Annotated in this window: 209 protein-coding genes, 1 tRNA gene and 4 pseudogenes (1 of these 214 cut by a window edge); 146 read left to right on the top strand and 68 right to left on the bottom strand. The window is 66.1% G+C overall.

All coding sequences use genetic code 11. The features are described 5' to 3' along the window. The coding region (locus AWC12_RS03630; RefSeq protein WP_234813820.1) for an MmpS family transport accessory protein at positions 1-346 on the top strand (346 nt) is incomplete at its 5' end. A gap of 15 nt (positions 347-361) precedes the next feature. Further along, positions 362-1,042 carry a DUF2561 family protein gene (locus AWC12_RS03635; protein WP_024445424.1) on the top strand — a complete coding sequence of 227 codons (681 nt, stop codon included), beginning with the start codon at positions 362-364 and terminating at the stop codon, positions 1,040-1,042. Between the two features lie 217 nt (positions 1,043-1,259). On the opposite strand, the gene qcrB is transcribed toward AWC12_RS03635, so the two are convergent. Genes qcrB through ctaE form a run of 4 tightly spaced genes read right to left on the bottom strand, consistent with a single transcriptional unit; the run spans position 1,260 to position 5,582 of the window. Beyond that, entirely contained in the window at positions 1,260-2,909 is a 1,650-nt protein-coding gene (gene qcrB / locus AWC12_RS03640) for a cytochrome bc1 complex cytochrome b subunit (protein WP_024445425.1), read from the bottom strand. Then, the gene (qcrA, locus tag AWC12_RS03645) at positions 2,906-4,114 is read right to left on the bottom strand and encodes a cytochrome bc1 complex Rieske iron-sulfur subunit (protein ID WP_024445426.1); all 1,209 of its coding nucleotides are present in this window, start codon (positions 4,112-4,114) and stop codon (positions 2,906-2,908) included. Before qcrA ends, qcrB begins: the two co-directional genes overlap by 4 nt. After that, positions 4,111-4,917: a cytochrome bc1 complex diheme cytochrome c subunit gene (gene qcrC, locus AWC12_RS03650; protein WP_024445427.1), complete on the bottom strand. Its 807-nt coding sequence runs from the start codon at positions 4,915-4,917 to the stop codon at positions 4,111-4,113. Before qcrC ends, qcrA begins: the two co-directional genes overlap by 4 nt. Positions 4,918-4,970: 53 nt before the next feature. After that, complete coding sequence (gene ctaE / locus AWC12_RS03655) at positions 4,971-5,582, bottom strand: aa3-type cytochrome oxidase subunit III (protein ID WP_024445428.1); 612 nt, start codon at positions 5,580-5,582, stop codon at positions 4,971-4,973. Positions 5,583-5,650: 68 nt separating this feature from the next. On the opposite strand from ctaE, the gene trpD reads away from it, so the two are divergent. Beyond that, positions 5,651-6,721, top strand: a complete 1,071-nt coding sequence (gene trpD / locus AWC12_RS03660; RefSeq protein ID WP_234813821.1) for an anthranilate phosphoribosyltransferase — start codon at positions 5,651-5,653, stop codon at positions 6,719-6,721. Here trpD and AWC12_RS03665 read toward each other — a convergent pair. Beyond that, a pseudogene (locus AWC12_RS03665) lies at positions 6,659-8,452 on the bottom strand (DEDD exonuclease domain-containing protein); the annotation flags it as partial. The gene trpD and the pseudogene AWC12_RS03665 overlap by 63 nt on opposite strands. 138 nt (positions 8,453-8,590) lie before the next feature. Here AWC12_RS03665 and AWC12_RS03670 point away from each other — a divergent pair. From AWC12_RS03670 to AWC12_RS03685, 4 genes are all read left to right on the top strand, one after another. Then, the gene (locus AWC12_RS03670) at positions 8,591-8,833 is read left to right on the top strand and encodes a hypothetical protein (RefSeq protein ID WP_085172697.1); all 243 of its coding nucleotides are present in this window, start codon (positions 8,591-8,593) and stop codon (positions 8,831-8,833) included. A gap of 149 nt (positions 8,834-8,982) precedes the next feature. Beyond that, positions 8,983-10,152 carry a peptidoglycan hydrolase RipC gene (gene ripC / locus AWC12_RS03675; RefSeq protein WP_085172699.1) on the top strand — a complete coding sequence of 390 codons (1,170 nt, stop codon included), beginning with the start codon at positions 8,983-8,985 and terminating at the stop codon, positions 10,150-10,152. Further along, positions 10,121-10,957, top strand: coding sequence for a peptidase (locus tag AWC12_RS03680; RefSeq protein ID WP_085172470.1), 837 nt, complete (start codon positions 10,121-10,123; stop codon positions 10,955-10,957). Before ripC ends, AWC12_RS03680 begins: the two co-directional genes overlap by 32 nt. Next, a complete protein-coding gene (locus AWC12_RS03685) occupies positions 10,954-12,090 on the top strand; it encodes a glycosyltransferase family 4 protein (RefSeq protein ID WP_085172472.1) in 1,137 nt (378 codons plus the stop codon). Before AWC12_RS03680 ends, AWC12_RS03685 begins: the two co-directional genes overlap by 4 nt. Here AWC12_RS03685 and AWC12_RS03690 read toward each other — a convergent pair. Then, positions 12,087-13,895 carry an AMP-dependent synthetase/ligase gene (locus AWC12_RS03690; protein ID WP_024445435.1) on the bottom strand — a complete coding sequence of 603 codons (1,809 nt, stop codon included), beginning with the start codon at positions 13,893-13,895 and terminating at the stop codon, positions 12,087-12,089. The genes AWC12_RS03685 and AWC12_RS03690 overlap by 4 nt on opposite strands. Before the next feature lie 99 nt (positions 13,896-13,994). Between AWC12_RS03690 and AWC12_RS03695 the strand changes: the two genes are divergently transcribed. The 5 genes from AWC12_RS03695 to AWC12_RS03715 all read left to right on the top strand — a co-directional run bounded on the left by AWC12_RS03695 (position 13,995) and on the right by AWC12_RS03715 (position 17,380). Continuing rightward, the gene (locus tag AWC12_RS03695; RefSeq protein ID WP_085172474.1) at positions 13,995-14,384 is read left to right on the top strand and encodes a polyketide cyclase / dehydrase and lipid transport; all 390 of its coding nucleotides are present in this window, start codon (positions 13,995-13,997) and stop codon (positions 14,382-14,384) included. Between the two features lie 72 nt (positions 14,385-14,456). Beyond that, a complete protein-coding gene (locus AWC12_RS03700; RefSeq protein WP_024445437.1) occupies positions 14,457-14,894 on the top strand; it encodes an SRPBCC family protein in 438 nt (145 codons plus the stop codon). After that, positions 14,887-16,146 carry an ArsA family ATPase gene (locus AWC12_RS03705; protein ID WP_085172476.1) on the top strand — a complete coding sequence of 420 codons (1,260 nt, stop codon included), beginning with the start codon at positions 14,887-14,889 and terminating at the stop codon, positions 16,144-16,146. Before AWC12_RS03700 ends, AWC12_RS03705 begins: the two co-directional genes overlap by 8 nt. Then, positions 16,143-16,541 carry a hypothetical protein gene (locus AWC12_RS03710; protein WP_085172701.1) on the top strand — a complete coding sequence of 133 codons (399 nt, stop codon included), beginning with the start codon at positions 16,143-16,145 and terminating at the stop codon, positions 16,539-16,541. Before AWC12_RS03705 ends, AWC12_RS03710 begins: the two co-directional genes overlap by 4 nt. A 116-nt stretch (positions 16,542-16,657) precedes the next feature. Further along, positions 16,658-17,380: a lysophospholipid acyltransferase family protein gene (locus tag AWC12_RS03715; RefSeq protein ID WP_085172478.1), complete on the top strand. Its 723-nt coding sequence runs from the start codon at positions 16,658-16,660 to the stop codon at positions 17,378-17,380. On the opposite strand, the gene AWC12_RS03720 is transcribed toward AWC12_RS03715, so the two are convergent. Continuing rightward, positions 17,377-18,636, bottom strand: a complete 1,260-nt coding sequence (locus AWC12_RS03720) for a glycosyltransferase family 87 protein (RefSeq protein ID WP_085172480.1) — start codon at positions 18,634-18,636, stop codon at positions 17,377-17,379. The two genes, AWC12_RS03715 and AWC12_RS03720, sit on opposite strands and share 4 nt — an antisense overlap. A gap of 150 nt (positions 18,637-18,786) precedes the next feature. Here AWC12_RS03720 and AWC12_RS03725 point away from each other — a divergent pair, with 150 nt between their 5' ends. Genes AWC12_RS03725 through AWC12_RS03735 form a run of 3 tightly spaced genes read left to right on the top strand, consistent with a single transcriptional unit; the run spans position 18,787 to position 21,554 of the window. After that, positions 18,787-19,611, top strand: coding sequence for a hypothetical protein (locus AWC12_RS03725; protein ID WP_234813827.1), 825 nt, complete (start codon positions 18,787-18,789; stop codon positions 19,609-19,611). Further along, the gene (locus AWC12_RS03730) at positions 19,612-20,091 is read left to right on the top strand and encodes a polyadenylate-specific 3'-exoribonuclease AS (protein WP_024445443.1); all 480 of its coding nucleotides are present in this window, start codon (positions 19,612-19,614) and stop codon (positions 20,089-20,091) included. Positions 20,092-20,141: 50 nt separating this feature from the next. Next, the gene (locus AWC12_RS03735) at positions 20,142-21,554 is read left to right on the top strand and encodes a class II 3-deoxy-7-phosphoheptulonate synthase (RefSeq protein ID WP_085172482.1); all 1,413 of its coding nucleotides are present in this window, start codon (positions 20,142-20,144) and stop codon (positions 21,552-21,554) included. Between the two features lie 50 nt (positions 21,555-21,604). Here the strand turns inward: AWC12_RS03735 and AWC12_RS03740 are convergent, their stop codons facing one another. Continuing rightward, complete coding sequence (locus tag AWC12_RS03740; protein ID WP_085172484.1) at positions 21,605-22,843, bottom strand: protein kinase domain-containing protein; 1,239 nt, start codon at positions 22,841-22,843, stop codon at positions 21,605-21,607. A gap of 66 nt (positions 22,844-22,909) precedes the next feature. Here AWC12_RS03740 and AWC12_RS03745 point away from each other — a divergent pair, with 66 nt between their 5' ends. Continuing rightward, a complete protein-coding gene (locus tag AWC12_RS03745; protein ID WP_085172486.1) occupies positions 22,910-23,314 on the top strand; it encodes an Rv2175c family DNA-binding protein in 405 nt (134 codons plus the stop codon). Here the strand turns inward: AWC12_RS03745 and AWC12_RS03750 are convergent. From AWC12_RS03750 to AWC12_RS03765, 4 genes are all read right to left on the bottom strand, one after another. Continuing rightward, positions 23,235-24,839: an alpha-(1->6)-mannopyranosyltransferase A gene (locus AWC12_RS03750; protein ID WP_085172488.1), complete on the bottom strand. Its 1,605-nt coding sequence runs from the start codon at positions 24,837-24,839 to the stop codon at positions 23,235-23,237. The two genes, AWC12_RS03745 and AWC12_RS03750, sit on opposite strands and share 80 nt — an antisense overlap. Positions 24,840-24,843: 4 nt before the next feature. Beyond that, positions 24,844-25,923, bottom strand: a complete 1,080-nt coding sequence (gene idsA2, locus AWC12_RS03755; RefSeq protein WP_024445448.1) for a bifunctional (2E,6E)-farnesyl/geranyl diphosphate synthase — start codon at positions 25,921-25,923, stop codon at positions 24,844-24,846. An 88-nt stretch (positions 25,924-26,011) separates the two neighbouring features. After that, a complete protein-coding gene (locus AWC12_RS03760; RefSeq protein ID WP_024445449.1) occupies positions 26,012-26,701 on the bottom strand; it encodes an LppM family (lipo)protein in 690 nt (229 codons plus the stop codon). Positions 26,702-26,736: 35 nt separating this feature from the next. Beyond that, on the bottom strand, positions 26,737-27,327 hold the full coding sequence (locus AWC12_RS03765; RefSeq protein ID WP_085172490.1) for a GNAT family N-acetyltransferase: 591 nt from the start codon (positions 27,325-27,327) through the stop codon (positions 26,737-26,739). Positions 27,328-27,540: 213 nt separating this feature from the next. Between AWC12_RS03765 and AWC12_RS03770 the strand changes: the two genes are divergently transcribed. The 20 genes from AWC12_RS03770 to AWC12_RS03865 all read left to right on the top strand — a co-directional run bounded on the left by AWC12_RS03770 (position 27,541) and on the right by AWC12_RS03865 (position 48,785). Then, positions 27,541-27,942 (top strand): SCO2097 family morphological protein, encoded by a 402-nt coding sequence (locus AWC12_RS03770; protein WP_085172492.1) that lies wholly within the window; start codon positions 27,541-27,543, stop codon positions 27,940-27,942. A gap of 295 nt (positions 27,943-28,237) precedes the next feature. Further along, complete coding sequence (locus tag AWC12_RS03775; protein WP_024445452.1) at positions 28,238-28,672, top strand: division/cell wall cluster transcriptional repressor MraZ; 435 nt, start codon at positions 28,238-28,240, stop codon at positions 28,670-28,672. Then, positions 28,647-29,771 (top strand): 16S rRNA (cytosine(1402)-N(4))-methyltransferase RsmH, encoded by a 1,125-nt coding sequence (gene rsmH, locus AWC12_RS03780; RefSeq protein WP_207576375.1) that lies wholly within the window; start codon positions 28,647-28,649, stop codon positions 29,769-29,771. Before AWC12_RS03775 ends, rsmH begins: the two co-directional genes overlap by 26 nt. 2 nt (positions 29,772-29,773) lie before the next feature. Then, positions 29,774-30,820: a cell division protein FtsL gene (gene ftsL, locus AWC12_RS03785; RefSeq protein ID WP_085172494.1), complete on the top strand. Its 1,047-nt coding sequence runs from the start codon at positions 29,774-29,776 to the stop codon at positions 30,818-30,820. After that, a complete protein-coding gene (locus tag AWC12_RS03790) occupies positions 30,817-32,760 on the top strand; it encodes a peptidoglycan D,D-transpeptidase FtsI family protein (RefSeq protein WP_085172496.1) in 1,944 nt (647 codons plus the stop codon). Before ftsL ends, AWC12_RS03790 begins: the two co-directional genes overlap by 4 nt. A gap of 63 nt (positions 32,761-32,823) precedes the next feature. Next, complete coding sequence (locus AWC12_RS03795) at positions 32,824-34,344, top strand: UDP-N-acetylmuramoyl-L-alanyl-D-glutamate--2,6-diaminopimelate ligase (protein ID WP_024445456.1); 1,521 nt, start codon at positions 32,824-32,826, stop codon at positions 34,342-34,344. Then, positions 34,341-35,834, top strand: coding sequence for a UDP-N-acetylmuramoyl-tripeptide--D-alanyl-D-alanine ligase (locus AWC12_RS03800; RefSeq protein WP_085172498.1), 1,494 nt, complete (start codon positions 34,341-34,343; stop codon positions 35,832-35,834). The genes AWC12_RS03795 and AWC12_RS03800 overlap by 4 nt, the downstream gene beginning before the upstream one ends. Beyond that, positions 35,831-36,910, top strand: a complete 1,080-nt coding sequence (gene mraY / locus AWC12_RS03805; protein ID WP_024445458.1) for a phospho-N-acetylmuramoyl-pentapeptide-transferase — start codon at positions 35,831-35,833, stop codon at positions 36,908-36,910. Before AWC12_RS03800 ends, mraY begins: the two co-directional genes overlap by 4 nt. Continuing rightward, on the top strand, positions 36,897-38,357 hold the full coding sequence (gene murD / locus AWC12_RS03810) for a UDP-N-acetylmuramoyl-L-alanine--D-glutamate ligase (protein WP_085172500.1): 1,461 nt from the start codon (positions 36,897-36,899) through the stop codon (positions 38,355-38,357). Before mraY ends, murD begins: the two co-directional genes overlap by 14 nt. 4 nt (positions 38,358-38,361) lie before the next feature. Then, positions 38,362-39,897 carry a putative lipid II flippase FtsW gene (ftsW, locus tag AWC12_RS03815; protein ID WP_024445460.1) on the top strand — a complete coding sequence of 512 codons (1,536 nt, stop codon included), beginning with the start codon at positions 38,362-38,364 and terminating at the stop codon, positions 39,895-39,897. Positions 39,898-39,941: 44 nt separating this feature from the next. Continuing rightward, a complete protein-coding gene (gene murG / locus AWC12_RS03820; RefSeq protein WP_272937872.1) occupies positions 39,942-41,069 on the top strand; it encodes an undecaprenyldiphospho-muramoylpentapeptide beta-N-acetylglucosaminyltransferase in 1,128 nt (375 codons plus the stop codon). Next, complete coding sequence (gene murC, locus AWC12_RS03825; RefSeq protein WP_085172504.1) at positions 41,066-42,475, top strand: UDP-N-acetylmuramate--L-alanine ligase; 1,410 nt, start codon at positions 41,066-41,068, stop codon at positions 42,473-42,475. Before murG ends, murC begins: the two co-directional genes overlap by 4 nt. Further along, entirely contained in the window at positions 42,472-43,410 is a 939-nt protein-coding gene (locus AWC12_RS03830; protein ID WP_085172506.1) for a cell division protein FtsQ/DivIB, read from the top strand. Before murC ends, AWC12_RS03830 begins: the two co-directional genes overlap by 4 nt. A gap of 186 nt (positions 43,411-43,596) precedes the next feature. Further along, positions 43,597-44,772 carry a cell division protein FtsZ gene (gene ftsZ, locus AWC12_RS03835; protein WP_024445464.1) on the top strand — a complete coding sequence of 392 codons (1,176 nt, stop codon included), beginning with the start codon at positions 43,597-43,599 and terminating at the stop codon, positions 44,770-44,772. A 16-nt stretch (positions 44,773-44,788) separates the two neighbouring features. Next, entirely contained in the window at positions 44,789-45,502 is a 714-nt protein-coding gene (gene pgeF / locus AWC12_RS03840) for a peptidoglycan editing factor PgeF (protein WP_085172508.1), read from the top strand. Continuing rightward, on the top strand, positions 45,499-46,326 hold the full coding sequence (locus tag AWC12_RS03845; RefSeq protein ID WP_085172510.1) for a YggS family pyridoxal phosphate-dependent enzyme: 828 nt from the start codon (positions 45,499-45,501) through the stop codon (positions 46,324-46,326). Before pgeF ends, AWC12_RS03845 begins: the two co-directional genes overlap by 4 nt. Then, entirely contained in the window at positions 46,323-46,967 is a 645-nt protein-coding gene (locus AWC12_RS03850; protein WP_085172512.1) for a cell division protein SepF, read from the top strand. Before AWC12_RS03845 ends, AWC12_RS03850 begins: the two co-directional genes overlap by 4 nt. Before the next feature lie 109 nt (positions 46,968-47,076). Then, positions 47,077-47,367, top strand: a complete 291-nt coding sequence (locus tag AWC12_RS03855) for a YggT family protein (protein ID WP_024445468.1) — start codon at positions 47,077-47,079, stop codon at positions 47,365-47,367. Positions 47,368-47,582: 215 nt separating this feature from the next. Further along, a complete protein-coding gene (wag31, locus tag AWC12_RS03860) occupies positions 47,583-48,407 on the top strand; it encodes a DivIVA-like cell division protein Wag31 (protein ID WP_085172514.1) in 825 nt (274 codons plus the stop codon). A 30-nt stretch (positions 48,408-48,437) separates the two neighbouring features. Further along, positions 48,438-48,785, top strand: a complete 348-nt coding sequence (locus AWC12_RS03865) for a phage holin family protein (protein ID WP_085172516.1) — start codon at positions 48,438-48,440, stop codon at positions 48,783-48,785. Between the two features lie 9 nt (positions 48,786-48,794). On the opposite strand, the gene AWC12_RS03870 is transcribed toward AWC12_RS03865, so the two are convergent. Beyond that, entirely contained in the window at positions 48,795-49,457 is a 663-nt protein-coding gene (locus AWC12_RS03870) for a phosphoribosyltransferase (RefSeq protein ID WP_085172518.1), read from the bottom strand. A 67-nt stretch (positions 49,458-49,524) separates the two neighbouring features. Here AWC12_RS03870 and AWC12_RS03875 point away from each other — a divergent pair, with 67 nt between their 5' ends. Further along, positions 49,525-50,874 (top strand): TIGR01777 family oxidoreductase, encoded by a 1,350-nt coding sequence (locus AWC12_RS03875; RefSeq protein ID WP_085172705.1) that lies wholly within the window; start codon positions 49,525-49,527, stop codon positions 50,872-50,874. Here AWC12_RS03875 and AWC12_RS03880 read toward each other — a convergent pair. Beyond that, on the bottom strand, positions 50,856-51,587 hold the full coding sequence (locus tag AWC12_RS03880) for a type 1 glutamine amidotransferase (protein ID WP_085172520.1): 732 nt from the start codon (positions 51,585-51,587) through the stop codon (positions 50,856-50,858). The genes AWC12_RS03875 and AWC12_RS03880 overlap by 19 nt on opposite strands. A 68-nt stretch (positions 51,588-51,655) precedes the next feature. On the opposite strand from AWC12_RS03880, the gene AWC12_RS03885 reads away from it, so the two are divergent. Next, positions 51,656-52,051, top strand: a complete 396-nt coding sequence (locus tag AWC12_RS03885; protein WP_085172707.1) for a DUF2784 domain-containing protein — start codon at positions 51,656-51,658, stop codon at positions 52,049-52,051. Between the two features lie 85 nt (positions 52,052-52,136). Here AWC12_RS03885 and AWC12_RS03890 read toward each other — a convergent pair whose 3' ends face one another. After that, entirely contained in the window at positions 52,137-52,436 is a 300-nt protein-coding gene (locus AWC12_RS03890; RefSeq protein WP_085172522.1) for a hypothetical protein, read from the bottom strand. Between the two features lie 254 nt (positions 52,437-52,690). On the opposite strand from AWC12_RS03890, the gene AWC12_RS03895 reads away from it, so the two are divergent. Together AWC12_RS03895 and AWC12_RS03900 are read left to right on the top strand one after the other, a co-directional pair. After that, on the top strand, positions 52,691-54,442 hold the full coding sequence (locus tag AWC12_RS03895) for an HNH endonuclease signature motif containing protein (protein WP_085172524.1): 1,752 nt from the start codon (positions 52,691-52,693) through the stop codon (positions 54,440-54,442). A gap of 491 nt (positions 54,443-54,933) precedes the next feature. Continuing rightward, a complete protein-coding gene (locus tag AWC12_RS03900; RefSeq protein WP_085172526.1) occupies positions 54,934-62,202 on the top strand; it encodes a Calx-beta domain-containing protein in 7,269 nt (2,422 codons plus the stop codon). A gap of 10 nt (positions 62,203-62,212) precedes the next feature. Here the strand turns inward: AWC12_RS03900 and AWC12_RS03905 are convergent, their stop codons facing one another. Next, positions 62,213-62,884, bottom strand: coding sequence for a response regulator (locus tag AWC12_RS03905; protein ID WP_085172528.1), 672 nt, complete (start codon positions 62,882-62,884; stop codon positions 62,213-62,215). Next, positions 62,877-64,472 (bottom strand): sensor histidine kinase, encoded by a 1,596-nt coding sequence (locus AWC12_RS03910; RefSeq protein ID WP_085172709.1) that lies wholly within the window; start codon positions 64,470-64,472, stop codon positions 62,877-62,879. The genes AWC12_RS03905 and AWC12_RS03910 overlap by 8 nt, the downstream gene beginning before the upstream one ends. Positions 64,473-64,569: 97 nt before the next feature. Between AWC12_RS03910 and AWC12_RS03915 the strand changes: the two genes are divergently transcribed. The 5 genes from AWC12_RS03915 to AWC12_RS03935 are packed head-to-tail and all read left to right on the top strand — an operon-like array spanning position 64,570 to position 69,029. Beyond that, positions 64,570-65,559, top strand: a complete 990-nt coding sequence (locus tag AWC12_RS03915) for a Bug family tripartite tricarboxylate transporter substrate binding protein (RefSeq protein ID WP_085172530.1) — start codon at positions 64,570-64,572, stop codon at positions 65,557-65,559. After that, complete coding sequence (locus AWC12_RS03920) at positions 65,556-66,074, top strand: tripartite tricarboxylate transporter TctB family protein (RefSeq protein ID WP_085172532.1); 519 nt, start codon at positions 65,556-65,558, stop codon at positions 66,072-66,074. The genes AWC12_RS03915 and AWC12_RS03920 overlap by 4 nt, the downstream gene beginning before the upstream one ends. After that, positions 66,075-67,616, top strand: coding sequence for a tripartite tricarboxylate transporter permease (locus tag AWC12_RS03925; protein WP_085172534.1), 1,542 nt, complete (start codon positions 66,075-66,077; stop codon positions 67,614-67,616). It abuts the gene before it with no gap. A gap of 31 nt (positions 67,617-67,647) precedes the next feature. Further along, entirely contained in the window at positions 67,648-68,040 is a 393-nt protein-coding gene (locus AWC12_RS03930; protein WP_085172536.1) for a universal stress protein, read from the top strand. A gap of 23 nt (positions 68,041-68,063) precedes the next feature. After that, positions 68,064-69,029: an alpha/beta hydrolase gene (locus tag AWC12_RS03935; RefSeq protein ID WP_085172538.1), complete on the top strand. Its 966-nt coding sequence runs from the start codon at positions 68,064-68,066 to the stop codon at positions 69,027-69,029. Here AWC12_RS03935 and AWC12_RS03940 read toward each other — a convergent pair. Further along, positions 68,963-70,114, bottom strand: a complete 1,152-nt coding sequence (locus tag AWC12_RS03940) for a hypothetical protein (RefSeq protein WP_085172539.1) — start codon at positions 70,112-70,114, stop codon at positions 68,963-68,965. The two genes, AWC12_RS03935 and AWC12_RS03940, sit on opposite strands and share 67 nt — an antisense overlap. Then, entirely contained in the window at positions 70,107-71,042 is a 936-nt protein-coding gene (locus AWC12_RS03945; protein WP_085172541.1) for a metal-dependent hydrolase, read from the bottom strand. Before AWC12_RS03945 ends, AWC12_RS03940 begins: the two co-directional genes overlap by 8 nt. A 104-nt stretch (positions 71,043-71,146) precedes the next feature. Between AWC12_RS03945 and AWC12_RS03950 the strand changes: the two genes are divergently transcribed. Next, positions 71,147-71,806, top strand: a complete 660-nt coding sequence (locus AWC12_RS03950) for a TetR/AcrR family transcriptional regulator (protein ID WP_085172542.1) — start codon at positions 71,147-71,149, stop codon at positions 71,804-71,806. An 84-nt stretch (positions 71,807-71,890) separates the two neighbouring features. Here the strand turns inward: AWC12_RS03950 and AWC12_RS03955 are convergent, their stop codons facing one another. The 3 genes from AWC12_RS03955 to AWC12_RS03965 are packed head-to-tail and all read right to left on the bottom strand — an operon-like array spanning position 71,891 to position 75,002. Continuing rightward, on the bottom strand, positions 71,891-72,181 hold the full coding sequence (locus AWC12_RS03955) for a Rieske (2Fe-2S) protein (RefSeq protein ID WP_085172544.1): 291 nt from the start codon (positions 72,179-72,181) through the stop codon (positions 71,891-71,893). Next, complete coding sequence (nirB, locus tag AWC12_RS03960) at positions 72,178-74,646, bottom strand: nitrite reductase large subunit NirB (RefSeq protein ID WP_085172546.1); 2,469 nt, start codon at positions 74,644-74,646, stop codon at positions 72,178-72,180. Before nirB ends, AWC12_RS03955 begins: the two co-directional genes overlap by 4 nt. A gap of 2 nt (positions 74,647-74,648) precedes the next feature. Continuing rightward, positions 74,649-75,002 (bottom strand): hypothetical protein, encoded by a 354-nt coding sequence (locus tag AWC12_RS03965; RefSeq protein WP_024445485.1) that lies wholly within the window; start codon positions 75,000-75,002, stop codon positions 74,649-74,651. Positions 75,003-75,178: 176 nt separating this feature from the next. Here AWC12_RS03965 and AWC12_RS03970 point away from each other — a divergent pair, with 176 nt between their 5' ends. Then, positions 75,179-76,588 carry a nitrate/nitrite transporter gene (locus AWC12_RS03970; RefSeq protein WP_085172548.1) on the top strand — a complete coding sequence of 470 codons (1,410 nt, stop codon included), beginning with the start codon at positions 75,179-75,181 and terminating at the stop codon, positions 76,586-76,588. A gap of 3 nt (positions 76,589-76,591) precedes the next feature. Next, entirely contained in the window at positions 76,592-80,539 is a 3,948-nt protein-coding gene (locus tag AWC12_RS03975) for a bifunctional nitrate reductase/sulfite reductase flavoprotein subunit alpha (RefSeq protein WP_085172550.1), read from the top strand. Here the strand turns inward: AWC12_RS03975 and AWC12_RS03980 are convergent. The 4 genes from AWC12_RS03980 to AWC12_RS03995 all read right to left on the bottom strand — a co-directional run bounded on the left by AWC12_RS03980 (position 80,518) and on the right by AWC12_RS03995 (position 85,177). Continuing rightward, positions 80,518-81,834, bottom strand: a complete 1,317-nt coding sequence (locus AWC12_RS03980; protein WP_085172552.1) for an acyltransferase family protein — start codon at positions 81,832-81,834, stop codon at positions 80,518-80,520. The two genes, AWC12_RS03975 and AWC12_RS03980, sit on opposite strands and share 22 nt — an antisense overlap. Positions 81,835-81,972: 138 nt before the next feature. After that, complete coding sequence (locus AWC12_RS03985; protein ID WP_014382408.1) at positions 81,973-82,551, bottom strand: carboxymuconolactone decarboxylase family protein; 579 nt, start codon at positions 82,549-82,551, stop codon at positions 81,973-81,975. 35 nt (positions 82,552-82,586) lie between these two features. Beyond that, positions 82,587-83,687: a zinc-dependent alcohol dehydrogenase gene (locus tag AWC12_RS03990; RefSeq protein ID WP_017205332.1), complete on the bottom strand. Its 1,101-nt coding sequence runs from the start codon at positions 83,685-83,687 to the stop codon at positions 82,587-82,589. Next, the gene (locus AWC12_RS03995) at positions 83,684-85,177 is read right to left on the bottom strand and encodes an acetyl-CoA acetyltransferase (protein WP_024445489.1); all 1,494 of its coding nucleotides are present in this window, start codon (positions 85,175-85,177) and stop codon (positions 83,684-83,686) included. Before AWC12_RS03995 ends, AWC12_RS03990 begins: the two co-directional genes overlap by 4 nt. Positions 85,178-85,261: 84 nt before the next feature. On the opposite strand from AWC12_RS03995, the gene AWC12_RS04000 reads away from it, so the two are divergent. The 4 genes from AWC12_RS04000 (at position 85,262) to AWC12_RS04015 (ending at position 87,981) form a co-directional block, all read left to right on the top strand. Further along, positions 85,262-85,915: a TetR/AcrR family transcriptional regulator gene (locus AWC12_RS04000; protein ID WP_370474583.1), complete on the top strand. Its 654-nt coding sequence runs from the start codon at positions 85,262-85,264 to the stop codon at positions 85,913-85,915. A gap of 45 nt (positions 85,916-85,960) precedes the next feature. Beyond that, positions 85,961-86,398: a PaaI family thioesterase gene (locus AWC12_RS04005; protein WP_011560605.1), complete on the top strand. Its 438-nt coding sequence runs from the start codon at positions 85,961-85,963 to the stop codon at positions 86,396-86,398. Next, on the top strand, positions 86,398-87,309 hold the full coding sequence (locus AWC12_RS04010; RefSeq protein ID WP_011560604.1) for an alpha/beta fold hydrolase: 912 nt from the start codon (positions 86,398-86,400) through the stop codon (positions 87,307-87,309). The genes AWC12_RS04005 and AWC12_RS04010 overlap by 1 nt, the downstream gene beginning before the upstream one ends. 90 nt (positions 87,310-87,399) lie before the next feature. Next, positions 87,400-87,981, top strand: coding sequence for a TetR/AcrR family transcriptional regulator (locus tag AWC12_RS04015; RefSeq protein WP_005110548.1), 582 nt, complete (start codon positions 87,400-87,402; stop codon positions 87,979-87,981). Between the two features lie 16 nt (positions 87,982-87,997). Here the strand turns inward: AWC12_RS04015 and AWC12_RS04020 are convergent, their stop codons facing one another. Genes AWC12_RS04020 through AWC12_RS04030 form a run of 3 tightly spaced genes read right to left on the bottom strand, consistent with a single transcriptional unit; the run spans position 87,998 to position 90,933 of the window. Next, positions 87,998-89,197 (bottom strand): NAD(P)/FAD-dependent oxidoreductase, encoded by a 1,200-nt coding sequence (locus AWC12_RS04020; protein WP_011560602.1) that lies wholly within the window; start codon positions 89,195-89,197, stop codon positions 87,998-88,000. Further along, positions 89,194-90,582 (bottom strand): cytochrome P450, encoded by a 1,389-nt coding sequence (locus tag AWC12_RS04025; RefSeq protein WP_011560601.1) that lies wholly within the window; start codon positions 90,580-90,582, stop codon positions 89,194-89,196. Before AWC12_RS04025 ends, AWC12_RS04020 begins: the two co-directional genes overlap by 4 nt. Positions 90,583-90,612: 30 nt before the next feature. Continuing rightward, on the bottom strand, positions 90,613-90,933 hold the full coding sequence (locus AWC12_RS04030) for a 2Fe-2S iron-sulfur cluster-binding protein (RefSeq protein ID WP_011560600.1): 321 nt from the start codon (positions 90,931-90,933) through the stop codon (positions 90,613-90,615). A gap of 114 nt (positions 90,934-91,047) precedes the next feature. Here AWC12_RS04030 and AWC12_RS04035 point away from each other — a divergent pair, with 114 nt between their 5' ends. The 11 genes and pseudogenes from AWC12_RS04035 to AWC12_RS04090 all read left to right on the top strand — a co-directional run bounded on the left by AWC12_RS04035 (position 91,048) and on the right by AWC12_RS04090 (position 100,184). After that, positions 91,048-92,052, top strand: a complete 1,005-nt coding sequence (locus AWC12_RS04035; protein WP_011560599.1) for a helix-turn-helix domain-containing protein — start codon at positions 91,048-91,050, stop codon at positions 92,050-92,052. A gap of 280 nt (positions 92,053-92,332) precedes the next feature. After that, positions 92,333-93,499, top strand: coding sequence for a thiolase family protein (locus tag AWC12_RS04045; protein ID WP_011560598.1), 1,167 nt, complete (start codon positions 92,333-92,335; stop codon positions 93,497-93,499). Beyond that, complete coding sequence (locus AWC12_RS04050; protein WP_011560597.1) at positions 93,496-93,933, top strand: Zn-ribbon domain-containing OB-fold protein; 438 nt, start codon at positions 93,496-93,498, stop codon at positions 93,931-93,933. The genes AWC12_RS04045 and AWC12_RS04050 overlap by 4 nt, the downstream gene beginning before the upstream one ends. After that, positions 93,930-94,973 carry an LLM class flavin-dependent oxidoreductase gene (locus AWC12_RS04055; RefSeq protein ID WP_014382413.1) on the top strand — a complete coding sequence of 348 codons (1,044 nt, stop codon included), beginning with the start codon at positions 93,930-93,932 and terminating at the stop codon, positions 94,971-94,973. Before AWC12_RS04050 ends, AWC12_RS04055 begins: the two co-directional genes overlap by 4 nt. Then, positions 94,966-95,424: an FAS1-like dehydratase domain-containing protein gene (locus AWC12_RS04060; protein ID WP_011560595.1), complete on the top strand. Its 459-nt coding sequence runs from the start codon at positions 94,966-94,968 to the stop codon at positions 95,422-95,424. Before AWC12_RS04055 ends, AWC12_RS04060 begins: the two co-directional genes overlap by 8 nt. Continuing rightward, on the top strand, positions 95,421-95,846 hold the full coding sequence (locus AWC12_RS04065; RefSeq protein ID WP_011560594.1) for a dihydroxy-acid dehydratase: 426 nt from the start codon (positions 95,421-95,423) through the stop codon (positions 95,844-95,846). Before AWC12_RS04060 ends, AWC12_RS04065 begins: the two co-directional genes overlap by 4 nt. A gap of 32 nt (positions 95,847-95,878) precedes the next feature. Further along, positions 95,879-96,370: an FAS1-like dehydratase domain-containing protein gene (locus tag AWC12_RS04070; RefSeq protein WP_017205330.1), complete on the top strand. Its 492-nt coding sequence runs from the start codon at positions 95,879-95,881 to the stop codon at positions 96,368-96,370. Continuing rightward, the gene (locus AWC12_RS04075) at positions 96,367-96,837 is read left to right on the top strand and encodes a hotdog family protein (protein WP_011560592.1); all 471 of its coding nucleotides are present in this window, start codon (positions 96,367-96,369) and stop codon (positions 96,835-96,837) included. The genes AWC12_RS04070 and AWC12_RS04075 overlap by 4 nt, the downstream gene beginning before the upstream one ends. Positions 96,838-96,880: 43 nt before the next feature. After that, on the top strand, positions 96,881-97,648 hold the full coding sequence (locus tag AWC12_RS04080) for an enoyl-CoA hydratase/isomerase family protein (RefSeq protein WP_011560591.1): 768 nt from the start codon (positions 96,881-96,883) through the stop codon (positions 97,646-97,648). A 1-nt stretch (position 97,649) separates the two neighbouring features. Then, entirely contained in the window at positions 97,650-98,462 is an 813-nt protein-coding gene (locus tag AWC12_RS04085; protein ID WP_011560590.1) for a TIGR03084 family metal-binding protein, read from the top strand. Next, a pseudogene (locus tag AWC12_RS04090) lies at positions 98,459-100,184 on the top strand (acyclic terpene utilization AtuA family protein). The gene AWC12_RS04085 and the pseudogene AWC12_RS04090 overlap by 4 nt, the downstream one beginning before the upstream one ends. Here the strand turns inward: AWC12_RS04090 and AWC12_RS04095 are convergent. The 6 genes from AWC12_RS04095 to AWC12_RS04120 all read right to left on the bottom strand — a co-directional run bounded on the left by AWC12_RS04095 (position 100,181) and on the right by AWC12_RS04120 (position 108,441). Further along, the gene (locus AWC12_RS04095; protein WP_011560588.1) at positions 100,181-100,774 is read right to left on the bottom strand and encodes a TetR/AcrR family transcriptional regulator; all 594 of its coding nucleotides are present in this window, start codon (positions 100,772-100,774) and stop codon (positions 100,181-100,183) included. The pseudogene AWC12_RS04090 and the gene AWC12_RS04095 overlap by 4 nt on opposite strands. Positions 100,775-100,993: 219 nt before the next feature. Further along, entirely contained in the window at positions 100,994-102,547 is a 1,554-nt protein-coding gene (locus AWC12_RS04100; RefSeq protein WP_011560587.1) for an acyl-CoA synthetase, read from the bottom strand. Positions 102,548-102,573: 26 nt separating this feature from the next. Beyond that, positions 102,574-103,728: an acyl-CoA dehydrogenase family protein gene (locus tag AWC12_RS04105; RefSeq protein WP_011560586.1), complete on the bottom strand. Its 1,155-nt coding sequence runs from the start codon at positions 103,726-103,728 to the stop codon at positions 102,574-102,576. 54 nt (positions 103,729-103,782) lie between these two features. Then, complete coding sequence (locus tag AWC12_RS04110) at positions 103,783-105,816, bottom strand: ATP-binding protein (RefSeq protein ID WP_005116476.1); 2,034 nt, start codon at positions 105,814-105,816, stop codon at positions 103,783-103,785. 5 nt (positions 105,817-105,821) lie between these two features. Beyond that, positions 105,822-107,423 (bottom strand): acyl-CoA carboxylase subunit beta, encoded by a 1,602-nt coding sequence (locus tag AWC12_RS04115; protein ID WP_011560585.1) that lies wholly within the window; start codon positions 107,421-107,423, stop codon positions 105,822-105,824. Between the two features lie 343 nt (positions 107,424-107,766). Beyond that, positions 107,767-108,441 (bottom strand): TetR/AcrR family transcriptional regulator, encoded by a 675-nt coding sequence (locus AWC12_RS04120; protein ID WP_011560584.1) that lies wholly within the window; start codon positions 108,439-108,441, stop codon positions 107,767-107,769. Between the two features lie 69 nt (positions 108,442-108,510). On the opposite strand from AWC12_RS04120, the gene AWC12_RS04125 reads away from it, so the two are divergent. Continuing rightward, positions 108,511-109,380: a metal-dependent hydrolase gene (locus tag AWC12_RS04125; protein WP_011560583.1), complete on the top strand. Its 870-nt coding sequence runs from the start codon at positions 108,511-108,513 to the stop codon at positions 109,378-109,380. A 181-nt stretch (positions 109,381-109,561) separates the two neighbouring features. Here AWC12_RS04125 and AWC12_RS04130 read toward each other — a convergent pair whose 3' ends face one another. Further along, complete coding sequence (locus tag AWC12_RS04130; RefSeq protein WP_005086596.1) at positions 109,562-110,194, bottom strand: TetR/AcrR family transcriptional regulator; 633 nt, start codon at positions 110,192-110,194, stop codon at positions 109,562-109,564. A 128-nt stretch (positions 110,195-110,322) separates the two neighbouring features. On the opposite strand from AWC12_RS04130, the pseudogene AWC12_RS04135 reads away from it, so the two are divergent. From AWC12_RS04135 to AWC12_RS04200, 14 genes and pseudogenes are all read left to right on the top strand, one after another. After that, positions 110,323-111,176, top strand: a pseudogene (locus tag AWC12_RS04135) (SDR family NAD(P)-dependent oxidoreductase). Between the two features lie 13 nt (positions 111,177-111,189). After that, a complete protein-coding gene (locus AWC12_RS04140; RefSeq protein WP_005086594.1) occupies positions 111,190-112,113 on the top strand; it encodes a hypothetical protein in 924 nt (307 codons plus the stop codon). Then, positions 112,110-113,603, top strand: a complete 1,494-nt coding sequence (locus AWC12_RS04145) for a flavin-containing monooxygenase (protein WP_011560580.1) — start codon at positions 112,110-112,112, stop codon at positions 113,601-113,603. The genes AWC12_RS04140 and AWC12_RS04145 overlap by 4 nt, the downstream gene beginning before the upstream one ends. 44 nt (positions 113,604-113,647) lie before the next feature. Further along, a complete protein-coding gene (locus AWC12_RS04150; protein ID WP_011560579.1) occupies positions 113,648-115,165 on the top strand; it encodes a flavin-containing monooxygenase in 1,518 nt (505 codons plus the stop codon). Beyond that, a complete protein-coding gene (locus tag AWC12_RS04155) occupies positions 115,162-116,127 on the top strand; it encodes an alpha/beta hydrolase (RefSeq protein WP_012296509.1) in 966 nt (321 codons plus the stop codon). Before AWC12_RS04150 ends, AWC12_RS04155 begins: the two co-directional genes overlap by 4 nt. A 76-nt stretch (positions 116,128-116,203) precedes the next feature. Beyond that, positions 116,204-117,703, top strand: a complete 1,500-nt coding sequence (locus tag AWC12_RS04160) for a flavin-containing monooxygenase (RefSeq protein WP_017205328.1) — start codon at positions 116,204-116,206, stop codon at positions 117,701-117,703. Between the two features lie 145 nt (positions 117,704-117,848). Next, complete coding sequence (locus AWC12_RS04165) at positions 117,849-119,306, top strand: cytochrome P450 (protein WP_011560575.1); 1,458 nt, start codon at positions 117,849-117,851, stop codon at positions 119,304-119,306. After that, positions 119,303-119,956 carry a transglutaminase-like domain-containing protein gene (locus AWC12_RS04170; RefSeq protein WP_011560574.1) on the top strand — a complete coding sequence of 218 codons (654 nt, stop codon included), beginning with the start codon at positions 119,303-119,305 and terminating at the stop codon, positions 119,954-119,956. Before AWC12_RS04165 ends, AWC12_RS04170 begins: the two co-directional genes overlap by 4 nt. 26 nt (positions 119,957-119,982) lie before the next feature. Then, positions 119,983-121,602: a fatty acid--CoA ligase gene (locus tag AWC12_RS04175; protein ID WP_017205326.1), complete on the top strand. Its 1,620-nt coding sequence runs from the start codon at positions 119,983-119,985 to the stop codon at positions 121,600-121,602. Positions 121,603-121,640: 38 nt separating this feature from the next. Then, positions 121,641-122,786, top strand: a complete 1,146-nt coding sequence (locus AWC12_RS04180) for an acyl-CoA dehydrogenase family protein (RefSeq protein ID WP_005086582.1) — start codon at positions 121,641-121,643, stop codon at positions 122,784-122,786. A gap of 49 nt (positions 122,787-122,835) precedes the next feature. After that, positions 122,836-123,894, top strand: a complete 1,059-nt coding sequence (locus AWC12_RS04185) for a BtrH N-terminal domain-containing protein (RefSeq protein WP_005086581.1) — start codon at positions 122,836-122,838, stop codon at positions 123,892-123,894. A gap of 91 nt (positions 123,895-123,985) precedes the next feature. Then, on the top strand, positions 123,986-124,396 hold the full coding sequence (locus AWC12_RS04190; RefSeq protein WP_005110592.1) for an SCP2 sterol-binding domain-containing protein: 411 nt from the start codon (positions 123,986-123,988) through the stop codon (positions 124,394-124,396). A gap of 148 nt (positions 124,397-124,544) precedes the next feature. Continuing rightward, the gene (locus tag AWC12_RS04195; protein ID WP_011560572.1) at positions 124,545-125,651 is read left to right on the top strand and encodes an NDMA-dependent alcohol dehydrogenase; all 1,107 of its coding nucleotides are present in this window, start codon (positions 124,545-124,547) and stop codon (positions 125,649-125,651) included. A gap of 160 nt (positions 125,652-125,811) precedes the next feature. Beyond that, positions 125,812-127,011, top strand: coding sequence for an acyl-CoA dehydrogenase family protein (locus tag AWC12_RS04200; protein WP_011856018.1), 1,200 nt, complete (start codon positions 125,812-125,814; stop codon positions 127,009-127,011). Positions 127,012-127,051: 40 nt separating this feature from the next. Here AWC12_RS04200 and AWC12_RS04205 read toward each other — a convergent pair. Continuing rightward, positions 127,052-127,495 (bottom strand): annotated as a pseudogene (locus AWC12_RS04205) (DDE-type integrase/transposase/recombinase); the annotation flags it as partial. A gap of 68 nt (positions 127,496-127,563) precedes the next feature. On the opposite strand from AWC12_RS04205, the gene AWC12_RS04210 reads away from it, so the two are divergent. The 8 genes from AWC12_RS04210 (at position 127,564) to AWC12_RS04250 (ending at position 136,182) form a co-directional block, all read left to right on the top strand. Continuing rightward, a protein-coding gene (locus AWC12_RS04210) for an IS3 family transposase (RefSeq protein ID WP_225323256.1) occupies positions 127,564-128,726 on the top strand; the annotation gives its coding sequence in 2 pieces (ribosomal slippage) (positions 127,564-127,848 and positions 127,851-128,726; 1,161 coding nt in all). Between the two features lie 614 nt (positions 128,727-129,340). After that, complete coding sequence (locus tag AWC12_RS31970; RefSeq protein WP_017205323.1) at positions 129,341-130,252, top strand: hypothetical protein; 912 nt, start codon at positions 129,341-129,343, stop codon at positions 130,250-130,252. Then, entirely contained in the window at positions 130,249-130,992 is a 744-nt protein-coding gene (locus AWC12_RS04225) for a nucleotidyl transferase AbiEii/AbiGii toxin family protein (RefSeq protein WP_011560566.1), read from the top strand. The genes AWC12_RS31970 and AWC12_RS04225 overlap by 4 nt, the downstream gene beginning before the upstream one ends. Positions 130,993-131,169: 177 nt before the next feature. Then, entirely contained in the window at positions 131,170-132,285 is a 1,116-nt protein-coding gene (locus AWC12_RS04230) for a CBASS cGAMP-activated phospholipase (protein WP_011560565.1), read from the top strand. Further along, positions 132,272-133,285 carry an SMODS domain-containing nucleotidyltransferase gene (locus AWC12_RS04235; protein ID WP_005110610.1) on the top strand — a complete coding sequence of 338 codons (1,014 nt, stop codon included), beginning with the start codon at positions 132,272-132,274 and terminating at the stop codon, positions 133,283-133,285. The genes AWC12_RS04230 and AWC12_RS04235 overlap by 14 nt, the downstream gene beginning before the upstream one ends. Continuing rightward, the gene (locus tag AWC12_RS04240; RefSeq protein ID WP_011768281.1) at positions 133,282-135,057 is read left to right on the top strand and encodes a ThiF family adenylyltransferase; all 1,776 of its coding nucleotides are present in this window, start codon (positions 133,282-133,284) and stop codon (positions 135,055-135,057) included. The genes AWC12_RS04235 and AWC12_RS04240 overlap by 4 nt, the downstream gene beginning before the upstream one ends. Further along, on the top strand, positions 135,054-135,296 hold the full coding sequence (locus AWC12_RS04245) for a hypothetical protein (RefSeq protein ID WP_005110614.1): 243 nt from the start codon (positions 135,054-135,056) through the stop codon (positions 135,294-135,296). Before AWC12_RS04240 ends, AWC12_RS04245 begins: the two co-directional genes overlap by 4 nt. Positions 135,297-135,645: 349 nt before the next feature. Next, positions 135,646-136,182 (top strand): HD domain-containing protein, encoded by a 537-nt coding sequence (locus AWC12_RS04250; protein WP_005110615.1) that lies wholly within the window; start codon positions 135,646-135,648, stop codon positions 136,180-136,182. An 8-nt stretch (positions 136,183-136,190) separates the two neighbouring features. On the opposite strand, the gene AWC12_RS04255 is transcribed toward AWC12_RS04250, so the two are convergent. Together AWC12_RS04255 and AWC12_RS04260 are read right to left on the bottom strand one after the other, a co-directional pair. Then, positions 136,191-136,658: an NUDIX hydrolase gene (locus AWC12_RS04255; RefSeq protein WP_005110618.1), complete on the bottom strand. Its 468-nt coding sequence runs from the start codon at positions 136,656-136,658 to the stop codon at positions 136,191-136,193. A gap of 6 nt (positions 136,659-136,664) precedes the next feature. Then, the gene (locus AWC12_RS04260; protein ID WP_011560562.1) at positions 136,665-137,465 is read right to left on the bottom strand and encodes a hypothetical protein; all 801 of its coding nucleotides are present in this window, start codon (positions 137,463-137,465) and stop codon (positions 136,665-136,667) included. 253 nt (positions 137,466-137,718) lie between these two features. Here AWC12_RS04260 and AWC12_RS04265 point away from each other — a divergent pair, with 253 nt between their 5' ends. The 4 genes from AWC12_RS04265 to AWC12_RS04280 all read left to right on the top strand — a co-directional run bounded on the left by AWC12_RS04265 (position 137,719) and on the right by AWC12_RS04280 (position 142,941). Beyond that, a complete protein-coding gene (locus AWC12_RS04265) occupies positions 137,719-138,063 on the top strand; it encodes an SCO3933 family regulatory protein (RefSeq protein WP_011560561.1) in 345 nt (114 codons plus the stop codon). 92 nt (positions 138,064-138,155) lie between these two features. Beyond that, complete coding sequence (locus AWC12_RS04270) at positions 138,156-139,601, top strand: FtsK/SpoIIIE domain-containing protein (protein ID WP_017205322.1); 1,446 nt, start codon at positions 138,156-138,158, stop codon at positions 139,599-139,601. 4 nt (positions 139,602-139,605) lie between these two features. Then, the gene (locus AWC12_RS04275; protein ID WP_011560559.1) at positions 139,606-141,105 is read left to right on the top strand and encodes a replication initiator; all 1,500 of its coding nucleotides are present in this window, start codon (positions 139,606-139,608) and stop codon (positions 141,103-141,105) included. Between the two features lie 189 nt (positions 141,106-141,294). Then, positions 141,295-142,941, top strand: coding sequence for a recombinase family protein (locus AWC12_RS04280; protein WP_011560558.1), 1,647 nt, complete (start codon positions 141,295-141,297; stop codon positions 142,939-142,941). On the opposite strand, the gene AWC12_RS04285 is transcribed toward AWC12_RS04280, so the two are convergent. Beyond that, a tRNA-Leu gene (locus tag AWC12_RS04285) sits at positions 142,923-143,008 on the bottom strand. The genes AWC12_RS04280 and AWC12_RS04285 overlap by 19 nt on opposite strands. A gap of 27 nt (positions 143,009-143,035) precedes the next feature. On the opposite strand from AWC12_RS04285, the gene AWC12_RS04290 reads away from it, so the two are divergent. Next, a complete protein-coding gene (locus AWC12_RS04290; protein WP_085172554.1) occupies positions 143,036-144,421 on the top strand; it encodes a M20/M25/M40 family metallo-hydrolase in 1,386 nt (461 codons plus the stop codon). Positions 144,422-144,444: 23 nt separating this feature from the next. Then, the gene (locus AWC12_RS04295; protein ID WP_024445762.1) at positions 144,445-144,981 is read left to right on the top strand and encodes a YbhB/YbcL family Raf kinase inhibitor-like protein; all 537 of its coding nucleotides are present in this window, start codon (positions 144,445-144,447) and stop codon (positions 144,979-144,981) included. Here the strand turns inward: AWC12_RS04295 and AWC12_RS04300 are convergent. Together AWC12_RS04300 and AWC12_RS04305 are read right to left on the bottom strand one after the other, a co-directional pair. Continuing rightward, the gene (locus tag AWC12_RS04300; protein ID WP_234813822.1) at positions 144,956-146,299 is read right to left on the bottom strand and encodes an MFS transporter; all 1,344 of its coding nucleotides are present in this window, start codon (positions 146,297-146,299) and stop codon (positions 144,956-144,958) included. The two genes, AWC12_RS04295 and AWC12_RS04300, sit on opposite strands and share 26 nt — an antisense overlap. Beyond that, positions 146,296-147,378, bottom strand: a complete 1,083-nt coding sequence (locus AWC12_RS04305) for an FAD-dependent monooxygenase (RefSeq protein WP_085172556.1) — start codon at positions 147,376-147,378, stop codon at positions 146,296-146,298. The genes AWC12_RS04300 and AWC12_RS04305 overlap by 4 nt, the downstream gene beginning before the upstream one ends. A gap of 71 nt (positions 147,379-147,449) precedes the next feature. On the opposite strand from AWC12_RS04305, the gene AWC12_RS04310 reads away from it, so the two are divergent. Continuing rightward, positions 147,450-148,046, top strand: a complete 597-nt coding sequence (locus tag AWC12_RS04310) for a TetR/AcrR family transcriptional regulator (protein WP_085172558.1) — start codon at positions 147,450-147,452, stop codon at positions 148,044-148,046. Here AWC12_RS04310 and AWC12_RS04315 read toward each other — a convergent pair. Genes AWC12_RS04315 through AWC12_RS04325 form a run of 3 tightly spaced genes read right to left on the bottom strand, consistent with a single transcriptional unit; the run spans position 148,043 to position 150,332 of the window. After that, on the bottom strand, positions 148,043-149,104 hold the full coding sequence (locus AWC12_RS04315) for a quinone-dependent dihydroorotate dehydrogenase (RefSeq protein ID WP_085172560.1): 1,062 nt from the start codon (positions 149,102-149,104) through the stop codon (positions 148,043-148,045). The two genes, AWC12_RS04310 and AWC12_RS04315, sit on opposite strands and share 4 nt — an antisense overlap. Continuing rightward, the gene (locus tag AWC12_RS04320; protein WP_064285228.1) at positions 149,104-149,343 is read right to left on the bottom strand and encodes a DUF5703 family protein; all 240 of its coding nucleotides are present in this window, start codon (positions 149,341-149,343) and stop codon (positions 149,104-149,106) included. Before AWC12_RS04320 ends, AWC12_RS04315 begins: the two co-directional genes overlap by 1 nt. A gap of 14 nt (positions 149,344-149,357) precedes the next feature. Further along, a complete protein-coding gene (locus AWC12_RS04325; RefSeq protein WP_024445768.1) occupies positions 149,358-150,332 on the bottom strand; it encodes an NHL repeat-containing protein in 975 nt (324 codons plus the stop codon). A 185-nt stretch (positions 150,333-150,517) separates the two neighbouring features. On the opposite strand from AWC12_RS04325, the gene AWC12_RS04330 reads away from it, so the two are divergent. From AWC12_RS04330 to AWC12_RS04365, 8 genes are read left to right on the top strand one after another with little or no spacing between them, the layout of a single operon-like run. Continuing rightward, a complete protein-coding gene (locus AWC12_RS04330) occupies positions 150,518-150,829 on the top strand; it encodes a hypothetical protein (protein ID WP_024445769.1) in 312 nt (103 codons plus the stop codon). A 48-nt stretch (positions 150,830-150,877) separates the two neighbouring features. Beyond that, entirely contained in the window at positions 150,878-151,708 is an 831-nt protein-coding gene (locus tag AWC12_RS04335) for an undecaprenyl-diphosphate phosphatase (RefSeq protein WP_024445770.1), read from the top strand. Further along, positions 151,705-152,409, top strand: coding sequence for a histidine phosphatase family protein (locus AWC12_RS04340; RefSeq protein WP_024445771.1), 705 nt, complete (start codon positions 151,705-151,707; stop codon positions 152,407-152,409). Before AWC12_RS04335 ends, AWC12_RS04340 begins: the two co-directional genes overlap by 4 nt. A 37-nt stretch (positions 152,410-152,446) precedes the next feature. Beyond that, complete coding sequence (locus AWC12_RS04345; RefSeq protein ID WP_024445772.1) at positions 152,447-153,031, top strand: Rv2134c family protein; 585 nt, start codon at positions 152,447-152,449, stop codon at positions 153,029-153,031. Next, positions 153,018-153,824, top strand: a complete 807-nt coding sequence (locus AWC12_RS04350) for an Rv2133c family protein (protein WP_085172562.1) — start codon at positions 153,018-153,020, stop codon at positions 153,822-153,824. Before AWC12_RS04345 ends, AWC12_RS04350 begins: the two co-directional genes overlap by 14 nt. Next, on the top strand, positions 153,809-154,570 hold the full coding sequence (locus AWC12_RS04355; RefSeq protein WP_024445774.1) for a 3'(2'),5'-bisphosphate nucleotidase CysQ: 762 nt from the start codon (positions 153,809-153,811) through the stop codon (positions 154,568-154,570). Before AWC12_RS04350 ends, AWC12_RS04355 begins: the two co-directional genes overlap by 16 nt. Positions 154,571-154,612: 42 nt before the next feature. Then, positions 154,613-155,851, top strand: coding sequence for a cysteine--1-D-myo-inosityl 2-amino-2-deoxy-alpha-D-glucopyranoside ligase (mshC, locus tag AWC12_RS04360; RefSeq protein ID WP_085172564.1), 1,239 nt, complete (start codon positions 154,613-154,615; stop codon positions 155,849-155,851). A gap of 27 nt (positions 155,852-155,878) precedes the next feature. Then, positions 155,879-157,360 carry a DUF1254 domain-containing protein gene (locus AWC12_RS04365; RefSeq protein ID WP_085172566.1) on the top strand — a complete coding sequence of 494 codons (1,482 nt, stop codon included), beginning with the start codon at positions 155,879-155,881 and terminating at the stop codon, positions 157,358-157,360. On the opposite strand, the gene AWC12_RS04370 is transcribed toward AWC12_RS04365, so the two are convergent. Further along, positions 157,357-158,235 carry a PAC2 family protein gene (locus AWC12_RS04370; RefSeq protein ID WP_024445777.1) on the bottom strand — a complete coding sequence of 293 codons (879 nt, stop codon included), beginning with the start codon at positions 158,233-158,235 and terminating at the stop codon, positions 157,357-157,359. The two genes, AWC12_RS04365 and AWC12_RS04370, sit on opposite strands and share 4 nt — an antisense overlap. 312 nt (positions 158,236-158,547) lie before the next feature. Between AWC12_RS04370 and metH the strand changes: the two genes are divergently transcribed. The 9 genes from metH to AWC12_RS04415 all read left to right on the top strand — a co-directional run bounded on the left by metH (position 158,548) and on the right by AWC12_RS04415 (position 169,482). Further along, positions 158,548-162,342: a methionine synthase gene (metH, locus tag AWC12_RS04375; RefSeq protein ID WP_085172568.1), complete on the top strand. Its 3,795-nt coding sequence runs from the start codon at positions 158,548-158,550 to the stop codon at positions 162,340-162,342. Between the two features lie 100 nt (positions 162,343-162,442). Further along, positions 162,443-163,126 carry an HAD family hydrolase gene (locus AWC12_RS04380; protein ID WP_085172570.1) on the top strand — a complete coding sequence of 228 codons (684 nt, stop codon included), beginning with the start codon at positions 162,443-162,445 and terminating at the stop codon, positions 163,124-163,126. A 103-nt stretch (positions 163,127-163,229) separates the two neighbouring features. Further along, positions 163,230-164,702: a sugar porter family MFS transporter gene (locus tag AWC12_RS04385; protein ID WP_024445780.1), complete on the top strand. Its 1,473-nt coding sequence runs from the start codon at positions 163,230-163,232 to the stop codon at positions 164,700-164,702. Positions 164,703-164,738: 36 nt separating this feature from the next. Further along, positions 164,739-165,020, top strand: coding sequence for a phosphoribosyl-ATP diphosphatase (locus tag AWC12_RS04390; RefSeq protein WP_085172572.1), 282 nt, complete (start codon positions 164,739-164,741; stop codon positions 165,018-165,020). Between the two features lies 1 nt (position 165,021). Then, positions 165,022-165,867, top strand: a complete 846-nt coding sequence (gene hisG, locus AWC12_RS04395) for an ATP phosphoribosyltransferase (protein ID WP_024445782.1) — start codon at positions 165,022-165,024, stop codon at positions 165,865-165,867. Positions 165,868-165,935: 68 nt separating this feature from the next. Further along, positions 165,936-166,418, top strand: coding sequence for a DUF4126 family protein (locus AWC12_RS04400; protein ID WP_024445783.1), 483 nt, complete (start codon positions 165,936-165,938; stop codon positions 166,416-166,418). A gap of 7 nt (positions 166,419-166,425) precedes the next feature. Then, positions 166,426-167,796, top strand: a complete 1,371-nt coding sequence (locus AWC12_RS04405) for an FAD-containing oxidoreductase (protein WP_085172574.1) — start codon at positions 166,426-166,428, stop codon at positions 167,794-167,796. A 70-nt stretch (positions 167,797-167,866) separates the two neighbouring features. Further along, on the top strand, positions 167,867-168,553 hold the full coding sequence (locus AWC12_RS04410; protein ID WP_024445785.1) for a TetR/AcrR family transcriptional regulator: 687 nt from the start codon (positions 167,867-167,869) through the stop codon (positions 168,551-168,553). Then, positions 168,550-169,482, top strand: a complete 933-nt coding sequence (locus tag AWC12_RS04415) for a R2-like ligand-binding oxidase (protein ID WP_024445786.1) — start codon at positions 168,550-168,552, stop codon at positions 169,480-169,482. The genes AWC12_RS04410 and AWC12_RS04415 overlap by 4 nt, the downstream gene beginning before the upstream one ends. A 3-nt stretch (positions 169,483-169,485) precedes the next feature. Here the strand turns inward: AWC12_RS04415 and AWC12_RS04420 are convergent, their stop codons facing one another. Genes AWC12_RS04420 through AWC12_RS04430 form a run of 3 tightly spaced genes read right to left on the bottom strand, consistent with a single transcriptional unit; the run spans position 169,486 to position 171,640 of the window. Then, entirely contained in the window at positions 169,486-169,989 is a 504-nt protein-coding gene (locus AWC12_RS04420) for a DinB family protein (RefSeq protein ID WP_024445787.1), read from the bottom strand. Beyond that, positions 169,989-170,780, bottom strand: a complete 792-nt coding sequence (locus tag AWC12_RS04425) for a thioesterase family protein (RefSeq protein ID WP_024445788.1) — start codon at positions 170,778-170,780, stop codon at positions 169,989-169,991. The genes AWC12_RS04420 and AWC12_RS04425 overlap by 1 nt, the downstream gene beginning before the upstream one ends. Continuing rightward, positions 170,777-171,640, bottom strand: coding sequence for a RecB family exonuclease (locus tag AWC12_RS04430; protein ID WP_085172576.1), 864 nt, complete (start codon positions 171,638-171,640; stop codon positions 170,777-170,779). The genes AWC12_RS04425 and AWC12_RS04430 overlap by 4 nt, the downstream gene beginning before the upstream one ends. A 75-nt stretch (positions 171,641-171,715) precedes the next feature. Between AWC12_RS04430 and AWC12_RS04435 the strand changes: the two genes are divergently transcribed. Then, positions 171,716-172,546, top strand: a complete 831-nt coding sequence (locus AWC12_RS04435) for a tRNA (adenine-N1)-methyltransferase (protein WP_085172578.1) — start codon at positions 171,716-171,718, stop codon at positions 172,544-172,546. Here AWC12_RS04435 and AWC12_RS04440 read toward each other — a convergent pair. The 3 genes from AWC12_RS04440 to AWC12_RS04450 are packed head-to-tail and all read right to left on the bottom strand — an operon-like array spanning position 172,543 to position 173,925. After that, positions 172,543-172,839, bottom strand: coding sequence for a DUF503 domain-containing protein (locus AWC12_RS04440; protein ID WP_024445791.1), 297 nt, complete (start codon positions 172,837-172,839; stop codon positions 172,543-172,545). The two genes, AWC12_RS04435 and AWC12_RS04440, sit on opposite strands and share 4 nt — an antisense overlap. Before the next feature lie 4 nt (positions 172,840-172,843). After that, a complete protein-coding gene (lppK, locus tag AWC12_RS04445) occupies positions 172,844-173,404 on the bottom strand; it encodes a lipoprotein LppK (RefSeq protein ID WP_207576376.1) in 561 nt (186 codons plus the stop codon). A gap of 17 nt (positions 173,405-173,421) precedes the next feature. Further along, positions 173,422-173,925, bottom strand: a complete 504-nt coding sequence (locus tag AWC12_RS04450; protein WP_024445793.1) for an MTB12 family secreted protein — start codon at positions 173,923-173,925, stop codon at positions 173,422-173,424. Between the two features lie 147 nt (positions 173,926-174,072). Between AWC12_RS04450 and arc the strand changes: the two genes are divergently transcribed. After that, complete coding sequence (gene arc / locus AWC12_RS04455) at positions 174,073-175,920, top strand: proteasome ATPase (RefSeq protein ID WP_024445794.1); 1,848 nt, start codon at positions 174,073-174,075, stop codon at positions 175,918-175,920. A 157-nt stretch (positions 175,921-176,077) separates the two neighbouring features. Further along, the gene (locus AWC12_RS04460) at positions 176,078-176,365 is read left to right on the top strand and encodes a hypothetical protein (protein WP_234813824.1); all 288 of its coding nucleotides are present in this window, start codon (positions 176,078-176,080) and stop codon (positions 176,363-176,365) included. Here the strand turns inward: AWC12_RS04460 and AWC12_RS04465 are convergent, their stop codons facing one another. Genes AWC12_RS04465 through AWC12_RS04475 form a run of 3 tightly spaced genes read right to left on the bottom strand, consistent with a single transcriptional unit; the run spans position 176,366 to position 179,285 of the window. Beyond that, complete coding sequence (locus tag AWC12_RS04465) at positions 176,366-176,968, bottom strand: hypothetical protein (RefSeq protein WP_085172582.1); 603 nt, start codon at positions 176,966-176,968, stop codon at positions 176,366-176,368. It lies immediately after the preceding gene. Then, on the bottom strand, positions 176,965-178,137 hold the full coding sequence (locus AWC12_RS04470; protein WP_085172584.1) for a hypothetical protein: 1,173 nt from the start codon (positions 178,135-178,137) through the stop codon (positions 176,965-176,967). Before AWC12_RS04470 ends, AWC12_RS04465 begins: the two co-directional genes overlap by 4 nt. Next, positions 178,134-179,285: a hypothetical protein gene (locus AWC12_RS04475; protein WP_024445798.1), complete on the bottom strand. Its 1,152-nt coding sequence runs from the start codon at positions 179,283-179,285 to the stop codon at positions 178,134-178,136. The genes AWC12_RS04470 and AWC12_RS04475 overlap by 4 nt, the downstream gene beginning before the upstream one ends. Before the next feature lie 58 nt (positions 179,286-179,343). On the opposite strand from AWC12_RS04475, the gene dop reads away from it, so the two are divergent. The 12 genes from dop (at position 179,344) to AWC12_RS04535 (ending at position 195,023) form a co-directional block, all read left to right on the top strand. Beyond that, the gene (gene dop / locus AWC12_RS04480) at positions 179,344-180,852 is read left to right on the top strand and encodes a pup deamidase/depupylase (protein WP_024445799.1); all 1,509 of its coding nucleotides are present in this window, start codon (positions 179,344-179,346) and stop codon (positions 180,850-180,852) included. Positions 180,853-180,957: 105 nt separating this feature from the next. Further along, on the top strand, positions 180,958-181,152 hold the full coding sequence (locus AWC12_RS04485; RefSeq protein ID WP_024445800.1) for a ubiquitin-like protein Pup: 195 nt from the start codon (positions 180,958-180,960) through the stop codon (positions 181,150-181,152). Next, positions 181,149-182,057, top strand: a complete 909-nt coding sequence (prcB, locus tag AWC12_RS04490) for a proteasome subunit beta (RefSeq protein WP_085172586.1) — start codon at positions 181,149-181,151, stop codon at positions 182,055-182,057. The genes AWC12_RS04485 and prcB overlap by 4 nt, the downstream gene beginning before the upstream one ends. Then, positions 182,054-182,812: a proteasome subunit alpha gene (prcA, locus tag AWC12_RS04495; RefSeq protein ID WP_085172588.1), complete on the top strand. Its 759-nt coding sequence runs from the start codon at positions 182,054-182,056 to the stop codon at positions 182,810-182,812. The genes prcB and prcA overlap by 4 nt, the downstream gene beginning before the upstream one ends. A 244-nt stretch (positions 182,813-183,056) precedes the next feature. Then, positions 183,057-185,501, top strand: coding sequence for a GcvT family protein (locus AWC12_RS04500; RefSeq protein WP_085172590.1), 2,445 nt, complete (start codon positions 183,057-183,059; stop codon positions 185,499-185,501). A gap of 49 nt (positions 185,502-185,550) precedes the next feature. After that, complete coding sequence (gene solA / locus AWC12_RS04505) at positions 185,551-186,651, top strand: N-methyl-L-tryptophan oxidase (RefSeq protein WP_420087681.1); 1,101 nt, start codon at positions 185,551-185,553, stop codon at positions 186,649-186,651. After that, positions 186,648-187,787, top strand: coding sequence for an aromatic ring-hydroxylating oxygenase subunit alpha (locus AWC12_RS04510; RefSeq protein ID WP_085172593.1), 1,140 nt, complete (start codon positions 186,648-186,650; stop codon positions 187,785-187,787). The genes solA and AWC12_RS04510 overlap by 4 nt, the downstream gene beginning before the upstream one ends. 23 nt (positions 187,788-187,810) lie before the next feature. Further along, entirely contained in the window at positions 187,811-189,313 is a 1,503-nt protein-coding gene (locus tag AWC12_RS04515; RefSeq protein WP_085172595.1) for an aldehyde dehydrogenase family protein, read from the top strand. 8 nt (positions 189,314-189,321) lie between these two features. Further along, the gene (locus AWC12_RS04520; RefSeq protein WP_024445807.1) at positions 189,322-190,881 is read left to right on the top strand and encodes an APC family permease; all 1,560 of its coding nucleotides are present in this window, start codon (positions 189,322-189,324) and stop codon (positions 190,879-190,881) included. Continuing rightward, positions 190,874-192,394: a GMC family oxidoreductase gene (locus tag AWC12_RS04525; protein ID WP_024445808.1), complete on the top strand. Its 1,521-nt coding sequence runs from the start codon at positions 190,874-190,876 to the stop codon at positions 192,392-192,394. The genes AWC12_RS04520 and AWC12_RS04525 overlap by 8 nt, the downstream gene beginning before the upstream one ends. After that, positions 192,369-194,216, top strand: a complete 1,848-nt coding sequence (locus AWC12_RS04530; RefSeq protein WP_024445809.1) for a putative nucleotidyltransferase substrate binding domain-containing protein — start codon at positions 192,369-192,371, stop codon at positions 194,214-194,216. Before AWC12_RS04525 ends, AWC12_RS04530 begins: the two co-directional genes overlap by 26 nt. Before the next feature lie 12 nt (positions 194,217-194,228). Then, positions 194,229-195,023 carry an IclR family transcriptional regulator gene (locus tag AWC12_RS04535; RefSeq protein ID WP_024445810.1) on the top strand — a complete coding sequence of 265 codons (795 nt, stop codon included), beginning with the start codon at positions 194,229-194,231 and terminating at the stop codon, positions 195,021-195,023. A 56-nt stretch (positions 195,024-195,079) separates the two neighbouring features. On the opposite strand, the gene AWC12_RS04540 is transcribed toward AWC12_RS04535, so the two are convergent. After that, positions 195,080-196,702 carry an alpha/beta hydrolase gene (locus AWC12_RS04540; RefSeq protein WP_085172597.1) on the bottom strand — a complete coding sequence of 541 codons (1,623 nt, stop codon included), beginning with the start codon at positions 196,700-196,702 and terminating at the stop codon, positions 195,080-195,082. Then, positions 196,699-196,977 (bottom strand): DUF7162 family protein, encoded by a 279-nt coding sequence (locus tag AWC12_RS04545; protein ID WP_024445812.1) that lies wholly within the window; start codon positions 196,975-196,977, stop codon positions 196,699-196,701. Before AWC12_RS04545 ends, AWC12_RS04540 begins: the two co-directional genes overlap by 4 nt. 104 nt (positions 196,978-197,081) lie before the next feature. Between AWC12_RS04545 and pafA the strand changes: the two genes are divergently transcribed. Next, complete coding sequence (gene pafA / locus AWC12_RS04550) at positions 197,082-198,440, top strand: Pup--protein ligase (protein WP_024445813.1); 1,359 nt, start codon at positions 197,082-197,084, stop codon at positions 198,438-198,440. Between the two features lie 26 nt (positions 198,441-198,466). Here pafA and AWC12_RS04555 read toward each other — a convergent pair whose 3' ends face one another. Next, the gene (locus AWC12_RS04555; RefSeq protein WP_085172717.1) at positions 198,467-199,054 is read right to left on the bottom strand and encodes a class I SAM-dependent DNA methyltransferase; all 588 of its coding nucleotides are present in this window, start codon (positions 199,052-199,054) and stop codon (positions 198,467-198,469) included. Positions 199,055-199,137: 83 nt separating this feature from the next. On the opposite strand from AWC12_RS04555, the gene AWC12_RS04560 reads away from it, so the two are divergent. The 6 genes from AWC12_RS04560 (at position 199,138) to AWC12_RS04585 (ending at position 206,045) form a co-directional block, all read left to right on the top strand. Continuing rightward, positions 199,138-200,148: a helix-turn-helix transcriptional regulator gene (locus tag AWC12_RS04560; RefSeq protein ID WP_024445815.1), complete on the top strand. Its 1,011-nt coding sequence runs from the start codon at positions 199,138-199,140 to the stop codon at positions 200,146-200,148. Continuing rightward, positions 200,145-201,131, top strand: a complete 987-nt coding sequence (locus AWC12_RS04565; protein WP_024445816.1) for a helix-turn-helix transcriptional regulator — start codon at positions 200,145-200,147, stop codon at positions 201,129-201,131. Before AWC12_RS04560 ends, AWC12_RS04565 begins: the two co-directional genes overlap by 4 nt. A gap of 30 nt (positions 201,132-201,161) precedes the next feature. Next, positions 201,162-201,446 carry a Sec-independent protein translocase subunit TatA gene (gene tatA / locus AWC12_RS04570; protein ID WP_085172599.1) on the top strand — a complete coding sequence of 95 codons (285 nt, stop codon included), beginning with the start codon at positions 201,162-201,164 and terminating at the stop codon, positions 201,444-201,446. A 72-nt stretch (positions 201,447-201,518) separates the two neighbouring features. Further along, the gene (gene tatC, locus AWC12_RS04575; protein ID WP_024445818.1) at positions 201,519-202,469 is read left to right on the top strand and encodes a twin-arginine translocase subunit TatC; all 951 of its coding nucleotides are present in this window, start codon (positions 201,519-201,521) and stop codon (positions 202,467-202,469) included. Beyond that, positions 202,453-205,233, top strand: a complete 2,781-nt coding sequence (locus AWC12_RS04580) for a DEAD/DEAH box helicase (RefSeq protein WP_085172601.1) — start codon at positions 202,453-202,455, stop codon at positions 205,231-205,233. Before tatC ends, AWC12_RS04580 begins: the two co-directional genes overlap by 17 nt. A gap of 47 nt (positions 205,234-205,280) precedes the next feature. Continuing rightward, positions 205,281-206,045: a DUF4333 domain-containing protein gene (locus tag AWC12_RS04585; protein ID WP_024445820.1), complete on the top strand. Its 765-nt coding sequence runs from the start codon at positions 205,281-205,283 to the stop codon at positions 206,043-206,045. Positions 206,046-206,058: 13 nt separating this feature from the next. On the opposite strand, the gene AWC12_RS04590 is transcribed toward AWC12_RS04585, so the two are convergent. Beyond that, positions 206,059-207,024, bottom strand: coding sequence for a 5'-3' exonuclease (locus AWC12_RS04590; protein WP_024445821.1), 966 nt, complete (start codon positions 207,022-207,024; stop codon positions 206,059-206,061). A gap of 121 nt (positions 207,025-207,145) precedes the next feature. On the opposite strand from AWC12_RS04590, the gene AWC12_RS04595 reads away from it, so the two are divergent. Next, positions 207,146-208,276, top strand: a complete 1,131-nt coding sequence (locus tag AWC12_RS04595; RefSeq protein WP_024445822.1) for a M24 family metallopeptidase — start codon at positions 207,146-207,148, stop codon at positions 208,274-208,276. A gap of 10 nt (positions 208,277-208,286) precedes the next feature. On the opposite strand, the gene AWC12_RS04600 is transcribed toward AWC12_RS04595, so the two are convergent. Further along, entirely contained in the window at positions 208,287-208,700 is a 414-nt protein-coding gene (locus tag AWC12_RS04600; protein WP_024445823.1) for a F420-dependent biliverdin reductase, read from the bottom strand. A gap of 35 nt (positions 208,701-208,735) precedes the next feature. On the opposite strand from AWC12_RS04600, the gene AWC12_RS04605 reads away from it, so the two are divergent. Together AWC12_RS04605 and cbiE are read left to right on the top strand one after the other, a co-directional pair. Continuing rightward, complete coding sequence (locus tag AWC12_RS04605; protein WP_085172603.1) at positions 208,736-209,491, top strand: decaprenylphospho-beta-D-erythro-pentofuranosid-2-ulose 2-reductase; 756 nt, start codon at positions 208,736-208,738, stop codon at positions 209,489-209,491. Between the two features lie 32 nt (positions 209,492-209,523). Further along, a complete protein-coding gene (cbiE, locus tag AWC12_RS04610; protein WP_234813830.1) occupies positions 209,524-210,678 on the top strand; it encodes a precorrin-6y C5,15-methyltransferase (decarboxylating) subunit CbiE in 1,155 nt (384 codons plus the stop codon). Here the strand turns inward: cbiE and AWC12_RS04615 are convergent. The 5 genes from AWC12_RS04615 to cobG form a co-directional block, all read right to left on the bottom strand. Beyond that, positions 210,641-211,729 (bottom strand): phosphotransferase family protein, encoded by a 1,089-nt coding sequence (locus AWC12_RS04615; protein WP_085172605.1) that lies wholly within the window; start codon positions 211,727-211,729, stop codon positions 210,641-210,643. The two genes, cbiE and AWC12_RS04615, sit on opposite strands and share 38 nt — an antisense overlap. Positions 211,730-211,739: 10 nt before the next feature. Continuing rightward, a complete protein-coding gene (locus AWC12_RS04620) occupies positions 211,740-212,357 on the bottom strand; it encodes a TetR/AcrR family transcriptional regulator (protein ID WP_085172721.1) in 618 nt (205 codons plus the stop codon). A gap of 78 nt (positions 212,358-212,435) precedes the next feature. Continuing rightward, positions 212,436-213,923 carry a precorrin-2 C(20)-methyltransferase gene (locus AWC12_RS04625; protein ID WP_024445828.1) on the bottom strand — a complete coding sequence of 496 codons (1,488 nt, stop codon included), beginning with the start codon at positions 213,921-213,923 and terminating at the stop codon, positions 212,436-212,438. Next, the gene (locus tag AWC12_RS04630; RefSeq protein ID WP_024445829.1) at positions 213,920-214,546 is read right to left on the bottom strand and encodes a precorrin-8X methylmutase; all 627 of its coding nucleotides are present in this window, start codon (positions 214,544-214,546) and stop codon (positions 213,920-213,922) included. The genes AWC12_RS04625 and AWC12_RS04630 overlap by 4 nt, the downstream gene beginning before the upstream one ends. A 9-nt stretch (positions 214,547-214,555) precedes the next feature. Beyond that, positions 214,556-215,674 carry a precorrin-3B synthase gene (gene cobG / locus AWC12_RS04635; RefSeq protein ID WP_024445830.1) on the bottom strand — a complete coding sequence of 373 codons (1,119 nt, stop codon included), beginning with the start codon at positions 215,672-215,674 and terminating at the stop codon, positions 214,556-214,558. Positions 215,675-215,987: 313 nt separating this feature from the next. On the opposite strand from cobG, the gene AWC12_RS04640 reads away from it, so the two are divergent. Further along, the gene (locus AWC12_RS04640; RefSeq protein ID WP_024445831.1) at positions 215,988-216,290 is read left to right on the top strand and encodes a hypothetical protein; all 303 of its coding nucleotides are present in this window, start codon (positions 215,988-215,990) and stop codon (positions 216,288-216,290) included. 5 nt (positions 216,291-216,295) lie between these two features. Here the strand turns inward: AWC12_RS04640 and AWC12_RS04645 are convergent, their stop codons facing one another. Beyond that, the gene (locus AWC12_RS04645) at positions 216,296-217,216 is read right to left on the bottom strand and encodes a TauD/TfdA dioxygenase family protein (protein WP_085172723.1); all 921 of its coding nucleotides are present in this window, start codon (positions 217,214-217,216) and stop codon (positions 216,296-216,298) included. Between the two features lie 182 nt (positions 217,217-217,398). Here AWC12_RS04645 and AWC12_RS04650 point away from each other — a divergent pair, with 182 nt between their 5' ends. From AWC12_RS04650 to AWC12_RS04665, 4 genes are read left to right on the top strand one after another with little or no spacing between them, the layout of a single operon-like run. Then, positions 217,399-218,046 (top strand): ABC transporter permease, encoded by a 648-nt coding sequence (locus AWC12_RS04650; RefSeq protein ID WP_024445833.1) that lies wholly within the window; start codon positions 217,399-217,401, stop codon positions 218,044-218,046. Continuing rightward, on the top strand, positions 218,043-219,242 hold the full coding sequence (locus AWC12_RS04655) for an ABC transporter ATP-binding protein (protein ID WP_024445834.1): 1,200 nt from the start codon (positions 218,043-218,045) through the stop codon (positions 219,240-219,242). The genes AWC12_RS04650 and AWC12_RS04655 overlap by 4 nt, the downstream gene beginning before the upstream one ends. After that, positions 219,239-220,024 carry an ABC transporter permease gene (locus tag AWC12_RS04660; RefSeq protein WP_024445835.1) on the top strand — a complete coding sequence of 262 codons (786 nt, stop codon included), beginning with the start codon at positions 219,239-219,241 and terminating at the stop codon, positions 220,022-220,024. The genes AWC12_RS04655 and AWC12_RS04660 overlap by 4 nt, the downstream gene beginning before the upstream one ends. A gap of 26 nt (positions 220,025-220,050) precedes the next feature. Then, entirely contained in the window at positions 220,051-220,989 is a 939-nt protein-coding gene (locus tag AWC12_RS04665) for a glycine betaine ABC transporter substrate-binding protein (RefSeq protein ID WP_051226601.1), read from the top strand. Between the two features lie 237 nt (positions 220,990-221,226). Here AWC12_RS04665 and AWC12_RS04670 read toward each other — a convergent pair whose 3' ends face one another. Both AWC12_RS04670 and AWC12_RS04675 read right to left on the bottom strand, forming a co-directional pair. After that, complete coding sequence (locus AWC12_RS04670) at positions 221,227-221,634, bottom strand: VOC family protein (protein WP_024445836.1); 408 nt, start codon at positions 221,632-221,634, stop codon at positions 221,227-221,229. Positions 221,635-221,653: 19 nt separating this feature from the next. Then, positions 221,654-222,475, bottom strand: coding sequence for a helix-turn-helix domain-containing protein (locus AWC12_RS04675; protein ID WP_162562217.1), 822 nt, complete (start codon positions 222,473-222,475; stop codon positions 221,654-221,656). Positions 222,476-222,506: 31 nt separating this feature from the next. Here AWC12_RS04675 and cobN point away from each other — a divergent pair, with 31 nt between their 5' ends. The 6 genes in view from cobN to lnt are tightly spaced (at most 44 nt apart) and all read left to right on the top strand, a layout consistent with a single transcriptional unit that may run on beyond the window. Next, on the top strand, positions 222,507-226,109 hold the full coding sequence (gene cobN / locus AWC12_RS04680) for a cobaltochelatase subunit CobN (RefSeq protein WP_085172725.1): 3,603 nt from the start codon (positions 222,507-222,509) through the stop codon (positions 226,107-226,109). A 19-nt stretch (positions 226,110-226,128) separates the two neighbouring features. Continuing rightward, positions 226,129-226,512, top strand: coding sequence for a PPOX class F420-dependent oxidoreductase (locus AWC12_RS04685; protein WP_024445839.1), 384 nt, complete (start codon positions 226,129-226,131; stop codon positions 226,510-226,512). Between the two features lie 7 nt (positions 226,513-226,519). Further along, on the top strand, positions 226,520-226,927 hold the full coding sequence (locus AWC12_RS04690) for a PPOX class F420-dependent oxidoreductase (RefSeq protein ID WP_085172607.1): 408 nt from the start codon (positions 226,520-226,522) through the stop codon (positions 226,925-226,927). A gap of 33 nt (positions 226,928-226,960) precedes the next feature. Continuing rightward, positions 226,961-227,470, top strand: a complete 510-nt coding sequence (locus AWC12_RS04695) for an FxsA family protein (RefSeq protein ID WP_024445841.1) — start codon at positions 226,961-226,963, stop codon at positions 227,468-227,470. A 44-nt stretch (positions 227,471-227,514) separates the two neighbouring features. Beyond that, entirely contained in the window at positions 227,515-229,050 is a 1,536-nt protein-coding gene (locus AWC12_RS04700) for an amidohydrolase (RefSeq protein WP_051226603.1), read from the top strand. After that, positions 229,043-230,686: the 5' portion of an apolipoprotein N-acyltransferase gene (lnt, locus tag AWC12_RS04705; RefSeq protein ID WP_024445843.1), read on the top strand. The gene runs 30 nt beyond the window's last position; 1,644 of the gene's 1,674 nt are visible here — the first part of the coding sequence; the start codon lies at positions 229,043-229,045; the stop codon falls past the right edge of the window. Before AWC12_RS04700 ends, lnt begins: the two co-directional genes overlap by 8 nt.

A 230,686-nucleotide genomic window follows, 5' to 3' on the forward strand; every position in this document is an offset into this window, starting at 1 on the left:
CCCGCCACCTCCGCCGCCGCAGACGAGCGAGGCGCCGCCGCCCCCGCCCCCGCCGACGACCACGACGCGCGCTGGACCACGCCAGGTCACCTACTCGGTGACCGGAACCAAGGCACCGGGCGACATCATTACCGTCACCTACATCGATGCGTCCGGACGCAGTCGCACGCAGCGCAACGTCTACATCCCGTGGTCGTTGACCGTCACCCCGATCTCCCAGTCCGAGGTCGGATCGGTGCAGGCGTCGAGCCTGTTCCTGGTCAGCCGGCTGAACTGCTCGATCACCACCAGCGACGGGACCGTACTGTCCTCCAACACCGGCAATGCCGCTCAGACAAGCTGTTAGGCCACCTCACCGCCGATGACATATCTCACCGACACGAGACCCGGCTCCGGATTCGACGTCGCCGCACTCGACCGCACCGACCGCCTGCTGCTCGGCGGCACCGTCGCCGTGTGGTTGGCAGCCCTCGGCGCCGGCGTCGCTGCCACGGTGGCGCTCATCGACCTCGGTAGCGGGCACACGGAGTCCGCCGGTGACTCCGGCACGCCATGGATCCTGTACACCATCATCGGTGTCTCGGCTGCTGTGATCGTCGCGGCCGTGCCGCTGCTCCTACGGGCGCGGCGGGCGTCCGACGAGGAGCTGACACCGGTGGAGAAGAGGCTGGCCCAGCAGGCAGCCGACAGGGTGCAGACCCCGCCGCGTGCCGGCGACGCCCCGACCGAGAAGCTGCGCGTCCCCCCACCTCCGGTGGACACCAACAGCGGGCGCCTGCCGCGGATTCTGCAGTCACCGGTGATGGCGTCGTCCGCCGCGAATTCGCCGGCCATCGACCGGCTCTGGCTGCGCAACACCGCCGCCGTGGTGTGCGCCATGGGGGCTGCGACGCTGCTCATCTCTGTGGCGACCTATCTGATGGCGGTCGACAACGCCACCGTCTCCTGGGTGCTCTACGGCGCCGCAGGCGTCGTCACGCTCGGAATGGCCGCCATCCCGTGGTACTTCCTTCGCGAGCTGCGCGCCGAGCTCGGCACGTGAGCTGTCCGCGCCGAGCTCCGCGCACGTGAACTGTTCCCGCCCTGCCCGTCATACACTCTGACGTTTTGCAGGCGGCTTCTCGCAGTTTCGCTGCGAAACGTCGAAGCGTGGTGCAGCAGAACTTGGGGCCCTCAACCTCTACGGCTCCGTGGATGCGTAAAGCAGTCCGCCCCAGCCATTTCGGCTGGGGCGGACTGGTTTGTCGGAACGGAGTGGGTCAGTGGTGACCGTTGCTCGAACCGTTGGAGGCGCTGGTGCGCTCCTGGTGCTCGCGCAACGCCGTGAGCGCTCGCTGCTCGGCCGCATGCGCGGCCTCGGTGATCGCCTCGTGCTCGGACATCGGATCGCCCTTGAGGAAGCCGCCCGTGCCCGGTGCACCCGCCGAACCCAGCTTGTTCATCCGCTTGGGCAATGCTGCGCCCTGGTACTCCAGCGGAATCGGGTGGCCGTGCTCGTCGACCGGGCCGAGAGGCTGGTGAAGCTCGACGTACGCGCCGTGCGGCAGCCGCTTGATAATGCCCGTCTCGATACCGTGCTCCAGCACCGCGCGGTCGCTGCGCTGCAGCCCGACCGCCCAGCGGTAGGCAACGAAGTAGACGATCGCGGGAAGTACGACCATGCCGATGCGGCCGATCCACGTCGTCGCGTTCAGCGAGATGTGGAACTTCAGCGCGATGATGTCGTTCATGCACGCGAACGTCAGCACGATGTAGAACGCGATCGCGGCCGAGCCCACGGCCGTGCGTGTCGGTGCGTCACGGGGACGCTGCAACAGGTTGTGGTGGGCGTTGTCGCCGGTCAGCTTCTTCTCGATGAACGGATACATCGCGAGCAGGCCGAAGATCAGGCCCATGCCGACGGCAACCCATACGCCCTGCGGGATGGTGTGCCCGAACGGGTAGAACTCCCACGCCGGCCACAACCGGATGAGGCCGTCGGTCCACATCATGTAGAAGTCGGGCTGGCTGCCCGCGGACACCTGCGACGGCTTGTAGGGACCCAACACCCAGATCGGGTTGATCTGCAGCAGGCCGCCCATGAGGCCGAGGATGCCGACCGTCATCGCGAAGAACGCGCCGGACTTCACCGCGAACACCGGCATGACGCGCACGCCGACGACGTTGGTCTCGGTACGGCCGGGGCCGGGGAACTGGGTGTGCTTCTGGAACCACACCAGTGCGAGGTGAACTCCGATGAGCGCCAGGATGATTCCCGGGATCAGCAGGATGTGTAGCGCGTACAGGCGGGGGATCAGGATCTCGCCGGGGAAGTCGCCGCCGAACAGTGCCCAGTGCATCCAGGTGCCGACGACCGGGATGCCCATCGTGATGCCCGACAGGGCGGCGCGGATGCCAGTGCCTGAGAGCAGGTCGTCGGGCAGCGAGTAACCGAAGAAGCCTTCGAACATCGCAAGGATCAGCAGCAGCGAGCCGATCACCCAGTTCGCCTCACGCGGCCGGCGGAACGCACCGGTGAAGAAGATGCGGGCCAGGTGCACCATGATCGACGCCGCGAACAGCAGCGCCGCCCAGTGGTGGACCTGACGGACGAACAGGCCGCCACGGACCTCGAAGCTGATGTCGAGGGCCGTCTCGTAGGCGCGGGACATGCCCACACCGCGCAGCGGCTGGTAGACGCCGTCGTAGGTCACGTGCGCCATCGACGGATCGAAGAACAGGGTCAGGTACACGCCCGTGATGAGCAGCACGATGAAGCTGTACAGGGCGATCTCGCCGAGCAGGAACGACCAGTGTGTCGGGAACACCTTGTTGAGCTGACGGCGCACCGCAGCGGAGGGGTGATACCGGGAGTCGATCGCCTCGCCCTGCTTGGCGGCGATCTCGGCTGCGGTTGGACGTGGGCTCATGACTTCCGCTCCCAGAATGCCGGTCCTACGGGTTCGATGAAGTCGCCGTTGGCGACCAAGTAGCCGTCCTGGTCAATCGTGATCGGCAGTTGCGCCAGCGCACGCGCCGCGGGACCGAAGATCGGCTTCGCGAAATGCAGGGCGTCGAACTGCGACTGGTGGCACGGGCACAGGATGCGATAAGTCTGCTGCTCGTAAAGCGAGGACGGGCAGCCCAGGTGCGAGCACACCTTCGTGTACGCGAACAGTTCGCCGAAGTTGAAGCTCTCCTGGCCGCGGCGCTTGACCACGCGCGCCATGTCGAGCGGCTTGATGCGGATCAGCATCACCGGGTTCCGCACGCCCATCGCGATCTCGAAGAGGTGGTGTTCGGACTCCACGGTCGTTCCGTCGCCGTCGGATTCGCGCCACGGGTACACGGTCTCCATGCCGCCCGCGTCGAGATCCTCCGGACGCATCTTGACGAACGGCGACTCGCCCGGCTTGCCAGTCGCGCGCGCAAGGAAGATCGTCTCGCCCTTGTAGCGCGGGGTCCACCCCGACGTCCACAGCACGGCCTTCATGCCTTCTGCGGTCGGGACGACCGGCTTCCACGGGTTCTTGATCAGACCACCGACGAACGCGATGAGGGTGCCGACACCGAAGGCGCCGAGTCCGATGCCCATCGAGAGCCCGATCATCTTGCGCCGCTTGATGGTCGAGGATTCCAGCGCGTCGCCAAGGTTGGCGGCGACGGTCTTGCGCTGGATCTCGGGCGAGGCGCCGTCATGGCGGTCCTGAATCGAGATCTCTTCGGGGATGAATTTCTTCTGGAACATCACCGCGCCGATGCCGATCGCCAGGATCGACAGACCGAACGTCAGCCCGTAGAGGGGAGTGGCCAGCGAGTACAGGAACTCGCCCTCGCCGCCGAACGGGACGTACTCCCACGGCCAGAACAGGAAGACCAGCAGCAAGGCCAGGCCCGAAATACCGCCAAGCAGAAGCCAATACGCGACCGCACGCTCAGCGCGCTTCTCTGCCTTGGTGCCGGGAACCGGCCAGCGCGGCTCCTTGTAGACGATCTCGACACCGTCGAGTTTGCCGCCCAGCTCCAGAAGCTCTTCGCGGGACATCTTCGCCAGTTCGGCGTCCGTGGGTTGCCCGGGGACACCGGCATGGCCGGGGGCGTCGGTCCCCTTGATGTCGTCGCGCTCGTCACTCATGCCCGTGCTCCGATCCAGAGGGCGGCGGCGATGACAGCCACCATGCCGACGATCCAGGCGACCATGCCCTCAGATGTGGGCCCGAAGCCGCCGAGTCCCAGTCCGCCCGGCGTCGGCGTCTCCGCCGCTTCCCGGACGTAGGCGATGATGTCGCGCTTCTCTTCGGGGTCGAGCTGACGGTCGGAGAACTTCGGCATGTTCTGCGGACCCGTCACCATCGCGGTGTAGATCTGCGCGGGAGTGGCGGGGCCCAGGTCGGGCGCGTACTTGCCCGACGAGAGTGCGCCGCCCTTGCCGGTGAAGTTGTGGCACGAAGCGCAGTTCAGGCGGAAGAGGTCGCCACCGCGTGCGACGTCACTGCCGATCAGCGACTGCTCGGCGATCTGGCCGTTCTCGTCGCGGGGGACGACGGGGCCGCCGCCGTTTGCCTGGACGTACGCGCCGAGGGCGTCGATCTGCTCGGGGTCGAAGGCCGGATCCTTGCGCTGGATCTGAGCCTCGTTGCGCATGGCAGGCATACGACCGGAGGACACCTGGAAGTACACGGCCGCCTCGCCGACACCGATCAGGCTGGGCCCGCGATCGGCGACACCCTGCAGATTGACGCCGTGGCACGACACGCAGGATGTGTCGTAGAGCTGCTGACCAGTGCGCAGCATCGCCGAAGCGGACTCATCGGCGACGGCCACCTGCGGGGACGGCGTCAGAGTGGCGGCCAGACCGCCGGCCATCACCAATCCGCTCAGCAGCAGCAGTGCGGCCGTGATCCGACGGCGAAGCCGTCGGCGCGACTTGCTGGTCATCGAACCCCTTCTGTTCTTGGGCTGTTTCGTCGTCGGACGCATCGGCGGGTCGATCATCTGACGAAGTAGATGACGGCGAACAGGGCGATCCACACGATGTCGACGAAGTGCCAGTAGTAGGACACGACGATCGCAGCGGTGGCCTGCGCGGGTGTGAACTTGCTCATCCGGGTGCGGATCAGCAGGAAGACGAAGGCGATCAGACCGCCGATGACGTGCAGGCCGTGGAATCCGGTCGCAAGGTAGAAGACCGTGCCGTAGGCGCTGCCCGGGATCGTGGTGCCTGTTTCGACCAGGTGCAGGTACTCATAGGCCTGCCCCAGGACGAAGAAGAGGCCCATTGCGAAGGTCAGCGTGTACCAGCGGCGCAGCCCGAAGACGTCACCGCGCTCGGCCGCGAACACACCCATCTGGCAGGTGAACGACGACGCGATGAGGACCAGCGTCACGGGCACCGCGAGCGCAAGGTTCAGTTCGGTCGGCTCCGGCGGCCAGTTGCCTTGGGCCTGCGCGCGTGCCGTGAAGTACATCGCGAACAGGCCAGCAAAGAACATCAACTCACTGGACAGCCACACAATGGTGCCGACACTGACCATATTGGGTCGGTTCAGCGAATGCACGCGCGACGTGATTGCGGTTCCCGACGTCCCTACAGCGCTCGTCACAAAGCAAGTATGACGCTTTGTAGTTGTTGAACTCCACCCGGGTCGAGCAATTCGTCATAATCGCGTTCGTGATTAGCCCCGCGCCCCAGCCCTCCACTCCCACCTGGCCGCTCATTCTGGGCAGACTGACGACCCTTCAGGGGCTGCTGCCCGGCCAGGCGGCGTGGGCGATGGACCAGATCATGAGCGGCACCGCGACACCCGCCCAGATCGCCGCGTTCGGGGTGGCGATGAAGATGAAGCGTCCCACGTCCGGTGAGGTCGGCGAGCTTGCCGACATCATGCTCAAGCACGCGCGCAGGGTGCCGACCGACGTCATCGGAAATGACACGGTGGACGTCGTCGGCACAGGAGGCGACGGCGCGAACACGGTGAACCTGTCGACGATGGCCTCGATCGTCGTGGCCGCCGCAGGTGTGCCGGTGGTCAAGCACGGCAACCGGGCCGCGTCGTCGCTGTCCGGCGGTGCCGACACGCTCGAAGCCCTGGGCCTGCGCATCGACCTCGGGCCTGAGGACGTCGCGCGCTGCGTCGCCGAGGTCGGCATCGGGTTCGCGTTCGCGCCGCAGTTCCATCCGTCCTACCGGCACGCCGGGGTGGCTCGCCGCGAGATCGGTGTTCCCACCGTCTTCAACCTGCTCGGTCCGCTGACCAATCCGGCGGGGCCCAGGGCGGGCCTGATCGGTTGCGCCTGGGGAGATCTCGCAGAGGTGATGGCCGAGGTGTTCGCCACCCGGGGAGCCAGCGTGCTGGTGGTCCACGGTGACGACGGCCTCGACGAGCTGACGACCACGACGACGAGCACCATCTGGCGCGTTCAGGCCGGCACCGTGGAGCGGCTCAGGTTCGATCCGGCCGCGTTCGGTTTCGCGCGGGCCGACATACGCGAACTGACCGGCGGTGACGCGGCGGCGAACGCGGCGTCGGCGCGCGAGGTGCTCGCCGGTGCCCCGGGCCCGGTGCGCGACGCCGTCGTGCTCAACGCCGCCGGTGCGCTGGTGTCGCACGCGGGCCTATCCAGCGACGCCAAGTGGGTTCCGGCCTGGGAGTCCGGGCTCGCGCGGGCGCAGGAGGCCATCGACTCCGGGGCGGCCGAAAAGCTGCTCGCGCGTTGGGTGCGGTTCACACAACAGCTCTGAACCGACCGGCTCCGAGTCGCGGAGCTGTTCGGCGGCCAGCCGCGCCGAACGCGCCGTGGCAGCCCAGGCCGCCCAGCGGCCCGCGGCGTTGGCGGGCGAACAGTAGCCGGCGTCTGCCCGCACGATCCGCACGCCCGGCTGGGCGAGCCACCGCGCGATCAGGCCCGTTTCCTCGACGAGCGCGCCCCCGAGGGGGCCCGCCGAGGGCAGCACCGACTGCGCGGCCGCGGTCAACGCGTCGACGACCGGCATCGGCGGCACGCCCCGTGGCGCGACGCCTGCAGCGGCGAGCTGTCCGTGCCGGACCACCGCGAGATGCCAGCCGCGTGCGCCGTCAGGTTTGGCGGCGACCAACTCGGCGATCCCCGACAGCGCGCGCAACCGCTGACCGCGCCACAGCACATCGATGGTCGCGGCGGCGTGATCCCGCAGCCGCGCGGCGGTCTCGTAGCGGTTCCGTTCGGCAAGGTCGGCGATGTGCGCAAGCGCCGCTTCCAGCGGCCACCCGCATCGCCCGTCGATGAGTGCGAGCGCACCACCGACTGCGGCGGCGTACTCGGCGGCGTCGGCGCCGCGGACGGCCGGGCAGGGGGAGACCTCCCGCTCCGGGCACGACGGACCATGCGTCGCCGCCCGGCCGAGCCGGTTCGTGCACGTCCGCACCCCGGTGAAGCGCGCGATCAACGCGGCGGTCTCCAGCGCGTCGGCGCGCGACCGGAAGGGCCCCACCGCGCTCTCGGTGCGTGGTGTGCGCACCGCCGAGAAACGCGGGAACGCCTCCTCGGTCAGAGTCACCCACCACCACCGGTGCGGGAACTTGGACCGCTTGTTGTACGGCGGCGCGTGCGCGGCCAGCAGCCGCAACTCGCGCACGCCCGCCTCGAGGTCGTGAGCGCACTCGACGTGGTCGACGGCGGTGGCCAGCGAGGCCATCTCCTTGATCCTCGTGCGCGGGTCGGCTCCGTTGAAGTACTGGCCCACGCGCCGCCGCAGGTCCACGGCGGTGCCGACGTAGAGCACCTCGGCCGATGGCCCACGGAACAGGTAGACGCCGGGACTGCGGGGCATGGCGCGCGCGAGGTGACGCTTGCTGCGCTGCGCCGGAGTGACATCGGGAAGGTAGCCGCGCAGCTCGGAGTACGTGTGCACGCCCTGGTTGCCGACGCGCTCGATCAACCCGTGCAGGACATCGACGGTGGCACGGGCGTCATCAAGGGCGCGGTGGGTCGGTGTCGTGGAGGCGCCGAAGAGCTGTGCCAGCGCCGAGAGGCGGACGCTCGGGGCCTCCTCACGGGTCAGGACGCGCCGGGCGAGGGTGACCGTGCACAGAACCGGCGGTTTGGGCCAGGGCAGGTGGTTGCGTTCGGCGGCGGCGCGCAAGAAGCCGACGTCGAAACCCGCGTTATGCGCGACGAGCACCGCGCCGCGGGCGAACTCGAGGAAGGCGGGAAGAACGGCGTCGATCTTGGGTGCGTCGTACACCATCGCCGACGTGATGCCTGTCAGCGCAACGATCTGCGGCGGGATCGCACGCCCGGGGTCGACCAACGTAGCAAACTCGCCCAGGACCTCGCCGCCGCGCACTTTGACCGCACCGATCTCGGTGATCTTGTCGTGGTGGTCACCGGAGGAGCGGCCGCCGGTGGTTTCCAGGTCGACCACGACGAAGGTGGTCTCGCGCAGCGTCGGGTCGGCGAGCGGATCGACGTCCGCGAAGCTCAGCTGACCCATGTGCTGAAGGTAGGTGCCACGGCTGACAACTTCGGTGAAGCAGAGCCGAGTGCGCGTGCGCGGACTTATCGGGACTCGGCTGGACTTGTCGGTGGCCGTCGATACCGTGCGGACGACTGCAAGCGAGAGGACAGTGCGATGGCTCAGAATCAATGGCCGCCGGGGCGCGACACCGACGACGGAACGGTGAAGATCGACTGCGACGACTGCGCCGTGCGCGGTCCTGGATGCCAGGATTGCGTCGTCAGCGTGCTTCTCGGGGTCCCCGAGACGCTGCAGATGGACGAGCGTCGGGCACTCGAGGTGCTGGCCGAGGTGGGGTTGGCTCCCAAGTTGCGGCTGGTCCCGATCCACCGGCAGAGTGGTACCGGCGTCGCCTGACGACACGCATCGGTCGGCGGCTCCCGATCCTTGAAGATGGCTGTTAGATTTGCCTCTTCCGTTGGACAAGGCCGTTGCCGTTTCGTAACCTGTCTGAGACCTAAGTGAGTTCGAGGCGGCTCGTCACGGCAGTTGAAGGACGCAAAATCTTGAGGCTCGACCGCGCGCACAGGAGCATTCGCCGTACTCGGCAACCCCTCATCAGCTTGTTGGCCGCCATGGCTTTGGCCGGCGCCGTGCTGACGGGGCAGGCTTACGCCGATCCCGCCGAGGACGCTCTAGCAAAGCTCAATGATCTCTCACGTCAAGCTGAGCAGACTACCGAGGCGATGCACTCTGCTCAGCTGGACCTCGACAACAAGCTGGCGATCCAGCAGGCCGCCGAGACCAAACACGCCAGCGATGTCGCGGCGATGGAATCCGCCAAGGCGCAGCTGAGCGATTTCCAGGGCAAGGTCGACAAGCTTGCCGCCGCGCAGTACATGGGCGGGCGCGCATCCGGATTCGACGCGATGCTCACCGCTTCGTCGCCGCAGGGTCTGATCGATCAGCTCTCCGTCCAGCGGGTCATGGCCGGCGAGATGCAGTCGCAGATGGCCGCCTTCCGTGACGCCGGAGCCCGGGCCGAGGTCGCCGAGCAGGCGTCGGCCGCGTCCGCTGCCGAGGCCAAGACCGCCGCCGAGCAGGCCGCCGCGGTCCGCGCCGACCTGCAGTCCAAGCAGAGCCAGCTGCAAACCCAGATCGCGATCGTCAAGGCGCAGTACGAGGCGCTAACCCCGGTCCAGCGCGAAGCGCTTGCCGCCGCACCACCGCCTCCGCCGGTGCCGGCCGCCGCACCGCTACCACCGCCGCCCGCTCCGGGACAGGACCCCGCGATCCTCGCCGCACCACCGGCACCCCCCATTCCGGGTGCACCTCCTGCCCCCGGCGTTCCCGGTGCCATCCCGCCGGGTGACGTCGCTCCGCCCGGATCGCCGGCCGCCACCACCGTCATCCAGGCTGCGCTGAGCCGTATCGGTTCTCCCTACTCGTGGGGTGGTTCCGGCCCAAGCGCCTTCGATTGTTCCGGTCTGGTGATGTGGTCGTTCCAGCAGGCGGGAATCTCGCTGCCGCACTCCAGCCAGGCGCTGGCCCGCGGCGGGCAGCCGGTGTCGATGGACCAGATGCAGCCGGGTGACCTCGTCACCTACTACTCCGACGCATCGCACGTCGGCATCTACATCGGCGACGGCATGATGGTGCACGCCTCCACCTACGGCACACCGGTGCGCGTCGCCCCGGTGGACAATGCGCCGATCTACAACGTCCGTCGGTACTAGTCCGTCCAGGGGCTCCCGCTCCGCCACCCGTCGCCGGCTCGGTGCGGTACTCGGCGCGGAGCTCATCTGTGCCGTGTTCTTCGTGAATGGTCCGCAGCTGGCGCCGTCGGGTCCCGCAGTCGCGTCTCCCGTTTCCGACGCGCAACCCGCGCAACTCCAGGGGACGCGCTCGGTGTCCACGCCCGACGGGCGCACTGCGCAGCTGATCGATCTCGGTGCGCTCGGCGGGCGCGCGCTAATCGACCGCATCGCCGCCGAGCTGCCGGGCGCCACCGAGGCCGTCACCGCGTTCTGGGGTTCTGACTGGCGTCGCGACATCTCCATCGTCGTCGCGGGATCCCCGGAGCAGTTCGGAGTCCTGGCCGGAGGGGGACCCGATATCGCCGCCACGACCACCGCCGACCGCATCATGTTCTCACCCGGCGCGACCGCGATGAACGACGCCGATCTGCGAACCGTCTTGCGCCATGAGCTTTTCCACTACGCAGCCAGGGCCGATACCGCAGCCGATGCGCCGGTGTGGCTCACCGAAGGGGTCGCCGACTTCGTCGGCCGACCGCCGGCCCCGACCGCGCCTGCCGCGCCGGAAGCGCTGCCGACAGACGCCGCCCTGACCACTCCTGGGCCCGGCCGCTCGGCCGGTTACGACCGGGCGTGGGAATTCGCCACCTACATCGCCGACACCTACGGCATCGACAAGCTGCGAGCGCTCTATGTCGCCGCATGCGGTCACAGCCACCGCGACGTTGCCACCGCGATCCGGGAGGCTCTCGGTGTGGACGTCTCCGAGGTGTTGAGCCGGTGAAGCGGGTTTTGTTGGTTAGCAACGATTTTCCACCGCGACGAGGCGGCATCCAGTCCTACCTTGAGGCACTCGTCGGCCAACTCGTGGCCTCCGGCGACTACGCGCTGACCGTGTACGCGCCGAAATGGAAGGGCGCCGAGGATTACGACTCGGTGGCGGCCGCGACGGGCTATCGGGTCATCAGGCATCCGGGCACGCTCATGGTTCCCGAGCCGACGGTCGCGCTGCGGATGCGGCGCTTGATCGCCGAGAACGACATCGAGACCGTGTGGTTCGGAGCCGCGGCGCCACTGGCGTTGCTGGCCCCACTGGCGCGGGCCGCCGGAGCGCAACGTGTCATCGCCAGCACGCACGGCCACGAGGTCGGGTGGTCGATGTTGCCATTGGCGCGAACGGCGTTGCGCCGCATCGGTAATGACACCGACGTCGTCACCTACATCAGTGACTACACCCGCGGCCGGTTCGCATCCGCGTTCGGCGCGCAAGCAGCGCTCGAGCACGTGCCGCCCGGTGTCGATACCGACCGATTCGTGCCCGACGAAGTCGCCAGGGCAGAACTACGGGCCCGTTACGGACTCGGCAGCAGGCCGGTGGTGGTATGTCTGTCCCGGCTGGTACCCCGCAAGGGTCAGGACATGCTGATCCGGGCGCTGCCCGCGATCCGCCAGCGAGTACCCGGCGCGGCGCTCGTCATCGTCGGCGGGGGCCCGTACCGTACGTCGCTGCACCGCCTCGCCCACACCTTCGGGGTCGCCGAACATGTGGTGTTCACCGACGGGGTGCCCGGCGACGAGCTCCCTGCCCACCACGCGATGGCCGACGTGTTCGCGATGCCCTGTCGAACACGAGGATCAGGCCTCGACGTCGAGGGGCTCGGCATCGTCTATCTGGAGGCATCGTCGGTCGGTGTTCCGGTGGTTGCGGGCAGGTCCGGGGGCGCCCCGGAGACCGTCGTCGACGGCGAGACGGGTCACGTCGTCGACGGCTGGGATGTCGGGGCGATCGCCGCGGCGGTCGGCAATCTTCTCGCCGACCCCGCCCGCGCCGCGGAGATGGGCGCAGCGGGCAGGCGGTGGGCCGTCGACAACTGGCAGTGGAGCAGGCAGGCGCAGCGCCTGTCGCGGCTGCTCTAACCCTTGGCGTACAGCGCGTCGATTTCGGCGGCGAACTTCTCCGCCACCACTTTGCGCTTCACCTTCAGCGTGGGGGTCAGCTCGCCGGTGTCCTCGGTGAAATCGACTGGCAGGATCCGGAACTTGCGGATCTGCTCGGCCTTCGACACCGCCTCGTTGGCGTCTTTGACCGCCAACTCGATCTCAGCGAGCAGGTCGGGATCTTCGGCCAGATCGGCAACCGATGCGGCCGAGTCCTTGCTGTTGCGCTCCTTCCAGCCGGAGAACGCCTCGGGGTCGATGGTGATCAGCGCCGCGATGAATGGCTGCTGGTCTCCCACGGCCATGGCCTGGCTGATGATCGGGTGCGCGCGCAGACGGTCTTCGAGCAGCGCGGGGGCGACGTTCTTGCCGCCCGCGGTCACGATGATCTCCTTCTTGCGACCGACGATCGACACGAAGCCGGCGTCGTCGATCGCCCCGAGATCACCGGTGTGGAACCAGCCGTCGGTGAAGACGGCGTTGGTCTCCGCTTCATTGCCCCAGTAACCGTGGAACACGACGCCGCCCTTGACCAGTAGTTCGCCGTCCTCGCCCAGCTTCATGCTGTTGCCGGGCAGCAGCTTGCCGACCGATCCCACCCGCAGGTCACCGACCCTGTTGACGGTGATCGCGGCGCTGGTCTCGGTGAGCCCGTAACCCTCGTAGATGGACAGCCCGACGCCGCGGTAGAAGTGGCCGAGCCGGGCACCCAGCGGCGCCCCACCGGAGATCGCGACGCGACAGCGACCGCCCAGGGCCGCGCGTAGCTTGCCGTACACCAGCTTGTCGAAGATCGCGTGTTTGACCCGCAACAGCAGACCCGGCCCGCCAGTGTCCTGCGCCCTGCTCCACTCGATCGCGGTTTCGGCGGCGGCGGCGAAGATTTTGCCTTTGCCGCTGCTTTCGGCGTTCAGCTCGGCGGTGTTGTACACCTTCTCGAACACTCGCGGCACCGAGACCACCAGCGTCGGCTGGAACACCGCGAGCATCGGGACCAGGTTCTTGATGTCGCTGGTGAATCCCAAGGTGACGCCGCTGCTGAAGGCGGCGATGGTCAGGGCACGGGCCAGTACGTGCGCCAGCGGCAGAAACACCAGCAGCTTTTCGCCCTTGGCCAGGTACTCGGGGAAGCATGACTGCGCCCCGCGGATCTCGTAGAGCAGATTGGAATGGGTGAGCTGGCAGCCCTTGGGGCGTCCGGTCGTGCCCGAGGTGTAGATCAGCGTCGCGGCGTCGGAGGACTTGATGCCCGAAACGCGCTCGTCGACAGCGGCGGCGTCGACGTCGCGGCCGGCCTCGGTCAGCTCGTCGATCGCCGGAGTGCCACTGCCGTCGATGACGTACACCTTGCGCAGCTGCGGTAGCCCGCTTCGGTGCTGTTCGATGCGTGCGGCGTGCGCATCCGTCTCGGCGATGGCAGCGACGGCACCCGAGTCCGCGAGCACGAACTTCACCTGCTCAGCCGAGCTCGTCTCGTAGATGGGCACCGTCACCGCGCCGACCGACAGGATCGCGAGGTCCAGGATCGGCCACTCGTATCGGGTTGCCGACAGCAGCGCGACCCGGTCTCCGGGCTGAATACCCTGGGCGATCAAACCGCGCGCCGCCGAACGAATCTGCTGGGCCGCCTGCCCACTCGTCACGTCGACCCAGCTGCCGTCGACCAGACGCTGGAATATGACGTGGCCGGGGTCGTCGCGCTCGTGCAGATACACGGAGCTGACGATGCTGTCGTGCTCGTCGACGGTGAACGGTGCCGGAACGGTGAACTCACGCGAAGTCATCGGAGTTGGAGACCCTCTCGCTTTACAGGCCGCAATGTGTTGTACAGCGTAGTCGTCCCTTGGCCGAGTGCGGCTGGGCATATGTGAAGCTTGTTGGTCATGAACAGCATCCAGATCGCCGACGAGACGTTCATCGCCGCCGATCCCGTGGCTGTCGGCGAGGCGGTGGCCGATAGGGCGAACTGGTCGCGGTGGTGGCCCGACCTGCGGCTGTCCGTCGTTGAGGACCGCGGCGAGGTCGGACACCGCTGGACGGTGACGGGTGCGCTGACCGGGACCATGGAGATCTGGCTGGAGAAAGTGTTGGACGGAGTGGTGCTGCACTATTTCCTGCACGCCGAGCCCTCGGGTGCGGCGGCCTGGGAACTGGCGAAGATGAACCTGCCGAAGATGAACCACCGGCGCCGCGTGGCGGGCAAGGACATGGCCTTCGAGGTGAAGCGCACCCTCGAGGCGAACCGTCCCGTCGGGGTATCGCGGTTGGCGTGAACTATTACGGCTATACCTGCGGCGGGGGAGTAGATTTCTGGCCAGCGACCAGACCATAGCGGGAAGGCTCCAGTGGCAGACAAGACGGCGCAGACCATCTATATCGATGCCGATCCGTCGACGGTGATGGACGTCATCGCCGACATCGGCTCCTACCCGGACTGGGTCGCCGAATACAAGGAGACCGAGGTTCTGGAAGCCGACGCCGAGGGCTATCCGAAGGTGGCGAGGCTGGTTCTGGATGCCGCGGTCCTCAAGGACAGCATGGTGCTGGCCTACGAGTGGCCCGCCGACCACAAGTCGGTGAGGTGGTCGCTGGTGTCGAGCACGCTGCTCAAGTCGCTGGACGGTGCATACCGATTGGCGCCCAAGGGTTCTGGCACCGATGTCACCTATGAGCTGTCCGTCGATCTGATCATCCCGATGATCGGCCTGCTCAAGCGCAAAGCCGAGCGGCGTCTCACCGACACGGCGTTGAAGGATCTCAAGAAACGAGTCGAGGCTGACTGAGGGCGAAGGTGCTGCCCGGATCAGTCTGTTCGTCGGCAAGGGCGGCGTAGGTAAGTCGACGCTGGCAACCGCCACGGCCGTGCGCGCAACACGGGCCGGAATGCGGGTCCTTCTGGTGTCCACCGACCAGGCCCACTCCATCGGCGACGTTCTCGGCGTGCACCTCGTGCCCACCGGGCGGCGTGAGCCCACCCGTGTGCTGGCCGAACTGGACACCGCAGAGTCCGGCGGCGGTTCGCTGGATGCCCTGGCGCTGGACACATTGGCCCTGCTGGCCGGCCGGTGGCCGGGGGTCGCTCACCCACTGGCGGACCGATTTCCCGACTCCGACATCGGAGACGTTGCCTCAGAAGAGCTTTCGGCGCTCCCCGGGGTGCAGGAGGTTCTCGGTCTGTACGAGGTGGGTGAACTGGCCAATTCCGGGCAGTGGGATCTCGTGGTGGTCGACTGCGCCTCGACCGCGGATGCGATGCGCATGCTGACGTTGCCGGCGACGTTCGCGCTCTACCTGGAGCGCGCCTGGCCGCGGCACCGCCGGCTGTCCACTGCCGACGACCCGAGAACGGCGCTGGTGGTAGACGTCGTCGAGCGGATTGGCGCGGCAACTGACGAACTGAGCACGATGCTGACCGACGGGGACCGGGTCAGCGCGCACCTGGTGCTGACGGCCGAGCGCGTCGTGGCCGCAGAAGCGATCCGCACGCTGGGGACCCTGTCCCTGATGGGAGTGCGGGTCGCTGAGCTGATCGTGAATCAGGTTCTGGTGCAGGATGATTCGTTCGAATACCGCAACCTGCCCGCGCATCCGGCCTTCGACTGGTACTCGGAGCGGATTTCCGAGCAGCAGACCGTGCTCGACCAACTCGATCACGCGATCGGCGATGTCCAGCTCGTCATGGTGCCGCATCTGGCGGGCGAACCGATCGGTCCCAAGGCGCTGGGCGAGCTGCTCGAATGTGCCCGCAGGCGAGACGGGTCGCCGCCGCCGGGTCCGCTGCGGCCGATCGTGGACTGCGAATCGGGAACCGGTCTGGATGCGGTATATCGACTACGGCTGGAGCTGCCGCAGGTGGACTCGTCTGCGCTGTCGTTGGGTAGGGTCGACGATGACTTGATCATCGGCGTCGGCGGTATGCGGCGTCGCGTTCGTCTCGCATCGGTGCTGCGGCGGTGCATCGTCATCGGCGCGCAGCTGCGCGGCAGCGAGTTGACGGTGAGATTCCGACCGAATCCGGAGGTGTGGCCGCGGTGAGTGGGGCTCACTCCGACCTGGGGCCTGAATTGCGCGCGCTGGCCCAGTCGATCCTGGACAAGCTCGACCCTGCGATCCGACTGGCCGCCGCTCGCGCGCAGTCGGCGAGCAACAGCCCGGGCCGATGCCAGCAGGTGTGGTGCCCCGTGTGCGCGCTCGCGGCCCTGATCTCCGGTGAGCAGCATCCGCTGCTGGACGTGGTCGCTGAGCACAGTGTGGCGCTGCTGACCCTCGTCAAGGCGATGGTCGACACCGTCGACGTGAACACAGCGGGGTCACCGCTGCCTCCCGACCCACCGACTCCCGGCGATCCGCCCGACGATCCCGGGCCGCCGCCGCCCTCGCCGCCGCCACCGGGGCGGTATCAGCACATCCCGGTCGACGTCGACGAGTAGTGGCGGTCGCGGTCGGGTAGAACTACTCAGTCGGCCGTGTGGTCGCACGCACAGGGCGTGGGTAAGGTTGTCGCAGAGCATATTGACCGCGCCGCGGTCGATGATCCGGAGGGGCCATGTGGTACTGGTTTTTCAAGTACGTCCTTCTGGGCCCGCTGCTGGCTTTGATTGCCCGGCCGAAAATCGAAGGCCTGGAACATATTCCGGCTGACGGATCGGCGATCCTGGCGAGCAATCACCTGGCCGTGATGGACAGTTTCTACCTGCCCCTGATGGTCCGCAGGCGGATCACCTTCCTCGCCAAATCGGAGTACTTCACCGGCACCGGGGTCAAGGGACGTTTCCTCGCGTGGTTCTACACCGCAGTTGGCCAGGTGCCGATCGACCGCACTGACGCCGACAGCGCGCAGGCCGCGCTGAACACCGCCGAGCGCATCCTCGGCCAGGGCAAGCTGCTGGGCATGTATCCGGAGGGAACGCGCTCGCCTGACGGCAAGCTCTACAAGGGCAAGACGGGCCTGGCCAGGCTGGCCCTGCAGACCCAGGTTCCCGTGATTCCGGTCGCAATGATCGGAACCGACCGGGTCAACCCGCCCGGTAAGGGCTTGAGGCCCGGACGGGTGACCATCCGGGTCGGCGCGCCGATGGATTTCACCCGCTTCGACGGATTGGCGGGTAACCGCTTCATCGAGAGGGCGGTCGTCGACGAGGTGATGTACGAGCTGATGCGCCTCTCGGGCCAGGAGTACGTCGACCTGTACGCGGCGGACGTCAAAGAGGGAAAAGGTGACGCCGCGCCCAAGCCCCCGACGCGGCTTCCGGAGGCTGCAGCCGGTTAGGCCTTGAGCACTTTTGCGGCCGTGTCTGTCGTATCCGTCGGTGCGTCCTCGTCGCCTCCTCTGGCTGTGACCGTGCCGATGGCCACGATGACGGCCAGGGCCCACCACAGATAAGAGCCGCCCGCCAGCTGCCGCCACAGCGATGCCGTCGTCTCGCGGTGTTCGGGCAGCAGCGTGATCGGGGTCCACACCATCAGCGCGAGCCCCACCGCGGACACGGCGCCGAGGGCCGCGTGCCTGTGCCGCACCGCCAGGACGGCAGTCACCAGCACCGTCGGCAGCATCCACACCCAGTGGTGCGACCACGACACCGGCGAGACCACCAGGCCGAACATGGCGACGCTGAGCAGCGCCAGCACCGGCTGCTCAGCCCTCAGTGCCCGGCGCGCGGCCCACACTGTCAGCGCCAGCACCGCGAAGCACAACGCCGTCCACAGCACGAACCGCTCGCCTTCCCCGAGGCCGAGCCGAGCCAGTGCGCCGGCGATGTTCTGGTTCGTGTTCAGGGTCGCCGTGCCGATGCGGTCGGTGTTGCGGACCGTCTCCGTCCAGTACTCCCATGAATCACGCCAGGCGAATGCGAAACCGGCCAGCGTCGCGATGACCGCCGACAGGGCGGCCACCAGCAGGGCGCGGGTGTCGCGACGGAGAAGGAAGTACAGCAGGAACACCGCGGGCGTCAGTTTGACCGCGATCGCGATTCCCAGCAGCATGCCGCGCGGCCACGGGGTCCGGCGGGGCACGCAGTCGGCGATGACCAGCGTCATCAACACGACGTTGATCTGGCCGAAGTCGAAGTTCGCGCGGATCGGCTCCAGGTAGATGACCGCGGGAGCGACGATGGCCGCCGCCAGCCAGCAGCGACGCATCCAGGCGGGTTCGCCGGTGATCTGCGTCGTCGGCCACACCTCCAGGCGCGTCAGCACGATGACCGTCGACACGAGCAGCAGCACCAGCGTGGTTGCCGTGATGGCCATGCTCGCCGCATCGAGGGACAACAGCGCGAAGGGCGAGAACGCGACCGCGGCCAGCGGCGGATAGGTGAAGGGCAGTTCGAGGCCGCCCATCGTCTGGAACATCCGGCCGTCGGCGTAGAGCGCCTGATCGTCCAGCCAGGCCTGCCCGCCCATGCGGTAGACGTCGATGTCGATGCGGTAGGGGATGTGTCCCAGCAGGCTCCACGCCGCTGCGGCCAGCGCCGCGAGCGCCAGAAGCTGAAACACCCGCCAAGCGAGCCTTGGCCCCCAGTTACTCATGTCGACGACCAGAGTATCGGGGCCGACCGGCGAGTCGTCGGGTATCCCGGCCGCGACACACGCAGGTCGGCGTAAGTTTTCTGCGTGAGCACGGACTCGGACCTCCACTGGGACTTTTCCCTGCACGTCCCGGAGTCCCGGCAACCGCTGATGTGGTGTCTCATCGCGTTCATCGTCACGTTCGCCGTCACGCGCACGATCGTGCGGTACATCCGAAGCCAGGCAGGTAGCGACAAACCGCGCAAATGGTGGCAGCCGCGCAACATCTCCGGTGGGGGCGGCCTGCACATCCACCACATGGTCATCGGCGTAATTCTGGTCATGGTCTCCGGCGTGACGATGGTGACGATGGCGGTCGACGGGGGTGTACCCGAGTTCACGGCCGCCTCCATCCTTTTCGGCGTCGGCGCAGCGCTGGTACTCGACGAGTTCGCCTTGATCCTGCATCTGTCCGATGTGTACTGGGCCGAGGACGGCCGCACCTCGGTGGACGCGGTGTTCGTCGCCGTCGCCGTCGCGGGCCTGCTGATACTCGGTTTGAACCCGTTGTCGTTTTTCGACGTCGGAACCTGGGAAGACGACCCGACGCTCGGGATGCGCACCGTCGTGGTGGTGGCGGCGCTGCTGAACCTGGCGCTGGCGGTGATCGTGCTGCTCAAGGGCAAGGTGTGGACCGGTCTGGTCGGCATGTTCATCACGCCGCTGCTATTCGTCGGCGCGATTCGGTTGTCCCGGCCGCACGCGCCGTGGGCGCGGTGGCGTTACACGGGGCGGCCGCGCAAGATGCACAAGGCGCTTGAACGGGAACGCTGGCTTCGTCGTCCGGTGGTGCAGGCCAAGCTGTGGCTGCAGGACGCGATCGCCGGCATGCCGAAGTTTCCCGACGACGCGCTGGTCGACGAACAACTCGATCGCGAGATCCACGCCGCCCCCGCGCCGGCCGTACGAGAGCCGGCCGAACAGAAAGCCTCATAGTTGCGGTACTTCTACGACACCGAATTCATCGACAACGGCCGCACCATTGAGTTGATCTCCATCGGCGTAGCGGCCGAGGATGGCCGCGAATATTACGCCATCTCAACGGAATTCGATCCCGAACGGGCCGGTCGATGGGTGCGCAAGAACGTCCTGCCCAAGCTGCCGTCGCCCGCCTCACCGCTGTGGCGCTCGCGGCGGCAGATCCGGTCCGAACTGGAGGACTTCTTCGGCATCGACGGCGACGAGCCGATCGAGCTGTGGGCATGGGTCGGCGCCTACGACCATGTGGTGCTGTGTCAGCTGTGGGGGCCGATGACGGATCTGCCGCCGGCCATCCCGAGGTTCACCCGCGAGCTACGCCAGTTCTGGGAGGAGCGCGGTTCCCCCCGGATGCCGCCGCGACCGCGTGATGCCCACGACGCGCTCGTCGACGCGAAACACAACCTGGTGCGCTTCCGCCTGATGACGGGACGCTGAGCCAGCTGCCGCGCTGACGTGCCTTTTTGTGGCGCGGTTACGATAAACCTGTGAACTGGACCGTCGACGTGCCCATCGATCAGCTGCCTGCGCTCCCGCCGCTGCCCGAGGACCTGCGGCAGCGCCTCGACGCCGCCCTCGCCAAGCCTGCGCTTCAGCAACCCTCGTGGGACGCGAGCCAGGCCGCGGCGATGCGCAAGGTTCTCGAAAGCGTGCCACCGGTGACGGTGCCCTCGGAGATCGAGCGGCTCAAGCGGCAATTGGCCGACGTCGCGCTCGGCAAGGCGTTCCTGCTGCAGGGCGGCGACTGTGCCGAGACCTTCGTCGACAACACCGAGCCGCACATCCGAGCCAACATCCGCACGCTGCTGCAGATGGCGGTCGTTCTCACCTACGGCGCGAGCATGCCGGTGGTGAAGGTGGCCCGCATCGCCGGGCAGTACGCCAAGCCGCGGTCCTCCGACGTCGACGCGCTGGGGCTGAGGTCTTACCGCGGCGACATGATCAACGGTTTCGCCCCCGATGCAGCGGTACGCGAGCACGACCCGTCCCGCCTCGTGCGGGCATACGCGAATGCCAGTGCCGCGATGAATCTCGTGCGCGCGCTGACGTCGTCGGGCATGGCGTCGCTGCACCAGGTGCACGACTGGAACCGGGAGTTCGTGCGGACCTCGCCCGCAGGTGCGCGCTATGAGGCGTTGGCGGGTGAGATCGACCGCGGATTGCGCTTCATGAGCGCCTGCCGCGTCGACGACCGCAACCTCGATACCGCCGAAATCTACGCCAGCCATGAGGCTTTGGTGCTCGACTACGAGCGCGCGATGCTGCGCATGGATACCGGCGATTCCGTCGATCCGGCAGAATCTTCCGGGTACGCGCCCCGCCTGTACGACCTCTCTGCGCACTACGTCTGGATCGGGGAGCGCACCCGTCAGCTCGACGGCGCCCATGTCGCCTTCGCCGAGGTCATCGCGAACCCCATCGGCATCAAGATCGGACCCACCACGTCGCCGGAACTGGCCGTGGAATACGTCGAGCGGCTCGATCCGAAAAACGAGCCCGGTCGGCTCACGCTGGTCAGTCGGATGGGCAACCACAAGGTGCGCGACGTGCTGCCGCCGATCATCGAGAAGGTGCAGGCGTCCGGCCATCAGGTCATCTGGCAGTGCGACCCGATGCATGGCAACACACACGAATCGTCGACGGGCTACAAGACACGGCATTTCGATCGCATCGTCGACGAAGTGCAGGGTTTCTTCGAGGTGCACCACGCGCTGGGCACCCATCCCGGCGGCATCCACGTCGAGATCACCGGCGAGAACGTCACCGAATGTCTGGGTGGCGCACAGGACATTTCGGACACCGATCTGGCCGGACGCTACGAGACGGCGTGTGATCCGCGGCTGAATACGCAGCAGTCGCTGGAGCTGGCGTTTCTCGTGGCGGAGATGCTCCGCGATTAGGCCGGGGCGGAGATGCTCCGCGATTAGGCCGGGGCGGAGATGCTCCGCGATTAGAGCAGGTTGGGTAGGTTCGCGCCCAGAGTCCATGCTCCGGCGGCGGCCATCCCGGCCAGCGTGATGACCGCGACGACCCAGAAGAAGAGCGCCCGCCTCGCGCGCTGCCGCGCCCAGTAGAACTGCTCCAGGTCGATACCGGCGAATCGTCCTGTCTCGGAAAGGTATTCGTCGTCCTCATCGACGTCTTCCAGGTCGTCGGTGATCGCCGGGAGTTCGTCGCGGGTGAAGACCTTCGTGTGCCGGTGCCCGGCCCGCCTGTCGAGGGTGACCGTGGTACCGGCAGCGACGGGGTGCAGCCCGTCTGATCCGGCGGCGGTGCTCAGCGAGTTGTGCGACGCGGAGTTCTTCGGGGCGGGCACGCGAAAGTAGGGGAGCGCCAGCTCCTGGGCGATGGTGTCGAGTTGGTCGGCCATCTCGGCGGCGTCGGCGAAGCGGCGCCCCGGGTCGCGCGAGGTGGCGCAGTGCACCAGATCGTCGAATTGTCTTGGGACACCCTCGATCGCAGTGCTGGGCGGTGGGACGTCGCGGTCCAATCGTTGATAGGCCACCGCGAGCGCGGTGTCACCGGTGAACGGGGTGTGGCCGGTCAGCAGCTCGTAGACGAGGACTCCGACGGCGTAGACATCGCCGCGGGCATCGGTGTCACCGGTGGCGACCTGTTCGGGCGCGAGATAGGCGGCGGTGCCGAGGATTACGCTCGTCGAGGTGATCTTGGCGTCGGCGACCGCGCGGACCAACCCGAAGTCAGCGATCTTGACGTCGCCGTCGTCGCTGATCAGGATGTTTTCGGGTTTGATGTCGCGGTGCACCAGGCCCGCGTGATGTGCGGCCGCAAGGCCGCCGAGCACGGGACGAAGGACGGCGGCCACCGCGTGCGGCGGCATCGGGCCGCGCTCTCGGAGCAGTTCGCGCAGTGTGCCGCCTTCTACCAGCTCCATGACCAGGAACGGGTGCTGACCGTCGAGACCCTGGTCGTACACGGCCACCAGCCCCGGGTCCTTGAGCCGCGCGACGGCGCGAGCCTCGCGCTGAAACCGCATCATGAAGTGTTCGTCACCGGCGTAGCGCGAGTCCATGATCTTCAGCGCGACGGGACGGTCGAGGCGCAGGTCGAGCCCGCGGTACACCCCGGACATGCCGCCGGTCGCGATCAATGTGTCCACGCGATAGCGACCATCCAGCACCGCACCGCGTAGCGGGCTGCTCTGCTGGTGGGTCTCCATCGGACTCATGGTACGAGTCTGAATCGTGAAAAGAGTCGGGGCCCAAGTTGCCCGTATGGTCTTAGACTCTGTGCGATGAGCAGCATTCCGACTGCCGACGACGTTCTCGATTCCGACGAAGCGGTGTACGACCTGCCCGCGGTGGCCCAACTCTTGGGCATCCCGGTGACGAAGGTGCACCAGCAACTCCGCGAAGGGCATCTGGTCGCGGTGCGGCGCGACAAGACCGTGGTGGTGCCGAAGGTCTTCTTCGACGACACCGGTCATGTGGTCAAGAGCCTGCCCGGACTCCTGGTCGTGTTGCACGACGGCGGCTACACCGAAACTGAGATCGTGCGGTGGCTTTTCACCCCTGACTCGTCACTGACGATCCGGCGCGACGGATCCACCGAGGGGCAGGCTAATGCCCGGCCGGTCGATGCGTTGCACTCGCATCAGGCTCGTGAGGTGGTTCGCCGCGCTCAGGCGATGGCGTACTGAGGGCGACGCCGGACTCGTCGGCGGCCTTGTACTTGTAGAGCCAGTACCAGGCTCCCGCCGCGCACGCCGATGACAGCAGGACGTGGGTCCACGAGTACATGCCGTGCGCGCCGTCGGGCCGCCAGATCGCGGTGATCCACGTCGAGAATCCCGCGATCAGGGCGATGGACGGGCGGGACTGGGCCAGCGCGGCGACCACCGCGAGGGGCCACGTGTAGTACCAGGGCAGCGCCGCGGGCACGAACAGCACCACCACCGCCATCACCAGGGCGATGCCCATCAGAGCGTCCCGGTCGGTATGACGGTAGCGCCACCACAGCAGCGGTGCAGAGATCGCGATGACCGCGACTCCGATGATGCGCGTCGTCTCCAGCACTGCATAGAAATTCACCGGCATCACCAGGCCGACGAGGACGTTGGTGAGGTTCGCGACGGCGGTGGGCACCGTCAACCAGTTGATGATCTTGACCGAACCTGCCAGCGCGGTCAGCCAGCCCAGGCCGACTCCCGCGGCCAGGGACAACACCGCAAAGACCGTGACGAAGATGAGCAGGGATCCCGCGGTCGCGGCAATGAAGGCTTTGCCCGGTGTGAAACCGCGGCGCTCGCGCAGGTTGCGTGCCCACACCCACACCATGAACGGAAGTGCCAGTCCTGCCGTGGCTTTCACCGCGACGGCGATTGCGATGAGGGTGACGCCTGCGACGTTGCGGCCGCCGAAACACAGCGCGATGCCCGCCATCATCAGCCCGACCATCAGCATCTCGTTGTGGACCCCACCCATCAGGTGGATGATCACCAGCGGGTTGAGCACCGCGATCCACAGGGCGGCCGCGCCGCTGGCGCCGACGTGGCGGGCCACCCGCGGGGCCGCCCAGATCAGCAGTGCCAGACCGGGAAGCATGCACAGCCGCAGCAGCATCGTGCCCGCGACGACGTCATTGCCGACGATCATGGTGACGAACTTGGCGACCAGGATGAAGGCGGGACCGTACGGCGCGGTCGTCGTCGTCCAGATCGGGCTGACGTTGTCCAGTAGCGAGTTGACGTTCTCGATGGGGCCGACGAGGTAGGGGTCGAACCCGTCACGCAGCAGTGCGCCCTGCGCGAGATACGAATAGGTGTCCCGGCTGAACAGCGGCACGCTCAGCAGTAGCGGTGCCAGCCAGAATCCGGTGGTGGCGAGCATCGTGTATTCGGTTGCGGTGCGATCGATCACCCTCCGGCCCAGCCACAGCCACGCGAGCAGCATCATCGCCACGCCCGTCCAGAGCAGCAGCGACGACACCACCAGCCCGTGCCCGAAGCGCAGCCAGGACAGGTGCATCGACTCCAGGAGCGGATCGTGGAGCCGGGTGCTGCCGGCCCCGAGGCCGCCTGCGGTCAACAGGATGGCGCCGAGTGCGCCCACCACTGCGGGACGCGCCTCGGGCGAGCGCGCGAACACCTTGAGGCGGTGAAGATGTTCGTGCAGGCCGGTTTTCGGGCCTCGGGCCGCGGCGGGCTCGGACATGCTCGGGGTCATGCTGCTAGGCCGATCGGTTTGCGGCCAATCTCGCGAGCTCGGTGAGCCCTGACTTGGCCTGGGCGTCGATCGGCGCCGCGTTCAGGATCTGCAGGGCGCGCCGGGTCAGTGTGTCGATTCGATTCTCGACAGCCGCCAGCGCGCCGACGGATTCGATGACCTGGCAGACTTCCTTGACTTGGGCGTCCGTCAGGTCGGTGCCGACGGAGGTGCGCAGCAGTTTGGCCGCGATCGGGTCGTGCTCCTCGGCCAGCCCGACTGCTTCGGCGAGCAGCACCGTGCGCTTGCCCGAGCGCAGGTCGTCTCCCGAGGGTTTCCCGGTGACGGCTGGATCGCCGAAGACGCCGAGGACGTCGTCGCGCAGTTGGAACGCCACCCCGAGGCTGGTGCCCAACTCGTGGAAGGCCTCGAGGATCTCGGGGCAGTCGGCGGCCGCGGCGGCGCCGAACTGAAGCGGCCGGGAGATGGTGTAGGAGGCCGTCTTGTAGATGTTGACGGTCAGTGCTGAGGCGACGGTCTCGGATCCGCTCGCCTCATTGACGATGTCGAGGTACTGACCTCCGAGGACCTCGGTGCGGATCGCGGCCCAGACGCGCCGGACACGGCGCGCAGCGTCGGCGTCGATGGGCGCGGTGGCGACGATGTCGTCGGCCCAGACCAGCGCGAGGTCACCGAGCAGGATCGCTGCGGAAAGGCCGAACTGTTCCGATGAGCCGTGCCAGCTGTTGGTGCGGTGGCGTTCGGTGAAGATCTTGTGCACGGTGGGCAGCCCGCGCCGGGTGGCCGAAGCATCGATGACGTCGTCGTGGACGAGGGCGCAGGCGTGTAGGAGTTCCAGGGCCGAGAACAACCGCAGCACGTGGGGCTCGGGTTCGGTGCCGGCGACGGCGCGCCAGCCCCAGTACGCGAAGGCCGGGCGCAGGCGCTTGCCGCCGCGCAACACGAATTCCTCGACGGCTTCGGTCAGTACGGCGTAGTCCGCGCCGATGTATGCGGCGTCTCGGCGGCGCTCCTGCAGATAGTCGCGGAGCTGTTCGGTGACTGCCGCTGCCAGCTCGACGGCTGACGGTGCCGTGGCATCCACGCTCAGCGGGCGCCCCTTTCTCTGTCGGCAGATACGGCTTCCGGGTGTTCAGCGTAGAGCCTGTGGCCCGGGGAAGAGCAATTAAGCGTCAGCGCGTCTGTTCCTGCGGTTCACCGGGGCGTGGCGACCGGTCTCTGCTGTTGTAGGCCAGCCAGCCGGTGATGCCTGCCACCACGAACGACGCGATCCCCAGCCAGATCGCCGCGCCGGTGAACGACCGGGCGCTGGGGTCGGTGTAGCGCGCTTGGGCGTTCATCGTGCTGACCACGCCCGGCCGCAGTTTCCATTCGACGACCGACGAGGAGATCTGGTCGCCGTTGGTGCTCGTCACCTCTCCGGGGAAGGCGACCGACAGCGAGACGTCGGCTTCGGGATCGCTCAGCGAGGTGAGGTCCGCGCGGCCTTCCAGGATCACGAGGTCGCCGGCGCGCCTCAGCGAGATGTCGACGCCGGCGGCGTCGCGGTTCATGCTCGCGAGTTGGGGCAGTTCGGCGAACGTGAGGTCTGAGAACACGGCCTGCGAGCCGACGTAGTCGTCGCGGCTGTATTCGGAGACGGCGACCTTCTGCGCGAACGGCAGGTTGTTGAGCAGCTGGGGGCCTTTGTCGTTGTCGTCGCGTGGCACGGCTGCGGCGACGATCTGGCCGGACACCCGGTCGTCGGGGGACACCGTGATCGATGCCCTGATTCGCACACACCCGATCAGCGAAGGCGCCACCACGAATAGCAACAGCACCAGCGCGAGAAGCCGTCGGCGGGTGCGGTGACGATTCAGCACCTGGTCATCGTGCCAGATGGCTATGGCATTTGGATTCAGAGAGGCAGCGGACGGCCGAGGATCGCGAATGGTCGCGGGTCGCCCGCAAAGTGATAGCCGCGAATGATGTCGGTGAATCCGAGGCGACGGTAGAGCCGCCACGCGCGGTTGTCCTCCCCGTTGATCTCCGGCGTGGACAGCAGCACGTGCTGTTCGGTCCGGTCGACGAGCAGTCGGCGGATCAGCGCCTCACCGAGGCCGCGGCCCTGCGCTTCGGGGTGGATGTGGAGCTCGGTGAGCTCGAAATAACTGTTCATCAGCTCGGTGATCCGCGCGCCGTCGGCGCCGCTGCGCCGCAGGCCGGACACCACCTGCTGCTGCCACCACTGGTCGGGGGCGCCGCAGTAGCCGTAGGCGACACCGAGCATCGGCGCGGTCGTCGGCGGCACCTCCGCGGTGGCGTCCTCGGGCACTTCGACCGCCGCGACCGCTTTCCATCCCCGCCTCCGGATGTGTTCGAGCCACATCGATGCCCGCTGATCCTCGGTGCCTCGCGGGTACCGCATGGCGTCGACGTAGACGGCAAGAGCGTCGCCCAGACGCTGCTGCATATCTTCCGGCGACAGATCGATCAGACGTGTCGCCAAGTGTCTGCCCCTCCCGATGGTCGATCGTGCGGCCAACCTCCATTATCGGTAAGACCATGCGCTGCTTCCCACCGGCGGTGTACGTCATAGAATCGTGCGACGAACAAGGTGGTACGGCTCAGATTCAGCTCGTATCATTGTTGTTAAGTGCCCGTACACGCGGGCACACCTGATTTTGAACGACTGCCACGCCCCGGCAAGAGGGAGGGACGTATGCCACTCTCCGATCATGAGCAGCGCATGCTCGACCAGATCGAGAGCGCGCTCTATGCCGAGGACCCCAAGTTCGCGTCGAGCGTTCGTGGTGGGACTCTGCGGGCACCTTCCACTCGGCGCCGTCTGCAGGGAGCAGCGCTGTTCGTGCTCGGCCTCGCGATGCTCGTGGCCGGCGTGGCGGTCAAGGCGACCATGATCGGAAGTTTCCCGATCCTGTCCGTGATCGGCTTCATCGTGATGTTCGGCGGCGTCGTTTTCGCCATTACCGGCCCCCGGGTCGGCAAGGGCGATCGCGTGCCCAATGACATCTCGGCTCAGCGGCAGAAGCGCGCCAAGGGCAACGGCGGATCGTTCACCAGTCGGATGGAGGACCGCTTCCGTCGTCGCTTCGACGAGTAGCCGAGAGTTCGGACCCATAAGGGGCAGCCCGTAGGGCTGCCCCTCTTTTTTGCCCCACCTCGCCCCACTGGGGTCCATTCGGCGTGAATTCCTGCCAGTGAGCTGGGGTTTTATCGAACACCATTCTCGTGCATCGCTGCTTGTGTGCGGTCGGGCGGTGATATTCCACCTGCTTGGTGGGGGGAGGCGCGAAACGCCAGCCACTATTTGGAGCAAAGTGGGGCAATGTGGGGTAAAGTGGCGGACAACGGAGCGACCGGGGTTCCGTTGCAGGAAGGGACTGCGAGGTGACGAGATGTTCTTCGGCACCTACACACCCAAGCTCGACGACAAGGGGCGACTGACGTTGCCCGCCAAATTCCGCGACGCGCTGGCAGGAGGGTTGATGGTCACCAAAAGCCAAGATCACAGCCTTGCTGTCCATCCGAGGGCCGATTTCGAGGAGATGGTCGCCGAGATCTCCGCGAAGGCCAAGCGCGGTAACCCCCAGGCTCGTGCGTACCTACGAAACCTGGCCGCGAGTACCGACGAGCAATACCCGGATGCACAAGGCCGCATCACCCTCTCAGCAGAACACCGCCGCTACGCAAACCTGACAAAGGACTGCGTGGTCACGGGTTCGATCGGGTTCCTGGAGATCTGGGACGCCCAGGCATGGCAGGACTACCAGGAGCTTCACGAAGAGAACTTCTCCGCGGCCAGCGATGAAGCACTCGGCGACATTCTCTGATCTGGCCACCGGCCCGCAGGCCCGTGCCGTGCGGCCTCTGCCCGAACCGGCCCTGACGTACTTCCCCGACGTCAGGTCCGCGCTCTCGGGCAGGGACCTCACGGCAGGGGCCGCCTCAATCCCACAGAGTGCAGCGATGGTGGACGAGCCTCATATCCCGGTCCTTCTCGACCGATGCGTCGAGTTGCTCGCGCCGGCCCTGACTCGCACGAGCGAGGACGGAACGGGTGCGACCCTGGTTGACGCGACGCTGGGTGCCGGCGGGCATTCCGAGCGGTTTCTCACCCAGTTTCCCGGCCTGCGGGTGATCGGCCTCGACCGCGATCCCGATGCGCTTCGGATCGCCGGTGACCGGCTGGCCCCGTTCGGCGATCGGGTGGCGCTGGTGCGCACCCGCTACGACGGCATCTCCGAAGCGGTGGCCGCGCACGGCGGAAGCGTCGATGCGATCCTGTTCGATCTCGGCGTGTCCTCCATGCAGCTGGACAGGGCCGAGCGCGGCTTCTCGTATTCGGCCGACGCGCCGCTGGACATGCGGATGGACTCCGGCTCCGATCTGACGGCCGCCCAGATCCTCAACTCCTACGACGAGAAGGCGCTCGCGCGCGTACTGCGGGAGTACGGCGAAGAAAAGTTCGCCGGACGGATCGCCTCGTACATCGTGCGTCGCCGCGCGACGACACCGTTCGCCACCACCGGCCAGCTGGTGGAGTTGCTCTACGAGGCGATCCCTGCGCCGGCGCGGCGCACCGGCGGCCACCCGGCCAAGCGGACATTCCAGGCGCTGCGCATCGAGGTCAACGCCGAACTCGAGTCGCTGCGACTCGCCCTACCGGCCGCACTGCAGGTGCTGCGGCCCCACGGCCGCGTCGCGGTGATGGCCTATCAGTCGCTGGAGGACCGGATCGTCAAGACCGCGTTCGCCGCCGCCACCACCTCGCGGACACCGCCCGGGCTCCCGGTCGAGTTGCCCGGTCACGGGCCCGAGTTCGTGTCGCTCACCCGGGGCGCTGAGCGCGCCGACGCCGAAGAGATCGAACGTAATCCGAGAAGCGCCCCGGTCCGGTTGCGCGCAGTGGAGAAAGTTGGGGGACAGTAGCGATGAAGGCAAAGAAGCCAACGCGCACCACGGCGACCGGATCGTCGCGCTCTCGCGACTCGGCCAAGAAGCCGCAGGCCAAGCGCAAGAGCGGGGGAGTGCGCGAGGCCAAGCGGGTCCCCGTCGACGCGCCGCCCCGTGGCGGTCGTAAGGCGGCCCGCGACGCGCGCCCCGCGCGCTCAGCGCCGCGAACAACACCGATCGCGCGACCCGTCGACGCTCCGGCGCGCCCGAAGAGCGCCAGCCAGGCGAAGGCTCGCGCCAAGGCGCGGAAAGCAAAGGCGCCCAAGGTTGTACGGCCGCCACTGCGTGAGCGGCTACTCGTCAAGCTGGCCTCGATCGAGCTGAACCCGCGCAGGCTCGTGTCGCGGGTGCCATTTGTGGTGCTGGTGATCTCGGCGCTGGGTGTCGGCCTCGGCGTCACGCTGTGGCTGTCGACGGACGCAGCCGAGCGGTCGTATCAACTCGGCAATGCCCGCGAGCTCAATCAGGCTCTGATGCAACAGAAGGAAGCGCTCGAGCGTGACGTGCTGCAGGCCCAGGCCGCGCCCGCGCTGGCCGAGGCAGCCCGTGAGCTGGGAATGATCCCGTCGCGGGACACCGCACACCTGGTGCAGGACCCGTCGGGTAACTGGGTGGTCGTCGGCACCCCGAAACCGGCCGAAGGTGTTCCGCCGCCGCCGCTGAACGCGCCGCTGGCAGATCCGGCGCCGCCGGCTCCCCGCGTCGTGGAACCGCGTGAGGTGCCCGTGCGCGTTCCGTCCGCCGCCACCCCGCTCGCCGGCACCCCGCTCCTCGCGCCCACCGCTCCCGTCGTACCGGGAGTCGAAGTGCCGCATGCGGTTTCGGGACAGCTGCCCGTACCTGGGCCCGTGCAGGCTCCCGCCGCGCAAGTGCCGGTGCCTCCCGTCGCGCCTCTGGACGCCGGTCCGCCGCACCTGCCGCCCGGCACTCCGGTCGGACCGGCTGCGCCGATGGGCACCGAACAGTTCGCGCCCGCCGCTCCCGCCGCACCCATGGCACCTGTTGCACCCGGGGCGCCCGCGTGAGCCGCGGGGCCAAGCCGGGCAAGGCCGTCGCGAAGGTGGCTTCCAAGCCCGCTGACAAGGCGCCGAACCAGGAACACTCGGCACGAGCCAGGCGCACCCGCCAGCCGCTGCCCCAGAACGGTTTGCGCAGTGCGTCCTTCGTGTTCCGCCATCGCGCGGGCAACGCGGTCATCTTCCTGCTGCTGGTGGTGGCCGCCGCGCAGCTGTTCACGCTGCAGGTTCCCAAAGCAGAAGGATTGCGTGCGGAAGCGGCGGGGCAGCTGAAGGTCACCGACATCGATCCCGCACTGCGCGGATCCATCGTCGACCGCAACGGCGACAAGTTGGCGTTCACCACCGAGGCCAGGGCGCTGACGTTTCAACCCGTGAAGGTGCGCAAGCAATTAGAGGAAGCCTTCCAACAGAGCGGTGAGCAATCCGACGAGGCGCCCGAGCCCGATGCTCGCCTTCGCGAGATCGCCGCGGAGATCTCACAGCGGCTTGGTAACAAGCCCGACACCGCGACGGTGCTCAAGAAGCTGCGCAGCAATGAGACTTTCGTTTATTTGGCCCGTGCGGTCGACCCGACGATCGCCGATGCGATCACCGCGAAGTTTCCCGAAGTGGGTGCAGAACGTCAGGACCTGCGCCAGTACCCGGGCGGCGTGCTCGCCGCCAATATCATCGGCGGTATCGACTGGGACGGGCACGGCCTTCTCGGACTTGAGGATTCGATGGACTCGGTACTGGCCGGCACCGACGGTTCGGTGACCTATGACCGCGGCTCCGACGGTGTGGTGATCCCCGGCAGCTACCGCAACCGCCACGACGCAGTCAACGGATCCACGGTCACACTGACCATCGACGACGACATCCAGTTCTACGTGCAGCAGCAGGTGCAGCTCGCCAAGGACGCGTCGGGCGCCAAGAACGCCTCCGCGGTCGTCCTCGACGCCAAAACCGGTGAGGTGCTGGCAATGTCGAACGACAACACCTTCAACCCGGCCCAGGACATCAGCCGTCAGGAGAACCGGCAGCTGGGCAACCTGCCCGTGTCGTCGCCGTTCGAGCCGGGCTCGGTGAACAAGATGATCACCGCGGCCGCCGTCATCGAGAACAAGCTGACCACTCCCGACGAGGTGCTGCAGGTCCCCGGGTCGATCAACATGGGCGGCGTCACCGTCGGCGACGCGTGGGAGCACGGCACCATGCCCTACACCACCACGGGTGTCTTCGGGAAGTCGTCCAACGTCGGCACACTGATGCTGGCGCAGCGGCTCGGACCGGAGAAGTACGCGGAGATGCTCAAGATGTTCGGGCTCGGGCAGCGCACCAATGTGGGGCTGCCCGGCGAGAGCTCGGGCCTGGTGCCGCCGATCGACCAGTGGTCGGGCAGCACGTTCTCCAATCTGCCCATCGGGCAGGGCCTTTCGATGACCCTGCTGCAGATGACCGGCATTTACCAGACCATCGCCAATGACGGCGTTCGGGTTCCACCGCGCATCATCAAAGAGACCGTCGCGCCGGACGGCACCGTCACCGCCGAACCCCGGCCCGACGGCATCCGGGTGGTGTCGGCCGAGACCGCCCGCACCGTGCGCGACATGTTCCGTGCGGTCGTGCAGCGCGATCCGATGGGCGTGCAGCAGGGCACGGGTCCGCAGGCCGCGGTCGAGGGCTACCAGATCGCCGGTAAGACAGGTACCGCACAGCAGATCAACCCGGCCTGCGGCTGCTACTACAGCGACGTCTACTGGATCACCTTCGCCGGCATGGCGCCTGCCGACGATCCGCGCTACGTCATCGGTGTGATGCTCGACGCGCCGCACCGCGCGGCGGACGGCTCGCCGGGTTCATCGGCCGCCCCGCTGTTCCACAACATCGCGTCCTGGCTGCTGCGTCGTGAGAATGTGCCGCTCTCGCGTGATCCGGGTGCGCGGCTGACGCTTCAGGCGGGCTGACATCCGGGCCGGCGTAGCGACGGGCAGATGTGCTGCCCGGGCGGTCGGTACTGTGTCAAAGCCATGAATCTGCGCCCCAGCCATCCCGTCGGTCTGTCGCTCGGCGCGCTGCCCGGTCTGGTCGCCGCGGTGCCGGCCGATGCCGCTGCGCTTCCTGAGGTTCTGCTCACCGGCGTCACACTGAGGGGCCAGGACGCGCAACCGGGTGATCTGTTCGCTGCGCTGCCGGGGTCCCGAGCGCACGGGGCCCGCTACGCGGCAGAGGCTGTCGAGCGCGGTGCGGTGGCGGTGCTGACCGACGAGGACGGCGTCGCCGAGATCGCCGGGCGTGACGGCCTGGCGGTGCCGATAGTGGTGCATCCGCAACCGCGCGCGGTATTGGGAGAGGTCGCCGCCGCCGTCTACGGTCGGCCGTCGGATCATCTGCGCGTCATCGGTGTGACCGGCACGTCCGGCAAGACGACCACCACCTATCTGGTCGAGGCCGGCCTGCGCGCCGCGGATCGGGTGGCTGGGCTGATCGGTACCGTCGGCGTCAGGGTCGACGGCCGTCAGCAGCAGGGTGGACTGACCACGCCGGAAGCACCCGAGCTCCAGGCGCTGCTGGCGGTCATGCTCGAACAGGGGGTGGACACCGTGGTGATGGAGGTGTCGAGTCACGCATTGACCCTCGGCCGCGTCGACGGCGTGTCGTTCGCCGTCGGCGGCTTCACCAATCTGTCGCGGGACCATCTCGACTTCCATCCGACGATGGAGGACTACTTCGACGCCAAGGCGCGCCTGTTCGATCCGGCCTCACCGACACACGCCGCCGAGTCGGTCATCTGCGTCGACGACGAGTGGGGCCGGGCGATGGTGGCCCGCGCGGGCAAGGCGGTGACCGTGAGTGCGACAGGTCAGGCCGACTGGCGGGTCGAGGACATCCGCTCATCGGCCGAAGGCGGCGCGCAGAACTTTCTCGCCGTCGACCCCGCCGGGGTTCACCACAGGCTGCAGATCGGGCTGCCGGGCAGCTACAACGTCGCCAACTGCCTTCTGGCGGTGGCACTGCTCGATGCGGTGGGGGTGTCGCCGGAGCAGGCCGCACCGGGACTGCGCGCCGCCACCGTGCCCGGCCGCCTCGAGACCGTCGACCGCGGCCAGCCGTTCCTCGCGCTCGTCGACTACGCCCACAAGCCGGGCGCGTTGCGCGCCGTGCTCGCGACCCTTCGCGAGCACTGCGACGGGCGGCTGGCCGTCGTGTTCGGCGCCGGCGGCAACCGGGACGCCGGGAAACGTGAGCCGATGGGCCGGGTGGCCGCCGAGTTGGCGGACCTTGTGGTGGTGACCGACGACAATCCGCGCGACGAGGATCCCGCCGCCATTCGCGCGGCGATCCTGAAAGGTACTGAAGGCGCTCCTGTCGAGGTCGTCGAGATCGGTGACCGGCGCGCCGCGATCGATCATGCAGTGGCGTGGGCACAGGCAGGGGACATCGTGTTGGTCGCGGGCAAAGGCCACGAGGCGGGCCAGACCAGCAAGGGCCAGACGCGGCCCTTCGATGACCGCGAGGAGCTCGCCGCGGCACTGGAGGCGAGGCCGTGATCGCGCTGACCCTGAGCCGGATCGCCGAGATCGTCGGCGGCCGGCTCGCCGACGTGTCCGCCGACGAGGCGAGCCGCATCAAGGTGACGGGCACAGTCGAGTTCGACTCCAGGAAGGTGACTGCCGGCGGTCTGTTCCTCGCGCTTCCGGGCGCACGCACGGACGGGCACGACTTCGCCGGCACAGCCATCGACGCGGGCGCGGTAGCGGTGCTGGCGGCCCGCCCGGTCGGGGTGCCCGCGATCGTCGTCGACCCGGTGGCCCCGGACGCCGGGGCCGCGGGGACGGCGGGGGTGCTCGAACACGACGCCGACGGCTCCGGTGCCGGGGTGCTCGCCGCGCTGGCACGGCTGGCGGCCGCGGTGGCCGCCGAACTCGTCGCCGACGGGTTGACGATCATCGGCATCACCGGCTCGTCGGGCAAGACGTCGACCAAAGACCTCATCGCCGCGGTTCTCGCCCCGCTCGGCGAGGTGATCGCCCCGCCGGGGTCCTTCAACAACGAGCTCGGCCATCCCTGGACAGTGCTGCGCGCCACCCCCTCGACGGATTTCCTGGTGCTGGAGATGTCGGCGCGTCACCCCGGCAACATCGCCGCCCTGGCCCGGATCGCCCCGCCCTCGATCGGCGCGGTGCTCAATGTCGGCACCGCCCATCTCGGTGAGTTCGGCTCGCGCGAAGCCATCGCCACGACGAAATCTGAGCTGCCACAGGCAGTTCCGGCTTCCGGCGTGGTGATCCTCAACGCCGATGACCCGGTCGTCTCCGCGATGGCGGACAAGACGGCCGCCCGGGTGGTGCGGGTGGGCCGCGGACCTGACGCAGACGTGCGCGCCGACGGGGTCAGCTTGGATCCGCTGGCGCGGCCCAGTTTCACGCTGCACGCAGCAGGCTCCCAGGTCCCCGTCACCCTCGCGGTGCACGGCGACCACCAGGTGTCCAACGCGCTGACGGCCGCGGCCATCGCGCTGGAGTGCGGCGCCACGCTGGAGCAGGTGGCGGCATCACTGGCCGCGGCGGGTCCGGCGTCGCGGCACCGGATGCAGGTCAGCACCCGCGGCGACGGCGTGACGATCATCAACGACGCCTACAACGCGAACCCGGATTCGATGGCCGCCGGGCTCAAAGCGCTCGCCTGGATGGCCAGGGAAGCCCGCAGCTTTGCCGTGCTGGGCGAGATGGCCGAGCTCGGCGAGGACTCGATAAGCGAGCATGACCGCATCGGCAGACTGGCCGTGCGCTTAGATGTCTCTCGACTCATCGTCGTCGGATCCGGGAGGCCTATGAGCGCCATGCTGCACGGGGCGGTCATGGAAGGGTCGTGGGGATCGGAGGTGACCCAGGTCGCCGACGCCGACGCCGCGCTCGCGCTGTTGCGTGACGAACTTCAGGACGGCGACGTGGTCCTGGTGAAGGCGTCCAACTCCGCCGGTCTGGGCGCGCTGGCCGATGCGCTGGCAGCCGACGCGACCGGCGAGGGCGCTCGATGAGGCAGATCCTGATCGCGGTCGCGATCGCGGTGGCGGTGGCGATCCTGCTGACCCCGGTGCTGATCCGGTTGTTCACCCGGCAGGGGTTCGGCCATGAGATCCGCGAGGACGGCCCACCCAGCCACCACAAGAAGCGCGGTACTCCGTCGATGGGTGGCGTGGCGATTCTGGCGGGTATCTGGGCCAGCTATTTCGGCACCCACCTGGTCGGCGTGCTGATGGACGGAAAAGGTCCGTCGGCCTCGGGGCTGCTGGTCCTCGGGCTTGCCACGTCGCTGGGTGTCGTCGGTTTCCTCGACGATCTGATCAAGCTGCGGCGCGCGCGCAACCTGGGTCTGAACAAGACGGCCAAGACGGTCGGAATCCTGGTCGCCGCGGTGCTGTTCGGTGTGCTCGCGCTGCAGTTCCGCAACGCCGACGGGCTCACCCCGGGCAGCGCCGAGCTGTCCTACGTGCGCGAGATCGCGACGGTCACACTCGCGCCCGCGGTGTTTGTGCTGTTCTGCGTGGTGATTGTCAGCGCCTGGTCAAATGCGGTGAACTTCACCGACGGGCTCGACGGCCTCGCCGCAGGCGCGATGGCGATGGTCTGCGCGGCCTATGTGTTGATCACCTTCTGGCAGTTCCGCAACGCCTGCGCGACCAGCCCCGGTGTGGGTTGCTACAACGTGCGCGACCCGCTCGATCTCGCGATCATCGCCGCGGCCACCGCCGGAGCTTGTATCGGGTTCCTGTGGTGGAACGCCGCGCCGGCCAAGATCTTCATGGGTGACACGGGCTCACTGGCGCTCGGCGGCATCATCGCAGGCCTGTCGGTCACCAGTCGCACCGAGATGCTCGCCGTCGTCCTGGGCGCCCTGTTCGTCGCGGAGGTCACCTCGGTCGTGGTGCAGATCCTCGCGTTCCGCACCACCGGACGCCGGGTGTTCCGGATGGCGCCGTTTCACCACCACTTCGAATTGGTGGGTTGGGCCGAGACGACGGTGATCATCCGGTTCTGGTTGTTGACCGCCATCGCCTGCGGTCTGGGTGTGGCGCTCTTCTACAGCGAATGGTTGACCACTGTCGGGGCTTGAGCCCCTGGCCGAGGGCGCGCGTGTCCTCGTCACGGGTGCGCGCGTCACCGGCCGGGCCATTCTTGCGGCGCTGACACCACTCGGGGCGCGAGCCACGCTGACCGACGACAGCCCCGCCGCACTGACCGCGTTCGCCCAGCAGGGCGTGGAGGTACTCGATCCCGCCGCCGCCGTCGACCGGATCACCGATATCGAGCTCGTGGTCACCAGCCCGGGCGTCCCGCCCACCGCGCCGGTGCTGGCCGCCGCCGCGGGGGCAGGCATTCCGATCTGGGGGGACGTGGAACTGGCCTGGCGGCTGGACAGGTCCGGCCGGTTCGGCCCGCCCCGGAAGTGGTTGGTGGTGACGGGCACGAACGGGAAGACGACGACGACGTCGATGCTGTTCGCGATGCTCGAGGCGGCAGGCATGCGGGCCGTGCTGTGCGGAAATATCGGCGACCCGGTCCTGTCGCTGCTGGACCGTCCGGCCGATGTGCTGGCCGTCGAGCTGTCCAGCTTCCAGCTGCACTGGGCGCCGTCGCTGCGCCCCGAGGCCGGCGTGGTGCTCAACGTCGCCGAGGATCACCTCGACTGGCACGGTTCGATGCAGGCGTATGCCGCTGACAAGGCGCGGGTCTTGACGGGTCGGGTCGCTGTCGGGGGCCTGGACGACGCTGTCGCGGCCGGACTGCTGCGGGATTCGCAGGCACCGGTCAAGGTCGGCTTCCGGCTCGGTGAGCCGATGCCCGGAGAGTTGGGGGTTCGGGGTGGCATGCTGGTTGACCGGGCGTTCGGTGACGACGTGGCGCTCGCGGCCGCCGACACCATCCCGGTCGCCGGACCTGTCGGTGTGCTGGATGCGCTCGCGGCGGCGGCACTCGCCCGCGCGGTCGACGTGCCCGCCGAGGCAATCGCCAAGGCGCTGGCGGCCTTCCGGGTGGGCAGGCACCGCGCTGAGGTCGTCGCCGTCTCCGAGGGCATCACTTACGTCGACGACTCCAAGGCAACCAACCCGCACGCCGCCCAGGCGTCGATCAACGCGTTCGCGCGAGTGGTCTGGGTGGCTGGAGGTTTGCTCAAAGGTGCGTCGGTCGACGAGATGGTCGCCGCGACGGCGCATCGCCTGGCCGGTGCGGTACTGATCGGGCAGGACAGAGCGGTCATCGGCAACGCGTTATCGCGACACGCGCCGGATGTCCCCGTCGTCGAGCTTGTGACGAGGGAGGATTCTGTGGTGCATGAGAACGATGTGGCCGGTGTTACTCGTGTGACTCGGATGGTCGAGGTCGGCGCCAGGCCGCTCGGAGAGGCTGTCATGGCCGCAGCCGTGGACGCCGCACGCAGTCTGGCCAAGCGAGGCGACACCGTGCTGCTCGCCCCCGCCGGGGCTTCGTTCGATCAGTTCACGAGCTACGGGCACCGCGGCGACACCTTCGCCGCGGCCGTGCGCGCAGCGACCGGGTAGACCCGTGAGCACCATCCTCCACCGGCTGCGCAGCCGCCGCGCCAACCCGGCGAACGACGACGGACATACCGGCAAGCCGGCCGCCGCCCCGGCCGCTCAAGCGGCAATCGCCATGCCGCGCACCCGCATCGGCGCATGGCTGAGCAGACCCATGACCTCGTTCCACCTGATCGTGGCGATCACCGCGCTGTTGATCACCATGGGTCTGACGATGGTGCTGTCGGCCTCGGGCGTGTACTCCTACGACACCGACGGTTCGCCGTGGTCGGTATTCGCCAAGCAGCTGCTGTGGACCGTGATCGGACTGTTCGCGTTCTATGTTGCGCTGAGGACGCCGGTGGCCATCATGCGCCGCTTCGCCTTCCTCGGCTACGGCTTCACCATCGTCCTGCTCGTGCTCGTGCTCATCCCGGGAATCGGCAAGGTGGCCAACGGTTCTCGCGGCTGGTTCGTCGTGGCCGGGTTCTCGATGCAGCCCTCGGAGCTGGCCAAGATCGCGCTGGCGATCTGGGGCGCCCACCTGCTGGCGGCCCGGCGCATGGAGCACGCCTCACTGCGCGAGATGCTGGTGCCGCTGGTGCCCGCCGCGGTGATCGCGCTCGCCCTGATCGTCGCGCAGCCCGACCTCGGGCAGACGCTGTCGATGGGTGTCATCTTGCTCGGTCTGCTCTGGTACGCCGGCCTGCCGCTTCGGGTGTTCCTGACCTCCCTGGGAGCCGTCCTGGTCTCCGGCGTGATCCTGGCGCTCGCCGAGGGCTACCGCTCGGCGCGCGTGCAGTCGTGGCTCAACCCCGGCGCCGACGCCCAGGGTTCGGGCTATCAGGCCCGGCAGGCCCGCTTCGCGCTCGCCAACGGCGGCGTGTTCGGTGACGGTCTCGGTCAGGGCACCGCCAAATGGAACTATCTGCCCAACGCGCACAACGACTTCATCTTCGCGATCATCGGTGAGGAGCTCGGTTTCATCGGTGCGGCGGGCCTGCTGGTGCTGTTCGGATTGTTCGCCTACACGGGAATGCGGATCGCGCGCCGCTCCGCCGACCCGTTCCTGCGCCTGCTCACCGCCACCGCGACGCTGTGGATCCTGTCCCAGGTGTTCATCAACGTCGGCTACGTCGTGGGGCTCCTTCCCGTCACCGGCCTGCAGCTCCCGCTGATCTCCTCGGGCGGCACCTCGACGGCCACCACGCTCCTCATGATCGGCATTATGGCCAACGCCGCGCGTCACGAGCCCGAAGCGGTGGCCGCGCTGCGCGCAGGCCGCGACGACCGGGTCAACCGCATCCTGCGGCTGCCGCTGCCTGCGCCGTATGTGCCCACCCGCACCGAGGCGCTGCGCGACCGGCTGCGTCGCCGCCCCAACCAGCCCGACAAGGCTCCCCGCGCGGCCAGAGACAAGAAGTCGTCCACCAAGACCAAGCCCCGCAAGCCGCAGCCCGCCCGGCACCCGGTGCGGTCCGGGAGGCCGTCCGGCGGCTACGGTGATACCCAGCGCAATCAGGGCCGGAGGGCTCGCACATTGGAAGGTCAGCGTTACGGGTGACGGGGATTTCTTTCCCGGCGGGGCAGGAGCGCAGCGACCGGGGGATATCGGTCCCGGCGGGGCAGGAGCGCAGCGACCGGGGGATATCGGTCGTTCTCGCCGGCGGCGGCACGGCAGGCCACGTCGAACCCGCGATGGCGGTCGCCGATGCGTTGACCGCGCTGGACCCGCAGGTGCGCATCACCGCGCTCGGCACCCAGCGGGGCCTGGAGACCAGGCTGGTGCCCCAGCGCGGATATGACCTCAAGCTGATCACCCCGGTCCCGCTGCCGCGCAAGCTCTCCGCCGACCTCATCCGGCTGCCGATGCGGGTGCGGAAAGCGGTCAGGGAGACGCGGGCGGTGCTCGACGAGGTTTCCGCCGATGTCGTCATCGGGTTCGGCGGTTACGTGGCGGTGCCGGCGTATCTGGCCGCCCGGCGCCGCGTGCCGGTGGTGGTCCACGAAGCCAACGCCAGTGCCGGATGGGCCAACAAGGTCGGCGCCCGGTCGGCTGTGCGCGTGCTCTCCGCCGTTCCCGATCCGGGTCTGGGACGCGTCGAGGTGGTGGGAGTGCCTGTGCGCGAGACGATCACCTCTCTGGACCGCATGGCGTTGCGCGCAGAGGCGCGGGCGCACTTCGGGTTCGCCCACGACGCGAAGGTGCTTCTGGTGTTCGGCGGGTCCCAGGGCGCACAGTCGCTGAACCGGGCGGTCTCGGGGGCTGCCGAAAGCCTTGCCGCCGCGGGCATCTCGGTGCTCCACGCGCACGGGCCGAAAAACACCCTGGATCTGCGCACGCCGCGACCGGGCGATCCGCCGTACGTGGCGGTGCCCTACCTCGACCGGATGGATCTCGCTTATGCCGCCGCGGATCTGGCGGTGTGCCGGTCGGGGGCGATGACGGTCGCCGAGGTCAGCGCGGTGGGGTTGCCCGCGGTGTATGTGCCGCTGCCCATCGGTAACGGCGAGCAACGACTGAACGCACTCCCGGTGGTCGAGGCGGGCGGCGGCATCCTCGTCGACGACCTTTCTCTCACATCGGAATTCGTCGCAGGAACGGTGTCCGATCTACTCGGCGACGAGGCCGGTATCAAGGCGATGACAGCCGCTGCGGTGCGGGCGGGGCACCCCGACGCGGCCCGCCGGGTGGCCGAGATCGCACTCGACGTCGCGCGCGGGGGGCGGCGATGACCACGGACCTGCCGGAGGAACTGCAGCGCGTCCATATGGTCGGCATCGGCGGAGCCGGTATGTCGGGCATCGCGCGCATCCTGCTCGACCGCGGGGGACTGGTGTCGGGGTCGGACGCCAAGGACTCTCGCGGGCTGATCGCATTGCGGGCCCGCGGCGCCCAAGTTCGCGTCGGCCACGATCCGGCGGCGCTGGACATGCTGCCCGGCGGGCCGACCGCGGTGGTCACCACACACGCCGCGATCCCGAAGACCAACCCGGAGCTGGTCGAGGCCCGCAACCGCGGCATCCCGGTCATTCTGCGGCCCGCCGTGCTGGCCAAGTTGATGGCGGGTTACACGACGCTGATGGTGACGGGTACGCACGGTAAGACGACCACGACGTCGATGATCATCGTTGCGTTGCAGCACAGCGGTTTCGACCCGTCCTTCGCCGTCGGCGGCGACTTCGGGCAGGCGGGTACGAACGCTCACCACGGCAGTGGTTCGTGCTTCGTCGCCGAGGCCGACGAAAGCGACGGCTCCCTGCTTGAGTACAGCCCGGACATCGTTGTCGTCACCAACATCGAGGCCGACCACCTCGACTTCTACGGCAGCGTCGAGGCCTACACCGCGGTCTTCGACCAGTTCGTCGAGCGCATCCGGCCCGGCGGAGCCCTGGTGGTGTGCGTCGATGATGCCGGTGCCGCGGCGCTGGGGGAGCGCGCCGCCGCGCTCGGGGTGCGGGTGCTGCGCTACGGCAGTGCCCAGGATCTCGACGCCACGCTGGTCGAGTGGACACAGCAGGGCACCGGCGCGGTCGCCGAGATCAGGCTGCGGGGCGAGAGCGGCCCTCGTGTCGTGCGACTGTCGGTGCCGGGCAGGCACATGGCGCTCAACGCGCTGGGCGCTCTTCTGGCGGCGATCGAGGCCGGCGCACCGGTGGACACGGTGCTCGAGGGGCTCGCCGGATTCGACGGCGTCCGACGCCGCTTCGAGTTGGTCGGAACCGCCAACGGGGTCCGGGTTTTCGACGACTACGGCCATCACCCCACAGAAGTGCGGGTCACGCTCGCCGCATTGCGTGCCGCGGTCGAGGGGCAGGGACGCGCGATCGCGGTTTTCCAACCCCATTTGTATTCGCGCACAGAGACTTTCGCCGCCGAGTTCGGTGAGGCGCTGAGCGCCGCCGACGAGGTCTTCGTCTTGGACGTCTACGCCGCGCGGGAGCAGCCTCTGGCCGGGATCAGCGGGGCTACCGTTGCCGACGCGGTGACCGCGCCCGTGACGTACGTGCCCGACTTCTCCGCGGTGGCAGCCCGGGTAGCGGCATCTGTGGCCCCTGGCGACGTCGTGGTGACGATGGGCGCCGGGGATGTCACGCTGCTGGGCCGCGAGATCCTTGCTGAAGTTGAGGCCAGGGCATGACGGAGCCGATGGAGCCCGAGACGGCCGAGGCATCCGCGAAGTCCGAGACGCCCGAGCCATCCGAGCCGTCGGAGCCGTCGGAGCCATCCGGGACGTCCGAGACGTCCGAGAACGAGGACTTCGAGGGCCCGCGGCGGCGCGCCCGCCGTGAACGCGAGGAGCGGCGGGCGGCGCAAGCCAGGGCCACCGCGATCGAGGAGGCCCGCCGAGAGGCCAAGCGCAAGGTCCTGGGCCAGCCCGAGCCGCAGGCGAAAACCCTCGGCCGCGGCACGGTGCGGGGGCTGAAAGTCCTGATGTGGACCGCGGTACTCGCCGTCGTCGTGGTGGGCCTCGGGCTTCTGCTGTACTTCACGCCGATCATGTCGGCCCGCAGCATCGTCGTGACCGGGGTGGGGGCGGTGACGCAGGAAGAGGTGGTGGCCGCGGCGGCCGTCGCGCCGGGAACGCCGCTACTTCAGGTGAACACCGATGCCGTCGCCGAGCGGGTGGCGGGGATCCGGCGCGTCGCGTCGGCCCGGGTGCAGCGTCAGTATCCGTCGACGCTGCGCATCACGATCGTGGAGCGGGTGCCTGTGGTGGTCAGGGACTATCCCGATGGCGTGCACCTGTTCGACAAGGACGGCGTGGATTTCGCCACCGGCCCGCCGCCGCCCGGCATTCCGTACCTGGAGACCGACAACCCCGGGCCCAACGATCCGGCCACCGAAGCCGCGCTGCAGGTGATGACGTCGTTGCGGCCCGACGTGGCCAGCCAGGTGGGCCGCGTCTCGGCGCCGTCGATGGCCTCGATCACGCTGACGTTGATCGACGGCCGGACCGTCGTGTGGGGGACGACCGACCGCACGGAGGAGAAGGCCCTCAAGCTGGCCGCCCTGTTGACCCAACCGGGCCAGGTCTACGACGTCTCCAGCCCGGATCTGCCGACCGTCAAGTAATCCCGCGCGCGACACAAGAATTTCGTGTCGTTTCGGCGCGCCTGCCCGGCATGTCTGGCGCCCGGCCCTACCGTTCTGGTTGCGCGGAACAACTTGACATAACTCTAAGCCTCTTGTTGAGGTTGAGGGTTTGCTCCAGCGGTTATCCGTACCACGACAGGCAATCCGAAGGCAGGAAGGGCACCCATGACCCCCCCGCATAACTACCTCGCAGTCATCAAGGTGGTCGGCATCGGCGGCGGTGGCGTCAACGCCGTCAACCGGATGATCGAACAGGGCCTCAAGGGCGTCGAGTTCATCGCGATCAACACCGACGCGCAAGCGTTGTTGATGAGCGATGCCGACGTCAAACTCGACGTCGGCCGCGATTCGACCCGCGGCCTGGGCGCAGGCGCGGATCCCGAGGTGGGCCGCAAGGCAGCCGAAGACGCCAAGGACGACATCGAGGAGCTGCTCCGCGGCGCCGACATGGTGTTCGTGACAGCCGGCGAAGGCGGCGGCACCGGCACGGGCGGGGCGCCCGTCGTCGCATCGATCGCACGCAAGCTCGGCGCGCTCACCGTCGGCGTGGTGACGCGACCCTTCTCCTTCGAGGGCAAGCGGCGCAGCAACCAGGCCGAAAACGGCATCCAGGCGCTGCGCGAGAGCTGCGACACCCTCATCGTGATCCCGAACGACCGGCTGCTGCAGATGGGCGATGCCGCCGTATCGCTGATGGACGCGTTCCGCAGCGCCGACGAGGTGCTGCTCAACGGCGTGCAGGGCATCACCGACCTCATCACCACGCCGGGTCTGATCAACGTCGACTTCGCCGACGTCAAAGGCGTCATGAGCTCGGCAGGTACCGCGCTGATGGGCATCGGCTCGGCGCGCGGTGACGGACGCGCCCTCAAGGCCGCCGAGATCGCGATCAATTCGCCGCTGCTGGAGGCCTCGATGGAGGGTGCACAGGGTGTGCTGCTCTCGGTCGCCGGCGGCAGCGACCTGGGCCTGTTCGAGATCAACGAGGCGGCCTCGCTGGTGCAGGACTCCGCTCATCCCGACGCCAACATCATCTTCGGCACCGTCATCGACGACTCGCTCGGCGACGAGGTGCGGGTCACGGTGATCGCCGCCGGCTTCGACGCCGCCGGACCGGGCCGCAAGCCGGTGACGGGCGAGACCCAGGCGGCTGCGGCGCAGGCGGCGGCTCCCGTCGCATCCGGAAAGGCCGGGCGGGTGAACTCGACGATCTTCGAACCCTCCGACCCGACCAGCGTGCCTGCCGGGCACACCAACGGTGCGACGGTCCGGATCGGCGGCCCAGATGACGGCGGCATCTCCGATGACGACGTCGACGTGCCGCCGTTCATGCGCCACTAGTCCGCCCGGTCGCACTGTGGCTCTTCGGGTCAGGCGTGTGACCACCACTCGCGCCGGCGGGGTGTCGAAACCACCCTTCGACACGTTCAACCTCGACGACCACGTGGGCGACGATCCCGCGGCGGTCGCGGCCAATCGGCGCCGCCTCGCTGAGGCGATCGGGCTGGGCGGCGACGCGGTGGTGTGGATGAATCAGGTGCACGGTGCCAACGTCGCCGTTGTCGACCAGGGCGGCGAAACCGTCTCTGACACCGACGCTTTGGTGACGACGACGCCGAGATTGGCGCTGGCGGTGGTGACCGCCGACTGTGTGCCCGTGCTGATGGCCGACGCGAGGGCTGGCGTCGTGGCCGCGGTGCACGCGGGCCGTGTGGGCGCGGCGAGCGGAATCGTCGCGCGGGCGCTGGAGACGATGGTCGAGTCCGGTGCCGATGTCGGTGATGTGTCGGTGCTGCTGGGGCCCGCAGTCAGCGGCCGCAACTACGAGGTGCCCGAGGCGATGGCTGCCGAGGTGGACCAGGCGCTGCCCGGCAGCCGGACGACGACGAGTCGCGGCACGCCGGGCCTGGACCTGCGCGCCGGAATCGCCGCGCAGCTGCGGTCGTTGGGCGTCAGGTCGATAGACGTCGATCCGCGGTGCACGGTCGACGACCCGAAGCTGTTCAGTCACCGGCGGGACAACCCGACCGGGCGGCTGGCGTCGCTGATCTGGTTGGAGCCCGTGCGATGACGTCCCGCGAGGAGGAGCTCGGCGCGGCACTGACAGCGTTACGCGAACGGTTGCGTCGTGCGGCAGCAGGTGCCGGACGGGATGTCGCCGACATCGAGTTGCTTCCCGTCACCAAGTTCTTCCCGGCCTCCGACGTGATCGCGTTGCACCGGCTGGGCTGCACGGCTTTCGCCGAGTCACGGGATCAAGAAGCCGCCGCCAAGGTCGAGGAGGTCGGCCGAGAGATCGGGGCGGCGCAGATCCGCTGGCACATGGTCGGGCGGATTCAACGCAACAAGGCGCGCTCGGTAGCCGAGTGGGCCTATGCGGCGCACTCCGTCGACAGCGCGAAGGTGGTCGCGGCGCTTGACCGGGCCGCCTTCGATGCCTTTGACGCAGGAAGACGATCCGGGCCGCTCAAGGTATATCTGCAGGTCAGCATCGACGGTGACGAAGCTCGAGGCGGGATCGACGTCGAGGCGACCGAGCGCATCGACGAATTGTGCGCCGCGATCGACGGCGCGGCAGGTCTGGAATTCGTCGGTCTGATGACCATCCCGCCACTGGGATCGGATGCCGGCGAAGCTTTCGCACGCCTGCAACGGGAGCGTGATCGGCTGCAAGCCCATTACCAGCAACGCCTGGGTCTGTCGGCGGGCATGTCCGGTGACCTCGAATCGGCGGTCCAACACGGATCGACTTGTGTGCGTGTCGGTACCGCTCTATTGGGGCAGCGACCGCTAACGTCACCGGAAGTAGTCACACCAGTCACACCTTCATCACACACCACAGCTTCGCTGGACTTTCCCGAGTCAGCGTCACCGCAAGAAGGGTCCGAACAATGAGCACTCTGCACAAAGTCAAGGCCTACTTCGGTATGGCGCCGATGGATGATTACGAAGACGACTACTACGAGGACGACGACCGCGGCCCCGCGCGCGGTTACCGCCGTTCGCGGGAGGACCGCTTCGAGGACGAGGGCTATTCGCGCGGATACGACGATCGCGCTCGCGAGTACGACGAGCCCGCGGCCTACCGCGGCGGGATGCCCGGCGGATTCGACGACGCCCGGTTCGAGCCCCGCATGCGGACTCCCCGTGAGTTCGACCGCACCCCACCGCGTTTCGGCGCAATGCGGGGTTCGACGCGCGGCGCGCTGGCGATGGATCCCCGCGGAATGGCCGAGCTGTTCGAAGCCGGCAGCCCGCTGGCCAAGATCACCACGCTGCGCCCCAAGGACTACAGCGAAGCACGCACCATCGGCGAGCGGTTCCGCGACGGCACCCCGGTGATCATGGATCTGGTGTCGATGGACAATGCCGACGCCAAGCGGCTGGTCGACTTCGCGGCAGGGCTCGCCTTCGCGCTGCGTGGTTCGTTCGACAAAGTCGCCACCAAGGTGTTCCTGCTGTCACCGGCGGATGTCGACGTCACTGCCGAGCAGCGCCGCCGCATCGCCGAGGCGGGCTTCTACGCCTACCAGTAGTCAGGCGCGTCTCCCCGGGTAGGCTGACTCTGTCGCGCTCGTGCCGCGGCCCAGGCTGTGCTTAGCCTGTTGTCAAAGTCACACATCTGCCTGAGTGAGGTCGGCTTCGTTGGCGCTCTTCTTCGAAATTCTGGGTTTCGCGCTGTTCATTTTCTGGCTGCTGCTGATTGCCCGGGTCGTGGTCGAGTTCATCCGCTCGTTCAGCCGCGACTGGCACCCGCGCGGAGTGACAGTCGTCGTGCTGGAAATCATCATGACGCTGACCGATCCGCCGGTGAAGCTGCTGCGTCGGATAATCCCGCAGCTCACGATAGGTGCAGTCCGGATCGACCTGTCGATCATGGTGCTGCTTCTGGTCGCATTCATCGGCATGCAGTTGGCGTTCGGCGCCGCGGCCTGATCCGCGTCCGGCCCGGGACTATTCGGTCGCCAGACGCCCGCGGAAACAGGTTCGCGGGTGTTTCGACGGCAACCGGGAAAGTTGAGTTTCGGTCTTAATTATCGACCTCGCCTGCAACCGCCGGGTCTGGTGTGACAGGATGGACGCCAGTTACGTTCCAGTAAGGCTTTACACTTCGTGATCAGTTGACGGTCCAGACTTCAAGGGGGCAGACGATGCCGCTCACTCCTGCCGACGTGCACAACGTGGCGTTCAGCAAGCCACCCATTGGCAAACGCGGCTACAACGAGGACGAGGTCGACGCCTTCCTCGACCTGGTCGAGAACGAGCTGTCTCGCCTCATCGAGGAGAACACCGATCTGCGTCAGCGGGTCGCCGAGCTGGACCAGGAACTCGAGAGCGCCCGCGCCGGTGGAGCCGCCGCTCAGCCGACTCAGACCCTCCCAGTCTACGAGCCGGAGCCCGAACCCGCACCGGCTCCGGCTCCGCAGCCCGTGTACGAAGCCCCTCCCGCTCAGCAGCAGCCTGCCGCTCCGGCGACCGAGGATCAGCATCTGCGTGCCGCCAAGGTGCTCAGCCTTGCTCAGGACACCGCGGATCGTCTGACCAACAGCGCCAAGGCCGAGTCGGAGAAGATGCTGGCCGACGCCCGCGCCGAGGCCGATCAGCTGGTCACCGAGGCCCGGCAGACCGCCGAGACCACGGTCGCCGAAGCCCGGCAGCGCGCCGACGCAATGCTGGCCGATGCGCAGAACCGGTCCGAGACGCAGCTGCGGCAGGCACAGGAGAAGGCCGATGCCCTTCAGGCCGACGCCGAGCGCAAGCACTCCGAAATCATGGGAACCATCAACCAGCAGCGGACGGTGCTGGAAGGTCGCCTCGAGCAGCTCCGTACGTTCGAGCGCGAGTACCGCACCCGTCTGAAGACCTACCTGGAGTCGCAGCTCGAAGAGCTGGGGCAGCGCGGCTCGGCCGCACCGGTGGATTCGGGAGCCAACAGCGACGGGGGCTTCAATCAGTTCAACCGGGGCAACAACTAGTCGCGTGCCCCTAGCACCTAGGGTGGGCCCATGCTGATCGTCGCGCTCGTGCTCGCAGTCGTCGGTCTCGCTGCTCTGGTGATGGCTGTGGTCACCAGTAACGAGCTCATCGCCTGGGTGTGTATCGCCGCCAGTGTCATCGGTGTCGTGTTGTTGATCGTCGACGCGATCCGCGACCGCTCGAAGAGCGACGCTGACGAAACACCTTCTGGCACTGAGGTTCTCGCAGAGGACGATGCCGATTACGAGGACTATCCGGACGAGGCGCCGATCGCCGAGGAGTACGACGAGACGTCTCGTGACGACACAGTCGCCGTCGATGTGGCGTCCTCAGAGCAGCCCGACGAACCATCGGACGTCGAGAAGCCGAAGAACTGAGCGCCGCCGTCAGTCGTGCGCCGCGAGCAGCTGTCGGACCTCGTCGTCGCTGACCTGATGGAAATCCGCGAAGACCTGACCGACCGCCTGGAAGTGGGCGGGCATTGTCGAGCACACCACGTGGTCGGCCTCTTCGCGAAGTAGCCGGCACACCGTCGGCGAACCCACCGGAGCGCCGACGACCACATGCGCGGCACCGGCCTGACGGACCGACCGAACCGCGGCGACCATGCTCGCTCCCGTGGCGATGCCGTCGTCGACAAGGACTACCGTGCACCCCGTTATCTCCAGTGGCCCCCGGCCACCGCGGTAGGCCTCTTCCCGGCGGTGCAGTTCTGCGGTCTCCCGGGTGATGGCATCGCGCACCTGCTCGTCACCGATTCCGAGGCTGCGCAACAGGTCGTGGTTGAGTACCACGCCACCGCCGGTGGCGACCGCACCCATCGCGAGTTCGGGCCACTGCGGAACCCCGAGCTTGCGGACGAGGCAGACGTCGAGAGGGGCGCCCAGCGCGTGTGCAACCTCCGCCCCGATCGGAACGCCACCGCGCGCCAGTCCCAGGACTTGTAGGTTCTGTTGTCCCGGATAGCGGGCCAGGTATCCGCTGAGATCGCGCGCCAGGATCCGGCCCGCCTCGCGACGGTCCCGAAAGGTTCGTCTTTTGTCACTCATGGCACGGTCGTGTAGGGGAGTACCCGTTCGATTATGGGGTTATCCACCAGTGGAGACGAGGGAGACCATGGGCATCGAATACGAAAGTGTCGTCGACCATCCGCGCGACGAGGTGTGGAACTGGTTCAGCCGTCCGGGCGCGATGCCTCGCCTGGTACCGCCGTGGCAGCCGATGACGGTGCTCAAGGAAGCCGAGTCGCTGGCCGACGGCACCGCGGTCTTGGGGTTGCCCGGCGGTTTGCGCTGGGTGGCGCGCCACGACCCGTCGGCCTACGTGCCGGGTAGCCGCTTTGTCGACGAGTTGTCCTCCCACGGCATCGCGTCATGGCCGCCGCGGGTGATTGGCGGATGGCGCCACATCCACACGTTCTCCGACTTAGGCGCACAGACCCGGGTCCATGACGAGGTGGACGCCGTGGTGCCTGCGGCCGGGCTGCGCTCGACGTTCGTCTACCGGCACCGTCAGCTCGCCGACGACCTGGCTGCGCACCGCAGGGCTTCCACGGCGGGGATGGCGCCCATGGTCGTCGCGGTCACCGGAGCCTCCGGGTTGATCGGTTCGGCGCTGAGCGCATTCCTCACCACCGGCGGTCACCGGGTCATCAAGTTGGTGCGCGGTGCCGCGGGCGGCGCTGACGAGCGGCACTGGGATCCATTGGCGCCGGCCGCCGACCTGCTTGCCGGCGTCGATGCAGTCGTGCACCTGGCGGGCGCATCCATCGCGGGACGATTCACCGACGAGCACCGCAGGGCCATCCGGGACAGCCGTATCGAGCCGACGCGGCGTTTGGCCGCGGCCGCGGCATCGACGGAGAACGGCCCTCGCACCTTCATCTGCGCTTCGGCGGTCGGCTTCTACGGATTCGACCGCGGTGACACCCTGCTGACCGAAGACAGTGCGCGCGGGGACGGTTTCCTCGCCGACGTGGTCACCGATTGGGAGGCGGCGACGGTCCCCGCGTCCGACGCCGGACTGCGGGTGGTCAAGGTGCGGACGGGAATTGTGCAGGCCGCCAACGGCGGAACGCTGCGCCTACTGCGCCCGCTGTTCGCCGCTGGATTGGGAGGACGGCTCGGCAGCGGCAGACAGTGGTTGTCCTGGATCGGTCTCGACGATGTGATCGACATCTATCACCGGGCCTTGTACGACGACCAGCTCAGCGGTCCGGTGAACGCCGTCGGTCCTGAGCCGGTCCGAAACACCGAGTACACCAAGGAGCTCGCGCGGGTGCTGCACCGCCCGGCGCTGCTGCCGGTGCCGTCGTTCGGGCCCCGAGTGTTGTTGGGGGAGCAGGGCGCCCGTGAACTGGCGGAGGCCAACCAGCGGGTCATTCCATCGAAACTGCTGAGTCGAGGTCACGAATTCCGGCACCGCGATGTCGCCGACGCGCTGGCACATCAGCTCGGTCGTGAGTGACCTGCCACGTGTGTCAGGAAGCCGTGCACCAGTGCGCGAATCGGTACCCCGGTGTCCTCGGCGAGTTCGGTTGTGCGGGTAAGTAGTTCGTCATGGGTCAAACCGGTGGCGGCAACGTCGCCGGTGTGGTCGGCGGCGAGCCAGATCTTGAGCAGGTCCGCGTCGACCTCCGGATGGAACTGGAGGGCCATTGCGCGGCCGAGAACGAACGCCTGCGATGCATCAGGGGTCCTGGCGATCTCGGTGGCTCCGGGCGGCAGGGTCCAGCGGTCGAAATGCCACTGGAACCACGGTCCACCCGGCACCAGATCCGGCCGGTCGGTGGGGATGTCGTACCACCCGATCTCCGGGCGGGGACCGCGCGACACAGTTCCGCCGAAGGCCTGGGCGAGCAGCTGCCCGCCGAAACACACACCGAGCAGCGCGATCCCAGCGTCGGCCGCATCGCGGACGAGTTGCATCTCGGCGCTGACCCAAGTGTCCATGAGCGCCTCGTCGTAGACGGGCCACGACGCACCGAGCGGGACGATGACGTCATATCCGGACGGGTCAGGGAAGTCGACGTCACCTGCGGGGTGGGCGGCCCGTTCGGCCGGGACGACCTCGAACGAGTCGATATCGAATCCGTGTTCGGCGAACGCGTCACCGAGGAGGGCCGGGGTCGCGATGTGCTCGTTGAGCAGAAACAGAACCTTGGGTGCCACGCCGGCCATTATCTGCCCGGCGGCACCGCTGCGCGGAATCAGGCGACGACTCCGGATCTTCTACCATGGCGGACAGCATGAATTCCCTAGCTGCCAGCGTGTTCGCCGTCGTCGCGGTATCGGCGGCGGCGCTGCATTTCGCGTTTCTCGGCTACCTCTTGGTGGGTGGGTTCCTGAGCTGGCGCTGGCCCGGCGCGCTGTGGCTCCATGTGCCGGTCGTCGGGTGGGCCGTGGCCAGTCTGGCGTTCGGCCTGCCGTGCCCGCTGACCGATCTGGAACGCATCGCCCGCGCTGCAGCTGGAATGGGCGACATATCGGCGCAAGGCTTCATCGACCACTACATCACCGGTGTCTGGTACCCGGGAGATCTGGCAATCCTGGTGCAGGCGTTGGTGTTTACGGCGATTGCCGGTTCATGGATCGGCTTCGGTATCCGTTCTCGGACACGACCGACAGCGTCGCCGGCCCGCTGATCGGAGTTGAGAATTTCGGGCCCTCACGCCACTGAAGAAAGCAACAGGGCCACCTCCGGGGAGGTGGCCCTGTTGCTCAGGGAAGCTACTTCACGTTGACGTAGTAGACGTACCCGGTGATGGTCTGCTGATAGGTGCGGTCGCCGAAGAAATCCCGCACGGTACCCCGGATGGGAGCGCCGCGGTTGACACTGACGACGCTGGCTTGATCCAGCGGGGTGTCGGATTGCTTCTGGACGATGACGCGGTTGCCGTCGGCTTCGAGCTGGCTGATCGTGGCCTGCGCGTCGGAGCCGGTGGGTGCTGCCAGTGCCGGCGCGGCCAGTCCGAGGACGGCTGCGGACAGTCCGGCTACTGCGGCGGCGGTGATGCTGAACTTCTTCATGGTGGTGATGCTCTTCCCTGTGTCGGGTCGGAGCCGTGGAGCGTGTCGCGCGGTTTCGACTTTCTCTTGTTCTTCTCGATCGTGATGATCTGACCTGTTAAACCCGCAGGTCAGCCTATAAATTCCGCTGGCAGGAATTGGCGGGCGGTTGGCAGTATCACGTCGATGTGACTTGGCGGCGAACGAGCAAGACCGTCCTCACCCAAGCCTGATCAACAGCATCGATGTCGTACCCCGCTGGCATAATCGAACACATGTTCGACAGATCGCTTCCGGAACCGGCAGGGCTGGCGGCTGCCAGTGATGTGGTGCTGGCCGAGGCGATTTCCGGGTGGGCGGCGGTGTCTGCGGCGGCGGAGGCTCGGAAACTGGCTGCGATTGCCGAGGTGTATCGGCGTGCGTGCACCGGTGAGCTTCGGGCCCGTGATGCCATCGATGACACCGAGGCCGCCGCGGCGGTCGTGTCGTGCGCGTTGACCGTCAGTGCGGGCAAGGCCGTGGGGCTGGTTGGTCTGGCATGCACGTTGCGGGACCGGCTGCCGAAGGTCGGGGCGCGTTTCTTGGCAGGCGAGATCAGCGGCGCGATGGTCGCCACAATCGCATGGCGCACGTTCTTGGTCGCTGAGTCAGCACTGCCCGACATTGATCGCGAGATCGCCGAACGCGCTCCAGCCTGGGGCACCCTTTCCCAGCACGGTTTGGATAAGGCCATCGACGTGTGGGTGGATCGGCACGATCCGGACGCGGTGCGCCGGACCCGGGTGGCAATGCGGGGCCGCTATTTCGCGATTGGGGACCGCGACGATCGGTCTGGGGGCACCGTCAGTGTGCACGGGCGCGTCGGCGTGCTGGATGCCGCTACGATGCATCAGCGCCTGGTGGCGATGGCGTCCTATCCATGCCCGCGGGATCCGCGGACCGTCGATCAGCGACGCGCCGATGCGGTGGGGGCAGTGTTCGGGTCGGGCTCGTTCTTCCTGGCCTGCCAGTGCCCCGATCCTGAATGCAAAGCCAAGATCGACGATGGTCGGGCCCGGAACATCGTGATCCACGTGATCGCCGAGCAGAACTCCCTGTCCGCTGACCCCGATCCGGAGATGCACGGGGAACAACCCCGCCCTTGCGCCACGACGCCCACCCGAAGGCGGACACCTGCACCCGCGGCTGACCCTCGTATCGAGCCTGTGCCGGCCGAGGCAGAGGCAGAGCCAGAGCCTGAGTCGCCGGCCGAGGCCGAACCAGGGGCCGCCCAGTCAATTGCCGCAGAGGCTGAGTCGGCCGAGGCTGCACCGCGGTTCAAAGCAGCCTTGATCCCGAGTTTCGGGTCTGCGATCGTGCCGGCCCCGCTGCTGGCCGAATTGATCATCCGCGGCAGCCGAATCCGCGTCGTGGACCCCGCGAACCTCAAAGGAGAGTTGGGATACCGGCCCTCGGCGGCGCTGGCACGTTTCGTTCGTGACCGTGACCTGACGTGCCGGTTCCCCGGCTGCAACCGTCCGGCCACCCACGCCGACATCGATCACACCAGGGCTTGGCCCGCCGGAGCGACCCACCCCGCCAACATCAAAGCCTATTGCCGTACACATCATCTGATCAAAACCTTCGTGCCCGGCTGGAAAGACCGCCAACACCCCGACGGCACCCTGACCGTCACCGCCCCCTCCGGGCTGCAATACACCACAAAGCCGTTGAGCACCTTGCTGTTTCGTGATTGGAACATCACCAACCCACCCGCACCGCCACCCCCGGCCACAGCCACGGCCACACCAGCACCGACCCTGCCGGGCCGGCATCCCAAGATGCCCACCCGCCAGAACACCCGCGCCGACAACCGCGCCGCCTACATCGCCACCGAACGACGCCTCAACGCACAACAACGAGAAGCCGAAGCCGGCCCCACATTCACCACTCCCGCTCCGACACCCCGCCCCACGAGCGCTGACCCACCGCACCCCGGGTATCAACCCCCGCCCACCGATTGGGGCGACGACCCACCACCCTTCTAGGGGTTGAGGCATCTGACTTTGCCAGGGTGGTCTCGCCTTATTGGCAGCCAGATCCAACGGTTTGCCACTAGGTATCGCACATTGGCCGGAACACGAAATCCACGCATCCTGAAGACGCAACAAACTTCGCTGTCGCGAGTTTTGTCGCGGACCATCGCGTTGTTGATCAATTTGACAATCGCTCATGCGTTCGGTTCGCGAGCGAATTCTTCGATCCTTGACCCGTCCGAAATAGCCGTTCGCTGACTGCTGATGGTAGTCCTGTGTAAAGCTACTTTACACAGGTAAATCGACTAACAAACCTTTTCGACGGTAGTTTGCAGGCTCCTGATGCGCGCTCACCGGGTGGTGTCAGCAACGGTTGCTTGACGATCTGCCAACACTGGTGTTCTATGCATTTCGAGGTCGTCAATTTCACATCGGTGATTTTGAACGCGATTAGCCAATGCCCCAACGGTCGGGGACGGGGAATTGATGGGAGTGAGTTGCTGATGGGCTACGGAAGATTTGTCGGTCGCGTCGGAGTGTTAGCTGTTGCGCTGGGGATCGGGCTGGCGGGCCCAGCGATCGCGGCTGCCGACACCACAGACGACAGTGCCGCAGGCGAGTCGCGTTCGGAGACGACCACAGAACCGCGGGGCACCACCAAGCGGGACGCGTCACCGTCGGGCACCGCCGGTGCCGCCACGGGCGAGCAGTCCGACGCCGCCGATGGGGCAGCTGACGTCGACAACGCAGACGATGACGCAGCGGCATCGCTTGACGACACCGACATCTCGTCCGAGATCGACGAAGACGACGACGCCGCCTCGGACACCGAAGAGTCTGAGATGCACGTCGACGACACCCAGGATTCCGAGGATGACCCCGAAACGGTCGTCGTCGATAACGGCCACGCATCGGCAGACGAGAATGCCTCCGAATCAACCGATTACGACATGGAGTCCGGGACTCGCGACACCGACGTCACCGACACCGGCGACACGTCGGCCTCGGACGCGCCGTCGGCCTCGGACGCGCCGGCCGAGCAGACAACCGCCGAGTCCGATGACACCGCCTCGGTGTCACTGCTCTCCACGGTCCCCGAGACGGCAACCGCCACGCAGACCACCAGCCTCGCCGGCATCGTCTCCAAATTCCTCGGCCTTCTGGGTATCGGTCCGTCGGCGGGCAACGGCACCGCACCTCTGCCCGCGTTCGAGTTCGTGACAGCGGTGTTCGGCGCGATCCGCCGGGAAATGGACAAGCTGTTCGCCAACAACGGCCCGTCGGCCGCCCTCGCGTCGACCAGCCAGACCACTCCCGGCGTCGTCACCGGCCTGCTGACCGCAACCGACCCCGAGGGCGACAAGCTCGTCTACTCGATCGTTCAGGCGCCCACCCGCGGCACGGTCAAGGTCGACAGCAGCGGCAAATTCATCTACACCGCCGATCACCAGAGCGGGGCAGGCGCCGACAGGTTCGTCATCCAGGTGCGTGACGCGGGCTTCCACCTCATCTCGGTGACGCCGACCCGGTCGCAGGTACCCATCACCATCACCGTCGACGCCAACGGCATTGCTACGCAAACCACCTCGCAGCGAAGCTCCCTCAGAAGTGCCTCCATGAGCACCCTCGCCGCAACCACCGCCACGACAGGCACGATCTACCACGTCACGACCTCGGGCGCCGACATCATCGGCTTCAATCCGGCCAAGGACAAGCTCGACCTCGGCGATGTGTCCGTGCACAACTTCATCGTCGTCGACACCCCGGAGGGTGTCGGGTTCCGCAATCCGTGGTCCGGTGATACCGCAGTGCTGCAGGGTGTTTCGCTGAGCCAACTCACCGTCGACAGTTTCACCCCCGTCATCAACGACCATCTGCGCCAGGATCTTTCAGGTGCGCTGGCCTGGGAGCAGGGCGTCACCCCGAAGGCGAACACCGTCTACGCGCGTTCGCACGAGGTCGGCCAGATCGATCGGGTGGCCTTCAATGCGGCCACCGACGTGGTGGACTTCCGCTACTTCGGGACCCGAGAGCAGCTGTTCATGAACGACACCCCCGAGGGTGTCGTCATCTCCAACGCCGGCACCGGGCAGGCGCTGATCCTGCAGGGCGTCACCAAGAATCAGCTCACGGTCAAGAATTTCGTCTTCCACAGCGCCCAGGTGCGCGAGGACCGCCTGCATCAGCAACTCGGCATCGGCACCGTGCCTGATTCACAGGTATTGCCGCAGGGTGTGGCCATCGCAGGTACCAACAACTGGCCCACCGCCGCGGGTACCGGCCAGCCGCCGACAGGGCAGACCGGCACGACCACGAAAATCGACTGGCTGTACGGCAGCCACACCACGTTGAACTTCGACCCCAGCAAGGACAAACTCGACTTCGGCTGGTTCAAGGCTCACGAATTCGACGTCACCGAGGTCGGCGGCTCCACGAAGATCGCCATCACCGCGAACAACCAGTCCTACACCCTCAGCGGCGTCGCGATCGGCGAACTCACGACGAGCAACATCGTCGCGCTCGACGATGGTGCACGCACCAAGTGGGCCAACCTCATCTACAGTGCGGGACAGACGGTTACGCAGCCGAAGGTCTCCGTCAGCGACGCCAGCGTCTCCGAGGGCAACAACGGCACAACGACGATGACGTTCACCGTCACCTTGTCGAAGGCCTCCACCGAACAGGTGACCGTCAGCTACAGCACGAGCAACGGCACCGCCACCGCCGCTGGTGGCGATTACACACCCGCCGTCGGCACGCTGACCTTCACCCCGGGCCAGACCTCCAAGACGGTCAACGTCGCGGTCAACGGCGATACCCTCGTCGAACTGGACGAGCAGATCACGCTCACGCTGTCCGCGCCGGTCAACGCCACCATCGCCGACAGCTCCGCAACCGGCATCATCCGCAACGACGACATCGACCAGACGCCGACAACCCCGCCGAGCGTGTCCATCGCCGACCTGTCGGTGACCGAGGGCAACGGCGAGCACAGCCATTTCATGTTCGTCGCATCGCTGAGCAAGGCCTCGACGGGGACGGTGACCGTCACCTACACGACCTCGAACGGCACCGCGACCGCCGGCGTCGACTACACCGCCGCCACCGGAACGATCACCTTCGCGCCCGGCGTCACCTCGCAAGTTGTGCACGTGGACGTCATCGGCGACAGCATCGTCGAGGCCAACGAGACCTTTGTCGTGACGCTGTCCAACCCGGTTGGCGCCACCATCGCCGACGGCTCCGCCACGGGCACCATCACCAACGACGACACCGTCGTGACGCCCGGTGTCGGCGGTGTCAACTCCGGTAACCCTGGGGACGAGCTGTGGGGCGAGGCCTTCTTCGCGCCGTACGTCGACATGGGTGCGTGGCCCGTGCCCAACCTTCTGGCCATCGCGCAGCAGCGCGGAACCTCGCTGCTGACCCTCGGTTTCCTGCAGGCCACCCCGGACGGAAAGCTGGCATGGGCGGGATTGCCTGCGCTGACACCGGATTCCACCTTCGATCAGGCCAAGGCGATCAACCAGTCCATTGCCGCACTGCAGGCCGCCGGCGGTGATGTGATGATCTCGCTCGGCGGCGCGTCGGGCACCAGCTTGGCGCAGTGGTACGCAGCTCGCGGACTCGGTGCCCAGGCGCTGGCCACTGCGTACGCCGGCATCGTCACCACCTACAGCCTCAACCGCATCGACTTCGACATCGAAGGCGCCGCGGTGGCCGAACCGGCCTCGATCGCGCTGAACGCTCAGGCGCTCAAGCTGCTTCAGCAGCAGATGCCCGAGCTTGAGATCTGGTACACCCTGCCCGTCCTGCCCACCGGACTGACCGCCGACGGTCTCAACGTCGTGCGCAAAGCCCTCGAAGCCGGGGTGAAGCTCGACGGCGTCAACATCATGGCGATGGACTACGGCGAATCGGCCGCGCCGACCAGCGGTCCCAACGCAAAGACGATGGGCGCCTACGCCATCGCGGCCGCCGAGTCGACCCACGCCCAGCTGACGACGCTGTATGCCGGCCACGGTCAGACCTTCGGCTGGAACCAGCTCGGCGTCACCCCGATGCTCGGCGTCAACGATGTGCTGACCGAGGTGTTCACCACGGCCGACGCGCAGGCGCTCGAAAACTTCGCCCGCGCCAAAGGCTTGGGCATGCTGTCGATGTGGTCGATCAACCGGGACCAGCCGGGCAACATCGGCCAGGCCACGACGAACACGTCGGGTACCAACACGCCCGCGGGCGGTTACAGCGCCGTCTTCAACGACTACGGCACGGTCAACCCGATCTCGGGCCCGCCACCGGCGATTTCAATCGCCGATCTCGCTGTCGCCGAGGGCAACGGCGGCCACGCCCACTTCATGTTCACCGTGACGCTCGACAAGCCGTCGACCGAGCCGGTGACGGTGCGCTACACCACTTCGAACGGCACCGCCATCGCCGGCACCGACTACACCGCGTCGTCGGGTGTCATCGAGTTCGCGCCGGGGGTGACGTCACGCACCGTGCACGTCGACATCCTCGGCGACACGATCGCCGAATCGAACGAGACGCTCACGGTGACGCTGTCGACGCCGACCGGGGCGACGATCGCCGACGGCACCGCCACGGGCACCATCACCGACGACGACGGCACCACCCCGACACCGGGCAACGTCGCGGTGAAGTACACCGTGAACGACAACTGGGGATCGGGCTACACCGCGACGGTCGAGGTGACCGCGGGAACGTCCGGGTTCAACAGCTGGACGGTGGAATTCGACACGCCCGCGCAGATCGGCAACATCTGGAATGCCGAGATCGTGAGCCGGGTCGGTAACCACTACGTGGTCCGCAACGTCGCGTACAACCCTCAGGTCGCAGCGGGGCAGACGGTGAGCTTCGGCTTCCAGGCATCGCCGGGCGGTGGATCGGCCACGGCCACCAACTTCATCGTCAACGGCGTTCCTGTCGGCCAGAACCCGACGACAGTCCTGCCGAAGGCCTCGGTCGCGGATGCGACAGTCACCGAGGGCTCCAGTGGCAGCAAGAATCTGGTGTTCACGGTCACGTTGGACAAGGCGTCGACGATACCGGTCACCATCGCCTACGCGACCTCGAACGGAACCGCCTCGGCCGGAACCGATTACACGGCGAAGTCGGGCACGGTGACGTTCGCCGCGGGTGTGACGAGTCAGCAGATCTCGGTGCCGGTCCTCGGGGACACGGCGGTGGAGTCCAACGAGACGTTGACGTTGACGCTGTCCAACCCGACCGGGGCGACCATCGCGGACGGTTCCGCCGTGGGCACGATCACCAACGACGACGTCGCCCCGGTGGTCCCGCCGAAGGTCACCATCTCCGACGCGACGATCACCGAGGGGGCCAGTGGCACGAAGAATCTGGTGTTCACGGTAACCCTGGACAAGGCAGCCACCGCCCCGGTCAGTGTCGTGTACGCGACGTCGAACGGAACGGCCACCGCCGGAACCGATTACACCGCGAAGTCCGGAACGCTGACGTTCGCCGCGGGTGTGACGAGTCAGCAGATCTCGGTGGCGATCCTCGGCGATACGGCAGTGGAGCAGAACGAGACGTTCACACTGACGCTGTCGAACCCCAACGGCGTCACCATCGCCGACGGCAGCGCCATCGGCACGATCACCAACGACGATGTCACCCCGTCGCCTGGTAATCCGTCGGCCACCATGGTCGTCAACGACAACTGGGGTTCGGGATTCACCGCCACCGTGACCGTGGCTGCGGGAACGTCGGCGCTGAACGGCTGGACGGTGGAGTTCGACACCCCGGCGCAGATCAGCAATATCTGGAACGCCGAGATCGTCAGCCGGGTCGGCAACCACTACGTGGTGCGCAACGCCACCTGGAACGCGGGCGTCGCGGCCGGCAAAACCGTCACCTTCGGCTTCCAGGCCTCTCCGGGAGGCGCCTCCGCGACGGCGACCAACTTCAAGGTCAACGGGCAGAGCGCTCCCGCGCAGCCGCCGGCTATCACCGTCGCCGACGCCACCGTCAACGAAACAAACAGCGGCACAACGCAGATGACCTTCGTCGTCACGCTGTCAAAATCGTCGACCACACCGGTCACGGTCACGTATGCCACCTCCAACGGCACGGCCACCGCAGGGGTCGACTACACCGCCAAGTCCGGGACCGTGACGTTTGCGCCCGGCGTGCTCTCGCAACAGGTGCAGGTCGCCATCACCGGTGACACCACACCGGAGACCGACGAGACGTTCACGCTGACGCTGTCGAGCCCCACGGGCGCGACCATCGCCGACGGCTCCGCGCTGGGCACCATCACCAACGACGACATCCCGGCGAACGTGTCGCTCAGCATTTCGGATGCGTCGGTGACCGAGGGCGCCCCAGGAACGGGTGTCGCACCGGGCTGGTTCAGGACATCGGGCAATCAGATCCTCGACTCGGCAGGCAATCCGGTGCAGATCGCCGGCGTCAACTGGTTCGGCATGGAAAGCGAGACTTTCGCACCGCATGGTCTGTGGACGCGCAACTACAAAGACATGATGAACCAGATGGCGGCACTGGATTTCAACACCATCAGGCTCGCCTACTCCAGCGAGATGCTGCACACCACGGCGGCGCCCAACGGCATCGACTTCTACAAGAATCCCGACCTCGTCGGCCTTACCCCGGTGCAGATCATGGACAAGATCGTGGCCTACGCCGGTGAGATCGGGATGCGCGTCATCCTCGACCACCATCGCAGTAGCAAGGGCGCAGGCCCGAACGGCAACGGTCTCTGGTACGAAGGCTCCTACACCGAAGCCGCGTGGATCAGCGACTGGAAGATGCTCGCGCAGCGCTACGCGAACAACCCCACCGTGATCGGCGCCGACCTGCACAACGAGCCGCACAGCGGAACGTGGGGCGGTGGGGGAGCCACCGACTGGGCCGCCGCCGCCGAACGGGCCGGCAATGCTGTGCTGTCGGTGAACCCGAACTGGCTGATCATCGTCGAGGGCGTGGCCGACTACAAGGGCCAGTCCTATTGGTGGGGCGGGAATCTGATGGGGGTCAAGGATCGGCCCATCGTATTGAACGTGCCCAACCGCGTCGTGTACTCACCGCACGACTACCCGAACTCGGTGTACGCGCAGCCGTGGTTCCAACAGGCCAACTTCGGTGCGGCACTGCCGGACAAGTTCGAGCAGATGTGGGGTTACATCTATGAGCAGAACATCGCCCCGATCTACCTGGGCGAGTTCGGTACTCGACTGACCGATCCCAAGGACGTCGTCTGGTATGAGGCCATCACGTCGTATCTGTCCGGCGACTTCGACAACAACGGCACGATCGACATCGCGGCGGGCACCCAGGACATGTCGTGGACGTTCTGGTCCTGGAACCCCAATTCCCGTGATACCGGCGGCATCTTGGCCGATGACTGGAACACGGTCAACACGAACAAGATGGCCTACCTGGAATCCATTCAGTTCGACTTCGACGACAGCAGCCCGGGCGTGCTCGCACAGTTCGTGGTGTCGCTGGCCGCCCCGTCAACCCAGGCGGTCACCGTGCAGTACGCCACCTCGAATGGCACCGCAACCGGCGGAAGCGATTACGCCCCGACGACGGGCACGCTGACTTTCGCTCCCGGTGAGACGCGTAAGACCATCACCGTGGTGGTGTTCGGGGACACCCAACTCGAAGGCAACGAAAGCTTCCTCGTGACGCTGTCCAGCCCCACCGGTGCCACCATCGCCGACGGCACAGGAGCGGGCACCATCGTGAACCGGCCGACAACCGTCTAGACGAAGACGGCTAACCCGCGATCCGGTACCGGCGCTCGGGGCGTCCGACTCCATACTGAAGACGGAGCTCGAGAGCGCCGGTACCGAGATAGTGTTCGAGATAGCGCCGAGCGCTGACCCGGGAAATGCCCACCAGGTCAGCGCATTCGGCTGCCGAGACCTCTCCGGCGTCGCGAACCGCGGTCAGCACCAGCTCACCGGTCTCCGCGCCGAGGCCCTTCGGCATCACCTTCGCCGCCGCCGGCGTCACCGACGGGCCGCCGAACAGCGTGTCGATCAGGCTCTGATCCGCGCCACCCGCGGACTGCAGCGCGTCCGCGCGGGACGCGAACGCCAGCAACTTCGCCTCCAATTGCGGGAACTCGAAAGGCTTGATGAGGTAATCCGCGGCACCGCCGTCGAGCGCCCCCCTGACCGTGTCGAGCTCGCGCGCCGCGGTGATCATGATGACATCCACACGGTCGGCATCAGAACGCAAGCGCTGCAACACATCCAAACCGGTCATATCGGGCAGGTAGACGTCCAGCAGGATGAGGTGCGGGTGCAGTTCGCGCGCCGCCGAGAGCGCTTCCTCGCCGGTGCGGGCCACGCCGACCGCGCGGAAACCCTCCACGCGGTCCACGAACCTGCGGTGGATCTCGGCGACCATGAAATCGTCGTCGACCACGAGCACGTCACGCATGGCCGGACACCGCGCTCAACCGAACCAGGAACTGTGCGCCACCATCGGGGGTGTCGCTGACGTCGATCGTGCCGCCGTGCTGCGCGGTCACCAACCGCACCAGCGCCAGGCCGATGCCGCGCCCGCCGGGCACCTCGGGTTTGGAGGTGACCCCGCGAGCAAAGATCGCCTCTCGAAGGTGTTCCGGCACACCGGGTCCGGTGTCGATCACCGAGATCGTCAATCCGTCGGTGTCGTCGATGCGGACGGTCACCGACGCGTCGGTCGCGCCGACGGACACGTCCACCGCGTTGTCGATGAGATTGCCCAGCAGCGTGATCACGTCGGTGGCCATGGCAGCATCGAGAGCTGCCAGGTGGGAGTTCGGGTCCAGGCGCAGATCGACACCGCTCTCGGCGGCCAACGACGTCTTGGCGATCAGCAGCGCCGCGACGGCGGGATCGGAAATGCGTTGTGTCACCGCGTCGCTGATCTCGGCACGTCGGCGCGTCAACGTGCCCACCAGATCACGCACCGAATCGTACTCACCGAGTTGCACCAGACCCGAGATGGTGTGCAGTTGATTGGCGAATTCATGGGTCTGCGCGCGCAGCGTGTCGGTGACGCTCTTGTGGGAGGACAGCTGGCTTTGCAGTGCGGCCAGTTCGGTGCTGTCGCGCATCGTCGTCACGGTGCCGATGCGCATCCCCTGACTGGTGGCGGCGCGGCGGCTCAGTGCCAGCACTCGCGTCCGGGTGGTGATGACTGTGTCCTTTGCGGCCTGGACGTCATCAGACGACATCAGCAGCGCCACCACCGCCGGATCGATCCCCACCGCATCCACTCGTCGGCCCACCGCGTTGCCGGGTACTCCGAGCAGCTCCTGGGCACTGTCGTTGAGAAGCGTGATCTCGCCCTCGTTGTTCACCGCGATCACCCCTTCTCGGATGCTGTGCAGGAGTGCCTCCCGGTGGTCGGCGAGGCTCGCGATCTCGGCCACTTCCAGGCCGCGGGTATGTCGCTTGATGCGCCGCGACAGCAGCCACGACGCAACCAGGCCGAGGGCTGCGCCCAACCCGAGATACACCAGAAGACCTTCACCTGCGCCGCTGAGCAATGTCCACACCGACGGGTACTGCTCGCTGACCGACGCGACGGCCAGCACGTCGCCATCGGTGGACAGAAGCGGAACCTGGCCGACGAGGCTGTGGGTGCCGTCGATGTCGGCGTCGCCGAACCAGGCCCGGCCCTCGTCGGCCCGGCTCGCGCCGAGGTCGACGGTAGCGCCGACACGGGATGGATCCGAAGACGCACGCACGGTGCCGTCGGGGCCCAGGATCTCGGCCAGGGTGGCTCCTGACAGGGCGACGGCACGATCGACTTCCGGAGCGAGCGTCTGCTGAAGAAACGGGTCGAGCGCGTCTTGCTCAGTGCGTTCCCGCACGATCGGTGTGGATGCCATGTTCTCGGCGACGGCGATCATCCGCTGGCCACGCACCTCACGGAACTCGCTCTCGGACTGGGTCACCGATACGGCGGCGACGGCGACGAGCACGACGGCGACGACAACCACCTGGAAAACCAGGAACTGGCCGGCGAGGCTGCGCATGAACTTAATGACCAATACCTTCTTTTCGTCCACATGGGTGACGTGGGTCACTGTCGAGGTCCAGTATTGCTGAGCATCACAAAAGAATGGGGACGACATGTTCGTATCCGGCGGGCGTAGACCGACCATAGGGCTGGTCATTGCCGTCATAGCCGCACTGCTGGTATCTGCCTGCGGGGTCACACGCGGTGAAGACACCGGGCTGCACCGTCTGCGCATGATGGTGCCCAACAGCCCGGGCGGAGGCTACGACCTCACCGCTCGCACCGCCGTCAAAATCATGGAAGACGACGACATCACCGGCCGCATCGAGGTATTCAACGTGATCGGCGCCGGCGGCACCGTCGCGATGGCCCGGCTGATGAACGAGGAGGGCAACGGCGACCTCATGATGATGATGGGGCTCGGCGTGGTCGGTGCCACCTATACCAACGGTTCCAAGGCGCGCGCCTCCGATGCGACTGCTCTGGCCAAGGTGGTCGAAGAACAGGAAGGCATCCTTGTTCCCGGCGACTCGCCGTTCCGCACCGTGCAGGATTTCGTCGCGGCGTGGAAAGCCGACCCGGCCAAGGTCACAGTGGGCGGCGGATCCAACCCCGGTGGCCCAGACCACCTGTTCCCGATGGAGACGGCCAGAGCCGTGGGGGTGGATCCCGCGAAGGTGAACTACGTGTCCTATGACGGCGGTGGTGACCTGCTCACCGCGCTGCTCGGCAACAAGATCGCCGCGGGCACCTCGGGCCTGGGTGAGTACGTCGACCAGATCGAGTCCGGGCAGGTGCGTGTTCTGGCTGTGTCCGGTGACGAGCGGGTCGAAGGCGTGGACGCGCCCACACTGACCGAGGCGGGCATCGACCTGACCTTTACGAACTGGCGCGGAATCCTTGCGCCACCGGGGATTTCGGAGGAGGACCGCGACGCGATGGTCAAGGTACTCGAAGAGTTGCACGCCACCGATGCCTGGAAGGAGGCGCTGGTGAAGAACGGCTGGAGCGATGCCTTCATGACCGGAGAACCGTTCGAGAGATTCCTCGAAGAACAGGACCAGCGCGTCGAGACGACGCTGACCGATCTGGGGCTGGTATGAGCACCGACACCGCAAAGTCAGACGCCGCGCAACGTCCCGACTACGCGCAGTACGTCGTCTGCGCGGTCATGGTCGTCGTCGGTGCATTCCTGCTCTACGACGCCCTGTCACTACCCGGCGGCTACGCGAAGGTCGACCCTGTCGGGCCCCGCCTCTTTCCGATCGTCATCGGAATCGGTCTGCTGGTGATGGCGGTCGTTCTCGCCGTCGCCATCCCGCGCGGATCCAGAGGCGAAGCCGACGCCGGTGAGGACATCGACCCCGACATGCCCAGTGACTGGCGCACCGTCGGCCTGCTCATCGGCCTGTTCGTGCTGCTGATCGTGCTGGTCGAGCCGCTGGGCTGGGCCATCGCCGGAGCGCTGTTCTTCGCCGGCTGCGCCACCGTGCTCGGGAGCAAACACTACGTGCGCAACATCGTCATCGGCGTCGTGTTGGCGCTGGGCAGCTTCTACGCGTTCTACTCCGGGCTCGGAATCCCGCTGCCCGCAGGCATTCTGGATGGGATTCTGTAAATGGAGAACTTCGACTGGCTCATGCAGGGGTTCGCCGAAGCTGCGACCCCGATGAACCTGCTGTACGCCGTTATCGGCGTGCTGCTCGGCACCGCGGTCGGTGTCCTGCCCGGCATCGGCCCCGCCATGACCGTGGCGCTGCTGCTGCCGATCACCTACAACGTCAGCCCCAGCGCGGCGTTCATCATGTTCGCAGGCATCTTCTACGGCGGCATGTACGGCGGCTCCACCACGTCGATCCTGCTGAACACGCCCGGTGAGTCCTCGTCGGTCATCACGGCGATCGAGGGCAACAAGATGGCCAAGGCGGGCCGCGCCGCCCAGGCTCTGGCCACCGCGGCCATCGGCTCGTTCGTGGCCGGCTCCATCGGCACCGCGCTTCTGGCTGCGTTCGCCCCGGCCATCTCGAGGTTCGCCGTCACCCTGGGGGCTCCGTCGTATCTGGCGATCATGCTGTTCGCGCTCGTCGCTGTCACCGCGGTCCTGGGCTCGTCGAAGATGCGCGGCATGATCTCGCTGCTGCTGGGTCTCGCGATCGGCATCGTCGGTATCGACTCGCTGACCGGGCAACCGCGCGCCACGTTCGGTATCCCGCTGCTCAGCGATGGCATCGACATCGTGGTCATCGCCGTCGCCGTGTTCGCGGTCGGTGAGGCACTCTGGGTGGCCGCACACCTGCGGCGCAGGCCTGCAGATGTCATCCCGGTCGGACGCCCGTGGATGAGCAAGCAGGACTGGGGTCGGTCATGGAAGCCGTGGCTGCGCGGGACCGCCTTCGGCTTCCCGTTCGGTGCGCTGCCCGCAGGCGGCGCCGAGCTCCCGACGTTCCTGAGCTACATCACCGAGAAGAAGCTGTCGAAGCACCCCGAGGAGTTCGGCAAGGGCGCCATCGAAGGCGTCGCAGGCCCCGAAGCCGCCAACAACGCTTCGGCGGCAGGCACTTTGGTGCCGATGCTGTCGCTGGGCCTGCCCACCAACGCCACCGCGGCGGTGATCCTGACCGCGTTCGTGTCCTACGGCATCCAGCCCGGTCCGACGCTGTTCGACAAGGAACCTCTGCTCATCTGGACGCTCATCGCGAGCCTGTTCATCGGCAACTTCCTGCTGCTGGTGCTCAACTTGCCGTTGGCGCCGCTGTGGGCCAAGCTGCTCCGCACACCGAGGCCCTACCTGTACGCGGGCATCCTGTTCTTCGCCACGCTGGGCGCGTTCGCGGTCAACCTGCAGCCCCTCGATCTGGCCCTGCTGCTGATTTTCGGATTGATGGGCCTGATGATGCGCCGCTTCGGACTTCCGGTGCTGCCGTTGATCATCGGTGTGATCCTCGGTCCCCGCATCGAGCGCCAGCTGCGCCAGAGCCTGCAGCTCGGCGGCGGCGACTGGAGCAGCCTGTTCACCGAGCCCGTCGCGATCGTCACCTATGTGTTGATGGCGCTGCTCTTGCTGGCACCGTTGATCCTGCGCCTGATGAATCGCAGCGAGGAGACGCTGCTCGTGGTCGAGGATGACAGGGATCAAAGGGAGAAGGCGACACAGCAATGACTTCCGACGAGCGCTCGCGCAAGGAGCAGACATGATCGTCATCGGATACACGGCCGACCCGTTCGGTCACGCAGCGCTGGAACACGGCATCTCCGAGGCGAAGTTGCGGCAGACGGATCTCCTCGTCATCAACGCCACCTCGGGAGAGTCCTACGTCGACGCGCGCTTCGCCGGCCAGACCGAGGTCGGCGATGTCGAGGCACGGCTGACCGAGTGCGGGGTGGCGTTCGAACTGCGCCAGCCCGTCGGGGTGGATCCCGCCACGGAGCTGCTGGCCGCGATGAGCCACGACGACGCGCAACTGTTGGTCGTCGGTATCCGGCACCGTAACCCGGTGGGGAAACTGATGCTCGGCAGCGTCGCCCAGAAGGTGATCCTGGAGTGTCCGAAACCGGTGCTCGCGGTGAAGCCCGACGAGGTGTGATCCGGGTGTGACAGCCTGAAGCGATGGGAAGGTACGCAGGCGCGTTCGGGCCGCACGCACCAGAAGCCACGTACGTCGAACACAACTACCCTGAGCAGCTTTTCGACACCGGGGAAGTGCAGCTGAACTACGCCGTCGCCGGTGAGGACACCAAACCACCGCTACTGCTCATACCCGGGCAGTCCGAGTCGTGGTGGGGTTATGAGGCCGCGATGCCGCTGCTGGCCGAGCATTTTCACGTGCACGCCGTGGACTTGAGAGGGCAGGGACGCTCGACGCGCACCCCGCATCGGTACACGCTCGACAATGTCGGCAACGATCTCGTGCGCTTTCTCGACGGTGTGATCGGCAAGCCTGCGTTCATCAGCGGGCTGTCCTCCGGCGGTCTCGCCAGTGCCTGGCTGTCGGCCTACGCCAAGCCGGGTCAGGTCATTGCGGCGTGCTGGGAGGACCCGCCGTTCTTCAGCTCGGAAATCGATCCGGTCCAGGGGCCGCCGATCACCGACAGCATCGGTCCGCTGTTCGGGATGTGGGCGCGCTACCTCGGTGACCAGTGGAGCGTCGGGGACTGGGAAGGCTTCGTCGCGGCCGTCCCCGACGAGTTGGCCGACTGGCAGGCACACGTTGCGCTCGTCGTCGGCACCGCCGAGCCGGCGCAGAACCTCCGCGAGTACGACCCCGAATGGGGAAAGGCTTTTCTCTCAGGCGCTTTCGCGGCGAGCTGTCCACATCACGTGATGCTGAGCCAGGTCAAGGTGCCCGTGCTGTTCACCCACCACTTCCGGATGATCGACGAGGCGTCGGGCGGGCTGATCGGCGCGTGCACCGACGTGCAGGCGGGCCGGGTGAGCCAACTCGTCAAGGGCGCCGGACAGTCGCTGACCTACAAGTCTTTTCCGATGATGGGTCACTCGATGCACGGTCAGGACCCGAGGTTGTTCTCCGATACCTTGATCGCGTGGTTCGCCGGATTCCGGGTGCCGAACTGAGCGCCGGCAGCCGCCAGAGACAGGCCCGCGATGAGGAAGCACACGACGGTGTACCAGAGGCTTCCGACGGGATCGCCTGCGGCGGTGACCCCGTCGGCGGCGCCGAGGTACGCCGGCAGCGCAGTGGCCCACAGCACCGCCATCACCACCAGGTACACCCCCGCGTAGCCGAGGATCATCCGGTTGGAACCTGCTGCGATCTTGGGCTTTTCGCTGCGCCACTGCCGGTAGAGAACCGGTATCGCGACGATCGCGATGACGGCCAGTTCGAGCGCGTAGACCACACCGCCCACCGTCGTGCTACCCGAGATGCCTGCCGCGGCGGTCGCGGGCAGGGGCAGGATCGCGGTGCCGATCGAGGCCAGAACGCCGATCACCACGGTGCGCACCACGATCTGGGTTCCGCTGAACGTGCGGCCCGCGTCGACATGGCGTCCGACGAAGAACTGCACGCACAGCGCCAGTGACATGGGCCAGAGCGCGGCGAACACCACGACACTGGGCAGCGGCACCGAATCGAAGAACGGCTGGTTCATCGGATGGTCCAGAGTCCACTCCCACCACCGCAGCTGCGGGCCGAGGTGGTCGAAGATCTCATAGAACGCGTGATGGACGAAGCCGACGCAGATCGCTCCGACCAACGTCCCGTACCGGCGGAAGACGCCGAGATTGCGCACGATCTCGAATGCGATCGTCGCCATGGCCGGGTAGATCGCGACGATGTAGAGGGGCAGGCGGCCCCAGAGGAAGTCGATGGTGAACACGTTGTGCGCGAACATCGTGTCGACGTAGTCGGCGATGCCGAACGCGCCGGGGAAGTACAGCGGCGGTTCGATGATGAGCAGGTAGGCGATCGCGCCGAACCACAGCACGATGTTCGTCGGGTCGTTGTACCGGCGCAGCCGCACGATCGCATACCACAACGCCAGCACTGCGCCGGCGATCACCGTGAGTTCCAGGACGGGCAGCGTCCAGTTCTCCAGCGCGAACGGATTGCGGAACTCGACGAGCCCGCCCGCGGTTTCGCACGAAAAGCCCAGTCGCGCCGCGAGATCGGCGAAGGTCGGAGTGCAGAGATCAGACATGGGCGGTGCTGCTTTCGTTGGCCGTGTACCACTGGGTCACGTCGTATCCAGCGTCGTAGCGATCGAACCACTCCTGCGCCAGCGCCGGGAGCTTTTCGTGCGCCGGGTCGTGGCCCGGGATCTGACTGCGCACGATGCCGCGCAGTGCCGTGAGCTGCTCGCGCAGTGGAAGGTGGCCGAACGCGTTGGCGAACGGGCCGTCATACGGTGCCTCGACGAACGGAAGCCGTTGCAGTAGCGCTTTCTTGCGGCGTTGGATGCGGAACGTCGACACCGCATCGACCTTGCGGTCGGCCAGTGGAACGTGCTTGTTGAAGTCCTCGGACGCCATCCGGATGATGTCCATGACGTGCTTGAAGATCGACGGCGCGACCCGCATCCGGTACCAGGGGTCGTCGACGACGGCGTCGTAGATGATCAGGGCCGAACTGCGATGTTCGACCTCTTCGACGAAGTGCCAGAGGAACAGCGACGCCACCCGGTCATCGCCGGTCGCGAACAGCGTGTCGTCATGGTCGAGCATCAGCTTGAACACCGGCGTGAACGTCGCTTCGAGATCGGCGGTGTAGGCCAGCCGGTACTTCAGCGGCGTGTTCGCCGTCATGTCGTCGAAGGCGCCGATGACTTTGGCGAGCGTCTCTTTCAACGCCGGGTATTCCTTGATCAGGCCCTTGACGTGTTGCCGGTGCGCCATCGAGTGCTGGCCCTCCTGACGGACGAATGCGTCCGCCTCCTCGGCAATGGCCGGATCTTTGATGTGCGGCATCGCCTCCGGGATCATGCTGCCGATCATCTTTTCGAAGCCGACCGCCAGGAATGACACCGCATTGGCCATCGACGAGAACGCGGGGTTGGCCTCGTTCCACACGAAAGGGACGGGACGGCTGGCGAAGGCGAATCGCAGTCTTCGCACGATCAGTTCGGTCATAGGGGAAGGTCCTCAGCCCTAGTTATCATACAGTTGCATCGATGTTTGTATGATTACTTTATCGGCGGGCCCGCGTCAACGTCTGTGCTACGGTTCGGGGCACGATGGCACGTAAACGCCGAGGTTGGGGTGGTGATCCGCCCGAGACCGACGACGAGGCCGCTGCGCGCATCATCGCCGCTGCCGTCGACCTGATCGCCGAAACGGGTTCTGCCATCACGATCGCCGATGTCGCCGAATCGCTCGGGGTGATCAGGCAGACCGTGTATCGCTACTTCCCGACCGCTGACGATCTGATGCGCGCGGCCGCCATTGCGTCGGTCGACGGGTTTCTCGACCGGCTCGCCGCGCACGTCCGTGGAATCAACGACCCCGCGGACGCCATGACCGAGGGCGTCCTGTTCACGCTCGACGCCGTGGCGACGACACCGCATCTGGGAATCGTGCTGTCCGCTCCGAGCGCGGCCGCCGGGCCCAGCGAGGTGGCCTCGGCGCTGGCTCAGGACTTCGGCATGCGGATGATCACGCGCTTCGACGTGGACTGGACGCGGTACGGGTACGACGACGCGGCGCTGCGGGATCTCGTCGAATTCACCCTTCGCACCATGCTGTCCTTCTTCGTGGCCCCCAACGACCCGGCACGCTCACACGACGAACTCCGTAGGTTCCTGAGGCGTTGGCTCGGCAGCGCGATCCTGGCTCAAGAGGCGGCTTCGGCACTGAAGCGTCAGCGCAATCCATCTCGGCGGGATTCGCCCCGCTGATCGCCTGGGCCTCGAACTTGTGTAACGCCAGAGCGAAATCCGCCCGATTCTGCGCCACTGCGTTACCCAAACGGATCTCCACGCTCACGACAACGTCAGTCGGATCGTGCCGTCGACGGCTTCGACCGGATAGCTCCGTACCGACAGGGGCGCGCCGGAAACCTCTGTGCCCGAGCTCAAGTCGAACGCATGGCCGTGCAGCGGGCAGACCACCACGCAATTGTCGGCCAGCCCGTCGGCCAGCGGCCCGCCCCTGTGCGGACATACCGCATCGATTGCCCGCAACGACCCGTCCCGCAAGCGGAACACCGCGACCTGCACGCCGTCGACCACCACGGTGCGGCCCTCGCCGACCGGAATCTCCTCGACCCTCACCGCACGGGTACCTGGGGGAGTGGCAACAGCGGCAACGACGACCGGAACTGTCCGACCGAGGCGGGTTCGCGGCCGTCCTGCCACGGGTCGCGGTAGGCGTCCACCGACTTCTGCATCCGGGCATCAAGCCCGTCGGCGAGCCCCTCGGCGTCGTCGACGACCACTGACCGGATGTGTTCGATACCCAGCCGAGGCACCCACTTATAGGTGCGCTCAAGCCAATTCGCGCTTTCCCGGTAATACTGCAGGAACCGACCCGTCAACGTGATCACGGTCTGCGGATCGTCGACGGTGGCGAGCAGATCGCCCTTGCGGATGTGGGCGCCCGCCGCGCCGCCGACATAGATCTCCCAGCGACCACCGTCGACCGCAACGACACCGAGGTCCTTGCACAGCGCCTCCGCGCAGTTGCGTGGACACCCGGTGACGGCGAGCTTCATCTTCGCCGGGCTCGCCAGACCCTGATAGCGCTCCTCGATCGCGATGCCCAGCGCCGTTGAATCGCCGACGCCGTAGCGGCAGAAATCGCTGCCCACACAGGTTTTCACGGTCCGGAAACTCTTGCCGTATGCATACCCCGACGGCATGTCCAGGTCCGCCCACACCGAGGGCAGGTCCTCCTTGCGCACACCCAGCAGGTCGATGCGCTGCCCCCCGGTCAGTTTGATCATCGGGATCTCGTACTTCTCGGCGACGTCGGCGATTCTGCGGAGCTGCCCGACGTTCGTCACGCCACCCTTCATCTGCGGCACCACCGAGAACGTGCCGTCGCGCTGAATGTTCGCGTGCACGCGGTCGTTGATGAACCGCGCGTCGCGCTCGTCGACGAACTCGTCGGCCCACATCATCTCCAGCAGCGAGGCCAACGCCATCTTCGATCCGGCGTCCTCCGTGCCGTCCGGCGCGAGCGCGGCGAACACCGAAGACACTGACGTCAAGCGCAATTCCCGAATGTGGTGCATCAGCGTGGCCTTGTCGTACGGCACCCCGGGCACGTACCACGACGCCGACGGATCCTCGGTGACGGCGCCGCCGGCCGCCCACTCGACCACCTGGCACACCAGCTCCTTGCACGAGCCGCAACCCTTGCCCGCCTTGGTCTTGGCCATCACGCCGGCCACCGACGTCTCGCCGTCGCGCACGCACGACACCAACGCACCTTTGGAGACACCGTTGCAGTTGCACACCTGGGCATCGTCGGCGAGCTCGGCCACCCCGACACCCACGTCGGGTGTGCCGATGTCGAACATCAGCGCCACCCGCTCGTCGGGCAGCGGCAGCCCGTTGTCGAAGGCCTGGGTCAGAAACGACACCTTCGACACGTCGCCGACGAGCGTTGCGCCGACCAGCTTCCCGTCACGGATGACCACTGTCTTGTAGACGCCGTGCTTGGGTTCGGAGTACTGCACGAACTCGTCGTCGGGATGCTCGGGCGCCTTCACGCCCATCGACGCGACGTCGACGCCGGCGACCTTGAGTTTCGTCGCCACCCGGGATCCGCGATAGGCCGACGTCAGGTCGGCTCCGGTCAGATGATCGGCCAGCACCTTGGCCTGCTCCCACAGTGGCGCCACCAATCCGTAGACCTGGCCGCGGTGCTGGGCGCATTCACCGACGACGTAGACATCGTCGTCGTCGACCGAACGCATGTGATCATCGGTGACGATCGCGCGTTCGACGGTCAAGCCGGCGCGTTGTGCCAGCCCGACGTTGGGCCGGATACCTGCGGCGATCACCAGCATGTCGCAGTCGATCCGGGTGCCGTCGGAGAACAGGATTCCCGCCAGCCGGCCGTCGTCGCCGACGACCACCTCGGTGGTGCGCTTCTCGGTGTGCACGCCGATCCCGAGGGACTCCACGGACTTTCGCAGAATCGCCCCGGCCGGATCGTCGAGCTGGGCATTCATCAGAGTGGGACCCGCATGAACGACGTCGACCGCCATCCCGCGGTTCTGCAGGCCGCGCGCGGCCTCCAGGCCGAGCAGTCCGCCGCCGATGACGACCGCCTTGGTGCGGTTGGCCGCCTCGGCGATCATGGCCGCCGTGTCGTCGAGCGTGCGGAACCCGAACACACCGTCGGCCAACGTCTTGTCGTCCGACCACAATCCGGCCATCGGTGGGAAGAACGAGCGGCTGCCCGTGGCCAGGATCAGCTTGTCGTAGTGCAGCGTGGTTCCGTCGTCGGCATGCACCAGGTGGGCGAACGTGTCCAGCCGGACAACCCGAACCCCGGCCCGCAGGTCGATTCCGTTGTCGGTGTACCAGTCCAGCGCATTGAGATAGATCTCGGTCGGATCATCCACGCCGGCAAGTACATTCGACAACAGTATTCGGTTGTAGTTGCCGTAGGGTTCGTCGCCGAACACGGTGATCTGAAAATGGTCTCCGCCGCCGCGGGCAAGCACTTCCTCCAGGGCGCGGATGCCCGCCATGCCGTTGCCCACAACCACCAGACGCTGGGCCATCGCTACACCTCCACCAGGCCCAGGTCGACGATCACCGTCCCCTTCACCCCGTCCGGCGCCGCGACGTAGAGCTCCAGCACAGTGTCACCCAGGAGGTCCTCCACCACGCGCAGCGCGACGTGGGTGGCGCCCTTTGCGGCAATCGGGAAGTACCGCATCGGCGTGCCGTCGCGGAACAACACCACCGTGATCATCTGTTTCGTGGAATTGCCGCCGCGAAAGTACACGGGCTGGGTGGTGGCACCGGCTGGGACGACATAGCGCAAAGACTCGTCCAGCGGCACCGGTTTGTCGTAGCCCGCGCCGTCGAACTCGAACGCGCCCTGCAGGAAACGAGGACTGCTTCCGTCTGACATTCCTCGACGCTAGGAGCAGCGTGTTTCCGGTTGGTTTCGGGTGCGAGTCGCGCGTGGATCCCGGCCATCACAGTTCTGGCGCCTCACCGTGAGCGCAGCTGCGGTGTGAGGGCGAGTTTTCACAAGGGTCATCGACGTGCAACGGACAGGGAATGACCTGGTCTTTCACTTGAGCCATGGCGAAACGCGACATCGAACACTGGGACCCCGAGGACGTCGAGGCCTGGGAATCAGGTGGCAAGGCGGTAGCAAAACGCAACCTGATCTGGTCCATCGTGGCCGAGCACGTCGGGTTCTCCGTGTGGTCGATCTGGTCGGTGATGGTGTTGTTCATGCCGCAGAACGTCTACGGCATCGACGCCGCGGGCAAGTTCTACCTGGTCGCCGTCCCCACCCTGGTCGGCGCATTCATGCGAATTCCGTACACGATTGCCCCTGCCAAGTTCGGCGGCCGCAACTGGACGATCGTCAGCGCGCTGCTGCTGCTCATCCCGACCGTGCTGACGCTCTACTACATGAAGAACCCCGCGTCCTACACCACCTACCTGGTCATCGCGGCGTTCGCGGGCCTCGGCGGCGGCAACTTCGCCTCGTCGATGACCAACATCAACGCGTTCTACCCGCAGCGGCTCAAAGGCTGGGCGCTCGGTCTCAACGCCGGCGGCGGCAACATCGGCGTGCCGGTCATCCAGCTCATCGGGCTGCTGGTCATCGCGACACTCGGCAATGCCCGGCCCGAAATCGTCTGCGCCATATACCTTGTCGCGATCAGTGTGGCCGCCGTCGGCGCCGCACTGTTCATGGACAACCTGCGCAACCAGAAGTCGAACCTCGGCGCACTCGTGGAAGCGATGCGGTTCAAACACTCCTGGGTCATGAGCTTCCTCTACATCGGCACCTTCGGCTCGTTCATCGGATTCTCCTTCGCATTCGGCCAGGTGCTGCAGATCAACTACCTTGCAAGTGGAGAGACCGCCGCGCAAGCATCACTGCACGCCGCCCAGATCGCCTTTCTGGGACCGCTTCTCGGATCGATCTCGCGCCCGTTCGGCGGAAAGCTCGCCGACCGCATCGGCGGGGGCAGAATCACCCTCTACGTGTTCGTCGCGATGATGTTCGCCGCGGGCATCCTGGTGACCACGGGAGTCCTGGATGACGGAGCGGCGGGGGCTCCCACGGGCGGCCAGATGATCGGCTACGTGGCCGGATTCATCCTGCTGTTCATTTTGTCCGGCCTGGGCAACGGCTCCACCTACAAGATGATCCCGTCGATCTTCGAGGCCAAGGCGCAAGGTCTCGACGACCTGAGCCGCGACGAGAAGGCTGCGTGGTCGCGGGCCATGTCCGGCGCTCTGATCGGATTCGCCGGCGCGGTCGGTGCTCTGGGCGGGGTGTTCATCAACATCGTGCTGCGAGCGTCCTACGTCAGCGACGCCAAGTCGGCCACCATGGCGTTCTGGGTGTTCCTCGGTTTCTACGTCGTGTGCGCCTTCGTCACCTGGTTTGTGTTCCTACGGCTGCAGGAACACCGCGCCCACAGTGGTGAGCACATCGGCCGCGCTTCCGACCCGGTACCTGTCGGGTAGCCGGTGACACGAACCGCCTGCTCCTACTGCGGGGTCGGGTGCGGAATCTCGGTGGAGACCCGCACCGACCCCGCTTCGGGTGTCCCTGTCATCGCCAGGGTCTCCGGAGACAAGCTGCACCCCACCAACTCCGGGCGCCTGTGCACCAAGGGTGCGACCCATGCCGAGATGATGGCCGCCACCGACGGCAGGCTCACCACGGCGCTGCTGCGGCCCTCCCGCGACGCGGATCCGATGGCGGTCGACGTCGACGACGCACTCGCCGAGGCGGGAGCGCGACTGCGTGCGATCCGCGACGAGCACGGCCCCGACGCGGTGGCGCTGTACGTCTCGGGACAGATGTCGATCGAGGCGCAATATCTGGCGACCAAGCTGGCCAAGGGGTTCCTGCGCACCGTTCACATCGAGTCGAACTCGCGGCTGTGCATGGCCAGCGCGGGCACCGGCTTCAAGCAGTCGCTGGGATCCGACGGCCCACCGGGGTCCTACGCCGACTTCGATTGCACCGACCTGTTTTTCGTCATCGGCTCGAACATGGCCGATTGCCACCCGATCCTGTACCTGCGGATGGCCGACCGGCTCAAGGCGGGCGCGAAGCTGATCGTCGTGGACCCGCGCAGAACCGCCACCGCCGACAAGGCCGATCTCTATCTGCCGATCCGGCCGGGCACCGATCTCGCGCTGCTCAACGGCATCCTGCATCTGTTGGTGGAAAAGGACGCGCTCGACGACGCGTTCATCGCCGAGCACACCCAGGGCTGGGAGGCGATGCCGGAATTCCTCGCCGACTACCCACCCCACCGTGTCGCCGCCGTCACCGGACTTCTTGAGGCCGATATCCGCACCGCCGCCGACATGATCGCCGAGGCGGGGAACTGGATGTCGTGCTGGACGATGGGCCTCAACCAGAGCACCCACGGCACGTGGAACACCAATGCGATCTGCAACCTGCACCTTGCCACCGGCGCGATCTGCCGGCCGGGCAGCGGCCCGATGTCCCTGACGGGCCAACCCAACGCCATGGGCGGGCGCGAGATGGGCTACATGGGGCCGGGTCTGCCCGGCCAGCGTGTGGTGCTCTCGGCCGATGACCGCGCGTTCGTGGAAACCCAGTGGAATCTCGAACCCGGCACCATCCGCGCCGACGTCGGCCCGGGAACCATCGAGATGTTCCGCCGGATGGCTGACGGCGACATCAAGGCCGCCTGGATCATCTGCACCAATCCTGTTGCCAGCGTGGCCAACAGGGCTGCAGTGATCGCCGGCCTTGAGGCCGCCGAGCTGGTCATCACGCAGGACACCTACGCCGATACGGCCACCAACAGGTACGCCGACATCATGCTGCCTGCCACGCTGTGGGCGGAAACCGATGCCGTGATGGTCAACTCCGACCGCACCCTCACCCTGTTGCAGCAATCTGTCCCGCCCGCCGGTGACGCCCGGCCGGATTGGGAGCTGATCTGCGGGGTGGCCCGTCACCTCGGATTCGGCGACGACTTCGACTACAAGTCGAGCGAGCAGATCTTCGACGAGATCCGCCGGTTCCACAATCCCACGACCGGGTACGACCTGCGCGGTGTCACCTATGAGCGGCTGCGTGAGACGCCGGTGCAGTGGCCGTGCGCCTCGGCCGAACAGCCCGACCGCAACCCGATCCGCTACCTCAACGACGGTGTCTCGCAGGACCTCTTCACCGATGCCGCCGGACGCACACCCCGGTTGAGGTTCGCGACGCCGTCGCGGCGCGCGGTGTTCCATGCCCGCCCGCACATGGACGCCGCCGAACTGCCCGACGAGGACTACCCGATTATCCTCAACACCGGCCGCCTCCAGCACCAGTGGCACACCATGACCAAGACCGGCAAGGTCGCCAAGCTGAACAAGCTCAACCCGGGTCCGTTCGTCGAAGTTCACCCTGACGACGCTGCAGCACTGAAGATTTCGGAAGGGGTGGAGGTCGAGCTGGTCACCCGGCGCGGCCGTGCCGTACTGCCTGCCGTCGTCACCGACCGGGTACGTCCCGGCAACACCTGGGTGCCGTTCCACTGGAACGACGAGCACGGAGAGAACCTCACGATCAACGCGCTCACCAACGACGCTGTCGACCCAGATTCGCTGCAGCCGGAGTTCAAGGTGTGCGCGGTACGGATGACCCCGGTTCCGGTGACGTCGAGCGAACCGGAGCTGACCGAGGACGAAAGGCTCTATCTGGCCGGATTTCTGGCCGGAATCGACGAGGGACGTCCCGGCGTGCCCGTCCTCCCTGCGAGCGCTCCCGTCGGCGCCCGGGCCCGGCTGTGGATCGACGGCCTGCTCGCCGGGCGGTATTCCAGGCTCGACGACCCCGTGCCTGCACCGGAGACCGGGCCGTTGGTGCTGTGGGCCTCGCAGACGGGCAATGCCGAGGAGTTCGCGGGCAGGCTGGGAGAACGTATCTCCGGGGCCCGCCTGCGGGCGATGGACGACGTAGACCTCGCCGATCTCACCGACGCCGGCGAAATCGTCATCATCACAAGTACATTCGGCGACGGCGGGCCGCCGGACAACGGCGCGGCTTTCTGGGAACGCCTCGAATCGCCGGAGGCGCCGTCACTTGACGGGGTGCGGTACTCGGTGCTCGGCATCGGCGACCGGTCCTACGACAACTTCTGCGGCCACGCGAAATCGCTGGATGCCCGGCTCGCCGACCTCGGAGCGACCCGAATGCTTGACCGGGCGGACTGCGAGGCCTACGACGACGAACCGATGACCCGGTGGGCCGAATCCGTCGCCGATCTGGTTGCCGCGCCGTCGCTTGCATCCGTGCGCGAACCGGCGACACCGGTCGAGCCCGCACGGTTCACCCGCGCCAAGCCCATCGACGCTCCGCTGTGCCGCAACATCCGCCTCACCCCGCAGGACGCCGCCAAAGAGGTGCGACAGTTCGGTTTCGACATCAGCGGCCACGACGTCACCTACTCCGTCGGCGACTCACTGGGAGTATGCGCGGTCAATTCGAGTTTCGCCGTGGAGAGCTGGCTGGCGGCAACGGGATTCAGCGGTTCAGAAGCCGTGCTCGTCGACGGTACGCAGATCTCCCTGCGTGAAGCGCTGACGTGGAACTACGACATCTGCAAGGTGACGTCGAACCTTGTCACGTTCGTCGCCGAGCACTGCCCGGACTCCGGTACCGCCAAGAAATTGCGCAAGGATCGCAAGGCACTCGATACGTGGCTCGTGAACCGTAATGGGCTCGATCTGGTCCGCGAATTTCCCGTCCGTGCCGACGCCGAACTCTGGCAGGAAGTGCTGGTGCGGCTCACCCCGCGCCAGTACTCGATCTCCTCGAGTCCGCTGGTGAGCCCGAACGAGGTGCAGCTGACCGTGTCGATCGTGCGCTACCGAGGACCCGACGGCGGTCCGAGAGGTGGTGTCGTCTCGACGTATCTGGCCGACCTTCCTGACGGCACCGCGGTGCCGGTGTTCCTGCAGCGGTCCCCGCACTTCCGTCCGCCGGAAGACCCTGCCACACCGATGATCATGGTGGGACCCGGCACCGGTATCGCACCGTTCCGCGGATTCCTGCAGGAGCGCCGGGCGCTCGGGCACCGCGGACCCAACTGGCTGTTCTTCGGTGACCAGCATCGGGCGCAGAACTTCTACTATCGGGAAGACCTGCAGGACATGGTCGACGACGGTTTCCTGAACCGGCTCGACCTCGCGTTCTCCCGTGATCAATCCAAGCGCGTCTACGTGCAGCACAAGATGCTGGACTACGGGGCCGACGTGTGGCGCTGGCTCGACGACGGCGCCCACTTCTACGTGTGCGGAGATGCCACCAGGATGGCGCGCGACGTCGACGCCGCCCTCACCGACATCCTCCGCACTCACGGCAGGATGAGCGCGGACGCCGCCCGCGACTACAAGCGTGAGATGGTCGCCGAGAAGCGCTACGTGCGCGACGTGTACTGATCCGCCGACATCACCCGAGGGCGGGCCGACACCAGCAGTGCGCCGATCACGAACATCACCACTGTGGCGGCCGGGAATCTGCCGCCCGGCGCGAAGCCGTTCGCGGACAACAGGCTCAGCGCCAGCGCGCATGCCGCGGTCCCCGCGTAGAGCATCGCCTCGGCCACAGGCGCGGGTACGGGAACGACGAACGTCGGTAGCGACGCGGCGAAGATGCGTCGCTGCCAGAACAGCAGGCACAGCAGTGCTGCCGTGACGACAGCCAGCACGACTTCCCACTCGAGGCGCGCCAACCACCAGGCGCCTGAGCCCAACGTGGGTTGCGGCAACAGGCCCGCCGGGTACGCGACGACCGTCACGACGATCACCGGCAGCATGTGCCACAGATACAGCGCCATCACATTGTTGTTGGCGACTCCGATGATCCGCAGCCAAAGACCGCGTGTGAGAGCACGATTCAGCAGCGGGACGATCGCGAACAGCACGCCGATCTGTACCGTCGCCAGCGCCAGCAGCGCAAGCGACGGGGGAGCGGAATTCTCCACGCGGTCACCCGGCACGCCGATCATCGCGATCGGGTACGGTCCCCACCTGACGAGCATCGGCAACGCGGCCGCCGCCAGCGCGGCCATTCCGAGTAGTAGGCGGCGACCGAGAAGCCCGCCGTGCCAAGCTATCCCGAGTTGGTAGATGGCAGCCCAGCAGAAGAAGTAATTCGCCATCCGGATTTCCTGATGGCCTGTGCTGATGCCCACCAGGTCGACGACGACAAGACAGAGGGCCAGCACCGCAGGTGCCGCGAGCCCCCAGCGCTGATGTGCCGCAACGGCGATTGGTGTCAGCGTGACGACCATCAGGTACACGGCCAGGAACCACAGGTGCATCGCCACCGCCCAGCCGCCGAGCTCGAGTACCGACCCGTCGATGCCGGCAAGATGCAACGCGCCCATCACGACGAGGACGAAGCCGGCGTAGACCGCGGTGGGGCCGAGCGTGCGGGCCACCCGGCGCCGGATCCACTCCTGACGCGAGGTGGCCGGGTCGTGGCGGCTCCACGAGACCGCGCTGGCATACCCCGCGACCGCGAAGAACACCGGAACCACCTGGAAGCCCCACGTAAGCCACTGCGTCCACGGCATCAGCTCGAGCGGATTGTCGCGGCCGAACTCACCGTCGCGGTACGTCATGACCGACAGCAGCCAGTGCCCGATGACGACGAGCATCACCGCGGCGGACCGATACAGGTCGAGCGCGATCTCGCGAGGGGGTGCTCCCGTGGCGTTCATCAACCCCATTCTGGGGCCCACGTCGCCGCGGACGCGGTAGGTGGAGAAAGAGTGTCCGAGGGGGGACTTGTCCGTCTACGACACGGGTCGTGGTCTGGCGATTGGGGCGCTGACCGCTTCGGTCAAGCACCGGTCCACGTTTTTCGCTCAATCGCAACCCTGAGGAGCTCGCCCATCGGGCGGCCAGCCGTCGGTACCGGACTCAAGCGGAATATTCAGAGATCGAAGCAGGATCGAAAAGAGCCGCCAATTGGCGATTGCTCCGACAAGTTCGACCAAAACGGCGTGATCGCTATTGAATGCCTTCTGGCACCCAGCCCAGTTTTCCTCGGAGATGACCCCGTCGCGTACCACATCATCGGTCGCTGCGAGGACCGCACGCTCGACTGGCCCGAGGCTTTCGGAATTCTGCCAGTCGCGCACCGCCAGGAGATCATGCTCAGGCACGCCGAGCAGTGTGGCGATTCGCCAATGTTGAGTCCATTCGTATTCGGAGCCAGTAATCCAGCCGATGCGCATGATGACCAGCTCGCGTAGCCGCGCGTCAAGGGAACCGCGGAAGAGTAACGCGTCTAGCAGCCCATACAGCGCAACCGCCACACGCGGCTGATGAAGTGCCACGCGGAATACCGACAGGTCTGCCAACTCTTCGGGCAACCCACATTCGGCAGCTCGCAGCTGGGCCTGCTCACGGTCGAGCATCGGTACGCGTTCCGCCATGGTCACGGGTGGCCCTCTCTGTTGAACCTCTGCCCACGCCGTTAGGGCGTGGGCAAAAAGACGTTGTGCAGCGCCCCACTTGATCGGGCACTTTCATCTGCAAGCGAAGTGAGCAGCTGCGCGAGCCCAGCGAATCCGGTTGATTCTCTGGTGATCCGGTCGAACGGCCAGCGGCCCAGGGCGAGAATCTCGAGGGCTGCCCGGTGGGCGGGATACTCCACGCCGAGTGCGCCTACGACGTGTAATTCTTTATAGACCAACAAGTCTGGTTCAAACCGGGGCGTGCCGCCTCCTCCACGGGTGCCGGCCACCACAATTGTGCCGCCGGGCCTGGCAAGGCCGACGGCATCGGCGAACGCGGAGGGTGCTTTAGCGGTGACGTCGACGACCACGTCGGCAAGCCGTCCGCCTGTCTCACGCTGGAGCGCGGTCACTGCATCGTCCTGCGATACATCGATGGGCAGGTCGACACCGAATGATCTGGCTATGGCCAGTCGTTGTTCGTCGCGTGGGCCTACGCCGGTCATCGCGACGAACGCGGCTCCCGCCTCTTTGGCCGCCACCGCCGCACAGATTCCGCGGATGCCGGGCCCCAGGATCGCTACGACGTCCCCGGCCTTGGTGTCGGGAAGAGTCGCCCCCCACTGGATACCGGCCCCGAGAGGGTTGAACAACGTGGCGAGAACGGGGTCCATGTCTTCGGCAATCGGGAGCAGCATCGCGTCCCACGGAAGCTCCACATGGGTGGCGTATCCGCCCCATAAGCCCGCGCCGACCTCCACGTCGACAAACCCGAACATGGTGGCGATGCCGTTCACCGCGCACCGCCGGTATTCGCCGCGGCGGCACTCGGGGCAGTCTCGGCAGGACCGGAACACCTCAACGGCCACGCGCTGGCCGGCTTGTACACCCCAGCGTTGGCCAGCCGCAGCGCCAACATGTTCGACGATGCCGACGATTTCGTGCCCTGGAACGAATGAGAAGCCGGCAGGCAGGTGTCCGGTGAATTGTTCGTGATCTGTTCCGCACAGACCGCATGCTTCAACTCGCAGGATCGCACCCCGGTCGCCGACGTCGGGGATGGTCATCTGGCGCCGCTGCAGACTCCGCGGTCCGGTCAGCACCATCGCCTCGGCGATCATGGAAGCTCGAACCCGGTGAACGACCCTGTGTTTCGGAGGCACACCGTTTTACCTACGTACATTTCCGCGCCCATCGCCTCGGCGATCTGCGGATCGTCGCTGCGTGCGACGACTCTTTGCCCGTCGGACAGGTGCGCGATGATCGGAGTCCATCGAGGTTGGCCGTCTCGGTCGTAGACGACGGTGTATCCGTCGACTGTCGCGCAACCGGTCGCCTCGTCGGCGCCTGCGACGGCCAGCCGCGATGAATCGATTTGAGCTTGTTCGACCGCCGTGTCGAGCAGTCGCCACCCGGCTGGTGGCGGGGTGGCCGACCACACACCGACCGAATGCTTCGTCGAATACCACCCGAGGCCGGTGACGAGTCCGGCATCGGTTGGGTCGCGTCGGCACCGTCGGACCATCTCCACGATCGAGTGGCTGACGTAATTGTTTCCGGGACCGCCGTGATAAGGCAGGCCTCCGGTTACTGTGAGGCCTCTGTCGTCGAGGGGGTCCAAGTCGAGAGCCTCGGCAGCCATCTCAATTGCCGACGGGAAGCAGGAGTAGAGGTCGAACCACCGGATGTCGTCGGTGGTCAACCGGCCCGCATCGAGAGCCTTCCGTGCCGCTACCTCGATACCCGATGAGCGGCTGAGGTCCGGCCGTTCCACGGGGAAGTACACGTCGTTGCAAGTCGCTGCTGACCAGGGAAAGACCCAACGATCGCGCGCGACGCCTAATTCGTCCGCCACCTCGGCCGCCATGAGAATGAAGGCGGCAGCCATGTCGACGGACATGATGCTGTTGAGCAGCTTGGGATAGGGCAAGCAGACCATGCGGTTTTCCGCGGTGACTTCGCTGAGTTCGGTGGCACTTCGTGCGCGTGGGAACCAGGCCTGTTCCGGATGGCGTGCCGCCTCGGCTGTGAACGGGGCCATCAGCGTGCCCAGCCACTCCCGTTGAGCATCGAAGTCGCGGCCGTGGCGCGCGGCGATCGCGGACTCGAAGATGGGATACACCTCGTGCGGCCAACTCAGACCCACCGACAATTCGGCTTGACTCAGCCCGGGGCGGGCGTCGCCCAGGGATTCGTCGTCGGAGCGGGGTGGGGGCGGCGAGTCGAGAAGTGCCCCGCCCTGAAGCTTGCGTGCGGAATGCCCACTCTCCGCCCCGACGACCAGGACGACATCTGCACGGCCTTCGCCTATTTCGCCACCCAACACTTCGACGAGATACTGCGGGGTGTTTCCGCCGACGGGACAGCTGATGCGGCGGGCGGGACTGATGTGCATCGCTTCGGCGATCCTGCTGGCGGGATTGTCGCGCGGTATGACCAGGATGCCCGGAGTCGCGACGGTGTCGATGCGCCGCTCGACCGGGCGACTTGCGTCTTTGACCGCGCGGCGTGCGGCTTCTACCGCCAAGTCGATCGGGTCCACGAAGTCGTTCCCGCGATGGGTAACTTCGCCCACGCCGACGACAACCGGGGTACGCGCTTCTACCAACATCGGCATCGGCATCCGCTCAGGGCCACGGGGCTGACTTGAGACATAACTGCGATGGTGTCATGTGCGTGGGCAAGTCACAATGGTGTGCGCTCGCGGCATACTGGCTGTGTGTCGACGAGGTTGTTGAGATGGGGCGCCGCCGCGCCGACAGATCGTGGGTCCGCTCGCGACCGGTTGCTCGATGCTGCCGAGCGGTGCCTCGAGAGTTGCGGTGTGGTGGGCACGACCATGGAGGACATCGGCAGAACAGCGGGTGTGTCCAGGGCAACGGTGTATCGCTACTTCCCCAGTCGGGAGGCGGTGATGTCGGGTGTCATCATTCGCGCCGCCGAGCGCTATCTCGACCGCATCAGCCCGCGGATCGCGGCGCACGCCGACCTGGGCTCCGCGCTCGTCGATTTCGTGGAATACACGGTTGAGGCCGCGCGCCGCGAAGAGATCATCGGATTGTTGTTCGGCAGCGACGAGGAACTCGCCGGCGTGGGTCTCGCGGCGGGGACCTCGACGTCCCTCTTCGAAATCGTCACCGAATTTCTGCGTCCCATCTTCACCAGACACTGGAGTTGCGTGGAACCGGGCGTCTCCGTCGACGACGCCGCCGAGTGGGTTGTCCGCACGATATTGAGCCTGCTGACTGTTCGAGGGCCGCGGGAGCGCAGTCGTGACGGACTCCGGGCGTTTCTGTCGAGGTTTCTCCTTCCGGCGATCCTGGCGGGTGACCACGCTCGACCGATGTGACATCTATGGCGTAATGTCTCGACGGCAGATGAGGTAGGAGGGCCTGTGCAATTCACCACGTTCAACGAACAGGTCGCTGAGCAACTAAAGAGCGCAGCAGAAACCACGGGCGGGTTGGCCGGTTACCTCGGCTTCCGTCACACCGAATTCACTGCGGGACGGCTCGTCGCGGAGATGGACGCACGCGACGACCTGAAGACGCCTTTCGGGAACCTGCATGGGGGCTGCTTATCGGCCATGGTCGACCACTGCCTCGGAGTGGTGTTTTATCCCGTGATTCCACTGGGATCTTGGGTCGCGACAACGGAGTTCAAACTGAATCTGCTTCGTCCGGTCTCTAGCGGCACCTGTGTAGCCACAGCCGAGATCATCTCGCTGGGCAGAACCAGCGGTGTGGCGCGTATCGACATCTGCAACGACGGCAGAGCGGTGTGTGCGGCCCAGGGAACCGTCACCGTCGTCGCACCGAAGACGAGCTCCTGATGTCGGCAAAGAGAACAGGCGATTCGTCGGCTCCTGTGGTCGAGCGCGTGCCCACGGCGGACGGGCTGACGCTGGCGGTCGACCTCTACCGCTGTGATGCGCCGCGGGCGGTCGTGTTGCTCCTTCACGGCGGAGGTCAAAGCCGACACGCCTGGGACGTCACCGCCCAACGCCTGCACCAGCGGGGCTACACGGTGGCCGCGTACGACACCAGGGGACACGGGGACAGCGACTGGGACCCCGACGGACGCTACGACGGGGACCGGCTTGGATCCGACCTATTGGCCGTGCGCTCATACGCCGATTCCGGCCGCCCCGTCGCCGCGATCGGCGCCTCTCTGGGCGGCTTGACCATTCTCGGAACACACTTGCTCGCCCCGCCGGACCTATGGCAGGCCGTCGTCCTGGTTGACGTCACTCCGCGAATGGAGATGGAAGGCGCCCGACGAGTCGTAGCGTTCATGTCGGCACACCCCGAAGGTTTCGACAGCCTAGAGTCGGCCGCTGACGTGATCGCCGCCTACAACCCGCACCGCCCTCGCCCCGAAAACCTCGACGGCCTCCGAAAAGTCCTCGCCCGTCGCGAAGACGGTCGCTGGGCCTGGCGATGGGATCCAGCTTTCGTGACGTCGAATTTCCAGTTCCTGCAGGGTGATCCAGACGAAGGCGCTAAAGACTTCGACATGATGAGCGCGTTCCTTCTTGATGGTGCGAGGCAGGTGTCCGCGCCAACGCTGCTGGTCCGGGGCCTACTATCTGACATGGTCTCCGAAGAGACAGTAAAGCATTTCCTGACCGTCGTTCCGCACGCGCAAACCGTTGACGTATCGGGCGCGGGACACATGATTGCCGGCGACAACAACGACGCATTCTCGACGGCGGTCGTCGAATTCCTCGACAGGACCACATGAACCCTGCTGTCGGTTGACTGCCCATGTAGGGCTGGCGCCTATCCTGCTCCTATGCCAACTGAACCAGCGCGGGTGTCTTTCCGCCGGCATGTGCGCGAAAAGGTTTTGAGGGCGACACGAGAACTCGCCATCGAGAAGGGCTGGGATCAGGTCCGGATGAGCGAGGTTGCCGAATCGGTCGGCGTCTCCCGCCCGACGTTGTACAAAGAGTTCGGCGACAAACAGGGGCTCGGCGACGCGCTTGTGGTGTCGGAGGGCCAGCGCTTTATGGAAGGCATTCTTGCCGTCCTTGCCGAACACGTGGGCGACGTGCGGGGCGGCATCACCGCAGCGGTGCAATTCACCCTCTGTGAAGCAGAAGACAGCCCGCTCCTCAAGGCAGTTCTGACGTCCAACCCTTCGGGGAATGATCGCGGTGGCTCGTCGTCTACTGGAGTCCTACCTCTTCTGCCGACGTCGGCTTCCCTGCTTCAGCTCTGCTCCGCGGCTCTGATCACGTGGTTTAACGACCACTTCGACGATCTCGATCCCGAAGACGTTGAGGAGGTCGCAGATGTTCTGGTGCGACTGACAGTGAGTCATGTTGTACTCCCAGCCGCGGACATCGCCACCACCGGTGAGCGGATCTCCCGCGTAGCACTCAGGTACCTGGGAGTTGTCCACAGTTTGTAACTAGCAAGCTCTCGTGTCAGATCGAGCCGGCGAGGAGCTCTGAGCGGTCAACTCGGAGCTGCTGGCTGATGGCCCGCTTACTGAACATGAAATCGCGAGGACGGTTGACGCAGTCGGCGGCGATGAGTTCACGATCGCGGAAGTAGAAGCAGCTGAAGTCACGGTCACGCGACGGGTCGCCGCTGAAGACCACTTCGTCGTATCCGGTGTTGAGACCGGCGATCTGGAGTTTGAGATCGTACTGGTCGGACCAGAACCACGGAAGCGCAGCGATTGCGCTGTGTTTTCCGCAGATTGTCGCCGCAGCGATCTTGGCCTGCTCGCCGGCGCTCGATACGGATTCCAAACGAATACGCGAGCCGTATCGAGCCATGGTGTGGCTGGTGCAGTCGCCGGCGGCCACGATGTCGGGGTCGCTGGTGCGGGCCTGGTCGTCGATCACGATGCCGTTGTCGACGGATAATCCTGCGGCCGAGGCGAGCTCGGTGTTCGGCACCACACCGACGCCGACGATGACCAAGTCGGCGGGGATCGGTTCGCCGCCTGCCAGCACGACCTCCTGCACTCTGCCGTTGCCGGAGAAGGCTTCGACGAGAGCGTGTGTTCGGATCTCCACTCCCTCGCCGTTGTGGATTCGGGTGTAAAACGCGGAAACCTCCGGCGCGGTGACCCGTTCGAGTACACGCTCGGTTGCCTCGAGGACGGTGACGTTCATGCCGAGCGAACACAGCGAGGCCGCCGTTTCCAACCCGATGTAACCGCCGCCCACGATCACAACCCTCCGACCCGGTGTAGCGGCGGCACGGATCAACTCGACGTCTGCAGCGGTACGCAGGTAGTGAATTCCGGGAAGATCCACCCCTGGTGTGGGGAGTCGTCTGGCCCTTGCGCCGGTGCACAACGCGAGCTTGGTGTACGTCAGCGTGTCGCCGGTGCTCAGAGACACACGCTTGGCACTCCGGTGGATCGCCTCCACGGTCGCATTCAAGAGTCGAATGTGCTGCTTTTCGTAGAAATCAGCGCCGCGAATCAGGAGGTCGTCGAGGCCGTTCTTGCCGGCCAGGTATCCCTTCGACAACGGAGGCCGGTGGTAGGGCAGTCCCCCCTCGTCGCCGATGAGCACGACCTCCCCAGACCACCCCTCCCTTCGAAGATTAGCTGCCAACTGCGCGCCGGCGTGGCTCGCGCCGACGATCACCGCTCGTTCGGGAGTCACGCACTTGGCCTGGGAGTGAGGCGAACCATCAGCTTGCTGATACCCCTGACGAAATTCGATTGCACATACTCGGGTTCGCCGACCACCTCGATGTTCTCAAAGCGAGGGAGCAATTCCTCCCACAGGATTCGAAGCTGCAACTCAGCAAGTCGGTTTCCCATGCACCTGTGCACGCCGAACCCGAACGAGATGTGATTGCGGGCGTTGCTCCTATCGATGATCAACTCATCGGCCCGCTCGAAGACACGCTCATCGCGGTTACCAGAGGCGTACCACATCACGACCTTGTCGCCCTTGCGGATGAATTGCCCGTTCAACATGATGTCTTTTTTCGCGACTCGGCGCATGTACGCCAACGGGGTCTGCCAGCGAATGATCTCGGATACCATGTTGGGAATCAGGTCAGGGTTCGCCTTCAACTTCTCGAACTGATCGGGGAACTGGTTCAAGGCGAGAACCCCTCCGCTCATCGAGTTGCGAGTCGTGTCGTTTCCCCCGACGATCAGCAGTACCAAATTGCCGAGGAATTCCATCGGGCGGTCGATGAGATCCTTAGTGTCCTCGTTGGCCTGCAGCATCGTGATCAGATCGAAGCCCGGTCGCTCCCCGTTGGCGGTACGGGCCGCCTTGTCATGCCAGAGAGCGCTGAGACCCTTCGCCATGTCGACCATGCCACGAAACACTCTGTCGTTGTCGGAAGGACCACCATTGGCTTGCTCCATGGAGGTGGCGAGGTCCGACCATTCCACGAGCTTGTGCCGCTGCTCGTACGGGAAGTCCAGCAGGGTCGCGAGCATGCGCGCTGTCAGTTCGATGGAGACGTGGTGCACCCAATTGAACGGCTGATCCACCGGTAGATCGTCCAGCACTTCCTGGACACGCGAGCGGATCAGCCCCTCCATCTCGCGCAGGTTCTTCGGCGCGACAACCCCTTGGACGGAAGCGCGCTGCAAGTCGTGTTGTGGCGGATCCATCGCGATGAACATGGCGATGTCCATGAAGCGGGGCGGTCTCCCGATGATGATGAACGGCTCTGCGGAGAAAGCCTCGTGGTTCTTGTCGACGGCGATGATGTCCGCGTGGCGGGTCACCGACCAGAACGGGCCGAACGCACTGTGAGCCTGGTAGTGCACCGGCGCCTCGTTGCGCACGCGTTCGAAGTAGGACTTCCAGCGGCCTTGGCGGTAGAGGAACGGGTTGCTGAGATCGATGTCGGCGATATCAACGTCCTCGACCGGAGGAATGGGCGTCTCGGTGAAGATCTTCTTACCATTGGTTCCGGTTACCCACCGGCGTGTCTTGTCGTAGAGGTGTGCGCCGCGGATTTGCAGCTCCAGAGGCACGGCAGACTGGGCTTTGGCGGCCACTGCCGCGGGAATACTCATTATTGTTTCCTCCAAATCCATGACGTTGTTTCAGAGCTGGAACTCAGGTAGCTCGACCGTCAAGCCATCCCATGCCTCGGAGGCGGACATCTGGCAAGACAGCCTCGACGTCCGCTGACGCTCGGGGTTCATCGCGAGCATCTCCTCTTCGTTGGCGCCGCAGAGTCCCACCGTGTCCGACCACTCGGGAGCGACGATCACGTGGCACGTTCCGCATGCGGCTTCCCCTCCACAATCGCCGTCGATGCCGGGCACCGCGTTGTTGACCGCAACCTGCATCAAGGACTGCCCTTCGGCCAAGGGGGCTTCGTACTTCTCGCCGTCGTGAGAGACGAAGGTGACGACTGCCATGATTAACTCTCCTCAATTTGGAACTCCTCTATTTAGCGTTGTCGCGCGTGACCAGCGTCGCTAGGCTCGCAGGAGTCAAAAAGTTGTGTTTTTAGCTCACGCGCAGGGAGGCACGTGAAACTCGACGACTCGGGTATGCCAGCGCTGGCTTTCCTGCAGATGCTGGACAGTGAGGCGCTGGGGCATGACGCCAGCATTGCGCTCCGCAGCATCATGGTTCGCGAGCACGTTACCGAGTCGATGTTGGTGGGTCGCGACGCGCAGGTCCCCTTACGGTGGTTCAGGGAGATATATTCCGATTTCGATTGTGATCAGGGAACCCGTCTGGGTTTCGCGTTCGCTGAACACGCCAAACTGACGTCCTTTGGGGCACTCAGTGTTCCCTTGGTCAGCGCGGGCTCGGTAGCCGAGGTTGTCGAGTTGCTTGCTTATCTGCCGGTGATCACCACAGCCCTCAGCCCGACGTTCCATTCGACGGAACGCGGCCTCACGATCGGGCTCACCGGTCGCACCGGTGACGCGGGCCTGAACTGCCTGGCCGTCACCTACGGTGGGCTGGCGCTGTTGCGTCTGCTCGACATGCTCGCGGGTGCCGTACCGAATATTGAACTGCATTTAAGTCATTCAGCGCCGGAGTCGTGGGTTCTTCATGACGAAGTGTTGGCGGGTCGGATCTTCTTCGACGCCCCCAGCTCGTTCGTCCACGTTCCCGCGGCTTCGCTCGAGGAGGTCTGTCGATTCTCCGATCCTGTGGCGTACCGGATTGCCGTCACCGATTTGCAGCGAACTCTCGATCAACGACGTGACACGTCGGTCTCCGAAAAAGTAAGGGACCTGCTCGAAAAAGATCCCGGAAAAACGAACATCAGCCGGACGGCGGGCGAGCTTTCGATATCCCCGAGCACGTTGAAGCGGCGCCTCCGCGAAGAGGGGACCACCTTTCGCGAATTGCGTCAGTCGTTCTTGCGGGAGCGAGCAATTCTGCGACTTCTCGACAGATCGTTGTCTGTAAGCGAGATCGCGGCAGAACTCGGGTACGCGGAGCTCACGAACTTCACACATGCCTTCAAACGGTGGACCGGTCGTTCACCGCGCCACTTCAGAAAAACGCGCGACTGAGGGCTATAGATCCGCCCCGGCGTGTGCCGGGCGACCATCGGAACCAGCGGGCTTCACGATCGGCCTCATCTGTCACCTGGACATCGTCGAGAAACGACACGATCGGCGCGGGTTTCGGTCATCGCAGCACCCTCTTGGGAAGAGGCGCAAGGACATTCCAGAGAATCCATACCGCGCTAGCGGCGGGTGCGGGCGGGGGTGACGCGGACCTCTAGGCACGCTATGCTAACCGTCGTTCACGTCGGGACCGGCGTTGGACGCGTGGTCGAGAGGAGTCCGGATGCCACACGACCAGCCGGCCATCATCGGTGCCGCCGAACTCGCTCCAGGGAGAAACGTTCCGTACACCTCCACTGAATTGCATGTGCGCGCCGCGGTCGCGGCTCTCGCCGACGCAGGGGTGGTCCCAGACGAGGTCGACGGTCTGGTGTGCGCCGGGCCGATGACGAACGAGGGTTCGATCTTCCTGTCCGAGGACCTCATGGACTATCTCGGGCTGCACAATCTGAAACTTCAGATGACCTGTCAGCTTGGCGGCGGGACCCATCTCGCCATGACGCGCATGGCGAGTAACGTCATCGCCCGGGGCGAGGCCGAGACGGTGCTGGTCGTGTCGGCGGGCAAGTTTCCACCGATCCGCGATGGCGGGCGCGAACTGATGGCGCTGGTGTGTGACCACGCGTTCGAGATGCCCTATGGACCGTCCGTGCCGGCGCTCTACGGTTTGATCGCGCAGGCCTGGATGCACGAGACGGGACAGGGCAAGGCGGACATCGCCGAGGTCACCGTGTCGCAGGACCGTTGGGCCGCACTGAACCCCGCGGCTATCGCGCACGGCGCTCAACGCCTGACTGTGGAGGACGTGCTGGCGTCCCGGCCGATCGCCGGGCCGTTCCACTTCTACCACTGCTCGATTCCCTGCGAGGGCGGTGGCGCGCTGGTGCTGGGCTCGGCCCGCCGGGCTCGCGCGGGCAAGCACCGGCCGGTGCATTTGCTGGGCTTTGGAGAGGGTCACACCCACGGTTTTCTGACCTCGCTGGCCCGGCCGGGTCGTACCGGGGCCGCCCGTTCGGGTCCGATGGCCTTTGAGCGCTCCGGACGGGCGCCGGCCGACGTCGACATCGCTTTGCTCTACGACGCCTTCGCCTCCAACCCGGCGATGATCCTTGAGGAGGCGGGTTTCGTGAAGCCCGGTGGGGCAGGCGATTTCTACCGTGACGGCTGCGCCGATCCGGGGGGCGACCTTCCGGTGAACACCGACGGCGGCCTAATCCGGTTCGGGCACACCGGGACCTCCTCTGGCATTTCGCAGATCCTTGAGGGTTACTGGCAGTTGTCCGGTCGCGCCGAGGGCCGTCAGGTGCCCGGGGCGGATACCGCGTTCGTGCACAGCTACGGCTCGATGCTGTGCAGTCACGTCAGCATGGTGATGGAGGGAGCGTCATGACCGCAGCTTCGAGTTCTCTCGACGGTCTGCACGATCCTGAGGCGCTGCCGCCGCTGACCGATGTCAACCGTCCCTACTTCGCAGCAGCGGCCCGCGGTGTACTCGTCTTCCAGCGGTGCGCGAACGACCACCCTTTCCTCTACCCGCGGCTGGTGTGTCCCGTCTGCCATGACGGTGAGTTGGCCTGGGAGACCGCGGCGGGTACTGGTGAGATCGTCAGTTTCGCGCCGGTGTACCGCCCCCCGTGGGACTCGTTCCCGCGCAGCGAGCCGTACGTCGTCGTGCTCGTTCGTCTGGACGAGGGGCCGCAGTTGTTGGCCAGTCTCGAGGGCGTGGCCCCAGATGAAGTTGCGATCGGGGCGAGAGTGCGCGCAGTGTTCGAGCGGGTGAACGAGGACCTTGGGCTGGTCCGATTCAGGCTGGCGGCGTCGTGACCACGTACGGGGTCTCGGTGCTCGGCGCGGACTTGGCCACCCTTGTCGAGACCGCCGAGGCTACCGACCTCGCCGGCTTCGACGCCGCCTGGGCCTCGGAGTTCTACTCGCGCTCCGGCTCGATCTCGATGGCCGCGATGGCCGCGCGCACAAAGCGCTGCCGCATCGGGTCGTCGATCCTGTATGGCGTCGGGCGCAGCCCGCTCGTGCTCGCCACCGAGGCGCGTGACCTCGACGAGCTTTCAGGCGGGCGCGTCGTACTCGGGCTCGGCAACGGTACACGCCGCATGATGAGCGACTGGCACGGCGTGGAGGACACCTCCGCTCCCGCTCTGCGCATGGAGGAGCTGGTCCCGCTCGTGCGTCGGATCTGGAACCTGCACGAGGGCCCCGTGCGCCATGAGGGGCGCTTCTACCGGATGAATCTCGTCCCAACCGGCGACGTCGCGCCGCCGAAGCGAGCGATCCCGATCATCACCGCGGGCGTGCGTCCGCGGATGTGCGAGGTGGCAGGGCGCGTAGCCGACGGGTTGGCTGGTCATCCGCTGTTCACCACGACTTACGTCGAGGAGGTCGCCCGCCCAGCCGTCGTGCGCGGTGCGGAGCGGGCCGGACGCGATCCCGCCGACATTGAGATCGTCTCGATGGTCATCTGCGCGGTGCACGACGACCCACAGATCGCACGTCGTGAGGCCGCGCAGCAGATCGCGTTCTACTCCTCGGTGAAGACCTACGAGCACGTGCTCGACGTCAGCGGTTTCGCCAGGCAGGCAGCGGCCATCCGCGACGCGTTCGCACGGCGTGACCTGCCGGCCATGTTCGCCGCGGTCACCGACGACATGATCGACGCGATGGCGGTGGCCGGCACCGCCGCCGAGGTCCGAGAAGGGCTGCGCCGCTACGAGGGCGTGCTGGACCACATCGTTCTCTACTCACCCTCGATTGGTCTCGCGCCCGAGCGCATCGCCGAGAACCTCGGCAGCCTCATTCGCGATTGTGCGCCGGCCTTCGCCGGCGGGAAAGGTGACCAGAGTGGCTGACGCATCGCTCATCGGGACGCAACTCGGGAGGACCACGTTTCCCGTCGACCGGTCCAAAGTGCGCGAGTTCGCACTTTCGCTCGGCGACCGCGACCCGATCTACCAGGACGTCGCGGCCGCCCGCGCCGCCGGCTTCGGCGCGATCCCCGCTCCTCCGACCTTCGTCGTCTCCTCGGCTCACTGGCGCGCCGACGACGACATGTTCGGCGCCCTCGGGCTCGACCTGCGACGCGTACTGCACGGTGAGTGCGGCTGGGAGTATTTCGCGCCGGTGTTCGTCGGCGACGAGCTCACCGAGACTCGTCGGGTGTCGAACGTGACCAGCCGCGAGGGGAAGCGCGGCGGCATCATGACAATCGTGACGATCGAGACCGACTTCACCAACCAGCGCGACGAACTCGTCGTGCGCCAGACCGACGTCTTGATCGAAACCGGAGGCTCCACCCAATGACGACATCCCCCGCGCCGGTGGCGTTGGCCATCGGCGACGAGATGCCGACCTCACAGTTCGGCCCGCTGACGCGCTCGCACATCGTTCGCTACGCCGGCTCCGGCGGCGACTTCAACCCGATCCACCACGACGAAGAGTTCGCCCGCGCGGCCGGCATGCCCGGTGTGTTCGGCATGGGACTGCTGCACGGCGGTGTGCTCGCGCAGCGGCTGACCGCCTGGGTGGGGCTGGCCAACATCCGCTCGTTCCGCATCCGGTTCACCGGTCAGGTATGGCCCGGTGACCTGCTCAGCTTCGGCGGCAGGGTCACCGGCGTGCGCGAGGCCGGAGGGCAGCAGGTGGCAGACCTCGAACTCGTGGTCACGCGCCAGACCGGCGAACCCGCGATAAAGGGGAGCGCCGTCGTGCAGGTGACCCGGTGAGCGCGCCAACGAGCGACGTCACCGGCCTCGGGATGACGTTCGGGACCTTCGACGAAGGCCGGGCGTGGGTCGGTCATCGCTCCGAACCGCGGCATGCGTGGTTCCCGATCGACCGCTCGATGGTGTTGTACTACTGCTCGCTCGTCGAGGACGCGAACCCCCGTTACTGGGAGGGTGAGGACTGCCCGCCCGGGCTGCTGATGAGCCTCGGCTTCGCGCCGCAGTGGGTGCCCGGGTACCTAGCGCGTGCCGACATGATGTTCGCGCTCAGCGTCCCGTTGCCGGGCCACCACATCATCAACGCCTCGACGACGACGGAGTTCGAACGCCGGCCCCGGGTAGGCGATCACGTGTCGATCGTGGAGGAGATCGCCTCGATCTCCGAGCCCAAGACGACGCGGGTGGGCACCGGTGTGTTCATCACCACGGTGAGCACCTTCTCCGACCAGCACGGTGAGGTCATCGGCCGCAACACCAACGTGCTCTTCCGATACGACACCGCCGATAGTGAAGGCGCATCATGAACGACTCCACCGAGCGCAGCATGGTCCGCGTCCCCGTGCGGTTCGAGGACATCGCCGTCGGCGACACCCTGACGCCCGTCTCGATCGAGATCAGCTACAAGCGCATCTGCATGAACGCGGCTTCGACATGGGACTGGTTCCCCGGTCACCACGACCCCGACTACGCGCGCAGCCAGGGCCAGCGCACGATCTACCTGTCAACCCTCTTCTTCCATGGCTTCATCGACCGCGGCCTCAACGAATGGGCCGGACCCGACGCGCTCATCCGGCGCCGCAGAATCTCAATGATCCGGTCGATCTATCCGGGCCAGACCGCAACCCTGAGCGGCAAGGTCGTGGCCAAACGCGACGATGGCGGACGGCGCCTCGTCGACCTCGAGTTGCTCGTCTCGAGCGAAGATGGTCCGTGCGTGCCGAGTGAAGCCACCGTTGAGCTGGCCGACCCGTTTGTCGAGGTGCCGGGGTGAGCTGCCACTCACATGCGAGGCGACGGTGAGGGACGGAGGCTCGGTGGCCGAGCAACCGGTTCGCTACGAGGTCGTCGACAGCGTGGCCTGGCTGACGATCAACCGGCCCGAGGCGCGCAACGCGCTGAACAACGCTGTGCGCACGGGGCTTTTCGACGCGGTACGCCGCTTCAATGACGACGACGCGGCGAAGGTGCTCGTCCTCACCGGCGTGGGCGATAAGGCGTTCTGCGCCGGCGGGGACTTGAAGGAGATGGCGCAGAACGCGCTCAAGGTGCCCCCGAAGGACTTCGCTCCGCAGTTCGGCCGCAACATCGATGTCGCGAAGCCGACGATCGCGGCCGTCAACGGTGTCGCGTTCGCCGGGGGCTTCCTGCTCGCGCAGCAGTGCGACCTGGTCGTGGCTGCCGAACACGCGACCTTCGCCGTCAGCGAGGTCAAAGTCGGCCGCGGGTCGCCGTGGGCGGCACCGCTATCGTGGCTGGTGCCCCCACGCGTTGCCATGCAGATCCTGCTGACCGGCGACCCGATCACCGCCGAGCGCGCCCACCAGGTCGGCTTAGTCAATGAGGTGGTGCCGGCCGATCAGTTGCGCGAGCGTACCCGGCAGTTGGCGCTCAGCATCGCCGCGAACGCACCGCTATCGGTGCTTGCGTCCAAGCGCACCGTGTACCTCTCGGCACAGCACCACCTCGCCGCCGCCTACGACCTGGCCGACGAGATATGGGAGCCGGTCTATCTGAGCGACGACGCGCAGGAAGGCCCGACGGCGTTCCGCGAGAAGCGCGCACCACAGTGGAAGGGACGCTGACATGGCGGTGACCATGCAGTCGGTAATCGCCGACATCGAAGCCGAAACGGCCGCGTTGCGCGAACTCATCGCACCGCTGCCCGAAGGTCCGCGCGGCTGGGACGCGCCGACTCCGGCCGTGGGCTGGGCGATCCGCGACCAGATCAGCCATCTGGCGTTCTTCGACGACGTGGCGGTGCGCTCGGCCACCGACCCCGACGGTTTCAGCAGCGACTACCTGCCGATGATGGCCGACGGAAGCATCTCACCCGACGTCATCGCTGAGCGCTACCGTCAAATGCCGGCTGCCGACCTGCTCGCGTGGTTCGACACGTCGCGTGCAGCCCTCGTTGCGGCGTTCGCGGACATTGCCCCGGCGACCCGCCTGCCGTGGTTCGGGCCGACGATGAGCGCGGTCTCGTCGCTGACAGCGCGACTCATGGAGACCTGGGCGCACGGCCAGGACATCGTCGACGCGCTCGGCGCGACCCGCGAGGCCACGGCACGGCTGCGGCACGTGGCCCACATCGGGGTGGGTGCGCGCGCTTTCAGCTACCTGGCCAACGGTCTGGACCTCCCCGCGGACCCGGTACGCGTCGAGCTGACCGCTCCGGACGGCAGCGTCTGGACGTGGGGGCCAGCCGACGCCGCCAACCGCGTGAGCGGGCCGGCGCTGGACTTTTGCCTGTTGGTGACCCAACGCCGCCACCGCGACGACACCGCTTTGGTCGCCGACGGACCGCTGGCCGACCAGTGGCTCGCGATCGCCCAGGCCTTCGCGGGGCCCCCTGGCGGCGGGCGCGTGGCGGGCCAGTTCGCAGGGGGTCAGCGGTGAGCGTCCCGGTCCGCATCGGCAACTGCTCCGGCTTTTACGGCGACCGCATCGCCGCAGCCCGCGAGATGGTCGAGGGCGGACCGATCGACGTCCTGTGCGGTGACTATCTGGCCGAGCTGACCATGCTCATCCTGGCCAAGGCCCAGGCCAAAGACCCGTCCGGCGGGTACGCGCGGACTTTCCTCACCCAAATGGAACAGGTGCTGGGCACCTGTCTCGATCGTGGCATCAAGGTCGTCGCGAACGCGGGCGGGCTGAATCCCGCCGGCTTGGCCGCCGCGTTGCGCGAGCTGTCCGCACGTCTCGGCCTCACCGCGCGCGTCGCGCACGTCGAGGGCGACGACCTACGTGGCGACCTCCACGCAATCACGCCGCCCGTCGGCGACATCAAACCGGTGTCGGCCAACGCCTACCTCGGCGCCCGGGGCATCACCGAGGCGCTGCATTCGGGCGCCGACGTCGTCGTGACCGGCCGGGTCACCGACGCATCCCTCGTGGTCGGTCCCGCGGCCTGGTGGCACGCCTGGGCACGCGCCGACTGGGATCGGCTCGCGGGTGCGGTCGTCGCCGGGCACGTGATCGAGTGCGGCCCTCAGGCGACGGGCGGCAACTACGCGTTCCTCGACGAGATCACCGACCGCCGCTACCCGGGGGTTTCCGATCGCCGAGGTCGCCGAGGACGGCTCTTCGGTGATCACGAAGCATCCCGGCACCGGGGGACTGGTCTCAGTCGGCACGGTCACCGCCCAGCTGCTCTACGAGATCGCTGAACCTGCCTACCTCGGCCCCGACGTCGTCGCCCACTTCGACACCATTCGCCTGGCTCAACAGGGTGAGCACCGTGTCGCGATCAGCGGTACGAAAGGCAGTCCGCCGCCGGACACGTTGAAGGTGGCGCTGAACGAGGTGGGCGGCTTCCGCAACACGATGACCATGGTGCTCACCGGCCTCGACATCGAGGCCAAGGCGGCCTTCGCCGAACAGCAGCTCTTCGACGTTCTCGGCGGACGCGACGCCTTCGACGAAGTCGACGTGCGACTGTTGCGTTTCGACGTCTCCGATGCGCCGACGAACGAGCAAGCCTGCGCGCACCTGCGTGTGACGGTGAAGGACGCCGACCCGCGAAAGGTGGGCCGAGCCTTCTCCGGCGGGGTCATGGAGATCGCCCTGGCTGGTTTCGCCGGCTTCCACACCACCACGCCACCGTCCTCGGAGACCGCGTTCGGCGTCTACCGGCCGGCCTACGTTCCGCGCTCGGCCCTCACGCACGTGCTCGTCGACGCCGACGGCAATCGGCACGTGATCCCTGACCCGCCGACCGGTGCGGTCCCGCCGGCTGGGATCGCCCCGCCCGCGAAGCTGCCGGCGCCATCCGGGCCGACGCGGCTCGCGCCGCTCGGGTCGGTACTCGGTGCGCGGTCCGGAGATAAGGGCGGCAACGCCAACCTCGGACTGTGGGCACGCGACGACCCCGGTTACGCGTGGGCGCGCGAGTACCTGAGCGTCGAGCGGCTGCGCACACTGCTCGGGCCGGAGACGGCGCACCTGCGCATCGAGCGCTTCGAACTGCCGAACCTGCGCGCGCTCAACGTGGTGGTGCACGGCTTGCTCGGTGACGGGGTGGCCTCCTCGACCCGGCCGGACGCGCAGGCCAAGGGGCTCGGGGAGTACGTGCGATCCCGAGTGGTGGACGTTCCCGAATCGCTGCTCGACACACACTAAATCCGGTGCGGGGCGCCGTCTACCTGCTGTGTAACCGCGCGGCTGAACAGCGCCGCAACGGCCGCGGCGGCCAGCATCGCCTCAATCGTCGCGTCGTCCAGCGACGCCGGCATGTACGCGGACGCGTTGAGCAATGACAGCACGGCGGCGACCAGGCCCTGTGCGCGCTCACGGTCCAGATCGCCCCGTGCTCGTACGAGCGCGTCGACCCAGAAGGACTCGTACCTGTGCTGTCGGCGTCGCAGGGCACGGGTCGCCAGCGGCGACAGCGAGCGGTGCTCGCGGGCGTAGACGGCCAACAGGCCGCGTCGTCGCGCGCCGAAGGCCGCGTGTAGGTCGACAAGGGCGTGCAGGACCTCCGTCGGTGTGCCGGCGTTGGTGGCGCGCCGGGCGCCGGCCAGCAGCTCAGTCATGGCGGCGTCGCATAACTCGCGCAGGATCGCGTCCTTGTTCTGAAAGTGCCGGTAGACGGCCGGCCCGCTCACCCCTGCTGCGGCACCGATGTCGTCGATGCCCACGGCGTGAAAGCCTTGCCGCGCGAACAGGTCGGCGGCGGCCTCGAGGAGCAGTTTGCGGCGCAAACCGGCCACTTTCAGGCCTCCTGTCGATTTGTGGTTACGTTGTTCGCCGTCCGATCCGCTGGGCCGGGCTGGGATCCTACCGGCGCTGGGGTTGCCTGCGTCGGCACCCGCCGCACCAAATCAAGGGAGGTGAACGAAACCGCTAGCCCCCGCCGATGCTGTCGCATCCTCTTCTCAGTTCATGATTTAGGGGCCCTGCTTCGAACCCGCGATGTGCAGCGGCACGACTCAGCGCAAAACGACTCCGCCCTCGATGCCCGTGAACTGCGCGCGCAGCTCGGTCTTGAGCAGCTTGCCGGTGGCATTGCGCGGCAGTTCGGCGACGAAGTGCACGTCACGCGGACACTTGAAGTGTGCCAGCCGCTCCCGGCACCACGCTACGATCTCCTCGGCGCTCGGCGCCTGTGTCGCCGGGTCGGCGACCACGACCGCGACGACGCGTTCGCCCCACTTCGCGTCCTTACCGCCGATCACGGCGGCGTCGAACACCGCCGGGTGGCGGAAGAGAACCTGCTCGACCTCGATCGGGTAGACGTTCTCGCCGCCGGAGATGATCATGTCCTTCTTGCGGTCGACGAGGGTGATGAAGCCCTCGGCGTCCATGCGCCCGAGGTCGCCCGTGTGGAACCAGCCCCCGCGTAACGCCTCGGCGCTCGCCTCGGCCTTCATCCAGTAGCCGGTGAACACATTCGGGCCGCGCACGATCAGTTCGCCCACGGTGTCGGTCGCGACGTCGCGGTCGTCGTCGTCGACGATGCGGGCGTCGACATGCATTGCGACGCGGCCGATCGACCCGGCCCGCGTGCTGACGTTCTCGGCGTCGAGGACGGTCACCAAGGGAGCGGTCTCGGTCATGCCGAAGCCCTCGGTGAAGGGCACGCCTCGCTCGCGCATGAAGTCGATGACCGTGAGGGGGACGGGCGACCCGCCGCCCATGGCGAAACGCAGCGCAGACAGGTTGAAGGAGTCGAAGTCGGGCACCTGTGTGAGTGCGGTCCACATGGCCGGCACCATGAACTGGACCGTGACGTGGTGGTCGGCCATCGCCTGTAACGTCGCTCGCGGCTCGAAGGACGGCATGATCACGCTGGTGCCGCCGACGTACAACAGCGGCAGGGTGTGTACTCCCAGCCCGCCGATGTGGAACATCGGCGCCACCGCGACGGTGACGTCCTCGCCCCGCAGGCCGATGTCGGTGCCGAGGACGTTGATCGCGTTCCATAGCAGGTTGTCGTGGGTGAGGATCGCGCCCTTGGGTCGGCCCGTCGTCCCCGACGTGTACATGATGAACGCGGGGTCGCGGCCGTCGACGTCACCGTTGAGCGGTTCGGGCGCGGCGCCCGAGACGACGTCTTCGTAGCCGAGCTCGCCCGGCGCCGGCACCCCACCGGCGCGCACGACATGGCGCACGCGGACTCCGGACTCGGTGACGGCGCTCCTGGCCTGCGCGGCGAACGGCTCGTGGAAGACCAGAACATCGGCGCCTGAGTCGGCCAGGATGTAGCCGATCTCGGGTCCGGCAAGGCGCACGTTGAGCGGAACTGCAAGTGCGCCGATTTTGGCGCAGCCCAGCAGCACCTCGATGAACTCGGTCGAATTGACCAGCAGCATCGCGACCCGATCGCCCTTGCGCACGCCGAGGGCGATGAGTGCGGCGGCGACCTGGTTGGTGCGCCGATCGAGGTCGGCGTAGGTGATGTGCGCGCCGTTGCTGATCAACGCGGTGCGCCCGCCGTTGAGGAAGGCGCGCCGGCTCACCCACTGACCGATGCCGAGTTGCATTCGATTCCCTTTCATTCCGCGGCGACTCAGTAGGACGCGGGCAGTTTCAGGCTGTGCTGCGCCACGAAGTTGAGGATCATTTCGCGGCTGATCGGCGCGGTGCGCATGAGCCGGGCCGGACCCCACAACGTGGCGAGGCCGTACTCGGTGGCCATGCCGTTGCCGCCGTGGGTTTGAATCGCCTGGTCGAGCGCCAGGATGCCCGCCTCGGCTGCGGCATATTTCGCCATGTTCGACGCCTCACCCGACCCCGGATCGCCGGCGTCGTGCAGGGAGGCGGCACGCTGAGTCATCAACCGGGCCAGCTCAACCTGGATCTTGGCGTGGGCGAGCGGGTGCGATACGCCTTGGTGCGAGCCGATCGGCGTTCCCCACACGTGGCGGTTGCGGGCGTAATCGGCGGCTTTATCCAGCGCGTAGCGACCGATGCCGTTGCCGAGCGCCGCCCCCATGATTCGCTCCGGGTTCAGGCCCATGAAGACCTGGCGCAGGCCCTCGTTCTCCGCGCCGATAAGGTTGGCGGCCGGCACGCGGACGTCATCGAAGAATAGAGTGAACTGCTTCTCTGGAGTGACCGCCTGCACCGGGATGAGTGACTTGGTGAGCCCGGGGACATCGGTGGGCACGACGAGCAAGCTGAGTAGTCCGCGACCACTGTCGTTGGTAGACGTTCGGGTGACGACCAGGATCGCTTCGGCTTCGTCGACACCAGAAATGTAGTACTTGGTGCCGTTGATGACCCAGTCGTCGCCGTCGCGTTTCGCGGTCGTGGAGATGTTGTGCGAGTTCGAGCCCGCGTCCGGCTCGGTGATCGCGAATGCCATGATCGTCTCGCCGCTGGCGATGCCCGGCAGCCACTGCTGCTTGAGTTCCTCACTGCCGAATGCCTGGATGATCGTGCCGCAGATGGTCGGCGAGACGACGGTCATCAGCAGCGGGCAGCCCGCCGCGGCGAGCTCCTCACCGACGATCTGCATGTCGTAGATGCCGCCGCCGCCGCCGCCGTACTGCTCGGAAAGGTTCACCCCGAGGAAGCCCTGTTTGCCCACGGCCTGCCACAGCTCGGTGCTCTTCCCGCCGGCCAGCGACTTTTCCAGGTAGTACTCGTGTCCGAAGTCCTTGGCGATCTCGGCGACCGCCTTGCGCAGGTCCTGACGTTCCTCTGTCTCGTGCAATTCCATGACACTCCTCACATCGGTATCGACGCGCCACCGATCGGGAGCGCGCCGGCTTCATTAGAGCTCCGTGGCGTCCGACGCCACTTCACCGCCGTCCACCGCCTCGACCACGGCGAGGACGTCACCGCTCGAGACCTGATGGCCGACCTGGACCGGCAGGGCGCTCAGCACCCCGTCGATCGGGCTCGCGACGGTGTGCTCCATCTTCATCGCCTCCAGGACGACGAGCGTTTGACCGGCTGACACCGTCTCGCCCTCGGCGACCGGTAGTCGGATCACCGAGCCCGGCATCGGCGCGGTGAGCGACCCGGGCGGGTTCAGAGTGCTCGGGTCGACGAAGCGTGGCGCCAGCCGCAGGGCGGAGTAGCCGGCGACCGAGTCGAGGTGGGCAACATCGCCGTCGAGGACGACATCATAAGTGCGGCGCACCCCGTCGACGCGCAGCACCACCCGCTCGCTACTGCCCTCGACAACCTCGACGTCGGCCAACGGCTCGTCGTCGACCTGCAGGCAGGTCCCTGTCGAACCTAACGTGTACCCGACGCGCACTTCGCGCCCGCCCTGGGTCTGCCAGGTTGTGGTCTGCGGCTGCGAAGGGTTGTTGCGCCAGCCGGCGGGCAACGTGGCCTGCAGAGTTGCGACGGCACGCCGCGCGGCCACCCCGGCCACGGTCGCCGCGACGGCGTGCAGGCGCTCGGACTGCGTGTCTGGGAGGGCAGCGCCGAGTTGGGCGACGTCGTGTCGGTCAAGGAACCCAGTGTCGGTGCCCCGCCCGGCGAACTCGTCATGGCGCAGGACGCGAACAAGCAGGTTGCGATTGGTGGTCACGCCGTGAATACGGGCGCCGGCCAGCGCCGCCGAGAGGCTGGCAAGTGCCTCGTCGCGCGTTGGTGCCCACGCGATGACCTTGGCCAGCAGCGAATCGTAGTAATGACTGATGACCGAACCGGCACGAAAACCCGAGTCAACCCGCACGCCGGCAAGCGCCGGGACATCCAAGGTGCGCAGGGTGCCGGTACAGGGCCGGTAGTCATCGGCCGGATCCTCGGCGCACAGCCGGGCCTCGACCGCGTGACCGCGAATTCGCGGGTTGTGCATCTCCTCAGGCAGCGGGCGGCCCATGGCTACGAGCAGCTGGGCACGCACCAGGTCGAGGCCGGTGATCAGCTCGGTAACCGGGTGCTCGACCTGCAGCCGGGTGTTCATCTCTAGGAAGGCGAAGGAGTCGGCTTTGCCATCCTGAGCGGCGTCGTAGACGAACTCGACCGTCCCGGCGCCTACGTAGCCGACGGCGCGCGCGGCGGCGATGGCGGCCTCGCTCATCCGAGCGCGCAACGCGTCGTCGACGACCGGTGACGGCGCCTCCTCGATCACCTTCTGGTGTCGACGCTGCACGGAGCACTCGCGCTCGAACAGAGAGACGACGTTTCCGTGCGTGTCGGCCATGATCTGGATCTCGACGTGGCGTGGGCGCTGGACGTAACGCTCGAGGAAGACGGTGCCGTCGGCGAACGCGGCGGCGGCCTCACGCGAAGCGGAGGTGACCGCTTCGTCGAGCTCGTCCGGCGACGCGACAATGCGCATGCCTCGGCCACCGCCGCCGGCGCTGGCCTTGACCAGCACGGGGTAGCCGACGTCGGCGGCCAGCTTCGCCAGCTGCTCGGCCGATAGCCCCGTCGTGTCGCCACCGGGCAGCACAGGCACCCCCGCGTCGGACATCGTCTTCTTGGCCTGCAGCTTCGAGCCCATCGCGTCGATCGCCCCGGGCGGCGGACCGATGAAGACGAGGTCGGCGGCGGCACAGGCGCGCGCGAACCCGGCGTTTTCCGAAAGGAAGCCGTAGCCGGGGTGTACTGCGTCCGCGCCGGTGAGCGAGGCAGCGGCGATGATCCGGTGGATGTCGAGGTAGGTCTCGGCGGCAGACGAGCCGGGAAGGTGCACGGCCTCGTCGGCGTCGGCGACGTGCCACGCGTCGGCGTCGGCGTCGGAATAGACCGCGACGGTGGCGATCCCGAGATCGCGGCAAGTGCGGAACACCCGCCGCGCGATCTCGCCACGGTTGGCGACCAGGACCTTGCGGATCTTGGGCATCGCCATCACATCCGGAACACGCCGTAGCCACGCTGGCCACGGACCTCGCCGTTGTGGATCACCGACAGGCAGAACCCGAGAACGGTCCGCGTATCGCGGGGATCGATGATCCCGTCGTCGTAAAGTCGGCCGCTGTTGGCCAGTGCGACGGATTCGCGCTCGATCTGTTCCTCGACGGCGGCGCGCATCTGGGCGTCGGCCTGCTCGTCGAAGGGCAGCCCGCGGTCGGCGGCGGACTCGCGCGCCACGATGGACAGCACTCCGGCCAGTTGCGCCGGACCCATCACGGCCGACTTCGAGTTAGGCCAAGCGAATAGGAAACGCGGTGAGTACGATCGCCCGCACATGCCGTAGTTCCCGGCACCGTAGGACGCACCCATGGTGATGGTCACGTGGGGGACCGTGCTGTTTGATACGGCGTTGATCATCTTGGCGCCGTCCTTGATGATGCCGCCCTGTTCGTACTCGGCACCGACCATGAAACCGGTGGTGTTCTGCAGGAAGATGAGGGGGGTGTCGATCTGATTTGCCAGTTGGATGAACTGCGAACCTTTCTCGGCCTCCTCACTGAACAGGATGCCCCGTGCGTTTGCGAGGATGCCGACCGGGAAGCCGTGGATCGAGGCCCAGCCGGTGACGAGTGACGTGCCGTAGAGAGGTTTGAACTCGTCGAAGGCCGAGCCGTCGACCACTCGGGCGATGACGTCGCGGGGGTCGAAGGGCACCTTCGGATCGACCGACGCGATGCCGAGCAGCTGATCGGGGTCGTGCACCGGTGGGTGCGGCGGCGTGGTGGGTCCGGGGCCGTTCTTCCGCCAGTTGAGCCGCGCCATGATGCGACGGCCGATGCGGATCGCATCCTGCTCGTCCTCGGCCATGTAATCGGCCAGCCCCGAGGTGCGGGCGTGCATGTCGGCGCCGCCGAGCGACTCGTCATCGGAGACCTCGCCCGTGGCCATCTTGACCAGCGGCGGACCGCCGAGGAACACCTTGGAACGGTTGCGCACCATCACGACGTAGTCGCACATGCCCGGGACGTACGCACCTCCCGCGGTCGAGTTGCCGAAGACCAGGGCCAGTGTCGGCAGCCCCGCTGCGCTGTGCTGGGTCAAGTCGTGGAACAGCTGTCCGCCGGGCACGAAGATCTCTGCCTGTGTGGGCAGGTCGGCGCCGCCAGATTCGACGATGTTGATGATGGGCAGTCGGTTCTCCCGCGCGATGGCCATGCCGCGGAACACCTTGCGGAAGGTATAAGGGTTCGATGCGCCGCCGCGGACGGTGGGGTCGTGGGCGATGATCATCGACTCGATGCCCTCGACCACGCCGATGCCTACCACCACGCTACCGCCGACGGGGAACTTACTGCCCCAGGCGGCGAAGGGGCATAGTTCGAGGAACGCCGTGTCGGGGTCGAGCATCAGCTCGATGCGCTCGCGGACAAGCAGCTTGCCCCGCTTACGGTGGCGCGCAACGTATTTCGCGCCGCCGCCGCCGTTGACCAGCGCCAGTTGCTCCGCGATGGTGTCGAGTTGCGCGCTCAGTCCTTCGCGGTTCTTGAGATAGCCGGGCGCGGTGTCGTCGACCCGATCGGGCAGGACCTGTACCAAAGTTTTCCTTCCGGGCGAGCATCGACGTCGATCTACTAGGCGCTGATGTTAGCCGCAATTAACATCAGGTGACAACGGCGCAGGCGGGCGTCGGATTTGTTCCGCGCCGTGGTTCCGTCGAATGGCGAGGATCGAAGCGGTGCGTTCGCTGCAGATCGAGCGATCGAAGGAATTGACTGGGGAGGGACGGCACACAGGGCCCGTGCGAGGTCGTATCGAGTTCCTCGTCCGGCGCGCGTGGAGTCTACGGTTCGCGATCTCGGGTGAACACCCGCAGCGATTGTCAGTGTCGCGCCATGCCCTTCAGCCAACCGAGTAGTGCATAACGCCGGTCGGCCAGAATCTATCGGGTCTCCTCGGCTTTGGCCAGCGGCGGAGCGGCCTGATCAGGCGCCTGTCCGAGGGTATACAGGCCGAGAATGCCGAGAAAACCCGCACAGTGCTCGATGAGCATTTCAGTCGAGAGGTTCAGTTGTCCATCTATCCAGCGACGGAGTATCTCGAACAGGCCCCCGACACCGTAGGTAGCGGCGAGATCTGCGACTTGGAGCACATCGCTGGGTATATCGAGGTGCAAGCGGGCCTCTCTGAGCACCAGCTCCGCAAAATCGGTCATCAGATCGCTTCGCAGCTGCCGAAGGAGGGGTTCTGCGCCCGACTCGACAAACAGTATGCGGGCCATGCGGGGATCGTTCTCGATCACCTGAACCAGGGCCTTGATCGGAGCGTAAGCCAGTTCTTGAGGAGCAACCGTGTCGTCCGGAATGGCGCTGGTTATCACCGCTTGGAAGGTAGTGGAGATCTTGGCAAATACCGCACGCAAGAGCGCGTCTCGATCGCGAAACTGTTGGTAGAAGTACCGGCTCGTCACTCCTGATTTCGCACACACGGCGGTCACGGTGCACGCGGTAGCTCCGTGGGTGCCCATGATTGAGACCGCGGCATCAATCAACATCACGCGACGCTGTGCATCGCGTTGAGTTGCGGACAGCCCGCCATAGACACGTGCTGGACTCATGTCCTACAGTCTGGCAGTCTTATCTGACAAGGCATAAAGTCAGATCCAAACTTCGAGGAAGGACCTCAAATGTCGGACGATCAAGCCCCGACCCCGACCCGGGTGCTGCCAAAACCCAGGCGCGTTCGGTTTCCGATGCCGACCTCCACGAAGCGGCAACATTTTGTCGATGGCGACCTGGTGATGAGCCATTTCATCTCGGTGCTTTCTGCGACGTTCCCGGAAGGCGAGGATTTCTTCATCCGCTCGGTCAGGAACTTCCAGAGTTCCATCGACGATCCCCAACTAGAGACAGCGGTCAAGGGTTTCATCGGACAAGAGGCCACACATCGACACCAGCATCGTCTCCTAAACGAGCGACTCCAGGTCATGGGTTATCCGACCGCGCGAATCGACCGTCATGTCGGACGCTTGATCAAGCGATTGGAACGGCGCTTTTCGCCGGAAATGCGGCTGTCCATGACCTCCGCGTTGGAGCACTACACCGCTACGCTGGCAGAAATCATTCTTACCAGCGAAGACGCCCAGAAGCTCATCGGCCAGACAGAGGTTCGACCGATTCTGCTGTGGCATGCCTTCGAGGAGTCGGAGCACAAAGCGGTTGCCTTTGATGTCTATCGGCTGGTGGGAGCAACCGAGCGCACCCGTGTACGGGGCATGCGGATCGCTTCAGTAATTCTGTTCGGCGAGCTCATTCTGCAGACTGCCTTGTCTATGGCCGCTGATAGAGCCTCATATAACCCGGTCACCCTGGTGCGCAGTCTGTACCGCTTTAGTCGCACCCCGATGTTCACCGCCGATGCGCTGCGGCGTTTCCGTTCCTACAATCGCCCGGGTTTCCATCCTGATGATTGGGACAGCGCCGCGGTCCTGGAGCATTGGAGCAAAGAACTGTTCGACCAAGACGGTTCACAGCGAGTTATCGCTTCGTCGGGATAGCAAAGATGCGGAAGTGCGGCGACGCAGGAGCTCCGTTCCTGCGTCGCTCCTTCCGAACAGGGTGCGACGCGTCGGTGACTCACGGATTCGGTGCTCGGTGGCCGGTGAAGGTGGCGGTCGGACCCGCAAATGCGGTTCGCAGCGATCGCCACGGGGCTGGCTGGCCTGTTGTGAGCCTCGATCAGTCGCTGATGACATAGCGTTGAGCCAGGGTTTCAGCAAGTCTGCTGGTGTGCGCGACCACTTCTTTCTCGGTCACCGCAAGCAAACCGGAGTGCCAGGCGGTGATGACTTCGACGAATCCCCCGACAGCGATCAGGGTGTCCATGCGAAGGGCTATCTCGTCGGCATCTTGTCGGAGGTGTGGCCGGCTTGCCTCAACGACCAACTGCGTTGCTTCCTGTAGCGCCACGGCGCGGCGGTCTTGTAGCGGTGAGCTACCGACATGCTGAGCGAGGAGGATGCGTGCCCGGCCGGGATCGCGTGCGATCCGGTCGACCACGATGGTGATCGCCGCGGTGATGGTTTCGATCGGCGGCCGATTCGCACGCTCGTTGAAGAGCGCGGCGACCTCGCCGAGCATGTCATTGCGGACGCCATCCCACGCAGCAACGAGCAGCTCATCGCGCGTCTTGAAGCCCTCGTAGAAGTATCGATCGTTCAGCCCTGTGCGGGCGCATACGCCGCGCATAGTGACCGCGGCCCAACCGCTCTCACTCCAAATCTCGGTTGCGGCCTCGATCAATTGCTGCCGTCGCTCGGCACGACGCTCGGCCCCGGTCCGACCACCCCAGCGCTTGTTTCTCGACCGCACCTCTCCATCTTGACAAGGTGCTCGTTCCACCACCAAACTGGTGGCATGCGACACCAATGGTGGCTGGTGCCCCCAGATGAGAGTTTCCCCACAGCAGACGTCCATGTCGCGACCCGAAAGGCAGACGGATGAGATTGCTGCCCTTCGGCGGCGCACCAGGCAGAACGCACCGCGCCGATGCAGTCGTCACGGGCGCAGGAAGCGGTATCGGCCGCGCATTCGCCGTGGAGCTTGCGCGCCGAGGTGGACGCGTGGTGTGCGCCGACAAAGATCCCGTCACTGCAAAAGAGTCGGCAGAGTTGGTGAGGCAGGCTGGCGGCGAGGGCTTCGACATCGAATGCGATGTCACCGATCTTGAGCAGGTCCGCAACCTCGCTGATGTGAGCGAAGACTGGTTCGAGAAGGCTGCGAGCCTCGTCATCAACAACGCCGGAATCGGTGCGGGCGGCAACCGCATCGGCGCGACGTCGATCGAGGACTGGAACGCGGCGATTTCTGTCAACCTCTGGGGCGTTATCTACGGCTGCGAGACTTTTGTGCCTCGGCTCCGCAGCAATGGGCATGGCGGAGTCATCAATGTGGCGTCGGCAGCGAGCTTTGGCTCGGCCCCTCGGATGGCGGCTTACAACGTGAGCAAGGCCGGGGTGCTCGCTCTGTCGGAGACATTGGCGGCCGAACTGAGCGGTACTGACATCAACGTCACAGTGCTTTGCCCCACCTTCGTGAAGACGAACATCGTCAACAATCCTCAAATCGACGAGGCGGCTGCAAGACTCGCGGCCAACCTGATGAAATGGACCGGCATTTCGCCACAGCACGTTGCTCGAACGACGTTGAACGCGCACGATCGCGGACAAATTTATGTAGTACCCCAACTCGATGCCAAAGTCTTGTGGCAACTCAAAGAGCCCTACCCGGCCCCTTTACTCGCACGCTGGGCCTCGTGGAGCGCATGGCCTCATGGAACGATTCAGCCGAGTAGAGGAGCAGGGAAAATGGCTTTCGCATACAGTGACATGCTCGAGACAATCAAAAACAAGCAATGGGCTCTTGCCGATATCGATTGGAACGCCCCTGGCGCGGAACTGATCACCGATGAACAGCGTCCCAAACTCAAGCAATTCATGTCCGACGTGGTGTGGATTGAGCATGTTGGAGCACGTGCCTTCGCCGCGATGGCTCCAAAGGCGCCATTCGAAGCGCTCGGAGACATTTACCGTTACTTTCACGCCGAGGAGCAGCGTCACGCCAATGCCGAACTTGCCTTGATGCGTCGCTGGGGCATGCTCGAGGAAGGCGAGAAACCGGTCCCGAACAAGAATATTCGGCTGGTCATCGAATGGCTGGACCGTTATGCGGAAGCCCTGCCCCTGACCGTCATCGGGGCCGCGATTCCGGCACTGGAGACTGCGCTCGATGGAGCGCTGCTGAAGTTTCTCCTCGATGAGGTTGACGACCCTGTGTGCGGGGAGGTGTTCAACAAGGTCAACAGCGACGAATCAAGGCATCTCGCGGTTGGCTTCCAGGTCTTGAATGACCTGGGCGCCAGCCCGATGCGAATCCACGCCATTCAAACTGCGGGTGCTCTTGTCGACCCGCGCATTCTCACCGGCGCGTTGCTGTATATCCCGCTCCTGACGCGCATGTTGATGAATCTCAACGCTATGGGTCTGTCCGAGGAGAAGTTATACAACGCAGTGACGCGGTATGCCAATGTCGGCGATCGCAGTGAGCATACGCGGAGGGTGCCCGGCTATCACATCTTGAAGGCGCACATGTCGTCGTCCATCAAGCGGTCCCAGCCTCTGCACTTCGTGTCTCAGCGCCTTGGCAATGCGATCGATGTTTTCCCTGTTCAGATTTTCGGTCGGCCGCCATCCTGGACGGACGAACTGACCTACGAACCGGTTGCCAAATGACAGGCACCACGACGACGTTGATCGTCGGCGCCGGGTTCGCAGGTATCGGTGCGGCGATCAGACTGCTTCAAGAGGGCACGGATGACTTCGTCATCCTGGAACGGTCAGATCGCGTCGGAGGCACCTGGCGAGACAATACTTATCCCGGTGCGGCCTGCGATATTCCCTCGCTTCTCTACTCCTACTCGTTCGAGCCGAATCCGGGCTGGACTCGTACCTACTCGGGGAGCGCTGAGATCCTCGAATATATCGACGATATGGTCGACAAGTACGATCTTGCCCGGTTCATCCAGTTTGATACCGACGTGACTGCCTTGGAATTCGATGAGAGTGCCGGCATCTGGATGGCCGACACGGCAGATGGAAAGCGGTATCACACCCGGTCAGTTGTGATGGCCAGTGGACCACTTGCCAACGCCAGCTTTCCCGATATTCGGGGTATTGACTCGTACGGTGGAAAAAAGATCCACAGCGCTCGATGGGACCATGGCTACGATCTCGGCGGTAAGAGGGTTGCAGTCATCGGGACAGGCGCGAGCGCGGTTCAGATCATTCCCGAGCTCGTAAAGTCGGCTGCCTCGGTCAAAGTCTTCCAGAGAACGCCCGGCTGGGTGTTGCCCAGGGTGAACTTCAGGCATCCGGCCTGGGCGCGTTCGACCTTCACACACCTGCCGGTGAGCGAACAAGCGCTCCGCGACGCGTGGTTTTGGGCCCACGAAGTGATGGCAGTGGGTATGGTCTGGAACACCGCCGCGACGTCCGCGATACAGCTGGCGGCCAAGGCTCATCTCCGTCGGCAGGTGAAAGACTCCTGGTTGAGACGTCAGTTGACGCCCCATTTCAGGCCTGGATGCAAGCGCATGCTCATGACCAGTGATTATTACCCTGCGCTACAGGCGGATAACTGCAAGCTGATCAGCTGGCCGATCGCCACATTGTCACCCAACGGTGTTCGGACCGCCGACGGTGTCGAGCACGAAGTGGACTGTATCGTATTTGCCACTGGCTTCGATGTGGCCAAACGTGGCACCCCGTTCCCGATTAGCGGCCTCGGCGGTCGGAAGCTCGGCGATGAATGGTCTCAGGGGACATTTGCCTTCAAGAGCGTGAGCGTGGCCGGGTATCCGAACTTATTCTTCACTTTCGGACCGAATTCCGGGCCAGGCCACAACTCGGCGCTCGTATATATGGAGGCTGCAATTGACTATATAGTCAAGGCGATCAAGCTCCTTCAGCAAAATGACATCGGCACTTTGGATGTGAGGGAGGATCGTCAGGACCGCTATCACTCCGAAATTCAGCGCCGCCTTCGACGAACGACTTGGAATTCGGGGTGCAGCAGTTGGTATTTGACCGAGGACGGCTACAACGGCACGATGTACCCAGGTTTCGCGACCCAGTTTATGAGAGAACTATCCCGCTTGGATCCTCATGATTACGTGATAACCCGGCGCGACGATACACACGTCGAGCTGACGCAATCACTCTGAATACAAGTTTGCAGGGCTGACCGTCAGAACGGTGAAATACAGGAATGGATCGCAAGTCCGACCGTAATTACGAGATAATTATCATAGGAGCTGGATTTTCCGGCATCGGGTCTGGCATTAGCTTGATGAAGGCGGGATTTACCGACTTCTTGATGGTTGATGACGCCGATGGCGTAGGTGGTACGTGGCACTGGAACACCTACCCGGGTATCGCTGTCGATATACCGTCGTTCAGTTATCAATTCTCATACGAAATGCGGCCCTCTTGGTCGCGCACGTACGCCCACGGCAATGAGCTCAAAGCCTATGCCGAGCGATGTGTTGAAAAGTATCGGCTCTGGGACCATATTCGTTTCAACACAACCATTACCGAGGCTTGTTTCGACGAGAACGCAACACGGTGGCATTTGACCAGTGCCAATGGTGAGGAGTTCACGGCACGCTTCGTGATAAATTGCTCCGGCGTTCTCAGTCGGCCAAAGTGGCCTGAAATCAAGGGGGTGCGAGATTTCGCCGGCGTTACGCTCCACACGGCTAGATGGGACAATGCCAAAGATCTCAGCGGGAAGAGGGTTGCAGTAATCGGTACCGGTGCATCGGCGGTGCAACTGATACCCGAAGTCGCAAAGAAAGCAGAGAGTCTGACGGTATTTCAGCGAACTCCAATTTATTGTCTGCCGAAGCCAGACTTCCCCATACCGACGTGGGGTGGAAGGCTTCTACATTTCCTGCCGGGGGCACAATTGGCGACCCGGACCGCCAGCCAGGCGTTCGTGGAAATCACTTTCCCAATCGCCGCTCACTTTCATACGGTGATACCGTTCGCCGATGTCATGGAGAGCGCCGCAAAGCGGTACATGCGGCGTGAGGTCCATGACCCGACGACGAGAGAACAACTCATTCCGCGCTACTCGTTGGGCTGTAAACGACCCAGCTTCCACAATTCCTATCTCGCAACGTACAACCGGTCCAACGTTTCGCTCGAGACGAGCGGCATAACCCATATCGACCATGCATCCGTCCATACTCGAGACGGCAAAGCTCATCCCATTGACGTCTTGATCCTGGCCACCGGCTTCAAAGTGATGGAGTCGGGCAACATGCCAACTTACGTATTGAAGGGACGCGGCGGGCTGGAGCAGGCTACATGGTGGGACGAGCATCGACTGCAGGCCTTCGAAGGGGTGAGCGTCCCGGGATTTCCGAATCATTTCAACATCTTCGGCCCGTACGGCTACAACGGTTCCTCGTACTTCACGCTCATCGAGGCGCAGAGTCGGCACATCGTCCGGTGTCTTCGTCGCGCGCGGGCGCTGGGTGCTAACTGCGTGGAGGTCAAGAAGGAGGCGAACGACCGTTATTTCGCCGAAGTGCTAAGGCGGCGTCACAGACAGGTTTTCTGGCAGCCGAGCTGTTCCAATGCCAACAGCTACTACTTCGACAGGCACGGTGACGTTCCACTCCGTCCATCAACGACTCTGGAGACCTATTGGCGGAGCCGCACCTTTCGCCTCTCGGACTACCGATTCGAGAATCGGCCCGAAGAGGTGTGTCCCCGGTGACCAGAATGGATGCCCCTGACTGGCAGCCCAGTCTTGCCAGTCATCTCGTCGCGATGTCCTCGCGAACCACGCTGCGGCCACTGGCGCAGCTGATGCCATCAAACGCCTACGGACTTGCGGTGATGGATCGCGTGCTTCGAACAGCGCTCGTAGCCTCACGGCCTCGGCGCGGCGTCACAGTGCGCAAGGTTGACACTGTATTCGCCGGAGGCCCGGTTCGTGGGGACTGGATCACCACGCCTGCCATTAATCCGCATGCCAACCCTTTGCTGTACATCCACGGCGGCGCCTATTCTATGTGCTCGCCGGAGACGCACCGCGGTCTTCTTGGTGAACTCGCCTCGGCGAGCGGGCGCCCCATCTTCGCAGTGAAGTATCGTCTTGCCCCGCGGTATCCCTATCCCGCAGCCGCGGACGATGCGCTGAATGCGTATCGCTGGCTTACCAGCGGAGGGTCCCCGGGTTCTTGTCAGCGCACCGTCGCGGTTGCCGGCGATTCAGCGGGCGGTCAGCTCACGATGGCCACGGCCTTGGGCGCACGTGCAGTTGGATTGCCGCTCCCTGATGCGATGCTGCTGATGTCTCCCGTCCTGGATCTCAGGTGCGAACTTGCCAGAGCGCGTGAAATTCGCCGCCGGGATCCTTTTGCCTCCGCTCAATCAGCGGCGCGCGCTCTTGACCTCTACGTAGGTGGCGCAGATCGCGGAGATCCGCGCCTCAGCGTGCTTGACGCGGACCTCACCTCGATGCCGCCGATCCTCATTCAGGTGGGCGGGAGAGAAATGTTGATCGATGACTCGCGCCGTCTCGCCGAGCGACTTCAATCAGCTGGATCCCACGTCGAGATCCAGGTATACCGGGGACAGATCCATGTATTCCAGGCTATGTTCCGGATTCTTCCCGAAGCCCGAGACGCGATTCATCGAGCGGGACGCTTCCTTGAAGCCTCGGAAGTCAGGTGAAAGTGTCCGAACAGGCAATGCTCCTACACCTACACCACCTCGACCGCCGCAGCGTGAAGTCAGTCGTCTCTGCCTCATGAGCAGCAACTTCGCGACGGCCTGTCGCGCATACGATCCGTCGATCGTGATCATCGGGGCCGGCTTCGCCGGGGTTGCGATGGCCCACCGGCTGAAGAAGGACGGGTTCACGAACTTCACGATCCTGGAAAAGGCTGCAGACATCGGGGGTGTTTGGCGTGACAACACCTATCCGGGAGCGGCCTGCGACGTGCCGTCAGCGTTGTACTCACTCTCGTACAAGCCCAATCCTCGTTGGTCACGGCGATATGCCGAGCAACCCGAGATACTCAAGTACCTCCAACAACTCGTGGAGAGTGGCGGACTGGCCGCGCATCTGCGTACCCAGACCGAAGTTGTCGCAATGACCTTCGATGACCAGCTAGGGCGTTGGACCCTGGTTACGAACTCGAACGAGACAATAACCTGCGATGTCGTCGTCTCGGCCGTGGGTCAGCTCTCCTTGCCCCACGTACCCGTTATTGCCGACGCAGACACCTTCCAGGGGCCGCGCTTTCATTCGGCGCGTTGGGACCGATCGGTTTCGCTTCGCGGCAAGCAAGTAGCCGTCATCGGCACAGGAGCTAGTGCCATCCAATTCGTGCCACACATCGCCCAGGAGGCGGAGCATGTCACGCTATATCAGCGCACGGCTCCGTGGATCTTGCCGAAGTGGGACAGCAGGTATGGAGTCCTTCACGACAGGGTGAGCGAGTTATTGCCGATGGCGCTGCGCCTCGAGCGTTTCGCGGTATGGCTAATTTTCGAGTTGCTCGCTGTGACGCTAGTCGACGCGAAGCCCCTCTCACGCGTCCTCGGTGCGATCGCGCGCCGCCACCTACATCGGCAGGTTGCTAGCCCATCTTTGCGCGAGCAATTGATGCCTTCGGACGCGCCAGGGTGCAAGCGAGTGCTGTTCTCGAATGATTACTATCCAGCAATCGCGAGTGATCGCGTGTCGTTGGTGCCGAAGGCTATCGCAGAGCTCTGCGACAACGGTGTCAAGACCGTGGATGGAGAGTTTCGTCCTGCAGATGTCGTGATCTACGGAACCGGGTTTCGCGCCACCGATTTTCTCGCCCCGATGTCCGTGCGCGGCTCTCGCGGAGTCTCCTTGGCCGAGGTGTGGAAGACCCAGGCGTACGCATATCTGGGCATCACTGTCCCCATGTTCCCGAACCTGTTCCTGCTTTATGGTCCCAACACGAATGTGGGCTCGGGGTCGATCCTCTACATGATCGAGTCACAAGTCCGTCACATCGCAACGCTCATCAAAGCCGTGGCTGCTCATCCGGGTCATGCGATCGATGTCAGGACGGAGAGCGCGCAACGCTACAACACGCGCTTGAGAAGGCGACTACGGAGGTCGGTGTGGGCGCTGTGTGCGAGCTGGTATCGAACCTCGAGCGGGGAAATCCCGACGAACTGGCCGGGGCCTACCTTGGTTTATCGACTCCTTACCCGGAAGCCGCACAGCGGCGATTACGTCTTGAGAAACGTCGGGCGTCTAAAGGTCTGAGACCCTGCAGAACCGAGCCTGGCCGACTAAGGGCACGAGACGCGCACTTAACCGCTAGGCCAATAATGTCTAGATATTGACATCAATGGCATCTTTGTAAAGACTGGTGGACGCCGTCAAAGCGGCCCAGCGTCCAGGAGGAACCATGACGAATCACCTTCTCGCACCTGCGCACCACGTGAAGGAGCGGTTGTCCTCTGTGATCATGGTCCCCGCGCCTCACGCCGTCGACGACAGATGGCGTCGATGGAGCCGGGACTGGCCGGTTCGTGAACTGGCACCGGCACCCGCGGGCAGTGGATTGAAAGCCGTCCGGGGGGATGCCGGACTGCCCTTCGTAGGTCACACGCTCGACTACATCCGATTCGGCTCGGATTTCAGTCGAGAGCGCTACGACCGTCTGGGTTCGGTGTCGTGGATGGGCGCGTTCGGCACCAAGATGGTGGTCATCGCCGGCCCTGACGCCACTCGAGAGGCGTTCACGAGCGAAGCGAAAGCATTCTCTCAGGATGGCTGGTCCTTCCTGATCGACGCCTTCTTCCATCGCGGTTTGATGCTCATGAGCTTCGACGAGCACTTGATGCACCGGCGCATCATGCAGGAGGCGTTTACGCGTCCGCGCCTGACCGGATACGTCGAACAGGTAACGCCATGCGTTCGCTCGGCAGTGCCTGCGTGGCCGGTGGGCCCGTCGGTTCGAATCTACCCACTGTTGAAGGAACTCACCCTCGACATCGCTACCGACGTCTTCATGGGCGGCCGCGGCAAGGACGAGAGCGATGCTGTCAACAAGGCGTTCGTCGCTACGGTCCGGGCGGCGAGTTCCCTTGTGCGTGCTCCGCTTCCGGGAACCAGATTCCGCGCTGGTGTGCAAGGGCGGCGCGTTTTGGAGGACTACTTCTTCCGGCATCTGCCGGCCGCGCGAGCCGGTGAAACGGAGGATCTGTTCGCTGCTCTCTGTCAAGCCACGACCGAAGACGGGGAGCGGTTTTCCGACGAGGATGTGGTGAATCACATGATCTTCTTGATGATGGCGGCCCACGACACCTCGACGATCACCACCACAGCGGTCACCTATTTCCTTGCCAAGTATCCGCAGTGGCAGGAGGCTGCGGCTGCGGAAGCCGCGGCCATCGGTGACGGGTTGCCGGACATCGAGGCCCTGGAGAAGATGACGGTCATCGACCTCGTGATCAAGGAAGCGCTCAGACTGCTTGCACCTGTTCCGCTGGTGATGCGCAAGACGGTTCGAGATGTCGCCATCGATGGATATCACATCCCCTCGAACACGTTATGCGCTATAACGCCTGCCGTGAATCACTTCGATCGAACGATCTGGAGTGATCCGGAGCGGTTCGATCCCTCACGTTTCGACGAGCCTCGGCGCGAAGACCAACACCACCGATTCGCCTGGGTTCCGTTCGGAGGTGGAGCGCACAAGTGCATCGGCATGCAATTCGGGACGCTCGAAGTCAAAGCAATCCTGCACAGGATGCTGCGTTCGTTCACTTGGAAGGTTCCGGAGAACTATCACGTCCGATGGGACAACACCTCGCTGCCCATTCCGGTGGACGGACTTCCGTTGGAGATGAAGCGCCGATGACCGTCGACCACAGCCCCTACCTCGAACCCACGGAGTTTCTTGACTGGCAACAAGATTCGGTACGTGACTTCGTGTCATCGGCGATCCGTGGTGCCTGCGGCGACACCGAGAAGGCCATCGCCATCTTCACCGCGGTCCGTGACTCCATTTGGTACGACCCCTACACGGTGACCGACAACCCGCACGCGTATCGCGCCAGCACCGTCGCGACCGCAGAACGGGCCTACTGCGTCCCGAAGGCCGTGCTCTTGACTGCAGCGTGCCGAGCGGCGGGAATCCCGGCGCGGCTGGGGTTCGCCGACGTCCGAAACCACCTCCAGACCAAGGCATTGCGCGAGCGGATGGGTGGTAGCGACGTTTTCGTCTACCACGGCTACAGTCTCATGTTCCTCAACGGTGCGTGGGTAAAGGCCACCCCGGCGTTCAATCGCGAGCTGTGCGCACGCTTCGGTGTCTCGCCGATCGAATTCGACGGCCGTAGCGACGCGCTACTCCATGGTTTCACCGCTGACGGCACCCAGCACATGGAGTATCTGCGCGACCGGGGAGCCTACGACGATCTACCCCTAGCAGACATCCTGCAAGCACTGAGAACGCATTACGGCACATTCATCGATCAGCCGAACAGCCGTCCCGACCTCTTCGCCTGAAAGGGCACTACACGATGCAAAGCACAATGCAAAATGTTCCGCTCACGGTGTCGGCGATCGTCCAGCATGCGGCAGCCATACACGGTGACAGCGAGGTCGTCACTCCGACCGGAAATGGATATCGGAGAACGCCTTACCGCATTGTGCTGGCGCGAGTGGCTCGCCTTGCCAATGCGCTGCGCAGTCTTGGCGTCACGGCAGACCAACGCGTGGCCACCTTCCAGTGGAGCAACCAGGAACATCTGGAGGCCTACTGTGCGATTCCCTCCATGGGCGCGGTCCTGCACACGCTCAACATTCGTTTGGCCCCAGAGCAACTGGCGTACATCGCCAATCACGCGAGCGATCAGATCGTCCTAGTCGACGCTTCGGTTGCCCCGTTGTTGGCGCGCGCGCTCCCAGCGATGGCGTCGGTGCACACCGTCATCGTCACCGGAGAGGGCGACCTTGCCCCGCTCCAGGGATGCGGGAAGACCGTTCTGCGTTACGAGGAAGTGCTTGCCGGCCAAGAAGAATCATTTGACTGGCCTGAGCTCGACGAGCTGTCCGCCGCGGCCATGTGTTATACGAGCGGTACCACCGGAGATCCCAAAGGCGTCGTCTACAGCCACCGTTCGACGTACCTTCACTCCCTGACCGCCTGCACAGCTAACGCTTTGTCAGTCAGCGAGGCCGACCGTGTGCTGGCCATCGTCCCAATGTTTCACGCCAATGCGTGGGGGCTTATTTACGCAGCGTTGATGTCCGGTGCGGATCTGGTACTGCCTGACCGGTATCTCCAAGCCGAACCGTTGGTGTCGATCATCGAAGACACCAGACCGACCTTGGCCGGTGCAGTGCCGACGATCTGGAACGATGTCGACCGATATCTGGATTCGCACCCTGAGCGGGACATTTCTTCGTTACGGCTGGTCGCGTGCGGGGGGTCTGCTGTTCCGCTTTCGTTGATGCGGGCATTCGAAGAGAAGTACGACGTGCCCATTGTGCAGGCCTGGGGTATGACCGAAACCTCTCCGTTGGCGACCGTTGCACGTCCGGCTCACAGAGCCGACGCGACGCGGCGCTGGGAGCTGCGCGCATCCCAGGGCCGACCGATCTGCGGTGTCGAAATCCGGTTGCGGGACGACGACGGGAAAGACGTGCCGTGGGACGGGCAATCAGTTGGGGAGATCCAGGCGCGCGGTCCCTGGATCACCGGGTCCTATTTCGGAAACAACGATACGGAGAAGTTCGACGAAGGATGGCTGCGTACCGGTGATGTGGGCAAGATCGACGCCGAGGGCTATCTGACACTGACCGACCGCTCGAAAGACGTCATCAAGTCAGGTGGCGAATGGATCTCCTCGGTGGAGCTGGAAAACACGCTGATCGGCCACCCTGCCGTGTACGAAGCGGCGGTAGTCGGCGTCGCGGACGATAAATGGCAGGAAAGGCCGTTGGCGCTTGTCGTCGTCCACCCCGGAACCGACGTTGACATTGACCAACTCCGATCGTTCCTTGCGGACAAAGTCGCCAAATGGTGGATTCCCGAGCGATGGAGCTTCGTGTCCGATATTCCGAGGACGAGCGTCGGAAAGTACGACAAAAAGGTCATCCGTGCGCGCCACTCTGCCGGCGAATACCTCATCGAAATCGAAACGTCATAACGTCAAATCCCTGGAATTCCAACAGTCGGAAGGTAATCATGTCCTCACCAATCTCTCCCTGGATGAATGCCGAATTACTCGAGCTTCGTGACCTCGCTGCGAAGTTCTTCTCGGCCGAATTGGCGCCGCATGCGAACCGCTTTGCAGACCAGCACCACGTCGACCGAGAACTGTGGAACCGAGCAGGCGAGCTGGGCCTGCTCTGCATGTCTATACCTGAGGAATACGGCGGAGGCGGTGGCACTTTCGCGCACGAAGCGGTCGTGCTTGAAGAGCAGGCCCGCATAGGTGACAGCTCATGGGGCGCGGGACTGCACAGCGGAATCGTCGCCCACTACATCCTGCAGTACGCGACTGAAGAGCTGCGCGCGCAGTGGCTTCCCAAGATGGCGTCCGGTGAAATGATCGGGGCGATCGCCATGACAGAACCGGGGACCGGGTCCGATCTGCAGAGCGTCAAGACAAAAGCCCTCCTGGACGGTGACGAGTACGTGATCACCGGCTCCAAGACTTTCATCACCAACGGCCAACAGGCCGACCTCATCATCGTTGTTGCCAAGACAGATCCGAGCCAGGGCGCTGCGGGCATCTCTTTGATCGTTGTCGAGGCTGACCGGGCGGGATTCCGGCGCGGCAAGGTTCTCGACAAAATCGGCCAGCGCGGCCAGGACACCTCCGAGTTGTTCTTCGATGAAGTGAGAGTTCCGCGCTCGCATCTACTGGGCCAGTCTGAGGGACAGGGCTTCATTCAGCTGATGACGCAGCTGCCACAAGAGCGACTCATCGTCGCGGTGGGGGCTGTCGCAGCGATGGAACTTGCCCTGGAGCAGACGCTCAAGTACACGCGTGAGCGGGAGGCGTTCGGTCGGCCTGTCTTTGGCTTTCAGAACACCAAGTTCACGCTGGCTGAAGCCGCGACAGAAACGCGCATCGCACGAGTGTTCCTCGACTACTGCATCGACCTGCACCTTGCGGGTCAACTCGACGTGCAGACCGTCGCCATGGCGAAGTGGTGGACCACTGAGCGAGCGATGAAGGTACTCGATGACTGTATGCAGCTTCACGGCGGATATGGCTACATGACCGAGTACCCCATCTCGAGGTTGTGGGTGGATCAGCGCGTGCAAAAAATCTATGCCGGCACGAACGAGGTGATGAAGGAAATCATCTCGCGTTCCCTATGACTCAGAGGAGTTGCCGCCCGCACGTTAGTCATCTAGAGGAGGAGGACTGATGGCATCGATGGTGGTGCCGTATCGCCACGACATGGGCGGCCACTGCGGATCGGGGGCTCTTCGGGATTTGACCGAATGGGCCGGGATCCGTTGGGGTGATGACACCCCGGACGAAGGCATCGTGTTTGCTCTCGGCGGGGCCCTCGACTTCTCGTATGTTCGCTCGGCCCACCTACGTCCACCGATCTACCTCGTTGGACGCAGCGCGGACCTCGAAGACGAATACTTGACCCGGTTGGGCGCGCGCTTCGAGTGTCGTTCGACAGACGACCCCGATCTCGGGTGGAAATGGGTGACCGAACAGATCGATGCCGGTACGCCGGTCATGGTGTGGACTGACATCGCCGAATTGCCCTATCTGAGAACGCGTCTGAGTATGAGCCGGCACGATGTCGTGATCGTAGGGTACGACGACGACGAGGAACTCGCCTTCGTGGTCGATAACGATCGCGATACACCTCAAGCCGTGCCTTACGAGAATCTACGGAAGGCGCGGGCATCGACGGGATTTCCCGTCCCCACGCGGCACACCACCTACGTAGTCGAGTGGCCCGGCGCGGCACCAGATCTCGGCAATGCTGCCCGGTCGGCCTTCCGTAGGTCCGCGGACGCGATGCAGGGTTCGTGTGTGAGCGCGCCGATCACCGAGGACTCCGATTGTGAAATTCAGGTGCGTGGGCTACCAGGGGTATCGACTTTTGTGGAGGATCTCAAGCGGTGGCCGAAGATCTTTGACGACGACACCCTCGACGGAGCCTTGTTTGCGCTGAGCGCCTTCATCGAAAAAGCCGGAACCGGAGGCGGTCTGTTCCGAGATCTGCAAGCACGTGGATGTCGGCGCGTCGCTGAAGAGTTGAGTTTCGAACCTGCGTTTAAAGCAGCGGAGGCTGCAAAGACCGCATCTGAGTTGTGGACCGCGGTTGCGCACGCCGCTTATGACCGCGGTGCAGATCCGCACCGAAGAGCGAGCGGCGCCGCGTCCGTGGCTGCGCAATTGCCGACAGCCGAACGTCGACTCGCGGAGGCGCTGAGGGAGGCAGGAGATCTACTCCTATGAGTTCTGATTGCTTCGGAGCAAGCCGAACTGGTTGCGACCCAGCAGATTTATTTGAGCGCTTTGAATTGTGTCATAGGAAGGGAGAATCACGATGGCTGTCTTCGCTGATGCGGAAGAGGTTTACCGCTACCTCGCCGGCATCTTTCGACGAGGTTTGGAGAACGAAGACCTTGCGAACAGACTTGCCGGGTCCGGGGTGGTGTTACGGATCCACTACACCGATCCGGATGCGGTAGTAACCGTGGATATGCCGGAGAAGGTCGTAGAGACCGGCGCGGACAGTGGCGTTACACCGAATGTCGAATTGTTCATGTCCGCGGATACCGGCAACAGGTTCTGGTTGGGGAAGGTGAACTTGACCATGGCGATGGCGAAAGGAACTGTACGAGCGAAAGGTCCTGTCACCAAACTGATCAAGCTCATACCGCAGGCAAAGAACCTCTTTCCGGAATACCGGGCAATCCTTGAGGCCGACAAGCGTCACGACCTGCTCAATGTGTGATGTCGGTGCGGTACCGCGCCCGGGCCCGGGTGAGCGGCGCGGGCCTCTGGGCGATGTGCCCGGAGATCATCCAGGACAGTTCGCGCGACCACCGTGCGCGGTCGGGATAACTACTCGAGAAGCGTAATTCGATAGAAGGGACTTCAACATGAAGACACGTGCGGCTGTTTTGTGGGGCTTGGAGCAGAAGTGGGAGGTCGAAGAAGTCGATTTGGATCCGCCAGGTCCCGGGGAGGTCCTCGTGCGGCTGGCGGCCACCGGCTTGTGCCATTCCGACGAACATCTGGTGACCGGCGACCTCCCGATCCCATTGCCGGTAGTGGGGGGTCATGAGGGTGCTGGCACAGTCGTGGAGTGCGGCGAAGGGGTTGAGGAACTGTCCGAAGGTGATTCTGTCATCTTGACCTTCCTTCCCTCGTGTGGGCGCTGCTCGTACTGCGCGCGCGGCATGGGCAATCTCTGTGAGTTGGGAGCGGCGCTCATGATGGGACCGCAGATCGACGGCACCTATCGCTTTCACGCACGAGGCGAGGACGTCGGGCAGATGTGTTTGCTCGGGACGTTTTCCGAGTACACAGTGGTGCCGCAGGCGTCCGTGGTCAAGATTGACGGCGGAATCCCCCTGGATCGGGCAGCCTTGATCGGTTGCGGCGTCACGACCGGTTACGGATCTGCGGTGCGGACTGGGGAGGTGCGCGCCGGGGACACCGTCGTGGTAGTGGGAGCGGGCGGAATCGGAATGAATGCGATTCAGGGCGCGCGAATCGCGGGAGCGCTGGCGATTGTGGCGGTCGATCCGGTGAAGTTCAAGCGAGAGCAAGCGAGCGGGTTCGGTGCGACGCACACCGCGGCCTCGATGGATGAAGCTTGGTCGCTGGTCAGCGATATGACGCTGGGCAAGCTGGCTGATGTCTGCATCCTCACCACCGATGTGGCTGAGGCCTCCTACACCGCGGAAGCGCTGGCCTTGGTCGGAAAGCGCGGGCGCGTCGTGGTCACGGCCATCGGGCACCCCGACGACTCATCGATCTCAGGATCACTGCTTGAAATGACGCTTTACGAGAAGCAGATTCGTGGCGCTTTGTATGGCTCATCCAATGCGCCGCACGATATTCCGCGACTGGTCGAGCTGTACTCCGCTGGGTTGTTGAAGCTCGATGAGTTGGTCACCCGCGAATACTCCCTCGACCAAATTAATGAGGGCTACCAGGATATGCGTTCAGGAAAAAATATCCGAGGGCTGGTCCGGTTCTGAAGAGCATCATGCCCACTGCTGGTCTCCATGTCCTTGCGTTGCTGCAGATCATGCGGCCGGGCCCCTTGGGTGGTTGGCGTCGGGTCCTTCTTTCCCGTCGTGAGGACGGCAAGCATCAGACACCTCATCGATCATCTATCACATTCTCTGGGAGGCTGAGATGACGGACGCTGGCACGACCACGGCAAGCAGGGATGGGGCTGCTCGTTTCGCTATCGCCCCGGAGGTGTGGACCACGCCGGAGCGACGAGCGCTGAGCCAAATGGCGCGGTCTTTCTCGGAACGTGAAATCGCGCCGAAGCTAGCGGAATGGGAGCACGTGGGTGAGATTCCGCGCGACCTGCATCTCAATGCTGCCGAGGTGGGGCTTCTCAGAATCGGGTTCCCGGAAGAAGTCGGCGGCAGCGGCGGCAATGCGATTGACTCTGCACTGGTCACTGAGGCCATCCTGGCCGCAGGCGGGTCCACTGGCGTCTGCGCCGCCTTGTTCACCCATGGCATTGCCCTTCCCCACATTGCCGCCAATGGCTCCGACGCCCTGATTCAACGATATGTCCGTCCTACGCTCGCAGGAAAGATGATCGGCTCGCTGGGCGTTACCGAGCCTGGGGCAGGCTCAGATGTCGCGAATCTGCGCACACGCGCGGTGCGCGAGGGGGACACCTACGTGGTCAACGGAGCAAAGACGTTCATCACCAGCGGAGTTCGAGCGGACTTCGTTACTACGGCGGTACGCACCGGCGGACCGGGTTACGGTGGAGTTTCATTGCTTGTGATCGACAAGAATTCGCCTGGATTCGAAGTGTCCCGCCGGTTAGACAAGATGGGGTGGCGATGTAGCGACACCGCCGAGTTGTCTTTCGTCGACGTTCGCGTACCGGCTGACAACCTGGTGGGGGCAGAGAACAGTGGGTTTTTGCAGATCATGCAGCAATTTCAGGCTGAACGGCTCGGCATCGCCGTCCAGGCGTACGCGACGGCGGGTCGGGCTCTCGACCTTGCCAAGAGTTGGGCGCGGGAACGTGAAACGTTCGGTAGACCCTTGACGGGGCGCCAGATCATTCGCCATAAGCTTGCGGAGATGGCTCGACAGGTCGACGTGGCGTGCACCTACACCCGTGCGGTCATGCAGAGGTGGCTAGCGGGGGAGGATGTCGTTGCCGAGGTGTCGATGGCCAAGAACACCGCTGTGTATGCGTGCGACTACGTGGTCAATGAGGCGGTTCAGATCTTCGGTGGGATGGGCTACATGCGTGAGTCTGAGATCGAGAGACACTATCGAGATTGCCGAATTCTCGGAATAGGCGGCGGCACCAACGAAATCATGAACGAGGTCATCGCCAAACGTATCGGACTCTAGCTACTTGATTGAATCGCCCTGACTTTCCCGGAGGCTCGGGTTATTGGATTCCGGCCAGGGGTTGGTCGGTCCCATGTGCATCGTGGAACGCGGCTTCGAACTCGGTGGGTGGGATGTCATTAAGGTAGCTGTGTAAGCGGCTGGTGTTGTGCCAGTACACCCAGCTCAGGGTCGCGAGTTCGACGTCCTCGACGGTCTTCCACGGCCTGGTGCGGACTGGCCCGTAGATCAGCTCCGCCTTGTAGTAGCCGTTCACCGTCTCCAGGGCATTATCGTAGCTGTCTCCGATCGTGCCGATCGAGCGGACCGCTCCGATCTCGGCGAGCCGTTCGCCATAGCGGATAGAGGTGAATTGCGATCCGGCATCGGAGTGACATGTCAAGCCCGGCAATGTGTTTCCGCGTGACCAACGAGCCATCTCCAACGCATCCAGCACCATGGTGGTACGCATGTGCGACGCTACCCGCCAGCCCACGATCATCGGGTCTGCTGCACCAATAGGTGACATCTGAGTTGGCTTGCCCAAAGCGGGCGGGCTGGAAGGATGTCAGTGTGCCTAGGCCCTACCCCCGTGAATTTCGCGACGACGTCGTCCGCGTTGCCCGTAACCGCGACGACGGGGTGACGATCGAGCAGATCGCCACCGATTTCGGCGTGCACCCGATGACGTTGACCAAGTGGATGCGCCAAGCCGACGTCGACGAGGGCGCCAAGCCAGGTAAGAGCACCAATGACTCCGCTGATCTGCGCGAGCTACGACGCCGAAATCGGTTGTTGGAACAAGAGAATGAAGTCTTACGGCGGGCAGCGGCGTACTTGTCGCAGGCCAATCTGCCGGGAAAAGGGTCTACCCGCTCGTAAGTGAGCTCGCCGCCGACGGGATTCCCGTCGCGGTGACGCGCCGGGTACTCAAGCTCGCCCGCCAGCCCTACTACCGCTGGCGGGCAAATCCCATCACCAATGCCGAACTCGTCGAGGCATACCGCGCCAACGCCCTGTTCGACGCGCACGGCGAGGACCCCGAGTTCGGCTACCGCTACCTCGTCGAGGAGGCCCGTGAGGCCGGCGAGCCGATGGCCGAGCGCACCGCCTGGCGCATCTGCTCACAGCAGCAGTTGTGGAGCGTGTTCGGCAAGAAGCGCGGCAAGAACGGCAAACCAGGACCGCCGGTGCACGACGATCTGGTCCAGCGCGACTTCACCGCTGAAACGCCAAACATGTTGTGGCTCAGCGACATAACTGAGCATTATACCGGCGAGGGCAAGCTCTACCTCTGCGCGATCAAGGATGCATTCTCCAACCGCATCGTGGGTTATTCGATCGACTCCCGAATGAAGTCACGCCTGGCGACCGCCGCGCTGCGCAACGCGGTCGGCCGCCGTGGGGTGGTCGCCGGCTGCGTGGTTCACACGGACAGAGGGTCGCAGTTTCGAAGTCGAAAGTTCGTCCAGGCCCTGCACCATCACGGCATGGTCGGCTCAATGGGACGTGTCGGCGCGGCCGGCGACAACGCGGCGATGGAGAGCTTCTTCAGCCTGCTGCAGAAGAACGTCCTCGACCGCCGCCGCTGGGCCACCCGAGAGGAGCTGCGGATCGCCATCGTCACTTGGATCGAACGCACCTACCACCGACGTCGCCGCCAAGGCGCCCTCGGCCGGTTGACCCCCGTCGAATACGAAGCCATCATGACCACGACGGCCAGTCAGGCCGCGTGACCGAAATTGTCACCTGATCGTGCAGCAGACCCACTTCCTGATAGAGCTTGGCACAGGCCTCTTTGGTAGGTGCACCGTCCTCGCGTGAGTCAGATGCATCGGGGTCGGGAGGCATATTAGACACGGCACGACCTTAGGACGGCGGTCTCACATGTCACGCCGACGCGCCGTTTGCTGTGGTGGGTCTGCTTCCGCAGCGCGGGGACAATATGGAGACCTTTCGGTCACATCGGTCACATCTGTCACAGGCAGCAAACACTCCGAAACGACAACAACCCTGCCTGAGCATTGCGTTTGCATGGTGCGCCGTCAGGGTTTCGAACCCCAGACCCGCTGATTAAGAGTCAGCGGCTGTCAGCGATGCCTGGGCTACCGGCGTCGCCGCGAAAACGTCAGAGTAGCTCTATCTGCTCAGGTTCCTCGACGCTAGGCCCGTTAAACTCCACCAGCGTATGACGGATCAATGGACGGTTTGTACGCCACTGGTTGGTCGAAGTCAAACAACCAGAACGCTATTTATCGACAATAGGTTGTTTGACAAGTAGTCACTGAGTAGAGTAACAGACGTGCTCTCTGCTTCGATTCCTGCCCGCTTGGTCGACGCAGGCGTGCGGATGGTGACTGGTGATGCACACAGCATCACATACCGAATCGATGGCCGCGCCGTAGTAGCGGACCTGGTTCTGGCAGAACGTGTGCCATCTCCGGCCGCAGTCCTTAGTCGTGTGCGCCGCCATCCAGGCCGCCGCGTATTCGTGGTGTGCGAGACCATCTCAGATGAGGCACGTTCAGCGCTCCTGGCTCAGGCTGACGTGGATCTCAGCGTCGGCAGCACCGGCGAACTGGTGCTCTCCGGGCGAACCTACCGAACGCCAACACCAGGACGGCCGCCCCGCGCCGCCAGCGAGCGCAGCTGGCGGCGGCGGGCGGCTGAACGGGTCTGTGTGCTTACGCGCGGTCACCTCCGCCAACGCGACATTGCCGCGGCCATCGGAGTTAGCCAGCAGGCGGTGTCCAAAATGACCGAGAAGGATCCGCTGCCGGACACGCCGATGACCGAGGCTGCGCGCCGGGAGCTCCTGGTGAAACTGGCATTGGTACCTGCGGACAGCGGACTTGTCGAAACGTACTGGTATGGAATGGATCCGGTAGTGGAGCAGGTGCGCAGTGCGACCCGACTCGGCGCCGAGCTCACCGTGCCGATCCTTGCTGGCGGCGAGGTCGCCGCCGACGTCCTGCGACCGTGGCAGGTACCAACCAGAGGTCTGGTCTATGCCAAAGAACTGGTCGACCTCTCCGAGTTCGGTTTGGTGGAGGCCACCGCCGAGGAAGCGACCTTGACTGTGCGGGTTCCCGCCGACCCGACCGTCTGGACGACCGCGGCCTGGTGGCGGCGGGTTCGTGATACGCAGCGTTCCGACATCATCACTGTGGATCCAGTGATTGCGCTTCAGGACCTCAGCGGCGGTGCCGATCTTGGCGACGGTGCACCGCAGCATCTCAGCGACTGGATCGTGCACCGGTGACCGGAACAGCATCGGTGCAAATCGCCTGCACTGCGGTGGCCGACGACAACGGAATGCGTGCACTGCGTGACGTGGCCGCAGTCACTGCCGACATCGAGTACCGCGTCATCGGCGGTCACATGGTGCGACTGCTGCGGCACGTCTACAACGTGTCGGGCATACCGCGACTGACCTCCGACGCAGACACCGGGATCGACGTCAACGTGGCGTCCACCGGGAACCTCCACGATCGACTCACCGCACTGGGGTACACCGCTGAGTGCGGCAACCGCTACGAGCGGGGTGAGCAAGCGGTCGACCTCTTAGTTCCCACCGCAGCCAAACCAGGCAAGCGGATCATCGGCGAACGAGCCTTCGACGGAGCGCCAGGGCTGCGGTTGGCGCTCGCCCTACCGCCGATCGAAGTCGCCGTCACAGCCCGACTCACCGACGGCGACACGGTTGAGTTCGAAATTCCGGTTCCCGACGTCGAGGCAGCATTCGTGTTGAAGATGCTGGCACGTACCGTTCGCGACTCCGAACGTGACCTCCAGGATATCGAGACACTACTGGAGATCGTCGCGTCACAACCCGATTACCACGCTTCGCCGTGGCGCCTGGGCGACCCCAAGATCACAAAGGCCGGCGAGCGCGGCGACGCTGCGCGTGTGGCAGCGCAGATGATCTCCAGTCCGCCGACGAGGGTGCCGGCCAGAGTGCGGGCGCTGCTCCGGCGCCATGTCGCCATCGTGTCGCGATGACGCACCAGCAGACAGTCGTTCGTTTCCGTGCGGCTACGCCGAGCGAAACGGTTTCGGTCTCGACGGAGCCGGCAAATGCTGAGCCGGAGCATTGACATGGCTGCTGGCTGCGCGGGTCCCCACGCCGGTGGCAATAACGGCTAGGTCGTTGTCGGCGGAGCGGCGTAGTCTAGTTACATGGATGTAGTTCCCGCGACGCCTGCCAACCTTGATAATGGTACGTCCTCGCCGGGACCTGGCGAATTCGCCGCGCAGGTCTATCCAGCAGCCGAGCGCGAGGCGGCTGGCCCGCGCCCCGAGCGCTTCCAGGTCCTCGCTCTCGATGGAGGGGGCGCCAAGGCGTTGTTCACTGCGCATGTGCTTGCACGTCTGGAGCAGGATCTGGGCGTTAGGATCACCGATTCCTTCGACCTCATTGCTGGCACGTCGGCGGGCGGCATCGTCGCACTGGGTCTCGGTGCGGGCCTCACGCCGAAGGAGATTGTCTCCCACTACGAAGAACTGGTCGAGAAAGTCTTTCCGGCGTCGAGGCGGCGAGGATGGCGCCGACCACGGCAGCTGAGATCGCCCATCTATGACGCAGAGGCGCTGCGGCAAGCGTTGACCGGCGTCCTCGGAGCCCGACTCCTTGGCGACAGCACGAAGCGACTCGTCATTCCCGCGTGGGATGTACAACGCGGGGCCGTGCACATCTTCAAGACTCCGCACCACACACGGCTGACCCGCGACTGGCGCATACCGATGGTGGACGTTGCACTGGCGACCTCGGCGGCGCCGCTGTACTTCCCCGCGGCGTACGTCGACGGACACAGGCTCATTGACGGCGGAGTATGGGCCAACAACCCGGCTGTCGTCGCGATCGCCGAGGCCGTCAGCATGCTCGGTGTTCCTCTCGACGCGATTACCGTCCTCAACGTCGGCACCATTGATCAGCTGACCGATCACCCCAAGCGCTTGGACCGCGGCGGACTCTTACACTGGGCAAGACCGATTGCCCCGCTGATCCTTAACGCCAGCAGCCGTGGCGGACAGGGCCTCGCCGAACACTTGATCGGCAAATCCAACTACACGCGCTTCGACGCTCTAGTGCCCGGCGGCCTCTACGCACTGGACTCGGCGGACCCAAAGGACGTGGCCGGCCTCGCTGCCTCAGTCAGCCGAGAACTCAGCCCTAGCTACACCGCGAAATTCGCTGACCACCAGGCGCCCGCATACACACCGGTGAACGGACGCCGACACCGCGACGATCCGGGCAGCATTTCACACACGGAGGCCCCCAATGCAACTCGCTGACCACTTCAACGTCTTGCTGAAAGACACGGTCAATCTCAGCCAGTTCAAACTGGACCTACTCAACCAGCGCGTCGAAGCCATCTACAAGGCACTCAAAGCCGACGTCGAAATCGGTGCGCTGATCACCGGCAAGACGCCGCAAGGCTCCTGGGCACACCGCACGATCATCAACCCCGTCGGTGACAACGAGTTCGACGCCGACTTCATGCTCGACATGAGCCAGAACCCGGACTGGGCCGACAACCCCAAGACCTACATCGATGAGGTCTACGCAGCCCTGCATCGGCACAGCACCTACGGCACCATGCCGCACTCACGTAAGTGCCGCTGCGCGCGGCTCGTCTACGCCAACTCCATGCACGTCGACATCGTCCCTCACCTCAACCTGGCCGACGGTCGAGAGGTCATCGTCAACCGCGACGACAACGAGTGGGAGCTGACGAACCCGCAGGGTTTCACCGATTGGATGAAGAAACAGGACTCTATCGCCAGCGGGAACTTACGCAAAGTGATCAGACTCATGAAATACCTTCGTGATCACAAGAATTCGTTCACCGGCACACGTTCAGTCCTGCTGACCACCATGCTGGGGGAGCAGGTAACAGACTTGCGCAAGCTCCTGGACCCGAGTTACTACAGCAACGTCCCCACAACTCTTCTTCATGTCGTGCAAGACCTCGACACCTGGTTGCAAGCGAACCCGATCAAGCCCTCCATCGCCGACCCGTCCGGTTCCGGCGTGACGTTCGACCACCGGTGGGGACCAGACCCCGAGAGCGCTCAGGCGACCTACAGCTACTTCCGTGACCGAATCCACGTGCATGCCGCCGACATCGAAGCGGCCTACGAGGAGAAAGACAAAGACCGCAGTGTCCAGCTGTGGCAGAACATCTTCGGCGACGGATTCAAGGCGCCGGCCACAACAACCGCTAGCGCGAAGTTTCCAGCAGCCACCTCTGCCGCGGACTCAACAGTGGGGCGCTCTGGTCGGGCAGGGTGACCAGACGCCACCAGCCCACGCTGACGGGCTGGCAGAAGCATCTCCTCGCCGAACTCAAAGCGCTAGCGCAACAACGTCCCAACGAAATCCAGGTCCGAGGAAGACCCACGCTCGACGCTAGCGGCGAGGCGTCGCTCCGCATCTCGCTACGCACGGCCGCCATCCCGCATCATCCGGGTGGCCTGCAACTTCAAGAGACCGAGGAGTTCATCCTTCAGCTTCGCCCCTCTTCGTACTCGCTACCGGCTATCGACGTTGATCACACTCGGTTTCTCGGCTACCCCCATGTGCTCGCGGGTCAACGACTATGCATCTATTTGGATCCTTCACGGGAATGGCAGCCGACGCTTGGTGTGGCCGGCCTACTCACCCGCCTTTGGGACTGGCTCGTCGACGCGGCCGCCGGAAACTTCGACGCCGCCACCGCCATGTACCACGCTGTTGGCGGAGTGCCGCATCAGGCACATGACACACCGACGATCGTTACCCGAGAACCCGGACCGGCGAAGCGCCACCAAACGGCTCACCTGATCGCCCGGTCAACGCACCGATACGACCTGACGTACTCGCCTGGAGCTGCCGGGCATCGCGTACCGGTAATTACCCTGGCCACCGCGCTGCCGTTCGGTGCCGCATCCACATTCGCGCTACTGCTTGCTCTCCTGGACGACCCCTACCTTGACCGCCTCGAAGGACGGGCTCCCCGGATCGCACCGCAATCGCCGGCGTTCCTCACCGCCCTCCTGGCGAGTGCGTTACGAAATCACCACGACGCCGAGCAATACTTCGTCCTCGCCGTGCCGCACCCCGCTGGAGGCCCACCCCACCTCTTGGGCGGACGGCTCCCCACCCCAACGGCGAATGCGCTCCGCGAGGTCGCGCAGCAACGGGGTGTGGGGGTTGTTCTCGACCCCGCGAAGATCAACACTGAAATCCCGATTGAGTGGTGCAGGATGTCCGACGAACGACCCGAAGTGACAACCCGCCGCGACGACGGCCGCCCCGTGAACGGATTTCAACGAAAGACTGTCCACATCTGGGGCTGCGGCGGGCTCGGATCATGGATCGCCGAATTCATCGCTCGCGCAGGAGCATCGGAGATCACCGTGTGCGACCCTGGCATCGTCACCGGCGGCTTGCTCGTCCGACAAAACTACGTCGAAGACGACATTGGCCGTTCCAAAGCCGAGGCACTCGCTGGACGGCTCCGCGCGATCCGTGATGACCTGACGGTCACCGTCGCAGAAGGGCACCTCCCAGAAGACCACACGTCATGCCTGGCAGCGGATCTCATCATCGACGCCACAGTGAACAACGGCATCACGAGCTGTCTCGATGCGTTGGCAACTGCGCCGACGCGAAAGGCATTGATCGCTCAGGTCGCCACAGACGCTCGCTCTGGCACGCTCGGCCTAGCCGTGCTGTGCGCCGCAAGCGCAACAGCGACAGTTTCCAGCATCGATCAAGACGCTGGCCGAACAATCCAGGGCGACAGCGGACTTGAGCTCTACCACACGCTGTGGCAAGAACCCAGCGATGACGAACTTATACCAACCAGGGGCTGCTCGGTCCCCACATTCCACGGCTCGGCAGCCGACCTCGTAGCGGTCGCAGCCACACTCGTCAACCTGATCGGAAGCCACCTCCAACAACCGGACTCCGCGGTTTCGGGCACACACCTCATCGCTCTGCCGCACGCGGCCAGCGGCCCCCGACACCACTTCCTCCCCGGTGTAACGCACCCCATGGATCACACAGCAGGGACAGAATGAGGGCAACGGAACGTCAACGCAATGCCCCATCAGAGGGCGTCATTGTCGAGCGTCTTCGCACCGAGGCAACCAACTGGATCAACGCCGTGGCGCTCCAATCAGGACGCATCGACCGACGCTTCAACAAGCGGCACGCCGACCACGTGGAACTCCAAACTCTTGAACGTGACCTGCACTTCTTCCTGTTAGCGGCGGTACGCCTTCGCCGCTGTATCGAGCAGGTGTCTCGATACCAGTAAAGAAAGTTCTCACATCGCAGGTCAGCGACGGTCAGGCTATTGGTCCGGCCTGCCGCTCGCGGCGTCTCGATGCGGCGAGCAGCGAGGGCAGCTGCGCCTCGTCGTGATGCCAGCGCTGTGGCCTGCGACTTAGTTCCGGCGCCGGTCGTGGGTGCATGCATGCGTGGCGGCGGACGGAGGGCGGAGCGCAGGGAGCGGCGCGGACGGGAGCGCCAGCGGACGGGAGCAGAGCGAGCGTAGCGAAGCCTGCTGGTGGCCGCCGGTTCCTGCGGGTCGCGGGTGTCCAGGATCTGCGCCATCAGCCGCGACGGGGCTGCGGCATGGTGCTGGGGCTCGTAGGCTGGCGGTTGTGAGCGTAGTTTTGGCGCAGCGTGCACGGCGCGAGGCCGAGGCGCGGCTGGCTGAGCAGCCGCGGCGGTTGGCGCATGTCCGGGGGGTCGCGACGACTGCCGAGCGGTTGAGCCGGCGTTTCGATGCTCAAACGGCGGACTGTCTGGTCGCGGCGGGGTGGTTGCACGATATCGGTTACGCACCGTCGGTGCGCCGGACCGGTTTTCATCCCCTTGATGGAGCGGAGTTCGTGCGATCGGCGGGTTTCGGGGAGCTGGTCGCTTCCTTGGTGGCCTTTCATACCGGAGCGCACGCGGAGGCTGCCGAGCGGGGCTTGTCGGGTTTGTCCGCGTTCAGCGATCCGCCCAGCAATGTCCTTGATGCGTTGACTTTTTGCGATCTGACGACTGGACCTGACGGGGCGCCGATATCACCGCGAGATCGACTACGCGACGTGTTGGCGCGTTATGGATCCGAGGACCCGGTGCACCGGGCGGTCGACGCGGGCCGCGACGAATTGTTGGCGGCGGTCCGGCGAGTACGCGACTGGCTGTAGCCCAGCGGTCAGCCGAGGTAGGGGCTGTCGCGGCGTTGCAGGTAGTGCTCGACGCGCAGTCGCATCGACGGATGCATATCCAGGCCAGCGATGTCGTCGGGGGCAGTCCAGGCGATGTCGGTGCTTTCGTGGTCGATGGCGAGGGTCCCGCCGAGCACCGTGGTGGCGAACAGTAGCGAGAATTGTTGGCGCACTTCGCCATCGGTGAACGCGACCACGTGGTGGGGGTTGGTGTAGACACCGACCAGACCCGTGACTTCGACGTCGAGCCCGGTTTCTTCTTTGACTTCCCGCACGGCGGTGTCGGCGATGGTTTCGCCGATGTCGTGTCCGCCGCCGGGTAACGCCCACAGGGTGTTGTCGCGGCGTTTGATCAGCAGAATACGACCTTGTTCGTCGGTGACGATGGCCGAGGCGGACGGAACGACACTGTTGGGCGCCGGGGCGTTGGGGTCATTGTAGTAGTCGGTGCGCATCGGGGGTCAGCCTTTCGCGGTCAGCGGTCTGGCGCGGTTCCAGACCTGGGTGAAAGCGTCTTCGAGGGTGGTCCAGAGCCTTGGCTCATGGTGACGTGACAGAACCAGCACAGGGTTGTTGCGCCCGGGTGAGCCGTAGATGTGGAAGTTGACAATCATGGCGTCATCGACCCGAAAGATCGACGTGTAGAGCGCGGTGTCGTGGGTGCGAATGTCCAGCCCCGGGGTACAAGCGTGAGGGGCGAGCAACTCCACCGACGTGCGGCAGCGGGCGATGACAGCCTCGCCGATCCCTTCCTCCTCACCGCGCAAGATCGTGGTCGCAGTGTCGGGATCCCCGACGAGAAACCGCACCGACACACCGCGGGCGGCGGCGGCGAGCAGGGTGTCGAGGAATCCGTCGAGGGTGTCGAACAGGAACGTGGCCGCGAGCACGAGGATGTCGATGCCGGTGGTGGCGTCGGCGAAATGCTGCTGCCACGTCGTGATCGGCAGCTGAGTACGGCTGGCATACAGGGTCGCGGTGAATGGCCCACCCGCAGACGCTGTTGTCACTGCACGGGGGGTAGCGGCCGGGTACTGCTTGGGCCACAGGTCATGCGGAGTGCAGTCGAGCACCTCGCTGGCGCTGCGGGCGTTGTGTTCGCGAATTCTGTAGTCGCTATCGGCCAGCCAGCGTCGCACCGACTTGATATCGACACCCACCGCGGTGGCGAACCGCTGCGAGGACAGACCTTTGGCCTGTAGCCGCTGCGCGAGGCGATCGTTGGGAGTGATGGCGGCCTCGGTGCCGTCCTGCTCGTCCATCGTGTCAGCGCACATCTTCCCGTGTCGTCCGTATCCATCCTTCAGCGCGTGGTGTCTAGTTTGCCATGCGATTGCCGCCACCCTGCGGCGATAGTGTCGGTGTGATGTCCGTGGGTATGTCCGGCCGTGTCCGAAATGCCCGTGGATGTGTCGGAAATGTCGGCACATGTCTCTCGCAACGTCCGTGATGTCCACGTGAACTGAATCCAGCGCCGGACCGGCGTCAACATCTCACGAAAGGACTAGTAGGACAATGCGTTTGAGAATCGATACGTCTGGAACTCGTTTTATCGTCACCCGCGCTCCGGAGCCACGGCTGAACTTCGAAACCGGCGCCCCGAAAGTCGACACCGCCACCGGGATGCCGATGTACGCCACCCAGGTCCTCGCGCTGGATGACTCCGGCGGCGAAGTACTCAATGTCACCGTGGCAGGAGACCCCAAAGTTACAGTCACGCAGTCTATTTCGGTGGTTGGTCTGGTGGCCATCCCGTGGGCCCAAGGTGATCGCAGCGGGGTGGCGTTCCGCGCTGATGCCCTCACCCCCGCCACCGCCAGTGGTGCTGCGCCGAGTGAGCAGACACGCCCGCAGAAGTAACCCCAAGCGGGTGTGGGGTGCGGTGAACCGATCACCGCACCCCGCCACCCCGGGCATTGCTGTTGACCACACGCTCACGGAGGGCATCTCTCATGACATCGAACAATAAGAACACCACCAACAGTGGATCAGGCGATGACGACTGGTTCGGAGAACTGGTCATGTCGCTGTTCACCGCAGCCGGGTATGTGCTCTGGTGGGCGGTGCTGTTCCCGGCGATCAACGTGCCCATCATCGCCAGCCTCGTGCTTGCCATCAGCCACGGCCCACGCGTGGGCCTGATCTGCGCGATCGTGTGCAGTGCCGGGTATGCGGGCTGGGCCTGGCTCCAACCGGGGTCATTTCGCGCCTGGGTGACCGAACCGGTACGGCGGCGCTGGCTCACGTGGTCGCGCTACACCCGCACCTGGGAATCGACCTGCACCTTGCACGGCCTGACGGCCACACTCGGCGGCCGCACCCTCACTCCCACCCTGCGCACGGTGACAATCGGTAAAACCACCGATGTGCTGGCGGTGCGCATCGTCACCGGCCAGTCCGTGGCAGATTGGCATAAACAGTCCGACGCGCTGGCCGCCGCGTGGCGCGCCGACCGCATCAGCATCACCGCCACCTCGCCTGGCGAACTGCGCATCACTTTAATGCGGGCAGACGTGCTCGCTGAACCGATCGTCCTGCCCATGCCCGCCCCGGCAACCCCGGTGGACCTGGCGCTGGTGCGGGTCGGGATCACCGAAACGCGGCATTGGTGGCAAGTGCCGCTGCTCGGTCACCATGTGCTGATCGCCGGGGCAACCGGCGCAGGTAAAGGCTCAGTGCTGTGGTCGTTGATCGCCGGCATCGCCCCCGCGGTGAAGACCGGACTGGTGCGGTTATGTGTCATCGACCCCAAAGGTGGCATGGAACTCGGTGCCGGAGCACCCCTGTTCACCGTGTTCACCCACGACGCCACCGACACCACCCTGGAGCTGCTACGCCAGCTCGTCACGGTGATGCACGCCCGGGCGAATCGTCTGCGCGGCCACACCCGACTACACACTCCCACGACGTCGGAGCCGTTGTTCGTGGTAGTGATCGATGAAATCGCAGCACTGAGTGCGTATGTGACCGACCGCAAGGTCCGCACCGAAATCGAACAACTCCTGGGCCTCCTGCTCTCGCAAGGCCGCGCAGTCGGCATCAGCGTCGTCGCCGCGGTGCAAGACCCCGCCAAAGACACCCTGCCGTTAAGGCAGCTGTTCACGGTGCGGATCGGGTTGCGCCTGACTGAAGCCACCCAAACCACTATGGTCCTGGGACAGGGAGCACGCGATGCCGGCGCCGAATGTGACCGCATCCCCGACGCGACACCGGGTGTTGGCTACATGATGGTTGACGGCACCGCCTACGCCCAGCGGGTGCGGGCCTTCCACGTCACCGACCACGACATCACCGCGCTGGCCACTCGGTTCCGCCGACCCCCGAGCCGACCGAACAAGACCCACCAGCCACACAACACCGATACCGGGCACACCGTGGGTGAGGGCAGCGGTGAATAGCTCCATGACATCGGCGCAGCTTGCCCTGCCGGGTGTTCCGGATACAGTTGATACCACCCGAGTGGTCGAGCAGATGGTGCGCCGGGCCGCGTCGATGGGATACCAATCCTGGTGGCGACGAGCAGAATCCGTCGGATTCTGCGCTCACCCCATCCAGCTGATCGGTACCGATGAGTACGGGCGTCAGCGGGTGGTGTGGACGCGGTGCAACAACCGTCGCGCCCACATTTGCCCGTCGTGTTCAGATCTCTACGCCCGCGACACCTGGCAACTCGTGCACGCCGGCGCTGCGGGAGGCCACCACGGCATGCCCACCGCGGTGGGCGATCATCCGCAAGTTTTCCTCACCCTGACTGCCCCCAGCTTCGGGGCCGTCCACACCGCCACGACGTCGGGGGACAAGAAAGCGCAGGTATGCCGAGACCAGCACCGGATCGGCGGCTACCGCCGCTGCCCGCATGGAAAACAATTGTGGTGCAGCATGTCCCATGATCATGGCGACGAGCGGGTCGGTCAGCCGCTCTGTCCGGAGTGCTACGACTATGCCGGGCATGTCCTGTTCGCCTGGCATCTTCCCGAACTGTGGCGACGCTTCACCATCACCATGCGGCGCACCCTCCGCAAAGAACTGAAAGCCACCGGTGTGGATCCGGATGCGGTGCGGGTGAGCTTCATCAAAATCGTCGAACTGCAAGCCCGCGCCATCCCACACATCCACGCCCTGATCCGCCTGGACCCCCAAGACGACCCCGATCAGACCGATTGGGAATCACCCATCGGTGCAGTCGAACTCGCCACCATCATCCAACACGCCGCCCGCACCGTCACGCTCACCATCGACGATCCGACCGCTGATACCGATGCGCGGACGATGCGTTTCGGCACACAGATCGACACCCAACCCCTCGCCGCATCCGCAAAACCAGTGAAAAGTGCTCCACCAGAACCAGAACCAGAACCAGGGTCAGGCTCAGGACGGTCCATGTCTGGCCGGCTGGTGGCACGCTATCTCGCCAAGTATGTCACCAAATCCTTGGTAGACCTCGGAATCAGCGCGCGCCGCCTATCTACGGAAGCCATACCCGACCTGGACGTGTCAGAGCATGTGCGGACCATCCTGACCACCATCAGCGATCTCGCGGACAAAGGACTGTCCGGCATCGGGCGGTGGTTGCACACCCTCGGATTCCGCGGCCACATCACCAGCAAATCCCGCCGTTATTCCACTACCATGACCGTGCTGCGCGAACAGCGCGCCATTTGGACGCGTGAAGAACGCTTGAAAAGCACTGCATACCAATACGATCCCAACTGTGACTTCGCCGGTCGCGATGATCTGGTGGCGTGGGAGTTCGAACGTGCCGGCCTCGGCAGCCTCGGCGATCGCAGTCTCGTCTATTCCGCGGCCCTCCAACGCATCCACTCCCGCCTCATCGGACTGGTAGAAGCACGTCGCCAAGCCCACAACGAACAATGGGATCCGCTAGGGGCAAGCGATGGCTGAAAGATGCCCGACTACGACACATGCTCGCTCCGAGTGTGACGTTCGAGTCGATGCTCCGAACATGTCAGAGGGAGGTGTTGAAATTGACCTGCCGAACCGGTATCGGCTCCCGCGCGAGGCCAACCGCGCGCTGGTAAACGTCATACTGGCTATGCGGGACCGGACGCCTAGATCAGGGAGGGGAGTGGCATGAGCCTCAGGTTCGCCTTCTATGGCCGAGTGAGTACCGAGGACGCCCAAGATCCGGAGGCGAGCCGCAGCTGGCAGAAACGTCGTGCCATCGATCTGATCAGTCCGCATGGCGGCGTCCTCGCCGCCGACTACTTCGATATAGGCCAGAGCCGGTCGCTTCCCTGGAAACGCAGGCCGGAGGCTTCACGTCTGCTCGCAGATGTCACTTCTCGTGGCCGTGGCTTCGATGCCGTCGTGATCGGGGAACCTGCTCGCGCGTTCTACGGACCGCAATTTGCGCTCACCTTCCCGGTGCTCACGCACTACGGGGTCGGCCTATGGGTGCCTGAAGTTGGCGGAGCGGTTGATCCCGGATCCGAGGCACACGACCTCGTGATGACGCTCTTTGGCGGAATGAGCAAGGGAGAACGTGCGCGAATCCAGATGCGCGTGCGTACCGCGATGTCGGCACTCGCGCAGGACACAACCAGATACCTCGGCGGTCGCCCACCGTACGGTTATCAACTCGTCGATGCCGGCCCGCACCCAAACCCCGCCAAGGCAAGTCTTGGGCAGCGTCTTCACCGCCTGGAGCCTGACCCCGAGACCGCCCCGACCGTCGAGCGGATCTATCGCATGTATGCCGATGGTGCTGGCTTGCGCTTCATCGCACAGCAGCTCACCGACGATGGAGTGCCATCACCGAGCCAATACGACCCGGCACGGAACCGGCATCGTGACCCACGTGGATGGTCCCATTCGGCGATCCGCGCCATTCTCGACAACCCTGCGTACCGCGGTATCCGTGTCTGGGGCAAGCAGGAGAAGTATGAGGTCCTTTTGAACCCCGATGATGTCGCCGCGGGATATGAGACTCGCATGCGGTGGCGCGATCGGGCCGACTGGATCGCACCCGATCGACGCACGCACGAAGAGCTGATCCCTGATGAGCTGGCGCAGGCTGTTCGTCTCCGGATGCAGGCGCGGCGTGGTCCCGGTCGCGTGTGCAGCAGAGAATCGACAGTGCCGTATGCGCTGCGTGGGCTGCTGTTCTGCGCCGCATGTGGACGGCGAATGCAGGGCGCCGCCCGGCCGGGGAAGCAAACAACGCGGATCCTCTACCGTTGTGAGTTCGGCAAGTCACGTTCTGTACCTGTGGACCTGAGTGATCATCCGCGCACCGTCTATCTCCGCGAAGACGCAGTGACAGCGCGACTCGACGAATGGATCGCCACTCTGGCCGATCCAGAAGACCTCGCACGCGGGCAAGACGTGGACCCGGCGGCCGGACCTGGCTACGCCGCCTTGCAGCGCCAGCTGAGCGAGGCGAATGCCAAAGTGGCTGCCTTGATCACCGCCGTGGAGTCTGGCGTGGCCGTTGAGGATCTAACTGCTGCGTTGCGTCAACGTACCGCCGAGCGCGACGAGCTGAGGGCACGCGTTGAGCGAGTGGAGCGGCCCCGCGCCATGTGTGCCGCCGAGATCAGTGAGTTAGTTAAGGAGTTAGGCGGACTGTCGGTCATCCTCGGCGCGGCAACCGGAGCTGAGCGCGCCGAGGTGTACGCAAGCTTGGGCCTGCGTCTCGACTACGACCCGCATCTTCGGCGAGTCACGGCGACTGCCGACCTGAGTCGTGTCGCCGGATGTGTCCGAGGGGGGACTTGAACCCCCACGCCCGTTAATAGGGCACTAGCACCTCAAGCTAGCGCGTCTGCCATTCCGCCACTCGGACCTGCTGTGCGGCAGCTAAGGCTAGCGGATGAGCGGCCCCAGGCCCAAACCAGACGCCGGCGCTGTTACAAAGGGACATGTGAGTGGTCCTTCATCGCCGGCCGACGAGGTCGTCGACCTCGTCAGCACGCTGATCCGGTTCGACACCTCCAACACCGGGGACCCGGCCACCACCAAGGGCGAGGCCGACTGCGCCCGCTGGGTCGCCGATCAGCTCGCCGAGGTCGGGTACACGACGGAATACATCGAGGCCGGTGCGCCGGGCCGCGCCAACGTGTTCGCCCGGCTGGAAGGCGCAGACCGTTCCCGGGGCGCGCTGATGCTGCACGGTCACCTCGACGTGGTGCCCGCCGAAGCGTCCGACTGGAGCGTGCATCCGTTCTCCGGAGCCGTCGAGGACGGCTACGTGTGGGGGCGCGGCGCCGTCGACATGAAAGACATGGTCGGGATGATGCTCGCGGTCGCCCGGCACTTCAAACGGTCGGGGATCGTGCCGCCGCGCGACCTGGTGTTCGCGTTCGTCTCCGACGAAGAGGCCGGCGGGAACTACGGGTGCAAGTGGCTCGTCGAGAATCGCCCCGACCTGTTCGACGGGATCACCGAGGCGGTCGGCGAGGTCGGCGGGTTCTCGCTGACGGTGCCGCGTCCGGACGGCGGTGAACGCAGGCTGTACCTGATCGAGACGGCCGAGAAGGCGATGCTGTGGATGCGGCTGACCGCGCGGGGCCGCGCCGGGCACGGGTCGATGGTGCACGAGGACAACGCCGTCACCGCGGTCGCCGAGGCCGTCGCCAAGCTCGGCAAGCACCGATTCCCGATCGTGCTGACCGAATCCGTCGAACAGTTCCTCACCGCCGTCGGTGAGGAGACGGGCTACGCGTTCGATCCGGCTTCGCCCGACGTCGAGGGCACCGTGGCCAAGCTCGGGGGGATCGCCAGGATTGTCGGCGCCACGCTGCGCGACACTGCCAACCCGACGATGCTCAAAGCCGGCTACAAGGCCAACGTCATACCCGCCACCGCCGAGGCCGTGATCGACTGCCGGGTGCTGCCCGGTCGGCTCGCGGAGTTCGAGCGAGAGGTCGACGAGATCATCGGTCCCGACGTCAAGCGGGAGTGGATCACCAACCTGCCGTCGTATGAGACGCCGTTCGACGGCGAGCTGCTCGACGCGATGAACGACGCGATCCTGGCCACCGATCCCGACGCGCGCACCGTGCCCTACATGCTGTCCGGCGGCACTGACGCAAAACACTTCGCCCGCTTGGGAATTCGCTGCTTCGGCTTCGCCCCGCTGCGGTTGCCGCCCGATCTGGACTTCGCCGCCCTGTTCCACGGCGTCGACGAACGGGTACCTGTCGATGCGTTGACCTTCGGCGCGCAGGTGCTCGAGCACTTCCTGCTGCACTCGTAAACAGACTGAAAGGATCTCCTCTCATGGCCTTTGATTACGACCCGTACTCGTTTCTGCCCGAGTTGCCCACCTTCACGCTGACCTCGGAGTCGTTCACCGACGGGGGAGCCTGGGGCAATGACCAGGTCAGCGGGATCATGGGCGCCGGCGGGTCCGACGTCTCGCCGCAATTGAGTTGGTCCGGATTCCCGGAGGAGACGCGCAGCTTCGCCGTCACCGTGTACGACCCGGATGCGCCGACAGCGTCGGGCTTCTGGCACTGGGCGGTGTTCAACCTGCCCGCGACGGTCACCGACCTGCCCGCCGGGGTCGGCGACGGCAGCGCCAGCGGGTTCCCCGGGGATGCTGTCACGCTGGCCAACGACGCCGGCCTGAAGCGGTTCATCGGCGCCGCCCCACCCGCCGGCCACGGCGTGCACCGCTACATCGTCGCCGTGCACGCGGTCGATGTCGAGAAGCTCGATGTCCCGGCCGACGCCACCCCCGCCTACCTCGGGTTCAACCTGTTCGGCCATGCGATCGCGCGGGCGCTGATCACCGGGACGTACGAACAGCATTGATCAGCGCAACTGCGGGCAGCGCCGCGAGGAGGAACAACGCCCCGGCCATCGCGATGTACAGCGCGACGCCGGTTCCGGTGCTGATGACGGCGTCGCCGGGGATACGGGTCGCCTTGAGGATCTCGTTGCCGGCAAAGGTGAAAACAACCGAACCGAGGGCCATCGACACCGACACCAACCCGGCGACGGTGCCCTGCCGCTGCGGCGGCTCCAGGCCGGTCGCCACCGTGTAGCCCGACGTGCCGATGGCGCCTGCCGCGACACCTGTCGCAGCGCCGCAGACAACGGCCATCGGCAGGATGGAGACACCCGCCAGCATCGCGAAAGTTGCTGTCGCGCCCAGGATTACACCGGCAAGCAAGGGCAATGCCGGTCCCAGGCGCCCGGCGACCCAGCCTGCGCAGGCGCCGCCGATCATGATGCCGAGATTGGGTGCGGCCAGCAGCACCGCGACCGCATTCCCGCCGCCGAACCCGTAACCGACGTCGAGGTCCGCAGATACCTGCGCGACGATGCCGGTCAGCTGCAGCATGCTGCGGAAGGCCCCGGCCGCCAGCACCACTGCCAGCAGTGTCAGCAGAACCGGACGTCGCAACGCGCGGATGTCGACGAGCGGTTCGTCGACCCGGCGGGCCAAGAACAGCCAGCAGCTCAACGCGGCGACTCCGCCCGCCAGCAGCGCGACGGCGCCTCCGGACAACCAGGCCAGCACCGCAGCGAGCCCCCCGCCGAGCAAGAGCGCACCGACCACGTCGACCCGGCCGGGGCTTCGGATCGGTGACTCGGGCACCACGCAACGCACCGCCAGCGCCGCCACGGCGGCCAGCCCGGCCGCCACGAGGAACACACCCCGGAAGCCGAGACCGTCGATCACCGGCTGCATCAGAAACGGTTCGACAATTCCCACGGCCGAGGAGCTCGACGTCACGACGCCGACCACGCCCATGGCGGCGCGCGGACTGCAGATCTGCAGGACCAGGGCCACCGACAGAAAGATCGTGGCCAGGGCCGCGCCTTGAAAGAAGCGTCCCACCAAGAAGATCCAGAGGTTCGGAGCAATCAGGCAGATGACGGCGCCGGCGCAGGCGATCAGCAGCGCCGTGACGAGCACTCTTCGCTTGCCGTAGAGATCGGAGCATTTGGCAAGCAGCGGCGACCAGATCGCTGCGGCAAGCATCGCGCTGGACCCAAGCCACGCGGCCTGGTCAGTGCCGAAATGTTCCAGCAGCTGCGGCAGCACCATCAAGGGTGAACCGATGGCCACATCGGCCAGTACGTTGGCGAGCGTCAGAACAGCCGCCCACAGTGCAAGCTTCACACCCGCAGCGCCCTGTTGCGCTCGGCGATGGCATCCCAGGTGGCAGGCAGCATGCGGTCGCGACCGCGGTCGACGGTGCGCTGGGCGGCAGCGACGTAGGGTCGTTGTCGCGATTCGTACCGGGCGAACGCCTCGGAACAGTCGCCTACGCCGAGTTCTTCGGCGAGGAAGCGGGCGCCGGTGAGCGCCAGCGAGGTGCCCCGCCCGGACAGGTACGCCGCGCAGTATCCGGCGTCGCCGACGAGTACGACGCGCTCGCGGTGCCAGGATGGCATGTGGATCTGGGCTGCCGCGGTGAAGTAGAACGACGGGTCCGCGAGGGCGACCTCAAGCAGTTCCGGGATCCGCCATGAGCGGTGACCGGCGAACGCGTCGACCAGGATCTGTTTCTGGGCGTCCAGGTCGCGATAGTCGTAATCGATGGGCTCGGAAAGGAATTGGAAGGCGGCGACGGCCTTGCCGCCGTAACGGAGAAGACCCGCCATCCGACCGGGCGTGTTGTGGATCGCGTTGGGTCCCGGGGCGTGGGCGTCGCCGGGATGCTCGGCGAGGGCGAAATAGACACCCAGGTGCTTGAGGTACTGCTCGTCGGGCCCGAAGATCATTCTGCGGACGGTCGAGTGCTGGCCGTCGGCGCCGATCACGACGTCGTAGCGTCCGCGGTGGCCCGAGGCCAGCTGCGCGACTCCGTCCGCAGACACGGCCTGGATGGAGTCACCGAAGCGGAACGACACCGAATCCGCGACGGAGTCGGCGAGGATGCGCATCAGATCTGCACGCAGCAGCTCGATGTCGTCGTCCGAGTCGCTCATTTCTGCGACCGGGACGGCGGCGACCGGCCGGCCGGAACCGTCGACGAAGAAGGTCTGCTCGGACATCCGGATCCGGCGTTCTCTGATCGAACGCAGTACTCCCATTTGGTCGGCGATACCGATCGCATCGCCACGGATGTCGATCGGGGTTCCGGATGTTCTGAGCTGGGCGGCACTTTCGACGACGGTGACGACGTGCCCGCGGGAGCCGAGCTCGAGCGCGCACGCGAGGCCGGCGATGCCGGCACCGGACACCAGGATGTCCATAAATCCTCCTTAAAGAAACAATCTGTCGCTTTAGTGGAGACGGTACCACCGGTTTGCGACAATCGGCAGCTATGGAATCCGCCGATGACAGCGAGCGGGCCCGGCGTCCCGGCGGCCGCAATGCGCGTGTGCGGGCTCAGATCCTCGCTGCGACCGCCGAACTGGTAGCCCGCGACGGCATCGCCGGCTTCCGGTACGAGAGCGTCGCCGAACTGGCGGGTGTCCACCGCACGAGCGTCTACCGCCACTGGCCCGACCGCGAGCAGTTGGTGGTCGACGCGGTACTCAGTTACGCCGACGAGATGGCGTCGGTCGCCGATACCGGCGACATCCACCGCGACCTCGTCGACTTCTTGGTCGCGCTGGCAGAAGGGATGCAGACGCCCTTCGGCCGGGCGCTGGAGCAGGCCATCCAACCCCCTCGCGAGCACGCGTCCGGCCGGGCCTTGGCCAAAATCCTCGAAGGGCGCGTGGACGCCCTGCGTCGGAGAGTCGACGATGCCGTCGGCAGGGGTGAGTTACCGATGGTCGACAGCGCCTTCCTCGGTGAAATGATCTCGGGCCCGGTGCATCTCATCGTGAACCGGGGGATGCGGCCCTTCTCTCGTGACGATGCGGACCGAATCGTCACGGTCGTGCTCGCCGGTATCCGGGCGACGTCGCGCTAACGCGCCGCCGAGCCGACGGCGTCGGATAGCGATGCGAAACCGTTGTCGCGCAGGCGTTTCGCGATACCTTCGTTGATCTTCTTGGCCCACAGTCCGCCGCCGTAGACGAAACCCGTGTAGCCCTGCAGCAACGACGCGCCCGCAGTGATGCGGTCCCACGCGTCCTCGGCGGTCTCGATCCCGCCGACACTGATGAGCACCAGACGGTCGCCGACGCGGGCATACAACCTGCGCAACACCTCGCCCGCGCGGCGCGCGACCGGAGGGCCCGAGATGCCGCCGGCGCCCAGCAGGTCGACACCCGGTGTAGCGAGGCCGTCCCGCGAGATGGTGGTGTTGGTGGCGACGATCCCCGCCAGGCCGAGTTCGACCGCGAGATCGGCGATGTCATCGATGTCGCTGTCGGCGAGGTCGGGTGCGATCTTGACGAGCACCGGCGTCGACGTCTCTGCCAGCACGGCGGACAGAATCGGCCGCAGCGACTCGACCGACTGCAGATCGCGCAGGCCGGGGGTGTTCGGGGAACTGACGTTGACCACCAGATAGGCGGCCAACGGGCCGAGCAACCGCGCGCTTTCGGCATAGTCCTGCGCCGCCCGCTCCGGCGGGGTCGCCTTTGTCTTGCCGATGTTCACACCGATCGGCACATCAGACGAGCGCCTCGTGAGCTGCGTGGCCAGCGCGGCGGCTCCGTGGTTGTTGAAGCCCATGCGGTTCAACAGCGCCCGATCGGCAGGCAGCCGGAACATCCGTGGCGCCGGGTTGCCGGGCTGGGCGTGCGCGGTCACCGTGCCCACCTCTGCGTAGCCGAAACCGAGCGCACCCCACGTGTGCACGCCGAGGCCGTCCTTGTCGAAACCCGCGGCCAGCCCCATCGGCCCCGGGAAGCGCACACCGAACACCGTGCTGGCCAACGCCGGATCGTGCGGCGCGAGCTTGCGGGACAGCCGGCGGCGCAGCGGATCTGGGGTCGTTGCCGCCCGAAGCCCGGCGAACACCCAGGTGTGGATGCGTTCGGGCGGGACCAGGAAGAGTGCCTTGCGCAGCGCTGCGTACATCACAGCGCGGGCTGATCCGGTCCGGGTGGTCCGTCCGCCCGCTTCTTGCGCCGCAGCAGCACCCGGCGTGACCCGTCGGTGTAGAGCCGCACCCGATTGAGCTCCCAGCCGCGGTACTCGGCCTCGATGGACAGTCGGATCGAGGCGGTCACCCGCGTCACGTCCGGCGGTAGCCGCAGCGGAATCCACTCGTAATCGGCGGAGTCCTCCGCGACCGCCTTGCTCCAGGCAGCGGGCATCCGGCTTCTCGACGTCACTTCGCGGCCCCCTCGATCACCTGCACACCCCCTCCTGCGCCCGAGACCACATACAGGGTGCCGGACGCATTGTCGAATGCGAGCGAGTTCGGTTGCTGCACGGTTCGATATCGCACCTTCTCCACGGGTATGCCGGTCGCCAGATCGTAACCAACGACGGTGTTGATCGCCGTCTGTGCAACCCATGCCAGGCCGGACGTGTTCCCCGAGCCGGCCAGCCCGTACGGCGAATCCGGCACGGGGTAGCGCTGCCTGAGAATCAGCGGGTTCACGCTGTAGACAAGCAGCTCACCGCCGCGGGTGTCGGCGACCAGAACGCGTCCAGCCCCGTCGGAGGCCATCGTCGTCGCGCCGTCGCCGGCGCGTAGTGCGTGTTCGGAGTTCGTGCCTTCCTCGTTGAGGCTCGTCACCGACGTCTGCCCCCGGTCCAGCACCACCGCGGTATTGCCCTGGGCTACAACAACATCGACCCTGGCGAAGATCTTCAGGTGCGCACCGACCTCGGTGTCCGACGACAGGGTGTACACCGCCCCGTCGGCGCTGCCCAGCACTAGCCTGCCGTCCGCGCGGCGGGCAATCGCGGTGAAGTCCACATCTTCCTGGCCGTCCACGCCGACCTTGGTCACGTCTGCGCTGGCGGCGTCGAACCGGAAATAGCCGCCCCGCGTCGACAGGAACACCGTGCCCCGGCCGTCACCGGTCATCGCCGTCGCGGTTCCGTCGAGTTCGACTGGCGACGGCGCGCCGGCCCCGGCGAACACCGTGACCGTGGACCGATCACCGGGGCCGGGAGACAGTACGACCAGCGAGCGGGTCGCCGGGTCGAACACCGCGGTCTGAGCGGGCGCGGCCAGCGGGCGCACGATGCCTGCCGGGGTCCCGGTCAGCTGCGGTGACTGCGCGGCCTGAGCCGGCGCGACGGTCGGCGGGGGTGAATCCGCCGGATTCGACGAGCATCCCCCGAGGGCCACCAATATCGACGCGGCAACACCCAGTCGGGCCGTCAGACATCGCGCGTTTAGAAATGGCAGCAATGGGTACCTGTCTCGATTCCAGTGGGCGGAGATCTACCGGGACGCCAGTCTATGCATCTTGTAGCGGCCGATCGGCAGTGTCCGGGCCGCCCCGCGACGCCAACGGAGGTATGGTCCATACCATGACCCTCGCGACGGACAGCGAAGTGACCGGCCAGGGATTCACCGTTGAGGACATCACGACCGGTGTACACGCCAGCGGTTTCGGTCAGCTCGGTGATGGGCGCAGCTTCTCGTTCCATGTGGAAAAGCAGGCCCTCATCGTCGAGGTGTACCGGCCGCGGCTGCGCGGCCCCGTGCCCCAGGACGAGGACATCGTCGCCACGGCCAGCCGCCGTCTCACCGACATCGACATGACCGACGAACGCAGCGTCATCGCGACCGTGCGCGACGCGATCGCCGACGCTCAGCCTGTGGCGCGGCACGGGCGCTAGGCGCCTGACGCCCTGCCTCACGGTACGGTCGTCGGCGTGACGGGGGAGATGTCGTGGCTGCAGGTCGTCGTCCTGTCCGTGCTGCAGGGCCTCACCGAATTCTTGCCGGTGTCCTCATCTGGGCACCTCGCGATTGCCTCCCGGGTCTTTTTTGAAGACGACGCGGGCGCATCTTTCACCGCCGTGAGCCAGCTCGGCACCGAAGCCGCCGTCCTCGTCTACTTCGCCCGCGACATCGTGCGGATCGTCAAGGCGTGGTGGGCCGGTCTTTTCCGATCCGGCGAGCGCACCGCCGACTACTGGCTGGGGTGGTGGGTCATCATCGGCACCATCCCGATCAGCGTGGTCGGGTTGCTGTTCAAAGACGAAATCCGCACCGGTGCACGTAATCTCTGGCTCGTCGCGACGGCCATGATCGTCTTCTCCTTCGTCATCGCCGCCGCCGAGTACGCGGGCAGGCAGGCCCGTCGCGTCGAGCAGCTCACCTGGAAGGACAGTGTGATCGTCGGTTTCGCGCAGTGCCTGGCGCTGGTGCCCGGCGTGTCACGATCGGGAGCCACGATCAGTGCCGGCCTGTTCCTCGGAATGGAACGAGAACTCGCTGCACGTTTCGGCTTCCTGCTCGCGATCCCCGCGGTGTTCGCCTCGGGCCTGTTCTCCCTGCCCGACGCGTTCGATCCGGTTGGTGAGGGAATGAGCGCGACCGGGGCGCAGCTGCTGGTGTCGACGGTGATCGCCTTCGTGGTCGGTTTCGCGGCGGTGGCCTGGTTCCTGCGATTCCTGGTCCGACACAGCATGTACTGGTTCGTCGGCTACCGGATCATCTTGGGCACAGTGGTGTTGATCCTGCTCTCTACTGGAACGGTGGCGGCGATATGACGGTTCTTCTGCTGCGCCACGGCCGGTCCACGTCGAATACCGCGCATACTCTGGCCGGTCGCTCGGAGGGCGTCGACCTCGACGATCGCGGTCGCGAACAGGCGTCGGCCCTGGTCGATCGGCTCGCCGGGCTGCCGATCAAAGCGATCGTGCGGTCCCCGCTGCTGCGATGCGAGCGCACCGTGGAGCCGCTGGCAGAGGCATTGAACCTGCAACCGATCGTCGACGAACGCATCATCGAGGTCGACTACGGCTCCTGGACGGGGCGCAAGATCAGCGATCTGGTCAAGGAGCCGCTGTGGGGGGTCGTCCAGCAGCAGCCCAGCGCGGCGGTGTTCCCCGACGGGGAAGGGCTCGCGCACGTCCAGGCCCGCGCCGTCGCGGCAATCCGCGACTGTGACCGCAGACTCGCCGACGACCACGGATCCGACGTGCTGTGGGTGGCCTGCACCCACGGCGATGTCATCAAGTCGGTGCTGGCCGATGCGCTGGGCACCCATCTGGACAGCTTTCAGCGCATCAACGCCGACCCTGCCTCGGTGAGTGTGATCCGTTACACGCCGATGCGCCCGTTCGTCATCCACGTCAACCACACCGGCACCGCGCTCAACGCCGCGCTGTCGGCGCCTCCTCCCGCGGAGAAGCCTCAGGACGGCGACGTGCCCTCCGGTGACGCCGTCGTCGGTGGCTCCACCGAATGAAGCGATCCTGACTGTTCCCGGTATTTTGGAGGGTGCCATGGCCCGCGAAATCCACGTCTTCCGCACACCCGACCGCTTCGTGGCCGGGACCGTCGGCCAGCCGGGAAACCGGACGTTCTATCTGCAGGCAGTCCACGACAAGCGCGTCATCTCGGTGATCTTGGAGAAGCAGCAGGTCGCGGTGCTCGCCGAGCGTATCGCCGCGTTGTTGCTGGAGATCAACCGCCGCTTCGGTACGCCGATCCCACCGGAGACCGGCGAGGTCGAGGACCTGAGCCCGCTCATCACCCCCGTCGACGCCGAATTCCGGGTCGGAACCATGGGACTGGGATGGGATTCGGAAGCCCAGACCGTCGTCGTCGAGCTGCTCGCGGTCTCGGAGACCGAGTTCGACGCCTCAGTGGTGCTCGACGACGCCGAGGAGGGGCCCGACGCCGTCCGGGTGTTCCTGACCCCGGAGTCCGCCCGCCAGTTCGCGACCCGCTCCAATCGCGTCATCTCGGCGGGCCGCCCGCCCTGCCCGCTGTGCGAGGAGCCGCTGGACCCCGAAGGCCACATCTGCGTCCGAACCAACGGTTATCGGCGCGGTGCGCTGTCGGGGTCCGACGATGACGAGATCTGAGGTCCTCGACCGCGGCGAACTCTCCGTGATCGGACGGATCCGCTCCGCGAGCAACGCGACGTTCCTGTGCGAGGCGACCCTCGGGGAACACGTGCAGCACTGTGTCTACAAGCCGGTGCGCGGTGAGGCGCCGCTGTGGGACTTTCCCGACGGCACGCTGGCCGGCCGTGAGCTCGCCTCCTACCTGGTGTCAGCCGCGCTCGGCTGGAATGTGGTGCCCTACACCATCATTCGTGACGGCCCGGCCGGACCCGGGATGCTGCAGAGCTGGGTGGACCAGCCCGGCGACGACGAGGAGAACCCCGTCGACGATGCCGGCCCCGACCTCATCGACCTGGTGCCCGCAGGCAAGCTTCCGGCCGGATTCCTGCGGGTGTTGCAGGCCTACGACTACGCGGGCGACGAAGTCGTCCTGGTGCACGCCGACGACGACCGGTTGCGGCGCATCGCAGTGTTCGACGTGCTGGTCAACAATGCCGACCGCAAGGGCGGGCATGTGCTGCACGGGGTCGACGGCGGCGTGTACGGAGTCGACCACGGTGTCACGCTGCACGTCGAGGACAAGCTGCGCACCGTGCTGTGGGGTTGGGCCGGCAAGCCCGTCGATGACGAGACCCTGGCCGACATCGAGAAGCTCGGCGATGCGCTGAAATCCGACCTCGGAGCCGAGCTGTGCAATCACATCACCCCCCGTGAGGTAGCCGCGCTGCGCTCCAGAGTCGTTGGACTGCTGCGTAATCCGGTGATGCCCACAGCTGATCGCCGGCGGCCGATTCCATGGCCGGCGTTCTGACGGACGCGGCCCTGGCCGCGTCGGTGGCCGTCGAGGCCGGTGAGTTGCTGCTCGAGATGCGCGAGCGGATGGGGTTTTACGACCCCTACGAACTCGGCGACGCCGGCGACATGCGGGCCAACACCCTGATCCTGGACCGGTTGCACCGCGAGCGCCCACACGACGCCATCTTGTCCGAGGAAGCCGTCGACGACGTGTCCCGCGTCCACGCCGACCGTGTCTGGATCGTCGATCCGGTCGACGGCACCTACGAGTACTCGATGCCCGGACGCGCCGATTGGGCTGTGCACATCGCGCTGTGGCAGCGATCGGCCGGAACGCTCACCGACGCCGCGGTCGCGCTGCCGGCCCGGGGCGAGGTCTTCCGCAGCGACACGGTCACGCCGCCACCGCCGCGCGCCGACGGTCCGATCCGGATCACCGCAAGCTCCAACCGGCCCCCGGCGATTCTGTGGCGGATCCGCGACCAGCTCGACGTCCAGCTGTACCGGATCGGCTCGGCCGGGGCCAAGGCCATGGCGGTGGTGCGGGGCGACGTCGATGCCTACCTGCATGCGGGCGGCCAGTGGGAGTGGGACTCGGCGGCGCCCGCGGGCGTGCTGTGGGCGGCCGGCCTGCACGCGACCCGGCTCGACGGATCGCCGCTGATCTACAACCGCCGCGACCCTTATCTGCCGGATCTTCTGATGTGCAGGCCCGAGGTCGCAGATACCCTCCTGGCGGTCATTCGGTCGGGAATGAAATAGCCGTGGCAGTTGTCGCAGACGTCGATGTCTAAAGTCGACGCTATGAAATCGTGGTCGGCGCCGAACGTTCCGGTGCTGCCTGGGCGCGGGCCGCAGCTGCGGCTCTACGACAGCGCCGACCGGCAGGTGCGGCCGGTGAGTTCGGGCTCCACCGCGACGATGTACGTGTGCGGCATCACGCCGTACGACGCGACCCACCTCGGCCATGCGGCGACGTATCTGACGTTCGATCTGGTGAACCGGGTGTGGCGCGACGCCGAGCACGACGTCCACTACGTGCAGAACATCACCGACGTCGACGATCCGCTGTTCGAGCGCGCACAGCGTGACGGCATCGGCTGGCGCGAGCTCGGTGACCGCGAGACCGACCTGTTCCGCGAGGACATGGCCGCCCTGCGGGTCTTGCCGCCCCGCGACTATGTCGCCGCCACCGAAGCGATCGCCGAAGTCGTCGAGCTCGTGGAGAAGATGCTGGCTTCCGGCGCGGCCTATGTCGTCGACGACCCGCAGCATCCCGACGTCTACTTCCGTGCCGGCGCCACCGTCCAATTCGGGTACGAGTCGGGCTATGACCACGACACCATGGCGGCGCTGTTCGCCGAACGCGGCGGCGACCCCGACCGGCCCGGCAAGAGCGATCCGCTCGACGCGCTGCTGTGGCGCGCCGAGCGGCCCGACGAACCCAGCTGGCCTTCCCCGTTCGGCCCCGGCAGACCCGGGTGGCACGTCGAGTGCGCCGCCATCGCCATGAGCCGCATCGGCACCGTCCTCGACATCCAGGGCGGCGGCAGCGATCTGATCTTCCCGCATCACGAGTACTCCGCCGCGCACGCCGAATGTGTCTCGGGCGAAAGGCGTTTCGCACGCCATTACGTCCACTCCGGGATGATCGGCTGGGACGGCCACAAGATGTCCAAGAGCCGCGGCAACCTGGTGTTGGTGTCGCAGCTGCGCCGCGACGGAGTCGACCCCGCCGCGATCAGGCTCGGCCTGTTCGCCGGCCACTACCGCGAAGACCGCTTCTGGAGCCCCGCGGTGCTCGACGAAGCCCAGCAGCGTCTGCACCGGTGGCGCAGTGCGACCACACTGGATGCCGCTCCCGACGCCGCGGACGTCATCTCCCGGGTGCGCCGCTACCTGGCCGACGACCTCGATACTCCGAAAGCACTTGCCGCTGTTGATGGTTGGGCCGCTGACGCACTATCCTACGGAGGTCACGACACCGACGCGGGGCGCGCCGTCGCAACCGCGGTCGACGCGCTGCTGGGAATTCGGCTCTAACCGCTTCGCACAGGGTAGGTTTCGGCCATGCCATCTGCGGCCGGAAAAACCGTGCTCATCACCGCTGCGATCCGCCGCGTGGGCGTCCTGCTCGCCGCTATCCTCCTGCTCGTGTCATGCTCCACCGGCGACACTGCCAAAGACGCCGAGTCCACGACGGCGGCACCGCCCCCTACCGAAGCGGCTGTCACCCCCGATGAGGCGCGCGCCATCGCGAAAGAGGCCTACATCTACGGCTTCCCGATGGTGGACAACTACCGCGTCCAGTACAGCTACTTCGTCGACAAGGACGATCCGGAGTACAAGGGCGGGTGGAACGACATCCACAACACCGCGCGCGTGTACACGCCTGCCGACACCGCGATCCAGACCCCGAATTCGGACACACCGTACTCGGCCGTCGGCGCCGATCTGCGGACCGAGCCGCTGGTGCTGACCGTGCCGCCGATTCAGCAGGACCGCTACTACTCCCTGCAGTTCGTCGACGGGTACACCTACAACTTCGCCTACGTGGGCAGCCGCACCACCGGCAACGGTGGCGGGAAGTATCTGCTGGCCGGGCCGAACTGGCAAGGCGAGAAGCCCGAAGGGATCAACGAGGTGATCCGCTCGGACACCGAGCTGGCCTTCGTGCTGTACCGCACCCAGCTGTTCGGACCCTCGGACCTCGGTGAGGTGGAGAAGATCCAGTCGGGTTACCAGGTGGCGCCGCTATCGGTGTTTCTCAACCAGCCGTCACCAGCACCCGCACCGGCCATCGACTTCGTGCCGCCGCTGGCCGCCGACCAGCAGAAGACCTCTCCGCAGTTCTTCGAGATCCTCGACTTCGCCTTGCGGTTCGCGCCGACACTTCCCGAAGAAGAGGCGCTGCGGTCACGATTCGCCAAGATCGGCCTCGGAGCTGACGGCGGCTTCGACGCCGATGCGCTGACCCCCGAGATGCGCACCGCGATCGAAGGCGGAATGGCCGACGCCTGGGCCGAGTTCAACGGCTTCAAGAAAGACAAGGTCGACACCGGTGAACTGGGCTCGGCGCAATTCTTCGGCACCCGCGAGGACCTGAAGGGCAACTACCTCTACCGGATGGCCGGCGCGGTGCTCGGAATCTACGGCAACACGGCGGCCGAGGCCATCTATCCGGGCGCCTTCAACGATTCCACGGGTGCCCCGCTCACCGGCGCCAACCGATACGTCTACCGGTTCCCGTCGGGACAGTTGCCGCCGGTCAACGCGTTCTGGTCGCTGACGATGTACCAGCTGCCCGCCAGCCAGCTCGTCGAAAACCCGATCCAGCGATACCTGGTCAACTCGGCCATGCTGCCGAGCCTGGTCGCCGACCCCGACGGCGGTTACACCGTCTACGTCCAGCACGAATCACCCGGTATCGAGAAGGAATCCAACTGGCTGCCCGCGCCGGAGGGTCCGTTCGCTCTCGTGCTGCGGTTGTACTGGCCGAAACCGGACGCCCTCAACGGCACATGGAAGGCGCCGCTACCCGAGAAGGTCTAGCGCCCGCGCCTGCGCAGGTAGCGTTCGAATTCCGCGGCCAGCGCATCACCGTCGATCTTGCCCAGCGCCTCGTTCATGTCGACTTCGGCGTCGCCGCGTTCCTCCAGCGACTGGACATACTCGGCGATCTCCTCGTCCTCCGAGGTCATCTCGGTGACCGCTTGCTCCCACTCCTCAGCCTGGGCCGGGAGATCGGCCAGCGGCACCTCGATGTCGAGGACGTCCTCGACCCGGCGCAGCAGCGCCACGGTCGCCTTCGGGTTCGGCGGCTGCGAGACGTAGTGCGGCACGGCGGCCCAGAACGTCACCGCGGGGATGCCGGCTTGCACGCAGGCGTCCTGGAACACGCCCGCAATTCCGGTCGGCCCCTCGTAGCGGGTCTCTTCCAGTCCGAACGTTTTCGCCGAGTCGGCTGAGTAGGCCGCGCCGGACACCGGAACCGGGCGGGTGTGCGGTGTGTCGGCCAGCAGCGCGCCCAGGATGACCACGGTCTGCACGTTCAGCTTGTCGGCGATGGCCAGCAGTTCGGCGCAGAAAGTCCGCCAGCGCATGTTGGGTTCCACGCCGTGCATCAGCACGATGTCGCGGTCGCTGCCGGGCGGGCGGCAGTGCGAGATCCGCATCGACGGCCAGACCAGCTCGCGGGTGACGCCGTCGACCTGCCGGATCACCGGCCGGTTGACCTGATAGTCGTAGTACGACTCGTCGTCGATCTCGACGATGGTCTCCGCCTCCCAGATGGCGTCCAGATGCTCCAGGGCATCGCTGGCGGCGTCACCGGCGTCATTCCAGCCCTCGAACGCGGCGACGATGATCGTGTCGCGTAGGTCGGGCAGGTCGGATCGCTTCGGACCGCCGAAATCCGAGGGACTCACCAGGCCAGCGTAAGCCCTGGGTGGGCTCGATGACGGGCATCGACCCACCCCTGCGTCGCGCACGTGCGCAAACGGCGTCGCTGTGGACACGGCCGGGGTGAAATACGTTCGGCGGCAGCCTGGTTAATCTTGATGCGTACGTCATCGCCGCTGTGGTCTGTGACTTGTCCGATTGCAGCGAGAAAGTGGGCGTCCAAACGTCGGTCTGGTGACGACGTAGACTTTTCACCGTCGAGAGGCGTTGCAACGGCTGTCGGGGGCAGGAATTCCCGGTATCCGCCACGCTCGGCAGAGTCAAGGACGCCTTCCGTTATGGAAGGAGTGTTGGTGACCGCCATCAGTTCAGACACCGATACACAGGCCACGGCAGACGCCACCGTGACTTTCGCGCCGAACATCCGCCCCGACTGCACCGAGGAACTCACCGCCGCGCTGCGCAAGCGGATCGTCGTGATCGACGGCGCGATGGGCACGGCGATCCAGCGCGACAGGCCTGACGAGGCCGGCTACCGCGGCGACCGGTTCACGGAGTGGCCGACTGCTCTTCAGGGCAACAACGACCTGCTGACCCTCACCCAGCCGCAGATCATCGAGGGAATACACCGCGAGTACCTAGAGGCGGGCGCGGACATCCTCGAAACGAACACGTTCAACGCGAACGCGATCTCGCTGTCGGACTACGACATGGCGGACCTGAGCTACGAGCTCAACTACGCGGGAGCCGCCCTGGCCCGCAAGGCCGCCGACGAGTACACCACCGCTGACAAGCCGCGCTACGTCGCAGGCGCCATCGGACCGACGACGCGCACCGCGTCGATCTCACCGGTCGTCAACGACCCCGGGGCTCGCAACGTGTCCTACGACCAGTTGGTCGCCGCCTACCTGGAGGCCGCCAACGGACTCGTCGACGGCGGCTCAGACCTCATCATCATCGAGACGATCTTCGACTCCCTGAACGCCAAGGCGGCGGTGTTCGCGGTCGAGACGCTGTTCGAGGAACGAGGACGCCGCTGGCCGGTGATCATCTCGGGCACCATCACCGACGCTTCCGGGCGGACGCTGTCCGGTCAGGTCACCGAGGCGTTTTGGAATGCGATCCGGCACGCCAAGCCTCTCGCCGTCGGCCTGAACTGCGCGCTGGGCGCGCCGGAGATGAGGCCCTACATCGCCGAGATGGCGCGGATCGCGGATACCTTCGTCTCCTGCTACCCGAACGCGGGGCTGCCCAACGCGTTCGGCGAATACGACGAGTCCCCGGAACGTCAGGCGTCCTACATCGCCGACTTCGCCGAGGCGGGCCTGGTCAACCTCGTCGGTGGCTGCTGCGGCACCGCGCCGCCGCACATCGCCGAGATCGCCAAGGCCGTTGACGGTAAGTCGCCGCGCGAGCTTCCGCGCATCGACGTGGCCACCCGGCTTTCAGGCCTGGAGCCGCTCAACATCACCGACGACTCGCTGTTCGTCAACATCGGTGAGCGCACCAACATCACCGGCTCGGCCCGGTTCCGCAACCTGATCAAGGCCGAGGACTACGACACCGCGCTGTCGGTGGCGCTGCAGCAGGTCGAGGTCGGTGCGCAGGTCATCGACATCAACATGGACGAGGGCATGATCGACGGCGTCGCCGCGATGGACCGGTTCACCAAGTTGATCGCCGCCGAGCCCGACATCAGCCGGGTGCCGGTGATGATCGACTCCTCGAAGTGGGAGGTCATCGAAGCCGGTTTGAAGAATGTGCAGGGAAAGCCGATCGTCAACTCGATCTCCCTGAAGGAGGGCGAGGAGAAGTTCGTCCGCGAGGCGAAGCTGTGCCGCAAGTACGGTGCCGCCGTTGTCGTGATGGCGTTCGACGAGCAGGGGCAGGCCGACAACCTGGAGCGTCGCAAAGAGATCTGCGGGCGCGCCTACCGGATCCTGACCGAGGAGGTCGGCTTCCCGCCCGAGGACATCATCTTCGACCCGAACTGCTTCGCGCTGGCGACCGGTATCGAGGAGCACGCGACCTACGGGATCGACTTCATCGAGGCGTGCGCCTGGATCAAGGAGAACCTGCCCGGAGTGCACATCTCCGGTGGCATCTCCAACGTGTCGTTCTCGTTCCGCGGGAACAATCCCGTGCGGGAGGCGATCCACGCGGTGTTCCTGTTCCACGCCATCAAGGCGGGCCTGGACATGGGCATCGTCAACGCCGGTGCGCTGGTGCCCTACGACTCGATCGACCCCGAGTTGCGGGACCGCATCGAGGACGTCGTGCTGAACCGTCGCGAGGACGCCGCAGAGCGGTTGCTCGAGATCGCGGAGCGCTTCAACTCCAAGGAGAAGGGCGAGGACCCGAAAGCGGCCGAATGGCGGTCCCTGCCGGTCCGCGAACGCATCACCCACGCGCTGGTCAAAGGTATCGACGCCCACGTCGACGACGACACCGAGGAACTGCGCGCCGAGATCGCCGCGGCGGGCGGGCGCCCGATCGAGGTGATCGAGGGGCCGCTGATGGACGGGATGAACGTCGTCGGCGACCTGTTCGGCTCGGGGAAGATGTTCCTGCCCCAGGTGGTTAAGTCGGCGCGCGTGATGAAGAAGGCCGTGGCGTACCTGCTGCCATACATCGAGGCGGAGAAAGAAGAGTCGACCAAGCAGGCCAAGGACACCAACGGCACGATCATCATGGCCACGGTCAAAGGCGACGTCCACGACATCGGCAAGAACATCGTCGGGGTCGTGCTGCAGTGCAACAACTACGAGGTGATCGACCTCGGTGTGATGGTGCCTGCCGCGAAGATCCTGGAGGCGGCCAAAGAGCACGACGCCGACATCATCGGCCTGTCCGGTCTGATCACCCCGTCGCTGGACGAGATGGTCAACTTCGCCGTCGAGATGGAACGCGAAGGGCTGGAGATCCCGTTGTTGATCGGTGGCGCGACGACGTCGCGTGCTCACACCGCAGTGAAGGTGGCGCCACGCCGCAAAGGGCCGGTGGTCTGGGTCAAGGACGCCTCGCGTTCGGTGCCGGTCGCGGCAGCACTTCTCGACGACAGGCAGCGACCCGCCTTGCTGGAGGCCACGGAGAAGGACTACGCGTCTCTGCGGGAACGGCATGCCCAGAAGAACGAACGGCCGATGATCACGCTGGAGAAGGCGCGCGCCAACCGCACGCCGATCGAGTGGGACGGCTACACCCCGCCCGTGCCGGCCATTGGTCTGGGGGTCCGTGAGTTTCTGGACTACGACCTCGCCGAGCTTCGCGAGTACATCGACTGGCAACCGTTCTTCAACGCCTGGGAGATGAAGGGCCGGTTCCCCGACATCCTCAACAACCCGGCGTCGGGCGAGGCGGCCCGCAAGCTCTACGACGACGCGCAGGAGATGCTCGACACCGCGATCAAGGAGAAGTGGCTGACAGCCAACGGCGTCATCGGCTTCTTCCCGGCGAACGCGGTCGCAGACGACATCGAGGTCTACACCGACGACAGCCGCACCGAGGTGCTGACCACGCTGTACAACCTGCGCCAGCAGGGCGAGCACCGCGAAGGCATCCCGAACCGGTCGCAGGGCGATTTCATCGCCCCCAAAGACACGGGTCTGCGGGACTACGTCGGAGCCTTCGCCGTCACGGCAGGGCTGGGCAGCGGTGAGAAGATCGCAGAGTTCAAAGCCGCCCACGACGACTACAGCGCGATTCTGCTGGAGTCGCTTGCCGACCGACTGGCCGAGGCATTCGCCGAACGGATGCATCAGCGGGTGCGCACCGAGTTGTGGGGCTACCAGCCTGACGAGGAACTCGACAACGACGCGCTCATCGCGGAGAAGTACGTCGGTATCCGGCCGGCGCCCGGTTACCCGTCCTGCCCGGAGCACACCGAGAAGGTGACGCTGTTCACGATGATGGACGTCACGGAGCGGACCGGTATCGAGCTGACCGAGTCGATGGCGATGTGGCCCGGTGCGGCGGTCAGCGGCTGGTACTTCTCCCACCCCCAGTCGCAGTACTTCGTGGTCGGCCGGCTGGCCCAGGACCAGGTCGCCGATTATGCGAGGCGCAAGGGCTGGACCCTGCAGGAAGCCGAGCGCTGGCTCGCCCCCAACCTCGGTTACAACCCGGAGGACTGAACCCCGTCTGAGGCAGGACGGGTTCGAGTGCGGGACTTGAACTTTGGGGACCGCACGGCGCGGTTGGCGCGAGACGGCCAACGCGTGCCAGAATGGCGGCGTGCGAGCGGTGCTGTGGGACATGGACGGAACGCTCGTTGATTCCGAAAAGCTGTGGGATGTGTCACTTTCGGCTCTCTATGCCTGTCACGGCGCATCGATGAGCCGTGAAACCAGGACCGCGCTGGTCGGAGCGTCGGCTGAAGAGACCATGGTCACGGTGTACTCCGAAATCGGCCTGGAGCCCGACCCGGTGGCAATGGCGGAGTCAATTCGCTGGCTACACGACCACACCGCCAGGTTGTTCGACGACGGGCTGCCGTGGTGCCCGGGGGCTCGCGAGATGCTGGAAGCCCTTGTGGCAGAACGTACTCCGATGGCACTGGTGACCAACACCGCCCGTCCGCTGGCCGAGAGGGCACTCAACAGCATTGGCCGCCACTACTTCTCGATCACCGTGTGCGGTGACGAGGTGCCCAGCGGTAAGCCGGCACCCGATCCGTACCTGCGGGCGGCCGAACTGCTCGACCTCGACCCGTCGGACTGCCTTGCCGTCGAGGACTCTGTGACGGGTACCGCGGCGGCCGAGAAGGCAGGCTGCGCGGTGCTCGTGGTGCCCAACGATGTCCCGGTGCCGGGAGGGCTCCGCCGTCGCCACGTGCGGTCGCTGGCCGACCTCGACGTCGATGGTCTGCGCCGCATCTACGCCGAGATCGACCGCGAATTACGCGAACGCACCGCCTGACAGGCGCATAGACAGGCTCACTTCCGGGAACACCCCCCGTCGGTAAGTGTTCGAGTGCTTGAATGTGATTCGTATCACGCAACGGTGCGGGAAAGGTCGTCGCATGGCCGGTCAAGGTGGTCCAGTCGGAGAGAGCCCGGAGATCTTCGAAGAAGGCCAGGACTTTTCGTCCGGCAAGACCGCGGTCAGGATCGCCTCGGTGGCCGCGCTCGGCGGCCTGCTGTTCGGCTACGACAGCGCAGTCATCAACGGTGCCGTGGACTCCATCCAGGAGGACTTCGGTATCGGTAACGCCGAGCTCGGCTTCGCGGTGGCCTCCGCGCTGCTCGGCGCCGCTGTCGGCGCGATGACAGCGGGCCGTATCGCGGACAAGATCGGCCGCATCGCGGTGATGAAGATCGCCGCGGTCCTCTTCCTCGTCAGTGCTTTCGGCACCGGCTTCGCCCACGAAGTGTGGACGGTCGTGCTCTTCCGCATCGTCGGAGGTGTCGGCGTCGGCGTCGCCTCGGTGATCGCGCCCGCCTACATCGCCGAGACCTCTCCGCCGGGAATCCGCGGCCGGCTCGGATCGCTGCAGCAGCTCGCCATCGTGTCGGGCATCTTCTTGTCCTTCGCCGTGAACTACCTGCTGCAGTGGCTCGCGGGCGGGGCCAACGAACCGCTGTGGCTAGGGCTCGACGCCTGGCGCTGGATGTTCCTGGCCATGGCCGTCCCTGCGGTCCTGTACGGGGTGCTGGCTTACACGATCCCTGAGTCACCGCGCTATCTCGTTGCCAGCCACAAGATCCCGGAGGCCCGCCGCGTGCTCAGCATGCTGCTCGGGCAGAAGAACCTCGAGATCACCATCACTCGTATCCGCGAGACGCTCGAGCGTGAGGACAAGCCGTCCTGGCGGGACATGCGCAAGCCGACAGGTGGGATCTACGGCATCGTCTGGGTCGGTCTCGGGCTGTCGATCTTCCAGCAGTTCGTCGGAATCAACGTGATCTTCTACTACAGCAACGTGCTGTGGCAGGCCGTCGGATTCAGCGCCGACGAATCGGCGATCTACACCGTCATCACGTCGGTCATCAACGTGCTCACGACGCTGATCGCCATCGCGCTGATCGACAAGATCGGTCGTAAGCCGCTGCTGCTCATCGGATCCTCGGGCATGGCCGTCACCCTGATCACGATGGCGGTGATCTTCGCCAATGCGACGGTGAACGCCGACGGGACCCCGAGCCTGCCCGGCGCGTCCGGTGTGATCGCGCTGATCGCGGCGAACCTCTTCGTGGTGGCGTTCGGCATGTCGTGGGGCCCGGTGGTGTGGGTGCTGCTCGGCGAGATGTTCCCGAATCGGATCCGCGCCGCGGCGCTCGGCCTGGCCGCCGCGGGACAGTGGGCGGCCAACTGGCTGATCACGGTCACCTTCCCTGGCCTACGCGAGCACCTAGGCCTTGCCTACGGCTTCTACGGGCTGTGCGCCGTCCTGTCTGGCCTGTTCGTGTGGAAGTGGGTCATGGAGACAAAGGGCGTGTCGCTGGAGGACATGCACGGCGAGATCCTGCGCGAGGACAAAACGTCGGCGAACTGAGCGCGCGCCGGGCGATGGCAAACCATTTGCCCCGGCGTGACAGAATCGCCAAACGTGAAGACCTTCGATGCGCTGTTCGCCGAGTTGAGCGAACGGGCACGCACACGTGCTGCCGGTAGCGGAACCGTCGCCGCTCTCGACGGCGGCGTGCACGGCATCGGCAAGAAGATCCTCGAAGAGGCCGGCGAGGTGTGGCTGGCCGCCGAACACGAGAGCGACGACGCCCTCGCCGAGGAGATCAGCCAGCTTCTTTACTGGACACAGGTGCTGATGCTTTCGCGAGGCCTCTCGCTCGACGACGTGTACGGAAAGCTCTGAGATGCTCAGGGTCGCCGTACCCAACAAGGGGGCGCTGAGCGAATCGGCTTCGGAGATCCTCTCGGAGGCCGGCTACCGCCGCCGCACCGATCCCAAGGACCTGACCGTCGTCGATCCGGCGAACAACGTCGAGTTCTTCTTCCTGCGGCCCAAGGACATTGCGATCTACGTGGGCTCCGGCGAACTGGATCTCGGGATCACCGGCCGTGACCTGGCCGCCGACGCCGACGCTCCGGTGCGGGAACGGCTGGCGCTGGGCTTCGGGGCGTCCACCTTCCGCTACGCCGCACCGGCGGGCCAGGACTGGCAGATCGCTGATCTGGCCGGTAAGCGGATCGCCACCGCCTACCCGAACCTGGTCCGTAAAGACTTGTCCGACAAAGGAATCGACGCCACAGTCATACGCCTCGACGGCGCCGTCGAGATCTCCATCCAACTCGGCGTGGCCGACGTCATCGCCGACATCGTCGGTTCCGGACGCACCCTCGGGCTGCACAACCTGGTGGCATTCGGTGAGTCGCTGTGTGATTCCGAGGCCATCCTGATCGAGCGGGCCGACTCCGAGGCCGATCCTGCGCGCGATCAGCTCGCCGCCCGCGTGCAGGGCGTCGTGTTCGGACAGCAGTACCTCATGCTCGACTACGACTGCCCCCGCACGGTGCTGGACAAGGCCACCGCGGTCACGCCGGGCCTAGAATCGCCGACCATCGCGCCGCTGGCCGACCCCGCCTGGGTGGCGGTGCGGGCCCTGGTTCCGCGGCGGGACGTCAACGCGATCATGGACGAGCTCGCGGCGATCGGCGCGAAGGCCATTCTGGCCTCCGACATCCGGTTCTGCCGCTTCTGATCTAGACCGCTCGTCGCGTCGCTCGGCGTGTTAGCGTCGCCGATGTCCATCCACCGCACGGAGGTTCGATGACGCAGGTACTCGTCCTGGTTCTGGCCCTGTTGATCGGTGTGATCGCCGGCCTGCGTGCGATGACTGCGCCCGCCGTGGTGGCGTGGGGCGCGATGCTCGGCTGGATCGACGTCACCGACAAGTGGTCGGAATGGATGGCACACCCCATCACCGTCACAGTGCTGACCATCCTGCTCGTCGGCGAGTTGATCACCGACCAGCTACCCAAGACGCCGAGCCGAAAAGTGCCGCCGCAGTTCATCGCCCGCCTCGTCACCGGCGGGTTCTCCGGGGCTGTCATCGGAAGCGCGTTCTTCCACACGTTCTCCGCCACCGGCGCAGGTGTCGTCGGTGCCGTGCTCGGCACGCTGGCCGGTGCCGAACTCCGCAGCAGGCTTGCCGCCAAGAACAACGGAAACGACCGTCCCGGGGCCTTCACCGAAGACGTCATCGCCGTCGGCGGTGGCTTCCTCGTCGCCTTCCTCGTCAGCCTGGTCTAGGCGACCGATGCCAGAGCGATTCGACGCCATTATCGTCGGTGCCGGCCAGGCGGGCCCGCCGCTCGCCGGACGGCTCACTGCCGCCGGCCAGACGGTCGCCGTCATCGAACGCAAGCTCGTCGGCGGCACCTGCGTGAACTACGGCTGTATTCCGACCAAGACTCTGGTCGCCAGTGCGCACGCCGCGCACCTGGCGCGCCGCGGCGGAGACTTCGGCATCGGCACCGGAGACGTGTCGGTCGACATGGCAGCGGTCAAGGCGCGTAAGGACAAGATCAGTGGCGGCGATCGCGAAGGCCTGGAGAGTTGGCTCGCCGGGATGGAGGGTGCCACGCTGATCCGCGGGCACGCCCGATTCGAAGATCCGCACACGCTCCGCGTCGACGATCGGCTGTTGGAAGCCGACCGCATCTTCCTCAATGTCGGTGGCCGCGCCGTCGTCCCCGACATGCCCGGGCTGGCCGACATCGACTATCTGACCAACGTCGGAATCCTCGACCTCGATGTCGTGCCCGACCATCTGGTCATCATCGGCGGCAGTTACATCGCGCTGGAATTCGCTCAGATGTACCGCCGATTCGGCGCCCAGGTCACCGTCGTCGAGAAGGGGCCGCGGCTCACCGGCCGCGAGGACGAGGACGTGTCCGCGGCGATCAAGGACATCCTGGAAGCCGAGGGCATCACCGTCGTCGTCGGTGCCGACGCGATCAGTTTCGCCAAGCGGGAGAACGGGATAGCCGTCACCCCGCGCGAGGGCGCCGAGCCGATCGTCGGCAGCCACGTGCTCATCGCGGTCGGGCGCACACCCAACACCGACGATCTCGGACTGGATGCCGCCGGTGTCGAGACGGACAGCCGCGGCTACGTCGTCGTGGACGACCAGTTGCGCACCAGCGTGCCGCACATCTGGGCGATGGGCGACTGCAACGGCAAGGGTGCGTTCACCCACACGTCGTACAACGACTTCGAGATCGTCGCCGCCAACCTCCTCGACGATGATCCGCGACGGGTCAGCGACCGCATCACCACCTATGCGCTCTACATCGATCCGCCGTTGGGGCGCGCCGGAATGACGGCCGACGAGGTGCGCAAGTCGGGCCGAAAAGCGTTGGTGGGCACGCGTCCGATGACGCGGGTGGGCCGTGCAGTGGAAAAAGGCGAGACCCAGGGCTTCATGAAGGTGGTCGTCGACGCCGAGACCAAGGAAATACTCGGTGCATCGATCCTCGGCGTCGGCGGCGACGAGGTCGTTCATCTCATTCTCGACGTGATGACCGCGAAGCTGCCCTACACGGCGATATCGCGGACCATGCACATCCACCCGACGGTCAGCGAACTCGTCCCGACGCTGCTGCAGGACCTGACGCCGCTCTCATAGCGACGCACCCTTGACTGTGGCTTGCGTCACAGTAGTATGACCACTGGTCACATCAAGCCTTGGAGGCGCGATGCCGACGGTGACATGGTCTCGTCTGGGCGCGGATCGCCGCGCGGCGGTGGTGTCTGCCGCCGAAGCGGAGTTCGCCGCACATGGGTTCTCCGCGGGCAGTCTCAACGTCATCGCCCGGCGCGCGGGTGTCGCCAAAGGCAGTCTCTTCCAATACTTTGCGGACAAGCGCGACCTCTACGCGTTCATCACCGACGTGGGCAGCCAGCGCGTCCGGGCTTACATGGAGGAACAGATCGCCAGACTGGACCCCACCCGTCCCTTCTTCGAGTTCCTGACCGACCTGTTCGACGTCTGGGTGGCGTACTTCGCCGAGCATCCGCGGGACCGCGCGCTGCACGCCGCGGCGAGTTTCGAGGTCGACACCGACGCTCGGGTCAGCGTGCGCGCCGTCGTGCACCGTCACTACCTGGACGTGCTGCGACCGCTTGTCCGCGAGGCCCAGAAGCGCGGTGATCTCAGTGCGAATGCCGACATCGATGCGCTGCTGTCGCTGCTGCTCATGCTGCTGCCGCACCTGGCACTCGCGCCCTACGTGCGCGGCATGGACCCGCTGCTGGGACTCGACGAACTGTCGCCCGACCAGCCTGCACTTGTGGCACGGCGCTATGTCGCCGTGCTGGCGGCCGCGTTCGGAGCGGTCGCCACGAGACAGACAACCCCCCACACCGAAGGAGTGATCACATGACGAGAACACGGTCGGACTCGCTGGCCGCAGGTGGACTCAACTGGGACAGCCTGCCGCTGAAGCTCTTTGCCGGAGGCAACGCGAAATTCTGGGACCCCGCCGACATCGACTTCTCCCGGGACCGCGCCGACTGGGAATCGCTGACCGAGGTGGAGAGGGACTGGGCGACCCGGCTGTGCGCCGAGTTCATCGCCGGAGAAGAAGCGGTGACTCAGGACATCCAGCCGTTCATGGCGGCGATGCGGGCGGAGGGACGGCTCGGTGACGAGATGTACCTCACCCAGTTCGCCTTCGAAGAGGCCAAACATACCCAGGTGTTCCGGATGTGGCTTGATGCCGTCGGCATCACCGGTGACCTGCAGGGCTACCTCGACGAGCTCCCCGCGTACCGGCAGATGTTCTACGAAGAACTTCCCGCCTCACTCGACGCACTGTCGAGTGACCCGTCACCTGCTGCCCAGGTGCGCGCGTCGGTGACCTACAACCACGTCATCGAAGGCATGATGGCGCTCACGGGATACTATGCGTGGCACCGCATTTGCGTCGACCGCGGCATCCTGCCCGGAATGCAGGAGCTGGTGCGCAGGATCGGCGACGACGAACGTCGCCACATGGCGTGGGGCACCTTCACGTGCCGCCGCCACGTTGCTGCCGACGACGCCAACTGGTCGGTGTTCGAGTCACGGATGAACGAACTGATACCGCTGGCGTTGCGCAACACCGAAGACGCGTTCGCGCTGTACGACGAGATCCCGTTCGGTCTGACGATGGACGAGTTCCAGAACTACGCTGCCGACAAAGGCATGCGGCGCTTTGGCACGATCAGCAGCGCGCGGGGCCGCCCGCTCCACGAGATCGACGTCGACTATTCACCTTTGCACCTGGAGGACACGTTCGCCGACGAGGACCGCGCGGCACTGGCCTCCTGAGAGCTAGCCGCGGGCGGCGCGCAGCAGGCGCAGCTGGCCGATCTCCGCGGCGTTCTTGGTCAGTTCGACCGTCACCCACAGCACGGTGTCGGCGACTGTGCGCCCGGCATCCGCGCCCCACGGAAAGGCTGCCGGAGCGGTGAAGTCGCTCTGCGACAGCGTGTTTCGCCACTGCTGCGCCAGTTCGCGGATGCGTGCCACCGCCGCTGCGCCGTCTCCCGGCCAGGTGATGGAGGCCGGGTCGGGAACCGGCTGTCCTTCGCAGGCGGCGATCGCCGCGCTCCACCAGAAATCGACATGCCACGTCAGCCACCCGATCGTGGGTACGGGAACCGGGTCGGGTTCGACTTCGGCGAAGTCCGCGCGCCAGCTACCGGAGGTGTCGCGCCGGACCGTCCAGCACAGATCGGCCGGCTCCCAGAGGAAGTCGTCTTCGACAAGCGCTGCGAGATGGAACTCTGTCAGCGCCCACGCCACATCGAACTGGCGGCGGACCTCGTCGATCATCAGCGTCGCTGCACCAGTAGCGTCTGCGCGCACGTGCCGATGAAGCCGTCGCGGTCGAAGAGGTCAGCGGTCGTCGCTCCGACGCCGTCCGGTCCGATCGACCCGCGGGCGCGCAGGCCGAAGTCCTGCCCCTGCGGGAGCCGATGAAGGTGGACGACAGTGTCGGTGTTCATGAACAGGAACTGCTGCGGATCCAGCGCCGCGCCGATGCCGTTCGCTGAATCGACCACCATCGCCAGCCTTTGCAGCGGCGTCGTCGGCTCCGAATCAACAAGGGGCACAAGCGGGCTCAGCCACGCGACAGCGCTGCCATCCTGATCGGGCTGCCTGCGCCAGCTGATCGTCTCCAAATAGCCGGGTGCACCCTCCCATGCATGCGCCACTGTCGCCGCCTCACCTTCGACCAGCGGCGGGTAGCGGTCGGTGACCGCGTCGCGGGTATCGCTCGGCCTCAGCAGCCATGCGGTGACGCGGGCGACGGCCCTGCGTGTTCCGTCCGGTCGCTCGGCGAGCATCTCGGCGGCCATCATCGAGATGCGACTGCCGGGCCGGTCGACCCAGGCGCGCACCTGCACGGTCGTCACAGGGATTGCACCGAGGATGTCGAGGGTTAGCCTCCCGACTCGCAAACCGGTTCCCGCGGCACGGTTTTCGATGGCCCTGGTCAGCAACGCCAGCGGCGGGGAGCCGTGCTGGATCTGAGGATCCCAATTGCTGCGGGTGCCGTCGGTCGACTCGAAGACGTCGAACTCGCCGTCAGTGCCCAGGCGGTGGAAGAGGCAGTCGGTCACGCTGCGGACTCTGCCTGCAACACTGCGTCGGGGTCGCCCTCGTCGAGCACCTGAGGCCAGCCCGGGTAAGGCGGGGGAGTGCCACCGAACGTCGGGCAGTGCGCCTGATGGGCGCACCAGTCGCACAGCCTCGACGGGCTCGGGCGGAAATCCCCTGTGGCCCCTGCAGATTGGATGGCACGCCAGATCGCCATCAACGTCTTCTCGAACCGCTCGAGCTCGACGAGGTCGGGGGTGTAATCGAGCACCTGTTGATCGGCGAGGTAGAGCAATCGCAGTCGGGTGGGCAGCACGCCGCGGGAGCGCAGCAACGCGACGGCGTAGAACTTCATCTGGAACATCGCCTTGAACTCGGCCAGCGCCCGCGCTTCCGGTGGCGCCTTGCCCGTCTTGTAGTCGACGACGCGCATCTCACCGGTCGGTGCGACGTCGATGCGGTCGACGAAGCCGCGCAGCAGCGTGCCGTCGGCAAGTTCGACCTCGACGCGCTGCTCGCAGCTCTGCGGGTCGAAGCGGGTCGGATCCTCCAGCCGGTAGTAATCCGACAGCAGGGTGCGCGCCTGTTCCAGCAGCTCGGCCCGAATGCCGGGCTCGATGTCGGAAGCCAGGGAGGGCTGCTCGGCAAGCAGACGGTCCCAGGCAGGCGCAACCAGGGCGGTCGCCGTTTCGGGCACACGGTCCGCGGCGGGCAGTGCGTAGAGCTGCTCAAGGGCAGCGTGCACGACGGATCCGCGGAGCTGTGCGGCCGATGACGGCTCCGGAAGGCGGTCGATCGCGCGGAACCGGTACAGCAGAGGGCACTGTTTGAAATCCGCGGCGCGCGACGGCGACAACGCGGGGCGTCTCACCGGCTGGTTCATGGGATTCACAGTAGGACCGCGGTCGGACAACCCCGGAGATCCGGCCCGGCGCGTCTACTGGCAGGCTGATCAACCGTGCGCAGAACAGGCCCCTTCGAAATCGGTGATCGAGTGCAGCTCACCGATGCCAAGGGCAGGCGCTACACGATGCTGCTCAAGCCCGGCGGCGAGTTCCACACCCATCGGGGCATCATCTCCCTCGACGACGTCGTCGGGCTGCCCGAAGGCAGCGTGATCAAGTCGACCAACGGCGACCAGTTCCTCGTCCTGCGGCCGCTGCTCGTCGACTACGTGATGTCGATGCCGCGTGGCGCTCAGGTGGTCTATCCCAAGGACGCGGCGCAGATCGTGCACGAGGGCGACATCTTTCCCGGTGCACGGGTGCTGGAGGCCGGCGCAGGTTCGGGGGCGCTGACGTGTTCGCTGCTGCGCGCGGTCGGGCCCCAGGGACGGGTGACGTCCTACGAGCTTCGCGAAGACCACGCCGAACACGCGCTGCGCAACGTCGTGACGTTCTTCGGCGAGCAGCCGTCGAACTGGGATCTGGTGACGGCCGATGTCTGCGACTACGACGGGCCGGAGGTCGACCGTGTGGTGCTGGACATGCTGGCGCCGTGGGAGATCCTGGGCACGGTCGCCAAAGCGCTCGTTCCCGGCGGGGTCCTGATGATCTACGTCGCCACCGTCACTCAGCTGTCCAAGACCGTCGAGGCGCTACGCGAGCAGCAGTGCTGGACCGAGCCGAGGTCGTGGGAGAGCATGCAGCGAGGTTGGCACGTCGTCGGCCTGGCGGTGCGTCCCGAGCACACGATGCGCGGGCACACGGCCTTCCTGATCAGCGCGCGCAAGCTCGCGCCTGGCGCTGTCGCTCCGGTTCCGCTGCGAAAGAAGCGACCGACGATCTAGTCGTCGGTGCTCTTGAGGAGTCCGCGCCGCGCGGAGAGCAGTTCGAGTTCGGGGCGTGCGGCCACCAGGCGTTCGGCGGCGTCGAGGACGTCCACCACATGTGCGCGGTCAGCGGCGACGAGCGCGACACCGATGCCCGCGCGCCGGTGCAGATCCTGGGCGCCGGTCTCGGCCGCCGACACCGCGAACCGTCGCGACAGCTCGGCGATCACCGGCCGGATGACCGAGCGTTTCTGCTTGAGTGAGTGCACGTCACCGAGCAGGACGTCGAACTCCAGCCAGCCGATCCACATGCGGTCAGCGCGGCGGGGTCGGAGCGGCGGTGTCGAGCTCGAGCAGCAGGTCCGCGGTCTGCCGCGTGAGCTGCCACGACCCGTCGGAGGGGGCGAACTCCATCGGATAGCGGAACTCGCTGCCCGCAGGGTTGGCCTGCTTGATGACCATCGTGGTGACGACATTGCCGGGCACGGCCTGTGACCATGCGAGGTCCCTCGCCTCGAAGGTCAGGGGAAGAGCGGCGTTGTCCCGCAGCGCGATCGCGAAACGGTCGAGTCCGGCGGCCTCGTCGGGTGTGCCCTGCTCGATCAGCGTGATCTTTTGATCTCCGGGAACCGCAGGATCGGCCAGCCGGGCCATCACGTCGGTCAGAGCGTTCGCGGGTGGCAGGGGCGGTCCGCCCGGAGAATCGGGAATCGGGTCGGAGTGCCCGACAGACGGTGTGGGCGCGGCCGTCGAGGACGGGGTGACTGCGGGACGCTCGGGCTGACCGCACCCACTCAGGAACCCACACAGCCCGAGCGCCGCCACACCGAGTGTGGCGGCGCAACGGGCTGAAAAGGGTGGACGCGCCGGCGTCACAGTTCCGTCAGAAGCGGTCAGCCACCGACGGCGCTGAGCAGCGCCAGGGCCGACTGCTTCGAGATCTGCCAGCCTGTCGGGCTCGGGCCCGCGACGAAGACGACGTTCTGGGAGGCCGCCGCGCCAGTCTGCGCGGTCGCGGTGACGCTCGCGGTGGCCACGGGGCCATTCTGGTCGATGTTGGACACCACGAAGTTCAGCGGGAAGTAGCCCTGCGCAGCGGCATTGTTATAGCTGTTGTCCGCGACCCTGGCCTCGATGCGGCCGAGGCCACCCTCGATGTAGGAGCCCTTACCACCTGCGAACGATCCCGGGCCGGCGAGCGCGCTCAGCGTCGTCACCAGCGGACCCTGGAGATCGGGAGCGGGAGCGGCAGGCAGCGGCGCGCCGAACGCGACGGGCGAGGCTGACGCGATCCCGGCACCGGTTGCAATCGAGGTCACACCCGCGGCCGCGCCACCGACGAATGCGGCGGCTGCTGCCCCAGCGGTAAGGCTGGTAACGAGGGATTTCAGGGTCACGGCTGTCCTTCCGTTCTGCCGAACTGATCTACAGAGGCTAACAGTGTTGCTGGTGTGTCGAATTCCTAGAGCACACACAATGACTGAATCGCCGGTAGCGTTGAAGTTGTTACCGCACCAACATCGGGTGTGGGAAAGGAGCTCAGCATGAGTGAGTCCGAGCGTTCCGGAGCCTCTGACGCCTTTGGAACATCCCCTAGTAGCCACCTGTCCAGCGAAGACGCGGCAGAACTTGAACAGCTGCGACGCGAGGCGGCGACGTTGCGAGAACAGCTCGAGAATGCTGTTGGTTCCCAAAGCGGTCTGCGCAGTGCACGAGATGTTCACCAGCTCGAGGCGAGAATCGACTCTCTGGCCGCCCGCAACGCCAAGCTGATGGACACCCTGAAGGAGGCGCGGCAGCAGTTGCTGGCGCTCCGGGAAGAAGTCGACCGGCTCGGTCAGCCGCCCAGCGGCTATGGCGTGCTCTTGTCGGTCCAGGACGACGACACCGTCGACGTGTTCACCTCGGGCCGCAAGATGCGGCTGACGTGCTCGCCCAACATCGACACCAAAGCGCTGAAGAAGGGCCAGACGGTGCGCCTCAACGAGGCGCTCACCGTGGTTGAGGCCGGCACCTACGAGTCCGTCGGCGAGATCAGCACGCTGCGCGAAATCCTGGCCGACGGACACCGCGCCCTCGTGGTCGGCCATGCCGACGAGGAGCGCATCGTCTGGCTGGCCGAGCCCCTCGTCGCTGCCGAGCATCTGCCCGCCGACGCGTACGCCGACGAGAACGATTTGACGGACGACCGGCCCCGCAAGCTGCGTCCCGGTGACTCGCTGCTCGTTGACACCAAGGCCGGCTACGCGTTCGAGCGCGTCCCCAAGGCTGAGGTCGAAGACCTCGTGCTTGAAGAGGTGCCCGATGTCAGCTACCACGACATCGGCGGCCTGACCCGTCAGATCGAGCAGATTCGCGACGCCGTCGAGCTACCGTTCCTGCACAAGGAGCTCTACCGCGAGTACTCGCTGCGCCCGCCCAAAGGTGTGCTGCTCTACGGTCCGCCCGGATGCGGTAAGACGCTGATCGCCAAGGCGGTCGCCAACTCGCTGGCCAAGAAGATGGCCGAGGTTCGTGGCGACGACGCCCGCGAGGCGAAGTCCTACTTCCTCAACATCAAGGGTCCCGAGCTGCTGAACAAGTTCGTCGGCGAGACCGAGCGTCACATCCGGCTGATCTTCCAGCGGGCCCGCGAGAAGGCCTCCGAAGGCACCCCGGTGATCGTGTTCTTCGATGAGATGGACTCGATCTTCCGCACCCGCGGCACGGGCGTGAGCTCCGACGTCGAAACGACGGTCGTTCCACAGCTTCTCAGTGAGATCGACGGTGTCGAGGGCCTGGAGAATGTCATCGTCATCGGCGCCTCCAACCGTGAGGACATGATCGACCCGGCGATCCTGCGGCCAGGCCGCCTGGACGTCAAGATCAAGATCGAGCGGCCGGACGCCGAGGCGGCGCAGGACATCTTCAGCAAGTACCTCACCGAGGAACTGCCGATTCATACCGATGACCTGTCCGAGTTCTCGGGCGATCGCGGCCAGACCATCAAGGCGATGATCGAGAAGGTCGTCGACCGGATGTACGCCGAGATCGACGACAACCGGTTCCTGGAGGTCACCTACGCCAACGGTGACAAGGAAGTCATGTACTTCAAGGACTTCAACTCCGGCGCCATGATCCAGAACGTCGTGGATCGGGCGAAGAAGAATGCGATCAAGGCGGTGTTGGAGACCGGTCAGCCCGGTCTGCGTATCCAGCACCTGCTGGACTCGATCGTCGACGAGTTCGCCGAGAACGAGGATCTGCCCAACACCACGAATCCCGATGACTGGGCCAGGATCTCGGGCAAGAAGGGCGAGCGGATCGTCTACATCCGCACGCTTGTCACCGGCAAGAGTTCGTCGGCAAGCCGTGCGATTGATACCGAGTCCAACCTCGGGCAGTACCTATAGCGGGTATCCGGGCCCGGGGTGATCGCCTCGGGTCTGGATGTCGCACGAGTTGTTCACATCCCTGACTTCGTCATGACATGTGGCGCGCGTATTTTTCGCTCCAAAGTCACCACGATCAGGGAGCCTCATGAAGAGCCATGCCACACGAATCTTCGCTGTGACGTCTCTGTTGTTCGCGACAGCTGTGGGCGCCGCAAGTCCTGCCATGGCCGACGAATGGAAGATGCCCGACGTCGAGGGTGAGCTCCTGCAGAGTGCGACGGACGCCGTCCTTGAGGCCAGCGACGGCGCTGTCTCCCCGGAGACGTCCGTCGCGGCCGGTCCGCCTTTCGAGCAGATCAACCTCACCAACTGGGTGGTGTGCGCGCAGTCGCCCGAGGCCGGCGAAGAGATCTCCGGCGACACTCCGCCCGAGCTTGAGGTGGCGCGACCCAATCAGTGCTGATCAGGCCAGCAGCGAATAACTGTTGGCCAGGTCGTCCTGCAGCACGCTGGCCTTCTCCGTCGTCGTGTCCACGCGCAGCGGCTGATCCAGCGTGCGGGTTCGATAGCTCCATCCGTCGGGCAGCGCCAGCCTGGAGGCCAGGTTCGCCAGGTCATCCAACGTCAGGTCGGGGTCGACGGTCTGGCTGTAGGTCTGCATGACCCACTGGCGCCCGTCGGCGTCGACGAGTTCGAACACCGGGCTGCCTGCGTCGTAGACGAACGCGGCTCGTCTGTCGACCTTGTTGACCGAATACGGCGAGGGATTCATCGAAGACAACGCGACCGTCGCCTGCCGCAGCATCTCGATGCCGCCGAACGTCTCACGTTCGGTCTCGGTGCCGCCGTCTTTCTCGATGCGGCTCATCAGCCAGTAGCGCGGCCCGTTGAGCAGCGCGGCGACCGCCTGGTGCTCCGCGGCGATGGCCTGCGCGTCGAGTTTTGTCCACAGTTCGGCGGGGCAGTCGTTGAGCGGAAAGGTGTTGTAGACGGTTGCCTGCGGGCCGGTTTCGTCCACGTGCACAAGAAGGACTTCGCCGTATCGCTTGCCGAAGACGTTGGTCACGACGTGAATGTAGCCCGTCCCTCGATTTCTAGGTAGGCATCCCGACCGGCGAGACTGACCGCGACGTCGTCGATCAGCGGTTCGAAAAAGCGCTGGCGGTAGAGCGGGTCGACGCTCGTGCTCACCGTGAAGTAGAGCCCGGACAGCACCGCGACAAACAACGAGGTGTGCACGACGGTCTGCGGTATCGGGATGTGGACCCCGAACCACGTTCCGGCACAGGGAGGTTCGCCGAGTTGGCAGGCCTCCTCGGCCGACCACAGGACGGTGACGTCGTCGGGGATCGCGATGATCCCGAGGGCCAGGAAGAACGCGAAGAGTCCGGCGGTGAACAGCACGACCTGGATCGCCTGCGACACCACCATGACGGCCACGACGTTCATCTGCTCGGCCGCCGACAGCGGTGTGCGCGCGGCCGGATCGGCGGGCACCGACTCCAGCGGCGTGCCGGCCAGCAGTGCGTTGGGGTCCTCACGCTCGGATCGGTCCTGACGCAAGGCCCTGACCTCGTCCCGGATCGTGGCGATCATGAAGAACAACGCCACGACACTGAGGAAACCGATTGTCTGCCAGAGCCTTTCGCGACTCATCCGGGCCGACAGCTGCCACAGCTCGCCGGTGAAATACACGACCACTGTCAGCATCAGCAGCGGCAGGGCGCGGCTCATCAGCGTGCCCAGCGCACCGAGTTGCAGCCATGCGAACCGGAAAGCCCACAACGCGATCGAGCCGAAGCCCAGGTAGGTCAGCCAGATCGCCAGGAGCGATATCCCGACGAAGATCGGCGCCTCCGCGGCGGCAGCCCGCGACCACCCGCTCACCGTCAGCGGCATGACCACCACGAAGATCGCCATCACCAGAACCGCTGCCCAGCGGCGCAGCGCCTCGCCGACCCGCGTGCCCAGTCGGTGCAGGATCTCCAAGGCGAAGGGCGCCGCGACGAGCACCACCGCGATCACACCGAGCCTGGCCGCATACCCATAGTCCGGGTCGTCTCCGGTCAGGTCGGCCGCGAGCATGGTCAACGCGGTGAGCGCGCCGACCGCACTCACCATTGGCGCGGAGCGCTGGACGAGCTTGCGGGCCCGCACCCGCCTGGTGAGCACCAGGGGCAAACCCCGGTGCAGGAACCAGTCGTGGATCGGCCGCAGATCCGCCGGCTTCGTCATGCTCGCGGCCCGGCCGTCACGGTGCGGTAGCGGTCGCGAGCCACCAGCGTGAGCCGTAGTTCCTCGATCAGCGGGTCGAGGAACTGTGCCCGATACTCTTCGTCGCCGACGGCCCGCGCGGCCAAATACATGAACGTCAGCGCGACCAGGAACATCGTGATCTGGATCAGCGCGTTGGGCACCGGCAGCGTCATGCCTAGGAACTGGCCGTCCAACGACGCGTTGCTGGTCAATGCCGCCAACAGCTCCGGGCTGATCAAGATCAGGCCGAGCGCGAGGAACAGCAGACCTGTCACCACCGAGACCGTGAGTACCTGGACGATCTGCGACATCGCCAGAACGAACACCACGTTGAGTCGCTCCGGTTTCGACAGCGGCACCCGGCGCGGACGGTCCGGCATCGCCGCGAACGGAGTCCCGGTCAGCTTCTCGGCGTCCTCGGGCCGCTTGGCGTCGGGCCGCAGGATCGGACGTACCCGGCTCAGCGTTCCCGAGACCAGGAACGCGGCAGCGATGAGCATCAGGAAGATCAACCCCAGCCAGAGCCGGGGACGACTGATGATGCCGGCCATCGTCCAGACCGGCCCGTTGAAGAAGACCAGAACCGTCAGCAGCATCACCGGCAGGGCACCGAGAAGCAGTTTTCCGATGGACGCGAGATTGCTCAGGGTCATCCGGATCGCCCAGCCCAGAATCGCGCCGACTCCCGTTGCGGTACAGACGAAGATGAGCACCACGACGATGAGCTCAGCGATCAAGTCGGCGAAGACGCGAGCGCTGGGGCCCGCGTAGATGCTGCCCACAGTCGATATGGCCAGCGACGCCGTGGATACCGTCGCGCGCAGTCGGGCGTCATCGGTGCGTGACACGAACCAGCCGATCAGTCCGGCGAGGGGCAGGACGAGCAGCAGGACCGCGATGACGAACCACTCGGTTCGTGTCGGGGCGCCGTTGATGTCGACCGTGTGCTCGCCGGTGACGCCGACGACGAACATCGAGAACGTCATCATCACGGCGAGTCCAGCAAGGGCGGGTGCCGATCGCGTCCACAGTCGCGCAACCAGGACGCCGGGACGCAGCACGGCGGGCAGGCCGTGCCGGAGAAACCAGCGCTCAGCCGCGAGCCTGTCCGCGGTCTTGGGAGTCATATCGGGTAAATCTCACCACGCGGGAAGGCCCACCGCCCGGACCTTTAGGCTGGTCGATATGCAACGGATCATCGGAACAGAGGTCGAGTACGGCATTTCGTCGCCGTCCGATCCGACCGCGAATCCGATCCTGACTTCGACCCAGGCGGTGCTGGCGTATGCCGCGGCCGCAGGAATCCAGCGTGCCAAGCGAACCCGGTGGGACTACGAGGTCGAGTCACCGCTGCGTGACGCCCGTGGATTCGACCTGAGCCGCTCGTCGGGACCCCCGCCCGTCGTCGACGCCGACGAGGTCGGCGCGGCGAACATGATCCTGACCAACGGTGCCCGTCTCTACGTCGACCACGCTCACCCTGAGTACTCCGCGCCGGAATGTACGGACCCGCTGGACGCGGTCATCTGGGACAAGGCGGGGGAGCGCGTGATGGAGGCCGCCGCGCGCCACGTCGCGAGTGTGCCGGGCGCGGCGAAGCTGCAGCTCTACAAGAACAACGTCGACGGCAAGGGCGCCTCCTACGGGTCGCACGAGAACTATCTGATGAGCCGTCAGACGCCGTTCTCGGCCGTCATCGCCGGCCTGACTCCGTTCATGGTGTCGCGCCAGGTGGTCACCGGTTCGGGCCGCGTCGGGATCGGTCCCTCCGGTGACGAGCCCGGCTTCCAGCTCTCGCAGCGCTCCGATTACATCGAGGTCGAGGTCGGGCTGGAGACCACGCTCAAGCGCGGCATCATCAACACCCGCGACGAACCGCACGCCGACGCCGACAAGTACCGCAGGCTGCACGTCATCATCGGCGACGCGAACCTCGCCGAAACCTCGACCTACCTCAAGCTCGGCGCCACGTCGCTGGTGCTCGATCTGATCGAGGAGGGACCTCAGATCGGGATCGACCTCACCGATCTGGCGCTCGCTCGCCCGGTGCACGCGGTCCACGTCGTATCGCGCGATCCATCCCTGCGCGCGACCGTCGCGCTCGCCGATGGACGGGAGATGACCGCACTCGCGCTGCAGCGGATCTACCTGGACCGCGTTGCCAAGCTCGTCGACAGCCGTGACCCGGACCCGCGCGCCTCCCATGTGCTGGAGACGTGGGCGCACGTCCTGGATCTGCTCGAACGTGACCCGATGGAATGCGCGGATCTGCTGGACTGGCCGGCCAAGCTGCGCCTGCTGGAGGGTTTCCGCCAACGCGAGAACCTCGGCTGGAACGCTCCCCGGCTGCACCTGGTCGACCTGCAGTACTCCGATGTGCGGCTGGACAAGGGTCTCTACAACCGGCTGGTGGCTCGCGGTTCGATGAAGAGGCTGGTCACCGAACAGCAGGTGCTCGACGCTGTGGACAGTCCACCGACCGACACCCGTGCGTACTTCCGAGGCGAGTGCCTGAGGCGCTTCGGAGCCGATATCGCCGCGGCCAGTTGGGACTCGGTGATCTTCGATCTGGGCGGCGACTCGCTGGTGCGCATCCCCACTCTGGAGCCGCTGCGTGGCAGCAAGGCACACGTCGGGGCCCTGCTGGATTCTGTCGACAGCGCCGCCGAACTCGTGGAGCAGTTGACGACCTGATCGAGCTATCCCCGGCAATCCCGGCACCGCCCGGTAGTGTGGTGAGACCGGGGGGCAGACGGTCGAATGCCCGCAAGGGTGCGAAGACTTACGCAGGAGGCGGCGATGGCTCAGGAGCAGACCAAGCGTGGCGGCGGAGGCGGCGATGACGACGACCTCTCCGGCAACTCGGGCGCCGGTCAAGAGCGCCGCGAAAAGCTGGCCGAGGAAACGGACGACCTGCTGGACGAAATCGATGACGTCCTTGAGGAGAACGCCGAGGACTTCGTGCGTGCATACGTGCAGAAGGGTGGACAGTGACCTGGCCGGATCGAGATAAGTCCGCCTTCCCGTCCGCTCTACCCGGCGCTTTCGCTGCGCCGTCGGCCATGTCGCATGGTGGCGTGAATCCGTCGTCGTTCTCGGATTTCCTGCGCCATCAGGCGCCCCATCTGTTGCCCGGCAGCGGCGGCGGTCTGGCACCGACAGATGCAGTCCCGCATGGCACTACGATCGTCGCGCTGAAGTTTCCCGGCGGGGTGGTGATGGCCGGCGACCGGCGTGCCACCCAGGGGCACATGATCGCCAGCCGCGACGTGCAGAAGGTGTACATCACCGATGACTACACCGTCACCGGCATCGCAGGCACCGCCGCAATCGCCGTCGAATTCGCTCGGCTGTATGCGGTGGAACTGGAGCACTACGAAAAGCTCGAAGGTGTCGCGCTGACGTTCGCCGGCAAGGTGAACCGGCTCGCGACGATGGTGCGCGGAAATCTGGGCGCCGCACTGCAGGGCTTCGTCGCGCTGCCACTGCTCGCCGGTTACGATCTCGACGATCCGAATCCCGAGGGGGCGGGCCGCATCGTGTCGTTCGACGCGGCGGGCGGTCACAACATGGAGGAAGAGGGATATCACTCGGTTGGTTCCGGCTCCATCTTCGCCAAGTCGTCGATGAAGAAGCTGTACTCGCAGGTCCGCGACGCGGATTCGGCGCTGCGGGTCGCGATCGAGTCGCTCTACGATGCCGCCGACGACGATTCCGCCACCGGCGGACCGGATCTGGTGCGGGGTATCTTCCCGACGGCGGTGGTGATCAATGCCGACGGCGCCATCGAGATCTCCGAGCAGCAGATCGCCGCGCTGTGCCGAGAGATCATCGAGAGTCGTTCGCAGGCAAATACATTCGGGCCGGAGGCCGAGCCCGTTCGAGGTGACGAGCTGTGAGCTTTCCGTATTTCATCTCGCCCGAGCAGGCGATGCGCGAGCGTTCGGAGCTTGCGCGTAAAGGGATTGCCCGCGGCCGTAGTGTGATCGCGCTGGCCTACGCCGACGGTGTGCTGTTCGTCGCGGAGAACCCGTCTCGGTCGCTGCAGAAGGTGAGCGAACTCTACGATCGTGTGGGCTTCGCCGCCGTCGGGCGGTTCAACGAGTTCAACAATCTGCGCAGCGGCGGAATCCGCTTTGCCGACACCCAGGGCTACGCGTATTCACGGCGCGATGTGACGGGCCGCCAGCTGGCCAACGTCTACGCCCAGACGCTGGGGACGATCTTCACCGAGCAGGCCAAGCCATACGAGGTGGAGCTGTGCGTGGCCGAGGTCGCGCACTACGGCGAGACGAAAGCGCCTGAGCTCTACCGGATCACCTATGACGGGTCGATCGCCGACGAGCCGCATTTCGTGGTCATGGGTGGCACGACTGAGCCGATCATCGCGGCGCTCAACGAGTCCTACACCGAGAACGCGAGCCTGGGTGACGCGGTGTCGATCGCGGTCGGTGCCCTGGGCGCCGGTGGCAACGGTGCAGAACCGCGGACACTGGGGCCGTCGACGCTCGAGGTTGCGATTCTGGACGCCAACCGGCGCCGCCGGGCGTTCCGCCGCATCACGGGGGCGGCGTTGGAGGCGCTGCTGCCCGCCCCGGCCGAGAAGCCGGCCGCGGAAGCAGCTGAAGCCGGCGACTCCAAGCCCGCCAAGTAACTCCATTACGCGCCGAGCGTGCGCGTAGGGCGAGAGATAGTCGATAGCTCCGCCCTGGATGCACTCTCGGTGGCGGATTCTCGGGGTGTAGTGCACCCCGCACACTCACAGGAACGCTTTTGCGTGTCCATCTTGCGTCCAGTCCCGCCAGGGTGGATGATTTTGTTGCGTATAACGCATCGCGTTGCGCAAAGCGCAACTCAACACATCAAAATCTTCCTTCCCAAACGAAAGCGGTCGAGGCATGCCAAAAGTCGTCGTGATCGGTGCCGGAATCGTCGGCACCTCGCTCGCCGACGAACTGACCGCGCGGGGGTGGACCGACGTCACCGTCGTCGACCGCGGGCCACTGTTCGCCACCGGAGGCTCTACCTCCCATGCGCCGGGCCTGGTGTTCCAAACCAACCCGTCCAAGACCATGACCGCCTTCGCCAAATACACGGTGGAGAAGTTCAACGCCCTCGATCACCCCGACGGCTGGGCGTTCAATCCCGTGGGCGGACTTGAGGTCGCCACCACCCCTGAGCGTTTGGCTGACCTGCATCGCAAAGCCGGCTGGGCACAGTCCTGGGGCATCGAAGGTCATCTCCTCACCCCCGCCGAGTGCGTGCGTCTGCACCCTCTCATCGATCCCGGTCGCATCCTCGGCGGCTTCCACACCCCCGCCGACGGCCTGGCGAAGGCGTTGCGCGCCGCGGAGGCCCAGGCCCGCCGCGCCGAGGCGAGGGGTGCCACGCTTCGTCCGCACACCGAAGTGCTCGGAATCCTCGACAACGGTCACCGAGTCACCGGCGTGCGGACCGCCGACGGCGTCATCGACGCCGACGTCGTGGTGTGCGCCGCCGGCTTCTGGGGCGCGCAGTTCGCCAAAGAGGTCGGGCTCGTCCTGCCGCTGGTCCCCATGGCACACCAATACGCGCGCACCGGGCAGATCCCCGACCTCGTCGGCCGCAACACTGAGCTCACCGAGGCGGGCCTGCCGATCCTGCGGCATCAGGACCAGGACCTCTACTTCCGTGAGCACGTCGATCGCCTTGGAATAGGGTCCTACAGCCACAAGCCCATGCCTGTGGACATGACGACGCTGCTCGCCGACACGGCCGGTGAGCCGATGCCGTCGATGATGCCCTTCACCGAAGAGGACTTCGCTCCCGCCTGGCAGGCAGCTGCCGAACTGCTTCCCGCACTGGGGGATTCGAAGGTCGAAGAGGCCTTCAACGGCATCTTCTCGTTCACTCCCGACGGGTTTTCGATTATGGGTGAGCACCGCGAATTGCCCGGATTTTGGGTGGCCGAAGCGGTGTGGGTCACCCACTCGGCAGGGGTCGCCCGGGCCACTGCCGAATGGATCGTGGACGGTGCGCCGTCCGTCGACACCCACGAATGCGACCTCTACCGATTCGAGGACATCGCCCGCAGTCCCGAGTTCGTGATGCAGACCAGCTCGCAGGCGTTCGTCGAGGTCTACGACGTCGTCCATCCCCACCAATACCGCACCGCCCTGCGCGGGCTGCGCACGAGCCCGTTCCATGGCCGCCAGGCCGCACTCGGTGCGTACTTCTACGAGGGTGGCGGCTGGGAACGCCCAGCCTGGTACGAGTCCAATGCGGCTCTGGCGCAACGGCTTTTCGAGGACGGGCTTGCTGTTCCCGACCGAGACGAATGGGCGTCGAGGTTCTGGTCGCCGATCTCCATCGCTGAAGCGCACTGGACCCGCGCGCACGTCGCAATGTTCGACATGACCCCGCTGACCCGGTATGAGGTGTCGGGCCCCGGTGCCGCGGCGTTCCTGCAGCAGATGACGACCAACAACGTGGACAAGAGCGTCGGGTCGGTCACCTACACGCTGCTGCTCGACGAAACCGGCGGCATTCGCAGTGATCTCACTGTCGCACGCCTTGCTCCCGACACGTTCCAGGTCGGCGCGAACTCCCCGATGGACTTCGACTGGCTTTCGCGGCGCAGGCCCGCCGACGTCATGCTGCGCGACATCACCGGCGGAACGTGCTGCCTGGGCGTATGGGGCCCCGACGCTCGTGACGTCATCGCGCCGCTGTGTCCGGATGACGTCAGCAACGACGGTTTCAAGTATTTCCGCGCGATGCACACCTATCTCGGTGCCATCCCGGTCACGATGATGCGGGTCTCCTACGTCGGCGAACTCGGTTGGGAGATCTACGCAAGCGCCGAATACGGTTGTGCACTCTGGGATCTCATTGCAGAAGCGGGCGGACCGTTCGGCATCGTCCCAGCCGGCCGCATAGCTTTCAACAGCCTGCGCATCGAAAAAGGCTATCGCAGCTGGGGGACCGATATGACCGCCGAACACCGGCCCGCCGCGGCGGGTCTCGATTTCGCGGTGCGCATGTCCAAGGACACGGATTTCGTGGGCAAAGCGGCCCTGCAGCAGGCTCCCGAGCCCGACAAAGTGCTGCGCAGCATCGTGTTCGACGATCCCGCCGCGGTGGTGCTCGGCAAGGAGCCGGTGTCGGTCGCCGGTCGCTGCGTCGGGTACGTCACGAGCGCAGGCTTTTCCACAACCATCGGGCGCACCATCGCGTACGCGTGGCTGCCCGCAACGGTGATCGTCGGCGACGTGGTCACGGTCGCCTACCGCGGTGCGACATACCGCGCCGTCGTGCACGCCGAGCCCGTCGTGGACCCCGAGATGTCGCGGATCAAGAGGTAGTGGTGTGACTTCGCAGACCTTCGACGTCATTGTCATCGGGTTGGGTGGCATGGGTAGCGCTGCGGCCTACCACCTCGCCGCACGCGGGCAGCGCGTGCTGGGGCTGGAGAAGTTCACTCCCGCTCACGACAAGGGATCCAGCCACGGCGGTTCCCGCATCATCCGGCAGTCCTACTTCGAGGATCCGGCCTACGTGCCGCTGCTGCTGCGCGCCTACGAACTGTGGGACGAACTCGCCAGGGACAGCGGACGCGACGTGTACCGCATGACGGGCGGGCTGTTCATCGGGCCCCCGGATTGCCTGACGGTCGCCGGCAGCCTGCGAGCCAGCCAGGAGTGGGACCTGCCGCACGACCTCCTCGACGAGAACGAGATCCGGCAGCGGTTCCCCAACTTCACCCCGCAACCCGGCGACATTGCGCTCTTCGAGGCCAAAGCCGGATTCGCGCGCCCCGAGCTCACTGTCCAAGCCCATCTGGACCTCGCTGAAAAGGCCGGGGCCACATTGCGCTTCGGTGAGGAAGTCCTCGAGTGGTCCGAGACGGCCCGCGGTGTCACCGTCCGGACTGTCGCGGGCACGTACACGGCAGGACAGGTGGTGATCTGCCCCGGGGCGTGGGCGCCGCAGCTGCTGGCCGACTTCGGAATCCCCATCACCGTCGAACGCCAGGTGCTGTATTGGCTCGATCCGGTCGGGGGCGTCGAACCGTTCGTCGATCACCCGATCTTCATCGACGAGGACGCCTCCGGCATGCAGATCTACGGCTTCCCCGCGATCGACGGACCCCGCGGCGGCGTCAAGGTCGCGTTCTTCCGCAAGGGCATCGAGTGCACACCGGACACGATAGACCGGACCGTGCACGACCGTGAGGTGCGCGAAATGCGCGACCGCGCAGCGCAATTGCTGCCCGCCCTGGACGGGCCGTGTGTCCACTCGGCGACCTGCATGTACTCCAATACCCCGGACCAACACTTCGTGATTGCTCGCCACCCCGACACCGAGAACGTCACGGTGGCATGCGGATTCTCCGGGCACGGCTTCAAATTCGTTCCCGTGGTGGGGGAGATCCTCGCCGATCTCGCCACCACTGGTGCAACGACGCACCCGATCTCGCTGTTCGACCCCCGCAGATTGGTGACGGCTCTATGACTGCCTTTCCTCCGCCCGCCCTGCTGCCCACCCTGGCCGGCAGGTACTACACCAGCGCCGAGGTCTTCGCCTCGGAGCAGGAGCACATCTTCGAGAACACCTGGTTCTGCGCGGTGCGCTCCTCGGACCTCGCGCTACCGGGGAAGTTCAAAAAAGTGCAGGTCGGACGAGAGAGCGTGCTGCTGATCCGCGGCCGCGACGGCCTTCTGCGCGCCTTCCTCAACGTGTGCAGGCATCGCGGTGCCCAACTCTGCGTGGAGTCTGAGGGCGAGGTCAAGCGGACCCTGCGCTGCCCGTACCACTCCTGGACCTACGCACTCGACGGCAAACTCATGGCAGCGCCGAACATCGGGACTCTGACCGACGACGAGGGAGCACCGATCGACCGGTATCGCTACGGACTGGTGCCCGTGGCGCTGACCGAGTGGCTCGGATACGCATGGGTGTGTCTGTCCGACACCCCGCCGCCGTTCGAGGACGTGCTCGCCGAGACGACCAGGACGCTCGGCGATTCCGATGCCATCAATCGTTACGGTATCGGCGGCCTCGACGTGGGGCACCGCGTGGTCTACGACGTCGCGGCGAACTGGAAGCTGATCGTGGAGAACTTCATGGAGTGCTACCACTGCAGCTCGATCCATCCCGAACTCGTCGGCGTCCTGCCCGAGTTCGCGCGGGGCCTGGCCGCCCAGGCCAACGTCGGACTCGGTGCCGAATTCGGCCCTGAAGTCGCGGGATTCACCGTCGACGGAGGTCAGGGCTTCGAGCGGCTGCCCGGAATCACCGATGATCAGGACCGCCGCTACTACGCGATCACCGTGAAGGCGAACGTCTTCATCAACCTGGTACCCGACCATGTGATCTTCCACCGGATGTATCCGGTCGCCGCGGATCGCACGGTGGTGGAATGCGATTGGCTTTACACCGGTGAGGTGGTCGGCTCCGATCGGGATGTTTCCCGCTCTGTCGAGCTGTTCCACCGGGTCAACGTCCAGGATTTCGACGCCTGCGAGCGCACCCAGCCGGCGATGTCGTCGCGCGCCTACCGCAACGGCGGAGTGCTCGTTCCGGCCGAACACCACATCGCGGAGTTCCATCACTGGGTAATGTCCCGACTGGCTGCTGCTCCGGTGTAGACGGCAAGGGGGTCGACAGGGCCATGGACGGTGAACCCGATCTCTGGATCGGCGGCTCGTGGCGTCACGCCTCCGATGGAGGCACCCGCTACATCATCAATCCCGCTGACGGCGGCGTCGCGGCGGTCGTCGACGAAGCCACTCCGGACGATGCGCTGGCGGCCGTGGCCGCGGCCAGAACAGCCTTCGACGACGGAGCCTGGCGCGCCACGCCCGTCACGGAACGCGCTGCCCTGCTTGATCGCGTCGCAGACCTCCTGCAACGCGACAAGGAATCCCTGGCTCGCCTCGAGACCACCGACACCGGCAAGACGCTGGCGGAAAGCCGCATCGACATCGACGACGTAACATCGGTTTTCCGGTACTACGCCAAACTCGTCGGCGCGGAAGCCGATCGCGTTGTCGATGTGGGCGACGCCGCCGTCATCAGCCGCGTCGTGCGTGAACCGATCGGCGTGTGCGTGTTGATCGCGCCGTGGAACTATCCGCTGCTCCAGATGTCCTGGAAGGTGGCTCCGGCGCTGGCAGCCGGCTGCACGATGGTCGCCAAACCGAGCGAGGTCACACCGCTGTCCACCATCGCGTTCGCGCACCTCCTGGAGGAGGCCGGCGTGCCGCCAGGGGTGGTGAATCTGGTGCAGGGCAGCGGCGCCACCCTCGGGGCCGCGTTGACGGATGATCCGGACGTCGATTTCATCTCGTTCACCGGTGGTCTGGCCACCGGGCGCACCATCGCGAAGACCGCCGCCACCCATGTCACCAAAGTGGCTTTGGAACTCGGTGGTAAGAATCCGCACATCGTGTTCGCCGACATCGGGGGGCCAGGGGACAGAGATTCAGGCTGGGACGCCGCTGTCGACCACGTGCTGACCGGGGTCTTCCTGCATTCGGGACAGGTGTGCTCGGCGGGCACCCGGTTGATCGTCGAGGAGTCCATCGCCGACGATTTCGTCGCCGCGGTCGCCGCGCGGGCGGAGAAGATCACGATGGGCGACGGTATGGACGCGGCCAGCGAAACCGGACCATTGGTGTCAGAACAACACCGCGACAAGGTGGAAAGCTATGTGCGGCTGGGCATCTCAGAGGGTGCCCGGCTGGTCACCGGCGGTGCGCGGCCGGACGACCCGGCGATGGCCGATGGTTACTTCTACCTGCCCACAATCTTCGACCACTGCGACCGGTCGATGCGTATCGTCACCGAGGAGACCTTCGGTCCGATCCTGACGGTCGAGCGGTTCACGACCGAAGCCGAGGCCATCGCCCTCGGCAACGACACGGAATACGGTCTCGCGGCCGGCGTCCGGACATCGGATACAGCGCGAGGCGAACGTGTGGTGCGGGCGTTGCGGCACGGCACGGTATGGCTCAACGATTTCGGCTACTACACCGCTGCTGCGGAGTGGGGCGGTTTCGGGAAGTCGGGTAACGGACGTGAACTCGGCCCGACCGGGCTCGCGGAATATCAAGAGATCAAACACATCTGGCACAACACCGCTCCCGGTGCCGCGGGCTGGTTCAAGGGATAGGACAGCATATGGTGATCAAGCAGCCTTCCGGGGCGAGCGGAGCGACGGGAAAGAGCCACGCTGACAGCGGCATGGAGGACTTTGGATACAAAGAGTCACTCGACCGCAGCATCGGCAAGTTCGCCAGTTTCGCCGCAGGGGTCAGCTACATCTCCATCCTCACGGGCACGTTTCAGCTGTTCTACTTCGGGTTCGGCACGGCCGGGCCCGCCTATCTGTGGTCGTGGCCCATCGTTTTCGTCGGCCAGATGGCAGTCGCACTGTGCTTCATGGAACTGGCTGCCAAGTACCCGGTCGCCGGGTCCGTCTACAACTGGAGCAAGAAGCTCGCCAGCAGGCTCGTCGGGTGGACTTCGGGGTGGCTCATGCTCACCGCGTCCATCGTGACGATCTCGGCGGTGGCACTGGCCTACCAACTCAACCTGCCGCGGCTGTGGAGCGGTTTCCAGATCATCGGCGACGGCTCCGGCACCTACGACTATGCCGCAAACGCGGTGCTCCTCGGCTCCATACTGATCGCCTTCACCACGATCGTTAACGCGCTCGGGGTTCGACTGATGGCCATGATCAACTCGAGCGGAGTGTTCATCGAACTGATTGCCGCCGTGCTGATCGTCATCCTGCTGGCCGTCAACGTGGAACGGGGACCGCAGGTCTTCTTCTCCACCAACGGTTACGGCGCCGGGGAGAGCATGGGCTTCCTCGGCGCGTTTCTCATCGCGTCGCTGGCGTCGGGCTACGTCATGTACGGATTCGATACGGCGAGCTCGCTGGGTGAGGAGACGGTCGAACCGCGCCGCACCGCGCCGGAGGCGATCGCCCGCGCGATCCTGGCGTCCTTCGTGATCGGCGGCGGCATCCTGGTGTTCGCGGTGATGGCCGCGCCGAACCTGGAGGATCCGCAGCTCGGTGAAAGCAGCGGCGGCCTGCAGTACATCGTCGAGCAGGTGATGTGGGGACCGCTGGGCAAGATCTTCCTGGTCTGCATCGTCATTGCGGTTACGGTGTGCTGCCTGGCTGTACACACCGCCGCGATCCGGCTGAGTTTCGCGATGGCCCGCGACAACGCGTTGCCGTTCGGCGAGAAGCTGGCGACGGTGAACCCGAAGACGCAGACGCCGATCATCCCTGCCGTCACGATCGGCATTCTGGCCCTGCTGATCCTGGTCATCAATATCGCGAACATCCAGATCTTCACGGTGCTGACCTCGATCGCCATCATCATGATCTACCTGGCCTATCTGATGGTGACGGGCCCGCTTCTGAAGAAGCGGCTTCAAGGGCAGTGGCCGCCGAAGGATCTCGCCGAGGGTGGTTACTTCACGATGGGAAGGTGGGGGCTTGCGGTCAACATCGTCGCGGTCGTGTGGGGTGTCGGAATGGCGATAAACCTCGCATGGCCGCGGGTGGCCGTGTACGGCGAGCCCTGGTACTTCACCTGGGGTGCGTTCCTCTACATCGGCATCATACTGGGCGCGGGCCTGCTGTGGTACTCGCTCAAGGGCCGCAACCACATCGGTACCCTGAAATCGCATGCCGCCGAGACTGTTTCGGATACTGATGGCTGACAGCACTTTTGACTACATCGTCGCCGGGGGCGGCACCGCAGGCTGCGTGCTGGCCGCCCGGCTGTCCGAGGACCCCGGCGTCACGGTCTGTCTGATCGAGGCGGGACCGTCGGACGTCGGAGACGACGCGATCCTGGTGCTGTCGGAGTGGATGCATCTGCTCGACTCCGGCTACGACTGGGATTATCCGGTCGAGCCTCAGGAACGCGGCAATTCGTTCATGCGGCACGCGCGGGCCAAGGTCCTGGGGGGTTGTTCGTCGCATAACTCGTGCATCGCGTTTCACCCGCCCGCCGAGGCGCTCGACGAGTGGGTCGGGATAGGCGCCACCGGGTGGGGTGCAGACGAGGTGCTACCCCTGGTCCGGCGCCTGACCGAAACGGTGCTGCTGCGGGATGTGCCCCCCGAAGACCCCTGCGGCGTCGCGGTTCTCGAATCCGCCGCGCTGGCGGGTCTGCCGACGGTGGCGTTCAACCGTGGTGAGACCGTGCGCAACGGGGCCGGCTGGTTCCAGATCAACGGCGGCGAGGACGGTATCCGCAACTCGACGTCGAAAGCGTTCCTGCATCCGATCCTGGGCACCCGCAAGAACCTCGAAGTTCGCACCGACTCCTGGATTTCGGAGATCCTGTTCGACGAGTCGAAGCGAGCTACCGGGGTCCGCTATCAGCGACCCGACCTCACCGGCTACGACACGGTGTCCGCGCGCCGGGAGGTGATCGTCACCGCAGGGGCGATCGACACCCCGAAGTTGTTGATGCTTTCGGGGATCGGGCCCACCGCCCACTTGCGGGAGATCGGCATCGACGTGCGCGTCGACTCGCCGGGTGTCGGGGCGAACCTCGACGACCATGTCGAGGGGTTGGTGTTCTGGGAAGCCGCGCAGCCGATGGTGACGACCTCGACGCAGTGGTGGGAGATCGGTCTGTTCACGACCATCGACGAGGGCCTCACACAGCCTGATCTGATGATGCACTACGGCAGCGTGCCGTTCGACATGAACACGCTGCGCCATGGATATCCCACGACCGACAACGGATTCTGCCTGACGCCCAACGTAACTCAAGGTCGGTCGCGTGGGACGGTGCGCTTGCGGTCCCGTGATTTCCGTGATCGCGCCAGGGTCGACCCGCGCTACTTCACCGACCCCGAAGGCTACGACGACCGGATCATGCTCGCCGGCGTCAAGCTGGCCCGCACGATTGCCGCACAACAACCGCTGGCCCCGTGGATCTCTCGCGAGCTGGCGCCCGGACCCGACGCCACCACCGACGACGAACTGCTCGACTACATCCATCGCTGCCACAACACCGTCTACCACCCCGCAGCGACCGCCCGGATGGGATCAGTGTCGGATCCGATGGCGGTGCTGGATCCGCAACTGCGGGTCAAGGGTGTCACGGGGCTTCGGGTCGTGGACGCGTCGGCGATGCCGAAGCTGCCGTCGGTCAACCCGAACATCACCGTGATGACCATGGCGGAGAAGTGTGCCGACCTCATCAGAGAAGCCTGACCGCCGGAGTCTTCCGGAGTTCCTGGCCGAGCACACGCCGTTCCAGGGCTCGACGGAGACCGAGCTCGCCGAACTCGCCGCCGGGGCGTTGATCGAGGAGTTCGCGACCGGCGCCGTCGTCGCCGACTATTCGTCGCGCGTGCCCGACGAGGTGTGGATGGTCTGCGACGGCGCAGTGGCACTGCGATCCAGTGGTGACGGCGCCCTCATCGACGTCGTCACCCGAGGCGGGATCTTCGGCTACACGCCGCTGCTGACGGGCGCAGGCATGGACTTCGAAGCCCGTGCCACAAGCGCGAGCACCCTCATCAAGCTGCCCGGGCCGCTGGTTCGCGCACAGTTCGCCAAGCCGGCGGGCTTGGCCTTCCTCGCATCGTCCGGCTGGCCCCGGGCTGCCGAGCGGCCGACGATCGCACCTGCGACCGACAGCAGACCGGTCGCCGAACTCGTCCGCGGAAAGGTACTGGTCGTCGCGCCGACCGACACGGTCCGCGACGTCGTCGTCCGCATGACCGAAAACCGCGTGTCGTATGCGCTGATCCGGCTGCGGGACGGGAATCTGGGCATCTTCACCGATCGCGACCTGCGGACCCGGGTCGTCGCAGCCGGGCTGTCGGTCGATGTGGCCATCGAGACGGTGATGAGCGCGCCCGTCCGCACCGTCACGACGGATCTGTCCGCCGACAGTGTCCTGATGGAAATGCTCGAGTGCGGGCTGCGGCACATGCCGGTTCTGACGCCGCGCGGTGAAGTCGTGGGAGTGCTCGAAGACGCCGATCTGTTGGCGGCTTCGGCACGGCAGAGCTTCATGCTGCGACGCGCGATCGCCGACGCCGCCGATTCGGCGCAGCTGCAGCACGTGGGGCAGCGCGTCACCGGTACCGCTGTCGACCTCTTCCGCAACGGCACCAAGGCCGCTGCGACGAGTGCCATCCTTTCGGTCGTCATCGACAGCCTGGTTCGCCGTGCGTTGGAAATCGTTCTCGCCCAGACAGATACCGGGGACGTCGATGGTTTCGCATGGCTGACGCTCGGCAGTGTTGCGCGCCGAGAGGCGATGCCGTCCTCCGACGTCGACAGCGCGTTGTCGTTTCGCGACGACCTCGCGGTCCGCGCACCGCAGCTGCGGGCGATCGCCTCGCAGGTGCACGACCTGCTCGAGGCGTGCGGTCTGCCCCACGATCGCAACGGCGCGACCGCGGCATCGACGAGATTTGCACGGACACAGTCCGATTGGCGCGACGCCGCCCAGGCCTGGCTGGATGACCCGCTGCAGAACCAGGGCCTGATCATGTCCTCGTTGTTGATCGACGCGCGCGTGGTCTGGGGTGACCCGTCACTGCATACCGTGCCCGCGGCATTTCACCGGATCCGCGAGGAACATCCGAACGCGTTGCGGCTGCAGCTGCTCGAGGTGCTGTCAGGCAAGGTGCGGACCCGTTCGCTGCGCGACGTGCTCTCGCGGCGCGGCGGCACCTTCGATCTGAAGAACCACGCGGTGACCCCGATCGTGAACCTGGCCCGCTGGGGCGGCCTGAACGCAGGCGTCACGTCGGCGGCCACTCCGACCCGACTCGAGGCCGCGGCGCAATCGGGTGTGCTGAGCGACGCCGACGCGCGCACGCTCTGCGATGTGTACACGATGGTGCAACGACTTCGGATGACCCATCAGGTCGAACAGCTCGCCGCCGGCCACACCCCGAACGACATCATCACCATGTCGGAACTCTCACCGCTCAACCGCAGCCTGCTCGGTGACGGGTTGCGAGAGATCGCAGCGGTGCGCCGACGCGTCGGCAACCTCGGCCGCACGGGCCTATAGGCTGGTTGTGCAATGGTCAAGGACGACAGCACATCAGCCGGGGATCCTCCTGCCGCCGTGCAGTCCGTGGACCGCGCACTGACAGTTCTGGAGATCGTCGCTTCGCTGGGGCAGGCCGGCGTCACCGAGATCGCCGCCGAGCTCGGCGTCCACAAGTCGACGGTGTCGCGGCTGATTGCGGTGCTGGAGGCTCGCGGATATGTCGAGCGGATCTCCGAACGCGGCAAGTACCGTCTCGGGTTCGCGATTCCGCGGTTGGCGCATGTGGCGGGCGGTCAGAGCGACCTGGTGAAGCTGGGCCAGGTGGCCTGCGACATGCTCAGCGTCGACGTGGGGGAGACGGCCAACCTCGCCGTGCTCGACCAGGACCGCATCGTCAACATCGTCGAATCGATCGGTCCGGCGGAGATCACGCTGCGCACCTGGGTCGGGCAGAGCTGCCCGGCATACGCCACCTCCAGTGGCAAAGTGCTTCTGGCCGGCCTCGATCCCAATGACGTGCGTGCCCGGGTTCCGGTGCCCATCACCCTGTTCACCGAGTCCACCGTTGGCAGCGTCGCCGACCTGCAGGACGAGCTGTCGGTGGTGCGGGAGCGCGGATGGGCCAGCGTGAGCGAGGAACTCGAAGTGGGCCTCAACGCGGTCGCCGCACCCGTTCACGGTGCGCACGCGCAAGTCGTTGCCGCGCTCAGTGTTTCAGGACCCTCGTACCGGCTGGCGCCGGAACGGTTCGAAGAGGTCGCCAAGCAGACGATCGCGGCCGCCGACGAGATCAGCCACCGGCTGGGCTGGACCGCGCGAGAATAGGGCTCGATTGATGCCGAGGGCGCGTGCAGAGCGTCAAACGGGCAGATCTCACGACCTCAGCGCACTGTCGGCGCGTCCACCATCGCGCGGCCCACGCTCTGCGAATCTCCTGCGATGACCGCCAGGATCGTCCGCCACGAATCCGAGGGCCGATTGAGCATTCCACTGTGCGCATCCCATCCGGCGACCGGTCCGCCGTCGTCGTAATCGCCTGCTGCCAAACGGATCACCGTCGGCATCTCGTCGGGGTCGCTACCGTGGGGCCCACCGGGGATGCCTTGCACCAGCTCGATGAAATCTCCCGGCGCGGTCATCGAGAAGCGCTCGACGTGAGGGTTCCTGTTGTGCCAGTCGCCCGGGTCGTCCACCCCGACCCCGGCACCGGCGGCCGCCAGGAACAGGGTGCGGTCCGAGGTCAGCCCCATCGTCTCGGCCGTCCCGACGATCGAGCCGCCGTAGGAGTGCCCGATCACCGTCACGGGAACCCCGTCGCCCACCCGACGGTCGACATCCTCGCTGAACGCCACCAGACGCGGCGCCATGTCCAGTGCGAAGCGGGTGTCCGCGGACTGCAGGACCGAGATGGGGTCGCGCACCTGCGGGAACGGCCCGCCCAGATAGGTGATCACGGCGATCTCCCCGCGCGTCGCCGACACGAAGCGCCGGGCGGTCGCGGTGTTGGAGGAGGAGCCCTCGATGGTGGTGTTCACGCCGGGCACCAGCACCGCGACACCCCGCGCGGTCGCGAGGTCTCCGTTCAGCTCGACCAGCGAAGCGCGGCCCGTATCGAACGCGATGATTTTGCGTGAGATGCGTTGTCCGCTCGCGGGATCGTCGATCTCTCCGAGGAGGCTGCGGTAGAACTCGATTCGCCTGCGAGACAGCGAGTCGGCACCCGTCTCGGCAAGGATGGCCGACGCGATGTTGAGGCGATTCGCGGCAATCCGCATATCCCAGGGCACGCCATCGGTGTTGCCGACCTGCTGCGGGAAATCCGCGATCAAGCGGTTGCGTTGCACGAGGCTCATGGCCGCGATCTGCGTGGCAATCCGGTCCTGGCTCATGGCGGGCCACGCATCCACCACGTCGACCGCCTGGACGGGCCAGGCTCCGGCGGGCACCGTGGCCGCGGGCCTGTCCGGTGTCTCGGTGTCTGACAGCGCCGACGTGATGTCGTGCGCCGCATCGACGTCTGCCGCCTCAAGCTTGCTGAGGGCGTCACGGATGCGGGCGCTCAATTCCACGGCCCGCAGTTCGAGCATGTCCTCTGCCACCGCGTCCTGGCCGCCGGCGAGTAGCACGAGCAGGGGTTCCGGTTCTGCCACGACGGTCACCGAGCCGTCGTCGGCGACGTCGAATCCGCTCGTGCGCGCTTCGTCCACCTCGGTGAGGAGCGCGCTACGAGCCGCAGCGATCTGCTCGGCACCGTCGTGGGCTGCCACCGAGGCAGACACCATCCTGCGCGCCACCTCGACGGCGTCGGCGCCGATGAGGCGGGCCCGTTCGCGTGCGGCGTCGGCAGCGGTGCCGATCCAGTGGTCCTGGCTTCGGTCCGATGCTGCGATGGCGTCGTCGACGCGATCGCGTAACCGACGGGCAGCGTCGTCGAGTTCCCGTGCCAGAGTCGAGAGCGTCTCGGGTCGCCAGCGTCGAACCACGGAGACGGTCAGCGAGCTCATCGGGATCCGAACCGTTCCCCGTTGACGGCATCGGCGTGCTGAAAGGCCTCCGCTGACGCGCGCGCCGCCGTGGCCCAGCCGTTGAGGTCCGCGGTGAGGCCGTCGACCAGATCGGTGATCAGTTCGGCGGTGTTCGTGGCCTCGACCGACGAGCCGGGAAGCGCGTCGGTGTCGAGCACCGGCCACGGCATGCCCGCCACGTCGGCCGCGGTGCCCCAGAAGCTGTCCGCCACGGCCCGCAGACGGCCGAGATCCACATGCGCGATTTCCCCCATGGCTCATGCTGACAGCCGCGCGCGGTGCCCGGCCGAGTTATCCACAGGCGCCGGAGCGGGTGTCTGCCCGTCCTGTGAGCCTGACAACTTGTAGTCTCGATGAGGTGCAGCGACGAATCATGGGCATCGAGACAGAATTCGGTGTCACCTGCACGTTCCACGGCCACCGCCGGCTCAGCCCCGACGAGGTTGCCCGCTATCTGTTCCGCCGGGTGGTGTCGTGGGGACGTAGCAGCAACGTCTTTCTCCGTAACGGTGCGCGCCTGTATCTGGACGTGGGTAGCCACCCCGAGTACGCGACCGCCGAATGTGACAACCTGACGCAGTTGGTCACCCATGACCGCGCAGGTGAGCGGGTCCTTGAGGATCTGCTGATCGACGCCGAACAGCGGCTGGCCGACGAGGGTATCGGCGGCGACATCTACCTGTTCAAGAACAACACCGACTCGGCCGGCAACTCGTACGGCTGCCACGAGAACTACCTGATCGTGCGCGCGGGCGAGTTCTCCCGGATCTCTGACGTGCTGCTGCCGTTCCTGGTCACGCGCCAGCTGATCTGCGGCGCGGGCAAGGTGCTGCAGACCCCTAAGGCGGCGACGTACTGCCTGTCGCAGCGCGCCGAGCACATCTGGGAAGGCGTCTCCAGCGCGACGACGCGCAGCAGGCCGATCATCAACACCCGCGACGAACCGCACGCCGACGCCGAGAAGTACCGCCGACTGCACGTCATCGTCGGGGACTCCAACATGAGCGAATCGACCACGATGCTCAAGGTCGGCTCGGCATCACTGGTACTCGAGATGATCGAGGCCGGTGTGGCATTCCGGGACTTCTCCCTCGACAACCCGATCCGCGCGATCCGTGAGGTCAGCCATGACCTCACCGGTCGGCGGCCGGTGCGCCTGGCCGGCGGAAGGCAGGCCAGCGCACTCGACATTCAGCGCGAGTACTACGCCCGTGCGGTCGAATACCTGCAGACCCGTGAGCCCAACACCAACATCGAACAGGTCGTCGACCTGTGGGGCCGCCAGCTCGACGCCGTCGAGAGCCAGGACTTCGCCAAGGTCGACACCGAGATCGACTGGGTGATCAAACGCAAGCTGTTCCAGCGCTACCAGGACCGCTACAACATGGAGCTGTCCGATCCGAAAATCAGCCAGCTCGACCTCGCCTACCACGACATCAAGCGTGGCCGCGGCGTGTTCGACCTGCTGCAGCGCAAGGGCTTGGCCGCGCGGATCACCACCGACGAGGAGATCGAGGCCGCGGTCAACACCCCACCGCAGACCACGCGGGCCAAGTTGCGCGGCGAGTTCATCACCGCAGCGCAGGAAGCCGGCCGCGACTTCACCGTCGACTGGGTGCACCTGAAGCTCAACGATCAGGCGCAGCGCACCGTGCTGTGCAAGGACCCGTTCCGCTCGGTGGACGAGAGGGTCAAGCGGCTCATCGCGTCTATGTAGACAGAGCTTCTATGTCGGCAGGGCTTCTACGCGAGCCGGTGCACCGATACGGCGTAATCCCCGCCCTCGTACGGGTCGCGGTCCCACGTGGCCCATCTGTCCGCCAGTTCGAGGCCTGCGGCTGCAGCGACCTCGTCATAGCGGGCGAGCGTTAGCCGCCCAGCGACGAGCTGGAATCCCGCCACGAGCAGCCCACCCGGTGTCAGACGTCGCGCTAGCTGGCTGACAACGGTCGCTTCAGTGCCACGGTCGAGGAAGATCATCACATTGCCCGGCATCGCGACGATGTCGAACGTCTCCTGCAGATGAGCATCGGTCTCCACCAGATCGGCCTCGATCCACCGGACCTGCGGCGCTTTCGTCTTGGCGGCGGACAGCATCGCGGGGTCGGCGTCGATACCGACCACCGAGAACCCGCGTGCGGCGAGTTCGATTGCGACCCTTCCGGTTCCGCAGCCCGCATCCAACACGCGAGCGCCACCGGATTCACCCAACAGGGCCTCGATGAGGTCGGCTTCGCCGTGCACGCTCGCACCTGTCGCCGCCAGGCGCTCCCAGCGCGCGTCGTACTCATCCCCTCGCGGTCTGTCGGACTGTTGCCACCGTGTGCTCACGACCGCCATTCTGCAGGGGCGGTGCCGGGACGCGCCGCGATGGGCGTACAGCGGGATTCCCCGAGCACCTTAAGCTCTTAGCCGTGGGGATCTCGAAAGTCGAACGCCTGATGAATCTCGTCATCGCGTTGTTGTCCACGCGGTCCTTCATCACCGCGGACAGAATCCGCGAAACGGTCTACGGCTACTCCGACGAAGCCAGCGACGAGGCGTTCTCGCGGATGTTCGAGCGCGACAAGAACGAACTGCGCGACCTGGGCATCCCGCTGGAGACCGGTCGGGTGTCCTCCACCGACCCCGCGGAGGGGTACCGCATCAACCGCGACGCCTACGCCCTGCCCGCGGTGGAACTGACTCCCGACGAGGCGGCCGCCGTCGCCGTCGCGACGCAATTGTGGGAATCGCCCGAACTGATCACGGCCACCCAGGGTGCGCTGCTGAAGCTGCGGGCGGCCGGTGTCGACATCGAAGCCGACGACGACATCGCAATCACCTCGACGGCGGCGCTGCCCGGGCTGCGCGGTTCAGAGGAAGTCCTCGGAATCCTGTTGTCCGCCATCGATTCCGGACGCGCTGTGCAGTTCCGCTACCGTCCGGCGCGAAGCGAGCCGTACGCCACCCGCACCTTGGAGCCGTGGGGAGTGGTCACCGACCGGGGACGGTGGTACGTGGTCGGCCACGACCGCGACCGCGAAGCGGTCCGCACCTTCCGGCTCTCGCGCATCGGAGCCGACGTGACGCCGATCGGTCCCGCAGGCGCGGTCAGCATGCCTGAGGGGACCGATCTGCGCGGGATCGTCGCGAAAGTCGTGGGGGACTGGCCCGCCGCCGGTCAAGCGACGGTCTGGGTTGCCGAGGGTCGCGCCACCGCGCTACGCCGCCGCGGCACGGTGATCGGCCCGAGAATGATCGGTGAAAGGTCCGGTGACGAACTGAGCATCGACATCGGCATGTTCGACCGGCTGGCCAGGGAGGTGGCCAGCTATGGTGCCGACGCGCTGGCCCTCGAACCGGAATCGCTGCGCCGCGACGTGATCGCGCGGCTGGAAGCGCACCTGGCGCCCGTCGGCGCCGACGGGAGGGACAACCAGTGACGGCCATCAGTGCCCGGCTGGTGCGGCTTCTCAACATGGTGCCGTACTTCCAGGCGAACCCGAAGATCACCTACGCCGAGGCCGCCACCGACCTCGGGGTCAGCGTCAAACAGCTTCGCGACGACCTCAACCAGCTGTGGATGTGCGGTCTGCCGGGCTACGGTCCCGGAGATCTCATCGACTTCGAGTTCTCCGGCGACACCATCGAGGTCACGTTCTCGGCGGGTATCGACCACCCCCTGCGACTGACCTCACCTGAGGCCACCGGCGTGCTGGTGGCGCTCAGAGCCCTGCTGGACGTGCCCGGGATGGTCGATCCGGAGGCGGCCCGCAGTGCAATCGCCAAGATCGAGTCCGCGGCCGGTGCCGTCGGGCACGGCGTCGAAGGCGCCGCGGTCGACGAGCCGGCACCGATGGAGAGCGACGCCGCGGCAGCGGTGCGCACCGCCGTACGCAACGACCGCGCGCTCGCGATCGAGTACTACTCGGCATCGCACGACATGTTGTCCAGCCGCGTCGTGGACCCCATCCGCGTGGTCCTCATCGCCGACCACAGTTACCTGGAGGCGTGGTGCCGCACCGCCGAGGGCGTGCGCCTGTTCCGCTTCGACCGGATCGTCGATGCTCGGGTTCTCGACGAGCCGTCGCTGCCGCCTCCACCGGCGGTGGAAGCGGGACCGGACACCTCGCTGTTCGATCCGGACACCGCAGACCCGTCCCTGCCCACCGCCACCCTGCTCATCGACCGGTCTGCGGCGTGGATGTTCGACTACTACCCGTTGCGCGTGCTGCGGGAGTTCCCCGACGGCTCGTGTGAGGCGGCGATGACCTACGCCTCGGACCAATGGATGACGCGTTTCATCCTGGGGTTCGGCGCGGCCGTGCAGGTACTGCAACCGGCGGAATTGGCGGATCGGGTTCGGCAGTCGGCCGCGGCGGCGCTCGAGGCCTATCGGGTCGGCATCGGCTCGCCGGGCGAGTAAGCTTGGCGCAGACGTCTGGAGGTAACCAAATTGGGTGGTCTACAACCCTGGCACTGGCTCATTGTCATCGCCGTGTTCGTGCTGCTTTTCGGTGCCAAGAAGCTCCCCGACGCGGCACGTTCGCTGGGCAAGTCGATGCGCATCTTCAAATCCGAGATCAAGGAGATGCAGGCAGATTCCAAGTCGGAGACCTCGGACAAGCCCGCGCAACCGACGCAGATCACGTCCGAGCGAGTCGTGGACACCGACGCCTCGGCTCAGCCGACAAGGTCTGAATCGTCGGCTCAGCCGACGTCGGACAAACGCCCGGCCTGACCGGACAGCCCGTCAACGCAGCCTCGGGCCGCGTTGACGATGACGCGCCTGTGAGCACCAGCTAGGCAACCTGTGCAGATACCCGGCCTCTTCAAGAAACTCGACCCTCGGCAACGGCGTTCACGGGTCAACCCCGACGGCACGATGTCGTTGGTCGATCACCTCACCGAACTCCGTACCCGGTTGTTGATCGCCGTCCTCGCCGTCCTGGCGACGACGATCCTGGGATTCCTCTGGTACAGCCACGGTTTCCTCGGGCTGCCAAGCCTCGGTGACTGGCTGCGTGGCCCCTACTGCGCGCTGCCCGACTCGGCGCGCGCGTCGATCACACCCGACGGCGAGTGCCGACTGCTGGCCACCGCACCGTTCGACCAGTTCATGCTGCGCCTGAAGGTCGGTATGACCGCCGGTGTCGTGATGGCCTGCCCCGTCTGGCTCTACCAACTGTGGGCATTCATCACGCCGGGCCTTTATGCCAAGGAGCGCCGCTTCGCCGTCGCGTTCGTGGTGGTCGGGGCGGTTCTTTTCGTCGCCGGCGCAATCCTGGCCTACGTCGTGCTGTCCAAGGCGTTGGGTTTCCTGTTGACCGTCGGTAGCGACGTCCAGGTCACCGCGTTGTCCGGCGACCAGTATTTCGGCTTCCTCATCAACCTGCTGCTGGTGTTCGGCATCAGCTTCGAGTTCCCGCTGCTGATCATCATGCTCAACCTGGTCGGCATCCTCACCTACGAGCGTCTGAAGGCCTGGCGCCGCGGCCTGATCATGGGGCTGTTCGTGTTCTGCGCATTCGTCACCCCCGGCTCGGACCCGTTCTCGATGCTGGCCCTCGCGCTCGCCATGACCTTGTTGATGGAGATCGCCATCCAGATCGCACGGGTCAGCGACAGGCGCAAAGCGCGCCGCGCGGCCCTCGAAGACATTCCCGACGACCAGGCAGCGTCGATCGGAGGCGTCGAGCCGATCGAGGCGCCCGCCGCAGTGCCGACTCCGTCGCGACTTGTGGTCGATGACGACGCCACCTGAGCCAGCAGCCGCGGCGCCACCCCTGTCCGACTCCGTCGCAGCGTTCACCGCGTTACTGCCTTTCGCGCTGGACGGATTTCAGCGTCGCGCGTGCGAGGCGCTCGCCCAGGGGCACGGCGTGCTGGTGTGCGCGCCCACCGGCGCGGGCAAGACCGTGGTCGGTGAGTTCGCCGTCCATCTGGCCTTGGCGGCAGGCCGAAAGTGCTTCTACACCACGCCGATCAAGGCGCTGAGCAATCAAAAGCACAACGATCTGGTGCGCCGGTACGGACCACAGCGCATCGGCCTGCTCACCGGCGATCAGGTCATCAACGGAGACGCCGACGTCGTCGTCATGACCACCGAAGTGCTTCGCAACATGCTTTACGCGGATTCCCCTGCACTGCAAGGGCTTTCCTACGTCGTCATGGACGAGGTGCATTTCCTGGCCGATCGGATGCGCGGCGCCGTCTGGGAGGAGGTGATCCTGCATCTGTCCGAGGACGTGCGGCTGGTCAGCCTGTCGGCAACGGTGAGCAACGCCGAAGAATTCGGCGGCTGGATCAAGGCGGTTCGCGGCGACACCACGGTCGTGGTCGACGAGCACCGACCTGTCCCGCTGTGGCAGCACGTCATGGTCGGCAAGCGGCTGCTCGACCTGTTCGACTACCGTGCTTCGGGACCGGCGGGCAGGAACCTGCTCGTCGACCCGGAACTGTTGCGCCACATCGCGCATCGGCGCGAAGCGGAGCGCCTTGTCGACTGGCAGCCGCGTGGTCGCGGCAGACCTGGCCGTCAACCCAGCCTCTATCGCACTCCGGGCCGGCCTGACGTCATCACTGTGCTGGCTCAGGACGACCTGCTGCCCGCGATCACCTTCATCTTCTCCCGTGCCGGCTGCGACGCCGCGGTCAAGCAGTGCCTACGTTCGTCGCTGCGCCTCACCACCAACGAGGAACGGGCCCGCATCGCCGAGATCGTCGACCGTCGCACCGCAGACCTCAACGACGCCGATCTGATCGTGCTGGACTACCACGAATGGCGTGAAGGGCTGTTGCGTGGCCTGGCCGCTCACCACGCAGGCATGCTGCCGACCTTCCGCCACACCGTCGAAGAGTTGTTCACCGCGGGCTTGGTCAAGGCCGTCTTCGCTACTGAGACACTGGCTTTGGGTATCAACATGCCCGCCCGCACCGTAGTGCTGGAACGCCTAGTCAAGTACAACGGTGAACAGCACCTGCCGTTGACGCCGGGGGAGTACACCCAGCTCACCGGCCGCGCGGGGCGGCGCGGGATCGATGTCGAAGGCCACGCCGTGGTGCTGTGGAACCCGGACGTCGACCCTGCCGAGGTCGCCGGGCTGGCGTCCACGCGCACCTTCCCGCTGCGCAGCTCGTTCGCCCCGACCTACAACATGACCATCAACCTCGTCCACCAGATGGGGCCCGAGCAGGCGCACCGGCTGCTGGAGCGCTCCTTTGCGCAGTACCAGGCCGATCGGTCGGTGACGGGTCTGGTACGGGGAGTCGAGCGCGGCGAACGCATGCTCGGCGAGATCGCGGCCGAGCTCGGAGGCGCGGACGGCAAAGATCCAGCCATCCTCGACTACGCGCGGCTGCGGGCCCAGATCTCCGAGCGCGAACGCGCGCAGTCCCGGGCGTCGCGGCTGCAGCGCCGCCAGGCCACCAACGACGCGTTGGCGGCGCTCAAGCGTGGCGACATCATCACCATGCACGGAAAACGCGGTGGGCTCGCCGTGGTACTCGAACCGTCCCGCGACGACGACGACCCGCGCCCCCTGGTCCTCTCCGAACACCGGTGGGCGGGCCGCATCTCGTCGGCCGACTATTCAGGCGGAACCGGACCGATCGGCAAGATGACGCTGCCCAAACGCGTCGAGCACCGCAACCCGCGGGCTCGGCGGGACATGGCATCCGCGTTACGTTCGGCCGCGGCCGATTTCGACGTCCCGTCGGCGCGGGGGCGCCGAAGCGGCCCGCCGCCCGACCAGGACGTCGACCCCGAGCTCGCCGCGCTGCGTGACCGGATGCGCGCCCACCGCGCCCACGGCCTGCCCGACCGGGAAGAGCAGGTGCGGACCGCCGAACGTTATCTGAGACTTGAACGAGACAACGAGCAGCTCCGCAAGAAGATCGCCGCGGCGACGAACTCGCTGGCCCACACCTTCGACCGGATTGTCGTGCTGCTGACCGAACGCGGTTTCATCGCGACCGTCGACGGGGACGCGCCGACCGTCACCGAGGACGGCAGACTGCTCGCCCGCATCTACAGCGAAAGCGATCTGCTGGTCGCCGAGTGTCTGCGGGCAGGCGTGTGGGACGAGTTGGACGCCGCCGAGCTGGCGGCGGCGCTGTCAGCGGTGCTCTACGAATCGCGTCGCGACGGCCGCGGGCCCGGCGACGGGTCCGACATTCCGACAGGCCGGCTGCGCCGCGCGCTCAACCAGACGCGTCGCCTGTGGTCGGAGCTGCGGTCGGACGAACAGCGCCATCGCATCACCCCGAGCCGCGAACCCGACGACGGTTTCGTCGCGGCCGTGTACCGGTGGGCCAGCACCGGCGACCTGACCACCGCACTGGCGGCCGGCGACGTCGCGGGCACCGGTTCGTCCATGTCGGCGGGCGACTTCGTGCGGTGGTGCCGACAGGTGCTCGATCTCGCCGACCAGGTGCGCAATGCGGCGCCGTCGCCGGCTTTGCGGGCGACCGCGAAACGCGCGATCAACGACGTTCGGCGCGGCGTCGTAGCTGTTGATGCCGGGTAGTGTGAGGTGCCAGCAGGCATGCCAGACGCGTTTGACCAAGGAGAGAAATGAGCGGACCGCAGGGATCTGATCCGACCCAGCCGTGGCCGGGTCAGCAGCCTGACCAGGGGGCGGACCAGCCGGCGGCCGATCAGACGGCCAACCAGGGCTGGCAGCCGCCGACCGCCGAGCAGCAGCCCGCGTGGCAGCAACCGCCGGCCTACACGCCGCAGCAGTATCCCCAGTACCAGCAGCCGACGCAGCCGCCCACCTACTCGCCTCAGCAGTACCCCCAGGACCAGTACGGCCAGCAGCCCACGCAATACGACCCTGCGGCCTACCCGCCGCCCGGTCAGTACGGCCAGCCCGGGGGCTACCCGCAGCAGTACGGTCAGCAGGGCGCCTACGGCCAGCAGCCCACCCAGTACGGACAACAGCCCGGTCAGTACGGCCAGTACCCGGGATTCCAGCAGCCCGGCTCCGAGGAGGGCTCGAAGAAGTCGATGGCCCTGATCGGTGGTGTCGTCGGCGGTCTCGTGTTGCTCGTTCTCGTCGTCGTGGCGGTGATGGGCTTCTGGAAGCCCGGTTTCTTCGTGACCACCAAGCTCGACGTCAACGCCGCGCAGACCGGCGTCGAGCAGATCCTCACCGACGAGACCAACGGCTACGGCGCCAAGAACGTCAACGACGTGACATGCAACAACGGCGTCAGCCCGACGGTGAAGAAGGGTGACACCTTCACCTGCGAGGTCAGCATCGACGGCACGAAGCGCCAGGTCACCGTCACGTTCCAAGACGACGACGGCACCTACGAGGTGGGCAGGCCGAAGTAGTCGGGCGGCCCGGTCAGAGCTGATCGAGGGCGGCCTGGAGTCGTCCGATCGACGACGACACGCCGTAGCGTTCCGCCAATTCGGCGACTTTGCGGGGATGCCGGGCGGCCAGCGGCAGCGTGTCGCCGTCGGTCGACCAGTCGATGTCGGCATCAGTGGCCACGCGTACCACCGGGCCCGCCTTCTCGATGTAATCGGTGGCGGCGAGCAGCTTGTTCCGGTGCGCCTTCGACATCTTCGACCGCAGATCCTGTGCGGCGGCGACGATGTTCTCCAGCGACCCGTGCTGGGCCAGCAGGGTGGCGGCAGTTTTCTCCCCGATGCCCGGGACGCCGGGCAGCCCGTCGGAAGGATCACCGCGCAACAACGCGAGTTCGACGTAGGCCGGTCCGGCGCGGTCGACGGGGACACCATAGGTGTCGGCTACTTCCGACGGCCCCCACTTGACCGCCTTGGCCAGTCCCTTGCCGAGGTAGAGGACCCGCACAGAGACGGGCTCATCGCGGACGAGTTGCAACAGATCGCGGTCACCGCTGACCACGACCACCGGATCGCGTCGCTCACCACTGGCCAGCGTGCCGAGGACGTCGTCGGCTTCGCACTGCGGCGCCCCGGCCGTCGGGATCCCGAAGGCGTCGAGGATTTCCATGATCATGTCGACCTGGGGCGTCAGGTCGTCGGGGACTTCCTCGACATCGGGCTCGGCGCCCGCCGTCTCCTCGACCACTCGGTGCGCCTTGTAAGAGGGGATGAGGTCGACCCGCCACTGCGGACGCCAGTCGTCGTCGCGGCACACCACCAGCCGGTGCGGGCGTTCCCGGGTGATGACGGTGGCGACGGCGTCGAGAAAACCCCGCAACGCGTTGACGGGGCGGCCGTCCGGAGCCGTGATCGAGGACGGGACACCGAAGTACGAGCGGAACCACATGCTCGCCCCGTCGAGCAGGACCAGGGGAGTTTCGTCGGACGTGCGGGCCATGCGGCCATCCTGCCAGGTGCCTTTTCCCGCGAGCAGACACAAACTCGCACTCTCGGGTAGTGGTTCGTGCGAGTTTGCGTCTGCTCGCGGTCGGAGCGGACAGGCGATTAGCCTGAATGGCATGACGGGCGCCCGATTCGACGACGAGGTATACGCACGACGGATGCGCGCTGCGGCTGCGGCGGCGGCTGATGCGGGCCTGGCCGGGCTCGTCATCACTCCTGGCTACGACCTGCGCTACCTGACCGGGTCGCGCGCGCAGACCTTCGAGCGCCTGACGGCTCTCGTCCTGCCGGCGGCGGGGGAGCCGACGATCGTCGTGCCGCGGCTCGAGCTGGCCGCGCTGAAGGAGTCGGCGGTCGCCGAACTCGGTGTGGCCGTTCGGGATTGGGTGGACGGCGACGATCCTTACCGCCTGGTGGCGGATGCCCTCACCGGCGATGCGCCGCACCAGGTAGCGGTGACGGACTCGATGCCGGCACTGCACCTACTCCCGCTCGCCGAGGTTCTCGGCGTGGTGCCGGTCCTGGCCACCGACGTGTTGCGGACGCTGCGGATGATCAAGGATCCCGCCGAGATCGACGCGCTTCGCAAGGCCGGTGCGGCGATCGACCGCGTCCACGAACGGGTTCCCGAGTTTCTGGTGCCGGGCCGTACCGAGGCCGACGTTGCCGCCGATATCGCCGAAGCCATTGTCGCCGAGGGTCATTCGGAGGTCGCCTTCATCATCGTCGGGTCCGGCCCCCACGGCGCGGACCCCCACCACGAGTGTTCGGACCGCGAACTGCGCATCGGCGACATCGTCGTCGTCGACATCGGCGGCCCGTACGACCCCGGCTACAACTCCGACTCGACGCGCACCTACAGCATCGGTGAACCCGATCCCGAGGTGGCGCGCCGGTACGCCGTGCTCCAGCGGGCCCAGCGCGCCGCCGTCGAGGCGGTCCGCCCCGGGGTGACCGCAGAGCAGGTCGACGCCGCCGCACGCGACGTGCTTGCCCAGGAAGGTCTCGCCGACGCCTTCGTCCACCGCACCGGGCACGGAATCGGGCTGTCCGTGCACGAAGAGCCCTACATCGTGGCAGGCAACACGCTGCCGCTGCAGGAAGGCATGGCGTTCTCGGTGGAGCCGGGCGTCTACTTTCCCGGCCAGTGGGGCGCGCGGATCGAGGACATCGTGGTCGTCACGGCCGACGGAGCGCTGTCGGTCAACAACCGACCCCACGAACTGGTGGTGGTCCCGGTTTCCTGAACCGGGCCGGTCAATCGTCGCCGCGGTCCAGCAGGCTCGACGACCCCAGCACGCGCTCGACGCGCACCTCGATGACGACACGCTTGGGGTTGGGCCGCGGCGTCCGGTAGCGCTGGGCGTAGCGCAACTCGGCGTCGCGTACCGCTTCGATGCTCGTGTTCACCGTTGACTTGCCTTCCAGCGAGAGCCACCGTGCGCCGTCGACCTGGCTGAGGACCGCGACTCCGCGCTGTTCGGCGTTGACCGCCTTCTGCGAGCCGCCCGTGGTGATGACGCGGGCGATGTGGGTAGTCGGGTCGAAGGTGAAACCCACCGCCACGACGTGCGGAGACTGGTCCGAACGCAACGTGGTCAGCATCGCGAGGTGACGTTCGGTGAGGAACGCCAGAGCGTCGTTCGTGAGTCGCGTAGTTGCCTTGGCCATCGGCGTCCACGCTAGCGCAGGTAATAATCGGCGCCGTGGAGGACACGAATCGGGCCGCGGGCACGCTGGTCGTCTTTGGTGGGCGCAGCGAGATCGGAATGGAAGTGGCGCTGCGGCTGGCCGCCGGGGCGACCGTGGTGCTGGCCGCCCGCCGGCCCGACGACCTGGAGGCCGAGGCCACCGCGCTGCGTCAGGCGGGTGCCGCTGCAGTGCACACTGTCGCCTTCGACGCCGACGACCTCGCGTCGCACCGTCTGATTGTCGACGCGATCGTCGCCGACCATGGGCCGATCGGCACCGCGGTGCTCGCCTTCGGCATCCTGGGCGATCAGGCACGCGCCGAAACCGATGCCGCGCACGCGGCGGCCATCGCGCACACCGACTACGTGGCACAGGTCAGCCTGCTCACCGTGTTGGCCGACGCGATGCGCACCGCGGGAGCGGGCTCGCTCGTCGCGTTCTCGTCGATCGCCGGTGTGCGGGCGCGGCGCGCCAACTATGTGTACGGGTCTGCCAAGGCCGGGCTGGACGCGTTCTGCAGCGGCCTCACCGATGCGCTGCGTGGTTCCGGGGTGCGCCTGCTGATGGTCCGGCCCGGATTCGTCGTCGGCCGGATGACCGAGGGCATGTCGCCGGCCCCGCTGTCGAGCACACCCGATGAGGTGGCCGACGCGACGGTGCGCGCCCTGCGCCGGGGGCGCAGCACGGTGTGGATACCCGGATCGCTGGTCGTGCTGGCGTTCGCGTTCCGGCTGATGCCGCGGTGGCTGTGGCGGAGGTTGCCGAGGTGAGCATTGTCGTGGTTGGCATCGGAGCCGACGGCATGCCCGGGCTCTCTGAGGCCTCGAAGGCCGAATTACGCAGAGCGACGGTCATTTACGGATCTCCACGGCAGCTTGATCTGCTCGACGATTCGGTGACCGCGTCGCGGCGGACCTGGCCGAGACCGTTGGTGGGCGCGCTGCACTCGATGCTCGACGGGGTGGACGGTGACGTGCACGTGGTGGCCAGCGGCGACCCGCTGCTGCATGGGATCGGGAGCACCCTGATTCGGATCCATGGCGCGGACAACGTCGCGGTCCTGCCGCACGTGTCCTCGGTGACGTTGGCGTGCTCCCGGGTCGGGTGGTCGGTGCAGGACACCGAGATCATCAGCCTGGTCTGGCACCCGCCGCATACCGGGGTGCGCCGCGGCGGTCAGGCGATCGTGCTGTCGAGAGACGGGGCGACGCCGGCCGAGCTGGCACGGCTGCTCACCGACACGGGCCGCGGTGATTCCGAGCTCACGATTCTCGAACAGCTTGGCGGTCCAGCAGAATTGATGCGCAGATCGACCGCACGAGAGTGGGCTGCCCGGCCGCCGGGGGACGTCGACGACCTGAACGTGATGGCGGTACGGTACCTGCCCGACGAACGCCGGTTCGGCAGCCTGCCCGACGACGTATTCGCCCATGACAATCAGATCACCAAGCAGGCCATCCGCGCCGCGACGCTGGCGGCACTGGCGCCCGGGCCCGGCGAACTGCTGTGGGACGTCGGTGCGGGGTCGGGCAGCGTCTCGATCGAGTGGTGCCTCAGCGGCCCGGGATGCCGGGCGATCGCATTCGAACGTGACGAGGCCCGCCGTGCGCGAATTATGAATAATGCCAACAGTTTCGGTGTCCAGATGGAGGTGATGGACGACGCGCCGAGGTCGCTTGAGAATGCGGCGCCGCCGGCCGCCATCTTCGTCGGTGGCGGCATCAGCCAACCGGGGATGTTGGAGGCGTGCTGGGACAGGCTGCCGCCGGGCGGTCGACTGGTCGCCAACGCCGTCACAGTCGAATCTGAAGCTGTTCTTGCGCAATGGTATTCGCGTGTGGGAGGCGAGTTGCGGCGCTTCCAGCACTACCGCGGCGAAGCGGTGGGCTCTTTCACAGGCTGGCGCGCCGCGATGCCCGTCACGCAGTGGGCTGTGACGAAGCCTGGTATGACCTGACCAGGTCGATCGCGTCCAGTTCCCTGATCGCGCGGCAGCCGCGGCGCAGCATCGTCAGCACCATCTCGTCGCCACGCTCGGTGGAGGCCGCGAAGGCGAAACCCAGAACTGTGATGAGGGGCGCCTGGAGAACACCCAGACGATAGTCCTGCCAACAGGTTTCGATGCCGTAGTCGGTGACGCCATGGGTGAGTAGCGCGGCGTGGTAGCGCTCGACCAGTTCGCGCTCGACGGCGGCACGGTCTTCCGGTGCGAGGCTGGTCGCGGTGAAGTAGGTGAGATCGCGAGCAGGCAGGCCGATTCCCATCGTCTGCCAGTCCACCACGGTGACTCGGGTACGGTCCGGGTCGTAAAGCAGGTTGTCGAGGCGATAGTCGCCGTGCATCAGCGAGAACCGGTCGGGCTCGGCCAACAGCCACGGCGTAACCAGGCTCATCGAGGTGAGCAACGTGTCACGGTCCTCGTCGCTGACCGAGCCTCCGAGCTTCTCGAGGGTGATGTTGGCCGCCATCACCGCGACGTCGCCCATGCCTTTGGCGGCAGCCTCGTCTCCCGGTTTGGGCATCACGATCGACGGGAGGTCGAAGAATCGCCGTTGCCCCCAGCTGGGCCCGTGCAGTCCGGCCAGCGCCTCGACGGCGAGCACCGCCTCGGCTGAGGTGCACCCGGCGATCTGGTCGCCCTGCTCTGCCGGCGCCATGTCGGCCAGAAGGAGCACGAAATCAGTTCCATCGGGGGAGATCTCGCTGTGGTAGCAGCTCGGTACCGGGATCGCCACCTCGGTGGTCACCGCAGAGTAGAACTCGACCTCGGACAGATAGCCAAGCGCCACCCTCTCGCGCACCGTGTCGTCCTGCGCGGGCAGCTTGACCGCAAAAGTGGAGGGCGTGGTGGAGGATTGCGCAGCGGCCGGGTATCGGGCGGATACCCGGTACGTCGCCCCGGTCTGCCCGGTGCCGATGCTCGTCACCTCGACGTCGCTGACGTCGACGCCCAGGGTCGCGCCCAGCCACTGCGGTGTGATGTCTTCAGGTGTGCGGGGGATCGTCACTGATCGCCTTTCAGTTCACGCCGTCGTTGGCGAAAATCGTTCGCAGCCAGATTGTTTGAGCTCCACCGAGAAGCTCGTCGCGGGTAAGCCGGCCGCCCAGGGTGTAGCGCTCCATCAACCGGTCGTTGAATTCCAGCAGCATGCTGGCGATGACCTCGGCAGCAGGTCCGTCGGGAGCCCGGTCGGCTTCCCGCTCCGCGGAGATCATGGCTGCGACAGACGCGACGAACGAGTCGCGGGCGTCGTCCCACATCTCGCGGATCGCGGGACTGGTGGCGCGCGCCTCCAGCATCGCCTGCAGCAGGTAGCGATGCTGGTCCACGGTGTCGAGGAGCGCTGTCAACATCGCCTGGATGCGGTCGGCCCTGGGCTGGGTGGGGTCGGTCAGGATGTCACCGGCCAGGAACCCGTCTTCGTACATCGGCTCCAGCAGAGCCGCAACGGCCGCGGCCTTGTTCTCGAAATAGAAGTAGAAGGCCGACCGGGTGACGCCCGCACGGCGCGTGACGTCGGCGATGTTCAGGGCGTCGAACCCGGCTTCACGCAGATGGTGGTCGAGCGATTCGAGGATCGCGACGCGCCGCAGATCACTCTTCTGCGGTTGACGTCGGTCGGTGGGTGAGCGCACCGGAAGTCCTCGCTGCACGCGCGAGGTTAACCCGCACTTCTGACGACTGTCAACGAACTGCGACAGGTGTCAATGGCCTCAGCTCTGTGGGTATCGCCGCAGCGTGAACACACGGTCGGCGCCGTCCGTCCGGTGCCACCTGGTCTGGGACGAGCCGACGATGAGCAGACAGCGCATGTCGACATCGTCGGGATCCAGCTTCTCAAGAGGCACCACCTTGACCGATTCGCGCGCGCCGGAGACGTCGCGGCCGATCACCACGGGCGTGGCCGGGTCGCGATGCTCCAGGAGTAGGTCGCGCATCGCCGCGACCTGCCAGGTCCTGGTCTTCGACGCCGGGTTGTAGATGGTCAGCACCATGTCGGCAGCGGCGGCCGCGGACAGGCGCCGCGCGATGACGTCCCAGGGCTTGAGGCGGTCGGACAGCGAGATCACCGCGTAGTCGTGGCCCAGTGGAGCGCCGACCCGGCTGGCCACCGCCTGGGCTGCCGTCATCGCAGGAATAACCCGGACGTCGACGCCCGGCCACTGCTCGGCCTCCTCCAGGACTGCGGTGGCCATCGCGAACACGCCAGGATCACCCGAGGACACCACGGCCACGGACCGGCCCTGCTGCGCCAGTTGGCACGCGAGGCGGGCGCGGGCAGGCTCGTCGGTGTTGTCGCTGGGGTGTCTGCGTTGGCCGTCTCGGACGGCGACCCGGTCCAGGTATGGCCCGTATCCGATCAGGTCGGTGGCGGCGAAGAGCTCGTGCCTGCTCTGCGGGGTCATCCAGTCTGCCGCGCCGGGTCCCAGTCCGACGACCGCCACCGATCCGGAGCGCGCGGGGGCACGTCTGTCGCCGGTGAGCATAGCCAGTGCAAAGTAGGGCACGGAGGCATCGTCGACCTCCGCGGCGGGCAGCACCCGCTGTCTCTCCGTGCTGGCCCGTTCGACGTAATACGCGTCGGCCAGTCGGCCCGAATTCGAAAGTGCTTGTCGCACAGCGGGGTAGGAGCGTCCCAGCTTCATGACTATGGCGGCGTCGGTGTCGGCGAGCCGGCGCTGCAGCTCCTCGGCGGGCAGCGTGCCCGGCAGAATCGTCAGGACCTGGTCACCCTGGACCAGCGGTGTGGACACCGCGGCCGACGCTGCGCTGACCGACGTCACACCCGGCACGATCACGGCGTCGAAGCGCTCGGTGAGCCGGGTGTGCATGTGCATGTACGAGCTGTAGAACAGCGGATCACCCTCGGCCAGCAACGCGACGTCGCGGCCCGCGTCGAGGTGGGCTGCGATGCGCTCGGCGGACTCCCGGTAGAAGTCCTCCATCGCACCGGCGTAGCCGCCCGGGTGGTCGGAGGTTTCCGTGGTGACGGGGTACACGAGGTGCTCCTCGGTCTGCCCGTCACGCAGGTACGGCTCGGCGATGCTGCGCGCGATACTGCGCCCGTGTCGCGCGCTGTGATAAGCGATGACGTCAGCCGCGCCGATGACCCTGGCCGCCTTCACCGTTACCAGTTCGGGGTCACCGGGTCCGAGGCCGACACCCCACAGTGTTCCTGGTGGGCCCTGCTTTTCTGTCATTCGTCTTCTGTCGCAATCGCGTTCACGGCCGCCGCGGCCATCGCACTCCCGCCTCGGCGACCGGTGACCATCAGGTAGGAAATGCCGCGCGGGTCGTCGATGAGCTCCTGCTTGGACTGTTCCGAACCGACGAAGCCGACGGGACCGCCGAGCACCGAGGCCGGCGGTGCGACGCCGTCGTCGACGAGCTCGAGCAGCCGAAACAGTGCGGTGGGTGCGTTGCCGATGGCCAGCACCGCGCCGGGGATCCGGTCCGCCCAGAGATCGACCGCTGCTGCCGATCGTGTCGTGCCCATCGTCGCGGCGAGGTCGGGGGCACGGGGATCGGCCACCAGCGAGACCACCTCATTGTCGGCGGGGAGCCGACGCCGGGTGATTCCCGCAGCGACCATCGAGGAATCGCACAGGATCGGGGCGCCGGCAGCCAGCGCGGCATGCGTGCGTGACGTGACGTCCGCGGTGAACGCGACATGCTCGGCGACGTCAACCTGGCCGCACGTGTGAATCAGCCGCACCACCACGCGTGCGACATCCTCGGGAAACCGTGCCAGATCCGATTCGGCACGGATGGTCGCAAACGACTGACGGTAGATCTCCGCGGCATCACGGGTGTAGTCGAGCACCCGCTCACCCTACGGGTGAAGATCGCGGGCCTGATAGCCGTCTCCGGTCGCCACCAGCACGGCGCCGTGCGCAGGACTGCCGCAGGCACGGTCGCACCCGACGAAGTGCCGGTGCGTCGTCACCTGAGGGTCCAGCGCCGCCGCGGCGTCGGCCCGCACATCGGCCAGGGAGTGCATACAGCCGGGGCTGCCAGTGCACGCCGACAGTGACAGCCACGCGGAGTTCTCGTCGAAAACCAGCCCAAGGGGCGCCAGCACGCGCAGGGCCGCATCGGCGACGCCCTCGTCGAGGTCGAAGATCAGGACCGACCGCCACGGGGTGACGGCCAGCGGGGCGCCGACCGCCGCAAGGTAGCGCGCCACCTCGGCGTCCAGGACGCCGAGCGGCACGGCGGCGCCGAGGGTGATCCGTCCGTCGTCCTGCTCGATCCAGCCGACCGGGGGACGGGTCTGCGCCGGCCACGTCGTTCCGGGGGCGGTGGTCGGCGTCCGGCCGCCCAGCAGGGCCGTCGGATCGCCGAGCTCCGTGACGCGCCAGGACTTCCCGCGGATGTCGATGAAGCGCGTCGCCACGTCGACAAATTCGTCGATCGCGTCGGCGACGTCGATCCTCACCCCGGTATCGCGACCACCCAGAAGCAATGCCGCAGTGGATGCGTCGAGCGCGTGGAGGCCGACGTCGGCGCCGAGTCCCGAGATGTCGCCGCGGCCGTCGTCGATGCCGAACAGAAAACGCCCGGGCAGCTGGGCCAGCAGTGGGTCGCGTTGCAGCGCCGAGTCGAGTCCGGTGACGAGTTCGCGTGTGTCACAGAGCCCGCCGTTGCGACCTGCCAGCGGTGAGGCGACGATGTTGCGCACGCGCTCGTGACTGGCCGACGGCAACAGCCCACTGGCGGTGAGCAGTTCGGCGACAGACGCGGTGTCGCGGACGCCACGGATCTGGACGTTGCCGCGCGACGTCAGCTCCAGCGAGGATGCGGCGAAATCGATGGCTGCCAGGGCCACCGTTTCCATCTGGTCGGCGGACATGACACCGCCGGGTAATCGGATGCGCGCAAGCTCGCCGTCTGCGGCGGTGTGCGTCTGCAGCGCACCGGGGCAGGCGTCGTCATCGCGCGTCCGGCTCATGCGTTCACGGTACTCGCGCGCCTCGGGCAAGGACCGGTGTGTGCCATGTGATTGCTGACCGCCTCAGCCGGGCACGGATGAGGCCGACCGCTGTGGCGACCGTCGCCCAATCAAGATCAGGAAGCGGGTGGTCAGCGCCCATCGGCGCGAAAAGTGCAGGTAGATCGGCGCATCCCCTGCGTAACCGCGCTAGTGGTAACTGGGTTTTCGAGTACCCGATTACCCGTGTCAAGCGCCGGATTGGTTCGTAGCTTTGGTGTCATCGGGAGACCGGTGGGGGCCGGCTCCAAGATCCAGCAAGGAAGTGATTGAAATGACGGATCTGGCAACAACTCCGGACGTACCCAAGACGGTCGACATCGACGCGTCGATCACTGAGCCGTCGACGCCGTCAACGCCGTCGACGCTCATCACGGAGCAGCAGGTGCTGCTCGGCTCGGCAGCTGCACTGGCAGGCCCGAAGGTGCGGCATAGCTATATCTCGATGCTGCGCGCCGCATTCGGACTCCGTATCCGGGCCCTGCGTTCCGAGGGGCTCGTCAAACCCCGGCATTATCCGCGGCACCACGATTTTCTCGAAGACGCGCTGATGTCGCGAATGATGGACCGGCTCTGAGGCCGTCAGCTCGCCAGCCGCACCGGAACCACGACCTGGGAGTACGTCGATGCGTCGCCTCGGATCGCCCGGCTGTGGTCACCGTGGACATCAACGGGGATGTCCCCGGCGAGGGTGACCCGTGACAGGCGACGGAAGTGGTCGTCATAGTCGGCGACGGCGTAGTGCTGGGTGGCCCTGTTGTCCCAGACAGCGAGGTCACCCAGCTCCCAGTTCCATCGGATCGTGTTCTCCAGCTTGGTGATCCGATTCTGAAACAATTGAAACAATGCTGTCGACTCGGCCTGGCCCAGGCCCACGAAATGTTTGACGAAATGGCCGAGCAGCAGCACTTTTCGCCCGGTCTCCGGGTGCATCCGAACGACGGGATGCTCGGTCTCGTAGTAATCGGAGATGAACTCCTCCCGGTACTGGCGTTCGGTGTCGGCGAGCGCTTCGATGCGGGCGTCGGCGTCGGCGGCGTAGTCATAGGTGTTGGTGTGCACCGCCCAGAGGTTCTCGGCGAGTACCCGCAGCGGCGTGGGCAGCCGATCGTAGGCTGCCTCGGTCGATGCCCACGTGGTCGTTCCGCCGAACGGCGGAAGCGTGATCGCCCGCAACAGTGAAGCTTTCGGAATGCGGTCGACGAAGGTGACGTCGGTGTGCCACGAATTGGCCTTGTCGAAGCGCGAATCGATCGGTAGCACGTCCGCGCCACGTGAGGTGACTGTCGGATGCGCGGTCGTGGGTGTGCCCAGTGCACGCGCGAACTCGAGCTGGCCGGCGTCGTCGAGATCGTGCTGCCCGCGGAAGAAGATCACCTTGTGTTCCAGCAGCGCGGCGTTGATCTGAGTGGCGGTGCGTGAGTCCACGCCGCGCGCCAGATCGACACCATCGATACGGGCCCCGATGTTGGCGCCGAGCTTGACCACGTTCAACGATGACAAGGGTCCTCCTTCAAGGCTTTCAGACAGACGACGGTGCCGCCGCGCGGCGACAAAGACCACCCTTAGATTCAGCGGGAATCGAATCCGCGCCGTTTCGGCGAAGTCCCGACCGGGTACGGAGAGCAGTCAGCGTGTCGAGGCGAGTTCGCGCAGACACCTGATACCGAGGGGAATCGAGACCAGTGAGCTCCCTGTGGGACTACATCGGCGCGCACTACCCTCAGCTGGTTTTCGACTCCTACCAGCACGTCAGCGCCGTCGTGCAGAGCGTGCTCATCGCGACAGCCGTCGGCGTGCTGATCGGTGTGCTGAGCTACCGCAGTCCGTTGGCGGCCAATCTGGCGACCACCACGTCGAGCGTGATCCTGACCGTGCCGTCGTTCGCGTTGCTGGGCCTGCTCATCCCATTGTTCGGGCTGGGCGTCATCCCCAGTGTCGCCGCGCTGGTGCTGTACTCGTTATTGCCGATCGTGCGGAACACGATCGTCGGCCTCAACGCCGTCGACCCCGCTCTGACCGACGCCGCGCGGGGGATCGGCATGAGTCGATTGGACACCCTGCGGCGGGTCGAATTGCGGCTCGTGTGGCCGGCCATCCTGGCCGGGATGCGGCTGAGCACCCAGATGTCCATGGGTGTGCTCGCCATCGCCGCCTATGTCAAAGGGCCGGGGCTGGGCAACCTCATCTTCGCTGGCCTGGCCAGGGTCGGCAGCCCGACCGCACTCCCCATGGCGCTGAGCGGCACGTTGCTGATCGTGATCCTCGCTCTTGCCCTCGATGCCGTCCTGGTCCTGATCGGTCGGCTCACCACGTCGAAAGGCCTTAAGTGACAACGACTTCTGAACGGGCTCCGGAACCGGCGCAGCAATCCGCGCCCACCGGGGTACGCATCGAACTCGACCACGTGTCGAAGGTGTATCCGGGAGCCAAGCAGGCCGCCGTCGACGACGTCTCACTCGAGATCCCGGCCGGCGAGATCGTGGTCTTCGTCGGGCCGTCCGGCTGCGGGAAGACGACCACGATGCGCATGATCAACCGGCTCAGCGAGCCGACGTCGGGCCGGATCCTGATCGGTGAGAAGAATGCACTGTCGATCAAGCCGACCGAGTTGCGACGTTCCATCGGTTACGCCATCCAGCAAGCCGGGCTCTTCCCACACATGACCATCCGGCAGAACGTCGGCCTGGTACCGGGCCTGCTGGGTTGGGACCGCACGCGGACCGGCAACCGGGTCGACGAACTCCTCGATCTCGTCGGTCTGGAGCCCACCCAGTACGCCGACCGCTATCCGCGCCAGCTCTCCGGAGGCCAGCAGCAGCGCGTGGGGGTCGCACGAGCGCTGGCGGCCGACCCGCCGGTGCTGTTGATGGACGAGCCGTTCGGCGCGGTCGACCCCATCACGCGCAGCACTCTGCAGGACGAATTGCTGCGGCTGCAAACCGAATTGCGCAAGACGATCGTCTTCGTCACCCACGACTTCGGCGAGGCCGTCAAGTTGGGCGACCGCATCGCGGTGCTCGGCCAGCAATCCAAGGTGCTGCAGTACGACACGCCGCAGAACATCCTGGCCAGCCCGGCCGATGACACCGTCGCCGGGTTCGTCGGGTCCGGCGCCTCGCTGCAACAACTCGGACTGCTCCGCATCAAAGACGTCGCGCTCGAAGAACGGCCCTCGGTTCAGCGCGGCGACAGTGTCGAGACGGTGCGAACGATGCTTGCGGCGAGCGAGCACGACTGGGCCGTCGTCCTCGACGACCGGCAGCGGCCGGTCAGCTGGGTGCGGGAGAGCCGGCTGCGGCACGCGAACTCGCTCGCCGACGCGGTCGAGCGACTGGACGTGGTGAGCACCCAGTCGACGCTGGAGGACGCGCTGGAGGCGATCCTGGCCGAACAGCACGCGTCAGCCGTCGTCGCCGGAGCCGGAAACCGTTACGAGGGTGTCGTGACACTCGACACCCTCATCGCGACGATCACGAAGCTGCGCGCCGACGCCGAAGCGTCCGCCGCAGGGGACAGCGCGTCGTGACCACCGCCGTCGACACCGCGCCCGCCGATGCGTCCAGCGCACCCGCGACCACGTCGGCCGAGCGCCTGCGGCTGTTCATCCAGCCGGCGCTCGTGCTTCTCGTCGGGGCCGCCGCGGTGTTCTGGGCGTTCAACAGGGATCTGACCGCCACTCAGCGGGAGAACATCAACCCGGCGAACGTCGCCGCGCTGATCTGGCAGCACCTGCTCATCACCGCGGCGGTGACCGCCATCGTGCTGGTGATCGGCATCCCGCTGGGCGTCCTGGTCACCCGACCTGGCGCGAAGCTGTTGCGTCCCGTGGTCGTCGGGATCGCCAACGTCGGCCAGGCTGCTCCAGCGATCGGGCTGCTCGTACTCCTGTTCCTGCTGACCGCCAAGACCGGCTTCTGGATCGGTGTTCTGCCGATCGCGCTGTACTCGCTGCTGCCGGTGCTGTCGAGCACGATCCTCGGCATCGACCAGGTGGACCGCCCGCTCATCGATGCCGGGCTCGGCCAGGGCATGTCACGCCGTTCGCTGTTGCTGCGCGTCGAACTTCCGCTCGCTGTGCCCTACATACTCGCGGGTCTGCGGACTTCCCTGGTGCTCGCCGTCGGCACGGCGACGCTGTCGTTCCTGGTCAACGCCGGAGGTCTGGGGATCCTCATCGACACCGGATACAAGCTCCAGGACGACGTGACGCTGATTCTCGGCAGCGTGCTCGCCGTCTGTCTGGCTCTGCTGGTCGACTGGCTGGGTGGGTTGGCCGAGTTCTTCATCAGCCCGAAGGGATTGCGGTGAGGAGACGACTCGCCGCGGCGCTGGTGATGGCCCTCGCGCTGTCCGGGTGCGGGCTCGGCTCGGGAAGCACGGTGCCGCTGCGCGTCGGGCCGGGAAGCATCCAGCCCGACGCCGCGCTGGAGGGCGTACCGATCACAGTCGGCTCCAAGGAGTACACCGAGCAGGTGATCATGGGCTACATCCTGGAGTTCACGCTGGCCGCCGCCGGCGCCGACGTCCGTGATCTCACCGGAATCGTCGGCTCCCGAAGCACAAGGGAGGCTCAGCTTTCCGGGCAGGTCGACGTCGCCTACGAGTTCACCGGCAATGCGTGGATCAACTATCTCGGACACGAGAAGCCGATACCCGACACCCGTGAGCAGTACGAGGCCGTCCGGGACGAGGATCTGGAGCGCAACGACATGGTCTGGCTGGAACCCGGGCCGATGGACGACACCTACGCGCTGGCGGCCAGCCGTCAGACGGTGGAGCGGACCGGTGTGCGGACCCTGTCCGACTATGCCGCACTGGTGATGCGTGACCCCGCCGCCGCCCGGACGTGTGTCGACACCGAGTTCCGGGCCCGCCAGGACGGTTTCCCGGGGATGGCGGCTGCGTACGCTTTCGATCCGCAGCGTGCCCAGACCCCGATCCTTCAGGTCGGGATCATCTACCAGGCGACCGCCGACGGCACCGAATGCGACTTCGGTGAGGTGTTCACCACCGATGGTCGAATCGCCGCCCTGAATTTGGTGCTTCTGACCGACGACAAGCAGTTCTTCGCCCACTACAACCCGTCGGTGACGATGAAGCAGGAATTCTTCGAGGCGCATCCCGAGATCGCTGAGGTGACCGCGCCGGTGACGGCCGCGCTGACCAACGAGGCGATCACCGACATGAACAAGCAGGTGGACGTCGAGGGTCGGGATCCCAGCGTGGTGGCCCGCGACTGGATGGTCGAGCAGGGTTTCGTCACCGCGGGATAGTGATCTGTGACGCTCGTCACTTCGCTTCGCGGCTCGTTCCGTCAGGCACACAAGCACCACTTTTGCCGGGACCGGCGGTACCGTCTTGCTTACTGAACCCGTGTCAAACAACGGGTCGTGTGAAAGGAACCCCCGATGCTTGCACTCATCGCGTTCGCGGCGGTCATCTTCCTGCTGATCGCCGCCATCGGTATGCCGTACCGGCAGACCTGGTACGGCCGCTGGAACGGCTGACCTTCAGCTTTTCGCCGGCCGGTAGGTGCCGAAGCTCCAGATGTTGCCGTGGGGGTCGCGCGCCCCGAACTCGTGAGAACCGTAGTCCTGATCGGTGACGCCCATGACGATCTCGGCCCCTGCCGTGACTGCCCGATCGTGCAGAGCGTCCACTTCGGCGGCGGTGGCGATCACGACGTAGACCGCGACCGGGCCAGGCAGCGCGAACTGGCTGTCGCGCTCGGCGTCATCGACCATCACGACGCCCGTGCCGATCTCGACTTCGGCGTGCTGGAGCGGTTGGTCGGGATCCGGCGGAACCAACAGCGTCGGTACTGCCCCGAATGCTTTCGCAAGCCATTCGATGCCCTTCCTGGGATTGGTGAACGGCACGATCGGCACGGCGCCCGTGTGGGTCTGGCTCTCAGTCATGCCGACGACGGTAGGGGCGTCACACGGCGGGGTCTTGTACGGAATTGACAGTCCGCTGCAGCTCGGCCGGGGTGATGCCGGCGAGGTCGCGGACTTCGCGGGACAGGTGAGCCTGGTCGAAGTAGCCGCACTCGGCGGCGGCCACCGCCAGGCCGGCGCCGCCGCGCAAGCGGGTGCACACGCTCTCGAATCGGACGATCCGCGCGACCACTTTCGGAGGCAACCCCACCGCATCCCGGTAGCGCGCGATGAGTTTGCGGTGGCTCCAGCCCAGTTCGGTCGCGAGCCTCCCGATCGCGAGGTTCCCGCTGCTGGCGACGATCCGCTCAAGCGACCATGCCACCTCGGCGTCCAAATCGACCGCGTCATGGAGCCGCCTGACGAGCGCGGCGTCGACGATCGAGAAACGCTCCTGCCACGTCGCCGCATCACCGATGCGCTGCACGAGGTCCGCGCCGTCGCGCCCCAGCACCGCCTCGATCGACACCGAGCGGTTGGCCAGCTCGGCGAGCGGAAGGCCCAGGATGCGGCGCGCTCCCAGCGGCGTCAGGTCCACCTGCAGACATCGCGCCGAGCCGCCGTGGCCAACCAGGACGGGCCCGTCGGTAAGACCCGCCACGAACGACGTCAGCCGTAGCGGCGCCGACCCGACGTGCTCGCGATGAGACACCGACCAACCTTGGTCCAGATCGATGATGATCGGCACGTACGTGCAGGCCACCTCGCGGAATATCGCGGGCCCGCCGCCCGACACGGTGAAGCCTTCATAGCGCAGGACAATGTCGCGCAAAGAGGGGTCCGGGGTGCCGACGGCGAACCCGGCTGCAGTGCCCGCGCTCACGCCTGCCACGGTAGTCCGGTACGAATAGGTGGTGACCGAACCCGCTTCCAGCCAGGTTCCGACGGTGCTTCTGCTGTCCACGTCCGACACGGATCTGATTGCGGCGCGGGCCAGCGGCGCCCGCTACCGATGGGCCAATCCGTCGCGGTTGGTGGACGGTGAACTCGACGAGTTGCTGCGCGGCGCTGACGTCGCGATCGTGCGGATCCTCGGCGGTTACCGTGCGTGGGAGGACGGCATCGACGCCGTCGCAGCCAGCGGTGTCCCCGCGGTGGTGGTCAGCGGAGAGCAGGCCCCCGATGCCGATCTGATGGCTCATTCGACGACGCCGGCAGGCGTCGCCCTGCAGGCGCACATCTACCTCGCTCAAGGTGGTACCGAGAACCTGGCGAACCTGCATTCGTTTCTGTCCGACACGCTGCTGATGACCGGTTTCGGGTTCGCCGAACCAGTCGCCACGCCGGAGTGGGGCGTGCTCGAACGCGCCGCGCAGCCAGGTGACGGGCCTACGGTTGCGGTGCTGTTCTACCGGGCCCAGTACCTGGCGGGCAACACCGCCTACGTCGAGGCGCTGTGCGAGGCGATCGAACATGCTGGGGGAGCGGCACTTCCCGTGTTCTGCGCTTCACTGCGGACCGCCGACGCGGCGCTGATCGAACTGCTCGGCACCGCCGACGCGCTTGTCACGACCGTGCTGGCAGCCGGTGGCGCCACCCCGGCGGCCGTGGGCGCCGGCGGCGCCGATGACACCTGGAACGTCGCACACCTTGCTGCGCTGGATATTCCGATCCTGCAGGGGCTGTGCCTGACGAGTTCGCGGGCCCAGTGGGACGAGAACGACGACGGCCTTTCACCGCTGGACGTCGCCACCCAGGTGGCCGTCCCGGAATTTGATGGCCGCATCATCACGGTGCCGTTCTCGTTCAAGGAGATGGACGACGAGGGGCTGATCTCCTACGTCCCCGACCCCGAACGCTGCGCCAGGGTCGCCGGTCTCGCGGTCCGGCATGCCCGGCTGCGCTCCATCGCCCCCGCAGACAAGCGCGTCGCGCTCGTCTTCTCCGCGTATCCGACCAAGCACGCCCGTATCGGCAACGCGGTCGGTCTCGACACCCCCGCAAGCGCCATCCGCCTGCTGCGGGCGATGGCTGCGCGTGGATACGACGTCGGCGAGATCCCGGGTCTGGAAGCCGGCGACGGTGATGCGCTGATCCATGCGCTGATCGAACGTGGCGGCCAAGATCCCGCCTGGCTCACCGAAGGTCAGCTCGCAGGCAACCCGATCCGGGTGTCCGCCAAGGACTATCGCGAGTGGTTCGCCACCCTGCCCGCCGAACTCACCGACGCGGTCGTCGAGCATTGGGGTCCACCGCCGGGCGAGTTGTTCGTCGACCGCAGCGCCGATCCCGAGGGCGAGATCGTCATTGCCGCGATGCGGTCGGGCAACGTCGTGCTGATGGTGCAGCCGCCCCGCGGATTCGGCGAGAACCCGGTCGCGATCTACCACGATCCCGATCTGCCGCCCAGCCATCATTACCTGGCCGCCTACCACTGGCTGGACCACGGCTTCACCGATGCTTTCGCCGCGGATGCGATCGTGCATCTGGGCAAGCACGGCAACCTCGAATGGCTGCCCGGCAAGACGCTCGGCATGTCGGCCGCGTGTGGCACCGACGCCGCGCTGGGCAACCAGCCGCTGATCTACCCGTTCCTGGTCAACGACCCAGGCGAAGGCACGCAAGCCAAGCGACGCGCCCACGCGACGCTGATCGATCACCTCATCCCGCCGATGGCCAGGGCCGAAACCTACGGCGACATCGCGAGATTGGAACAGCTGCTCGACGAGCACTCCGCCATCTCGGCGCTGGACCCCGGCAAGCTCCCGGCGATCCGGCAGCAGATCTGGACACTCATGAGGGCCGCGAAGATGGACCACGACCTCGGCCTGGAAGACCGCCCGGACGAGGACGTGTTCGACGACATGCTGCTGCATGTCGATGGCTGGCTCTGTGAGATCAAGGACGTCCAGATCCGCGACGGGCTCCACATTCTCGGCGAAACACCCGAGGGAGAATCGCAACTCGACCTGGTGCTCGCGATCCTGCGAGCGCGCCAGCTCTTCGGCGGCGAGCAGACGGTGCCGGGTCTGCGGGAAGCGCTCGGCCTCGAAGAGAACGGCGAGGACGACCGCGCGGCTGTCGACGCCGCCGAGGCGCAAGCGCGCGAACTCGTTGCCGCTCTTCAGAACAGCGGGTGGGACGCCGGGGCCGTCGACACCCTGACCGACAACCCGGACGTCGCAGCGATCCTGCGCTTCGCCGCAACCGAGGTCGTGCCTCGCCTGGCGGGCACAGCGGGGGAGGTGGATCAGATCCTGCGCGCGCTCGACGGGCGCTTCATCGCGTCCGGGCCATCCGGCTCGCCGCTGCGCGGCCTCGTCAACGTGCTGCCCACGGGGCGTAACTTCTACTCGGTCGACCCCAAGGCTGTTCCGTCCCGGCTCGCATGGGAAACCGGTGTGGCGATGGCAGATTCGCTGCTGGAGCGCTACCGTGCGGATTACGGCCGTTGGCCGGAATCGGTGGGCCTGTCGGTGTGGGGTACGTCCGCGATGCGCACCTCGGGGGACGACATCGCCGAAGTTCTTGCGCTGCTGGGCGTCCGGCCGATCTGGGACGACGCGTCACGACGCGTCGTCGACCTCGAAGCGATTCCGCTCGCCGAACTCGGCCGCCCTCGCATCGATGTCACCGTGCGCATCTCGGGCTTCTTCCGCGACGCGTTCCCGCACGTCGTCGCGATGCTCGACGACGCCGTGCAACTCGTCGCCGATCTCGACGAGTCGGACGAGGACAACTATGTGCGAGCCCACTCGCAGGCCGATCTGTCCGAACACGGTGACCCAAGGCGTTCCACCACAAGGATTTTCGGCTCGAAGCCGGGAACGTACGGTGCGGGTCTGCTGCAGTTGATCGACAGCCGCAACTGGCGCGACGACGCCGACCTGGCCGAGGTGTACACCGCGTGGGGTGGTTTTGCCTACGGTCGGGGCCTCGACGGAGTGGCCGCGACCGACGAGATGAACCGCGCCTACCGGCGAATCGCGGTGGCGGCGAAAAACACCGACACCCGCGAGCACGACATCGCCGACTCCGACGACTACTTCCAGTACCACGGCGGCATGGTCGCCACCGTGCGCGCGCTGACCGGCAAGGACCCCGCCGCCTACATCGGCGACAACACCCGCCCCGACGCGGTGCGTACTCGGACGCTGAGCGAGGAGACCACGCGAGTGTTCCGCGCCCGGGTCGTCAACCCGCGCTGGATGAACGCCATGCGCAGACACGGCTACAAGGGCGCGTTCGAGATGGCTGCGACCGTCGACTATCTGTTCGGCTACGACGCCACCGCCGGGGTGATGGCCGACTGGATGTACGAGCAACTCTCGCAGAGCTATGTACTCGACGACGAAAACCGCAAGTTCATGAACGAGTCCAATCCCTGGGCGCTGCACGGCATGGCCGAACGCCTCCTGGAGGCGGCCGGACGCGGAATGTGGGCCGCGCCCGAGCGGGCAACGCTCGACGCGCTCAAGCAGGTGCTCCTGGAAACCGAGGGCGACCTCGAGGGCTAGGAGTGGCTACCCTGGCGGCATGTCTGTGACCTTTGCCGACGTCGCCAAGTCCGAGTACATCCTGCTGACCACGTTCACCAAGGACGGCAGGCCCAAGCCGACCGCGATCTGGGCCGCGCCGGCCGGGGAGGCGCTGATCGCCATCACCCAGGAGAAGTCCTGGAAGGTGAAGCGGATTCGCAACACTCCGCGGGTCACCATCGCCGAATGCGATCGGGGCGGCAAGCCCAAAGGCGAGGCGGTCGAGGCGACGGCGTCGATCCTGCCGAAATCCATGAACGCGAAGACCTACGACGCGCTGGGTAAGCGGTACGGGCTGCTGGGCAAGACCTTCAACTTCTTCTCCAAGCTGCGGGGCGGCATGGAGAAGAACGTTTCGATCGAGATCAAACCGGTTAACTAAACAGGCTGTGACCGACCAGGCTGCAAAGGGTCCGACGTTCGAGGACGTCTACCGCGAGAAGTATCTGCTGCTGACCACGTTCACCAAAGACGGGCGGCCCAAACCGACCCCGGTGTGGGGCGTCCCGCATGAGGGCAAGCTGTTGATCAGCACTGATGATGGGTCCTGGAAGACGAAGCGGATCAAGAACACCCCGCGGGTGACCATCCAGAAGTGCGGCGTCCTCGGAAAAGTCAAGGGCGAACCGGTCGAAGCGGTGGCACGAAATCTGCCCAAGTCCGAGACCCGGCGAGTGTTCGACATGGTGACCAGGCGCTACTGGTGGCACGCCTGGTGGTGGATTCCCCAGGCCATCGTGCGTGGCGGCGTCGACAAAGTGCACGCGGCGATCGAGGTGAAACCCCTACCCTCCTAGGAACCTCCACCGCTGCCCGCTCGTTGGCACACTATGGCGATGAGGCTGTTCCTGGTCTATGTGGTGGTCGAGCTGGCTGTTCTGGTGGCGCTGGTGTCGACGATCGGTTTCGGCTGGACGCTCCTGCTCGTTGCCGGCGCGTTCCTGCTGGGTCTCGCGCTGGCCGGCTCCCAGCTGCGTCGCCACGTCCGCCGACTGCGCTCCGGACTCACCTTGGCCGAGGCGCAAGGAGCGGTCACCGACAGCGTGCTCGTGGCGCTCGGTACGGTTCTCGTCGTGATTCCCGGTGTGGCCAGTTCCGTACTCGGTGCGCTGCTTCTGCTGCCACCCACCCGTGCCGCCGCGCGGCCCGTCATCACCGCGATGGCGGGTCGCCGCGCCCCGCTGATCGTCGGCGTGGGCACCGTCGGCTCAGCAGCGGCAGGTCGAGCCGGCTACAGGGGCCGCGGTGAGTACGTCGACGGTGAGGTGATCGACGTCCGCGACGACCGCGACGGCGTCGACATCCGGCCCGCCATCGAACAGCGTCACCTGCCGGAGTGACCGGCACCCATCTCCTGCTCAACGGTCGAGTGCACAGCCCGGCCATGCCGGATGCGACGGCGATGGCCGTACGCGACGGGACTGTCGCGTGGCTGGGCAGCGACGACGTCGGGCGGGCCCAGTATCCCGATGCCGTCATCACCGACCTCGACGGCGGGTTCGTCGCGCCGGCCTTCGTCGACAGCCACGTGCACACCACCGCAACGGGTTTGATGTTGACCGGCCTCGACCTACGCGGCGCAACGTCGCTGCGGCACTGCCTCGACATGGTGGCGTCATACGCCAGAAAACATCCCGACTCGGTCATCTGGGGGCACGGGTGGGACGAATCCGGCTGGCCCGAGCGGTCGGCGCCCACCACCGCCGATGTCGACGCCGCCGTCGGCGACCGGATCGCCTACCTGGCCCGCGTCGACGTGCACTCGGCGGCGGCGTCGACGGCGTTGCGCCGAATTGCCGACGTCGGCGACCAGGTGCCGCTGACGGCCGACGCCCACCACAAGGTCCGCCGCGCGGCGCGCGAGCGACTCACAGCGCGCCAGCGTACCGAGGCCAGGACCGCGGCCCTCGACGCCGCGGCGGCGCTCGGGATCGCGGCGGTCCACGAATGCGCGGGCCCCGAGATCGGCGGGCTGGACGATTGGCTGGAATTGCGCGCCCACGAGCACGGCGTCGAGGTGGTCGGTTACTGGGGTGAACACGTCACGACCGCTGCCGAGGCGGTCGAGCGGGTCGCGGAGACACAGGCCCGCGGACTCGCGGGCGATCTGTTCGTCGACGGGGCCATCGGGTCACGCACCGCGTGGCTGCACGAGCCCTACACCGACCTCGCCGACGGGTGCCCGGCGCCCACCGGAAACACCTACCTGGATGTCGGCGCGGTCACCGCGCACCTGAGCGCGTGCACCGAAGCGGGCGTCACCGCCGGGTTCCACGTCATCGGGGACGCTGCCGTCACCGCGGTGGTGTCGGCGCTGGAAACAGTCGTCGACCGGTTCGGTGTCGCGGCGGTTGCGCGCTGCGGTCACCGTCTCGAACACCTGGAGATGGTCACCGACGAGCAGGCCGCACGGCTGGGAAGTTGGGGCGTGATCGCCAGCATGCAACCCAATTTCGACGCGTTGTGGGGTGGGGAGACCGGCATGTACGCACAGCGTCTCGGCGTCGCCCGCGCCGCGGGGTTGAACCCTTTCGCGCTGTTAGCATCCCAAGGCGTGCCACTCGCCTTCGGCTCCGACAGCCCGGTCACCGACATGAATCCGTGGGCCGCGGTGCGCGCGGCGACTCGTCACCAAACCCCTGGTAGCGCCATCTCGGCGCGCGCGGCATTCGCGGCGGCCACCAGAGGCGCCTGGCGTGCCGGTGGCGTGCGGGACGGTCTGATGGGCACATTGGTCCCTGGCGCGCCCGCCACCTACGCGGTGTGGGACGCCGACGATTTCGAGGTCAACGCTCCGGCCGACGCGGTCCAGCGGTGGTCCACCGACTCGCGGTCCCGGGTGCCGGTGCTGCCCGCACTCGGTGACAGCCTCCCGAGGTGTCGGCAGACCGTGCACCGGGGTGCTGTCATCCATGGCTGAGACAGCCGCCGAGAGCAGGTTGCGGCAGTTCGGCCAGAAGGTTGGCCCGAAGATCGTGGACCGGCTGCCTGCTCTTTCGGTCTCGATTGTGGCCGGGCTCGCACTGTGCGCGAGCTTCCCGCCGTTCGGCTGGTGGTTCGCGGCGATTGTCGCGTTCGCGTTGCTCGGCTGGGTGCTGACCCGCGGCGCCCGATCGCTGGCCGGTGGCGCCGGATACGGTCTGGTGTTCGGCCTGGTCTTCTACATACCGCTGCTGCCGTGGATCAGCGGTCTGGTCGGGCCCGTGCCCTGGCTGGCGCTGAGCTTCGTCGAAGCGCTCTTCCCTGCGCTGTTCGGGCTGGCCGCGGTCGCGGTACGGCGACTGCCCGGCTGGCCGCTGTGGTTCGCAGGACTGTGGTCGGCGCAGGAGTGGCTGAAATCGACGGTCCCGTTCGGCGGATTTCCGTGGGGCGTCGTCGGGTTCTCACAGACCGAAAGCCCGCTGCTGCCTTTGGCCTACGTCGGCGGCGCCCCCCTCGTGTCCTTTGCGCTGGTGCTCGTCTCATTCAGCTTTGCGGCCCTCGTCGTCGAGATCATCACCTGGTGGCGCCGTGACGCGGCAGCGCGCGCCGACACCCCACCGTCGGTCGTGCTGCCCGGCCTTTCCATCGCAGCCGTACTGCTCGGGTCGACCCTGGCCTGGCCCCACGTGCGTCAGGCCGGCGTCGGAGCGGGTGACGAACCGCCGGTCACCGTCGCCGCCGTGCAGGGCAACGTGCCTCGTCTCGGCCTGGACTTCAACGCTCAGCGGCGGGCCGTCCTGGACAATCACGTGCGCGAAACGCTGCGGCTCGCCGACGACGTGCGGGCGGGCCGGGCGCCCCAACCGATGCTGGTGGTGTGGCCGGAGAATTCCTCCGATATCGATCCGATCGCCAATGCCGATGCAGCGCAGGAGATTTCGAAGGCGGCTGACTCCATCAACGCCCCTATTCTGGTCGGCGGGGTGGTGGCGGCGCCGGGTTACAGCCGAAGCAATCCGGTGTCGAACAACACCGTTCTCGTCTGGAACCCGGAGACCGGCCCGTCGGACCGCCACGACAAGCGCATCGTGCAGCCGTTCGGCGAGTACCTTCCGTGGCGCAGCTTCTTCAGCAAGCTGTCGTCCTATGCCGACCGGGCGGGCTTCTTCGTCCCCGGTGACGGCGACGGTGTCGTGCAGGCGGCGGGTGTGCCGGTCGGCATCACCACCTGCTGGGAGGTCATCTTCGACCGCGCGGCACGCGAATCGGTGCGCAACGGCGCACAACTGCTCGCGGTGCCCAGCAACAACGCCACCTTCAACCAGGCGATGAGCGAGCAGCAATTGACGTTCGGTAAGTTGCGGGCCGTCGAGCATGACCGCTACGTCGTAGTGGCGGGAACCACAGGTATCAGCGCGGTGATCGCGCCCGACGGTCACGAGATCACGAGGACCGGGTGGTTCGAGCCGGCTTACCTGGATCAACAGGTCCGGTTGAAGACCACTATGACGCCGGCCACACGATTCGGACCCTACGTCGAGGGGGCGCTGGTCGCCCTCGGCGTTTCGGGACTTCTCTGGGCCATGCTGCACAATGGTGCATTCGTGCCCGCAAGACTGAGGGGTCGACGATCG

It is taken from the genome of Mycolicibacterium iranicum (genome assembly GCF_002101705.1).
Taxonomy (GTDB): Bacteria; Actinomycetota; Actinomycetes; order Mycobacteriales; family Mycobacteriaceae; genus Mycobacterium; species Mycobacterium iranicum.

Bases quoted from the DNA above. Each gene is read 5' to 3' on its own strand.
- AWC12_RS03635 (WP_024445424.1), top strand. From the start codon at position 362: ATGACATATCTCACCGACACGAGACCCGGCTCCGGATTCGACGTCGCC.
- qcrB (WP_024445425.1), bottom strand. From the start codon at position 2,909: ATGAGCCCACGTCCAACCGCAGCCGAGATCGCCGCCAAGCAGGGCGAG.
- qcrA (WP_024445426.1), bottom strand. From the start codon at position 4,114: ATGAGTGACGAGCGCGACGACATCAAGGGGACCGACGCCCCCGGCCAT.
- qcrC (WP_024445427.1), bottom strand. From the start codon at position 4,917: ATGACCAGCAAGTCGCGCCGACGGCTTCGCCGTCGGATCACGGCCGCA.
- AWC12_RS03670 (WP_085172697.1), top strand. From the start codon at position 8,591: ATGGCTCAGAATCAATGGCCGCCGGGGCGCGACACCGACGACGGAACG.
- AWC12_RS03680 (WP_085172470.1), top strand. From the start codon at position 10,121: ATGCGCCGATCTACAACGTCCGTCGGTACTAGTCCGTCCAGGGGCTCC.
- AWC12_RS03690 (WP_024445435.1), bottom strand. From the start codon at position 13,895: ATGACTTCGCGTGAGTTCACCGTTCCGGCACCGTTCACCGTCGACGAG.
- AWC12_RS03695 (WP_085172474.1), top strand. From the start codon at position 13,995: ATGAACAGCATCCAGATCGCCGACGAGACGTTCATCGCCGCCGATCCC.
- AWC12_RS03715 (WP_085172478.1), top strand. From the start codon at position 16,658: ATGTGGTACTGGTTTTTCAAGTACGTCCTTCTGGGCCCGCTGCTGGCT.
- AWC12_RS03720 (WP_085172480.1), bottom strand. From the start codon at position 18,636: ATGAGTAACTGGGGGCCAAGGCTCGCTTGGCGGGTGTTTCAGCTTCTG.
- AWC12_RS03725 (WP_234813827.1), top strand. From the start codon at position 18,787: ATGTGGTGTCTCATCGCGTTCATCGTCACGTTCGCCGTCACGCGCACG.
- AWC12_RS03740 (WP_085172484.1), bottom strand. From the start codon at position 22,843: ATGAGTCCGATGGAGACCCACCAGCAGAGCAGCCCGCTACGCGGTGCG.
- AWC12_RS03745 (WP_085172486.1), top strand. From the start codon at position 22,910: ATGAGCAGCATTCCGACTGCCGACGACGTTCTCGATTCCGACGAAGCG.
- AWC12_RS03750 (WP_085172488.1), bottom strand. From the start codon at position 24,839: ATGACCCCGAGCATGTCCGAGCCCGCCGCGGCCCGAGGCCCGAAAACC.
- AWC12_RS03770 (WP_085172492.1), top strand. From the start codon at position 27,541: ATGCCACTCTCCGATCATGAGCAGCGCATGCTCGACCAGATCGAGAGC.
- AWC12_RS03775 (WP_024445452.1), top strand. From the start codon at position 28,238: ATGTTCTTCGGCACCTACACACCCAAGCTCGACGACAAGGGGCGACTG.
- rsmH (WP_207576375.1), top strand. From the start codon at position 28,647: ATGAAGCACTCGGCGACATTCTCTGATCTGGCCACCGGCCCGCAGGCC.
- ftsL (WP_085172494.1), top strand. From the start codon at position 29,774: ATGAAGGCAAAGAAGCCAACGCGCACCACGGCGACCGGATCGTCGCGC.
- AWC12_RS03795 (WP_024445456.1), top strand. From the start codon at position 32,824: ATGAATCTGCGCCCCAGCCATCCCGTCGGTCTGTCGCTCGGCGCGCTG.
- mraY (WP_024445458.1), top strand. From the start codon at position 35,831: ATGAGGCAGATCCTGATCGCGGTCGCGATCGCGGTGGCGGTGGCGATC.
- murC (WP_085172504.1), top strand. From the start codon at position 41,066: ATGACCACGGACCTGCCGGAGGAACTGCAGCGCGTCCATATGGTCGGC.
- AWC12_RS03830 (WP_085172506.1), top strand. From the start codon at position 42,472: ATGACGGAGCCGATGGAGCCCGAGACGGCCGAGGCATCCGCGAAGTCC.
- ftsZ (WP_024445464.1), top strand. From the start codon at position 43,597: ATGACCCCCCCGCATAACTACCTCGCAGTCATCAAGGTGGTCGGCATC.
- AWC12_RS03845 (WP_085172510.1), top strand. From the start codon at position 45,499: ATGACGTCCCGCGAGGAGGAGCTCGGCGCGGCACTGACAGCGTTACGC.
- AWC12_RS03850 (WP_085172512.1), top strand. From the start codon at position 46,323: ATGAGCACTCTGCACAAAGTCAAGGCCTACTTCGGTATGGCGCCGATG.
- wag31 (WP_085172514.1), top strand. From the start codon at position 47,583: ATGCCGCTCACTCCTGCCGACGTGCACAACGTGGCGTTCAGCAAGCCA.
- AWC12_RS03865 (WP_085172516.1), top strand. From the start codon at position 48,438: ATGCTGATCGTCGCGCTCGTGCTCGCAGTCGTCGGTCTCGCTGCTCTG.
- AWC12_RS03870 (WP_085172518.1), bottom strand. From the start codon at position 49,457: ATGAGTGACAAAAGACGAACCTTTCGGGACCGTCGCGAGGCGGGCCGG.
- AWC12_RS03875 (WP_085172705.1), top strand. From the start codon at position 49,525: ATGGGCATCGAATACGAAAGTGTCGTCGACCATCCGCGCGACGAGGTG.
- AWC12_RS03880 (WP_085172520.1), bottom strand. From the start codon at position 51,587: ATGGCCGGCGTGGCACCCAAGGTTCTGTTTCTGCTCAACGAGCACATC.
- AWC12_RS03885 (WP_085172707.1), top strand. From the start codon at position 51,656: ATGAATTCCCTAGCTGCCAGCGTGTTCGCCGTCGTCGCGGTATCGGCG.
- AWC12_RS03890 (WP_085172522.1), bottom strand. From the start codon at position 52,436: ATGAAGAAGTTCAGCATCACCGCCGCCGCAGTAGCCGGACTGTCCGCA.
- AWC12_RS03895 (WP_085172524.1), top strand. From the start codon at position 52,691: ATGTTCGACAGATCGCTTCCGGAACCGGCAGGGCTGGCGGCTGCCAGT.
- AWC12_RS03900 (WP_085172526.1), top strand. From the start codon at position 54,934: ATGGGCTACGGAAGATTTGTCGGTCGCGTCGGAGTGTTAGCTGTTGCG.
- AWC12_RS03905 (WP_085172528.1), bottom strand. From the start codon at position 62,884: ATGCGTGACGTGCTCGTGGTCGACGACGATTTCATGGTCGCCGAGATC.
- AWC12_RS03910 (WP_085172709.1), bottom strand. From the start codon at position 64,472: ATGCGCAGCCTCGCCGGCCAGTTCCTGGTTTTCCAGGTGGTTGTCGTC.
- AWC12_RS03915 (WP_085172530.1), top strand. From the start codon at position 64,570: ATGTTCGTATCCGGCGGGCGTAGACCGACCATAGGGCTGGTCATTGCC.
- AWC12_RS03920 (WP_085172532.1), top strand. From the start codon at position 65,556: ATGAGCACCGACACCGCAAAGTCAGACGCCGCGCAACGTCCCGACTAC.
- AWC12_RS03925 (WP_085172534.1), top strand. From the start codon at position 66,075: ATGGAGAACTTCGACTGGCTCATGCAGGGGTTCGCCGAAGCTGCGACC.
- AWC12_RS03930 (WP_085172536.1), top strand. From the start codon at position 67,648: ATGATCGTCATCGGATACACGGCCGACCCGTTCGGTCACGCAGCGCTG.
- AWC12_RS03935 (WP_085172538.1), top strand. From the start codon at position 68,064: ATGGGAAGGTACGCAGGCGCGTTCGGGCCGCACGCACCAGAAGCCACG.
- AWC12_RS03940 (WP_085172539.1), bottom strand. From the start codon at position 70,114: ATGTCTGATCTCTGCACTCCGACCTTCGCCGATCTCGCGGCGCGACTG.
- AWC12_RS03945 (WP_085172541.1), bottom strand. From the start codon at position 71,042: ATGACCGAACTGATCGTGCGAAGACTGCGATTCGCCTTCGCCAGCCGT.
- AWC12_RS03950 (WP_085172542.1), top strand. From the start codon at position 71,147: ATGGCACGTAAACGCCGAGGTTGGGGTGGTGATCCGCCCGAGACCGAC.
- nirB (WP_085172546.1), bottom strand. From the start codon at position 74,646: ATGGCCCAGCGTCTGGTGGTTGTGGGCAACGGCATGGCGGGCATCCGC.
- AWC12_RS03965 (WP_024445485.1), bottom strand. From the start codon at position 75,002: ATGTCAGACGGAAGCAGTCCTCGTTTCCTGCAGGGCGCGTTCGAGTTC.
- AWC12_RS03970 (WP_085172548.1), top strand. From the start codon at position 75,179: ATGGCGAAACGCGACATCGAACACTGGGACCCCGAGGACGTCGAGGCC.
- AWC12_RS03980 (WP_085172552.1), bottom strand. From the start codon at position 81,834: ATGGGGTTGATGAACGCCACGGGAGCACCCCCTCGCGAGATCGCGCTC.
- AWC12_RS03990 (WP_017205332.1), bottom strand. From the start codon at position 83,687: ATGATCGCCGAGGCGATGGTGCTGACCGGACCGCGGAGTCTGCAGCGG.
- AWC12_RS03995 (WP_024445489.1), bottom strand. From the start codon at position 85,177: ATGTTGGTAGAAGCGCGTACCCCGGTTGTCGTCGGCGTGGGCGAAGTT.
- AWC12_RS04010 (WP_011560604.1), top strand. From the start codon at position 86,398: ATGTCGGCAAAGAGAACAGGCGATTCGTCGGCTCCTGTGGTCGAGCGC.
- AWC12_RS04025 (WP_011560601.1), bottom strand. From the start codon at position 90,582: ATGAGTATTCCCGCGGCAGTGGCCGCCAAAGCCCAGTCTGCCGTGCCT.
- AWC12_RS04030 (WP_011560600.1), bottom strand. From the start codon at position 90,933: ATGGCAGTCGTCACCTTCGTCTCTCACGACGGCGAGAAGTACGAAGCC.
- AWC12_RS04045 (WP_011560598.1), top strand. From the start codon at position 92,333: ATGCCACACGACCAGCCGGCCATCATCGGTGCCGCCGAACTCGCTCCA.
- AWC12_RS04050 (WP_011560597.1), top strand. From the start codon at position 93,496: ATGACCGCAGCTTCGAGTTCTCTCGACGGTCTGCACGATCCTGAGGCG.
- AWC12_RS04065 (WP_011560594.1), top strand. From the start codon at position 95,421: ATGACGACATCCCCCGCGCCGGTGGCGTTGGCCATCGGCGACGAGATG.
- AWC12_RS04070 (WP_017205330.1), top strand. From the start codon at position 95,879: ATGACGTTCGGGACCTTCGACGAAGGCCGGGCGTGGGTCGGTCATCGC.
- AWC12_RS04075 (WP_011560592.1), top strand. From the start codon at position 96,367: ATGAACGACTCCACCGAGCGCAGCATGGTCCGCGTCCCCGTGCGGTTC.
- AWC12_RS04085 (WP_011560590.1), top strand. From the start codon at position 97,650: ATGGCGGTGACCATGCAGTCGGTAATCGCCGACATCGAAGCCGAAACG.
- AWC12_RS04100 (WP_011560587.1), bottom strand. From the start codon at position 102,547: ATGCAACTCGGCATCGGTCAGTGGGTGAGCCGGCGCGCCTTCCTCAAC.
- AWC12_RS04105 (WP_011560586.1), bottom strand. From the start codon at position 103,728: ATGGAATTGCACGAGACAGAGGAACGTCAGGACCTGCGCAAGGCGGTC.
- AWC12_RS04110 (WP_005116476.1), bottom strand. From the start codon at position 105,816: ATGCCCAAGATCCGCAAGGTCCTGGTCGCCAACCGTGGCGAGATCGCG.
- AWC12_RS04120 (WP_011560584.1), bottom strand. From the start codon at position 108,441: ATGAGTCCAGCACGTGTCTATGGCGGGCTGTCCGCAACTCAACGCGAT.
- AWC12_RS04125 (WP_011560583.1), top strand. From the start codon at position 108,511: ATGTCGGACGATCAAGCCCCGACCCCGACCCGGGTGCTGCCAAAACCC.
- AWC12_RS04140 (WP_005086594.1), top strand. From the start codon at position 111,190: ATGGCTTTCGCATACAGTGACATGCTCGAGACAATCAAAAACAAGCAA.
- AWC12_RS04145 (WP_011560580.1), top strand. From the start codon at position 112,110: ATGACAGGCACCACGACGACGTTGATCGTCGGCGCCGGGTTCGCAGGT.
- AWC12_RS04150 (WP_011560579.1), top strand. From the start codon at position 113,648: ATGGATCGCAAGTCCGACCGTAATTACGAGATAATTATCATAGGAGCT.
- AWC12_RS04160 (WP_017205328.1), top strand. From the start codon at position 116,204: ATGAGCAGCAACTTCGCGACGGCCTGTCGCGCATACGATCCGTCGATC.
- AWC12_RS04165 (WP_011560575.1), top strand. From the start codon at position 117,849: ATGACGAATCACCTTCTCGCACCTGCGCACCACGTGAAGGAGCGGTTG.
- AWC12_RS04170 (WP_011560574.1), top strand. From the start codon at position 119,303: ATGACCGTCGACCACAGCCCCTACCTCGAACCCACGGAGTTTCTTGAC.
- AWC12_RS04175 (WP_017205326.1), top strand. From the start codon at position 119,983: ATGCAAAATGTTCCGCTCACGGTGTCGGCGATCGTCCAGCATGCGGCA.
- AWC12_RS04180 (WP_005086582.1), top strand. From the start codon at position 121,641: ATGTCCTCACCAATCTCTCCCTGGATGAATGCCGAATTACTCGAGCTT.
- AWC12_RS04185 (WP_005086581.1), top strand. From the start codon at position 122,836: ATGGCATCGATGGTGGTGCCGTATCGCCACGACATGGGCGGCCACTGC.
- AWC12_RS04190 (WP_005110592.1), top strand. From the start codon at position 123,986: ATGGCTGTCTTCGCTGATGCGGAAGAGGTTTACCGCTACCTCGCCGGC.
- AWC12_RS04195 (WP_011560572.1), top strand. From the start codon at position 124,545: ATGAAGACACGTGCGGCTGTTTTGTGGGGCTTGGAGCAGAAGTGGGAG.
- AWC12_RS04200 (WP_011856018.1), top strand. From the start codon at position 125,812: ATGACGGACGCTGGCACGACCACGGCAAGCAGGGATGGGGCTGCTCGT.
- AWC12_RS31970 (WP_017205323.1), top strand. From the start codon at position 129,341: ATGGTGACTGGTGATGCACACAGCATCACATACCGAATCGATGGCCGC.
- AWC12_RS04230 (WP_011560565.1), top strand. From the start codon at position 131,170: ATGGATGTAGTTCCCGCGACGCCTGCCAACCTTGATAATGGTACGTCC.
- AWC12_RS04235 (WP_005110610.1), top strand. From the start codon at position 132,272: ATGCAACTCGCTGACCACTTCAACGTCTTGCTGAAAGACACGGTCAAT.
- AWC12_RS04245 (WP_005110614.1), top strand. From the start codon at position 135,054: ATGAGGGCAACGGAACGTCAACGCAATGCCCCATCAGAGGGCGTCATT.
- AWC12_RS04255 (WP_005110618.1), bottom strand. From the start codon at position 136,658: ATGCGCACCGACTACTACAATGACCCCAACGCCCCGGCGCCCAACAGT.
- AWC12_RS04260 (WP_011560562.1), bottom strand. From the start codon at position 137,465: ATGGACGAGCAGGACGGCACCGAGGCCGCCATCACTCCCAACGATCGC.
- AWC12_RS04265 (WP_011560561.1), top strand. From the start codon at position 137,719: ATGCGTTTGAGAATCGATACGTCTGGAACTCGTTTTATCGTCACCCGC.
- AWC12_RS04270 (WP_017205322.1), top strand. From the start codon at position 138,156: ATGACATCGAACAATAAGAACACCACCAACAGTGGATCAGGCGATGAC.
- AWC12_RS04275 (WP_011560559.1), top strand. From the start codon at position 139,606: ATGACATCGGCGCAGCTTGCCCTGCCGGGTGTTCCGGATACAGTTGAT.
- AWC12_RS04280 (WP_011560558.1), top strand. From the start codon at position 141,295: ATGAGCCTCAGGTTCGCCTTCTATGGCCGAGTGAGTACCGAGGACGCC.
- AWC12_RS04290 (WP_085172554.1), top strand. From the start codon at position 143,036: ATGAGCGGCCCCAGGCCCAAACCAGACGCCGGCGCTGTTACAAAGGGA.
- AWC12_RS04295 (WP_024445762.1), top strand. From the start codon at position 144,445: ATGGCCTTTGATTACGACCCGTACTCGTTTCTGCCCGAGTTGCCCACC.
- AWC12_RS04305 (WP_085172556.1), bottom strand. From the start codon at position 147,378: ATGGACATCCTGGTGTCCGGTGCCGGCATCGCCGGCCTCGCGTGCGCG.
- AWC12_RS04310 (WP_085172558.1), top strand. From the start codon at position 147,450: ATGGAATCCGCCGATGACAGCGAGCGGGCCCGGCGTCCCGGCGGCCGC.
- AWC12_RS04315 (WP_085172560.1), bottom strand. From the start codon at position 149,104: ATGTACGCAGCGCTGCGCAAGGCACTCTTCCTGGTCCCGCCCGAACGC.
- AWC12_RS04320 (WP_064285228.1), bottom strand. From the start codon at position 149,343: ATGCCCGCTGCCTGGAGCAAGGCGGTCGCGGAGGACTCCGCCGATTAC.
- AWC12_RS04330 (WP_024445769.1), top strand. From the start codon at position 150,518: ATGACCCTCGCGACGGACAGCGAAGTGACCGGCCAGGGATTCACCGTT.
- AWC12_RS04335 (WP_024445770.1), top strand. From the start codon at position 150,878: ATGTCGTGGCTGCAGGTCGTCGTCCTGTCCGTGCTGCAGGGCCTCACC.
- AWC12_RS04340 (WP_024445771.1), top strand. From the start codon at position 151,705: ATGACGGTTCTTCTGCTGCGCCACGGCCGGTCCACGTCGAATACCGCG.
- AWC12_RS04345 (WP_024445772.1), top strand. From the start codon at position 152,447: ATGGCCCGCGAAATCCACGTCTTCCGCACACCCGACCGCTTCGTGGCC.
- AWC12_RS04350 (WP_085172562.1), top strand. From the start codon at position 153,018: ATGACGAGATCTGAGGTCCTCGACCGCGGCGAACTCTCCGTGATCGGA.
- AWC12_RS04355 (WP_024445774.1), top strand. From the start codon at position 153,809: ATGGCCGGCGTTCTGACGGACGCGGCCCTGGCCGCGTCGGTGGCCGTC.
- mshC (WP_085172564.1), top strand. From the start codon at position 154,613: ATGAAATCGTGGTCGGCGCCGAACGTTCCGGTGCTGCCTGGGCGCGGG.
- AWC12_RS04365 (WP_085172566.1), top strand. From the start codon at position 155,879: ATGCCATCTGCGGCCGGAAAAACCGTGCTCATCACCGCTGCGATCCGC.
- metH (WP_085172568.1), top strand. From the start codon at position 158,548: ATGGAAGGAGTGTTGGTGACCGCCATCAGTTCAGACACCGATACACAG.
- AWC12_RS04385 (WP_024445780.1), top strand. From the start codon at position 163,230: ATGGCCGGTCAAGGTGGTCCAGTCGGAGAGAGCCCGGAGATCTTCGAA.
- hisG (WP_024445782.1), top strand. From the start codon at position 165,022: ATGCTCAGGGTCGCCGTACCCAACAAGGGGGCGCTGAGCGAATCGGCT.
- AWC12_RS04400 (WP_024445783.1), top strand. From the start codon at position 165,936: ATGACGCAGGTACTCGTCCTGGTTCTGGCCCTGTTGATCGGTGTGATC.
- AWC12_RS04405 (WP_085172574.1), top strand. From the start codon at position 166,426: ATGCCAGAGCGATTCGACGCCATTATCGTCGGTGCCGGCCAGGCGGGC.
- AWC12_RS04410 (WP_024445785.1), top strand. From the start codon at position 167,867: ATGCCGACGGTGACATGGTCTCGTCTGGGCGCGGATCGCCGCGCGGCG.
- AWC12_RS04415 (WP_024445786.1), top strand. From the start codon at position 168,550: ATGACGAGAACACGGTCGGACTCGCTGGCCGCAGGTGGACTCAACTGG.
- AWC12_RS04420 (WP_024445787.1), bottom strand. From the start codon at position 169,989: ATGATCGACGAGGTCCGCCGCCAGTTCGATGTGGCGTGGGCGCTGACA.
- AWC12_RS04430 (WP_085172576.1), bottom strand. From the start codon at position 171,640: ATGAACCAGCCGGTGAGACGCCCCGCGTTGTCGCCGTCGCGCGCCGCG.
- AWC12_RS04440 (WP_024445791.1), bottom strand. From the start codon at position 172,839: ATGTGGATCGGCTGGCTGGAGTTCGACGTCCTGCTCGGTGACGTGCAC.
- arc (WP_024445794.1), top strand. From the start codon at position 174,073: ATGAGTGAGTCCGAGCGTTCCGGAGCCTCTGACGCCTTTGGAACATCC.
- AWC12_RS04470 (WP_085172584.1), bottom strand. From the start codon at position 178,137: ATGACGAAGCCGGCGGATCTGCGGCCGATCCACGACTGGTTCCTGCAC.
- AWC12_RS04475 (WP_024445798.1), bottom strand. From the start codon at position 179,285: ATGACTCCCAAGACCGCGGACAGGCTCGCGGCTGAGCGCTGGTTTCTC.
- dop (WP_024445799.1), top strand. From the start codon at position 179,344: ATGCAACGGATCATCGGAACAGAGGTCGAGTACGGCATTTCGTCGCCG.
- AWC12_RS04485 (WP_024445800.1), top strand. From the start codon at position 180,958: ATGGCTCAGGAGCAGACCAAGCGTGGCGGCGGAGGCGGCGATGACGAC.
- AWC12_RS04500 (WP_085172590.1), top strand. From the start codon at position 183,057: ATGCCAAAAGTCGTCGTGATCGGTGCCGGAATCGTCGGCACCTCGCTC.
- solA (WP_420087681.1), top strand. From the start codon at position 185,551: ATGGGTAGCGCTGCGGCCTACCACCTCGCCGCACGCGGGCAGCGCGTG.
- AWC12_RS04510 (WP_085172593.1), top strand. From the start codon at position 186,648: ATGACTGCCTTTCCTCCGCCCGCCCTGCTGCCCACCCTGGCCGGCAGG.
- AWC12_RS04515 (WP_085172595.1), top strand. From the start codon at position 187,811: ATGGACGGTGAACCCGATCTCTGGATCGGCGGCTCGTGGCGTCACGCC.
- AWC12_RS04520 (WP_024445807.1), top strand. From the start codon at position 189,322: ATGGTGATCAAGCAGCCTTCCGGGGCGAGCGGAGCGACGGGAAAGAGC.
- AWC12_RS04525 (WP_024445808.1), top strand. From the start codon at position 190,874: ATGGCTGACAGCACTTTTGACTACATCGTCGCCGGGGGCGGCACCGCA.
- AWC12_RS04535 (WP_024445810.1), top strand. From the start codon at position 194,229: ATGGTCAAGGACGACAGCACATCAGCCGGGGATCCTCCTGCCGCCGTG.
- AWC12_RS04540 (WP_085172597.1), bottom strand. From the start codon at position 196,702: ATGAGCTCGCTGACCGTCTCCGTGGTTCGACGCTGGCGACCCGAGACG.
- AWC12_RS04545 (WP_024445812.1), bottom strand. From the start codon at position 196,977: ATGGGGGAAATCGCGCATGTGGATCTCGGCCGTCTGCGGGCCGTGGCG.
- AWC12_RS04580 (WP_085172601.1), top strand. From the start codon at position 202,453: ATGACGACGCCACCTGAGCCAGCAGCCGCGGCGCCACCCCTGTCCGAC.
- AWC12_RS04585 (WP_024445820.1), top strand. From the start codon at position 205,281: ATGAGCGGACCGCAGGGATCTGATCCGACCCAGCCGTGGCCGGGTCAG.
- AWC12_RS04590 (WP_024445821.1), bottom strand. From the start codon at position 207,024: ATGGCCCGCACGTCCGACGAAACTCCCCTGGTCCTGCTCGACGGGGCG.
- AWC12_RS04595 (WP_024445822.1), top strand. From the start codon at position 207,146: ATGACGGGCGCCCGATTCGACGACGAGGTATACGCACGACGGATGCGC.
- AWC12_RS04600 (WP_024445823.1), bottom strand. From the start codon at position 208,700: ATGGCCAAGGCAACTACGCGACTCACGAACGACGCTCTGGCGTTCCTC.
- cbiE (WP_234813830.1), top strand. From the start codon at position 209,524: ATGCCCGGGCTCTCTGAGGCCTCGAAGGCCGAATTACGCAGAGCGACG.
- AWC12_RS04625 (WP_024445828.1), bottom strand. From the start codon at position 213,923: ATGACAGAAAAGCAGGGCCCACCAGGAACACTGTGGGGTGTCGGCCTC.
- cobG (WP_024445830.1), bottom strand. From the start codon at position 215,674: ATGAGCCGGACGCGCGATGACGACGCCTGCCCCGGTGCGCTGCAGACG.
- AWC12_RS04640 (WP_024445831.1), top strand. From the start codon at position 215,988: ATGACGGATCTGGCAACAACTCCGGACGTACCCAAGACGGTCGACATC.
- AWC12_RS04665 (WP_051226601.1), top strand. From the start codon at position 220,051: ATGGCCCTCGCGCTGTCCGGGTGCGGGCTCGGCTCGGGAAGCACGGTG.
- AWC12_RS04670 (WP_024445836.1), bottom strand. From the start codon at position 221,634: ATGACTGAGAGCCAGACCCACACGGGCGCCGTGCCGATCGTGCCGTTC.
- AWC12_RS04685 (WP_024445839.1), top strand. From the start codon at position 226,129: ATGTCTGTGACCTTTGCCGACGTCGCCAAGTCCGAGTACATCCTGCTG.
- AWC12_RS04695 (WP_024445841.1), top strand. From the start codon at position 226,961: ATGGCGATGAGGCTGTTCCTGGTCTATGTGGTGGTCGAGCTGGCTGTT.
- AWC12_RS04700 (WP_051226603.1), top strand. From the start codon at position 227,515: ATGCCGGATGCGACGGCGATGGCCGTACGCGACGGGACTGTCGCGTGG.